The organism is Streptomyces sp. NPDC002779, assembly GCF_042888685.1.
In the GTDB taxonomy this organism is placed as follows: domain Bacteria; phylum Actinomycetota; class Actinomycetes; order Streptomycetales; family Streptomycetaceae; genus Streptomyces.
In genome coordinates, this window is the sequence record NZ_JBIAQC010000006.1 from 55,130 (window position 1) to 276,829 (window position 221,700).

Here is a 221,700-nt window from a genome sequence, read left to right on the forward strand (position 1 = left end):
TTATGAAGAGCCCTCTGCTGACCCTGCCCGGCGCCGTCCCCGCCGAGGGCGTGGACGAAGGTGTCGCCGCCCACTACGGCGATCTGTTCCGTGAGCAGCGCGCCCTCGCCGGCGGCGCCGGTTTCGTCGACCTCTCGCACCGCGGGGTGGTCGCCGTGACCGGGGCGGACCGGCTGAGCTGGCTGCATCTGCTGCTCACCCAGCACGTCAGCGAGCTGCCCCCGGGCGAGGCCACCGAGGCGCTGATCCTCTCCGCGCACGGCCACATCGAGCACGCGCTGTACCTGGTGGACGACGGCACCACGGTGTGGGCCCATGTGGAGCCCGGCACCCAGGAGGCGCTGATCGCGTACCTGGAGTCGATGAAGTTCTTCTACCAGGTCGAGGTCACCGACCGGACCGCCGACATCGCCGTGGTGCACCTGCCCGCCGGGTCCATCGCCGAGGTCCCGGACGGCGTCGTCGTCCGCGAGACGGCGTACGGCCGTGATCTCTTCCTGCCGCGTGCGGAACTGGAGACCTACGCCGAGAAGACCGGCCCCGCGGCCGGGCTGCTCGCCTACGAGGCCCTGCGCGTCGAGCACCACCGCCCGCGCCTCGGCTTCGAGACCGACCACCGCACGATCCCGCACGAGCTGGGCTGGATCGGCAGCGCGGTCCACCTCCAGAAGGGCTGCTACCGCGGCCAGGAGACGGTCGCCCGGGTCCACAACCTCGGCAAGCCGCCGCGCCGGCTGGTCTTCCTGCACCTCGACGGCAGCGACGTCCACCTGCCGCCCGCCGGGACGGAGCTCCGGCTCGCGGAGGAGGGACCCGACGGCCGCAAGATCGGCTTCATCACGACGCCGGTACGCCACCACGAGCTGGGCCCGGTCGCGCTGGCGCTGGTGAAGCGGAACGTGCCGACGGACGCGCCGCTGGTGGCGGGGGAGACGGCCGCGGCGCAGGAAGTCGTCGTAGAGCCGTAGCCCGGTCTTGCCGTAGCCCCGTCTTTCAGATCTCCAGCAGGACTAGATCTCCAGCAGCACGGTGAACGGGCCGTCGTTGGTGAGGGAGACGCGCATCTGCGCGCCGAAGCGGCCCGTCGCCACCGTCGCGCCGAGGGCGCGCAGCTGGGCGACGACCTCCTCGACCAGCGGCTCGGCCACCTCGCCGGGGGCGGCGGCGTTCCAGGTGGGACGGCGGCCCTTGCGGGCGTCGCCGTAGAGCGTGAACTGGCTGATGACCAGGAGCGGGGCGTCGATGTCACTGCACGACCTCTCGTCGTGCAGCATGCGGAGCGACCAGAGCTTGCGGGCCAGTTGGGCCGCCTTCTCCTTGGTGTCCTCGTGGGTGACTCCCACGAGGACGCACAGGCCCTCCCCGTCGATCTCCCCGACGGTCCGTCCCTCGACGACGACGCTCGCGCCGTCCACCCTCTGCACCACTGCACGCATGGGCCCCATCATGCCGTGCGGCCGGAAGCGGCCCGCGAAGAGATTCTTTTTTGCTCCTTAACCCCCCATCTGGGGCCGATCGGGGGCACTCGGTCACATAGCGGCCACTTGGGGTGGCACGATGCTCCCACACGCCGGTCGAGGGGACGGTAGAGGCACATGAGCACACCGAGTACGGGGCAGCCCCCTGGGGTTGTCTCCTTGACCCACGCGGGCGGCCGGAACCGGCTCCGCCCGCCCGCCCAGCGCTCCGCGGCGGAACAGCAGCCGCGGCCGGCCGCCGATCCGCCCGGGCGCGATCTGCTGCCGCTGCGCCTGCCCGAGCTGCGCACGCTGCGCCGGGCCGCCCAGCGCGACGAGGCGGACCTGAGCTATGTACGGCGGCTGCTCCAGGGGCGGATCGACATCCTGCGGGCGGAGCTGGCCCGGCGCTCGCCGCTGGGCGCCGCGTCCGTCGTGGAGCGGCTGCCGGAGATCCTCCGGGACGCCCCGGCCCGCCACCGCTCCTCGGCCCGCCACGTCACGCTGGGCACGCCGCACAGCGAGGAGTACCGGCGGCTGGCCGCGGAGATGCTGGCGGAGGTCGAACTGTCCGACCTCGGCGCCCGCACGGACCTGGAGCTGACCGAGGCGATGGCCCGGCTGGTCCGCTACGAACAGCAGGTCTCGCTGCGCCGCCACGTCCTGCAGCGCACGGCGGACGACTGCAGCGCGGAGATCGCCCGCCGGTACCGGGAGGGGGAGGCGCAGGTGGACGATCTGCTGCTGTGAGCCGTGCGCGGGGGGTGACGAGGGCCGGAGAAATCGCCGCGACACCCCCACCGGCCCGCGCCTAACGTGAGTCCATGACCCGCGCCGCTGACATCGACGTCCGACCGATCACCGAGGCCGAGTTCACCGACTGGACCCGGGCCGTGAACATCGGCTTTCTGCGCGAACCCACCCTCACCGAGGACCAACTCGCCGCCAGGAAGCCGTGGTTCGTCCCCGGCAGGCTCCTCGGCGCCTTCGACGGTGACCGCTGCGTCGCCACCTTCCGCTCCTTCGACCAGCAGCTCACCGCCGTCGGCGGCGCCGCCGTCCGGGCCGACGCCGTCACCAACGTCACCGTCTCCCCCACCCACCGCCGCCGAGGTCTCCTCGGCCGGATGATGGAGCGCGACCTGGCCGCCGCCCAGGAGCGCGGGGACGTCGTCGCCACCCTGATCGCCGCCGAGTACCCGATCTACGGCCGCTACGGCTTCGGCCCCGCCACCACCATGGCCGAGTGGACGATCGACGTGCCCCGCACCGGCCTCGACCCCCGCTGGTCAGGACCCGGGGACGGCGGCCGGATCGACCTCGTCGACGCCCCGGACGTCCGCAAGCTGGGCCCCGAGCTGCATGAGCGCCTGCGCCGCACCCAGCCCGGCGCCGTCAGCCGCGACGACCTGTGGTGGCAGATCACCACCGGCGCCGTCGAGTTCTTCCATCCCTTCGTCGAGCCGCACTACGCCGTCTACCGCTCACCTGCCGGTGAGGTGGAGGGCATGGTGGCGTACACCTCCGACGATCACTGGGGCGACGGCAAGCAGCCGCTGAACACCGCGAAGGTGAAGTGGCTGATGGCGGTCTCTCCGGCCGCCGAGCGGGCCCTGTGGCGGTATCTGTGCTCCATCGACTGGATCACCACCGTGAAGACCGGCTGGCGGGCCCCCGACGACCTGGTCCCGCACCTTTTCCCCGACCCGCGGGGCGCCCGCATCACCAGCCAGGCCGACTGGCTGTGGGTGCGGATCCTCGATGTCGTCCGGGCGATGGAGGCGCGGACGTACGCGGGGGCGGGGGCACTGGTGCTCGACGTCGTCGGCGGCGGCGGGCGGTACCGGGTGGAGGCGGACGCGAACGGCGCCGGGACCTGCGCGGCCACCACCGACAGCGCCGACCTCACGCTGACCCTCTCCGACCTCGCCACGCTCTGGCTCGGCGACGAGTCCACCGTACGGCTGGCCGCGCTCGGCCGGGCGGTGGAAGAACGAGCGGGCGCCGCCCGGCTGGCCGACGCCCTGCTGCGTACGTCCAGGCGGCCTTGGTGCCCGGACCTTTTCTGAGCTCCTCCCGCCGGTGACAGGCCTTGTCCTGCGTGCTCATCCGTAGCGTGCTGTTCAGTTGTGGTTGTCGCTCGGTGGTGCCGGCCGCCCGGGCTCCCGGCTCCCCTCCGGAAGGGAACCCGGTCGGCCGATGTGGATCCAGGATCGCCAACCCCGTGAACCTGTGACCAGGTTGCTCAAGTTGGCGACCAACTTCTCTGTACTTATCACCGCATGGAAGCGGCTCATAACCACCTTCCGCTGAACTGCCCAAAGATGGCGGGAAGTTGTACTGTTTGGCCGTGGACCCGAAACACGCCTCCGCCACTGGGCGGAAGAGGTCACCTCGGCCACAGACGTCACATCGTGAGGTGGCCGACGAGCTGCGCGCCCGGATCAGATCCGGCGCTCTGCGGCCCGGCCAGCGCATGCCCACCCAGGCCCAGCTGGCGCACGAGTTCGGTGTGGAGCGGGGAACCGTACGGCAGGCGCTGCGGATCCTGCAGTCGGAGCGGCTGCTCACCAATGTGTCCAAGGGCAGCCCGGCCATCGTCGCCCCCGACCTCGGCAGGGCGCTGACCGGCTCCGGAGCCCCGCCGCTGCCCACCACGGTGGCCCTCGCGCCCCGGATAGGGGCCGCCTTCGCCGCCCCGCACGTGGAGATCGACGCCCTGTGTCTGACCGCCATCTCCCTCACCCTCGCCATCGGTGAACCGCTGCGCCAGATCCACGCCGGGCGGCTGAAACCGGCCAAGGTCGACGTCCGTGTCCTGCTGCCGAGCCGCCATATCGCCCTCGCCTTCCCGGCCCCCGTGGACGCCTCGGCCGCGGGCCGGCTGCGCCGCCACTGGCTCGCCCAGCGCAACGCCCAGGGCCAGGTGCTCCGGCACAATCTGCTGGCGCTGCGGGCGACGCACGGCATCGACGTGCGGGTCACCTTCCGCGCGCTGCCCTTCACCCCGCCGGTGAAGCTGTACCTGCTCAACGGCGCGGAGGCGCTGTTCGCGTACTACACGGTGACGCGCCGCGAGGAGGAGGTCGACCACGAGTCCCTGGAGCTGTACGACGCCGAGGGCACCCGGTCCATGCTGTTCGCCTTCGAGCAGGGCACTGGGCTGCGCGACACCACGTTCGTGGAGCAGTCCAATCTGTGGTTCAACTCCCTGTGGGAGACGATCAGTTCGGAGCTGGATCTCACGAGCTGATCATCTTCCGAGCTCTGCTCAGGTCGTCCCCGTCCGGTCGTGACTCAGGAGAACGTGGCAGTGAACGGCAGCAGAAGGCTCTCGCCGCAGGAGATCGCCGACACCCTGCGGGAACGGATCCGTGCCGGAGACCTCAAGGCGGGGGACCGGCTGCCCACCCAGGCCGAACTCGCCGAGGAGTTCGGCGTGGAACGCGGCACGGTCCGCCAGGCCCTGCGCGCGCTCCAGGAGGACGGCCTGCTCAGCAACGTCAGCAAGGGCAGCCCCCCGCGGATCGCCGTGCCGGCCCCCGCCCGCGGCGAGCCCCAGCCGACCATGGTCGGACTCGCCCCGCGCCTGGTGGAGGCGTTCGCCGCCCGGCACGTGCGCGTGGACGTGCTCTGCCACTCCGCCGAGACTCTGATGCTGGCCCTCGGCGACCCGCTGCGCCGGATCCACGAGGGCACCCTGCGCCCGGAGTCGATCGACGTGCGCATCCTGCTGCCGTCCCGGGACATCACGCTCGCCTTCCCGGTCCTGATCGAGGGCGACGCCGACGACGACTCCCTGCACCGGCGCTGGCTGGGCATCCGCAACGCCCAGGCCCAGGTGCTCCGGCACAATCTCCTTGCCCTGCGAGGGATGCCGCACGGCATCGATGTGCGGGTCAGCTTCCGCGGGCTGCCCTTCACCCCGCCGGTGAAGCTGTACCTGCTCAACGGCGAGGAGGCGCTGCTCGGCTACTACGTCGTCACCGAGCGCGAGGAGGAGTACGAGAGCCGGACCCTGGAGATGTACGACGCGGTCGGTGCCCAGTCCCTGCTGTTCTCCTTCGCCCGGCGGGCCGCGGAGCGTGACCGGGCCTTCGTGGCGGAATCGCAGAAGTGGTTCGACGCCCTCTGGGAAACCATCACCAAGGACGTGACACTCTCCTAGTGACCTCTGAGGCGCAGACTGAAGCCGAGACCGACCGGACCGAGCACGCCCCCGCCGAACTGCACGACCTGGTCAGGAACGCCCGTGTGGTCCTCTGGGACTTCGACGGGCCGATCTGCCGTCTGTTCGCGAGACACACGGCGGAACGCGTGGCGACGGACCTGGTGGACTGGCTGGAGGGTCGTGGCCTGCACGATCTGCTGACGGCGGCCGAGCGGGACGCCCTCGACCCGCATGTCGTGCTGCGGGCAGTGGACCGACGGCACCCGGGCGGTGACCTGGTTGCCGAGCTGGAGGATCGTTTGACCACAGAGGAGCTGAAGGCCACCTCCTCCGCGATGCCGACGCCGTACGCCGATCCATTGATCCGTACCTTGACCGCGGTCGGCTCCCGGCTGGCCATCGCGACGAACAACTCCCCGCGGGTAGTGCGCGCCTACCTGGAGAGCCGCGATCTCACCGCGTGCTTCACCCCGCACATCTATGGCCGCACCCAGCGGCTCAACCACCTCAAGCCCGACCCGGACTGCCTCAACCGGGCCCTGAGGGCGATGGGTGTGGCCCCTGCTTCTGCGCTGATGATCGGCGATGCCCCCACGGACTATTTCGCCGCGCGGGCGGCCGGAGTCGCGTTCCTCGGCTACGCGCGTAACGACCGCAAGGCGAGGCTGCTGAACGAGGCCGGGGCGATGTCGGTCGTGAATTCGTTGCAGTCGGTGTTGAGAGCGGTTCAAGGACGAGACTGACGTTGGCTCCCGGCTTCCTGCCAGCCCGGAGCTCGGCGGCAGCTCGGGTCAGCGGGACCGACCTCCTGAGCGCGGTGCGTAGGCTCGGGCCATGAGCGAGAGCGGGCTGCGGGAGCGGAAGAAGCGGCGGATGTACGAAGCCGTGTCGGAGGTGGCGATCCGGCTGTTCCTGCAGAAGGGCTTCGACGCGGTGTCGGTCGCGGAGGTGGCCGCCGCGGCGGAGATCTCCAAGCCGACGCTCTTCCGGTACTTCCCGGCGAAGGAGGACCTCGTCCTGTACCGGATCTCCGATCACGAGGACGAGGCGGCACGGGTGGTCGCGGAGGCGACGGGGTCGCCCGTGGACGCGCTGCGGCGGCATTTCCTCGCCGGGCTCGAGCGGTGCGATCCGGTGACCGGGCTCAACGACCATCCGCAGGTGCTCGCCTTCCACTCGCTGCTGTACGGGACCCCCTCGCTGGTCGCCCGCGCGTACCTCCACCAGCAGCGGGCCGAGGCCGCGCTCGCCGAGGCGCTCGGCGGGGATCTGGACGCGCGGCTGGCGGCGGGGCAGATCATCGCCGTGCAGCGGATCCTCGCGCTGGAGAACTGGCGGCGGATCGCGGCGGGGGAACGGGTGGCGGACGTGCGGGGGGACGCGGTGGCGGCGGCCGAGCGGGCATTCGGGCTGCTGGCGGCGGCAGTACCGCCGTTGCGTGATCCTCGGTAATAAATTTAACTCGGTTACATTTTTGGCGTAGGCTCGGTGGAATGACGTCCGCCGAGCCCGCCCCCAATGACCTTCTCCGTAGCGAACGCGCCCACCACGACCGCTGCCGTGCCGCCCTCGACGCGATGGTCGCCGGGGCCGGTGAACAGGTCGTCGTGGGCGAGGACGTCTCCGCCTCCGGGGCCGATGCCGAAGTGCTCGGGTACCGGCTGCGCAGCCGGGCGAAGGAGATGCGGGAGCTGCCCGAAGGGCCCCTGTTCTTCGGGCGGCTGGACTTCGGCGACGGCGCGCACGCCGGGCAGGGCTATCACGTCGGCCGGGTGCGGATCACCGAGCATCCGGCCGCCCCGCCCCTCGTCGTCGACTGGCGCGCGCCCGTCTCCCGCGCCTTCTACCAGGCGAGCGCGCGTGACCCCCAGGGCGTCGCCGTACGGCGGCGGTTCGGATGGGCGCCGGGCAGCCGGGGCGACTCCGCCGACCTCACCGGACTGGAGGACGAACACCTCGGCCGGGGGGAGTCGCGGGTCAGCGAGATCGTCACGCGGGAGATCGAGCGGCCCCGGGTCGGGCCCATGCGGGACATCGCCGCGACCATCCAGCCCGAGCAGGACGACCTGGTCCGCGCCGAACTCGCCGTCTCGATCTGTGTGCAGGGCGCCCCCGGCACCGGGAAGACCGCGGTCGGCCTGCACCGGGCGGCCTACCTCCTCTACACCCACCCCCAGCGCATCCAGCGCTCCGGCCTGCTGATCCTCGGCCCCAACCGCACCTTCCTCGGCTATGTCTCCGAGGTGCTTCCCGCGCTCGGCGAGACGGGCGTACGGCAGTCGACGCTGCTGGAGGAGATCGCCCGGCAGCCGGTCACCGGCGCCGACGAGGAGCGGGCGGCGGTGCTCAAGCACGACGCGCGGATGGCGGAGGTGCTGCGCCGGGCGCTCTACGCGCGGGTGGCCGGGGAGGGTGCGGGTGCGGGTGCGCTGGTCGTGCCGGACGGCTCGTACCGCTGGCGGCTGGCGGAGGACGAACTCGCGCGGATCGTACGGGATGTGCGCGCCGACGACCTGCCGTACGACCGGGGGCGGGAGCGGGTGCGGACGCGGATCGTGGCGGCGCTGCGCCGGCAGGCCGAGCGGCGGGCGGGGCCGCGGCCGAACGCCTGGGTGCGCCGGATGTCGGGGGCGCGGGGCGCCGGGCCGTACGTCGACGCGGTGTGGCCCCGGGTACGGCCGGAGGAGGTGCTCGCCGAACTCCTCGCGGATCCGGCGGTGTTGGCGGCGGCGGGCGAGGGGCTGCTCGATGCCGAGGAGCAGAAGGCGCTGCTGTGGGCGAAGCCGCCGCGGTCGTACAGGTCGGCGCGCTGGTCCCCGGCGGACCTGGTCCTCCTCGACGAACTCGCCGGGCTCCTCGACCATCCGACGGGCTACGGCCATGTCGTCGTCGACGAGGCGCAGGACCTGTCCGCCATGGAGTGCCGGGCCATCGCGCGCCGGGTGCCCTTCGGCTCGCTGACGGTGCTGGGGGATCTGGCCCAGGGGACGACCCCCTGGGCGGCCCGCTCCTGGACCGCCCTGCTCGGGCACCTGGGCAAGCCGGACGCGGCCCTGGTGCCGCTGACCACGGGATTCCGGATGCCGGCGGCCGTCGCCGAACTGGCCAACCGGCTCCTGCCCCGCCTCGACGTGGACGTACCGGCGGCCCGCTCCCTGCGCACGGACGGCGAGCTGACCCTGCGCCGAACGCGCCCCGGGCACCTGCCCGAAACGGTCGTGACCGCGGTACGGGACGCCCACGCGCGGGAGGGCGCCATCGGTGTCATCGCCGCCGACGGTGACGTCACCTCCCTGCACGCGGCCCTCACCCGGGCCGGCGTCCTGACCCCGCGCGTGACGGTGATCGCGGCGAGCGCGGTCAAGGGCCTGGAGTACGACCACGTGGTCCTCGTGGAGCCGGCGACGATCGCGGAGTCAGAGCCCCGCGGCCTGCACCGGCTGTACGTGACGCTGACCCGCGCGGTGTCACGGCTGGAGGTCGTGCACGCGAGGGCACTGCCCTTCTGAGGCGTGCTGGTGGCGATGCCCCTCTTCCTCGGCACCGACGGCACGTTGCTCCCCTTCGGGGGTGCGGGAACCTGAAGAGCGCCAACGCCTGTCTCCCGCCCTGGCTCGGGCTGCCTGCGCGGGCGGGCGGCCCTTCGTCCGGGGCGACGACGAGATCGGAGAGCCCGACCGGGTGTGGGCCGCCGAGCACTGTTCCGCGCCCGCGCTGCTCCACCGCGTCGATCACCGCCCGGGCCTGACCAAGCGGACTTCGGCGTGCCGGCGCGGTGGGTCAGTGGGCGTGCCGGGTCAGCAGCTCGGTGACGCGGAGGTAGCCGTCGGCGCCGTGGCCCTCGGCGACGACCCGGCGGGCCTGGCCCTCGACGACGCGCATCAGGCTCGCGTCGATGCCGTGGGACTCGGCGGTGTGGACGATGTGGGCCATGGAGGAGACGGCCGAGGTGATGGGGTTGATCTCGCCCGAGTAGGTGCCGTCGTCGGTGTCCCCGGCGAACTCCGCGAACAGCGGCGGCAGGATCGCGCCGATGCCCTGTGCGAAGGGGGCCAGCTCCCGGGCGGTGACGCCCTCGGCGCGGGCCACCGCGAGGGCGTGCGCGTAACCGGCCATCGCCGTCCAGAAGAGGTCGAGCAGGGCGATGTCGTAGGCGGCGGCCCGGCCGATGTCCTCGCCGAGGTGGGTGTGGGCGCCGCCGAGGGTGGACAGGACCGGCTGGTGGCGCTCGTAGAGGTCCTTCGGGCCGCTGAGGATGAAGACCGCTTCCGGGGTCCCGATGCTCGGCGCCGGGGTCATGATCGCGCCGTCCAGGTAACGGATGCCGTGCGCGGCGGCCCAGCCGGCCGTGTCCCGGGCGCGGTCGGGGCTGTCGGCGGTGAGGTTGACGACCGTACGGGCCTTCAGGGCGTCGGTGACCTCGTCCTGCCGCAGGATCGCGTCGGAGGCGTCGTAGTTCACGACGCAGACGACGGTCAGGGGCGCGGCGGCGACCGCCTCGGCGGCGGTGGCGGTGGACCGGGCCCCGCGGGCGACCAGGTCCCGGTCCCGGCCCGGCGTGCGGTTCCAGACGGTGGTGGCCACCCCCGCGTCGAGGAAGGCGCCGGCCAGGGCGCGACCCATCGGACCCAGGCCGAGGACGGTGACGGCAGACTGGTCGTCGTACGTGGACATGCTTCTCCCATACGTGAACATGTGTGAATAAAAGGGGCGATGATGACGCGCAGCCGTGCTCAGGATCCGAACGTCTGCGGAGTGACCGCCGCCATCGCGGTGATCGACGGCAAGTGGAAGACGAGCCTGCTGTGGCTGCTGGAATCGGGCCCGCACCGGCCCGCTGAACTGCGGCGCCGGCTGCCCGGCCTCAGCGAGAAGGTGCTGACGCAGGCGTTGCGCGAGATGGAGGAGGACGGTCTGGTGCACCGGGAGGTGCACGACGTACTCCCGCTGAAGACGGTCTACTCCCTGACCGGCTCCGGCCGTGAACTCTCCGGACTCCTCGGCCCCCTCTCCGACTGGGGTCACCGCCGGCTGGAGCGGCTGGCGGCTTCCTGATCACCTGCGTTCAGCTTCGCGGGCGGGCGCGGTGATGCCAAGTACGCACAAAAAAGTGGGTAGGGCCGCCCCCGGTGTCACAGCCGGGTGGGGCTGTCTCGTCTCAAGGGTGAGCGGCGACCGGGCCGCTCGGGAAGGAGCCGCGTGACCCGCACGGAGGAGTTCGAGGAGCTGCGCACGCTGCTGTTCGCCATCGCCTACCGGATTCTCGGCAGCGTCGGCGAGGCGGAGGACGCGGTGCAGGAGACCTGGCTGCGCTGGGAGAGCGCCGAGACGCGCCCGGCGTCCACGAAGGCCTACCTGTCGACCGTGGTCACCCGGATCTCCATCGACGTCCTGCGCTCGGCACGGGTGCGCCGGGAGCAGTACGTCGGCCCCTGGTTCCCCGAGCCCCTGCTGAACGACCCCTACGAGGACCCGGAGCGGTCGGCGGAGCTGGCGGACTCCCTGTCGATGGCGGCGCTGGTCCTGCTGGAGCGGCTCACCCCGCTGGAGCGGGCGGTGTTCGTGCTGCGGGACGTGTTCGGGTTCGGCTTCCCGGAGATCGCCTCGGCGGTGGACCGCTCGGAGCCGGCGTGCCGTCAGCTGGCGGTACGGGCGCGGCGGCACATGGACGCCGGGCGGCCGAGGTTCGAGGCGGACCGCAAGGAGCGGGAGGCGCTGGCGGAACGGTTCTTCGACGCGTTCCGGGAGGGGGACGTGGACGGGCTGCGGGAGCTGCCGGCCGGCGATGTGCAGATGGTCGGCGACGGCGGAGGCAAGGCTCCGCAGTGGGCGCGGGCCATCGTGGGCGCGGAGAACGTGGCGCGGCTGCTGGTCGCGATGGCCCAGCCGTTCGAGCTGATCGGCGTCACGGCCGAGCCGCACGAGGTGAACGGGCAGCCCGGGGTGATCTTCCGGGACCGGGACGGCAAGGTCATCAACATCATGGCGATCGACATCGCCGACGGCCGCGTCCGGGCGATCCGCTCGGTGATCAACCCCGAGAAGCTGACCCACGTGGGCCCGGTGGCGGACGCGTGGGCGGTGATGCGGGAGGCGAACCGGGCCCGCCGGGCGGAGGCGTGATCTGGCTCACGTCCTGTCACAGCCGCCCCGGGCCCGGTGTCTGAAGGCCGGATCCCTGCAATCGGATCCTGCAATCGGATCCCTGCAATCGGAGGAGGCATCGTGACTTTCGTGGCCGAGAACGTCGAGGTCGTGGTCGTGGGAGGCGGGTACGCCGGGGTGATGGCGGCCAACCGGCTCACGCGGCACGGGAACGTGCAGGTGACGGTGGTCAACCCGCGGGCGGGCTTCGTCGAGCGGATCCGGCTGCACCAGCTGGTGGCCGGGACCGACGACGCCGTCGTCGAATACCGGGAGGTGCTGACCGAGGGGGTCCGGCTGGTCGTCGACTCCGTCGAGCGGATCGACGCGGCCGGGCGCCGGCTGGAGCTGGCGTCCGGGGGCAGCGTCTCCTACGACTACCTCGTGTACGCCGTCGGCAGCGGCAGCGCCGAGCCCGGGGTTCCCGGTGCCGATGAGTTCGCCCGTCCCGTCGCCACCCTGGAGGAGGCGGAGCGGCTGCGGAACGAGCTGCACGACACGCCCGTCTCCGCCCCGGTCACCGTCGTGGGCGCCGGGCCGCTCGGCATCGAGGTCGCCACCGAGCTGGCGGAGGAGGGGCGGGCCGTCACGCTGGTGTGCGGTGGGGCGCTCGGGCCGTATCTGCACGCGCGCGGGCGGCGTTCGGTGGCGAAGCGGATGGCGGCGCTCGGGGTGAGCGTCCTCGACGGGCCCGGCAGCACGGTGACGGCCGTGACGCGGGACGCCGTACGGCTGGAGGACGGCCGTGAGGTGCCGAGCGCGGTGACGGTGTGGGCCGCCGGGTTCGGCGTACCGGATCTCGCCGCGCGCAGCGGGCTGAGCACCGACGCGCTCGGCCGTCTGCTCACCGACGAGACGCTGACCTGTGTCGACGACGTACGGATCGTCGCGGCCGGCGACAGCGCCGCCCCGTCGGACCTGCCGCTGCGGATGAGCTGCCAGGCCGCGATACCGCTCGGCGCGCGGGCCGCGGACACCGTGCTCAGCCGGGTCGCGGGGGAGGAACCGGCGACCCTCAACCACGTCTTCGCCGGGCAGTGCGTCAGCCTCGGACGGAAGGCGGGCATCTTCCAGTTCGCCCGCCGGCACGACGTGGCGGTGTGGTTCCACATCGGCGGCCGGCTCGGCGCGCGGGTCAAGGAGTTCGTGTGCAAGGGCACCGTCGGGCACCTGGCCGGCGAGGCGGCCAAGCCGGGCTCGTACCGCCTGCACAACGTCTCGGGCGGCCCCCGGCGCGGCGAGCAGCTGGCGGCCCGGAGCACTGAGGCCACCGCCGGACACGTGGCCGCGGGCCCGTACAGGGGAGAGAACGATCATGAGTGAGCACGTCACCGACCCGGCGACCGAGATCTTCGTCGCCCACCGCAACCTCCTGTTCACCGTCGCCTACGAGATGCTCGGCTCGGCGGCCGACGCGGAGGACGTACTCCAGGAGACCTGGCTGCGGTGGGTCGAGCTCGACCTGGACCAGGTGCGTGACCCCCGCGCCTACCTGGTCCGGATGACCACCCGGCAGTCGCTCAACCGCCTGCGCACCCTGAAGCGCCGCAAGGAGTCCTACGTCGGCCCCTGGCTGCCCGAGCCGCTGCTCACCTCGCCGGACGTGGCCGAGGACGTCGAACTCGCCGAGAGTGTCTCGATGGCGCTCATGCTCGTCCTGGAGACACTCTCGCCGACGGAACGCGCCGTCTTCGTCCTGCGCGAGGTCTTCGACGTCGGCTACGACGAGATCGCCGAGGCCGTCGACAAGACCCCCGCGGCCGTACGCCAGATCGCCCACCGGGCCCGGCAGCACGTCGACGCCCGCCGCCCCCGCGAGGCGGTCTCCGCGAGCCGGACCCGGGCGGCGCTGGAGTCCTTCCGGCACACCATCGAGACCGGCGACCTCCAGGGCCTGCTCGACGTCCTCGCCCCCGACGTGGTCCTGATGGCGGACGGCGGCGGCGTCAAGCAGGGCGGCGCGGTACGCCCGATCGTCGGTGCCGACCGGGTGAGCCGCTACATCATCGGCGGCGCCGGAAAGGCCAAGTTCACCATCGGTTACGAGCCCTGCGTGGTGAACGGCCACCCGGCCCTCGCCCTCCTGGTGAACGGCGAGACCGACGGCATCATGGCGATCCGCCTGGACGACGACCGCATCACCGGCCTCTACTACGTCCGCAACCCGCAGAAGCTGACCCACATCGACACGGAGAACCGCCTCACGCTGCGCTGAAACTCCGCCGGGGCCGCCGTCGGCATGACATGGCGCACTATTGCAAGCAGGTGCTTGCAATAGTTAGCGAGGGTGGTGCAAGGTGGGGGCATGGCAACACTCAACGTCGGCAATCTCGGTGAGTACCTGCGCGAGCAGCGGCGCAACGCCCAGCTCTCGCTGCGGCAGCTCGCCGATGCCGCCGGGGTGTCCAATCCGTATCTGAGCCAGATCGAGCGCGGGCTGCGCAAGCCGAGCGCGGAGGTCCTCCAGCAGGTCGCCAAGGCGCTGCGGATCTCCGCCGAGACGCTGTACGTGCGGGCCGGAATCCTGGACGCCGAGCGGGACCGGGACGAGGTGGAGACGCGCGCCGTCATCCTCGCCGATCCCACGCTGACCGGGCAGCAGAAGCAGGTGCTGCTCCAGATCTACGAGTCCTTCCGCAAGGAGAACGGATTCGCGATAGCGGCGGACGACGACGCCATGACGGGCACCGGCGCCGACGCCGGGCCCGTCCGGCTCGACGACGGCCCCCGCACCCCAGCCGCCGGCAAGGACGCCGGCGCACCGGACACCGAAGACCCGCGGGAGCCGCGGCCGCCGGCCGGCTGAGCCGGGCGACCGGCCGCCGTCGCACGCGCCCCGCGGGACCGCCCCCACCCACCCTCATCTGCAGTAACCCCGGGAGGACCAGCAAAATGGCCATCACCGACGACCTCCGCAAGACCCTCAGCGACCCGACCCCGCTCTACTTCGCCGCCGGCACCGCCGACCTGGCCTTCCAGCAGGCCAAGAAGGTCCCCGGCCTGGTCGAGCAGCTGCGTGCCGAGGCCCCGTCCCGGATCGAGGCCGTGCGCAACACCGACCCGAAGGCCGTGCAGGAGAAGGCCGCCGCCCGCGCCAAGGAGGCGCAGGCCCGGGTCAAGGAGACGCAGGCCCGGGTCAAGGAGACGCAGGAGACCCTGCAGTCCAGGGTCAGCGAATTCATCAGCTCCCTCGACGGGGACCTGAAGAAGCTCAGCACCACCTTCGACGCCGACCTGAAGAAGTTCGGCGAGAACGCCCAGGACTTCGCGCTGCGCGGCGTCGGCGTGGCCGCCGAGTACGCCGTGAAGGCCCGGGAGACCTACGAGAAGGTCGCCGAGCACGGCGAGCAGGCCGTGCGGACCTGGCGCGGCGAGGCGGCCGAGGAGATCGAGGAGCTCGCCATCGTCGTGGAGCCGAACGCCAAGCCCGTCGAGGTCACGCAGGAGGACAAGCCGGCCGAGCCGAAGCCCGCCGCGTCGGCCGCGCCGAAGAAGTCCCCCACCCCCACCCCCACCCCCAAGAAGACGGCCCCGCGCAAGCCGGCCGCCAAGAAGACGACCCCGCCCGCGAAGTAACCGGGCCGGGCGATAACCGGACGGGCCGGGCACTTGGCGAGTGCTCGGCCCGTTGACCGGGTAGCGGGCCTGCGGTTGCGGGTACGGTGACCGCGTAGGGACGAGCCGAGTCGGGTGGTGGACGTTGTGCTGATGCAGGGCTTCGCAAACTTCATGTGGCTGCTGAGCATGGCCCTGATCCTTTTCAGCGGTTTCGCGCTGATCGACGCCGCCACGCGCCGCGAGGACGCCTACCGCGCGGCCGACAAGAAGACCAAGCCGTTCTGGCTGATCGTCCTCGGGCTCGCCTTCGTGGTGAACCTGATCTTCAACATCCTGTCGTTCCTGCCGATCATCGGCCTCATCGCCACGATCGTCTACATGGTGGACGTCCGCCCGGCGATCCGCTCCCTGCCCGGCGGCGGCCGCAACACCCGCAGGGGTTCGAGCAGCGACGGCCCCTACGGCCCGTGGAACGGCGGGCGCTGACCCCGCCCGCCCGGAGCGGGCCCCCGGCTCAGCGCTCCCGGTCCAGCAGCAGCACGGCCACGTCGTCCGTCAGCTCGCCGCCGTTGAGGTCCCGGACCTCGTTCACCGCCGCTCCCAGCAGCGCCTCTCCGCGCAGCCCTTCGGCCAGCTGCCGACGGACCATGGACACCATCCCGTCCTGGCCCAGCCGTTCCTTGCCCGCGCCGATCCGGCCCTCGATCAGCCCGTCGGTGTAGAGCATCAGGCTCCACTCGGCACCCAGCTCCACCTGCATCCGGGGCCAGCGGGCCCCGGGCAGCAGCCCGAGCGCCGGCCCGTTGTTGTCGTACGGCAGCAGCTGCGCCGCCCGCCCGGGGCGGGCCAGCAGCGGTGAGGGGTGCCCGGCCAGGCACAGCCCCGCCCGGCGGCCGTCCGGCGCTATGTCCACCGTGCACAGCGTCGCGAAGATCTCCTCGTCCGACCGCTCGTGCTCCAGCACCTGCTGCAGCGTGCCGAGCAGCTGGTCCCCGCAGAGCCCGGCCAGGGTCAGCGCCCGCCAGGCGATCCGCAGCTCGACACCGAGCGCGGCCTCGTCGGGACCGTGCCCGCAGACGTCGCCGATCATGGCGTGCACGGTGCCGTCGGAGGTGCGGACCACGTCGTAGAAGTCCCCGCCGAGCAGCGCCCGCGACCGGCCCGGCCGGTACCGCGCGGCGAACCGCAGGGGCGAGCCGTCCAGCAGCGGCGTGGGCAGCAGGCCCCGCTCCAGGCGCCGGTTCTCCTGCGCCCGCACCCGCCCCTCGGCGAGCCGGCGCTCCGCCGAGTCGGAGCGCTTGCGCTCCACCGCGTACCGGATCGCGCGGCTCAGCAGCCGGCCGTCCAGCTCGTCACGATGCAGATAGTCCTGGGCGCCCACCCGGACCGCCTGCGCGCCGCGCTCGGCGTCGCCGGAGGCGGTGAGGGCGAGGACGGCGTGCCGCGGCGCGAGCTCCAGCACCTGCTTGAGCACGGCGAGCTCGTCGCTGTCGTCGCCGCGGCCCGGCGCGGGCAGCGCCAGGTCCAGCAGGATGCAGTGGACGTCGTCGGTGAGCAGCCGCTCGGCCTCGGTGAGGTTGCGGGCGGAGCGCACCCGGATCGGCCTGCCGGCCCGGTCGTGCAGTTCGGGCAGCACCGTGGAGCCGCCCGGGTCGTCCTCGATGAGCAGCAGCGTCAGCTGGGTGTGGGCGGCGCCGGTGGCACCGGTGTGGGGCGTGTTCGTCTGCTCGGTGTGCTCGACCGTGGCGTCCTTGCGCGGGGCCTCTCCGGCCGAGGGGCCGCCGACCGTGGGTGCGGCTGCCTGCGCCTGACCACTCTCCACGGCCGGGATCGCTCTCTGCCGCGGTACGGGTACGGGCATCGTCTTGGGTTCCTTCCCTCCCCCCGAGGGCATGGCGGGGACGAGGGACCTCGACCCACCGACGGGGACCATAGCGGTAGTCGGCCCCGCAACGGAATGGTGCAGGCCACGCCGTTCAGCGGCTGGCCACTGTCATATGCCGCGTTCTGTACCGCAGTTGGGCAGGGCGGCGGCCCCCGGGGGATGACGAACGTCACGCCCGCCCCCGGTTTGCACGGCCGTTGGGGTGCGGTGCGTCACGTGGCCCCGGTCACCCCGGGGCCCCGGTATGCGTGACTCCGGTCTCATACGTCCGGTCGTACGACCGCCAGGATCGGCATGGAACCGGCCCCCGCGATGGTCACCGTCCGCCCGGGGCGCGGAGAGTGCACCATCGCGCCGTCGCCGACGTACATCCCGACATGACTGGCGTCGTCGTTGTAGATGATGAGGTCGCCGGGGCGCATCTGCGCGATGTCGATGCGCGGAAGCTGCTTCCACTGCTCCTGCGAGGTGCGCGGAATCGCCACTCCGGCCGCCGCCCAGGCCTGCGAGGTCAGCCCGGAGCAGTCGAAGGTGTCGGGCCCCTCGGCGCCCCACTCGTACGGCTTGCCGAGCTGGGCGGTGGCGTACGCCACGGCCTTCTTGCCCTGCGCGGACGCCTTGCCGTCGATCTCGTCGAGTATCCCGGAGTCCAGCCAGGCCGTCTGCGCCTGGTGGGCGGCCCGTCGCTCCAGCTCGGCGAGGCGCTCCTTCTCCTCCGCCTCCAGCTCCGACTCCAGCTTCTCGGCGGCCTTGATCTGCTTCTTGATCTCCGCCTTCGCCCTGGCCTTGGTCTTGCGGTTGGCTTCCAGCTTCTCCCACTGGGCCGAGGCGTCCTTCGCGTACTGCTCCAAGTCCTGCTGGGTGCGGGTCAGTTCGCGCAGGAGGCCCTTGGTGGCGCGCTCGCCCTGGATCACCCGGCCCGCGCCGTCGAGGAACTCCTGCGGGTCGTCGCTGAGCATCAGGTGGGCCTCGTCGGGCAGTCCGCCGCTGCGGTACTGCGCGGCGGCCGCGGCACCGGCCCGCTTCTTGAGTTCGTCGACCTTCTTCTGGCCCTTGACGATCTTCTTCGCCAGGGCCACGAGCTCGGCGGACTGCTGCTCGGCCTTCTCCTCGGCGGAGTTGTACGCGTCGGTGGCGACGGCGGCGTCGTGATAGAGCCGGTCCAGCTTCTTGCGTACGACCTCAAGGTCCTTGGTGGTGGCCGGAGTCGGGGTCACGCTCGGCACCGGTGCCGGGGTCGGACTCGCGAACGCGGTGCCCGGGGCCGCCAGCACGGTCACCGCGCAGACCACGGTGACGGCGGCGGTGATGAGGCTGCGCCTGCCCGTACCCATACCACTTCCCCCAACCTGATTAACCGTCAGTAACTTACGGATGCCTGGGGGATCGTGCCATGCCGCCGCGGAAAACGACAGAGGTCGCACACCCTGCTGCTTCCCCCCTCTCCCACCCCCGCACGACGATCTCCCCGCCTATGTGACGAACGACATACGGAGATCGTTCCCCGCAGGTCAGTGCGTTACGGCCGTGATCGCGCCGGCGCCAATGCCCCCCACGCCACCGTCACTTCGCCCTGCCGCCAGCGCGCCGGCCCGTCCAGCACCGGCCAGTCGGCCGTCAGCTCCCGCACCGCCCGGATCCAGCGCTGGCGGGCGCCGAAGGAGGCGTAGGGCGCGGCGGCGGCCCAGGCGCGGTCGAAGTCCCGCAGGAAGGCATGGACCGGCTCGCCGGGGACGTTGCGGTGGATGAGCGCCTTCGGCAGCCGCTCGGCGAGGTCCGAGGGCCGCTCCAGCGAGCCGAGCCGGGTCGCGAAGGTCACCGTCCGCGGCCCCTCGGGTCCGAGCGCGACCCACACGTGCCGCCGCCCGATCTCGTCGCAGGTCCCCTCGACCAGCAGCCCGCCCCGCGAGCCGGGGCCGGCCGGGGCCAGCCGCGCGCACAGCCGCTCCCACACGGCGGCGACCTCGGCCTCCTCGTACTGGCGCAGCACATTGGCGGCCCGGATCAGCAGCGGCCGCCCCGGGACCGGGATCTCGAACCCGCCGTGCCGGAAGACCAGCCCCTCGCGCTCGTAGGGCCGGGCGGCAGCGACCCGCGCCGGGTCGATCTCGACGCCGACCACGCGCGCGCGGGGCGCGACGGTACGCAGCCGCTCCAGCAGTTCCACGGCCGTCCAGGGCGCGGCGCCGTATCCGAGGTCGACCGTGACGGGGTCGGGGGCCCGCCGCAGCTCGGCGCCGTGCGTGGCCGCGATCCAGCGGTCCATGCGGCGCAGACGGTTGGGGTTGGTGGTCCCGCGCGTCACCGTTCCCACGGGGCCGGCGGGGGCGCGGGCTGTCATGTCTACGAGGGTATGCGGCTCACCGGGCGAGGTGGCGCCGCCAGTAGGTGGGCCGCCAGTAGTAGAGGACGGTCAGGTCGTCCGGCATCCGGCCGCCGGGCGCCTGCTCGAAGGGGTCCCGGGCGGGGTCGGCCGGGCGGAACCCCGGGTCCAGCGGCTCGTCGTCCTTCGGCGGGCGCGCCCGGCGCCGGACCTGCTCGGCCACCGCGCCGGTCCGCCGGTAGTTGGCCTGCGCCTCGATCAGGCTCAGCCCGTGGTTGGGGCCGAAGTCGATATGCGGGAAGCGCAGCTGGAAGGGGTCCTCCTCCCACCGGCAGACCTCGCAGATCTCGTAGGCCCACAGCTCCAGGAGCGTCAGATGGCCGCAGCAGGGACAGGGGAGCCGCTCTTCGGCGGGTAACTGGAGATCGTCCGGGTCCGGCATATGCCTGAGGGTAGGGCGGCGGCCTTGCGCCCGCGCCCTCTTTTCGGGGTTGCGCGGCCGCCCGTTCCCGGGCCACGCAGCCTGCCCTCGAACGGTTGAGCGACTGGCGGTAATGATTCGGCAAAGAACCCTCGGCCGGAAATGGAGCCGGACCTTCCGGTGTTCACCCCCGTGGAGGGCCCGCACGTCCTCCCTCAGGCATGCCCGCAGCGAGGAGGAACGCCCCGTGAGCCACTACGTCGGCAGGCTCGGGCGTCGCTCCGCGGTGACACCCCCGCGGTTGCGTCTGCACCGCCGGCCTCGCCGTATCGCGATGCTCTCCGTGCACACCTCACCGCTCCACCAGCCCGGCACCGGGGACGCCGGCGGCATGAACGTGTACATCGTGGAGCTCGCGCAGCGCCTCGCCGCGATCAACATCGAGGTCGAGATCTTCACCCGCGCCACCACCGCCGCCCTCCCGCCCACCGTGGAGATGGCCCCCGGCGTCCTGGTCCGGCACGTCGACGCGGGCCCCTACGAGGGCCTCGCCAAGGAAGAACTCCCTGCCCAGCTCTGCGCCTTCACCCACGGCGTGATGCAGGCCTGGGCCGGCCACCGCCCCGGCTACTACGACCTCGTGCACTCGCACTACTGGCTCTCCGGCCACGTCGGCTGGCTCGCCGCCCAGCGATGGGGCACCCCCCTGGTGCACGCCATGCACACCATGGCCAAGGTCAAGAACGCCAACCTCGCCGCGGGCGACACCCCCGAACCGGCCGCCCGGGTCATCGGCGAGACCCAGATCGTCGCCGCCGCCGACCGGCTCATCGCGAACACCGCGGAGGAGGCCGACGAACTCGTCCGCCACTACCACGCGGACCCCGGCAAGGTCGGCGTGGTCCACCCCGGCGTCAACCTCGACCGCTTCTCGCCGGCCGACGGCCGCGCCGCCGCCCGGGCCCGCCTCGGCCTGCCCCAGGACGCCCTGATCCCGCTCTTCGCGGGCCGCATCCAGCCCCTGAAGGCCCCGGACGTCCTGCTCCGCGCGGTCGCCGTGCTGCTCGACGAACGCCCCGAGCTGCGCTCGCGCATCCTCGTGCCCGTCGTCGGCGGCCCCAGCGGCAGCGGCCTCGCCAAACCCGAGGGCCTGCAGAAGCTGGCGGCCCGCCTCGGCATCGCCGATGTCGTACGGTTCCGCCCGCCCGTCGGCCAGGAACAGCTCGCGGACTGGTTCCGGGCCGCCTCGGTCCTCGTCATGCCCTCCTACAGCGAGTCCTTCGGCCTGGTCGCCATAGAGGCACAGGCGTCCGGTACGCCGGTGCTCGCGGCGTCGGTCGGCGGACTGCCGGTGGCCGTGCGCGACGGACGGACCGGCTTCCTCGTACAAGGCCATCAACCGGCCGCCTACGCGCGCGTGCTGCGCGAATTCGCCGACCAGCCGGAGCTGTCCGCCCGGATGGGCGCCGCCGCGGCCCGGCACGCCCAGTCCTTCGGCTGGGACACCGCGGCGGCCGCCACCGCGGACGTCTACACGGCGGCGGCCCAGGCCCACCGCCGTCGCGTACGCTCGCACCATGGGTGATGCGCAGCAGACCGTCGAGGACTTCCTCCAGGACGCGGAGCTGGAGTGGGAGAGCCCCGAGCCCGGCACCTACGTCGTGAAACTCCCCGGCACGCGCAAGCTGTCGACCACGCTCTCCCTGCGGCTCGGCCGCCACTCGCTGTCGCTGAACGCCTTCGTCATCCGCCACCCCGACGAGAACGAGCCCGGCGTCCACCGCTGGCTCCTGGAGCGCAACCTCAAGCTCTACGGCGTCAGTTACGCCGTCGACCAGCTCGGCGACGTCTACGTCACCGCCAAGCTGCCCCTCTCGTCCGTCACCCCCGACGAACTCGACCGCCTCCTCGGCCAGACCCTGGAAGCCGCCGACGGCGCCTTCAACACCCTGCTGGAACTGGGCTTCGCGAGCGCCATCCGCAAGGAGTACGAGTGGCGTGTCTCCCGAGGCGAGTCCACCCGCAACCTCGACGCCTTCACCCACCTGACCCAGCGTCCCACCGGGTCGTCCTAGGAGCGCTCCCCGTGCCGAGCCCCCGTCCCCGCGTATCTCCCCGGGGTCGTGCCCACCAGCTTGCGGAAGTGGCGGGTGAGGTGGGCCTGGTCGTAGAAGCCGGTCGCCGCCGCGACCTCGCCGAGCGGGCGGCCGTCCAGGAGGAGGCGGCGGGCGCGGTCCACGCGGCGGGAGTTCAGGTACTGGTGCGGGGCGATGCCGTAGGCGGTGCTGAACGCCCGTACCAGGTGGGCGGGATGGGCCTGGAGCAGTCCCGCCGCCTCCTGCAGTGAGAGCCCTTCGACGACCCGTTCGTCGAGGAGTTCGCGCAGGCTGCGGGCTAGGGCGGGACCGCTGCGGGCTCCGTCCGCCGGGCGCGCCCGCAGATGCGTGCGCAGCCGCTCCCCGACGAGCGTCAGCCGGCTCTCGGCCTCCAGCTCGTCGCCGGGGCGGGCCAGGGCGGTGTGCAGTTGGCCGACCCGGTGCCGCAGCAGCGGGTCGCGCAGGTCGGGAGTGTCCACGGCGGCCCCGATGAGGTCGGCGGCGAGCCGGGAGGTGTCGAGGTAGAGGACGCGCTTGCGGAAGCCGTGCGGGGTCGCCGGAGCGCCGTTGTGCGGGACGTGCGGCGGCAGCAGCGTCACCGTGCCGTGCGGGGTGCCGTGCTCGTGCCGGTCGAGGTCGTACCGTACGGCGCCGTCGTCGACGATGAGGAGCGTCCACGCCTCGTGGACGTGCATCGGATAGGCGTACTCGGTGAAGTGCGCGTGGAAGACCTCGACGACACCCGGAACCCGGGGACGCCAGGCGGTCACCTCGCGCTGAGCGGCCATGCAAAGAACGTACAAGACGCGGCTGTACGGCGGTCGGCAGTCTCGGTCCATGAACGCGACGAACCCGCTCACCGCCGAACCGATCCGCTTCGACACGAAGATCGCCGTGCTGCTGCGCGAGGACCTGGAGCCCTGGCAGCGGCTGAACGTGACCGCGTTCCTGGTCAGCGGCCTGGGCACCCAGGTCCCCGAGGTGATCGGGGAGCCGTACGAGGACGCCGACCAGGTGGCGTACCTGCCGATGTTCCGGCAGCCGGTGCTGGTCTTCCAGGGCTCCAAGGAGACGCTGACGGCGGCCCACGCGCGCGTGCTGTCGCGGGCGCTGCCGCGCGCCCTGTTCACGTCCGACCTGTTCGCCACCGGCAACGACCGGGACAACCGGGCCGCCGTTCGGGCCGTGCCGACGCGGGACCTGGACCTGGTGGGGCTGGCCGTGCACGGGCCGCGCAACGCGGTGGACAAGGTGCTGAAGGGAGCCCGGATGCACCCCTGAGGGGCACCCCCGGGCGTCAGGCGGCGGCGGTCTCGGGGCGGGCCGGGGCCGGCGCCGCGGCCGGGGTCTCCGGGGCCGGCAGGCGGCGCATGAGCACGCCGTACCCGATCCCCGCGACGGTCCCGATCACCGCGCACAGCCCCCACAGCCACTCCGCGCCGTACCGGTCGATGACGACCCCGGACATCAGCGGCGCGACCAGCGAGGCGACGGCCCAGGACATGGTGTACATGCCCTGGTAGCGGCCCCGGCCGTGGGTGGGGGAGAGCCGGACGACCAGGCTGGTCTGGGTCGGGGCGTTGACGATCTCCGCGAGGGTCCAGACGCAGACGGTGAGGGCGAACAGACCCACGGACCCGGCGAAGGCGGTCAGCCCGAAGCCGTACCCGGCGAGCACCGAGGAGATCACCAGCAGCCGCCGGGGATCGCGGTGCTCGATGAACCGGGTGACCGGGATCTGCAGGACGACGATCAGCACGCCGTTGACGGCGATGGCCATGCCGTAGTCGGCCGGGGTGAACCCGGCGTCGCCCATGGCGACGGGCAGGCCGATGTAGCCCTGCTGGAAGATGAGGGCGATCAGGAAGGACAGGCCCACGACTCCCATGAACCGCCCGTCCCGCAGCACGGTCCCGAGTCCTACGGCGGACTCCTCGGCCTTCACCGCCTCCGTGCGCTCGGGCCGGGACTCGGGCAGCTTCAGGAAGACGACGATCGCGCAGGCCAGGGTCATGACGCCCTCGGCGAGGAAGCCGACCCGGTAGCTGTACTCGGCGATGAACCCGGCGGCCATGGAGGAGACGGCGAAACCGAGGTTGATGGCCCAGTAGTTGAGCGAGAACGCGCGCACCCGGTCCTCGGGCCGGACGATGTCGGCCATCATCGCCTGCACGGCGGGCCGGGAGGCGTTGGAGGCCATCCCGACGAGGAAGGCGACGCCGGCGATGGCGGCGGGGTGCTGCACGAACCCCAGCGCGGCCACCGAGACGGCGGTGGCGCTCTGCGAGACCAGCAGCGTGGGCCGCCGCCCGAGCCGGTCGGTCATCACCCCGCCGCCGAGCGAGGAGACGACACCGCCGAGGCCGTGCAGGGCGACGACGAGACCGGCGTAGGAGGCGGAGTAGCCGCGGTCCAGGGTCAGGTACAGCGCCATGAAGGTGGCGACGAAGCCGCCGAGCCGGTTGACGAGGGTGCTGGTCCACAGCCACCAGAACTCCCGGGGCAGCCCCGAGACGGTCTCCCGGACGGCACGTCTCAGGGCGGCGACAGACATGAGAATCCCCCGGATGTGTAAGTGGCGCGAGCGGCAACCACAACTTACGAAGTGCCGTCGGCCGGGGGCCACTCAATTAACAGATCCCGTCAACCGTCCGCCTTCTGGTCGGGGGCGCAAGTGATCAGAAGGTTCGATTACGCTCCTTCTCATGGCCGACGCACCGTACAAGCTGATCCTCCTCCGCCACGGCGAGAGCGAGTGGAACGCGAAGAACCTGTTCACCGGCTGGGTGGACGTCAACCTCAACGAGAAGGGCGAGAAGGAGGCAGTCCGCGGTGGCGAACTCCTGAAGGACGCCGACCTCCTGCCCGACGTGGTCCACACGTCCCTCCAGAAGCGGGCGATCCGTACGGCGCAGCTGGCCCTCGAGGCCGCCGACCGCCACTGGATCCCGGTCCACCGCTCCTGGCGCCTGAACGAACGCCACTACGGCGCCCTCCAGGGCAAGGACAAGGCCCAGACGCTGGCCGAGTTCGGCGAGGAGCAGTTCATGCTCTGGCGCCGCTCCTACGACACCCCGCCGCCGCCGCTCGAGGACGGCGCGGAGTTCTCCCAGTCCGGCGACGCGCGCTACGCCACCATCCCCCCGGAGCTGCGCCCCCGCACGGAGTGCCTGAAGGACGTCGTCGTCCGCATGCTCCCCTACTGGTACGACGGCATCGTCCCCGACCTCCTGGCCGGCCGCACGGTCCTGGTGGCGGCCCACGGCAACAGCCTGCGCGCCCTGGTCAAGCACCTGGACGGCGTCTCGGACGCCGACATCGCGGGCCTGAACATCCCGACGGGCATCCCCCTGTCCTACAGCCTCGACGCCGACTTCAAGCCCCTGAACCCGGGCGGCACCTACCTCGACCCCGACGCGGCGGCCGCAGCGATCGAGGCCGTGAAGAACCAGGGCAAGAAGAAGTAGTCGCCCGCTCGGAGCAACTCGCTCCAATCTCTCGGAGCAAGCCTCCTACCAGCGGTTTCCACCCCTGGTAGGGGGCTTTTTCCCGCGCTAGACGGTCAGCGGCACGGCGTGGACCTCGTCCGCCTTGTGCCCCGCGCGTTCGTGGATGCGCTGCACCGCCTCCGCCGAGGGCGCCTCGGAGAGGCAGTAGACGGTGCCGGACTCCGGATCCGCCCAGGCCCGCTCGAAGTGGACCCCCTCGTCCTTCTCGATGGCGAGGTCCGCCTTGTGGGCCTCGTGCAGCTGATCCGACGTGATGCCCTGCATCCCGTGGTGTACGTCCATGAACCGGGCCATGGCACGCCTCCTTCCGGTCCTCCTTCCATGCTGCGCCTCCACCGGCCCGCGAGCACGACGAAGCCCGCGAGCACGACGAAGGGCCCCGGCAGCCGCGCCGGGGCCCCTCACCGTCGTACGCCCTTCACCGTCGTAAGAGCAGAAGCACTCAACCGCACTGGCACGGGTTGCCGGACTGGCAGCCGCACTGGCAGCCCGACCCGCAGCCGCACGCGCCGATCAGCATCAGGTTCTGGATCTCGGCGGGCTGCTCGGTCGGGCGTTCCTGCGTGGGGTCGGGTGTGGTGCCGGGCGTGCCGGGGGAGTCGGCCATGGTCCCTCCTCGTCGAGGCTGGTGCCTGTTCCCCATTGCATGCCCGCTCCACTGGGCGCATCAACGGCGCACGGGGGCTCTCACGCACGCCCCCGAGCGGTGTCAGGCCCCTTCCACGCCCTTCACGGCCGCGATGTCCTGCTGGAGATTGTCGGCGTGCTCGCCCGTCACCAGGAACACCACCCGCTTGGCGACCGCCACCGCGTGGTCGGCGAACCGCTCGTAGTAGCGGCCGAGCAGGGTGACGTCCACGGCGGTCTCGATGCCGTGCTTCCAGCGCTCGTCCATCAGGTGCTGGAAGAGCGTGCGGTGCAGCAGGTCCATCGCGTCGTCGTCGGTCTCCATCTGGAGCGCCAGGTCGACGTCCTTGGTCACGATGACCTCGGCGGCCTTCGCCATCAGCCGCTGCGCGAGCTGGCCCATCTCCAGGATCGTGGCGTGCAGATCGTGCGGAATGGCCCGCTCCGGGTAACGCAGCCGGGTGAGCTTGGCCACGTGCTGGGCCAGGTCGCCGGAGCGCTCCAGGTCGGCGGACATCCGCAGCGAGGTGACCACGATCCGCAGGTCGGTCGCCACCGGCTGCTGACGGGCGAGCAGGGCTATCGCCCGCGCCTCCAGGTCGTGCTGGAGGTCGTCGACCTTCTGGTCGGCCTCGATCACGCTCTCGGCCAGCTTCAGGTCGGAGTCGAGGATCGACGTCGTGGCGCGTCCGATCGCCGACCCGACCAGGCGGGCCATCTCCACCAGGCTGTCGCTGATCGAGTCAAGTTCCTCGTGGTACGCGTCCCGCATGAGGGTTCCCTCTCGTACGTGTTTCTTGGGGTTCCGGGGGCCGGGGCCAGTGTGCACGTCCTGCTGAACCGGCGCTATCGCACCCCACGCTCTCACCGTCCGACCCGCACGCGTCCGTTTCTGCCACCCCAAATGAACCATCGCTGGCACCAAGGTGAACTCTGGGCGACGAGTGTTCGAGCTCGCACTCGGATGGCTGTGGCCTGGACCGAACCCGTGCCTAACCTGGAAGCATGGACGTGAACGCGGCGGTCGCCGCAGCGGCAGCGATTGCCGGGGTACTCACCGGCGTGGTCGCCATGCTGGCGTTCCGCTGGAGCGAACGCGACCAGGCGCGACCCACCAGAACCTCCCTGCACACCGATCCGGTACTGCCCCCCGGCGTCGACACGGTCCTGTCCGTACTCCGCTCCTCCGCGGTCGTACTGGACGAGGCCGACGCCGTCGTCAAGGCCAGCTCCGCCGCGTACGCCCTCGGGCTGGTGCGCGGCGGACGGCTCTCCGTGGAACCGATGCTCCAGATGGCCCGGGACACCCGGCGCGACGGCGAGATACGCCAGGTCGAACTGGACCTGCCCCGGCGCGGCACCGGCCGCGGCGAGGCCCTCGCGGTCTCCGCCCGGGTGGCGCCGCTCGGCTCCCGCCTGGTGCTGCTGCTCGTCGAGGACCTCACCGAGGCCCGGCGGATAGAGGCGGTACGGCGCGACTTCGTCGCCAATGTCAGCCACGAGCTCAAGACCCCCGTGGGCGCTCTCTCCCTGCTGTCCGAGGCCGTCATGGACGCCTCCGACGACCCGGAGGCCGTGGAGCGCTTCGCGGGGCGCATGCAGATCGAGGCGACCCGGCTCACCAACCTCGTCCAGGAGCTGATCGACCTCTCCCGGGTGCAGAACGACGACCCGCTGGAGGACGCCGAGCCTGTGCGCGTGGACGAACTGGTGGCCGAGGCCGTCGACCGCTGCCGGCACGCCGCCGGCACCAAGCAGATCACCATGGCGGCCGGCGGCACCGCCGACCTGAGCATCTGGGGCCACCGCGGCCAGCTCGCCGCGGCCCTCGGCAACCTCGTCGAGAACGCCGTCAACTACTCGCCCGCCCGGACCCGGGTCGGTATCGCCGCCCGCCGGCTGACCGCACCGGGCGGCGACCATATCGAGATCGCCGTGACCGATCAGGGCATCGGCATCTCCGACAAGGACAAGGAGCGCATCTTCGAGCGCTTCTACCGCGTCGACCCGGCCCGTTCCCGTGCCACCGGTGGTACGGGGCTCGGGCTGGCGATCGTCAAGCACGTGGCCGCCTCGCACGGCGGGGAGGTCACGGTGTGGAGTTCCGAGGGACAGGGCTCCACGTTCACCCTGAGACTGCCGGAGGCGGGCGCGGCCCGCGACCGAGCTCAGCAGCATCCCGCCCTCGACGACGAGGCCGGGCGCCCCGCCGATCCGTCCCACGACACACCCCCCGAGTCAGCCGCGTACCAGACGCTTTCCGCCCCGGAGGTCCATCCGTGACCCGAGTGCTCGTCGTCGAGGACGAGGAATCCTTCTCAGACGCCCTGTCGTACATGCTCCGCAAGGAGGGCTTCGAGGTCGCCGTCGCGTCCACCGGGCCCGACGGTCTCGACGAGTTCGAGCGCAACGGCGCCGACCTCGTCCTGCTCGACCTGATGCTGCCCGGCCTGCCGGGCACCGAAGTCTGCCGCCAGCTGCGCGGCCGCTCCAATGTCCCCGTCATCATGGTGACCGCCAAGGACAGCGAGATCGACAAGGTCGTCGGCCTGGAGATAGGAGCCGACGACTATGTCACCAAGCCGTTCTCGTCCCGCGAGCTGGTCGCCCGGATCCGGGCCGTCCTGCGCCGCCGCGGCGAGCCCGAGGAGGTCACCCCGGCCGCCCTGGAGGCGGGTCCGGTCCGTATGGACGTCGACCGCCACGTGGTCACGGTCTCCGGCTCGAAGGTCGACCTCCCGCTCAAGGAGTTCGACCTCCTGGAGATGCTCCTGCGCAACGCGGGCCGCGTCCTGACCCGGATGCAGCTCATCGACCGGGTCTGGGGCGCCGACTACGTCGGCGACACCAAGACCCTCGACGTCCACGTCAAGCGCCTGCGCGCAAAGATCGAACCCGACCCGGGCGCACCGCGGTACCTGGTGACGGTGCGGGGGCTGGGCTACAAGTTCGAGCCGTAGGCCGTCTGACGGGCGGTACGACGAAGGGCGGGACCCTCAGGGGGTCCCGCCCTTCTCCGTCGTACGGTCGCTCAGTGGCCGGCCGCGGCGTGCGACTCCGTGGCCGAGGCCGAGGCGGCGTCGGTCGGGGTGCCGGTGGCGCCCTCGGCAGGCTCGCCCGTGGCCTCGCCGGTCGCCTCGCCCGTCGGCTCCGTCGTCGGGGACGCGGTGTCCTCGCCCGGCGCGGACGGGACCGCGGTCGGGCCCCAGCCGGTGAAGTAGCTCTCGGCCGGGACGACGAAGGCGCGCAGGGACACGTCGCCGGTCTCGCTGAAGGTGAAGGTCATCGGCTGGGCGTTGCCGTCCTTGACGTTCTCCGGCGTGCCGGAGAGCAGGGCGGAGGCGTTGCCCGAGCCACCGAGGGTGAGCGAGCCGCCGGCCGGGATGGACAGGCTCTTGCCCTTGGCGGGCTTGAGCTCCAGGGGCTCGTCCGCCCCCTCGATGGTGATCGACTCCAGGGTCTGGGCGCGGGTGCCCTCGTTGAAGAGGGTCGCGGCGACCACGGCCGGGTCGCTCGCCTCGGGGTCCGGCTGCGTGATGATCACGGCGTTCTGGACCTTGATGTCGCCGACCGTGGTGGCGGCGTTGTCCGGCTTGACTTCCAGGGTCTGTGCGTTGTTGCCGGCTCCGCACGCGGCGAGCGGAAGAATCGAGAACGTGATGGCGGCGGCGGCGATGACGCCGCGTCGAAGGCTGCTGCTCACGGCGGCGGCAACTCCTTGACTCGAACGGGGCGGGCGCATAAAGCCGCCCTAAGTGTCTGTCAGCGCGCTTAGGTTACCGAGCCGTTCCCGCCCCGCCGCACCCGACCCTCCCCTGGACCCCACAAGAGTCTTCGGCCGGCCCCGCGGAAGCGTCCCGCTTCACCGGTCCCGTCGCTCACAAGTGACCCACGAGTCACTTTGGCTCCGCAGCTGTCTGTCATTCACATAAGTCCCGTGGGCATACCCACGACACAGGCTCGCGAAATTTCCGTGAAGGAATGCGCGACCCTCCGGAAATTGATCACCGACCGTGCTCGCCGACCCCTCGTGATCAATTCCGGAATCGTCCGGTACCCGCCTCCGGCCCCCGAACGGAGTAGCGGAAGTCGCACACATGGAACCGGACATATCAGGATGTTCGGCCGCTTGACGGCGCCTCCTGATGTGTGTGACGGCCGCGTTTCACCTCGCCCGGAGAGCCGCTCCGACCTGCGAATTCCTTGTTCCGGTCAGCCCGCGCAGCACGTTCCTGTCGCTGTTGTCAAGCCCCGAGATATGCCCTGACCTGCGAAAACACCATTCAGAAGCTGCGGTTTCCGTGTTACTCTGGATAGCCACGGAAGGGGTACCTGTCACATGACGTTCAAGGTTGGCGACACCGTGGTCTATCCCCATCACGGGGCCGCGCTGATCGAGGCCATCGAAACTCGCCAGATCAAAGGCGTGGACAAGACCTACTTGGTGCTGAAGGTCGCCCAGGGTGACCTGACGGTACGTGTGCCAGCGGACAATGCGGAGTTCGTCGGCGTGCGTGATGTGGTCGGCCAGGACGGGCTGGACCGGGTCTTCGAGGTGCTGCGCGCGCCGTACGCCGAGGAGCCCACGAACTGGTCTCGTCGTTACAAGGCAAATCTGGAGAAGCTCGCCTCCGGCGATGTCATCAAGGTCGCGGAAGTCGTGCGTGACCTGTGGCGTCGTGAGCGTGAGCGCGGACTGTCCGCCGGTGAGAAGCGCATGCTCGCCAAGGCCCGCCAGATCCTGGTGAGCGAGCTCGCCCTCGCGGAGAACACCAACGAGGACAAGGCCGAGGCGCTCCTCGACGAGGTCCTCGCGTCCTGACGCCCGCAGCCAGCAGGCTCAGCCACTCAGCACATTGAAATGCCGCGGTGCCCGATGACATACCCACGTCGCCGGGCGCTGCGGCATGTTCGTTGGTGCGTGCCGTCTCACGCCGTGCATTCCTCGTGCACTCCTCGGGGGGAGCTTCCCCCGATACTTGGCGTGCCGGGCCCGGGCAGCTGGCTCGACCAGGGTCACGGAAGGGTCCGGTCAAGGCGTCGCGCCCGGCACTGCCCAGGCCATACCCACGCCAGGCCAGCACACAAACCTGACAGGAACCGATGTCTGACGAATCGCGCCCTTCGCCCGCGCAGGCCCGTGCGACCACCCCCACGGCTGCCGTGATCCCGGCCGCCGGCCGCGGGGTACGCCTCGGTCCCGGCGCCCCCAAGGCACTCCGCTCGCTGGGCGGCACCCCCATGCTGATCCACGCGGTGCGCGCCATGGCCGCCTCCCGAGCCGTCTCCCTGGTCGTCGTCGTGGCCCCGCCCGAGGGCGCCGCCGAGGTGAAGTCGCTGCTCGACGCACATGCCCTGCCGGAGCGCACCGACTTCCTGGTGGTCCCCGGCGGTGACTCCCGCCAGGAGTCGGTGAAGCGGGGCCTGGACGCGCTGCCGCCCGAGTACGGCATCGTCCTCGTGCACGACGCGGCCCGCCCGCTCGTCCCGGTGGACACCGTCGACGGCGTCATCGAGGCCGTACGGGACGGCGCCGGCGCGGTGGTCCCCGCGCTGCCGCTCGCGGACACCGTCAAGGCGGTCGAGCCGGCCGGCGAGGGCGAGCCCGAGCGGGTCGTCGCCACCCCGGACCGGGCCCGGCTGCGCGCGGTGCAGACCCCGCAGGGCTTCGACCGGACGACCCTGGTCCGCGCCCACGAGACGGTCACCGACCGCGTCACCGACGACGCCGGCATGGTCGAGCAGCTCGGCCTCCAGGTCGTGGTGGTCCCCGGCCACGAGGAGGCCTTCAAGGTCACCCGCCCGCTGGACCTGGTCCTCGCCGAGGCGGTCCTGGCGCGCCGGAGGCTCAACGATGGCTTCTGAGGCGCCCCTGCTGCCCCAGGTCGGCATCGGCACCGACATCCACGCCTTCGAGGAGGGCCGCGAGCTGTGGTGCGCGGGCCTGAAGTGGGAGGGCGAGGGGACCGGGCTCGCCGGTCACTCCGACGCGGACGTCGTCGCGCACGCCGCGTGCAACGCGCTCTTCTCCGCGGCGGGCCTCGGCGACCTGGGGCAGCACTTCGGCACGGGACGGCCCGAGTGGTCGGGCGCCTCCGGCGTCGTCCTGCTCACCGAGGCCGCGCGCATCGTCCGCGCGGCCGGCTTCACCATCGGCAACATCGCCGTCCAGGTCGTCGGGCCCCGCCCGAAGATCGGCAGGCGCCGCGACGAGGCCCAGAAGGTCCTCTCGGAGGCGGCGGGCGCGCCGGTCTCCGTCTCGGGGGCGACGACGGACGGACTGGGGTTCCCCGGTAGGGGTGAAGGTCTGATGGCGGTGGCGACGGCGCTGGTGGCCAGAACACCGGGCTGACAGTTGTCCACAACCGTCGGAGGCACCCGCCCGCGCCTACTACCCTGGACACGTGACTATTCGCCTGTACGACACCAGCGCCCGGCAGATCCGTGACTTCACCCCGCTCACGCCGGGTTGTGTCTCGATCTACCTGTGCGGTGCCACCGTGCAGGCGGCCCCGCACATCGGCCACATCCGGTCCGGGCTGAACTTCGACATCATGCGCCGCTGGTTCGAGTACCGCGGCTACGACGTCACGTTCATCCGCAACGTCACGGACATCGACGACAAGATCATCACCAAGTCGGCGGACCAGGGCCGCCCGTGGTGGTCCATCGGCTACGAGAACGAGCGCGCGTTCGACGACGGTTACACCGCGCTCGGCTGCCTCCCGCCGACGTACGAGCCGCGCGCCACCGGCCATGTCACCGAGATGGTCGAGATGATGCGCGGCCTGATCGAGCGCGGCCACGCCTACGAGGCCGACGGCAACGTCTACTTCGACGTGAAGTCCTTCCCCGAGTACCTGCGCCTGTCCAACCAGGAGCTGGACAACCTCCTCCAGCCCTCCGGCGAGGGCGAGACCGGCAAGCGGGACTCCCGGGACTTCGCGATGTGGAAGGCCGCCAAGCCGGGCGAGCCGAGCTGGGAGACGCCGTGGGGCCGCGGGCGCCCGGGCTGGCACCTGGAGTGCTCGGCGATGGCGCACAAGTACCTGGGCTCCGCCTTCGACATCCACGGCGGCGGCCTCGACCTGATCTTCCCGCACCATGAGAACGAGATCGCCCAGGCCAAGGCCTACGGCGACGAGTTCGCCCGGTACTGGGTGCACAACGCCTGGGTCACCATGAGCGGCGAGAAGATGTCCAAGTCGCTCGGCAACTCCGTCCTCGTCAGCGAGATGGTCAAGGCCTGGCGCCCCATCGTGCTGCGCTACTACCTCGGCACCCCGCACTACCGCTCGATGATCGAGTACAGCGAGGAGGCCCTGCGCGAGGCCGAGTCGGCGTTCACCCGCATCGAGGGCTTCGTGCAGCGCGTGGTGGAGCTGGCCGGACACGCCGTGGAACCGGCCGCCGAGGTGCCCACCGCCTTCGCCGAGGCGATGGACGACGACCTGGGCGTCCCGCAGGCGCTCGCCGTCGTGCACACCACCGTCCGGCAGGGCAACTCCGCCCTCGCCGCCGACGACAAGGAAGCCGCCGTGGCCCGCCTCGCCGAGGTGCGCGCCATGCTCGGCGTCCTGGGCCTGGACCCGCTGGACCCGCACTGGGCGGGCGACAGTGACCGCGGCGAGGACCTCAGCAGCGTGGTCGACAGCCTCGTACGCCTGGTCCTCGACCAGCGCGAGGCCGCCCGGGCCCGTAAGGACTGGGCCACCGCGGACGCCATCCGGGACCAGCTCAAGCAGTCGGGACTGGCCATCGAGGACGGTCCGCACGGGCCGCGCTGGAGCCTGACCGCGCGCTGAGCGCAGTGATCGATTGTGCCGCCCGGCCCTCCGGGCGGCACACTGCATAGACGTACGTACTTCACCGCCACACAGAGACAGGTAGGTCATGGCCGCGAACAACCGCCGCATGTCCGGCAAGAAGGGCGCGCAGGTCGGCAGTGGCGGCCAGCGACGCCGGGGCCTGGAAGGCAAGGGTCCGACGCCGCCCGCCGAGATGCGCAAGGGTCACAAGAAGAACCGCCTCGCCACCTCCAAGGCCAAGCAGACGGCACGCCGTCCCGCGCCGCGCGGCCGCGGCGGCAAGGGCACCTCCGAGATGGTCGTCGGGCGCAACCCCGTCGTCGAGGCGCTGCGCGAGGGCGTGCCCGCGGTGACGCTGTACGTCCAGCAGTTCATCGACAACGACGAGCGGGTCCGCGAGGCCCTCCAGCTCGTCGGCGAGCGCGGCGGCATCCACCTGATGGAGGCCCCCCGCCCCGAGCTGGACCGTATGACCAACGGCCTCAACCACCAGGGCCTGGTCCTCCAGGTCCCGCCGTACGAGTACGCCCACCCCGAGGACCTGGCCAGCGCCGCCTACGACGAGGGCGTGGACCCGCTCATCGTCGCCCTCGACGGGGTGACGGACCCGCGCAACCTGGGTGCCGTCGTCCGCTCGGTGTCCGCCTTCGGCGGTCACGGCGTCGTCGTGCCGGAGCGCCGCGCGGCGGGCATGACCGCCGGCGCCTGGAAGACGTCGGCCGGCACCGCGGCCCGCACCCCCGTCGCCCGCGCCACCAACCTCACCCGCGCCCTGGAGGCGTACAAGAAGGCGGGCATCGCCGTCGTCGGCCTCGCCGCCGACGGAGAGCACGAGGTCGGCGAGCTGGCGGCCCTGCACGGTCCCGTCGTCATCGTGGTCGGCAGCGAGGGCAAGGGCCTGTCCCGACTGGTCGGCGAGACGTGCGACTTCCGGGTGCGGATCCCGATGCCCGGCGGCGCCGAGTCGCTCAACGCCGGTGTGGCGGCGGGGATCGTGCTGTACGAGGCGGCGCGCCGGCGCGGCTGAACATCCGTCCGTACCGTCGCCCGTGCGGGGCGTTCCGGTCGTCCAGGCCCCGCTTGACGCGGTCCGGACAGATCCAGCAGGTCAAAGCAGTGTCCAAAACACACGTCACTCGGTTAGATGAGTGTGGACACCAGAACACCCCGCACACCCACGGGGGATCCCTCGTCGGGTTTCGACGACGCTCCCGCGCTGAGCATGGTGAAGGTGCCGAGCGATCCGGCGCAGATCATCGTCAATCATGCGAGTTTCCGCGTGCAGTTGGGCGCGTCGGCGAGGCGCAGCCAGTCGCCGCGGATCGCACGGCACTTGAGCGCCACCGAGGACACCGCCCGCGTCCCCGTGGTCGGCACCGGGACCCCCGCCCGTCGTCGGGCCGTCGTCTGGAGCGGCAAGTCGGCGCCCGACGACACCGGCGCCCACCGGCTCCTGCAGGCGGTGCGGGGCGCCGGCGTCGGCCACCCGGACGAATCGGCCGACGCGGGCGCCACCCAGGTCATCCCGCGCGTCGACGCCAACGACGGCTACCACGACGACGGTTACGATGATCTCGCGCAGACCGTCGAGACCCCCGTGGTCGGCGCCCAGCGCACCTCGCCCGACGGCGACAGCACCCGGCTGCTGCCCGACATGCGCCAGGTCGGCAGCGCGTACGACGAGGAACGCGCTTACGACGAGCAGGAGTTCGCGGAGCCGGAGGACGGCTCCCGGCCCCGGCGGTACGGCGACGACCCCGCGCGGCACGCCTACTACCCGGGCCGCCGCATGAACCTGGGCGTCGTCCTCCTCCCGCTGCGCATCTTCCTCGGCTTCATCTCCATCTACGCCGGCATGGGCAAGCTCTGCGACCCCGTCTACTTCGACGGCGGCAAGCGCGGCTCGATGGTGAAGTGGCTGAACACCCTGCACCCCTGGGACGTCGCCGAGCCGCTGCGCCAGTTCGCGCTCGAGCACCCCGTCGGCTCCGGCCTGGTGATCGCCTTCTTCCAGGTGATCGTGGGCGTCCTCACGGTGCTGGGCTGCTGGCAGCGGGTCGCCGCCGTGGTCGGCGCGCTGCTGTCGGCCGCGCTGCTGGTCACCGTCAGCTGGAAGAGCGTCCCCGCCTACGACGCCCCCGACATCATCTATCTGGCCGCCTGGTCGCCGCTGATCATCGCGGGCGCCCCCGTCTACTCCGTGGACGGCCGCCTCGCGGGCAGCGCCTGGCGCCGCCTCGGCCCCCGCGCCGACATCTGGGACCTGCGCGCCTACGTCCTGCGCCGCGGCGCCCTGGTCTCCGCCATCGTCATCGGCCTGACCCTGCTGATCGGCTCGCTGCTCGGCGGTGCCGTCCGCGACGCCGACCGCGTGGTCGTCCCCGGCCCCGGCGAGGCCCCGCGCAACGAACTCCCCGGCTCCCCGCTCCCCTCGGAGCCCGGCGAGCGCCGGCAGCGCACTCCGTCGGCCTCCACCGCCCCGAGCCAGGCTGCCACGTCGGCGCCCGCGACCGGGGCGGCCACCACCCCGGAGGCCACGCGGGAGACCAGCACGGCGGGCACGCCCAGCCAGACCCAGGGCACCGGCGGCGGCCAGGCGCCGCCCCAGCAGTCCTCCCCGGTGGACGAGGCCCCCAGCACCACCTCGGGTCCCACCTCGGGCGGCACCACCGGAGGCACCGGCACGCCGGGCGGCACGGGAGGCGGAGGCAACTCCGGTGAACCGGGTCTCGTAGGCGGCCTGTTGGGGTAGACGGGCCGGTGGGCGGGATCCTGGGTTAGCCCACCGGCAGCACATCAGAACCCACCGTTCCCCGCGCCCCTGAGGGGGCGCGGGGAACTGCGCGACCGGCCCTTCGCGGCCCGCGCTAGGAGCGGAGAGCCGACAGCTCCTTGGCGGCCTCGGTGAGATCCTTCGCCGTATCGATGGCTCGCCAGTACGCGCCCTGAGGCAGCGGGAAGCCCGCGAGCCTGAGCTCCCGGGCCAGGCGCGGGAACGTGGTCCGCTCGTGATCCCCCCGCTCCGGGAGCATCCCGGCGAACTCGGCGGAGAAGACGTACACCCCCGCATTGATCTCGTACGTCGTGGGCGGCGCCTCGATGAAGTCGGTGACGTGCCCGAAGCCGTCCGTCTGCACGGCGCCCCAGGGGATCCGGGGCCGGGCCAGCGCCAGGGTGGCGACGGCGTCGCGCTCGGCGTGGAAGTCGGCCATGTCCCGCAGCGAGAACCGGGTCCAGATGTCGCCGTTCGTGGCGTACCAGGGCCGGTCGGGGTGGGGCAGATGCGCGGCGGCGTACTTGAGGCCACCGCCGCGGCCGAGGGGCTCGGTCTCCACGACCGTGGTCACCGAGCAGGGCAGCTCGGCACCCGCCAGCCACTCCTTGAGGACGTCCGCGAGGTGGCCGCAGCTGACCACCACGTCGGTCACGCCCTCCTCCGCGAGCCAGGCGAGCTGATGGCCGATGATCGGCGTCCCCGTGCCGGGGATCTCGACCATCGGCTTGGGCCGGTCGTCGGTGTACGGACGCAGGCGGGAGCCCTGGCCTCCGGCGAGAATCACGGCTTGCGTGGGGCGGGTGGCGGCGTTCGGGTCGGTCATGTGCCGAACTGTATGTGGCCCTGTGGCCCACCGGGGTGGGGGGTGCGTGTTGTGCGCGGGTACGGCGCCGAGGGGGGCCGGGCCCGCGGCCCCGGCCCCCCTTTGCTCGTCAGCGGTGGGCCGCTGCCACGCCGGTGGCGAAGGCGGTGTCGCAGACCGGGCGGGCGTAGGACTGGGCGCGTACCGGGCCGTAGACGCGGACCGCGGCGCGGCCCAGGGCGCGGGCGATGGAGGCGCAGTGCTTGGCGAGCGCCGGGCGGCCGTCGACGGCCTGCTGGAGGTGGGTGAGCGCGACGCCCGGGTTCTCCCGGGTGAGCTCGGCGATGAGCTGGTCGCGCAGGACGTCCTGGGGGGTGCGGGAGCGGGAGCCGGGCTTGGCGTCCGACACCGACGCGTCCGACGCCGTGAGCACCGAGTTCGAGGGGGTCCCCGACCAGTTGACCCGGGTGACCGCGAGGGTCCCGGAGAGCACCAGGACGACGGGCAGGACGAGGGCGAGGGAGCGGCCGATCCGATGGGCGGGGCCCCGGCCGCGTCGCGTCTGTTGGTTAGTGGAGTGCTTCACGCGAGTGAGGGTAGCGCCCGGTAATGATTTGGCGACATTTAGTCACCGGTTCGGGGGATGAAGAGGTGCCTCTTTTTGGGTAAGGGGTTGACGCTCACTGCTCGAAACGGGCGGTATGCCGGGGTATTTGTCGACAACGAAAACGGGCCCCGCGGCGGTCCGCGGGGCCCTTCTCGTCAAACCTGGGCGAGTCAGTCGGAGAGACGCTCACCCGTGGAGGTCGAGAACACGTGGGTCTCGCCCGGCCGCGGCACGACGTGCAGCGTGGCGCCCTTCTCCGGAACCGCGCGGCCGCTGACGCGGACGACCAGGTCCTTGAGCTCGTCGCCGACCTTCGCGCTGCCGTAGACGTAACCGTCGGCGCCGAGCTCCTCGACGACGTTGACGGTGACCGCGAGACCGGCCGGCGCGTCCTCGGTGCTCTTGGCCAGGGCGGTGGCCGCGCCGCCACCCTGCTCGACGATGTCGAAGTGCTCGGGGCGCACGCCCACGGTGACCGTGCGGTCGCCCTTGTCGGCGGCGGCCTTGAGGGCCTCACGGTTGACCGGGACGACGCTGTTGCCGAACTTCACACCGCCGTCGGTGATCGGGACCTCGACCAGGTTCATGGCGGGGGAGCCGATGAAGCCGGCGACGAAGAGGTTGGCCGGACGGTCGTACATGTTGCGCGGGGAGTCGATCTGCTGGAGCAGACCGTCCTTGAGGACCGCCACGCGGTCGCCCATCGTCATGGCCTCGACCTGGTCGTGGGTGACGTAGACCGTGGTGATGCCGAGACGGCGCTGGAGCGAGGCGATCTGCGTACGGGTCGAGACACGGAGCTTGGCGTCGAGGTTCGACAGCGGCTCGTCCATGAGGAAGACCTGCGGCTCACGCACGATCGCGCGGCCCATCGCCACACGCTGGCGCTGACCGCCGGAGAGCGCCTTCGGCTTGCGGCCGAGGTACTCGGTGAGGTCGAGGATCTTCGCCGCGTCCTCGACCTTCTGGCGGATCTCCGCCTTGTTGACGCCCGCGATCTTGAGCGCGAAGCCCATGTTGTCGGCGACCGTCATGTGCGGGTAGAGCGCGTAGTTCTGGAACACCATGGCGATGTCCCGGTCCTTCGGCGGCAGGTGGGTGACGTCACGGTCGCCGATGCGGATCACGCCGGAGTTGACGTCCTCGAGCCCCGCCAGCATGCGGAGCGAGGTGGACTTGCCGCAGCCGGACGGGCCGACCAGGACGAGGAACTCCCCGTCCTCGATCTCGATCTCGAGCGCGTCTACGGCGGGCTTCTCGGAACCCGGGTAGATCCGGGTCGCCTTGTCGAACGAAACAGTGGCCATGGTGAAGGGCCCCCTTCTACCGGCAGGAACGTGCCGGACGATCCGTTGTAGGAAGGTGGTGGTGTAGTCCAGACGAGTGGACTGCCCTCGGACGGTACCTGCCGTTCACCTGGTCTGTCAGTACCCGGACCCCTGTGAACTTCGCGGAAATTTTCGACTGGGTCACTCCCGGTCCTGGGTACACTGCTCGGGCACGTACGTGCGCGCCTCCTTAGCTCAGCTGGTCAGAGCGCCGCTCTTGTAAAGCGAAGGTCGTCGGTTCGAATCCGACAGGGGGCTCTCCTTTCCCCTGCCGTGGCACCCTCCGCGGCCGTACCCTGGTCGGCACGACGGAACCGCGCCGGCTTGGGGAGGTCACGGGGTGAGAGGTCCGGAACGGGTCCGCAACGAGTTGGCAGTGGCCATCGTGGACACGCTTCAGGAGTCGGCGACGGTGAAGCAGGCCAGCAGCCGCGAGTTATGGCGGGAGATGCTCGCCGGCGAACTGGGCTCGCCGGTGGAGCCGTTCAGCGGTGACCGGCTGCGGCCCTGGCTCCTCCAGGTCGTCAAGGCGTGCATGACCGTCGTTGACGGTACGGCGTGTCTGGTGCGGTCGCTGGAGTACGTGGAACAGCAGTCGGCCTCGGTCGCCGCGTTATGGCCGCTCGTGGACGAGTGGGAGGCCGTCGACTTCTTCAACAGCGCCGACCTCGGCCATCTGCGGCCGGTCCTGGAGTCGGTGCGCTCCGCCGAGCTGGCCGCCATGGCCCGGCGCGCGAGCCGCTCCCGGGTGCAGGAGCTGCCGTCCTGGTGCCAGACGGGCTGGCAGGTCTTCCTCCGGCTGGCCGGTGAGAACTCCCCGCCCGGCGAGCTGCCGCCGAGCATGGCCTTCCTGGCGCTGTCCGCCGACCGGCTGATGGAGGAGGGCCGCGCGGAGGCCGCCGAGGAGCTGCGCCGGTTCAACCGCGGCCGGGCCCAGGAGCTGTGCGTGGAGGACCGGCTGGCGGAGTGGCAGCACTCGGAGTTCCCGCAGCCCCCGCCCTCGCTGGTGCCCGCCTATCTGATGATCCAGTTCGAGCCGGACCGGAACGAGGCCGACCGCTACTACCTCTCGCACTGGCGCCAGTCCGACTCCGAGGGCTGGCACCCGGTGCGCGGCGAGACGGTCCATCTGGGCCGCGCGGAGCTGCCGGGGGCGGTGGAGCTGCTGATCGAGGAGTCCGAGGAGCGCTGGGCGGACCTGCGTCAGCCGGTGATCCTGGAGTTCGTGCTCCCGTGGGAGCTGCTCAACGAGCCGGTGGAGTGGTGGGCGAAGGACTCCGGCCACCCCGAGCCGACACCGCTGGCCATGGACTACCCGGTGTTCGTGCGCTCGCTCGAAAGGCTGCAGCGCGCCGCCTGGCACCGCGCCTGGCACCACAAGTGGCGGCAGCTGAAGGAGCGCCCGGCGGACAGCCACCCGCACTGGGGCCGGCCGCCGCAGGACGGGGCGTACTTCTTCCATCTGGAGCGGGAGCTGAAGGAGGACCGGCAGGCGGTGTGCCTGGTGCTCAGCGAGCCGCCGGGCGACGACTCGGGCACCGGGCGCCGGGAGGTGCTCGCCGGGCTGCGGGCGGGGGTGCCCGCGATGATCTGGCACCGTACGGACTGCTCCGACGCCGGCTTCCAGGACGCGATCGGCGAGATCCTCCAGGACCGGGGGCTCGGCTCACTGGCGGAGAGCGTGTGCAAGTGGCGCAACGACGCGCTCGCTCTCGGGCCGGAGCGCTGGGACGGGCACGTGGGCCGGCATCTGGCCATCCTGCTGGACGATCCCGAGCGCAAGCCGGGTCCCACGGGGCCGGTGTAGCGGCGATGACGTCGCAGAGCGGGATCGGGCGTCTTCTGCCGCCCGGCGGCGGCCTGTTGCCGATCCGCGCAGCCAAGTGGCAGACGGCCTTGCACCCGACTGTGCGCGGTGCCACGCTGGACGCGAGAAAGACCGGCGAGCCAGACACCGCAGGGGGGCGCGTTTTATCCGCCGATTCATCCGCCGATCGACTGTCCCATTTGTGCTCCCTCCCCCTGTGGCCTGCCGTCTTGCACTGTATGCAGACCACTGCCAGGCTTGGCACGTGGATGTCACGCATGCCCGCGGAGTACGGGATTCCTCTTCGGTACCCCTTTCGTCCTCGGGCCTTACCGGACGCTCTGAGAGCGCTTATGCAGTGTGACGATGTCCCACGATCAGCGGCGGAAACGGCGTCTGACGAGGCGTCACTCGACGTCGTGCCGCACGTCCTGAGCGAACTGGCGCGCTCACTTCCCGCGCACCCTCCGTCCGTGCTGCTGGTCGTGGACGACCACGCGACCATGCGGGTGTGGCGGGAGACGGTCGAGAAGCTGGCCGGCGATCTCGCCCGCGAGGAGCGGCTGGGCGAGATCAGCACCGTACGACTGCTCAGTTCGGATGACACCGAGCCGGCTCGGATCCGGCTCGAACAGCTGCCGCCCGCTCCTTCCGAGCGCCGGGTGGTGCTGGTGCTGACCGACGGGCTCGCCGCGGGCTGGCGGTCGGACGCGGTGCTTCCGCTGCTGCGCGAGCTCGGGCGGGCCGAACCCCTCGCGGTGCTGCATCTGCTGCCCCAGAACCTGTGGTCGCGGGCCGGCCTCGATGTGAACCGGATGCGGTTCAGCAGCGCCCGCCCCTGGGCCGCGAACGACGCGCTGCGCTGGGAACTGCGTGCCTCCCCCCTCGAACCCGTCGACGACCCGGACGCCCGCTCCGGTGTGGTCCCGGTGCCCGTCCTGGAGCCGACCGAGCACTCCCTGTCCGGCTGGGTGGACCTGGTGACCAGGGGGACCGGCGACTGGGTGGAGATGTCCGGAGTCCGGGCCCGGGACTGGAAACGCCGGGCGGACGCGGCGCGGGCCGTGCCCTGGGTGGAGGACGTGCCCGACCCGGCGAGCGGCGTACCGCCCTGGGAACGGGTCTCGGACTTCCGGGCCGCCGCCTCCCCGAAAGCCTTCAGCCTCGCCACCCGGCTGGCGGCCGCGCCGCTGACGCTGCCGGTCATGAACGCGGTCACCGCCTCGGTGCCCGGCGCCGGACCCGCCCATCTGGCCGAGCTGCTGATGAGCGGTCTGGTACGGCCCGCCGGCGCGGACGCCGAGCGCGCGGCCGACGTGGCCTTCGTGTTCGGGCCCGACATCCGCCAGGAGTTATTGGCGCTGTCCCGGCGCAGGGACACCGCCCGGGTGCTGCACGACGTACGCGGACTGCTCGCCGCCGCGCCCCAGGACGCCGAACCCGTCCTGCCCGCCCCCGAGGAACTCCTCGAAACGGTCGACGTGCCCTCGGTCACCCGCCGCAATGTCGCCTTCCTGCGCGTCGAACTGGCCGCGCTGCGCGCCCTGTCCGGGCGGTTCCTGCCCCGAGCCGAACGCCTGGCCCGCGCCCTGCGCGAGTACGACCGGCAGAACTCCGTGAGCCTGCGCAAGGGCGTGGGCTCCCGCACCTCTCCGCAGAGCGGACGCCCCGCCGTCGAACAGGTCCCGACGGGGGCCGGGACAACTTCAGAAGGAGACACGGCCATGACCGCCACGCATACGCAGCCCGCGGTGGAGAGCGGGCGTTCGACGCCGCGCATCTGGGGCAACATCCCGCCGCGCAACCCGAACTTCACCGGCCGCGTGGACCTTCTGGAGCGACTGAGCGAGCGGCTGCGCGAGGGCACCACCACCGTGCTGCCCGAGGCGATCCACGGCATGGGCGGTGTCGGCAAGACCCAGCTGGCCATCGAGTACGCCTACCGCCACCAGTCGGAGTACGACGTAGTGTGGTGGATCCCCGCCGAGCGGCCCGGCCAGATCGGGCAGGCCCTGGTGGAGCTGGCCCAGCGGCTCGGTCTGGTCACCAGCGCCGAGGCCAATGTCGCCGGGCCCGCGGTACGGGAGGCGCTGCGCGAGGGACGGCCGTACTCCCGCTGGCTGCTGATCTTCGACAACGCCGACAGCCCGGACGTGGTCCGCGACTACTTCCCGACCGGGGGCAGCGGCACGATCCTCGTCACCTCCCGCAACCGCCGGTGGAGCGTGGTCGGACCCTCCCTGGAGGTCGATGTCTTCACCCGCGAGGAGAGCAAGGAGCTGCTGCGCCGCTCCGGGCCCGGCGACCTCGACGACGCCGAGGCGGACCGGCTCGCCGACGCCCTCGGGGACCTGCCGCTGGCGCTGGAGCAGGCCGCGGCCTGGCGGGCGGAGACCGGGATGCCCGCCTCGGAGTACCTGCGGCTGTTCGAGCACAAGCGTGCCGAACTGCTGGAGGTCTCCCCGCCGCCGGACTACCAGCTGCCGGTCGCCGCCGCCTGGAACGTCTCCCTGGACCACCTGGAGATCCGCAGCCTCACCGCGCTCCGGCTGCTCCAGCTGTGCTCGTACTTCGCGCCCGACCCCATCTCGCGCTCGATCTTCTCCGGCCTGGGCGGCTCCACCATCGACCCGGCGCTCGACCGGGCCCTGAACGACCCCATGCGGCTCGCCCGCGCCATCCGGGAGATCAACCGGTACTCCCTCGCCCGTATCGACCACCGCACCAACTCGATCGAGATGCACCGCCTGGTCCAGGCCGTGCTGATCCACCGTATGACTCCCGAGGAACAGAACCGCATGCGCAACGGCGCCCACACGCTCCTGGCCGCCGCCGACCCCAAGGGCCCCAACCAGGCCGCCAACTGGCCGCGTTACGCCGAGCTGTACGGCCATGTGATCGCCTCCGACGCGATCGAGTCCGACCAGCCGTGGGTCCGCGAACTCGTGATGAACGTCGCCCGGTACCTCTGGTACTGGGGCGACCACAAGGTGGCCCGGGAGTTCACCGAGCAGGCGTGGCAGACCTGGCAGGAGCTGTTCGGCGAGGAGGACCAGCAGACCCGGCTGATGGGCTGGTGGCTGTGCTTCCTGTACCTGAAGGTCGGACGGTACGACGACGCCTCCCAGCTGGTCGCGCAGTTGAAGGACATCTACGCCCGGACCGCGCCCGAGGAGCGGGAGGACACCCGCGAGGACGCGCTGGAGGCGATGATGCTGGAGGCGGCGGTACGCCGGGTCCAGGGGGACTTCGCCGCCGGTGCGGAACTGGACGAGATGGCCTACGACCGGGCCCGCCGCGCCTTCGGTGACGACGACCCGACGACGCTGGGCACCGCGCACAACCTCGGCGTGAGCCTGCGGCTGGTGGGGGAGTTCCAGCGGGCGCTGGAGCTGGACCAGCACACGCACGCGCTGAAGACCCGGCTGTACGGCCGGGATCACCACCAGTCGCTGATCACCGAGGGCAGTATCGCCATCGACGTCCGGGAGACCGGCGACTACGTCGGCGCGCGCTCCCTGCAGGAGGCGGTGGTGGACGGTTTCCGTCCCGTCTTCGGCGCCGGGAACCCCTCCACGCTGCAGACCCTGCGCCAGCTGGGCGAGGCCTGCCGCAAGGAGGGCGACCACGCGACGGCGCTGGACCTGGCCCGGGAGTCCTTCAACCAGTTCACCCGCCGCTACGGCGACACCCACCCCGAATCGCTGACGGCGGCGCTGGCGCTGTCCGTGGCCCTGCGGCACAACGGCGAGCTGGAGGCGGCCCGGGACCGGGGCACGAAGACGAGCGAGCGTTTCCGCCGCGTGTTCCGGGCCGATCACCCCCATGTGCTGGCCGCCGATGTGGACCTCGCGGTGACGCTGCGGCTGCTGGGCCGGGCCGAGGAGGCGCGGGTCCTGGACGAGGAGGCGCTGGCGTCGCTGACGGGCCGGCTGGGCGAGAGCCATCCGATCGCCCTGGCCTGTGCCATCAACCTGGCCAGCGATCTCAGCGCGCTGGGGCGGATCGCCGAGGCGCGCGAACTGGGCGAGCGCACCCTGGAATTGAGCCGCGGCCGGCTGGGCGACAACCACCCGACGGCGCTGGTGTGCGCGGCGAACCTCTCCCTGGACCTCGCGGCGCTGGGCCTGGAGGACGAGGCGGAGCTGCTGCGGGCGGACACGCTGGCCCGTATGGAACAGGTCCTGGACGCCCCCCGGCTGCGGGCGGCGGAGCCGGCACCGCACCCGGCGACGGTGCAGGCCCGGGCCCGGGAGCGGGCCAACTGCGACATCGACCCGATGCCGCTGTAACCGGCGCTACGACGCCAGCCAGGCCGCCAGGGCGACCGGGTCCGGCGGTGTTCCGGTGGCCGCGGTCACGGCCCGGTGCACCGCTCGGGCCCGTTCCGGGTGGTGGCGCAGGAAGTGGGCCGCCGTGGGCGCCGCCCCCATGAGGGTCAGCGCCTGGGACAGGCCCGACCAGGCCGTGGGATGGTCCGGGTCGGCCAGCAGGTGGGCCGTGTAGGCCTCCCGGGCCGCCGGTGCCTCCCCCGCGGCCAGCAGGGCGTCCGCCCGCAGCGCTCCGGTCACCGTGGCCGCCGCCTTCTCCGGGTCCTCTCCCGACAGCCGGTGGCGGGTCAGGACCGCCAGGGTGTCCAGCCAGCGGGCCGATGCGTCCGTCGCCACCTCGGGGGTGGCCGCCAGTGAGCGCGGCGGAGCCGGGGCGCCGGACAGCCACGCCCGGGTCGCCTCCTCCACCGCCCGCCGCGGTGGCCGCAGATGGTGGGCGCGCCAGCGGGTGGCGTGGTCGGCGGCGCAGACGCGGGCCAGGGCCAGGGGGGAGTCGGGGACCGGTTCGTCCAGCCAGCGGGTGCACAGGGCGTACAGGCGGTCCAGGAGCTGGGCGCCCAGGGGGGTGAGGCGGGGGTTGCGGTGGACCTGGCGCAGGGCCGTGGTGACATGCGCCCGCCACAGGGCGAACTCGAAGTGCGCCATGGGGGTCGCCGCGCCGGAGGCCAGGCGGTGGGTGCGCCAGAAGCGGGCGATGCCCACGAAGGCGTAGATGCCCTGCAACAGGCCGTCCAGGGGGCGGGGGTCGTCCCGCCAGGGGGCGTACCAGAGTTCGGGGGCCTCGGCGGTCTCCTCGGTCAGCAGCGGGGTCAGGTGCAGCAGGCCGCCGAGCTTCGTGTGCTGGAACTCGTGGATCAGGGTCACCGCCAGTTGCACCGCGTCATCCGGCTCCGAGGATTCGATGCCGCCGAAGGCATCCCCAGCCGTCACACTGCGTGGCCGAAACCTTTCCCTCGCGGGGCCCGGAGTCAGGGACAACAGCCCCCTCCGCATGGCCTCCGCGGCCCTCGGCTGTTCCTCCAGCAGAACCGCCCAGGCCCGCTCCAGTACCCGCCGCCACTGCTCCGCGGTCTCCTCGGGCAGCGGACGCGGCTCCGTCGGCCGGGGATAGGTGCGGTACGGGTCGATGTCGTCCAGCGCCAGGACCAGCCGGTGGTGGGCGGGGCCGACGGTCAGGCGCCGCAGCGGATGCCAGCCCGGCGCCGGAGTGTCCGGCGGCGCCGGTACGGCGACCTCGGCACCCGGTGCCGCGACGACCGCCCGGCCCGCCCGGGCCCGTACCGTCGCCGTCGTCCACGGCTCGGCCGCGGGCAGTTCCGCGCAGCCCAGGGTGGGCAGCGGGACCCGGCCGTGCCGCATCGGGACCTCGATCGAGAAGTCCAGCTCCGCGCGTAGCGCCGCCACTGCGGCCAGCGCCGCCGCATGACCCAGCACCACCCGCAGCGGGGGGCCGGCCTCGGGCGCGCTGCCGCGCAGCCGGCGCAGCGCGGTGGCCAGCCACATGCCGGTCTGCGGGTACATCAGCAGTTCGTCGACGACCTCCGGCGCCCGGCGCTGTGCCGCGCTGAGCAGTTCCCAGGCGGGGCCGATGCCGGTCGCGTCGTCGAGCATCCGTAACAGCAGCAGCCGGCGGCTGCGTTCGGCGGCGAGGAGCAGGCCGACCGTGGCCGGACCGCCCTCGCCGCAGCTCAGTTCGTCCAGGGCGGTCGACGGCAGACGGTGGTGGGGAAGCGTGGGATCAGCGCGCATCGGCGGCCCTGGGCTCAGTCGTACCGCTCCGCGCTGGGGTTGAAATCGCTGACGCTCGCCTGCGCGAGGTCGATGCGCTGCCGCAGCTCCTCCAGGGATCCGGCGAGAATCTGACAATCCATGGAGCGCAGCGTTTCAAGAGACACCCCCGCGAGATCGACTAGGTTGGACTCGACGGCGGCCACAGACGGCTCCATGACGGCCAAACCCCTTCCCCCCGGCTGCACTTGTGGTGCGGGCTTGCTCACATCCTCCTGATAATGGCCCGCCGTACAGGCGATGAAACACCGCGCCCGTGCGGCGCCGCGATATCAGGTCAGCGATGGCGCCGGGACAACTCCACCGCCTCCTGGTCCATTCGGGCCACCCCTACGGAATCGCCCTCCACCAACCGTATCGCTTCCAGGAGTTGGTCCAAGGTCCCGCGATAGCGAAGACAGGTGCGCAGGATCGCGAACACGTCCGGGCGCAGGGCGGGTGAGCGCGGGCTCATGGCCGAGATCACCGGGTCGATGCCGTCGAGGATCAGCGCGAGGCCGTTGCGGTCGCTCACCGAGGGCAGCGCGGTCAACGCCGTGACCAGGCCGTCGAGTTCGCGCAGGGGAAGATTCTCGGGCAGGTGCGCCAGGGTGACCGGGGCGGCGATGTGGCTCAGCTCGGCGGGGGTCGCGGGCAGTCCCGCGTGCTGGTGCAGCAGGGCCAGTTCGGCGCCGGTCAGCAGCTCGTACCAGTGGTCCACGCGGACAGCGGCAAGACGGCTCGGGTCGTCGCCCCGGAGGAGGGTGCTGACCAGGCCGATCAGGGTGCCGTCGTGCCACACCGCGGCGCCGGACATGCCCTCCCAGGGCGGACGACCGGAGCCGGGGTCCCCTCCCGGCCGTTCGACGGTGAGTTCGAGGACGCCTCTGTGGTGGTGGTGGGGGAGGGCCGAGATGGTTCCGCCCGTACGGCAGGCGCCGTGGGGACCGGCGTACCCGCTGGCGGTGAACGGCAGGGCGGTGGCCGTCTGCGGTACGGCGCCGTAGGGAGGCGGCTCGCAGTCCGCTACCCGGCGCGTCATCTCCAGCAGCGCCACGTCGGCCTTCTCGGAGGCGAGCGCCACGCGGGCCGGTGCGGCCTCCGTGCCGTTGAGCCGTACGGCCGTCTCCCGCGCGTCGCCGACGGCATGGGCGCAGGTGAGGACCCAGCGGTCGCCCACCAGGTACCCCGAACCGCGCCGGCGGCCGAGGCCGTCGCCGGTCCGCACCTCCGCCACCCGCTCCGGATCAGGCCCCACCCCTGCGTAACTCCTCGATCTGTCAGGCGACTTCCGTCCCGCCCCGTCCCTACCCCCATCACCGCCGCGTCACTCGATCCGGGTGGATTCGGCGGACGTGAACCCGGGCGGTGCGCGTGATGCACTAGGGTCGCGCTGGAAACCACGTAAAACACCTGAAACAGTGAAATGGACGGGGTCATGGACAAGTCCGGAGTCGAGTCCGAGCTGGTCGACCTGAGCGGTGTTCCGCTGGACGCCTGGCCCTCCCTGCCCCTTCTCCCGGCCGCCGACGGCTCCTTGCGGCGACTGCTCAGCCGTATCGACGACCCGGCCGGCAGCCTCGGCGGTTACAACCCGCAGCGCGACGAAGCGTGACCGCCCCGCACGTCCTCGCCGCCGACTCCTTCGACGAACTCCTCGGCGGCGGGGGCGGGCCCGCGACCGTGGCCGCGCTCCGGGCGAGCGAACGCAGCTGGCGGCTGCTGGTCGTACGCGCGCTGCTGGACGCCTCCGCCGCACAGCCGCCGACGGATGCCTGGCACCTGCTGATGCGGGCCCGGGCCGCGGACGAGACCGCCTTCGAGGAACTGCTCGCCTATCCGTCCGTCGGCGTGTGGGCGGCGCACACCCTGCGGCGGTTGCGCGGTACGGCGGCCGGGGACAGCCCCCCGGACACCGGTTATCTGCACGCCGTCGCGGCGAGCGCGGCGATCCGGGCCGGGCTGGACTTCCGTACCGTCATCCCCGTCCGGGACGGGTGGGCCGTACTGCCCGCCCTCGGAGCGCTGCGGGTGGCCGGTGCCGACGCGGTGGAAGTGACCGCCGCCGAGGGGCGCGTGCTCGTCGCCGGACGCCCGCTCGACGGGCCCGACTGGCACCGCCTGACCCGGCTGAGCGCCGACGGATGCGCGCTGCTCCTGGACGACGCCGACCCGTACCGCACCCTGCGCACCCCCGCCCCCACCGAGCCCGTCGCCGCCGAGGTGTGGCAGGAGCTGTTCACGGCGGCCTGGGAGATCCTGAACGCCCTGGACGCCGAGGAGGCCCGGGCGTTGGGGGACGGCCTGGTGACCCTCGTGCCCCGCCCCCGCGCCGAACGCTTCCGCCCGCACAGTGCCTCCTCCGGGGACGCCTTCGGCGCGGCCCTGGCCTCCGTCCCGGACGACGGCGAACAGCTCGCCTCGACGCTGGTGCACGAGTTCCAGCACAACAAACTCAGCGCCTTCATGCACCTGTTCACGCTCTACGACGACCAGGGCGGCGACCGGGGGCTGTACTACGCGCCGTGGCGGGACGATCCGCGGCCGCTCGGCGGGCTGCTGCAGGGGGTGTACGCCTTCTTCGGGGTCACCGGGTTCTGGCGGCGCCGCGAACACCCGCTCGGGTGCTTCGAGTTCGCCCTGTGGCGGGCCCAGACCGCGCACGCCCTGCGGGGGATCGCCGCGGCGGACGGGTTGACCGAGCTGGGACGGCGGCTGGTGGCCGAGCTGGCGGGGCGGCTCGCGCCCTGGCTGGCCGAGCCGGTGGAGACGCGGGCCCGGGTCGCCGCCGAGCTCGCGGCGGCCGATCACCGGGCCACCTGGCGTGCGTATCACCTGCGTCCCGACCCGCGGGTGGTACGCGCACACGCGGAGGGCCGCCCGCCGGTGGCGGGGGAACCGGAGCTGGTCCCCGGCGCTCCGGCGCGCGGGCTCGACACCCGCGCGGTGCTGCTGCGCTGGCTGCTGGCCGACCCGGACGGCTTCGAGGCCCTGCGCGAGGACCCCGGCGCCACCGTGGAGGGCGCCCGCCCCGAGGACGCCGCCCTGGTCACCGGGGACACGGCGGGCGCGCTGCGGGCCTGCCGGGAGCGCATCCTGCGCGGCCGGGGCGACCCCGAGACCTGGGTCGGACTCGGGCTCGCGGCCCGGGCGGCCGGGGACCCGGCGGGCGAGGCGCTGCTGGAGCGGCCCGAGCTGGTCATGGCGGTCCACGCCGAACTCGGCGGGGACCCGCTGGCGGTGGCCCGAGGCCTGCTCAGCCGCCCAGCGTGAGCAGCGCCTCGTCCGTCAGCCGGTACACCGTCCACTCGTCCTGCGGACGGGCGCCCAGGGACTCGTAGAAGGCGATGGACGGGGTGTTCCAGTCCAGGACGGCCCACTCCAGGCGCTGGTAGCCGCGCTCCACGCAGATCCGGGCCAGCTCGGTGAGCAGGGCCTTGCCGTGGCCCGCGCCGCGGGCGGTGGGGCGGACGTAGAGGTCCTCCAGGTAGATGCCGTGGACGCCGCGCCAGGTGGAGAAGTTCAGGAACCACAGGGCGAAGCCGACCGGTTCGCCGGTCGTGTCGTCGACGGCGATATGGGCGTAGGCGGCGGGGCGTTCGCCGAAGAGGGCTTCGTGGAGCTGCTCCTCGGTCGCGTTGGCCTCGTCCGGGGCCTTCTCGTACTCGGCCAGCTCGCGGACGAGGGCGTGGATGACGGGGACGTCGGCGGGGGTCGCGGTGCGGATCATGCCCGGAGGTTAACCGCTGAGGCCGCGCAGGCGTTCGGCAATTTCCAGCTGCTCGGGCAGCAGTGGCTCGCCCTCCTCGAGCTGCCACACCGCGTTCTGCAGCACCCGGCCCAGCGTCCAGGCGCGGGCCCGGCTGCGGTCCAGGCCCATGACGTCCGTCATCGCGTCGAAGCGCCAGCGGACTTCGCCGGCGTCGAATCGGTTCCACAGGGCGGGCAGGAGCTCGAAACCGGGGTCGCCCGCGAGGGGTTTGGGGTCGATGGCGAGCCAGGGGGCGCGCTCGGCGGCCAGGACGTTCTCGAAGTGCAGGTCCCAGTGCAGGAGCCGGTCGCCGGGTTCGTCCGCGACCTCCCGCACCGCGGCCGCGCAGTCCCTGAGCAGGGCCGGGTCCGGCAGCGAAGGGAGCAGGGCCGTCGCGCGGTCCAGCAGCCTCGGCGCGATGTCGGCGAGGCGGCGCAGTTCCGGCGGGGCGGGGGTGGCGGTCAGGTGGGCGAGCAGCCCGGCGACGACCAGGGTGGCCTCGCGGGTGTCGGGGAGGCCGTCCAGGTCCCGGCCCTCGTCGAGCCGTTCGATCAGGAGGGTGCCGTTGTCGGCGTTCAGGAGCCTGGCCGCGCCGTCGCCGTTCCAGGCCCGCAGCGCGACCGGCTCGCCCACGGTCTCGTCGTCGACGTCCTGGAGTTTGAGCACGGCGGGGGTGCCGTCCGCCTGCAGCACGGGGAGGACCAGGGCGCAACGGCCGCTCATCGGCGGGCCGTCGGGGCGCAGGTCCCACTGCTGGAGGAATCGTTCGGCGAGGTCGGCGAGGTCGGCGGTCACGGGGTGACGGTAGTGCCGTACCCGCGTCGCCCTCCAGGCGTTTTCGACGGAATCCGAAGGAGACAGTGGCCGTCGCCCCGGGTTAACGTCCAGGTCATGAGCAGCTCGGTCAGCGATGTCGTCAACGGCGGCATCTCCTTCTGGTACGCGGACGACGGCCTTCCTGCGGTGCGGGAGCCGCTGCCCGGGGACGCCTCGGCCGACGTGGTGATCGTCGGCGGCGGGTACACGGGACTGTGGACCGCGTACTACCTGAAGAAGGCGGCACCCTTCCTCCGGATCACCGTCCTGGAGCAGAAGTTCTGCGGCTACGGCGCCTCCGGGCGCAACGGCGGCTGGCTGTACAACGGCGTCGCGGGCCGCGACCGGTACGCCGCGCTGCACGGGCGGGACGCCGCCGTACGGCTGCAGCGGGCCATGAACGACACCGTCGACGAGGTCGTCGCCGTCGCCGCCGCGGAGGGCATCGACGCCGATGTGCACCAGGGCGGAGTGCTCGAAGTGGCGCGTACGCCCGCCCAGTTGGCGCGGCTGAAGGCCTTCCACGAGGCCGAGCTGGCGTTCGGGGAGAAGGACCGGCAGCTGTACGGCGCCCGGGAGAGCGCCGAGCGGATCCGGGTCGCGGACGCGGTGGGGGCGTCCTGGACCCCGCACGGCGCCCGGGTGCATCCGGTGAAGCTGGTGAAGGGGCTCGCGGCGGCCGTCGAGGCGCTCGGGGTGGTCATCCATGAGCAGACACCGGTGACGGAGATCCGCTCCAAGCACGCGGTGACGCCGTACGGCACCGTCCGCGCGCCCTACGTCCTGCGCTGCACCGAGGGTTTCACCGCCGCGCTCAAGGGTGAGCGGCGGACCTGGCTGCCGATGAACTCCTCGATGATCGCCACCGAGCCGCTGACCGACGGGCAGTGGGCGTCGGTGGGCTGGGAGGGGCGCGAGACGCTCGGTGACATGGCCCACGCCTACATGTACGCCCAGCGCACGGCCGACGGGCGGATCGCGCTCGGGGGGCGCGGAGTGCCGTACCGCTTCGGCTCGGCCACCGACAACGACGGGCGGACGCAGGGCGCGACGATCGAGGCGCTGCGGGAGATCCTGGTCGGTTTCTTCCCTTCGCTGGCCGGGGTGCGGGTGGAGCATGCCTGGTCGGGGGTGCTGGGGGTGCCCCGGGACTGGTGCGCCACGGTGACGCTGGACCGGTCCACGGGGCTGGGCTGGGCGGGCGGGTACGTCGGGTCGGGGGTGGCTACGGCGAATCTGGCGGCGCGGACCCTGCGGGATCTGGTGCAGCAGGACTCGGGGCAAGGGGGGCGTACCGAGCTGACGGATCTGCCGTGGGTGGGGCACAAGGTGCGCAAGTGGGAGCCGGAGCCGTTGCGGTGGCTCGGGGTTCAGGGCATGTACGCGGTGTACCGGGCGGCGGATCGGCGGGAGACGGTTACGCGTCGGGCGGAGTCGTCGAGGCTGGCGCGGGTTGCGGATCGGGTGGCGGGGCGCTGAGCGCTGAGCGCTTGGCTGGGGCGGGGGCGACTACGGGGGTGCCGCGGGGGGTTGGGTGTCGGGTGCGGGTGGGGGGTGGCTGGTCGCGCAGTTCCCCGCGCCCCTGGGGGGTTTGAGTTGGCCCGCGTTTTCTTCTATGGCTCCAGTACGACCTTTCCTGTCGTTGCCCTTGTTTCCAGGGCTCGGTGGGCGGTGGCTGCCTCGGGTAGGGGGAAGCGGTGGACTGCCGGGGTGAGGCGGCCCTCGGCTGCCTCGGTCAGGGCCCGTAGTTCCAGGGTGCGGACCGGGTTGGGGCCGCCCGCCCTGGCCAGCATCACCGGGCCCAGGACCTGTTCGGAGACGCCCTCGACGAGGTAGGGCTCGCCGCCCTGGATGCCCTCGCCGGACCAGCCGAAGACGATGTGCTTGCCGCCGGGTCCGAGCAGCGCCACCGCTTCCCGGGCCGCGTCGCCGCCCACCCCGTCGAAGACCACCGTGGCCGTGCGCCCGCCCAGCCAGGCGCGGACCTTCTGCGGCCAGTCGGGGTCCGTGTAGTCGACGGCGAGGTCGGCGCCGTTCGCCTGGACGCGGGCCACCTTCTCCGGGCCGCCGGCGAGGCCGACGACGGTGGCCCCGGCGTTCTTGGCGTACTGCACGAGCAGGGTGCCGATGCCGCCGGCCGCCGCCGGGACGACGGCCACGGAGTCCGGTCCCGGCTCGGCGAACTGGAGGATCCCCATCGCCGTACGCCCCGTGCCGATCATCGCGACCGCCTCCGCGAAGTCCAAGTTCTCCGGGATCTCGTGCAGCCGCTCGGCATCGGTGACGGCGAGTTCGGCGTACCCGCCGGGCGCGAAGCCGAGGTGGGCCACCACCCGCCTGCCGAGCCACGGTTCGGCCACGCCGTCCCCGAGGGACTCGACCACGCCCGCGACCTCCCGGCCCGGAATGGTGGGCAGCGGCGTCGGGGTGGGGGCCGGTCCCTGCGCACCCTCGCGCAGCGCGGTGTCCAGGAGGTGGACCCCGGCCGCGGCGACGGCGATACGGACCTGGCCGGGGCCCGGCCGGGGGTCCTCGACCTGCTCGTAGGTGAGGTTCTCGGCCGGGCCGAAGGCGTGCAGACGGATGGCGTGCATCAGGGGTTCCTCATCACTCGGTCACTCGGTGGCTCGTTCGAGTGACCACTCTTCAACCTCAAGCATGCTTGAGGTCAAGGGAGTTCTGTCCGAGGGCCAGCGACACCGCGGTGAGGGCGCTGGTGAAGGACACCTCGGAGAGCACCCCGGGCGCGGCGACCTGGTCGCCCGCGAGGTAGACGCCGTCGCCCCGGTCGATGGCGGGGCGGTCCCGCCAGCTGGTGCCGGGCAGGTCCACGGCTCCGGTACGGCCGTGCGCGAGCGCCTCCCGGCGCCAGGTGACCCGGTCCCGCCAGCCGTCGAAGGCGAGGTCCAGCAGGTGCTCGGCACGGGCGATCCCGGCGGCCTTCGACTCCTTCGGACCGAGCGGGATCTGCCCCTGGATCAGCTGCTCGCCGGCCGGGGCGAGGGTGCGGTCCTGCGCGGTGAACCGCTCGATCCACCCCGGGCGGTCCAGGTCGGACACGACGAAGGCGTCCCCACGGCGGGTGCGCAGCGCCAGGTCGATCAGTGCGGTCCGGCCGCTCGGCCAGGTCAGGCTGTCGTCCTTCAGCAGCCGCCGGGCGGAGTCCAGGGAGGTGGCGACGATGACCGGGGTGTCGGTCGGGAGGGCGTCGACGCGGGACAGGGTCTCGATCCGGACTCCGAGGTTCCAGGCGTGGTCGGTCATCCGCCCGACGACACTGCCCCAGCCGCCGCGCGGGTAGTGCGCCTCCGGGGGGAGCTTGGTGGCGCGGCGCAGCCGCTCCTGCACGAAGGCGGCGGACAGCGCGCCGGGATCGTGGTGGAAGAGGGCCACGGCCGAGTAGTGGGCGGCGGCGCGGGCGCCCTCCTCGCCGGCGATCTCGGTCGCCCAGGTCAGGAAGTCCACGTCGACGGGTGCCTGGGGCAGCCCGCGGCGCAGCAGCTTGAGCATGCCGAAGGGCGGGGTGCGGCGCAGCGCGCCCTTGTGGAGCAGCCGCAGCCGGGCGGCCTCCAGGGGCGGGATCGGGGCGAGCGCCCCGATCAGATCGCGCTGCTTGAGCCAGGCCCAGTGCGGGCCGCCGTTGTAGAGGGCGTGCGGTCCCTCGTTGGTCCGGTACGGGCCCTCGGCGGTCCGCGCCCGTCCGCCCAGCGTGTGGTGGGCCTCGTACACGGTGACCTGGGCGCCCGCTTCGGCGGCGGTGATGGCCGCGGCGAGTCCGGCGAAGCCGCCGCCGATGACGGTGATGCGGTGCATGGGGGTCTCCCTCTGCTCGGGTGGCCTGCTGCTTCGGGGCCTGGTGCTGGCCGGCCTTTCTGCCAGTACGACGCAGCGAGCGCCCCGAAGTGTGACATCGGCGGGGTTTGTGCAGGTCAGGGCCGTTGTCAGTGGTGGGGTGCAGGATGGGGCGCATGGCGACTACGGGTGGTGGCGGTACGAGGGTGAAGGCGGCCCGGCGCCCCGAGGTGCGGCTGCCGGCGCTGGAGCCGCATACCGGGGGCGGGCTGGAGCCGGACGGGGACTATGACGGGCTCGAGTTCCGGGAGGCGGATCTCGCGGGGCAGGACGGGGGCGGCGCCCGCTTCATGGACTGCGCGCTCGGGGCGTGCGTGCTGGACGGCACGAGACTGGTCCGGGCCCGCTTCCTGGACTCGGTGCTCACCGCTCCGCGCGGGGTCGGCACGGATCTCTCCGAGGCGACGTTGCGGGACGTGGAGGTGCACGATGCCCGCCTCGGCGGTGTCCAGTTGCACGGCGCGGTCCTGGAGCGCGTCGTGATCCGCGGGGGGAAGATCGACTATCTGAACCTGCGCGGGAGTCGCCTCAGAGACGTCGTCTTCGAGAACTGCGTCCTGGTGGAGCCGGACTTCGGCGGCGCCAGGCTGGAGCGGGTCGCGTTCCCCGGCTGCGTGCTGAAGGGCGCGGACCTCGCCGGGGCGACCCTGACGGACGTGGACCTCAGGGACGCGGCCGCGCTGGAGGTCGCGCGCGGGGTGGAGCGGCTGTCGGGGGCGGTGATCAGCACGGGGCAACTGCTGGACCTGGCGCCGGTGTTGGCGGGGGCACTGGGGATCCGGGTGGAGGACTGAGCGGGGGTGGGGGCTGGGCTCGCGGGGCGGGGGAGCGCCAGGGCTGAGGGGCGGGACATGTGGGGGAGGCGCTGGTGCTGGGCTGAGGGGCACGGTTTGCGGGGGGAGGCGCTGGGGCTGAGGGTCAGGGCAGGCCGCAGGCGGCGGGCGCGGGCGGCACACGGGTCAGGGCTGGGCGGGCGCGGGCGGGGCGAGAGCCAGGGCGCGTGGGGAGGCGCTGGGGCCGGGGGGCACGGCGTGCGGGGAAGCGCCGGGGTTGAGGGTCAGGGCAGGCCGCAGGCGGCGGGCGCGGGCTGCACATGGGTCCGGGCGGCACACGCGTCAGGGCTCGCGGGGGCGCTGGGGTTGAGGGGCACGGGTTGCGGGGGAAGCGCCGGGGTTGAGGGTCAGGGCAGGCGGCAGACCGCGGGCGCGGGCTGCGCATGGGTCCGGGCGGTGTGGGCGGATGCGGGCGGCACACGCGTCAGGGCTCGCGGGGGCGCTGGGGCTGAGGGGCACGGTTTGCGGGGCAAGTGCCGGGGCTGAGGGGCGGGGCAGGTGGCGGACGCGGGCGGTGCGAGAGCAGGGCTCGTGGGGACGCGCCGGGGCTGAGTGGCACCGCTTGCGGGGGGAGTGCCGGGGCTGAGGGTCAAGCCATGCGGGGGAAGCGGGCCTGGAGGGTCCAGATCGCCGGGTTCTCCGCCAGGTCCTCGTGCAGGTCGCACAGGTCGGCGATGAGGTCGTGCAGGAAGTCGCGGGCCTCACGGCGCAGCTCGCTGTGGGAGAAGGTCAGCGGGGCCTCCTCCGCCGGCATCCAGTCCGCCTCCACGTCCACCCAGCCGAAGCGGCGCTCGAAGAGCATCCGGTCGGTGGACTCGGTGAAGTCCAGCTCCGCCCGCTGCGGGCGGGAGGCCCGGGAGCCCGCCGGGTCCCGGTCGATCCGCTCCACGATGTCGCACAGCGCCCACGCGAAGTCCAGCACCGGCACCCATCCCCAGGCTGTGGACAACTCCCGGTCCGCCTTGGTGTCCGCGAGGTAGACGTCACCGCAGAACAGGTCGTGCCGCAGCGCGTGGACGTCCGCGCGGCGGTAGTCCGTCTGCGGGGGGTCCGGGAAGCGGTTGGAGAGGGCGTAGCCGATGTCGAGCACCAGGTGATGGTGTCATGGCCTCGTAGGATCGCGATCGTGTCCCGGTCCGTGCGCCTTGCCCCTGCCCTGGTCGTGCTGGCGCTGACAGCGTGCGGCGGCGGCCCTGGCACCTCCGGCGCCCCCGGTGTCGGCGACCCGTACTTCCCGAAGGCGGGCAACGGCGGCTACGACGTCGGCCACTACGCCCTCGATCTCGCCTACGACCCCGCCGCCCACCGGCTCACCGGCACGGCCACGATCACCGCCCGCGCCACCCAGGACCTCTCCGCCTTCGACCTGGACCTGCTGGGCCTGACGGTCGACGCCGTCACCGTCCAGGGCGAGACCACCCGCTGGAGCCGCGGCGGCCAGGAGCTCACCGTCCGCCCGCCCCGCGCCCTCGACGGGGGCGACACCTTCGAGGTGCGGGTCCGCTACTCCGGCACCCCCCGGACCATCACCGACCCGGACGGCTCCCAAGAGGGCTGGCTGCGCACCGACGACGGCGCCCTCGCGCTCGGTGAGCCGACGGGCTCCATGGCGTGGTTCCCCGGCAACCACCACCCCTCGGACAAGGCGACCTACACCATCGAGGTCACCGTGCCCCGGGGCCTGCGAGCCGTCTCCAACGGGGAGTTGACCGGCGAGCGGACCTCTCGGAGCGGTACGACCTTCAGCTGGCGCGTCACCGAGCCGATGGCCGGCTATGTCGCCACGGTCGCCATCGGCGGGTACGAGATCCGCCGGTCCACAGCCGGGGGTGTCCCCGTGTACACGGCCGTGCACCCGCGGGAGGAGAACGCCGACGAGCTTCCCGAGGTCATGGCGTGGGCACGGGACACCTTCGGGCCGTACCCCTTCTCCTCCACCGGCGTGATCATCGCCCGCGCCGGGGACTCCGAGTACGCCCTGGAGACCCAGAACCGGCCCGTCTTCCCCGGCACCCCCGACACCGGGCTGCTGGTTCATGAGATCGCCCACCAGTGGTTCGGCAATTCCGTCACGCCCGAGTCCTGGAAGGACATGTGGCTCAACGAGGGGTTCGCGACCTACGCCGAGTGGCTATGGCAGGAGGACCACGGCGGTGACAGCGCGCAGCGAACCTTCGAGGCGCTGTACGCCAGTGACGACACCGACCTCTGGGCCTTCCCGCCCGCCGAGCCGGCCGGCGCCGGGCACATCTCGGACCGGCCGGTCTACGACCGGGGCGCGATGGTCCTGCACAAGATCCGGCAGCGGGTGGGCGACGACGCCTTCCACGGTCTCGTCCGGGGGTGGGCGGCGGCCCGGCGCCACGGGAACGCGAGCACCGGTGATTTCACCCGGTACGTCGAACGGCGGGCGCCGGACGAGGACTTCAGCGGGATCTGGACGGACTGGCTGTACGGGGAGGGAAAACCGGACCGCCCCTGACGGCCTGAACTTCCCCTCGCCGCCCTGCCCGTCACACCGGCGTCTCCCACTCCGTCAGCAGCCGGGCCAGGTCGGGCGGCCAGAGGGGATCGGGTGCCGCGGCCAGTTCCGCGCGCGTCCACCAGCGCCAGGCGAGGATGCCGTCCTCGGCGTGCGCGGCGGCGAGATGGGGGCCGGAAGGTTCGCGGCGCGGGCCCCGGGTGACGTAGATGTGCTCGTGCTGGTGGACCGGGCCCACGGCGTGGGTGAAGTCGTGCTCCCAGGTGCACAGCAGCGGCCCCGGCTCCAGATCCGTCCAGCCCGTCTCCTCGCCCAGTTCCCGCAGGGCGCCCTCGCGCGGGCCCTCGCCGGGTTCCAGCCCGCCGCCGGGCAGCGCCCAGTGCACGCCGACCTCGATGTTGTCGTACCGGAAGAGGAACACCGCCCCCTCCGGGTCCAGCACGGCGACGCGGGCGGCGCGGCGGAGGGTGCGCAGCGGCTTGCGCAGGACCGCGCACGGGCGGCCCAGCCGGCGGTCCGCACGGTGGTCGACGGTCTCGTATCCGAGGGCGGTCCAGAAGGCCAGGGCCGCGGGGTTGCCGGCGAGGACGGCGAGGCGTACGGCGGTGCGGCCGGCCGTGCGGAAGCGGTCCTCGACGCTCTGCGCGATGCGCCGCCCGTGCCCTTGACCGTGCGCGCTCGCGTCCACCATCAGCAGACCGATCCAGGGGTCCGGGTCGGCCGGATCGGGATGCCGGGCCAGGGTGATCACGATTCCGACGAGCCGCCCCTCGCTGCGGGCGAGCAGCACCTCGGCACCGGGGTGCGCCAACTCCTCGGCCAGCGCCGCCGCCACCTGCTCGGGCCGGATGTCGTCCGGGCCCGGGAAGTCGCCGCTGAGGGCGTGGAAGTCGCGGTTGGAGGCGTAGAGCGCGGCGAGTTCGGTGAGCAGCGGGCCCGGGATGTCATGGCCGGGGGAGACGGGCAGGCGTTCGAGAAGCATGCCGAGGACGCTACTGCTTCACGACCGAACCCCCGGCCGGAGCCGGGGGTTCGGGTGCGTCGGTGCGAACGGTCAGACGCTGACGCCGAAGTCCTGGGCGATGCCGACCAGGCCCGAGGCGTAGCCCTGGCCGACCGCGCGGAACTTCCACTCCGCGCCGTTGCGGTACAGCTCGCCGAAGACCATGGCGGTCTCCGTCGCCGCGTCCTCGGACAGGTCGTAGCGCGCGATCTCGGCGCCGCCGGCCTGGTTGAGGATGCGGATGTAGGCGTTGCGGACCTGGCCGAAGTTCTGCGAGCGGTTCTCGGCGTCGTAGATCGAGACCGGGAAGACGATCTTTTCGACGTCGGCCGGGAGGCCCGCCAGGTTGACGTTGATCGCCTCGTCGTCGCCCTCGCCCTCACCCGTGCGGTTGTCGCCGGTGTGGACGATCGTCTGGTCCGGGGTCTGCTTGTTGTTGAAGAAGACGAAGTGGGCGTCGGAGTAGACCTTGCCCTGCGGGTTGACCGCGATCGCGGAGGCGTCGAGGTCGAAGTCCGTGCCGGTGGTGGTGCGGACGTCCCAGCCGAGGCCCACGGTGACGGCGGTCAGGCCCGGAGCCTCCTTGGTGAGCGAGACGTTGCCACCCTTGGACAGGCTTACAGCCATTGTTTGGGAGTCCCTTCCCTCGTTTTGCGTACGAGCACGAAGCTACAGCTACCTCTATGAACGTCGAGAGGGGTACGCGAGGTTCCCCCGTCGCTTTACTTTCTTTACTCGCCCTTTCGGAGGTCCCCGGGATATTCGCGTGACGTGGACCGGACAGACGCGCGACGATGGACGGCATGTCCGGTCCTTACGTCGTTCGCGGCTCCGTCTCGCTCCCCGAGGCCGAGCTCCTGTGGCGTTTCTCGCGCTCCTCGGGGCCCGGCGGACAGCACGTCAACACCAGCGACTCCCAGGTGGAGCTCCGCTTCGACATCGCGCGCACCGAGGCGCTGCCCGAGGTGTGGAAGCAGCGCGCGCTGGAGCGGCTGGCCGGGCGCCTGGTCGACGGCGTCGTCACGGTCCGCTCCTCCGAGCACCGCTCCCAGTGGCGCAACCGCGAGACCGCGGCGGTGCGCCTCGCGGCGCTGCTGGCGGAGGCCACGGCGCCGCCGCCGAAGCCGCGCCGGGCCACCCGCATCCCCCGGGGCATCAACGAACGGCGGCTGCGGGAGAAGAAGCAGCGCTCGGACACCAAGCGGGGCCGTTCGGGCCGTGACTGGGGATAGTGACCGGCGGCAACCGTCTGCCTCAGTACCCCGTCGCCCCACCCCGTCACATCGCCCTCGTCCCGTCCGTCATGTCAGTGACCGCACGGGCCACGACGAGAGGATGTGACGGACCGATGACCACCGACCACGACGTACTCGCCCAGCGCTTCGAGGCGCACCGAGGGCGTCTGCACGCTGTCGCCCATCGCGTGCTGGGCTCCGCCGCGGAGGCCGAGGACGCCGTGCAGGAGGCCTGGTTCCGGCTCAGCCGGTCCGAGGCCGCGCGGATCGACAACCTCGGCGGCTGGCTGACCACCGTCGTCGGCCGGGTCTGCCTCGACATGCTCCGCTCCCGCGGCTCCCGGGGCGAGCGGCCCCTGGACGCCGTAGGACCGCGGCCCGCGGCCGGGGCGGACCCGGAGCAGGACGTGCTGCTCGCCGACTCGGTCGGGGTCGCGCTGCTCGTCGTCCTGGACACCCTCACCCCCGCCGAACGGCTCGCGTTCGTGCTGCACGACCTGTTCGCGGTGCCCTTCGAGGAGATCGCGACCGTGCTCGGCCGTACGCCCGCATCCACCCGGCAGCTCGCGAGCCGGGCCCGGCGCCGGGTGCGGGGCGCGGAACCGGCGCCGGGGGATCCGGCCCGGCAGCGGGCGGTCGTCGACGCCTTCCTCGCCGCCGTCCGGGACGGGGACTTCGACGCACTGGTCGGGGTGCTCGACCCGGATGTGGTGGCGCGGAGCGAGGCAGGGGTGGCGACCGGTGCCCTCGCCGTGGCCAGGGGCGCCTCCGGCTACGCCGCCCTCGCCGGCCTGACCCGGCCCGCGCTGGTCGACGGCCGGGCGGGCCTCGCGGCGCTGGTCGACGGGCGCGTGGACCGGGTGCTGGCCTTCACGGTCGTACGGGACCGGATCGCCGCGATCGACATCGTCACGTCCCCGGAGCGCCTGGCGGAGCTGGAAGTGCGGCTCGCTTGACGGGCCAGGAAGGGCCGGTGGCTCGGTTGCCCGGTCAAGCGACCTACAGGACGCCTACCGTCTGGCTCCGCTGGTCACGCCGTTCGGTCGAAGCCGTGGTCGAGGCGGCTTGGGCGGGTTGGAGGTGCGGCTGAGTCAGGGGAGCTTCCGGCCCCTTCGCGTCTGGCCTCGCTCGTCACGCCGTTCGGTCGAAGCCGCGGTCGAGGCGGTTGGGAGGTGAGTGGCCGGCCGGGCTGTAGGCGTGGCTCGGTCAGGCGACCTTCAGGACGCCTACCGTCTGGCCTCCGCTCGTCTCCCCGTTCGGTGCGAAGCCGAGGCCGAGGTAGAAGTTCTCCGGGCCGGTCGGGCCGGGGTGCCAGGTGACGTACATTTCGGTGCCGCCCCGGCGGCGCAGTTCCGCCGCCACCGACTCGACCGCGAAGCGGCCGTAGCCCCGGCCCTGTTCCCGCGCCGCGATGTTCAGGCGCCACAGGCCGGAGCGGATGAGGGTGCCGTCGCCCTTCCAGTCGATGTCGAAGAACGCCATCAGGAAGCCCACCGCCCGGCCGTCGTCGACGATCAGGCGGGGCCACGCGACTTCGGGCCAGACATAGGCCTCGGCCAGCGAGTGCGCCACCGGCTCGACCGCGTCCTCCTGGTCCGGGCGGATCCGGATGGCGAGGGCGTCCTCGACATTCTTCGGCGTGAGGGTTTCCAGGCGGGGTCCGGTCGTCGTCATGCGCGCACACTAGGCAGGAAGTTCACGCCCCGTCACATGAATTCGAGCTCAGCCCAATTGGCGATAGCGACCGCGGAAATACGTCAGCGGCCCGCCCTCCGCGCTCGGCACGCCCGCCGTCAGGACCCGGCCGATCACCAGGGTGTGGTCGCCCGCCTCCACCCGCTGCTCGGTGCGGCACTCCAGGGTGGCCAGCGCGCCGCCCACCAGCGCGGCGCCGGTCGCCGCGCCGCGGACGTAGGGGATGTCCTCGAAGAGGAGACGGTCGCTGATGCGGCCCTTCATGGCGAACCGCCCGGCGATGTGCCGCTGGCTCTCGGACAGCACGGAGACCGCCCACAGGGGCTGCTCGTCGAGCAGGTCGTCCATCCGGCCGCCCGTGCGCAGGCTGACCAGGACCAACGGCGGGTCCAGCGAGACCGACATGAACGCCGTCGCCGTCATGCCCACGTCCTCCCCCTTCGGCCCGTCGGCGGCGAGCGGGGGTTCGAAGGCGGTCACCAGGACCACGCCGGCGGCCAGCCGGGACATGGCGGCGCGGAACTCGTCGTTGCTCACCCCCTCAGCATGCCCGGCGAGGGCGGGTGCGGTGATCGGGACCTGCGCGGCAGGGGGAGTGTTCGGCACGCCGGAAACGCTAGTCTCCGGGGCGAGGCCGCCGCATCGGGCCCGGGGCCGAGAACGGACCTAGGACCTCCGACCGACAGCACCCACAGTTTGCGGTCGGTAAACGCACCGGAAAAACGCAGAAACACTGCGCAATTGTTCATCTTTAGCTGTGACTTGAGTCACAAGGGCCGGTAATTGTTGACCCTGTGTACCGGGTGGGCAGCGCGCTGTGATTCAGTGGCGGGGGACCTTCATCAAGAACAGCAAGGGCACCGTACAGAAAACACGCCGAAGACAACCCTTGATTCGCTGCGAGGTCTCGGGGGGAGGGCGAGCATGGAGACCGAGTCGGAGCCGTACGTCCGTCTTGCGACCCTGCGACAACTGCACCAGGTCATGGCGGACATGAACACCGCGCGCAGCCTGGCGGACACGCTTCAGACCGTCGCCGACGGCGTCGTCACCGGACTCGGCTACGAGCTCGCGGCCGTCAATCTGGTCCGCCCCGACGGCGACCTCGTCGTCGCCGCCCTCGCCGGGAACCCCGCCGCCGATGCGCTGATCACCGGCAGGACCGGCTCCCGCGAGTCCTGGGAGCGCCGGCTGAGCATGGGCGAGCACTGGGGCGACCTGGTGTTCATACCGCACACCGAGGGCTGGGTCCTCGACGACGACGACGTCCCGCAGTGGTACACCGACGGGCCCGCGCCCCGCTTCGAGGACGAGTGGCATCCCTCGGACCGGCTCTTCGCCCCCATGCACACGCCCGGCGTGCACGGCAGCGGCAGCGGCGAGCTGATCGGCGTCCTGTCCGTGGACCGGCCGCGCAACGGCCGGCTGCCGGGCGCGTGGGGGCGCGAGGCGCTCCAGATGTACGCGTTCCAGGCCGCCATCGCGATCAGCAACGCCCGCCTGCGGGCGAACATGCAGCGCGCGCTGGTCAGGCTGGAGCGCGAGCAGCAGGCGCTGCGGGCCAGCGAGGAAAGCTTCAGGCAGGCCTTCGAGTACGCCCCCTCCGGCATGGCCATCGCCGAGATGGGCGGCGACCAGCACGGCCGGATCCTGCGCACCAACGACGCCCTGTGCCGGCTGCTCGGCCGCCCCGCCTCCGCGATGCGCCGCTACGCCTTCTCCGACCTCGTCCACCCCGAGGACATCGGCACCCTGCTCAGGACCTCCGCCGAGGGCGGTCGCGCCGAGCTCCGCCTCGGCCGCCGCGACGGCACCTACGTCTGGGTGTCCCTGCGTAACAGCGTGGTCGCCGACGCCGCCGACGGACCGCGCTTCCTGCTGACGCACGTCGAGGACATAGAGGAGCGCAAGCGGCGCGAGCTCCAGCTCGCCCACCGCGCCTCCCACGACTCCCTGACCGGGCTGCCGAACTCCGCCGAACTGCGCGCCCGGCTCTCCTCGCGGCTGTGCCAGCGCCCCGCCCACGCCGGTGCCCTGGAGTCCCTGGACGCGGCCTACGGTCACCCGGCCTACGACGTCAACGGCCACGGCTTCGACTTCCGCCCCGGCGCCGAGGCCTTCGACGGCTACGACCACCACGTCCACACCGTCGCCCCCGAGGGTGACAAGGACGACGGCACCAAGGGCCTCGCGGTGCTCTTCTGCGACCTCGACGGCTTCAAGTCGATCAACGACCGGTTCGGGCACAACGCGGGCGACGCCGTCCTCATCGAGGTCTCGCGCCGGCTCTCCGGGGCCGTCCGGGACGGCGACACCGTGGCCCGGCTCGGCGGCGACGAGTTCGTGGTGCTCGCCGACGGGCTCGGCCGGGCCGACGCCCAGGACCTGGCCGTACGGCTGCGCAACGAGATCATCCAGCCGATCCGGGTCGACGGCCGCGCCGTGCGGGTGGGCGCCAGCTTCGGCATCGGGTGGGCCCACTGCGGCATGACCGCCGACGAGGTGCTGAAGTCCGCGGACGAGCGGATGTACGTAGAGAAACGATCTCGTCCCAAACAGCACAGACGTGCGGGATGAAGCCCAGGTCAGCGAGCTGATGCGGTCCGAGTCACCCGTTCGGGTCAGCCAGAGCGGGTAGGCTCGCCCTTCGCTACACGTACCGCATCCGCCCCGCACCTGGTGAGGAGACCAAGGGATGACGTCCGGCAACAACGGCGCCACTACGCCCGAGGACGACGACCCGTTCGGCTACCTCTACGCCGACGGGCAGGCCAACGGCGCCCAGCCACCGTCCGGTGGCTACGGCTACCCGAACTCGGTGAACCGGGTGCGCTCGGTGGGCCAGCGGCAGTACGGCCAGCAGACGGCGGCACCCTACGCACACGTGCCGCAGCAGCAGGGCGGGTACGCCCAGCCGAACGCGCACTACTCGGCCCCCGAGACCTTCCCGGGCGGCGCCCCGACCACCCAGCAGCAGATGGCCTCCTACAGCGACGGCATCGGCGGCGGCCGCGGCCGGGGGCCGAACACCAGAGGGCTGCTGATCGGCGCGATCGCGGTGGTCGCCGCGGTCGTCATCGGTATCGCGGTGGCGATGGCGGGCGGCGAAGGCGACGACGACGGCGGCAACCAGGCCGACTCCACGCCGACCCAGTCCCAGAGCACGGACCCGAGCCCGTCGGCCAGCAGCAGCGCCGAGGAGAAGGAAGAGATCAAGCCGGTCGACGGCAAGTCGCTGCGCCTCGGCGGCACGGCCGCGATCGCCTCGGACGTCCAGGGCGCCCAGTCCTCCGGCGGCTTCTACGTCGGCAACCTCAACCAGGTCGGCAACTCGGTCACCTGGACCGTGGACGGCATCCCCGCGGACGGCGACTACACGCTGTTCGCGCGCTACAGCGCGGCCGGCGAGAACCAGTCGATGACGCTGACGGTCAACGGCAAGCCGTTCGGCTCCAAGCTGCGCATGGACAACTTCGCGAACGCCGCCGACGGCGACTTCGCCAAGGGCTGGACCACCACGTACGCCTACCCGACCCTCAACAAGGGCACCAACACCATCTCGGTGTCCTGCGCCGAGGGCGACAAGTGCAACGTCCTGCTGGACCAGCTGTGGCTGAAGTCCGGGCAGGTCAAGGGCTAGGCCTCACCCGTCACGGCCACCCGGCCCAGCAGTTCCTCGTAGGTCCGCCGGTCGAACTCCCCGGCCACCGGTGACAGCACGCTCGCCGCGGACAGGGCCGCCGCGCGGGCCAGCCGGTCCGGCCAGGGGACACCTTCGACCAGGCCCGACAGCAGGCCCGCGACCGCCGCGTCGCCCGCGCCGGTCGGGTTGCCGCGCAGCGGTGCGGGCGGGACGGCCCGCCAGCGGCCCCCCGGGGTGTGGGCGAGCAGACCGCCGGCGCCCAGCGAGGCGACCACCGTGCGGGCGCCGCGGCGGCGGGCGTCCCGCGTGGCGCGCAACGGCTCGTGGGAGCCGGTCAGCTCGGCCAGCTCGTCGGCGTTGGGCTTGATGACATCCGGGCGGGCGGCGACGGCCCGGCGCAGGGGTTCGCCGCTGGTGTCCAGCAGCACCGGGACGCCCGCGGCGCGTGCCGCGCGGACCAGGCTCGCGTAGGCGCCGACCGGGAGGCCCGGCGGGAGGCTGCCGCAGAGGGCCACCGCGTCCGCCGACGCGAGCAGAGTGTCGTAAAACTCCTGGAAGGCGGACCACTCGGCCGGGGTGACGACCGGGCCCGGCTCGTTGAGCTGGGTGGTGTCGCCGGTGCGGCCGTCGACGACCGCGATCGTGCGGCGGGTCGTACCGGCGAGCGGGACGAGGGCGTCGCGCACCCCGGTACCGTCGGTGAGCAGGTCGCGTACGACCCCGCCCGTCGCGCCGCCCGTGAAGCCGGTGGCGGTCACCTCGTGGCCGAGGGCCGCCAGCACCCGCGCCACGTTCAGGCCCTTGCCGCCGGGGCGTTCGAGGACCTCGGAGACGCGGTGGGAGGCGTGCGGGCGCAACGCCGCTACGCGGTACGTGATGTCGAGAGCGGTGTTCAGCGTGACCGTGAGGATCACCCGGGCCGACCTCCCCGGGTCAGTGGTGCCGTCTGTTCCGGTCCTGATCATGCCAAAGACAGAGCGGCCGTCCCAGCCCTCGGAACGGCCGCCGTCGCACAGGTGCCGGACGGATCAGCCCAGTTGGGGATCGATTACCCATGCGCCCCGGCGCAGCACGCCCTTCACCTCGTAGGCGTCGTCCAGAAGCACCAGGTCGGCGTACTTGCCCGGCTCCAGCGAGCCGATCGTGTCGGACATCCCCAGCAGCCGGGCCGGGTTGGTGGACAGGGCCTTCACCACGTCCTCCACGGGCAGCTTGTCGACCGTCACCGCGCGCTTGAAGGCACGGTCCAGGGTGAGGGTCGAGCCGGCGATCGAGCCGCCCTCCACCAGCCGGGCGACGCCGTCGGCGACCTCCACCTCCAGCGGGCCGAGCATGTACCGGCCGTCGCCGAAGCCGGCCGCGTCCATCGCGTCGGTGATGAACGCCACCCGGTCCGCGCCCGCGTGACGGAACGCCAGCTGCAGGGAGGCGGGGTGCAGATGCGTACCGTCGTTGATCAGCTCGACGGTGATCCGGTCGTCCTCCAGGAGGGCCGCGATCGGTCCCGGGGCGCGGTGGCCGAGGGCGGGCATCGCGTTGAAGAGGTGCGTCGCCACGGTGGCGCCCGCGTCGATCGCCTCGACCGTCTGCTCGTACGTCGCGTCCGTGTGGCCGATCGCCGCGATGACGCCGTGCTCGGCGAGCAGGCGTACGGAGTCGATGCCGCCGGGCAGTTCGGTGGCGAGGGTGACCATCCTGGCCTTGCCGCGCGCGGCGTCGATCAGCTTGCGCACCTCGGCCGGGTCCGGGTCGCGCAGCAGCTCCTCGGAGTGCGCGCCCTTGCGGCACGGGGAGATGAACGGGCCCTCGAAGTGGATCCCGGCGATGTCGCCCTGCTCGGCCAGCTCGGAGAGGAATCCCGCGCGCTGGGCGAGGAAGTCCATGTCACCGGTGACCGTGGAGGCGACGAGGGTGGTGGTGCCGTGGCGGCGGTGGGTGTCGATGCCGCGGAGGACTTCGTCGACGGTGCCCGAGGTGAAGGAGGCTCCGCCTCCGCCGTGGTTGTGGAGGTCTACGAAGCCGGGGACCAGGTAATGGCCGGTTACGTCGATGACCTGGGCGTTCTCTTGCGCGGTCGCGGCGATTCGGTCGCCCTCGATGATCACTTGGCCGTTGTCGATCACTCCTGTGGGGAGTGCTACGTGGGCTCCCTTGAGGACCATCTGCGGGCCGGTGGGGGCTGAGCGCGCCCCGCGGCGGAGCCGCAATTGAGCACTGTCCCGCGCCCCTGAGGGGGTTGCCATCAGGTGGGTTCCTCCTGGATCCGAGTTGTAGTAGTCAGCAGGTCCCAGGCCAGGAGGCCCGCGCCCAGACAGCCCGCCGTGTCCCCCAGAGCCGCCGGGACGATCTCCGGCACCTTCTGGAAGGTGACCCTGCGCCGGACGGCGTCCCGCAGGGGTGTGAACAAGGTTTCCCCCGCCTCGGCGAGGCCGCCACCGATGATCAGCGTGCGCGGGTCCAGCAGGGTGAGGGCGGTGACCAGGCCGTCGGCCAGGGCGTCCACGGCCTCCTGCCAGACACGCACGGCGTTCGGGTCACCGGACGCGACGGCCTTGGCGCAGTCGGCCGCGTCCGCGTCCGGGTTCCCGTCCGCCCTCGCCCAGGCCTCGCTCACCGCGGCCGCGGAGGCGAACCGTTCCAGGCAGCCGCGCTGTCCGCAGGGGCAGGGAGCGCCTCCGGGGCGTACGACGACATGGCCGATCTCGCCCGCGAACCCGTGCGCCCCGGCCTCCACCCGCCCGTCCACCCCGATCGCGCCCGCGATGCCGGTGCCGAGCGCCACGAACAGGAACCGGTCGGTGCCCCGGCCCGCGCCGACCCGGCCCTCGGCGAGGCCGCCGGTGCGTACGTCGTGACCGAGGGCGGCCGGGACGCCGAGCCGGGTGGTGATCAGCTCGCGCAGGGGTACGTCGCGCCAGCCGAGGTTGGCCGAGTAGGCGGCGATGCCGGCCGCCTCGTCGACGATGCCGGGGACGGCGACACCGGCCGCGGCGGCGGGCTCGCCGAATGTCTCGGCGCCGTGCGCGCGCAGCTCGGCGGCGAAGTCGAGGATGCCCGCCACGACCGAGTCGGGGCCGCGCTCGCGTCCGGTCGGCCGACGGGCCTGGTGCAGCAGAGCGCCGTCCGCCCCGACCAGGGCGGCCTTCATCCCGGTGCCGCCCACGTCGAGGGCGATGACATGTCTCACGGGGACAGTGTGGCCCGTCGACCCGGGAGAGGTCTAGTCCACTCACGTGGTGTAGACCTTATGGCGTCGGGTCGAAAGTTTTCGCAGGGTTGGGGCTGGAAGAGCAGTGCAGCGGCGTGGGGCAGGAATGATCGCGGTGGTGTCCGCACTGGGCATGACGGCGGTGCTGGGCGGCTGCGGCCTGACCGGAGGGTCGGACGAGGTCACGCTGCGGCTGGTCGCCGCCGACTACGGCGACAGCGCGGCGAACAGCTCCCGGAAGTACTGGGCCTCGCTGGTCGAGGAGTACGAGAAGACCCACCCGGACGTGAACATCGAGGTCAGCGTCTACTCCTGGACCGAGGTCGACCGCAAGGTCAGGGAGCTCGTGGACGCCGGGAAGGCACCTGACCTGGCGCAGATCGGGGCCTACGCGGACTACGCCAAGGCCGGAAAGCTGTACACCGCCAGCGAGCTGCTCTCCATCACCACCCAGGCCGACTTCCTCACGCAGCTGGCCGCCGCGGGCGCGGTCAACGGCACCCAGTACGGCATGCCGTTCGCCTCCTCCACGCGTCTGCTCTTCTACAACAAGTCCCTCTTCGAGCGGGCCGGCATCACTCCCCCCGAGACCTGGCAGGAGCTCGCCGCCGACGCCGAGGCGCTGAAGGCGGACGGGGTGAAGTACCCGTACGCCCTGCCGCTCGGACCCGAGGAGGCGCAGGCGGAGACCATGCAGTGGCTGCTCAGCGGGGGCGGCGGTTACACCGACACCGACGCCGGTACCTACGGCATCGACTCCGCGGAGAACATCCAGACCTTCGGCTGGCTGAAGGACGAACTGGTCGACAAGGAGCTGACGGGACCGGTCGCGCCCGCCTCGCTCAACCGCGCCGACGCCTTCGAGGCGTTCACGGACGGCGACGTCGGCATGCTCAACGGGCATCCCTCGCTGATGAAGGCGGCCGCCGCGAAGGGCGTGGAGTTCGGCATGGTGCCGATGCCCGGCGAGGACGGGCCGAGCAAGGTCTCCATGGGCGTGGCCGACTGGATGATGGCGTTCAAGCAGAACGGCCACGCCAAGGAGACCGGCGACTTCCTCGACTTCGTCTACGACGAGAAGAACGTGCTCGCCTTCTCCCGCGAGTACGACCTGCTGCCCGTGACCAACTCGGTCTGGGACACCATGAGCGCCGCGGAGCAGGACGCCGGTCTCCGGCCCTTCCTCAAGGCCCTGCCCACCTCCGAGCTCTACCCGGTGGGCCGTACCTCCTGGGCCGCGGTCAGCGCGGCGGTGAAGGAGAAGATCGGCACCGCGGTCGCCCCCGGCGGCAGCCCCGCCACGGTGCTGCGCCGGCTGCAGGTGACGGCGGTGGCGGAGGAGAGCGCGGAGTAGCCGGACTGTCGGTGGCGGGGGTTACGGTGCCAGGTATGGCACCGGACCCGCTGAACCCCAGGGAACAGTCCATCCTCGCCCTGGAACGCCGCGGCTTTTCCGGCCCGGGCGCCAAGGAGCGCGCGATACGCGAGGAACTGGGCCTGGCCCCCGTCCGCTACTACCAGCTCCTCAACGCCCTCCTGGACGACGAGCGGGCCCTCGCGCACGACCCGGTGACGGTGAACCGGCTGCGCAGGGTGCGCGAGTCACGGCGAGCGGAGCGGTGAGGCCCTGCTGACCGGCGAGGGCGGAGCTGGATAGGGTCGCCGTATGGGCAGCCACACCGAATCGACCTCCCTGCCGACCCCGGTCACCCCCGCCGGCCGGGCCGGCCTCGACGCGATCCTCGCCGAACCCGCGCGGGCGGTGATCGCCATCGACTTCGACGGGACCCTCGCGCCGATCGTGCCGGACCCCGAACAGGCACGGGCGCATCCGGACGCGGTGGGCGCGCTCGCCGCGCTCGCGCCGAAGGTGGCCGCCGTCGCCGTGGTCACCGGCCGGCCCGCCGGAGTCGCGGTCCGCCACGGCGGCTTCGCCGGGGTGCCGGGCCTGGAGCGTCTCGTCGTCCTCGGCCACTACGGCGCCGAGCGCTGGGACGCCGTCACCGGCACCGTCAACGCCCCCGCCCCCCACCCCGGGGTCGCCGCCGTCCGCGCGGAGCTGCCCGGATTCCTCGACGGGGTCGGCGCCTGGCGCGGCACCTGGATCGAGGAGAAGGGCAGCGCGGTCGCCGTGCACACCCGCCGGGCCGGTGATCCGCAGGCCGCCTTCGAGGCCCTGCGCGAGCCCCTCGCCGAGCTGGCCGCCCGGCACGGCCTGATCGTCGAACCGGGCCGGCTCGTCCTGGAACTGCGTCCGCCCGGCATGGACAAGGGCGTCGCCCTCCTCGGCTACGTCCGCGAGACCGACGCCACCTCGGTCCTCTTCGCCGGCGACGACCTGGGCGACCTGCCCGCCTACGCGGCCGTCGACAAACTCCGCGCCGACGGCACCCCCGGCCTGCTGGTGTGCAGCAGGGGCACCGAGCAGGTCCCGGAGCTCCAGGAGAAGGCCGACCTGGTGGTCCCGGGCCCCGCGGGAGTGGTGGCGCTACTGAGCGAGCTGGCGGCGCACCTGCGGTGAGCCGGCGGGATCAGCCGGTCAGCGCCCGCAGCTGGGACATGAACCACTGCGCGGGGGGCAGGGCCGTGGCCGCCGCGGCCAGCCGCTTGGAGCGGTCGGCCCGCTCGTGCGGCGGCATCGTCAGGGCCTCGTGCAGGGCGCGCGCGGTGTCCAGGACGTCGTACGGGTTCACCACGATCGCGTGCTCGCCGAGCTCCTCGTACGCACCCGCCTCCCGCGACAGCACCAGCGCGCATCCCTCGTCGGAGACGACCGGCACCTCCTTCGCGACCAGGTTCATGCCGTCCCGGATGGGGTTGACCAGGGCCACGTCGGCGAGCCGGTACGCGGCGAGGGAGCGCGCGAAGTCGTCCTTGACGTGCAGCACGACCGGAGTCCAGCCCGGGGTGCCGTACCGGGCGTTGATCTCGTCGGCGACCCGCTGCACCTCGGCCGTGTACTCCCGGTAGACGGCGAGGTCCTGCCGGGAGGGGTAGGCGAAGGCCACGTGCACGACCCGCTCGCGCCACTCGGGGTGGTCGTCGAGGAGCTGCCGGTAGGCCAGCAGCCCGCGCACGATGTTCTTCGACAGCTCGGTCCGGTCCACCCGGACGATCGTCCGGCGGCCCTCCCCGATCTCCGCGCGCAGCGCCGTCATCCGCTCCTCGACGTCCGCCTCGTGCGACCGGCGGCGCAGGAAGTCCGCGTCCGCCCCCAGCCCGTGCACCCCGACCTCGGTGTCCCCGAGCCCGCCCACCAGCTGCGTGCAGCACGCGGTGAACGCGTCCGCCCAGCGCTGGGTGAGGAAGCCGAGCCGGTCGGCGCCGAGCATGCCCTCCAGCACCTCGCGCGCCACCCGGTCGGGCAGCATGCGGAAGTAGTCCACCGGGGCCCACGGGGTGTGCGAGAAGTGGCTGATGCGCAGGTCGGGGCGGAGCTTGCGCAGCAGCCCCGGCACCAGCGTCAGGTGGTAGTCCTGCACCAGGACCGCCGCACCCTCGGCCGCCTCGTCGGCCAGCGCCTCGGCGAAGGCCCGGTTGAAGCGGACGTAGTTCTCCCACTGCCGCCAGAACGCGGAGTCGAAGGTGGGCTCCAGCGGGGTCTGGTAGAGCATGTGGTGGACGAACCAGAGCACGGAGTTGGCGACGCCGTTGTACGCGTCCGCGTGCACCTCGGCCGGTACGGCGAGCATCCGCACGCCGTCCTCGCCCACCCCGCGCCGCACCGCCTCGCGGTCGCCGTCGGACAGCGCGGAGCACACCCACAGGGCACCGGCGTCCGGGCCGATGGCCGAGAGGCCCGACACCAGTCCGCCGCCCCCGCGCTTGGTGCGCAACGAGCCGTCTTCCTGCACTTCATAGGAGACCGGGCCGCGGTTCGACGCGACCAGCACCTGAGCGGCGCCGTACATGGAAGCCATGTGCTCCAACCTAGCCCGTGCCGTAAACGCTCAAACGTGCGATGCGCCGCGTGCGGCGTGGGTTACGCCACCTTGCGGGACGCGTACTCCGCTATCTCCGCCATCGGCGGCCGCTCCTCGGTGTCCACCGAGTACGTCCGCGGCTCGAAACCGTCCTCGCCGCGCTCGAACTGGGTGAGCGCGGGGCGGATGAGGTGTCCGCGGGCCAGCCGGAGCTGGGCCGTGCGGTAGATCGCGGCGGACATCCGGCCGAGCGCCCGGCCGTCCTGGTGCCGGTGCTTGCGCACCCCGACGTCGACCTGGGCCAGCGCGTCGAGGCCGGCCAGGTGCAGCGCGTCGACCAGCATGCCGAGCTCCACGCCGTAGCCGACGGGGAAGGGGAGCTGTTCCAGCAGGGAGCGGCGGGCCGCGTACTCCCCGCCGAGCGGCTGCACGAAGCCGGCGAGCTGCGGCCAGTGCATGTTCAGCAGCGGGCGGGCCATCAGCTCGGTGACCCGGCCGCCCTGGCCCGCCGCCTGCCCGAGCGGGCGGTCGTACATCGCCTTGACGAGGTCCACCCCGGGGTCGGTGAGCAGCGGGCCGACGATGCCGGAGACGAAGTCCGAGGAGAACTCCTTCAGGTCCGCGTCGATGAAGCAGACGATGTCGCCGCGGGTGACCAGCAGCGAGCGCCAGAGCACCTCGCCCTTGCCGGGCACGGCGGGCAGCCGCGGCAGGATCGCGTCCCGGTGCACGACCGTCGCCCCGGCCGCCGCGGCGACCTCGGCGGTGCGGTCGGTGGACCCGGAGTCGACGACGACGATCTCGTCGACCAGCGGGACCTGGTGCATCAGGTCGTGCCGGATGACGGCGACGATGTCACCGACCGTCTCCTCCTCGTCGAGCGCGGGCAGCACGACGGAGACGGACTGGCCCGAGCTGCGCTTCGCGGCCATGATCTGGTGGAGCGGGCGATCGGTCACCGACCAGGAGCGGGTGCTCAGCCAGCGCTCGACTTCTTCCAGCACGTAGGCGGCTCCTTCGCTTGTGATCCGCTGTTTGTGATCCATCTCGCCGTTCGGACGACTATCTCAACTGTCCCGGTCGTCGGTTACAGTCTTGAACAACGCGGGTGACCATCGCATGTCCTGGCCGGCCCGGCGTTCACAACTTCATACCGCTCATCCAGAGGGGCAGAGGGATACGGCCCGATGAAGCCCCGGCAACCCTCCAGCCGGTCTCGTTCACGCGAGGCTCCCGGCTAGGGAAGGTGCCAAATCCGTCTCACGGCGAGATGCGTCGTGAGGAAGATGAGGAGAAAGGGCCTCGCCTCACATGGCTGTGCAGACTGTCGCAAGCACCGGGAACACCACTGTCGATCTCGGTCCCGCCGCCGCCCTGAGCTGCCGGGAGTGCGGACACCGCGTCCCGCTCGGCCCGGTCTTCGCGTGCGAGGAGTGTTTCGGCCCGCTGGAGATCGCCTACGACTTCTCGGCGTACGACACCGAGGAACTCCGCAAGCGCATCGAAGCGGGACCCGCGAACATCTGGCGTTACGCGCCCCTGCTGCCCGTCCCCTCGGACGTGGCCGGCAAGCCCAACCTCAACCCCGGCTGGACCGCGCTCGTCAAGGCCGACAACCTGGCCCGCGAGCTCGGCGTGACCGGCGGCCTGTATGTGAAGGACGACTCCGGCAACCCGACGCACTCCTTCAAGGACCGGGTCGTCGCCCAGGCCCTGGAGGCCGCCCGGGCCTTCGGCTTCACCACGCTCTCCTGCTCGTCGACGGGCAACCTGGCCGGTGCCGTCGGCGCCGCCGCGGCCCGCGCCGGCCTCCGTTCCTGCGTGTTCATCCCGCACGACCTGGAGCAGGGCAAGGTCGTGATGGCCGCGGTGTACGGCGGCGAGCTGGTCGGCATCGAGGGCAACTACGACGACGTGAACCGCTTCTGCTCCGAGCTGATCGGCGACCCGGCCGGCGAGGGCTGGGGCTTCGTCAACGTCAACCTGCGGCCGTACTACGCGGAGGGTTCCAAGACCCTGGCGTACGAGATCTGCGAGCAGCTCGGCTGGCGGCTCCCGGACCAGATCGTCGTGCCGATCGCGTCCGGCTCGCAGCTGACGAAGATCGACAAGGGGCTGCAGGAGCTGATCAAGCTCGGGCTCGTCGAGGACAGGCCGTACAAGATCTTCGGCGCGCAGGCCGAGGGGTGCTCGCCGGTGTCGGTGGCCTACAAGGCGGGCCACGACGTGGTCCGGCCGCAGAAGCCGAACACCATCGCCAAGTCGCTGGCCATCGGCAACCCGGCCGACGGGCCCTACGTCCTGGACATCGCCCGGCGCACCGGCGGCGCGGTGGAGGACGTGACGGACGAGCAGGTGGTCGACGCGATCAAGCTGCTGGCCCGGACCGAGGGGATCTTCGCGGAGACGGCGGGTGGCGTGACGGTGGGCGTGACGCGCAAGCTGATCGAGAACGGCCTGCTCGACCCCACCAAGACGACGGTCGTCCTCAACACCGGCGACGGCCTCAAGACCCTCGACGCGGTGGCCGGCACCGGCCTCACCGCGACGATCCGCCCGAACCTCGACTCCTTCCGAGAGGCTGGCCTCGACTCATGAGCGTCAAAGTCCGCATCCCCACCATCCTGCGCACCTACACCGGTGGTGCCGCCGAGGTGACGGCCGAGGGTGGCACCCTCGCCGAGGTCATCGCCGACCTGGAGAAGAACCACACCGGAATCGCCGCCCGGGTCCTGGACGACCAGGGCAAGCTGCGCCGGTTCGTGAATGTGTACGTCAATGACGACGACGTCCGCTTCGAGCAGGGCCTGCAGACGGCGATCCCCGACGGCGCCGGAGTTTCCATCATTCCGGCGGTGGCCGGCGGCTGATCGTTACCGTCGGTAAGGCGTATCACTCTGAGTTCATCGAATTGCCCTCTCCGTAAGACAAACGGAGGGGGCAATTCTGCTTGGTTGAGCGCGGTACAGTTGGGGAACCCGCCCCACTTCGCATGCCGGGCGCATATGAGTCCTGAAGCCCTATGCGACGAGAAGTAGCCAAAGTGTGCGCGCCTTTTGCGTCATCTGCTCCTTTTATGGGGCCCGACTTGCCCTGAGTTCGGGCGAATTCTCACTACATTCCGGACTGTGCGCGTCCAGAATTCTCGTCCGATTGACCTGTTGCAGACGGCAGTTGGACAGATACATTCAGCCGCGGTCGACGCGTTCCGGCGCACGCCCCCAAACCGTGGGGGGTGAGGTCTGACCCGGATCCGCGAAGTGCGGATCTGTGCAAGGGCCAGTAATAGGGGAGTTAGGCATGGCTCAGGGCACCGTCAAGTGGTTCAACGCGGAGAAGGGGTACGGCTTCATCGCGGTCGACGGTGGTGCGGATGTTTTCGTCCACTACAGCGCGATCCAGATGGACGGGTACCGCACCCTGGAAGAGGGCCAGCGGGTCGAGTTCGAGATCTCGCAGGGCCAGAAGGGCCCGCAGGCCGACATGGTTCGCGTATCTGCCTGAACGCGCGACCAACGAACCGCAAGCTACGTCTTCCGCTGAAGGGCTCGCACCAAGGGGACCAACCCCCCGGGTGCGAGCCCTTCCGTGTGCCCGGCGGACCGGACGGCAACCGCATGAGAACCGCACGCAGGGGCCCGAAACCCGAGAGCCGCTTGCACTCGCCTACCCCGAGTGCTAATCATTGGCGTTAGCACTCTGAAGGTGAGAGTGACAACGAAGGACCGGGTCGGTGAGGCCCGCAGGCCAGGTGGGGCAAGGAACCACAGGCCGGCGAGCCGTCCGTCGCGGGCGCGGGCGCGGTCCGAAGGAATCACCCCCAGTCCTGGAGGGACCACTTCACATGGCCAAGATCATCGCGTTCGACGAGGAGGCGCGGCGCGGCCTCGAGCGCGGCATGAACCAGCTCGCGGACGCCGTGAAGGTGACGCTCGGCCCCAAGGGCCGCAACGTCGTCCTCGAGAAGAAGTGGGGCGCCCCCACGATCACCAACGACGGTGTCTCCATCGCCAAGGAGATCGAGCTCGAGGACCCGTACGAGAAGATCGGCGCCGAGCTGGTCAAGGAAGTCGCCAAGAAGACGGACGACGTCGCCGGTGACGGTACGACCACGGCGACCGTTCTCGCCCAGGCGCTGGTCCGCGAGGGCCTGCGCAACGTCGCCGCCGGTGCCAACCCGATGGCCCTGAAGCGCGGTATCGAGAAGGCCGTCGAGGCCGTCTCCGCCGCCCTGCTGGAGCAGGCGAAGGACGTCGAGACCAAGGAGCAGATCGCCTCCACGGCCTCCATCTCCGCCGCCGACACCCAGATCGGCGAGCTCATCGCCGAGGCCATGGACAAGGTCGGCAAGGAAGGCGTCATCACCGTCGAGGAGTCCCAGACCTTCGGTCTGGAGCTGGAGCTCACCGAGGGTATGCGCTTCGACAAGGGCTACATCTCGGCGTACTTCGCCACCGACATGGAGCGTATGGAGGCCGTCCTCGACGACCCGTACATCCTGATCGCCAACTCCAAGATCTCCTCGGTCAAGGACCTGCTCCCGCTGCTGGAGAAGGTCATGCAGTCGGGCAAGCCGCTGCTGATCATCGCCGAGGACGTCGAGGGCGAGGCCCTGTCGACCCTGGTCGTCAACAAGATCCGCGGCACCTTCAAGTCCGTCGCCGTCAAGGCCCCGGGCTTCGGCGACCGCCGCAAGGCGATGCTGAACGACATCGCCATCCTCACCGGCGGCGAGGTCATCTCCGAGGAGGTCGGTCTCAAGCTCGAGAACACCTCCCTGGACCTCCTGGGCAAGGCCCGCAAGGTCGTCATCACCAAGGACGAGACCACGATCGTCGACGGTTCCGGCTCCTCGGAGCAGGTCCAGGGCCGGGTCAACCAGATCCGCGCCGAGATCGAGAACAGCGACTCGGACTACGACCGCGAGAAGCTGCAGGAGCGTCTGGCGAAGCTGGCCGGCGGCGTGGCCGTCATCAAGGCCGGTGCCGCCACCGAGGTGGAGCTCAAGGAGCGCAAGCACCGCATCGAGGACGCCGTGCGCAACGCCAAGGCGGCCGTCGAGGAGGGCATCGTCGCCGGTGGTGGCGTGGCCCTGCTGCAGGCCTCCTCGGTCTTCGAGAAGCTCGACCTCTCGGGCGACGAGGCGACCGGCGCCAACGCCGTGAAGCTCGCGCTGGAGGCCCCGCTCAAGCAGATCGCCGTCAACGGCGGTCTCGAGGGCGGCGTCATCGTCGAGAAGGTGCGCAACCTGCCCGTCGGCCACGGCCTGAACGCCGCGACCGGTGAGTACGTCGACATGATCGCCGAGGGCATCATCGACCCGGCGAAGGTGACGCGTTCCGCGCTGCAGAACGCCGCCTCCATCGCGGCGCTGTTCCTCACCACCGAGGCCGTCATCGCCGACAAGCCGGAGAAGGCCGCCGCGGCCGCTCCGGGCGGCATGCCGGGCGGTGACATGGACTTCTGATCGACTCCGGTCGGTCGTCGTTCTGCCGAGGGCGGCACTCCCTGTTCGTCAGGGGGTGCCGCCCTCGGGCGTGTTCGTGGGCTGGGTCATACGGTCGTTTCCCCAGCGGGGGAATGGGGGCGGGGGTCCCGGAGGTTGACGCCGAGGTGTGGTAAATGCACGCGCACATACCCGTCGGTACCCCCTCAAGGAGCCCCCACGTGACCGTCGCCCCCTCCGAGGCCGCCTCGCGCGCCGCCGAGATCCTCTCCCGCCCGACCTCGATCAACGGCCTGACCGTGCCCAACCGCATCGTCATGGCGCCGATGACCCGGATGTTCTCGCCGGGCGGTGTCCCGGGCGAGGACGTGGTGTCGTACTACGCCCGCCGGGCCGCCGCCGGTGTCGGTCTGATCGTCACCGAGGGGACGTACGTCGGCCATGACTCGGCCGGGCAGAGCGACCGGGTGCCGCGCTTCCACGGGGCCGAGCAGCTCGCGGGCTGGGCGAAGGTCGCCGACGCGGTGCACGCGGCGGGCGGCACGATCGTTCCGCAGCTGTGGCACATCGGCATGGTCCGCCGCCAGGGCGAGCCGCCGTTCGCGGACGCCCCCGCGGTCGGCCCCTCGGGTCTGCGCATCGGCGCCGACGAGGTCACCGGCAAGGCCATGACCCAGCAGGACCTCGACGACGTCATCGGCGCGTTCGCCGAGGCCGCCGCCGCGGCGGAGCGGATCGGCTTCGACGGCGTCGAGCTGCACGGCGCGCACGGCTATCTGATCGACCAGTTCCTGTGGGCGGGCACCAACCGCCGCACGGATGCCTACGGCGGTGACCCGGTGTCCCGGACCCGGTTCGCCGCGGAGATCGTGGCCGCCGTCCGCGCCGCCGTCTCGCCCGGCTTCCCCGTCATCTTCCGCTACTCGCAGTGGAAGCAGGACGCCTACGACGCCCGCCTCGCCGGGACCCCGGAGGAGCTGGAGGCCATCCTCGCCCCGCTCGCCGCGGCCGGTGTCGACGCCTTCCACGCCTCCACCCGCCGCTACTGGCTCCCCGAGTTCGAGGGATCGGACCTGAATCTGGCGGGCTGGACCAAGAAGCTGACCGGCAGGCCCGCCATCACCGTCGGCTCGGTCGGCCTGAACGGCGACTTCCTCAAGGCGTTCCAGGGCGAGGGGGCCGAGACGGGCTCCCTCGACAACCTCCTGGACCGCCTGGAGCGCGACGAGTTCGACCTGGTGGCCGTCGGCCGCGCCCTGCTCCAGGACCCGCACTGGGCGCGGAAGGTCCTGGCGGGCCGCGTGTCGGAACTGGCCGCGTACGACCCGGCCGCCCTGAAGTCCCTGAGCTGACGCTCACCCCGGGGGCCCGGGAGCTGCGGGAGCTGAAGTCGGATCTGCTGCTGGGCCAGCCACGGCCCGCAGACCGAAGGTGTACGTCGTCAGGAAGCCCACCGCATACCCCGTCAGCAGCCCGCCCGCGTAGATCGCGGCCGTCGGGGCCAGGCCCCTGTTGCCCGCCAGCAGCGGGAACAGCGCCCACCCCGACGGCCCGATCGCCGTCGCGCCCACCCGCTCGCCGAGCATCGCGAACAGCCCGACGAAGGCGCCCCCGGCGGCTCCGCCCACACAGGCGGTGAGGAAGGGGCGGCCGAGCGGCAGGGAGACTCCGTAGATCAGCGGCTCGCCCACGCCCAGCAGCCCGGCCGGGAGCGCCGACCTGATCGTCGTACGCATGGTCGTGTCGTGGCGCAGCCGGACGTACACCGCCGCCGCCGCGCCCACCTGGCCGGCGCCCGCCATGGCGAGCAGCGGGAGGAGGACGGTGTGGCCCTGCTGCTCGATGAGGGTGGCGTGGATCGGGATCAGGGCCTGGTGGAGGCCCAGCATGACCAGGGGGAGGAAGAGGCCGCCGAGGACCAGGCCCGCGAAGGCTCCCGTCGTCGTCAGCAGCCAGGTCGCCGCCGTGCCGATGGCGGTCGAGACCGCGCCGGCGGTGTACATGAGGCCGTAGAGCGTGGCCAGGCCCGCGACGAGGACCGTGAGGGTGGGGGTGAGCAGGACGTCCAGCGTGGGCGGGACCCAGCGGCGGCACCACTTCTCGACGTACACGCCCAGCAGGGCCGCCGCCAGCGCCCCGAGCACTCCGCCCTGCCCCGGTGCCAGGGTCACCCCGAACGCCGTCACCTTCGCCACCCCCGGGTAGACGACGATCGCCGCCACCGCGCCGCCGAGCACCGGGGTGCCGCCGAACTCCTTCGCCGTGTTGTGCCCGACGAAGACCGCGATCAGGGACATGAAGGCGGTGGCGATCACCGACAGGGCCGGGGTCACCCCGGGCAGCCAACGGAGGTTGAGCAGCAGGCCGTTGAGCCCGGCCAGCACCCCGCAGCCGATCAGCGCCGGGATCAGCGGCACGAAGATGTTCGCGACCCGGCGCAGGGCCAGCTTCACCGGGGTCGCGTTGCGCTGCTGCCGCGCCCGCTTCAGCACCAGCGCCTGGAACTCCGGCGTCACCCGCGCCACCACCCCCGGCCCGAGCACGATCTGGTAGGTGTCGTCGTCGACCACCCCGAGGACGCCGGGCACCGCCCGCAGCGCCTCCTCGTCCACCAGGGAGCGGTCGGCCAGGCCCAGCCGGAGCCGGGTCATGCAGTGGGCGACGGAGGTGACGTTCGCGGGGCCGCCGACCAGGGGGAGGATCGCGGCGGCGGTGTCGTACGAGGTGCTCACCCCCCGAGCCTGGGGTCAGCGGACCGCCGCCGCCAGCGCGGCACGCAGATGGCCGCCGGACTCCTCCAGAAGGCGGGCGGCCGTCGGGCCGTCGACCCCGGCGAGGATCGCCAGGACGGCGTTCTTCACCTCGCCGTCGGTGGCGGCGAGCGCCCGCTCGATCTCCTCGTCGCCCGCGCCGGTGGCCAGCGCGACGATCCGGCGGGAGCGGGCCCGCAGCTTGTCGTTGGAGGCGCGGACGTCGACCATCAGGTTCCCGTACGTCTTGCCCAGCCGGATCATCGTGATCGTCGAGATCATGTTGAGGACGAGCTTCTGCGCCGTGCCGGACTTCAGGCGGGTGGAGCCGGTGAGCAGCTCGGGGCCCACCACGATCTCGATGCCGTGTTCGGCGGCGGCCGCGAGCGCGCTGTGCGCGTTGCAGGCCAGGCCGATCGTCAGCGCGCCCAGGGCGCGGGCGTGTTCCACCGCGCCGATCGCGTACGGGGTACGGCCGGAGGCGGAGACGCCGACCACCGTGTCCAGGGGCGTCAGCGTGAGCGCGTCGAGGTCGGCGCGGGCCAGCTCCCCGGAGTCCTCGGCGCCCTCCACGGAGCTCACCATGGCCTCAGGCCCGCCCGCGATCAGGCCGACGACCTGGCCGGGGCCGGTGTTGAAGGTGGGCGGGCACTCGGAGGCGTCGAGCACGCCGAGCCGCCCGGCGGTGCCGGCGCCCGCGTAGACGAGCCGTCCGCCGCGCGCCATCCGCTCCGCCACGGCGTCGACGGCGGCGGCGATCTCGGGGAGCCGAGCGGCGACGGCGGCGGGTACGGAGGCGTCCTCGCCGTTCATCAGGCGGGCGATGTCGAGGGTGGGCAGCCGGTCGATGTCGGCGAGGTCGGGGCGGAACGCCTCGGTGGTGAGGGACTCCAACTCGGCGCGCAGCTCACGGGGGTTGGACGGTGAGGTCATGGGCTCTTTCCACGGACGGAACTGATGAGGGCTACCGCCGGTGCCGGTGGGCCAGCGCCTCGTAGGACGCCGACAGGGCGGGCGCGGCGGACTCGTACGTCCGCTGCGCGACTCCGACGAACAGGCAGTCCACGACCAGCAGTTGACCGGTCCTGGACGACATGGCGGCCGGGCGCAGCTCACTCTCGCGCGCGGTGGACGTGGTCAGGACGTGGTCGGCGTACTGGGCGACCGGCCCGTCCGGCCGTCCGGTGATCGCGACGGTCGTCGCCCCGTGCTCGAAGGCGACCCGCAAGGGCTCGATCACATCGCCGGTCGACCCGGAGTGCGTGATCGCGAGCGCCACGTCGCCGCCGCGCAGCTGCACCGCGTTCGTCACGGCGAGATGCGGATCGCTGTGCGCGTGGGCTATCAGCCCTATGCGCAGCAGCTTCTGCGTCAGGTCCTGCGCGACCAGCCCGGACGCCCCGACGCCGTACACGTCGATCCGGCGGGCGGCGGCCAGGGCGGTCACGGCCGCGCCGAGCTGGGCGGTGTCGAGTCCGGCGGCGGTGTCGGCGAGGGTCTGCTGCTCGTCGTAGGCGAGTTTGGCGACGACGTCGGCGATGGGGTCGTCCACCGCGATGTCGGTGGTGATGGCGGGGGCCCGCCCGGACTGCTGCTGGGCGGCGAGACCGGCGAGCGCGAGGCGCAGATCGCGGTAGCCGGGGTAACCGAGCAGGCGGGCGGTGCGGACGACGGTCGCCTCGCTGGTGCCGGTGAGCTCCGCGAGACCGGTGACGGTGAGCGCGGCGCAGCCGGCCGGATCGCCGGCGACGGCCTCGGCGACCCGCTGCATGGAGCGGGTCATGGACGGCGCGAGCGTGCGCACCTTGGCCGCGAGGGCGGCGGGAGCGGGCGGCGGGCCGCCGGACGGACCGGCCTGTCCCGGTCCGGCTCCGAAAGTTTCCTTCACCTGCTGGGTCACGAGTGAAAGATATTTTCGCTTCGGTGTTGTGGTCAAGAGTGCGCACAATGGGGGCATGGATCCCTCCGGCCACCCCGTAAGCCCCCTGGAGCAGGCGTTGCACGCGGCACGCGCCCTGGTGCTCGCCGATCTGGTCGCGGGCCAGGTCGCCGAGGCGGACGTCGTGTCGCTCGTCGAGGAGTCCGTCGCGCAGCGGCGCTGGTGGGTGGAGCAGTGGCCCGAGGGCGCGGAGTACATCGCCGGGCTGGTGGCGCAGGACGTCCAGGACGCCCTCCTCGACCGGCACGGCCGCTGGCCGCTCTGCCCGGTCTGCGGTCACGGCGACCCGCACGCGCTGGAGGTCGAGCCCGAACTGGGCCCCGATCCGCACTGGGTCTGCCACAAGGCGGGCGTGAAGGTGGCGTCGGTGGGCCTGCTGGGGACGGCGACGGGCGGGGCTGCCTCGTGAGGGGGGCGCCGTGACCGTCTACATAGACCCGCCGACCTGGCCGGGGCACGGCCGGATGTGGTCCCACCTGGTCAGCGACGTCTCCTTCGCCGAACTCCACGACTTCGCCGACCGCCTCGGCGTCCCGCGGCGGGCCTTCGAGCGCGACCACTACGACATCCCCTCGCACCGCTACGCCGACGCGGTCGCCGCGGGCGCGGTGGAGGTCAGCAGCCGGGACGTGGTGCGGCTGCTGAACGGAGCGGGACTGCGCCGGCCGAAGGGCCGCCAGCCCCGGTCCGAGCGAGAAACCGAGCGGTCCTAGGCGCTGCGGACGCTGCGGAGGTAGACGTGCAGGGGGCCGTCCGCCTCCCTGCTCTCGCCCATCGCCCGCTCCTCCTCGGGCGTGGCCCGGACGAAGCCCGACCGGGTGACCACGGCCTGGGACGGCAGGTTGGCGCGGTCTATGGTCGCCAGCAGGGTGTGTACGTCGTCCCTGGCCAGCGCCCACCGCGACAGCGCGCGCAGCGCCTCGGTCGCGTAGCCGTGGCCGCGGGCCGACTCCGCCAGGTCGTAGCCGATCTCCACGCGGCCCTCCTCGTCGGGCGCGCCGTGGAAGCCGAGGGCGCCCACGGCCCGGTCGTCCTCCGTGCGCACGAGGACGAAGACGCCGAACTCCGGCCGGTGCACGCCCGCTTCGTACGCTTTGAGCAGCATTCCGGAGGCCTCCCGGGTGCCGTCGTAGGGGCCGCCCTGCGCCCACGCGTAGCCGCCGTCGCCCCCGGCCGCGAGGTCGGCCGCGGCGGCGGGGGTCAGGCTCTCCAGGGTGAGCCGCTCGGCGGGCACGACCAGGGGGTTGATCCAGTGCCAGTCGGTGACGGGCGCACGGCCCGGAAGAGTGCCGCGGCCGGTGGCCCAGAGCAGGGTGGCCCAGGGGGTGGGGCCCGGCTGGACGTGCGGGAGGAGCCGGGTGAGGGCGAACTCGGCCAGCTCGGCGGGAGGTTCGTAGACCAGACCGAGCGCCGAGGCGATGTCGTACGTGTGCAGCAGCACCTCGCCGACGCCGAGGGCGGCGAAGCCCTCGGCGTTCGCGCTGAGGAAGGGGCAGGGGTGGTGTGCGCGGATGTGGCGCGGTGTGGTGCGCAGGGTGGCGGTGAACAGGGTGCCGGTGGTCTCGATGGCCTCCAGGAGCCCTTCGTTTCCGGCGGTGGCGTCGGGAGTGACCGTCAGGGGCACGTGAGCGGTGCGGCCCCGCGCCGCGAGCCGGCCGGCGTAGACGATGAGGTCGTGGGCGATGTGGACCGCCGCCTCCCGGCAACTCCACTCCGAACGCGCGGCCTTGACCGTGTCCCAGTCCTCCCCGGCCGCCGTCCGCAACAGGGCCACCGAGCCCGCCACGGCCTGCTGTACGCGTTCCCCGCCCATGTGTCGCATGCGGGCAGGCTATGCGGACGGGCCGGACGGGAGCGAGAGCATGTCGAGTTCCGCGGCGAGGTTGTACCGGGCGGTGGCCTCCCACTTCTCCTGCCCGTACGGCGTTCTGAACAGCCGCGGCAGGTCCAGCAGTTGGCGCAGCACCGCGGACCGGCCCGCCCGGAAGGCGTCGTTCGGCACGAAGTGGTACTCCTCGCGGACGGCGGCGGTGTAGGCGGCGTACGCGGAGGGCGGCGCGGCGAGGATCGCGAGGTCGGCGTCGCACAGGACCTGGCCGTCGCGGTCGTCGTCGGCGGGGTCGTGGGTCACGGTGAGCCGGACGAGCCGGGCGACCTCGGCGGTGCGCTCGGCGGACACTCCGGCCTCGGGCAGGGCGCGCTCGGCGAGCCGGGCGGACCGCTCCTCGTTCGTCGAGCGTTCCGGCAGGTAGACGGCGTCGTGGAACCACGCGGCCAGCCGTACGGCGGCCGGATCGGCGGCGTACTCCTCCAGTGTGTCGACGTGGTCGAGGACCGCCGCGAGGTGCTCCATGGTGTGATAGCGCCGCTGCGGCTCCGACCAGCGCTTCAATAGCGCGTCGCCGTACCGGGACGGGTCGGTGGCGCAGGAGTCGTCCTCCCGCGCCGCGAGCAGGGTGCTCAGCCAGCGGGAGCGGAGGTCGTCGAGATCTGCCATGGGCTCATTCTCCCCGGAACCGGGGTGTGGCGGGTCGGGCGGCGGGCGTAGTCTTGGAGCAGGATTGGACTAGACCTGTACACCTGGTGTCGACCCTTGGTCGCCGACGAATGGGGCCCCATGAGCAAGCGTGCACTCCTGGAGGTGATCGCCCTCGACGTCGAGGACGCGGTCGCCGCGCAGGCCGGAGGCGCGGACCGCCTCGAACTGGTCACCGACATCGCGGCCGACGGGCTGACCCCGCCGGCCGCGACCGTGACCGGGATCCGGGCCGCCGTGGACATTCCGGTGCGGGTGATGGTGCGGTTGGCGGACGGGTTCGCGGCGGGGGACACCCATCGACTGGTGGGGGCCGCCGAGGAGATGCGGGGGGCAGGGGCCGAGGAGTTCGTGCTCGGGTTCCTCGACTCCGGCGGGGCAGTCGACCTCGATGCGGTGGAGCGGGTCGTGGGGGCGCTCGACGGGTGCCGGTGGACGTTCCACCGGGCGATCGACCGGGCGGCGGACCGGGACGCGCTGCGCAAGGCGCTGGACGGGATGACGGGGCTGGACACCTATCTGACGGCGGGGGCCGCGGCGGGGGTCGACGAGGGGTTGCCCACGTTGCTGGCGGAGGCGGCGCGAAGCGGGGAGCCGGGGTACGAGCAGCGGGTGCTGGTGGGCGGGGGATTGCGGCTGGAACACGTGCCGTACCTGCTGTCCGCCGGGATCGACGCGTTCCACATCGGCGGGGCGGCCCGGCCCACCGGCTGGTCCGGGCCGGTGTCGGAGGCGGCGGTGGGGGAGTGGCGGCGAGTGCTGGACGGGGTGTGAGCGCGCCAGGCGTTCTTCGCCCCGGCCCCAGGGGGCTCCGCCCCCTGGACCCCCGCTCCTCAAACGCCGGAGGGGCTGTTCTCAGCCCGTCCGGCGCCTGAGATCAGGCCGTCAGTTCACGCGGCAGCGGTGCCGTATGGGTCACGATCAGGCCCGACACCGCTCGCGTCAGCGTGACGTACAGCCGCCGCAGCCCCGTCCGTTCGTCCGGCTCGCCGTCCACCACCGCCCGGGGTTCGTCCAGGACCACGTAGTCGTACTCCAGCCCCTTCGCCAGCGACGCCGGGACCAGCGTCAGCCGGGTCCGCGTCGTCGTCTCCTCACCCGGGGACAGATAACCGATCCCCGCCGCGTCCAGCGCCGCCGCCAGCTCCGGCACCCGCGCATCCGCCGCGATCAGACCCGTCGACCCCTCGTTGCGCAGCAACTCCTCGCAGGCGCCGACCACCTCCGCCGTCCCCCCTACCGCCCGCACCTCGAAGAAGCCCGGGTTCTCCCGGACCGACGCCACCGGCGCCAGCCCCGGCGCGATGTGCGGCAGCAGCCGGGAGGCGTACGTGATCACGTCCGTCGGCACCCGGAAGCCCGCCGTCAGCTCCTCCACCACGCCCTCCGGCTTGCCCAGGTGGGACAGCGCCTCCGCCCAGCTCTCCGTCGCCCACGGAGTCGTCCCCTGCGCCAGGTCCCCCAGCACCGTCGCCGAACCCGTCGAACAGCGCCGCCCCACCGCCCGGTACTGCATCGGGGACAGATCCTGCGCCTCGTCCAGCACCACATGCCCCAGCGAGTGCGTCCGCCGGATCAGATCCGTCGCCTCGTCGATCAGCACCGCGTCCGCCGCCGACCACTTCGCCGACTTCACCGACCGCACCGGCCGCTCCCACAGGATCAGCTTGCGCTCCTCCTCGCTCAGCACCCCCTCCGCGTGCTCCGCGAGGAACGCGGCGTCCGTCAGCAGCCGCAGCACCAGCTTCGCCGGCTCCACCACCGGCCAGATCGCCTTCACCGCCGCCTTCACCGCCGTATTGCGCGCCACCGCGTCCTGCACCCGGTCGTCCGGCGCCTCCCCCGAGCGCTCCATCTGCACCAGCACCGCATGCGCGATCCGCTGCGGCAGCGCCTCCCGGGCCGCGCCGTAACGGATCTCCCGGTCCAGCAACTCCCGCACGATGCCTTCGAGTTCGTACGGCGGCACCCGCCAGCGACGCGACCCGCGCACCACCACGACCGGCTCCGTCGGCATCGTCACATGCGAGTACAGCGCCCGCCGCAGCACCTCCGCCATCCGCGCGTCCCCCTTGACGACCGCCGCCGCCGCGTCGTCCGTGCCGCGCACCTCCACCTGCCCGACCAGGTCGTCCACGGTCGCCTGCCGGACCGTCAGCTCACCGAGAGCGGGGAGCACTTGCTCGATGTAGTGCAGGAAGGACCGGTTCGGTCCGATGACCAGCGTCCCCGTCCTGGCCAGCCGCTCGCGGTGCGCGTACAGCAGGTACGCCACCCGGTGCAGGCCCACCGCCGTCTTCCCGGTACCGGGGCCTCCCTGCACACACACCGTGCCGCCCAGACCGGACCGGACGATCTCGTCCTGCTCGGGCTGGATCGTGGCGACGATGTCCCGCATCGGGCCCACACGCGGGCGCTCGATCTCCTGCTGGAGCAGCTTGCTGGTCCGCGCCGCCTCGGCCGGGTCCGAGAGGTGCTCGTCCTCGTACGCGGTGAGGTCGCCGCCCGTGTAGCCGAACCGGCGGCGCAGCGCCACGTCCTGCGGGTCCTTCTTCGAGGCCCGGTAGAACGGCTGCGACACCGGCGCCCGCCAGTCGATCACCATCGGATCGCCGGCCGCGTCGTGCACATGCCGCCGCCCGATGTAGAACTGCTCCCCCTGCGCGCCCTCCGAGCGGTCCGCGCCGGGCGCGTGCAGATAGTCGAGGCGGCCGAAGAACAGCGGGGTGTCGCTCAGGTCGGCCAGCGCCTTGATCCGCTCGTCGATCTGGTGGGCGAGGACCGCGGCGTTGACCCAGTTCGCGGTCACGTCCGCGATGTCGAGCGCCTCGACGTCCTCGCGCATCGCACGCAGGGCGGCGCGGGAAGAGGCGAGATGGGAACGCTCACGGGCCAGGGGGTCGTCGGCTGGCGTGGACAAGGGAGTGCCTCCGGTGGGCCTACGGGATCGGGCGCTGCGAGAAGCCGTCCGGTTACCGGCCGGATGGCGGCACTCCGTGAAGGGAGGCGGGCAAGAGCGGAGATTCTAGGTGAGCGGGGGAGGAGGGGGCCAACGGTTTTCCCGCCCCCCGCCCCCCGCCCCCCGGCCCCCGGCGGGCGTCCGTCCCCTAGGGGACCGGGCCCTCCCCCCGAGGGGTACGGCTCGGTCCACAGGTGGACGAGGACCGCGCACCGATTCGGCCCCGAGACCGATGCCCTCCTTATGTCCCGGAATCCACCATGGAGACATGAGCGCAGCAACCATCACCCCAGCCCCCGGCCGCCACCCGGCCACCGGAGCCAGCCCCCTCCTCGGCAGCCACCGCCACCGCCTCGGCGACGCCCTGCGCGCCGTGAAGGTGTTCGCGGGCGCCGCCTTCGACGTCGTCATCCTCGGGGAGTACGGCGAGGAAGCGGGCGTCCGCCGCAGGTGACCCCCTAGGGTCACCCCGTGACCCGCAGCTCACCCTCCGTAACACCCCTTCTCCTCGCGGCACTTTCCGGCACCGCCTTCGCCGCCCTCTGCGTCCACCAGGGCCTCCCCATGGCCGACGCGCTGGTCTACCGGGCCGAGGGACAGGCGGTCCTGCACGGCACGGACCTGTACGGCTTCACCGTCACCGAGTGGCACCTCCCCGCCACCTATCCGCCCTTCGCGGCCCTGCTGTTCGTCCCGGCCGCGCTGGTCCCCGTCACCGCCCTGAAGGCGGCCTTCCTCGCGGGCAACGCGCTCCTGCTCGCCTGGCTCGTCCAGCTCTCCGCCCGGCTCGCGGGCCTGCCCGCCCTCCCGGTGGCCGTCCGGGCCGGCGTCGCGGCCCTCGCCCTCTGGCTCGAACCGGTCTTCCAGACCATGCTGTTCGGCCAGATCAACCTCGCGCTCGTCTGCCTGGTCCTGTGGGACCTCACCCGCCCGCCCGGCGCCCGCGCCCGGGGTGTGGCCGTGGGCATCGCGGCCGGCATCAAGCTGACCCCGGCCGTCTTCATCGCGTACCTGCTGCTGCGCGGGCACCGCCGGGATGCGCTCACCGCGACGGCCGCCTGCGCCGGGACCGTCCTGCTGGGGGCCCTGGCGCTGCCGGCCGCGACCCTCGACTACTTCACCCGCCACCTCCACGACACCGCCCGCGTCGGCAAGGCATGGATCGTCGACAACCAGTCCCTCCAGGGCCTGGTCGCCCGCGCCCTCGGCGACCCGGCGCCGGGTCCCGCCTGGCTGCTGGTGGCGCTGCCCGTCGCGGCGGCGGGCCTCCTGCTGGTACGCACCGCCGCCGCGGACCACCACGCCGTCCTGCTGACCGCCGGTACCGCCCTGCTCGTCTCCCCGATCAGCTGGACCCACCACTGGGTGTGGTGCGTCCCGCTGCTCGCCGTACTCCTCGCGGACCGCGGCCCGTGGCTCGCGGCACCGGTGGCGGCCGTCTTCACCGCCCGCACGATGTGGCTGCTGCCCCACGAGGGCGACCTGGACCTGCGGCTGCCCGGCTGGCAGCAGCCGCTGGCCTCGCCGTACGCCCTGCTGGCCGTGGCTCTCGCCGTCGCCCTGCCGGCGGCTCAGCTCTCCCCGAGGAGCTCGTCCGCGTCGACGATCCGGTAGGCGTACCCCTGCTCCGCCAGGAACCGCTGCCGGTGCGCGGCGAAGTCCTGGTCGAGGGTGTCGCGGGCGACCACGGAGTAGAAGTGCGCCTGGTGGCCGTCGGCCTTCGGACGCAGCACCCGGCCCAGGCGCTGGGCCTCCTCCTGGCGGGAGCCGAAGGTGCCCGAGACCTGGATGGCGACCGTGGCCTCCGGCAGGTCGATGGAGAAGTTCGCGACCTTCGAGACCACCAGCACGCTGATCTCGCCCTGCCGGAAGGCCTCGAAGAGCTTCTCGCGCTGGGCGTTGGAGGTCTCGCCCTTGATGACGGGGGCGTTCAGATGCTCGCCCAGTTCGTCGAGCTGGTCGATGTACTGCCCGATGACGAGGATCTGCTGCCCGGCGAACCGCCGTACCAGCGCCTCCGTGACCTTGCGCTTGGTCGCGGTCGTGGCGCAGAAGCGGTACTTCTCCTCCTGCTCGGCGGTGGCGTAGGCGAGCCGCTCGGAGTCGGTGAGGTTCACCCGCACCTCGACACAGTCGGCGGGCGCGATGTAGCCCTGCGCCTCGATCTCCTTCCACGGAGCGTCGAACCGCTTGGGGCCGATGAGCGAGAAGACGTCCGACTCGCGCCCGTCCTCGCGGACGAGGGTCGCGGTCAGCCCGAGCCGCCGCCGCGCCTGGAGGTCGGCGGTGAACTTGAAGACCGGCGCGGGCAGCAGGTGCACCTCGTCGTAGACGATCAGCCCCCAATCCCGGGAGTCGAACAGCTCCAGATGCGGATAGACACCCTTCCGCCGCGTCGTCAGCACCTGGTAGGTGGCGATGGTGACGGGCCGGATCTCCTTGCGCGTCCCGCTGTACTCGCCGATCTCGTCCTCGGTGAGCGAGGTCCGCTTCACCAGCTCGTGCTTCCACTGCCGGGCGGAGACGGTGTTGGTGACCAGGATGAGGGTGGTCGACTTGGCCTGCGCCATCGACCCGGCGCCGACCAGCGTCTTGCCGGCACCGCAGGGCAGCACGACGACCCCGCTCCCGCCGTGCCAGAAGTTCTCCACAGCCTGCTTCTGGTACGGCCGCAGCGCCCAGCCGTCCTCGGCCAGCTCGATCGGATGCGCCTCGCCGTCGACGTACCCGGCGAGGTCCTCGGCCGGCCAGCCCAGCTTCAGCAGCGTCTGCTTGATCTGGCCGCGCTCGGAGGGGTGCACGGCCACGGTGTCCGGGTCGATCCGCGCCCCGACCAGCGGAATGATCCGCTTGGACCGCAGGATCTCCTCCAGCACCGGACGGTCGGTGGTGGTCAGGACGAGACCGTGCGTGGGGTGCTTGCTGAGCGTCAGCCTGCCGTACCGGTCCATGGTCTCGGCGATGTCGACGAGCAGCGCGTGCGGCACCGGGTACCGGCTGTACTGCACGAGCGCGTCCACGACCTGCTCGGCGTCGTGCCCGGCGGCCCGCGCGTTCCACAGCCCGAGCGGGGTCACCCGGTAGGTGTGGATGTGCTCCGGCGCCCGCTCCAGCTCCGCGAAGGGCGCGATGGCCCGACGGCACTCATCGGCCTGCTCGTGGTCGACTTCCAGGAGCAGGGTTTTGTCGGACTGGACGATCAGCGGTCCGTTCACGTACGCATCCCTCCGGACTGGTCCAAACCTCCAGTGTGCCGCACCCGCCGACGATCACGCTCAGTCGTCCGCGAGCTCGGCCACCCCGGTGATCCGGTGCAGCGGATAGGTCCGGACCTCGTCCGCGGTGTGGTCGTACGCGGTGACGAAGCCGCCCTCGACGCGGACGGGGGCGATGACGCGCTGGCTGGCGGCGCCCTCGGCGTTGACGTAGCCGATCCACAGGGCGTCGCCGGTGAGGACGGCCGCCTGCATGGTGGCGAGGGTCTCGGCGGAGCTGGTGCGGGGGAGTTCGCCGCCGGCCGGCGGGGGCTGCCGGTGGGGGGTGGTGGCGGCCATGTCGCCCGCTCTGATGGCGCGGATCGCCGCCGAGAGGAGGGTCGGGTCGGGGACCGGGGGGCCGTCCGGGACCGGTTCGGGTGCGGTGCGCGGCGGGGTGCGGTGGGCGAGGGCGCGGGTGATCAGGACGTCGCCCTCGGCGGACTCGGCGGCCGGGGCGAAGCCCATCGCGCGCAGTCCGTCCAGCAGGGCGGCCGGGTCGGCCTGGGCGGCCAGGACGGTCGGGGCGAGGCAGCGCAGGCGCAGGCCCGCGGCGCGCTTGTCGGCGAGGATCTCGTTGAGCATGGCGTCGTCGTCGCAGCGGACGTAGGCGGAGGCCGCGCCGACCCGGAGATGGCCGTGCCGGCGGGCCACGTCGTCGATCAGGTACGTCAGTGGCTGCGGCACCGGCGTGCGGGAGTGGGCGCTGAGGAAGGCGTGCAGGTCGGAGGCGGACTGCCCGGCGTCCAGGGCCCGGCGTACCGAGCCGGGGGTGAAGCGGTACACCGTCGCGCCGCCCTTGGACTCCACGTCCGCCAGCACCCCGAGCATGTCCGCGAGCGGGCGCTCCAGCGGGCCGGGGGCCACCGCGGTCAGGTCCGCCTGGAGCAGCACGTGGTCCAGGGGCGCGGGCAGCAGCGGGGCCAGGAGGCGGGCGGCGGTCGCGGCGGCCGCCGCTTGCTCCGGTGGGGAGAGGGGGGCGGGGGCGGGGGTGGGGCGGTGGTGGACGGGGAGTTTGTCGCCGGGCCCCTCGGGGTGCTCCTCGGGCCGGTGCGGCCTCGCCTCCGGTGCGCCCAGCAGGGCGCGGCCGTGTGCGGACAGGGCGCCCCGGCCGGTCACGCCCAGCATCTCGGCCTCCGCCAGCGTCCACCGGGCCAGCTGTCCGCGCAGGTCGTCGTCCTTCTGGGGGCCGCGCAGCGGGCGTTCCCAGCGCAGCCGGGCGAGCACCGACTCGGCGCTCGGGGCGGCGCCCTCGGGGAGGGCGGCGAGCAGGGTGAGGACCCGGTGCCGTACCTCGGGGGCGGCCGAGCGGTCGAGGCCGGGGCCGAGGGCGGAGAGTGTCCGGTCCTTGGCGTCGCGCCCGCCGATCAGCCCCGAGGTGCGGGTGGCCGCCAGCCAGGCCGCCGCGAGCCGGGCCCAGCGCAGGTCGGGGGAGTGCTCCAGCCACTCGTCGTAGGCCGGGGTCGCCGCGTACCGCTCGTCGGCCTCGCCGTCGGCGGCGATGAGGCCCGCCGCGTAGGCGAGCTCGACCCAGAACGCGGCGACCGGTTCGGCGACGTCCAGTGCCACGGCCGTGCGCTTGAGGTCGCGGACGCTGAGGCCGCCGGCCCGCAGGACCGCCGGGCCGCCCTCGTGCCAGTCCTTCAGCAGCTCCTCGATGGTGGCCAGGGCGGTGTACGCCTGCCCGGCCGCCGTGGCGTCCACCACCTGTGGACGGTGCGTGGCGGCGGCCTCCACGGCGGGCGGCAGCGGTTCGGTGGCGCGGTGCGCGTGGCCGCCGCGCAGGTGCAGGGCCACTTCGCGGGGGAGGACGACCGTGCCCGGCGCCGTGGGCAGCAGCAGACCGCGGTCCAGGAGCCAGCGCAGGCGGGGCGCGGGGTCGGCGGTGACCTGGCCGTACGGCGGGCCCCACACCAGCCGGGTCAGCACGTCGAGGGAGTCGGCGGGGGCGCCGGCGAGCAGGGCGGCCATCCGGCGCCGGTCGGTGAACAGGTCGGTGAGCGAGGTCACGGCGGAGACGGCGTCGTGGGTGGAGGGCAGTCCGGCGGCGGTGACGATCTCCTGGATACGGCCCGGGGACATGCCCGCGGTGGCCTCCCGCACGGTCGGGCCGAGGCCGGTCGGGGAGGGGTGCTGCGGGCTGGGCGTGAGCAGCTCGCGGGCCGTGCGCACGAGCCGGAGGCGGTCGTCGTCGCCCCAGACCAGGGCCTGCTCGCGCAGCAGGGCGACGGCGCGCGGGAGGGCGCCCTCGACGGCCGGGTCGCCCTCGTCGCCCGCCATCAGGGCGAGGAGTTCGGCGTAGGGGGCCGGGTCGGCGGCCACGGCCAGGGCTTCCGCGGTCTGGAGGGCGAAGCGGTCCAGGCGCTCCAGGGCGCGGACCACCGAGGCGCGGGTGCCGGCCCGGGTCGCGAGCTGGGTGAGGTCCGTCGGGACGGGGGTGATGAGGTCGGGGCGGGCGCGCAGGAGTACGGCCAGGGAGGCGTCGTCCCGCGCGCGGAGCGCTTCCGCGAGGGAACGGGGCGAGGATGCCGGGTCGCTCATCCGACCCACGTTAGCGGGTGGGTACGACGAGGGGTCCCGCCCGCGTCCCGCGGGAGCTGTGGCGGGACGCGGGCGGGCGGGTCCAAGATGTCTGCTTCGGCGCGGTACCGTCGTGCGACGGGGTTTCAACGTGCCGACCCCCGGAGGGACTTCGGTGGGGATTGAGAGCGACCAGGTCGTCTACGAGTATCTGAGCCGCGTCGGGGACGTGGCCCAGCAGCGGCAGTTGCCGTCGGGTACCCGGATGCGGCTCGTCTCGGAGCTGCGCAACGAGATCGACCGGCGCCGGGCCCGCGTTCCCGTCGACAGTCCCGCCGCCGTCCGCCGGATCATCGCCCGGCTCGGCACCCCCGACGAGGTGGTCACCGCGGCCGGTGGCGCCGGGGCGCCCCAGGCGCCGCCCGCCGCCGTGCCCGTGCAGCCGGACCGGGCGGAGAAGCGGCCGCGGCGGTTCGTGCCGCGGCCCCGGCCCGCCGAAGCCGAAGCCGACGACGCGGTCCTGGACGTCCCTTCCTCGCCCCATCTCGCCAGTACGCACGAGCTGGGGGACAGTGCCGCCCAGCCCGACTGGTGGCGGGTGGACTCCAGCCCCTTCGGGGTCGGGGACGAGGTCCCCGGGTTCGTCGGCGGCGTGGAGATTCCCGAACTGCTCAGGCCGCCGCCGCCGAGGGAGGAGAAACGGCCGGCGGAGGCTCCGGCCGTCGTCGGGAAGGGCCTGGTCGAGGACGACCTGGTCGAGGAGGAGGCCGCCCCGCGCAGGCGCCGGTTCGGTGTCCCCCTGCCCGCCGCTGCCGCCTGGAAGACCTGGCACAACCCCCTCCTGCTGTTCGCCGCCGCCCTCCTGCTCACCGGCGCCGTCATCGGCAACCTGGTCGTCCTGATCCTCGGCTGGCTCCTCGCCTACGGTTCCCGCCGGCTGACCGATGCCGAGAAGAAGGGCGCCGTCGTCGTGCTCCCCGCTCTCGCGGTCACCGCGGGCGTGGTGTGGCTGTGGGGGCGTACCGAGGGCCGCTGGGGCGATCCGATCGCCGAGGGGCACATGAACGACGCCGTGGCCGAGACCTGGCCGTGGGTCGTGCGGGGCGCCGCGGTCGCGTCGGCGCTGTACCTGATGTGGCGGTCGCAACGGCGGCGGTAGGTCCGCCGGAGGCGATGGGCACAATGGCCCCCATGGCCTCCACCGCGCACCCCGCACCCGCCCTCACCGTCGGCTTCGACCTCGACATGACCCTCATCGACTCACGCCCCGGCATCCACGCCTGCTACACCGCGCTCGCCGAGCGCACCGGGACCTTCGTCGACGCCGACCTCGCGGTCACCCGGCTCGGGCCGCCGCTGGAGGAGGAGCTGGCCCACTGGTTCCCGGCGCGGCGGGTGCGGGAGATCGCCGACCTGTACCGGTCGATGTACCCGGAGTACGCCATCACCGCCACGCCCGCGCTGCCCGGCGCGGCCGAGGCGATCGCCGCCGTGCGTGCCGCGGGTGGCCGCGCGATCGTGGTCACGGCCAAGTACGAGCCCAACGCCAAGCTGCACCTCGCCCACCTCGGCATCGAGGCCGACGCGGTGATCGGTGACCTGTGGGCCGAGCGGAAGGGTGAGGCGCTGCGCGAGTACGCCGCGGGCGTCTATGTCGGCGACCACCTGGGCGACATCCGCGGTGCCCGGATCGCCGAGGCGCTCTCGGTCGCCGTCGCGACCGGTCCCTACGGCGCCGACGCCCTGCGCGCGGCCGGTGCCGACGTCGTCCTCGCCGACCTCACGCACTTCCCGGGCTGGCTGGCGGACTACCGGCCCGCCCGCGCCTGACGGCGCCCCGCGGCGATCGACTGGAACACCCCCGCGCCCGCGATCAGGAAACCGACGCCCATGAGCATGCTCAGTCCGAACATGTACGTCGGGAAAGGCGTCGTGCCGAGCAGCAGCGGGGCCACTGTGACCACAGTGGCCAGGGCGCCGAGGAAGAACACGACCGCTCCGACTCGGATCAGTCGGTCACCGGGCGCGGCGGAATTCGTTTGGGTTTTGTCACGCACCGGACCAGGGTAGTTCCCTGCCCGAAGGAACAACCGGGGGACGTCTTGTCACCCGCCCGAAGACCATTAGCCTTGGTACCGGCGGGTCATGGTCGACCCGCCCGAGTGCTATCAAGAGCCGTTTTCCCATGCAGTTTTCCGACGAGTACGAGGACGAGGACAGACGTGCCTACCGGCAAGGTCAAGTGGTTCAACAGCGAGAAGGGCTTCGGCTTTCTCTCCCGCGACGACGGCGGTGACGTCTTCGTCCATTCCTCGGTCCTCCCCGCCGGAGTCGAGACGCTCAAGCCGGGCCAGCGAGTGGAGTTCGGGGTCGTCGCCGGACAGCGCGGTGACCAGGCCCTGTCCGTCACCGTTCTCGACCCGACCCCTTCGGTCGCGGCGGCCACCCGAAAGAAGCCGGACGAGCTGGCCTCCATCGTCCAGGATTTGACGACCCTGCTCGAGAACATCACGCCGATGCTGGAGCGGGGCCGCTATCCCGACAAGGCCGCCGGCGGGAAGATCGCCGGTCTGCTGCGGGCGGTCGCCGACCAGCTCGACGTATAGCCGCCGCTTTTACGGGAATTCCAGCGTGTCCGGGCCGAGGGGCGGCAACAGCCCCTCAGCCGCGGCGCGGGTCAGCAGGCCGCGCACGGCCGCGTAGCCGTCCTCGCCGAGGCCCGCGGTGAACTCGTTGACGTACAGCCCGATGTGCTGGTCGGCGACGGCCGGGTCCATCTCCTGGGCGTGCTCCATCACATAGGGGCGGGAGACCTCGGGGTCGTCCCAGGCGGCCTGCACCGAGGCGCGGATCGATGCGGCGAGGCGGGTCAGGGTTTCCGCGCCCAGCGCCCGCTTGGCGATGATCGCGCCGAGCGGGATGGGCAGACCGGTGGTGTGCTCCCAGTGCTCGCCCATGTCCGCGACCTTGTGCAGCCCGTAGGTGCGGTAGGTGAAGCGCGCCTCGTGGATGACGAGTCCGGCGTCGACCTTCCCGTCCCGCACGGCCGGCATGATCTCGTGGAACGGCATCACCACGATCTCGCCGACCCCGCCCGGCAGGGTGTCCGCCGCCCAGAGCCGGAACAGCAGATACGCCGTCGACCGCTCGCTCGGCACCGCGACGGTACGGCCGGTGAGATCCGCCCCGGCCTCCCGGGTCAGCACCAGCGGCCCGCAGCCCCGGCCCAGCGCGCCCCCGCAGGGCAGCAGCGCGTACTCGTCGAGGACGTACGGCAGCACCGCGTACGACACCTTCAGCACGTCGAACTCACCGCGCTCGGCCATGCCGTTGGTGCGGTCGATGTCCGCGAACGTCACGTCGAGCCCGGGCGCGCCGGGGATTCGGCCGTGCGCGAGCGCGTCGAAGACGAAGGTGTCGTTCGGACAGGGGGAGTACGCGATCCGGAGCCTCATACCGACTTCCAACTCTCCAGTACGGGTGTGAGCTTCCCGAAGCCCTCGGTCAGCGCGGCCAGCGCCGCCCCGATGCGCCAGGCGGCGCGGTCGCGGGGGCCGACGGGGTTGGAGACGGCGCGGATCTCCAGCACGGGAACGCCGTGCAGGGCGGCCGCCTCGGCGACGCCGAAGCCCTCCATGGCCTCGGCGAGGGCGGTGGGGTGGCGGGCGCGCAGCGCGGCGGCGCGGGCGGCGGTGCCGGTGACGGTGGAGACGGTGAGCACGGCACCGGTCAGGGCGCCGGTCGCGGCCGCGGTCTCCCGTACGAGTGCTTCGGGCGGACGGTGGGTGACGGTGCCGAAGCCGAGTTCGGTGACCGGCAGGAACCCGTCGGGTGTCTCGGCGCCCAGGTCGGCGGCGGTGATCTCGTCGGCGACGACGAGGGAGCCGAGGGGGGCGTGGGGCGCGAAGCCGCCGCCGATCCCGGCCGAGACGACCAGGTCGTACGGGGCCCGTGCGAGGGCCGTGGCGGTGCCGGCGGCGGCGCGGGCCGGGCCCACTCCGACGGCGAGGACCTCGCCCGGGAACGCCTGTGCCACCGCGTCCCGTTCGGCGGGGACCGCGGTGGCCACGAGGACGCGCAGGGCGGACGTGGTCAGTCGTCCTTCTTCAGCTTGAAGGACCACAGACCGGTGGCCGTCTGGCTCTGCTTCTTGCCGTCGCCCGCCTTGATGGAGACGAGCGTGGAGTCGCCCTGCGCGCCGTACTGGGCGTTGAAGAACACGCTGCCCGGGATCGTGCGGTACGTCTTGTCGGTGTCGTCGGTGAGCGGCTGACCGTTCATCAGGATCGTCCAGCGCCTGTCGGCGATGTCGGGGTCGACACCGAAGCGGACGGTCTCGTCCGGGTCCACGGTGATCGACTTGGTGTCGGTGTCCTTGAGGCACTTCGTCAGGTCCGCGGACTTCAGCGCGTCACCCTCGCCACCGCAGGTGGCCTCCTCGCTCACCGAGGACGAACCGACGGTGATCGTGGCCATCGGCGTGGGCTTCTCACAGGCCGACAGGACGAGCAGTCCGGCGGATACGGCGCCGGCGGCGGCGACGGCGCGGCGGCGTCGCACAGCGGATTGCATGGTCATGGGGCGAAGGCTATCGGGAGCGCCCTACCGGTTCCTTACCTGGGGTGCGGCGTGCCGGTTGCGGTTAGGCAACCCGCGTGCGCGGGGGGCCGCTGTGGCGGGACGAGATGATCAGGCCGCGGACCGTGGTCAGCCAGCCCGTGGCGACGATCACCGCGCCCACCGTCATGCCCAGGCTGCCGCTCAGCGGCAGCACGATGCCGATGGCGCCGCCCAGCACCCAGGACATCTGCAGCAGCGTCTCGGAGCGGGCGAAGGCGGAGGTGCGCACCAGCTCCGGCACGTCCCGCTGGATCAGCGCGTCCAGGGACAGCTTGGCCAGCGCCTGCGAGAACCCGGCGACCGCCGCGAGGCAGGCCACCAGGGCGGCGCTGAAGAAGGCCGCCGCGATGATCGCCGCGGTCATCACACAGGCCACCACGGTCACGATGATGATCTCCGGGGCGCGTGATCTCAGCCACGCCCCGACCGCCGTGCCGCAGGCGTTGCCCACCCCGGCCGAGACGGCCACTATCCCCAGCGACACCGCGGCGCTCTGCCCGGCCAGCGGATGCTCGCGCAGCAGGAACGCGAGGTAGAAGATCAGGAAGCCGGACAGACAGCGCAGGGCGGCGTTGGCGCCGAGGGCGTGGGTGACGGCGATGCCGACCGTGCGCAGCCCGGGGCGCTTGACCGGCTTCAGGTGCGGTCCGTGCAGATGCTCCTCGTCCGCCGCCAGCAGCGCGGTGTCCTCGCCCTTGGCCGAGTCGACCTTCGGCGGCAGCGTGAACGACAAAAACGCCCCCACCATGAACAGCACGAAGGCGCCGTACAGCGGCCAGCGGGGGCCGATCGCCTGGAGCCCGGCGCCGACCGGTGCCGCCACCCCGGTGGCCAGCAGCCCGCCGAGCGTGACCCGTGAGTTCGCCTTGACCAGGGAGAAGCCCGGTGGCAGCAGCCGGGGCACGACCGCGCTTCTGACCACGCCGTACGCCTTCGACGACACCAGTACGCCGAGTGCCGCCGGGTACAGCTCGATGCCGCCGGTGATCACCGCGGCGGACAGGACCAGCGCGAGCAGGGCCCGGGCGAGCATCGCGCCGGCCATCGCGGCCCGGCGGCCGTGCGGGACGCGGTCCAGGAGGGGGCCGATCACGGGCGCGAGGAGCGTGAACGGCGCCATGGTGATGCCGAGGTAGAGCGCGACCCGGCCGCGGGCCTCGTCGGTGGGGACGGAGAAGAAGACGGTGGAGGCGAGGGCGACCGTGATCATCATGTCGCCGGCGCCGTTCACCCCGTGCAGTTCGATCAGCTTGCCCAGCCCGGACTCGCCCGCCCCCTGTGCGTGGGTCGCCTTGCGGATGCCGCGGGCGGTGCCGGTGACCGGAAAGTGCAGGGCACGCCCGACGCGGCGGACGGCGCCGCGAAGTCGGCCCGAACCGCCGCTTCGTGTGCGGCCCCGGTCCCCACCGACTCCGGTGGCTCCCTGAGGCGTCCGCGCGGCTGCCACGACGTCATAGTGCCCCGAGATGGTCGAACGTAGTGCGGTTACCGCGCGTATGGGCGCGGCTTTGTCAGTGGTTTGCGACCGTCGGTGTAGGCCGAGCGCCGGTGAACAGGTAGCGTGCGTATCTCGGCCATCCCGCAGAATGGATGGTGACAGGTGCGCCCGAGTGCGAGGGGGCGCGGACGTCGACGCGGTCCCCCGGTCCGCTCCGTCCGCCCGTCCCGCCGCCTTCAGGCAGCCGCACCCGAGAGACGGCGTAGGAGAGAAGCGATACCTGTGAGCGCAGCGACCACGCGAAGCCGCACCCCCGACCGCCTGTGCGCCGAGGCGACCGACCTCGCCCGCACCGCCGCCGAGGAGGCAGCCGCGCCCGGCGTCGTCGGGGAGCACGTGGGTCTGGTCTCCGAGGGCGACCGCGTCGTGACGCACTTCTTCGAGTGCAAGGAGCTCGGCTACCGCGGCTGGCGCTGGGCCGTGACGGTGGCCCGGGCCTCCCGCGCGAAGCTCGTCACGCTCGACGAGGTGGTCCTCCTGCCCGGCCCGGACGCCCTCCTCGCCCCCGAGTGGGTGCCGTGGAGCGAGCGGCTGCGCCCCGGCGACATGGGCCCCGGCGATCTGCTCCCCACCGACGCCGAGGACCTGCGTCTGGAGCCCGGCTACACCGGCGAGGACGAGCCGGTGCCGAGCTCCGCCGTCTCGCACGAGATGGCCGAGCTGGTCGAGGCCGAGGACGCCGAGGTCACCGGCGGCACCCCCGCCCACCTGCCGGTCGTCCCGGCCCGTGGCTCGATCGCCGCCGTCGCCGAGGAACTGGGCATGCGCCGGGCCCGGGTCCTGTCGCGCTACGGCCTGCATGTCGCCGCCGACCGGTGGGAGGAGGCGTTCGGCGCGAAGACCCCGATGGCGCAGGCCGCCCCCGCCTCCTGCGTCAGCTGCGGCTTCCTGATGCGCCTGGGCGGCTCCCTGGGGCAGGCCTTCGGGGTCTGCGCCAACGAGTTCTCCCCGGCCGACGGCCGGGTCGTCTCCCTGACCTACGGCTGCGGCGGCCACTCCGAGGCGGCCGTCATGCCCAAGCCCCCGCAGCCGGCCCCGCCGGTGATCGACGAGACGACGGTGGATCCCTTCCCGCTGCGCCCGTCCTCGGACTCGGGGTCGGTGCCGGCGGTGTCGGACGAGGACGCGGCGGACTTGGGGCACTCGTAACCATGACGCACCCCCCGGGCCCCTCGGCCCGGGGTTAGCGGCGCCCCACCTCGCGGTACCTTCATCGTCACGCCGATGAGTGGAGTGAACGTGAGCAAGTTCGTGCGGCCGGCCGTCGAGGGAGCGGATCCGTTCGGGACCGCCCGGCTGCGACGCGGTGTACTGGACGCCTGGGCCACCAGCCCGGCCCGGTTCCGGGAGGACGCCAACGCCGAGGAGGACCTCGTCCTCGGCGGATACCGGGACCGCCTCGTCGTCGAGCTCGCTCAGAACGCCGCCGACGCCGCCGCCCGCGCGGGCGTGCCCGGACGGCTCCGGCTCACCCTGCGCGAGGGTGTCCTCGTCGCCGCCAACACCGGCGCGCCGCTGGACGCGGCCGGCGTCGAGTCGCTCGCCACGCTCCGCGCGTCCGCCAAGCGGGACACGCCCTCCATCGGCCGCTTCGGCGTCGGTTTCGCCGCCGTCCTGTCCGTCACCGACGAGCCCGCCGTGGTCGGCCGGCACGGCGGGGTGCGCTGGTCGCTCGCCGAGGCCCGGGAACTCGCCGCCGACACCGCCCGGCACAGCCCCGGCCTCGGGGACGAGATCCGGCGCCGCGACGGGCACGTGCCCCTGCTGCGGCTCCCGTTCGCCGCCGAGGGCACCGCCCCCGGCCCCTACGACACGGCCGTCATCCTGCCGCTGCGCGACGCGGCCGCCGCCGACCTCGCCGAGCGGCTCCTGGACGCCGTCGACGACGCCCTGCTGCTCGCCCTGCCGGGGCTCACCGAGGTCGTCGTCGAGACGGACACCGTGCGCACGATCAGCCGCCGCACGGACGGCGACTTCACCGTCGTGGAGGACTCCCGGGACGGCACCACCCGCTGGCGGACCATGACGGCGAGCGGGCCGGCCGCGGCCGAGCTGCTGGCCGACCGGCCCGTCGAGGAGCGGCTGCGGCCGCACTGGTCGGTCACCTGGGCCGTGCCCGCCGACGAGGACGGCGCCCCCGCCCGGCCGCGGACCAGCCCCGTCGTGCACGCGCCGACGCCGAGCGACGAGGCCCTCGGGGTGCCCGCGCTGCTCATCGCCTCCTTCCCGCTGGACACCACCCGGCGGCACGCGGCCCCCGGCCCGCTGACCGACTTCCTGGTGCAGCGCGCGGCCGACGCCTACGCCGAGCTGCTCGCCGGCTGGCGGCCGGTGACCGCGGGGATCATCGACCTGGTGCCCGGCCCGCTGGGCAAGGGCGAGCTGGACGGGGCGCTGCGCGCGGCGATCCTGGAGCGGCTGCCGCGCACGGCGTTTCTCCCGCCCGCCCTCCCGGCGTTCCTCCCGCCCGCCCCACCGGCCGTCCCGCCGCCGGCCTCCGAGACCATCGACGCTCTCCCCGAGGCCCTGCGGCCCCGGGACGCGGAGGTCGTGGAGGGCGCGGGCGCCGACACCGTGCGGGTCCTCGCCGAGGTGCTGCCCACCCTGCTGCCCGCCGGGCTCGAACGGCGGGTGGAGCTGCGGACGTTGGGTGTCGGACGGGTGCCGCTGACCGACGCCGTCGACCGGCTGGCCGGCCTGGAGAAGGAACCCGACTGGTGGCGGCGGCTCTACGACAGCCTCGCCGGGGTGGACCCCGACCGGCTCTCCGGACTGCCGGTGCCGCTGGCCGACGGGCGGACCACCATCGGCCCGCGTCAGGTGCTGCTGCCCACCGCGGACGCCGGGATCGACCCGGAACTGCTCGCCCGGCTCGGCCTGAAGGTCGCCCACCCGGACGCCGTCCACCCGCTGCTGGAGAAGCTCGGCGCGCTGGCCGCCACCCCGCGGGCCGTGCTCACCACCCCGCAGGTGCGGGCCGCGGTGGCCGCCTCCCTGGACGACGAGGGCGGTCTCGACTGGGAGCGCGACACGCTCGACGCGGAGGAACTGGCCGACACCGTGCTGGCCCTGGTGCGCGACGCCGACCTCGAACCGGGTGACGAGCCCTGGCTCGGCGCCCTCGCGCTGCCCGACGAGGAGGGCGAACTGGCGCCCGCGGGCGAGCTGGTGCTGCCCGGCAGCCCCTTCCACCAGGTCATGCGCGAGGGCGAACTCGCCGCCGTGGACGCCGAGCTGGCCGAGCGGTGGGGCGAACAGCCGCTCGCGGCCTGCGGAGTGCTCGCGGCCTTCGCGCTGGTCCGCGCCAGTGACGTGGTCCTCGACCCGGACGAACTGGAGCCCCGCGAGGGCGACTTCGCCCAGCCCGACGACGCCGGACTGCTGGACGCCGTGGACGTGTGGAGCGAGGACATCCTCGACCGCTTCCCGGACACACCGGTGCCGCCCGTCGCCACGGAACTGGTCGCCGTGCGCGACCTGGACCTCGTCGACGACGACAAGTGGCCGCAGGCGCTGGCCCTGCTGGCCCGGCCGCCGCTCAGGGACGCCCTCACCCAGCAGGTGCGGATCCTGCTGCCCGACGGCACCCATGAGGTCGTACGGCCCTACACCGCCTGGTGGTTGCGCGGGCACCCGGTGCTCGACGGCCGCCGCCCGGCCGGACTGCTCGCCTCCGGCGGCGACCCGCTGCTGCGCGGCCTGTACGACGAGGCCGACGCGACCGGGTTCGACGACGAGCAGGTGCTGCGCGCCCTGGGAGTGCGGACCTCCGTGGCCGCGCTGCTCGACGAGCCCGGCGGCGCCGCCGAGCTGCTGGACCGGCTCGCCGATCCCGCGCGGACGGTGACCGGGTCCCAACTGCACGCCCTGTACGGCGCGCTGGCCGACCTCGACCCCGAGCGGGTGACCCTGCCGGACGAGCTGCGGGCCGTGGTCGACGGCCGCATGAAGGTGGTGGACGCGGCCGACGCCGTGGTCGTCGACTCCCCCGACCTGCTCCCCTTCACCGGGGGCGTCCCGCTGCTGCCGGTACGGCCGTCGCGCGCCGCCGAACTGGCCGAGCTGTTCCAGGTGCGGCGGCTGAGCGAGTCCGTCACCGGGTCCGTCGACTCCGAGGGCACCGAGCACGACGTACCGGAGCCGGTGCGGGTGCTGCTGGGGGCGCGGACGCCGGTCTCCTACGTCGAGCACGAGGAACTCGTCGTGGACGGGGTGGAGATCGACTGGCGGCTCACCGACGACGGCGTGCTGCACGCGGCCACCCTGGAGGGGGTCGCGGCGGGGCTGGCCTGGGCGGCCCGGCAGTGGCCGCGGCGGTTCGAGGTGGCGGCGCTGCTGGAGGATCCGTCGCGGACGCAGGAGCTGGCGCGGGACCGCTGGTTCGACTGAGGTCTTCACGCGGTCCGGGAAATTTCCGCACACAATTTTCGTACGCCGTACAACCATTCACCCGCGTCATGGATCTGATCATGCGAGCCAACAGGCTCCACAGATCACTTTGGGCCCCGGCCGACGACGAGCCGTAGGGAACGACCACCGTCGGGGCCCCTCCAACGTGGGGAACACATGCGCATACGTGCCACCGTGGCCGCCGTCACCGGCGCCCTGGCCCTGTCCGCCCTTGCTGTGCCGTTCGCGCAGGCCGACTCGCGGGATGCCGCGAGCCTGGACCGGCCGAGCGTCGCCGAGCGATTCGGCGCCTCTTCCGCCAAGTCGGCGTTCAGCACGGCCGCCGCCGTTCCGACCGTCTCCAACGTGACGGTGAACGCGGGCAAGAACCTCGTCTTCGGCACCACCACGGTCAAGACCTTCGACGTGTCGCTCACCGCCACCCACGAGAGCGGCATCGCGGACGCCTACATCGACCTGTGGCACGGCACCGACGTCGAGACCGACGTCGACGGCTACCTCGCCCCCAACGAGGAGGCCGCCACCTGCACCGCGGTCAGCGACACCACGTCGACCTGCAAGCTCACCATCACCGGTGACACCTATGACGACCTGTACGCCAACACGCTGGCCGGCAACTGGCACGTCACCGCGGGTGTCCTCGCCAACGACGGCGAGATCTACTGGAACGACTACTACAAGACCCACAAGGTCCAGCGCGCGTCGAAGCTGACGGTCAACGCCTCGCCGGAGCCGGTGGCGAAGGGCAAGACCATCACGGTCAGCGGCAAGCTGACCCGCGCCAACTGGGAGACGCTCTCCTACTCGGGCATCCCCAGCGGCCAGAGCGTCGTGCTCCAGTTCCGCAAGAAGGACGCCACGACGTACTCCAACGTCAAGGGCATCAAGACCACCACCGGCGGTGCGCTGAAGACCACGGTCACGGCGTCCACCGACGGTTACTACCGTTACGTGTACAAGGGCATCACCAGCACCGCTCCGGCCACGGCCACGGGCGACTTCGTCGACGTGCAGTAAGCACCCCTCACCTCCGCCGACGCCCGGCCCCCGGAAGCCATCCGGGGCCGGGTGTCGGTGTTTTGGGGGCCGTCGGGCAACCGAACGGCACGCTTGCCCCTCTGATCATGCGGAGCATCCAGGCTCTCTTCACGACCATTTGGGGAACGCATGCGTATTCGCGCCACCGTGGCCGCCGTCTCCGGCGCCCTGGCCCTGTCCGCCTTCGCCGCGCCGGCCGCGCAGGCCGACGACTCCGCCTCCGCCCACCGCGCCGACCTCGCGAAGATCCGCGCCCAGTTCGGCAAGGACGCACGCGCGGACGCCCCGTACGACATGGACGTCACCTTCTCCGACTTCAAGATCGCCAAGACGGTCAAGGTCGGGACGACCGCCCCCGTCTCGACGACGGTCACCTACACGATGACCCACGCCGCCGACATCGACATCGAGGCGGAGGATTTCCAGACCGGCCCGTACCTCTACAAGGGCGCCTACACCACCCCGGACACCATGCTGTTCGGCACCAAGCCGGCCACCTGCGCCTCGACCTCGACCACCACCGCCTCCTGCACCGGCAAGATCGACATCCTCCCGGCCGAGGGCGAGCTGGTGAACTCCGACGCGGGCAGCTGGAAGGGCGCGGCCCTCGCGCTCGCCCAGAACGGCCAGGACCCGCTCGGCGAGAACTACGACATCACCAAGGTCGGGTACGCCGATCAGGGCGACCTCGGCGGCACGCTGGTGCAGCGGGCGTCGAAGCTGACGGTCAACGCCTCCCCGGAGCCGGTGCAGAAGGGCAAGACCCTCACGGTCACCGGCAAGCTGACCCGCGCCGACTGGCAGACCGAGAAGTACGTGGGCCTCCCGGCCGGCCAGAAGGTGGTGCTCCAGTTCCGCAAGGCGGGCACCTCGGCGTACACCAACGTCAAGGGCATCCAGACCACCACGGGCGGCGCCCTGAAGACGACGGTCACGGCGTCCGAGGACGGCTACTACCGCTTCACCTACGCGGGCATCACGAGCACCGCCCCGGTGAGCGCCAAGGGCGACGCCATCGACGTGCAGTAGGACTGCCTACGCCGGGAACCGGCGGTCGACCCACTTCCAGGTCACTTCCAGGGCGGCCGCCGCTCCCACCGAGATGCCCACCGCGATCCACGGCATGGTCTGCCCGACCAGCTTCAGCGCGAAGAACTCCTGCAGCCAGGGCACGGCCAGGACCAGGACGAAGCCGAGCCCCATGGACGCGACCAGGGCGATCCGCCACCAGGTGTACGGCCGGGCGATGATGGCCAGCACCCACATCGAGATCAGGAACAGGGTGAGCGTCGCCGCACTGGTCTCCGCGTCCAGCGCGCCCTCGCCCGTGTAGTGGTGACGGGCGATCAGATACGTCAGGAAGGTCGCGGCCGCGGCCACCACCCCGCCCGGGATCGAGTACCGCATCACCCGCCGCACGAACTGGGGCCTGGCCCGCTCCTTGTTGGGCGCGAGGGCGAGGAAGAAGGCGGGGACGCCGATGGTGAGGGTGGACAGCAGCGTCAAGTGCCGCGGCAGGAACGGGTACTCCACCTGCCAGCACACCACCAGCACCGCCAGCAGCACCGAGTACACCGTCTTCACCAGGAACAGCGTGGCGACCCGGGTGATGTTCCCGATGACCCGCCGCCCCTCGGCGACCACCGAGGGAAGCGTCGCGAAGCTGTTGTTCAGCAGCACGATCTGGGCGACCGCCCGGGTCGCCTCGGACCCGGAGCCCATGGAGACGCCGATGTCGGCGTCCTTCAGCGCGAGGACGTCGTTCACGCCGTCCCCGGTCATCGCGACGGTGTGCCCGTGCGACTGGAGCGCGCCCACCATGTCCCGCTTTTGCTGCGGGGTGACCCGTCCGAACACCGTGCCCGCGTCGAGCGCGTCCGCCATGCCGTCCTGGTCGTGGGGCAGCTGCCGGGCGTCGACGGTGCTGCCCGCCAGGCCGAGCTTCGCCGCGACCGCGCCCACCGAGACCGCGTTGTCGCCGGAGATGACCTTGGCGCTGACGTTCTGCTCGGCGAAGTAGCGCAGGGTGTCGGCGGCGTCGGGCCGCAGCCGCTGCTCCAGCACCACCAGCGCGGTCGGCCGGGCGCCCGCGGCCACGTCGGGGGCGTCCAGCTCGTGCGCGGCGCGGGCGAGCAGGAGGACGCGCAGGCCCTGTTCGTTGAGCCGCTCGGTCTCGGCGAGGGCGGGGTCGTCCGGGGCGAGCAGGACGTCGGGCGCCCCCAGCAGCCACGTACCGGACTCGCCGTCGCTCTCGCTGAGGGTGGCGCCGCTGTACTTGCGGGCGGAGGAGAAGGGCAGGGACTCGGTGCAGCGCCAGCCCTCGGCCTCGGGGCAGGCGTCGATGATGGCCTGGAGGGAGGCGTTGGGGCGGGGGTCGGACTCGCCGAGGGCGCCGAGGACCGTGCGGACGTAGGCCTCGTCGCTGCCGTTGAGGGGTCTGAGCTCGGTGACGTCCATGCCGCCCTCGGTGAGGGTGCCGGTCTTGTCGAGGCAGACGGTGTCGACGCGGGCGAGGCCCTCGATGGCCGGAAGTTCCTGGACGAGGCACTGTTTTCGGCCAAGTCGGATGACGCCGATGGCGAAGGCCACGGAGGTGAGCAGGACCAGGCCCTCGGGGACCATGGGGACGATGCCGCCGACGGTCCGGGCGATCGAGTCGTCGAGGTCCGTGTTCTTCACGAAGAGCTGGGTGGCGACCAGGCCGAGCGCGGCCGGGATCATCATCCACGTCACGTACTTGAGGATGGTGGAGATGCCGGAGCGCAGCTCGGAGTGGACCAGCGTGAAGCGGGAGGCCTCCTCGGCGAGCTGGGCGGCGTAGGCCTCGCGGCCCACCTTGGTGGCCTGGAAGGCGCCGCCGCCCGCGACCACGAAGCTGCCGGACAGGATCTGGTCCCCGGGCCGCTTGACGACCGGGTCGGCCTCGCCGGTGAGCAGGGACTCGTCGATCTCCAGGCCGTCGGCCTCCACGCAGACGCCGTCGACGACGGCCTTGTCGCCGGGGCCGATCTCCATCAGGTCGTCGAGCACGATCTCCGAGGTGCTGACCTCGGCCGGGGCCCCGTCGCGCCGGACGGTGGGCCGGGCCTCCCCGATGACGGCGAGCGAGTCCAGGGTCTTCTTCGCCCGCCACTCCTGGACGATGCCGATGCCGGTGTTGGCGAGGATGACGAAGCCGAACAGGCTGTCCTGGATCGGCGCGACGACCAGCATGATCAGCCAGAGCACGCCGATGATCGCGTTGAACCGGGTGAAGACGTTGGCGCGGACGATCTCGACGGTGGACCGGCTGCTGCGCACCGGGATGTCGTTGACCTGCCCCCGCGCGACCCGCTCGGCCACCTCGGCGGCGGTCAGCCCGCCCTTGCCCACCGGGGCGGGCAGGGGGTGGCCGGGATCGACTTCGGTGCCCGCGTCGATGTGCGTCATGCATTCGACGGTACGTGCGGATTTACGGCTTCACCCGCCGAGTGCGCGGAAGATCCGACCTGGGGAGGACGGACAACGGGGCGAAGTGGTGCCGTGGTTGTACACCGGGCGGTTACTCGGCGGCGGCCTCGCGCTTGAGCGCCGCGTCCCGCTTGCGGACGTACCAGACGCCGATCAGGCCGAGTCCGGCGCCGGCCAGGCAGGTCCACAGCCACCACAGGTGCCCGTGGTCGTCGAGCCAGCCGTAGAAGGGGAGCTGGACCAGGAAGAGGACGAACCACAGGATCGTGCCGCCCGTGATGGTGGCGACGACGGGGCCCTCCAGGGGCTCCGGCGCCTCGTGCTGGGGTGTCCACTTCGCCATGCGCACAGCTTACGGGCCACGCCGGTCTACGCGCGGAGATAGCGCTCCCACCCTCATATGTTCATACTGAAACCGTTTGTCTTTGACCACTTCTGTTCGTAGGAAACGCCAATGACCACCTCGGCCTCCGCCAAGGTCCCCGCCCCCGAGCAGCCGGGCGGCGCGCCCGCCCATGGTGCGCTCGACCGCTACTTCAAGATCTCGGAGCGGGGCAGCACGCTCGCGCGTGAGGTCCGCGGTGGCTTCGCCACCTTCTTCGCGATGGCCTACATCATCGTGCTGAACCCGATCATCCTGGGCAGCGCGAAGGACATGTACGGCAACCAGCTCGACAACGGCCAGCTGGTCACCGCCACCGCCCTGACCGCCGCCTTCACCACCCTTCTGATGGGCGTCATCGGCAATGTGCCGATCGCGCTGGCCGCGGGGCTCGGGGTGAACTCGGTCGTCGCGCTCCAGCTCGCGCCCCGGATGTCCTGGCCGGACGCCATGGGCATGGTCGTCCTCGCCGGTTTCGTGGTGATGCTGCTGGTCGCCACCGGCCTGCGCGAGCGCGTGATGAACGCGGTGCCGTTCGGGCTGCGCAAGGCGATCTCGATCGGTATCGGCCTGTTCATCATGCTGATCGGGCTCGTCGACGCCGGGTTCGTCTCCCGCATCCCGGACGCCGCCCAGACCACCGTCCCGCTCCAGCTCGGCGGCGACGGTCACCTCAACGGCTGGCCGGTGCTCGTCTTCATCCTGGGCGCGCTGCTGACGCTGGCCCTGATCGTGCGCAAGGTCTCCGGCGCCATCCTGATCTCGATCGTCGCGATGACGGTCCTCGCGGTGATCATCGAGGCGATCGCGGACATCCCCTCCTGGGGCCTGACCACCCCGAAGTGGCCCGGCAACCCGGTCGCCTCCCCGGACTTCGGCCTGATCGGTGAGTTCAGCCTCTTCGGCGGGTTCGAGAAGGTCGGTGTGCTGACCGGCGTGCTGTTCGTCTTCACGGTCCTGCTGTCGTGCTTCTTCGACGCGATGGGCACGATCATGGGCGTCTCCGACGAGGCCAAGCTGACCGACGCCCAGGGCCAGATGCCCGGCATCAACAAGGTCCTGTTCGTGGACGGCGTCGCGGTCGCCGCGGGCGGTGCCAGCTCCTCCTCGGCCACCACGGCCTTCGTGGAGTCCACGGCCGGCGTCGGCGAGGGCGCCCGCACCGGCTTCGCGAACGTCGTCACCGGCGGCCTGTTCACCGTCGCGCTCTTCCTGACGCCCATCGCCACCATGGTCCCCTCCCAGGCGGCCACCCCGGCGCTGCTCGCGGTCGGCTTCCTGATCCTCGCGAACTCCGTCAAGGAGATCGACTGGGCCGACTACACGATCGCGATCCCGGCGTTCGTGACGATGCTGATGATGCCGTTCACCTACTCCATCACCAACGGCATCGGCATGGGCTTCATCACCTTCGTGGTGCTGCGGCTCGCGGCCGGGCGGGGCAAGGAGGTCCCCGCGGCGATGTATGTCGTGGCGGCGGTCTTCGGCTTCTACTACCTGATGCCGGCGCTGGGCCTCACGTAAGGCCGTAGAACTTCTCTGTCTCTTCCACAGCGGTCTGGAACCGCTCGTCGAAGTCGTCGCGAATGAGCGTCCGGACCACGTAGTCCTGGACGCTCATTCCTCTTTTCGCCGCATGGCGCCGGAGCCGTTCGAGCAGCTCCCCGTCCATCCGCAGGCTGAGCACGCTGGTCCCCATGGCACGAGGGTCACCTCAGGCGCCCGGACCGTGGGTCGCTTTCCGGATTCGGCTCACTCGTACGAGTGACGGCGGGGTTCAGTGGCCAGGGTCACGGGCACGTATGCGTGTCAGGGTGTTCCTTAGTCAGGGTAATGAGTTAACCTAAAGAACATGTCGGACCTTACCCATGGCGACGACGCTGCCGCCGTGAACTCCCTGCGCTCCGCGGTCATGCGGCTGTCCCGCCGGCTCAAGCACCAGCGGGTCGACGAGTCGCTGAGCCCCACCGAGATGTCGGTGCTCGGCACCCTCTCCACCTGCGGCCGGGCCACCCCGGGCGAACTCGCCCGCAAGGAGCATGTCCAGCCGCCGTCGATGACCCGCATCGTCGCGCTGCTGGAGGCCAAGGGGCTGGTCCGGCTGGAGCCGCACCCCGACGACCGGCGCCAGAAGGTCGTCACGAAGACCGAGCAGGCCGAGGCGATGCTCGCCGAGAGCCGCGCCAAGCGCAACGCCTTCCTGGCCACCCTGGTCGACGCTCTCGACGAGGACGAGTGGGCGAAACTCCGCGCCGCCGCCCCCGTACTGGAGAAGCTCGCACATCTGTAAGCAGCAGGCAGAAGGAGGCGAACCCTGTTGAGTACGGGATCCGGAGCACCCTCCGCCCCCGCACCGGCCACCCCTACCACCCCCCGCAAGTCCTCGATGTTCGGTTCGCTGCGCATCCGCAACTACCGCCTGTTCTTCATCGGGCAGGTCGTCTCCAACACCGGCACCTGGATGCAGCGCATCGCCCAGGACTGGCTGGTCCTCAGCCTCACCGGCTCCGCGACCGCCGTCGGCATCACGACGGCTCTGCAGTTCCTGCCGATGCTGCTCCTCGGCCTCTACGGCGGTGTCCTGGTCGACCGGCTGCCCAAGCGGCCCACGCTGCTGGTCACCCAGGCGTCCATGGCCCTGACCGGCCTCGCGCTCGCCTTCCTCACCCTGAACGGACACGTCGAGGTCTGGCACGTCTACCTCGCCGCCCTCGCCGTGGGCCTCGCGACCGTCGTCGACAACCCGGCCCGGCAGACCTTCGTCACCGAGATGGTCGGCCCCGACCAGCTCCAGAACGCGGTCAGCCTGAACTCCGCGAACTTCCAGTCCGCGCGGCTCGTCGGCCCGGCGGTGGCCGGCCTGATGATCACCGGCGTGGGCACGGGCTGGGCCTTCCTCGTCAACGGCCTGTCCTTCGTCGCGCCCATCGCCGGGCTGCTGCTGATGCGCACCCGGGACCTGCACGCCGTCGAGCGCGCCCCGCGCGGCAAGGGCCAGATGAGAGAGGGCCTGCGGTACGTCGCCGGACGCCCGGAGCTGATCTGGACGATCGTCCTGGTCGGGTTCGTCAGCACCTTCGGCTTCAACTTCCCCGTCTACCTCTCCGCCTTCGCCGACGACGTCTTCCACGCGGGCGCCGGCTCCTACAGCCTGTTCAACACCCTGATGGCGGTCGGCTCCCTGGCGGGCGCCCTGCTCGCCGCCCGTCGCGGCACCGCCCGGCTGAGGGTGCTGGTCGCGGGCGCGGTGGCCTTCGGCGCGCTGGAGATCGTGGCCGCCCTCGCCCCCTCGCTGTGGACGTTCGCCCTGCTCATGATCCCGATCGGGATGTTCGGCATGACGGTCAACGTCACCGCCAACAGCAGCGTCCAGCTCAGCACCGACCCGGCCATGCGCGGCCGGGTGATGGCCCTGTACATGATGGTGTTCATGGGCGGCGCTCCACTGGGCGCGCCGATCGCCGGCTGGATCACCGACGCGTACGGCGTCCGGGCGGGCCTGGCCGCCGGCGGGGTGATCGCGGCGGCCGCGGCGGTCGTGATCGGGCTGGTCCTGGCCCGCGTCGGCAACCTCCGGCTGGCGCTGAGCTGGCGCCACGGCCACCCGGTGGTCCGGTTCGTACCGAGGGAGCGGGAGCAGCCGGTACCGGTGGCCTGAGTGGCAGGGTGGGCCCATGAGACTCTTCGCCGCGCTGCTCCCGCCGGACGACGTTTCCCGTGAACTGGCCGCCGAGGTCGCCCGGTTGCGGCGGCTGCCCGGCTCGGACGCCCTGCGCTGGACCGGCCGCCCGGGGTGGCACTTCACCCTCGCCTTCTACGGCGAGGTGGACGACGACGTCGTACCGGAGCTGTCGGAGCGGCTCACGCGGGTGGCGCACCGGACGCGGCCCTTCCCGCTGGCCCTGCGCGGGGGCGGGCAGTTCGGGCACGGGCGGGTGCTGTGGGTGGGCGCGGACGGGGATCTGCCGACTCTGCGCCTGCTCGCCGACCGGGCGGAGGCGGCGGGGCGGAAGGCGGGCGTGGCGATGGGGGAGCACCGGCGGTACACGGCACATCTGACCGTGGCCCGCAGCCGGGCGGCCGTGGACACCCGCCCCTGCCTCACGGCGCTGGACGCCTTCACGAGCCGCCCCTGGACGGTGGGGGAGCTGGTGCTCATGCGCAGCGAGCTGCCGGTGTCCGGGATGCCGGGTGAGCAGCCCCGGTACGAGGCGGTCGCCCGCCGGCCGCTCGGCGGGGCCGGTTAGGCTCGATGCCGTGGACCCGAAAACCCGGAACCGGATCATGGCCGGTGCGCTTGTGCTGATGTTCGTCGTGGTGGCCCTGGCCGCCGCCGTCGGCAGGTGAGGGGAGCGCCCCGGCACCCGGCCGGACGCGCTCCCCTCCCCGTGCCGCCGGCTCCCGCGCTACCAGGCGAACGCCTCCGGAGAGGGCCCCGGACCGGGGAAGATCTCCTCCAGCCCGGTCAGCAGCTCCTCGCTCAGCTCCAGCTCGGCCGCCTTCACCGCGGAGTCGAGCTGCTGAGCCGTGCGCGGACCGACGATCGGGCCGGTCACGCCGGGACGGGTGAGGAGCCACGCCAGGGCCGCCTCACCGGGCTCCAAGCCGTGCTTGTCCAGCAGGTCCTCGTAGGACTGCAGCCGGGCGCGGGCGGCCGGGTCGGCGAGGGTGTCGGCCGCGCGCCCGGAAGCGCGTCGCCCGCCCTCCGTCTCCTTCTTGATCACGCCGCCGAGCAGACCGCCGTGCAGCGGTGACCAGGGGATGACGCCGAGCCCGTAGTCCTGCGCGGCCGGAATGACCTCCATCTCGGCGCGCCGCTCGTAGAGGTTGTACAGGCACTGCTCGCTGACCAGGCCGTACGAGCCGCGGCGGGCGGCGGTCTCGTTGGCCTGGGCGATCTTGTAGCCGGGGAAGTTGCTGGACCCGGCGTAGAGGATCTTGCCCTGCTGGACGAGGACGTCGATGGCCTGCCAGATCTCCTCGAACGGGGTGTCCCGGTCGATGTGGTGGAACTGGTAGAGGTCGATGTAGTCGGTGCCGAGCCGCTTCAGCGAGGCGTCGACGGCCCGGCGGATGTTGAGCGCCGAGAGTTTGTCGTGGTTCGGCCAGGCCGGGCCGTCGGCGCCCATGTTGCCGTACACCTTGGTGGCGAGGACGACCTTGTCGCGGCGGCCGCCGCCCTGGCCGAACCAGCTGCCGATGATCGACTCGGTGCGGCCCTTGTCCTCGCCCCAGCCGTACACATTGGCGGTGTCGAAGAAGTTGATGCCCGCGTCCAGCGCCGCGTCCATGATCGCGTGGCTGTCGGTTTCGTCGGTCTGCGGTCCGAAGTTCATGGTGCCGAGGACGAGTCGGCTGACCTTGAGACCCGTGCGTCCGAGCTGCGTGTACTTCATGACGGTCCAGCCAACGCCGTAGAGCGGACTCGAAGCAAGCGTCGCTTACCGCAGTTCGGCGAACAGGCCCCGTACGCGGCTGCCGTCCTGGGCCGTCCAGGGCCCGGCGACATGGCCGACGGCGCCCGGGGGAGGGGCGTCGGGCAGGCCGAGGCGCCGGTGGAGGCGGAGGGTGGTGCCGTCCTCGGCGGGCAGCTCGGTGCCGGACTCGTCGTCCACGGCGGGGCCGTGCGCCCTCAGGCCGCCGGTGCCGGTGAAGGAGCGGGCGATGTCAGGGTCCGGGGTGTTGTCGACGCTCTGCATCTGCGCCTGGGCGCTCCCCTCGACCAGGGCGAACAACTCGGCGACCAGCACCGGGTCCTGGCAGCCGTCGTAGGCCCAGCGCTTGCCCAGCACCCCGTGCTCCATGGTCCCGACGAGGGCGTGCTCGGCGCCGTCCAGCGGGGCGCCGCGGTAGGTGAGGGGGACGAGGTAGGCGGTCCCGTCGGCATCGGCCGCCACCATGAACTCGATCCCGACCTCGCCCGCCGGATCGTCCAGCCGGAAGCCACCGGCCTTGGTCAGCTCCGGGGTGCCGGTGCCTGCGTACCAGGGGCGGGTGGGCAGCCAGGTGGTGAGCAGGTCGAGCTTGGTGGGCTGCAGGGTGGTGTGATGAATGATCGCCATGTCGGCCGATTGTGTCAGTCGCGGGGGAACTCGTCGGTCCTGAGGGTGAGATCGACGACGGTGCCGGTGAGGTCCACCTCGTCCCCGAAGGGGACCTTGGTCTCGGTGGCGTAGTCGTCGCCCTTGGGGTTCGTGTAGAGGTGACACCGGCCCTGGTAGGGGTCGACGACCAGGTAGAGGGGGACGTCGGCGACGGCGTAGGCGGACTTCTTGGGGCCGTAGTCGTTGGCGGCGGTTCCCTTGGAGATCACCTCGGCGACGAAAACGACGTCCTCGCAACGCCAGCGGCCCTCTTCCGTCTTCTCGGCTCCCTCGGCCAGCAGTGTCACGTCGGTCGCGAAGCCGTTGAGGTGGCCTGGGTAGTCGATGCGGACGTCGGATTTGATGCGCTTGCGCGGGTACTTGGTGCGAAGCTGCTCGACGATGTCCAGGATGATGTCCCAGTGATGGTCCCGCTGCGGCGACATGAAGATGTGCCCCCCGACGATCTCGGTCTTGTATCCCTCGGGGACGGGCATCTTCTCAAGCCACTCGAACATGAGGTCCAGAGTGAGCTCGTCGTTGGCTTCGGCCATCTCGATCCTGTCGTCAAGGACGGTCATCGTGGCGCTCCTCCCCGGCTGCCGCTCGAACACGGTCAGCCGCGCAGTACAACGATACGAGCGGTCACGAGGTCACGAACCGCACTCAGGGACGTATTCCCCGCCGATCCCCCACCCCTGCCACATCGCGGTCGCGAACGCCTGCGCGATCTTGTGCTCGCCGCTCGCGTTCGGATGGGTGCCGTCGTAGGTGTCGAGGGTGATGTCGTACGACGGCGGGGGCGAGGTCAGCAGCAGCGGTGAGCGGGGTTCGTCCAGGTCGGCGACGGTCTTCGCCAGGAGTTCGTTGAAGCGGGTGACCTGGGCGCCGAAATCCGGCTCGGACTCGGCCCGGATGTTGGGGACGACCGGCAGGATCGCCATCCGCACCGTCGGCCGGGCCGCCCGCGCCTCGGCCACGAAGACGCGCACGTTCTCCGCCGTCTGCTCCGGGTTCGTGTAGAAGCCCAGGTCGATCAGGCCCAGGGAGACCAGGAGCACGTCCGCCCGGTGGGTGCGCACCGCCTCGCCGATCAGCGGGGCCATGTGCAGCCAGCCCTCGCCCCAGCCGGCGAGGTGGGCCCGGGGGAAGTCGGGGTCGGCGTACGCGTACGACGTGGGCGCGTCCGTCGCCTTGTCGTACAGCGTCTCGCGCGGGCCGACGAGGGTGAAGGGGCTGCCGCAGGTGTCGCGCAGGTGCCGCCACAGCCGGTGGCGCCAGGTGTGTTCGCCCGCGCTTCCGATCGTCTGGGAGTCACCGACGGGCATGAACCTGAGCATCCGCTCATGATGGACGATCCGCGCGGCGGGTGGGGTGTGAGGCCGGACACGCCCGCCCGCCCGAACGGCGGGGCGGGATGGCAGGCTTGACGGCATGCGCCGACCCTTCGCCGTCCTCGCCGCCGCCCTCCTCGCGGGCGCGTTCGCCGTGCCCGCCGCCGCAGCCGACGGCGACGACGGCTTCACCATCAAGGACCCGCGCATCACCGAGTCCAGCGGTCTCGCCGCCTCGCGGCAGCACCCGGGCATCTACTGGACCCACAACGACAGCGACGACGGCGCCCACCTCTACGCCGTGGACAGCGCCACCGGCGACACTGTCGCCACGATCACCATGACCGGCGTCGGCACCCCCCGTGACGTCGAGGCGATCTCCGTCGGCCCCGGCAACCAGCTCTGGGTCGGGGACATCGGCGACAACCTCGGCGGTACCTGGCCGCACGTGTGGATCTACCGGCTGCCCGAGCCCGAGGAGCTGCGGGACCTGACGGTCAGGGCCACGCAGTACGTCGTGAAGTACCAGGACGGGGCGCGGGACGCCGAGTCGCTCGTCGTGCACCCGAAGACGGGGCGCGTCTACATCGTGGACAAGCAGGACGGGGACAGCCGCCTCTACGAGGGCCCGGCCGAGCTCTCCGCCTCCGGCACCAACGTCTTCAAGCCCGGCGCCACCGTCGAGAACCTCCAGGCCACCGACGCCACCCTCGCGCCCGACGGCAGCACGCTCGTCGTCCGCAGCTACTTCGGCGCCGCCGCCTACGACTGGAACGGCGGCGACCTGAAGAAGACCGGCCGGCTGAGCGTGCCGTTCCTCGGGCAGGGCGAGTCGGTCACCTACACCGCCGACGGCTCGACGCTCATGTACGGCGCCGAGGGTGCCGAGAGTTCCGTGGAGCCGGAGGACGCCCCGCGGGACGCGGAGGGCGCCGACAAGTCGCCTTCGGGGGAGGGGAGTTCGGCGACCGGCGAGGGCGGCGGGGACTACAAGGTCGGCGCCCTGGCCGTGGCCGCCGTCCTCGCCGTCGCGCTCGGCTTCCGGCGGCTGCGGCGGCGCTGACCCCCGCTGTCACTCCTCCCGGCGCCGGGCCACGAAGACTTCGAGACCGTCCAGGATCCGCTGGAGTCCGAACTCGAAGTGGTCGAAGTCGGAGCCCCAGGTGTCCTCGGCCAGCGAGGAGAGCAGCGGGTAACGGCCGGACGTCAGGACCTTCTCCAGCATCGGCGTCTGCGCCTGCCAGAACTCCGCGTCGGTCAGGCCGGTCCGCCGCTCCGCCTCCTGCTGGTACAGCTGGGTACGCGCGGCGCCCACCACATACCCGTCGACCATGATGATCGCCGAGACCGTCTCGGGGTCGCTCAGGCCCATCGGCTTGAGCCGGGCGAGGATCTTCTCCATGCCGTCCAGGGCGCTCGGGCCGAGGAGTGGACGGGACTGGTTGACCTGGAGCAGCCACGGGTGGCGGCGGTAGAGGTCGAGCGTGGCGCGGCCCAGCGCCTCCAGCGCCGAGCGCCAGCTGCCGTCGCCCAGGTCGGCGGGGTTCTCGGAGGGGCGCTGGACGCGGTCCAGCATCAGGTCGAGCAGCTCGCCCTTGCCGGGGACGTACCGGTACAGCGACATGGTGCCGGTGCCGAGTTCGGCGGCGACCCGGCGCATGGAGACCGCCTCCAGGCCCTCGGCGTCCGCCACCCGGACGGCGGATTCCACGATCTGGTCGAGGGTGAGGGCCGGTTTGGGGCCGCGGCTGGGGCGCCTGCCGGTGTCCCAGAGCAGCTCCATGGTGCGGGCGATGTCACCGCTGCCACTGGTCTCCGTACCGCCCTTGCCGCTGGTCATGCCCTTCAGCTTAAGTCCTCCGAAAAAAACTGGGTACGGCGTACGCGCAATCGGGTACGGTGTACTCAGTTACGGAGAAGGGGACCCCATGAGCGACGGATACGCCGTACGGGCCGAGGCGCTGGAGAAGCGCTACGGCGACAAGCGCGCCCTCGACGGCTTCGACCTGGCCGTCCGTGAGGGCACCGTGCACGGACTGCTCGGCCCGAACGGCGCGGGCAAGACCACGGCCGTGCGCATCCTGTCCACGCTGTTGAAGCTGGACGGCGGCCGGGCGACGGTGGCCGGCCTGGACGTCGTCCGTCAGTCGCGCCAGGTGCGCGCCAGGATCGGGCTCACCGGGCAGTACGCCGCCGTGGACGAGGTGCTCACCGGGCGGCAGAACCTGGAGATGTTCGGCCGCCTGTTCCACCTCGGCGGCAAGCGGGCCAAGGCGCGCGCCACCGAGCTGCTGGAGCAGTTCGACCTGACCGACGCCGCCGAGAAGGGCGTCGCCAAGTACAGCGGCGGCATGCGGCGCCGCCTCGACCTCGCCGCCTCGATGATCCTCGCCCCCGCGGTGCTGTTCCTGGACGAGCCGACGACCGGGCTCGACCCCCGCAGCCGGGGCGAAGTCTGGGAGTCGGTGCGGGCGTTGGTGGCGAGTGGCACGACCGTGCTGCTGACCACGCAGTATCTGGAGGAGGCCGACAAGCTGGCCTCCCGGATCACCGTCATCGACCAGGGGCGGGCCATCGCCGACGACACCCCCGACGGACTGAAGAACCTCGTCGGCGGGGACCGGGTCGAGGTCGTGGTCGCCGAGCGGTCGGATATCCCGCGGGTGGTGAAGGTCGTCTCCCGGGTCTCCGACGGTGAACCCGAGGCGGACGAGGCCGAGTTGCGGGTCCATGCCCCGGTGACCGACCGGGTGAGCGCGCTCACCGAGGTCGCCCGCACCCTCCAGGACGAGGGCGTGCGGGTCGAGGACATCGGGCTGCGCAGGCCGAGCCTCGACGATGTGTTCCTGCGCCTGACCGGACACCGCACCGAGAAGGAGGCGGCGGCATGAACGCCGTGGACCTGAACACGCAGGCCCCGGGCGGCCGTACGTACTGGCTGCTCTCCGACGTCTGGAACATCGTCCGCCGCGGGCTGACCCACTATCAGCGCCAGCCGGTCAACATCGCCTGGCAGCTGGGCTTCCCGATCCTCTCCGTCCTGCTCTACGGCTATGTCTTCGGCAGCGCCATGCAGGTGCCCGGCGGCGGGGACTACAAAGACTTCCTGATGCCCGGCATGTTCGTGATGACCATGGCCTTCGGCTTCATCAACACCGCGACCGTGGTGGTCTACGACTCCACCAAGGGCGTCCTCGACCGGTTCCGCTCGATGCCCATGGCCTCCTCGGCGGTGGTCGCCGGACGCGGGGTCACCGATCTGCTGGGCGCCTGCGCCGAGTTGGCGATCATGATGCTGACCGCGGTCGCGATGGGCTGGCGGCCGGACGGCGGGCTCAACTTCCTGGCCGCGTTCGGGCTGCTGCTGTGGCTGCGGTTCTCGTTGATCTGGGTCGGGGTATGGCTCGGTCTGCTCGTCCCCAACCCGGAGGCGGCGGGCGGGCTGTTCGCGGTCGCCTTCCCGCTGACGATGATCTCCAGCATCTTCGTCGCGCCGCAGCTGATGCCGGACTGGCTGGGCTGGGTCGCGGCCTGGAACCCGATCTCCTCCACGGCCGCGGCCACCCGCGACCTCTTCGGGACCCCGGTCGGCGGCGGCGACTCCTGGATCGAGCAGCACGCCCTGCTGATGGCGGGCGTCTGGCCCCTCGTCCTGACGGCGGTCTTCCTGCCGCTGGCGGTGCGGCGGTTCCAGAAGCTCGGCCGCTGAAGGATCTTCCAGAGGCTCCGGCGGTGAAAAGCAAGGGCGCCCGGCGGTGTTCGCCGGGCGCCCTGCACTGCCGTACGGAAACTGCTTACAGCTTCTCGATCACGTAGTCGACGCACTTCGTCAGCGCCTCGACGTCCGCCGGGTCGATCGCCGGGAACATGGCGATGCGGAGCTGGTTGCGGCCGAGCTTGCGGTAGGGCTCGGTGTCCACGATGCCGTTGGCGCGCAGCACCTTGGCGACGGCGGCGGCGTCGATCTCGTCGGAGAAGTCGATCGTGCCGATGACCTGCGAGCGCTTGGCCGGGTCCGTGACGAACGGGGTCGCGTGCTTGCTCTCCTCCGCCCAGCCGTACAGCCGGGTCGAGGAGTCCTTCGTACGCGCCGTGGACCAGGCGAGACCACCCTGGCCGTTGATCCACTCCAGCTGCTGGTTCAGCAGGAAGAGGGTGGCGAGGGCCGGGGTGTTGTACGTCTGGTTCTTGCGGGAGTTGTCGATCGCCGTCGGCAGGCTGAAGAACTCCGGGACGTGCCGGCCGGACGCGTGGACGCGCTCGGCGCGCTCGATCGCGGCCGGGGAGAAGACGCCGATCCACAGGCCGCCGTCGGAGGCGAAGGACTTCTGCGGGGCGAAGTAGTAGACGTCCGTCTCGGCGATGTCGACGGGCAGACCGCCGGCGCCCGAGGTGGCGTCGACCAGGACGAGCGCGCCCTCGTCGGCACCGGCCACCCGCTTGATGGGGGCGGCGACACCGGTGGAGGTCTCGTTGTGGGTGTACGCGTAGACGTCGACGCCCGCCTCGGCCCGCGGCTCCGGGTGCGTGCCGGGGTCGCTCGCGATGACGGTCGGCTCGGCCAGCCAGGGGGCGAGCTTCGCGGCCTTGGCGAACTTCGAGCTGAACTCACCGAAGGTGAGGTGCTGCGACTTGTTCTCGATCAGGCCGTGGGTGGCGATGTCCCAGAACGCGGTCGAGCCGCCGTTGCCGAGGACGACCTCGTAGCCGTCCGGGAGCTGGAACAGCTCGCCGATGCCCGCACGGACCTGGCCGACCAGGTTCTTGACCGGGGCCTGGCGGTGAGAGGTGCCCAGCAGGGAGGTGCCGGTCGCGGCGAGGGCGTCCAGCGCCTCCGTCCGCACCTTGGAGGGGCCCGCGCCGAAACGTCCGTCCGCGGGCTTGATGTCAGAGGGAATCTGGATCTCAGCCACGGGGTGAGGTTAGCGGCTGGGGGAAACCGGGGCGAAATGCAGTCCGTCGGCTGAGACGTTTCGCTGGTTGAGTGGACGCATGACGGATCTAGAGGCCGAACTGCGCAAGGTCGTCCGGGGTGACGTCGGTTTCGGCGCCACCGCTCGCGCGCTCGTCACCATGGACGCGTCCAACTACCGGCGCGTCCCGCTCGGCGTGGTCGCACCCCGCGACGCCGACGACGTGGCCGCCGTGCTGGAGGTCTGCCGCGCCCACGCCGTCCCCGTCGTCCCCCGCGGCGGCGGCACCTCCATCGCCGGACAGGCCACCGGGACCGGTGTCGTGCTGGACTTCACGCGGCACCTGAACCGTCTGGTCTCCCTCGACCCCGAGAGCCGTACTGCCGTCGTCCAGCCGGGTCTTGTCCTCGACCGGCTCCAGGAGGCCGCCGCGCCGCACGGCCTGCGCTTCGGCCCCGACCCCTCCACCCACAGCCGCTGCACGCTCGGCGGCATGATCGGGAACAACTCCTGCGGCGCGCACTCGGTGGCCTGGGGGACGACCGCGGACAGCGTGCGCGAGCTGGACGTCGTCACCGCGCGCGGGCGGCGGCTGCGGCTCGGCCGGGACTGGTCCGGGGCGCCGGACGGGCTGCGCGGCCTGGTGGACGGTGAACTCGCCCTGCTGCGCACCGGGTTCCCGGAGCTGCCCCGCCGCATCTCCGGCTACGCCCTGGACGCGCTGCTGCCGGAGAACGGCGCCGACGTGGCCCGTTCCTTCTGCGGCTCCGAGGGCACGCTCGGGGTGCTGACCGAGGCGGTCGTGGACCTCGTGGCGGCGCCACCCGCGCGTGCCCTCGCGGTCCTGGGATACGCGCACGAGACGGCGGCGGCCGAGGCGGCGGCGGGGCTGCTGCCGTACGGCCCGCTGACGGTGGAGGGCATGGCCGCGGACCTGGTGCCCTCGGCGGTCACGCTGCCCCGGGGCGGCGCCTGGCTGTTCGTGGAGACGGGCGGGGAGTCGCCCGAGGAGGCACGCGCGCGTGCGGAGAGAATCGTGCGCGCCGCCGACGCCGTGGACGGCGTGGTCGTCACGGACCCGGCCGGGCAGCGGGCCCTGTGGCGCATCCGCGAGGACGCGAGCGGTACGGCGACCCGGATGCCCGACGGCAGCGAGGCATGGCCCGGCTGGGAGGACTGCGCGGTGCCACCGGCGCGACTGGGACCGTATCTGCGCGACTTCCGCGCCCTGCTGACCGAGCACGGACTGCGCGGCACGCCGTACGGCCACTTCGGGGACGGCTGCATCCACGTCCGGATCGACTTCGACCTGCTCACCGAGGCGGGCATCGGGCGCTTCCGGCGCTTCTCGGAGGAGCTTGCCGACCTGGTGGTGGCGCATGGCGGTTCACTGTCCGGGGAGCACGGGGACGGACAGGCGCGGGCGGAGCTGCTGCCGCGGATGTACGGCGAGCGGATGGTCGGCCTGTTCGAGCGCGCGAAGGAGGTGTGGGACCCGGACGGGCTGCTGAACCCCGGCATGCTGGTCCGCCCGGCCCCCCTGGACTCGGGCCTGCGCTTCTCCGTGCTGCCCCGCGAACCCGTCGACGTGGCCTTCGGCTACCCCGCGGACGCAGGTGACTTCGCCGCCGCCGTACGCCGCTGCGTCGGCGTCGCCAAATGCCGTACGGCCGCGGCGACCGGCCCCGCCGTCATGTGCCCCTCCTTCCGCGCGACGGGCGAGGAGGAGCACTCCACGCGCGGGCGGGCCCGGCTGCTGCACGAGATGCTCGCGGGCGAGGTCGTCACCGACGGCTGGCGCTCGACGGAGGTCCGCGACGCGCTCGATCTGTGCCTGTCCTGCAAGGGCTGCCGCTCCGACTGCCCGGTCGGGGTGGACATGGCCACGTACAAGGCGGAGTTCCTGCACCACCACTACGCCGGGCGGCGGCGCCCGATGGCCCACTACACGATGGGCCGGCTGCCGGTGTGGCTGCGCTGGGTGGCGCGGCTGCGGGCGGCGCGGGTGGTCAACGCGCTGGCGGGCGTGGGGGTGTTGGCGTCGGTGGGCAAGCGGCTCGGCGGGGTGGCGGCGGAGCGGGAGATCCCCCGGGTCGCCCCGCAGACGCTCAGCGCGTGGTGGCGGCGCAGACCGTCCGCGGGTGCTGACAGGCCGCTGGTGGTCCTGTGGCCGGACACCTTCACCGAGCATCTCTCGCCTGCCGTCGGACGGGCGGCGGTGAGGGTGCTGGAGGCGGCGGGGCTGCGGGTGGCGCTGCCGCCGACCCTGCGGATGCGAGGGCGGCCGGTGGGGGACGGCCGTACGCGGTGGGCGGTGCCGCTGCTCGGCGCGGGGCGCCGGGGGAGGGTGTGCTGCGGGCTGACATACCTCTCCACGGGCCAGCTGGACCGCGCCCGTACGGTGCTGCGCACCACGCTGGACCTGCTGGAACCGGTACTCGCGGCCGGGGTCCCGCTGGTGGTCCTGGAGCCGAGCTGCGCGGCGGCCCTGCGCGCGGATCTGCCGGAGCTGCTGCACGACGACCCACGGGCGGCCGCTCTGGCGGGCCAGGTCCTGACCTTCGCGGAGGCGCTGGAAGGCCTGGCCCCGGACTGGACCCCGCCGCGGCTGGACCGCCCGGTCACCGGCCAGACCCACTGCCACCAGCACGCGGTCCTCGGGGACGCGGCCGACCGCCGCCTGCGGGAAGCCGCGCTGCTCTCCGGCGAACTGAGCGGCGGCTGCTGCGGCCTCGCGGGCAACTTCGGCTTCGAGAAGGGCCACGCCGAGGTGTCGGCGGCCTGCGCGGAGGACCAGCTGCTGCCGGCCGTGCGGCAGGCCCCGGAGGGGGCGGTGGTCCTGGCGGACGGGTTCTCCTGCCGGACCCAGCTGGAACAGCTGGCGGGGGTGCGGGGCCGGCATCTGGCGGAGGTGCTGGCGGAAGGGCTGGACCAGGGGTCAGTATCTAATTAGCTTCACACACCTGACATGGTCCACTACCCTGGACTCAGCAGTACAGCACGATGAACGATACCCGAGCCTCCAGGACTGCCCGTGACCTCGCCAGCGCCGACCACCGCCGCCTCTGCCGCCCCCGCCCCGGCCGGTGCGCCGCGCCGCGGGGGTTCCCTCGGTCCGGTCGGGCTGGTCTTCGCCGGGGGGATCTCGGTCCAGTTCGGCGGCGCCCTCGCGGTGACCCTGATGCCGAGGGCGGGCGCGCTGGGCGTGGTGACGCTGCGGCTGGCGGTGGCGGCGGTGGTCCTGCTGCTGATCTGCCGCCCGCGCGTGCGCGGCCACTCCCGCACCGACTGGGGGACGGTCGTCGTCTTCGGCATCACCATGGCCGCGATGAACGGCCTCTTCTACCAGGCGGTGGCCCGGATCCCGTTGGGCCCCGCGGTGACGCTGGAGGTGCTGGGCCCGCTGGCGCTGTCGGTGCTGGCCTCCCGCCGGGCGGTGAACCTCATCTGGGCCGGTCTGGCGCTCGCGGGCGTCTTCCTTCTCGGCGGGGGAGGCTTCAGCAGCCTGGACCCCGTGGGCGTCGCCTACGCCCTGGGCGCCGGGGCCATGTGGGCGGCGTACATCGTCTTCAGCGCCCGTACGGGCCGACGGTTCCCGCAGGCGGATGGACTCGCGCTGGCGATGGTGGTGGCGGCGGTGCTGTTCCTGCCGCTGGGAGTGGTGGAGTCGGGCGGGAAGCTCCTGGAGCCGATGACGATCGCACTGGGAGCGGCGGTGGCGATCCTGTCCTCGGTGCTCCCCTACACCCTCGAACTCCTGGCGCTACGACGCCTTCCCGCCTCCACCTTCGCCATCCTGATGAGCCTGGAACCGGCCATCGCGGCGACGGCCGGCTTCTTCATCCTCGACCAGGCCCTCGCCACGACGGAGGCGATCGCCATCGCCCTGGTCATCGCGGCAAGCATGGGCGCGGTACGGACGCAGGTGGGGCGGGGGAGGGCGAAGACGCCAGCGGTGGCGCCCGAGGCCTGAACCCGTTCGGATCAGCCGAAGGCGCCGTCGGCGGTTGCCGTCACGAAGGTGGTGAAGGTCTTCGGGGTGACGGTGAGAGTTCCGTGGGCGGGGTTCTTGGAGTCGCGGATCGCTATGTGGGGGACGAGGTCGGCGACTTCGAGGCAATCGCCTCCGGTGCTGCCGCTGTACGACGACTTGCGCCAGGTGGCGGTGCCGAGGGGGGCGCACTCGATGCACTGGCCCCCTGTATCCCCGCTGTAAGAAGACTTACGCCAGGTCGCGCCCGTCAGGTTCAGGTTCAGTTCCATACCGTTCCTCCATCACGCGGGCGATCAGGGCCGCCGAGTCGTCCACGGAGAGGGCGGCCGCCTGCAGATGATCGTAACGGACCGAACCCTCCTTGAGGGCTTCAGGATTGGCCGTCATGTGCCCCTGGACGAAGTCCTCGGTGTAGACGATGTCGGGGTCCTTGTCGAAGCGAAGAAGGTTGAACGAACCCATCAGCCCCGTGTGTGCCCCGGCTTCGAACGGCAGCACCTGGATCTCCAGCCATCGGCGCTTCTGCATGGCCAGCAGGTGCGCCAGTTGCTCGCGCATGACTTCCCGGCTGCCGATCTCCTGGTGCAGTACCGCCTCGCTCAACACGACCCACAGCACGGGCGGATGCTCCCGCTCCAGGACCCGTTGCCGGTCCAGTCGGGCTGCCACCTTGCCGTCGAGATCGCCCTCGTCCCGCGCACCCAGCACTGCGCGGGCGTACGCCTTCGTTTGAAGAAGGCCGTCCACCAACTGTGCCTGGAACGAAGAGATGAAGGTCGCCTTCGCCTCCATCTCCGCATACGGCTGAAACCAACTAGGCAACTGGCTCCGCAGAACCAACCCCACGAGCCGCGAAAACGTCCCGCCCGTCCCCAGCGCCGCATCCACCCGCTCGGAGAACTCCCGCTGCGGAACCTTAAGTGCCGTCTCGATCTGCCCGATCAACGACCCCGTACAGAACACGATCGACCCCAGCTGCGCCAGCGTCAGCCCCGCCGCCTCCCGTGACCGCCGCAGCTCGTAGCCGTAGTAGTCCAGGGGCGACGCGCTCGGATCAAGTTGCCGGATGTTGGACACAGCGACCACCTCCAATCACTGAGAGTAGCCACAAGGGTGCGCACAGGTACGGGACTTGCGGGAAAAGAAATCATGCAAGCACGCTTGATTGATTCCGGGCCCGCTGCCATGCTCAGCCCCATGGCCGACCCGACCCCCGTGTTCGACGACCTGCGTGCAGAGACCGATGAACTCGACCGGCTGGTAGCCGAGTTGAGCCCGGACCAGTGGTCCCTCGCCACGCCCGCCCCGCGTTGGACCGTCGCCCACCAGATCGCTCACCTCGCCTGGACCGATCACGCCGCCCTGCTCGCCGTCACCGACGCCGACGCCTTCGCCAAGGAGGTCGAGAAGGCGCTCGCCGCGCCCGAGACCTTCGTCGACGAGGGCGCCGAGGAGGGGGCGAAGAAGCCGCCCGCCGAGATTCTCGCCGCGTGGCGCACCGGACGTAAGGCCCTGGACGACGCCCTGCGCGCCGCCCCCGCCGGTGCCCGCTTCCCCTGGTACGGCCCGCCCATGGCCGCCGCCTCCATGGCGAGCGCCCGTCTGATGGAGACCTGGGCCCACGGCCAGGACGTGGCGGACGCGTTGGGTGTGGTGCGCACACCCACCGACCGCCTCCGGCATGTGGCCCGCATCGGTGTGCGCGCCCGCGACTACGCCTTCGCGATCCGCGGACTCACCCCGCCGGTCGAAGAATTCCGCGTCGAACTCGCCGCGCCGAGCGGTGAGGTGTGGGGTTACGGCCCCGAAGGCGCCCCCCAGCGTGTCACCGGCCCCGCCCACGACTTCTGCCTGCTGGTCACCCGGCGTGCCCACCGGGCCGACCTGGCGGTGCGGGCCGAGGGGGAGGACGCCGAGCGGTGGCTGGACATCGCCCAGGCCTTCGCCGGGCCGCCCGGTGTCGATCGGGAGCCCGGGGGAGACGCCGCGTGACCCTCCGTATCGGCAACGCCTCCGGGTTCTACGGCGACCGTTTCGACGCCATGCGCGAGATGCTCACCGGCGGTGAACTCGACGTCCTCACCGGCGACTACCTCGCCGAGCTGACCATGCTCATCCTGGGACGCGACCGGCTCAAGGACCCCGGCGCCGGATACGCGCGCACCTTCCTGCGGCAGCTGGAGGAGTGCCTCGGGCTCGCCCACGAGCGGGGCGTGCGGATCGTCACCAACGCCGGTGGGCTCAACCCCGCCGGACTCGCCGCCGCCGTACGGGAACTGGCCGACCGGCTCGGCATCCCCGTGCGGGTCGCCCACGTCGAGGGCGACGACCTCACCGCCGCCCACCCCGGCAGCCTCGCCGCGCACGCCTACCTCGGCGGCTTCGGCATCGCCGCCTGCCTCCGGGAGGGCGCCGACATCGTGGTCACCGGCCGGGTCACCGACGCGGCCCTGGTCACCGGGCCCGCCGCCGCCCACTTCGGCTGGACCCCCACGGACCACGACCGGCTCGCGGGCGCCGTCGTCGCCGGACACGTGCTGGAGTGCGGGGCGCAGGCCACCGGCGGGAACTACGCCTTCTTCCAGGGCCGGGACCTCCGCCGGCCCGGCTTCCCGCTCGCCGAGATCCACGCGGACGGCACCGCCGTCATCACCAAGCACCCGGGCACGGGCGGCTTCGTCGACATCGGCACCGTCACCGCCCAGCTCCTCTACGAGACCTCCGGTGCCCGGTACGCCGGGCCCGACGTCACCGCCCGGCTGGACACCGTCCGGCTCGCCCAGGACGGCCCCGACCGCGTCCGCATCGGCCCGGTGCGCGGCGAGGCCCCGCCGCCCACCCTCAAGGTCGGCGTCAACCGGCTCGGCGGGTTCCGCAACGAGGTCGTCTTCGTGCTCACCGGCCTCGACATCGAGGCCAAGGCCGAGCTGGTGCGGGCGCAGCTGACCGACGCGCTCGCCAAGTCGCCGCCCGCCGAGACCCGGTGGGAACTCGTCCGTACCGATCGGGCCGACGCCCCGACCGAGGAGACGGCCAGCGCCCTGCTCCGGCTCGTCGTCCGGGACCCGGACCAGGCGGCCGTCGGGCGGGCGCTCAGCGGGGCCGCCATCGAACTCGCCCTCGCCAGCTACCCCGGGTTCCATGTGCTCGCACCACCCGGAAAGGGCGCTCCCTATGGGGTCTTCGAGGATGCGTACGTCCCCCATGGCGCCGCCGCACATGTGGCCGTCCTCCATGACGGCCGGCGGATTCCTGTGGCGCCGCCCCAGGACACCCGCGTACTCGACGACCTGCCGGAGCCCGCGCTTCCCGAACCGCCGGCGCCCGGCCCCCGTACCCGCGCCCCGTTCGGCCTCGTCGCCGGGGCCCGCAGCGGCGACAAGGGCGGCAACGCCAACGTGGGCGTGTGGGTCCGCACCGACGAGGCCTGGCGCTGGCTCGCGCACGAGCTGACCGTCGACCGGTTCCGGGACCTGCTCCCCGAGTGCGCGGAGCTGCCCGTCCGCCGCCACCCGCTCCCCGCACTGCGCGCCCTGAACTTCGTCGTCGAGGGCATCCTCGGCGCCGGAGTCGCCGCCCAGCACCGTTTCGACCCGCAGGCCAAGGCGCTCGGCGAGTGGCTGCGCTCCCGCCACGTGGACATACCGGAGGCCTTTCTGTGACGGTTCTCAGCACAGCCCTCGATCCCCGGGGCGGCGACTACCGGGCCCACCGCGAGGCCATGCTCGCCAAGCTCGCCGACCTCGACGCCGAGCACGCCAAGGCCCTCGCGGGCGGCGGCGAGAAGTACGTCGAACGGCACCGCAAGCGCGGCAAGCTCCTCGCGCGGGAGCGCATCGAGCTGCTGCTCGATCCCGACACGCCCTTCCTGGAGCTGTCCCCGCTGGCCGCCTGGGGGAGCGACTACGCCGTCGGCGCCTCCCTCGTCACCGGCATCGGGGTCGTCGAGGGCGTGGAGTGCCTGATCACCGCCAACGATCCGACCGTGCGCGGGGGTGCCAGCAACCCCTGGTCGCTGAAGAAGGCCCTGCGCGCCAACGACATCGCGCTCGCCAACCGGCTGCCCTGCATCAGCCTGGTGGAGTCCGGCGGGGCCGATCTCCCGTCCCAGAAGGAGATCTTCATCCCCGGCGGGGCCATCTTCCGGGACCTGACCCGGCTGTCCGCCGCCGGGATCCCCACCGTCGCCGTCGTCTTCGGCAACTCCACCGCGGGCGGCGCCTACGTCCCCGGCATGTCCGACCACGTGATCATGGTCAAGGAGCGCGCCAAGGTGTTCCTCGGCGGGCCCCCGCTGGTCAAGATGGCCACCGGTGAGGAGAGCGACGACGAGTCGCTGGGCGGCGCCGAGATGCACGCGCGCGTGTCGGGGCTCGCCGACTACTTCGCCGTGGACGAGCGGGACGCGCTGCGGCAGGCGCGCCGGGTCGTCGCCCGGCTCAACCACCGCAAGGAGTACCCGGATCCGGGGCCGGCCGAGCCGCCCAAGTACGACGCCGAGGAACTGCTCGGCATCGTCCCGGGCGACCTGCGCACGCCCTTCGACCCGCGCGAGGTCATCGCCCGGATCGTCGACGGCTCCGACTTCGACGAGTTCAAGCCGCTGTACGGGACGAGCCTGGCCACCGGGTGGGCGCGGCTGCACGGTTACCCGGTCGGCATCCTCGCCAACGCCCAGGGCGTGCTGTTCAGCGCGGAGTCGCAGAAGGCCGCCCAGTTCATCCAGCTGGCGAACCAGCGGGACATCCCGCTCCTCTTCCTGCACAACACCACCGGCTACATGGTCGGCAAGGAGTACGAGCAGGGCGGGATCATCAAGCACGGCGCGATGATGATCAACGCGGTGTCCAACTCCCGCGTCCCGCACCTGTCCGTGCTCATGGGGGCCTCCTACGGCGCCGGGCACTACGGCATGTGCGGGCGGGCCTACGATCCGCGCTTCCTGTTCGCCTGGCCCAGCGCCAAGTCGGCCGTCATGGGGCCCCAGCAGCTCGCCGGCGTCCTGTCGATCGTCGCCCGCCAGTCGGCGGCCGCCAAAGGGCTGCCGTACGACGACGAGGGGGACGCGGCCCTGCGGGCCATGGTGGAGCAGCAGATCGAATCCGAGTCGCTGCCCATGTTCCTGTCCGGGCGGCTCTACGACGACGGCGTCATCGACCCGCGCGACACCCGCACCGTGCTCGGCCTGTGCCTGTCCGCCGTCCACACGGCGCCCTACGAGGGCGCCCGCGGTGGCTTCGGCGTCTTCCGGATGTGAGGGATCAGCAGTGATCACTTCTGTACTCGTCGCCAACCGGGGCGAGATCGCCTGCCGGGTCTTCCGCACCTGCCACGAGATGGGGATCCGGACCGTCGCCGTGCACTCGGGCGCCGACGACAACGCCCTGCACACGCGCGTGGCCGACACCGCGGTACGGCTGCCGGGGGCGACGCCCGCCGAGACGTATCTGCGCGGCGATCTGATCGTGAAGGCCGCCGTCGCGGCCGGCGCGGACGCCGTGCACCCCGGCTACGGCTTCCTCTCCGAGAACGCCGGCTTCGCGCGTGCCGTGCTGGACGCGGGCCTGATCTGGATCGGGCCGCCGCCGGAGGCCATCGAGGCGATGGCCTCCAAGACCCGCGCGAAGGAGCTGATGGGCCTCGCGCCGCTGGGCGAGGTCACGTCGGGCGACCTGCCGGTCCTCGTGAAGGCCGCCGCGGGCGGCGGGGGACGCGGGATGCGCATCGTGCGCCGCCTCGACGAACTCGACGCCGCCCTGGAGGCCGCCCGCGCGGAGGCCACCAGCGCCTTCGGCGACGGCGAGGTCTTCGTCGAGCCCTATGTGGAGCACGGCCGGCACGTCGAGGTGCAGGTGCTCGCGGACACGCACGGCACGGTGTGGGCGCTGGGCACCCGCGACTGCTCCCTCCAGCGCCGCCACCAAAAGGTCGTCGAGGAGGCACCGGCACCCGGCCTCCCGGACCGGCTCGAAGAAGAGCTGCGCGCGCTGGCCGTACGCGCCGCGCGTGCCGTCCGCTACGTCGGCGCGGGCACCGTCGAGTTCCTCGTCGCCGACGACACCGCGCACTTCCTGGAGATGAACACCCGCCTCCAGGTCGAACACCCCGTGACGGAAGCCGTGTTCGGCGTCGACCTGGTCGCCCTGCAACTGAGCGTCGCCGAGGGGCAGCGCCTCGACAGCGAGCCCCCACGCGCGCGTGGCCACGCGATCGAGGCCCGCCTCTACGCCGAGGACCCGGCCCGCGACTGGGCCCCGCAGACCGGCACCCTGCACCGGCTCGCCGTCCCCGACGGCGTGCGCCTGGACAGCGGCTACGGCGACGGCGACGAGATCGGCGTCCACTACGACCCGATGCTCGCCAAGCTGATCGCCCACGCCCCCACCCGCGCGGGCGCGTTGCGCAAGCTCGCGGGCGCCCTGGAGAGGGCCACGATCCACGGCCCGGTCACCAACCGCGACCTCCTCGTCCGCTCCCTGCGCCACGAGGAGTTCACCACGGCCCGGATGAACACCGGCTTCTACGACCGCCACCTCCCCGCCCTCACCGACCCCGCCCCCGACCCGCACGCCCCCCTGGCCGCGGCCCTGGCCGACGCCCACCGCACGGGCTCCCGCTTCGGCGGCTGGCGCAACGTGCCCTCCCAGCCGCAGATCAAGCGCTACGCCATGGCGGGCGAGGAGCACGAGGTCCGCTACCGCCACACCAGGGCGGGCCTGGAGGCGGACGGCGTACGCGTCGTACAGGCGAGCGCGGGCCTGGTCGTACTCGAAGCGGACGGCGTGCAGCGCAGGTTCGAGGTGGCGCGCTACGGCGACGCCCTGTACGTCAACAACACGGCCCTGAAACCCCTGCCCCGCTTCCCCGATCCCACGGCCCAGCTCGCCCCGGGCTCCCTCCTCGCCCCCATGCCGGGCACGGTCGTCCGCGTCGCGGAGGGACTGGCCGTAGGAGCGGCCGTACAGGCCGGAGAGCCCCTGTTGTGGCTGGAGGCGATGAAGATGGAACACAAGATCACAGCACCGGTCACAGGAACGCTGACGGCCTTGCAGGCAGTGCGCGGCCAACAGGTGACGGTGGGCGCTCTGCTGGCGGTCGTGGATCCGACCTGAGGGGCGCGGGGAACTGCGCGAGCAACCACACAAGACCCGCACCCGGGAAGGAGCCCCATGCACCCCACTCTCGAATCCGAAGAACACAAGGCCCTCCGATCAGCCGTAGCCTCCCTCGGCAAACGCCACGGCCGCAATTTCGACCGGGAAGCTCTCTGGAAAGAGGCAGCCAAACTCGGCTATCTCGGCGTCAACCTGCCGGAGGCATACGGCGGTGGCGGCGGCGGAATCGCCGAACTCTCCATAGTCCTCGAAGAACTCGGCGCAGCAGGCTGCCCTCTCCTCATGATGGTCGTCTCCCCCGCCATCTGCGGCACAGTGATCGCCCGTTTCGGAACAGACGCCCAAAAACAGGAGTGGCTCCCCGCCCTCGCCGACGGCACCCGCACCATGGCCTTCGGCATCACCGAACCCGACGCCGGTTCCAACAGCCACCGCATCACCACCACCGCCCGCCGGGACGGCACCGACTGGCTGCTCACCGGCCGCAAGGTCTTCATCTCCGGCGTCGACATCGCGGACGCGACCCTCATCGTCGGCCGCACCGAGGACGCCCGCACCGGCCATCTCAAGCCCTGCCTGTTCATCGTCCCGCGCGACGCCGAAGGCTTCCAGCGGCGGCAGATCGACATGGAACTCAACGCCGCCGAGAAGCAGTTCGAGCTGACCCTGGACGACGTACGGCTGCCCGCCGACGCGCTCGTCGGCGACGAGGACGCGGGACTCCTCCAGCTGTTCGCCGGTCTCAACCCCGAGCGCGTCATGACCGCCGCGTTCGCGATCGGCATGGGCCGCTACGCCCTCGCGCAAGCGATTGCGTACGCCCGCGACCGCACCGTATGGAAGGCCCCGATCGGCTCCCACCAGGCCATCGCGCACCCCCTCGCGCAGGCGCACATCGAGCTGGAACTGGCCCGCCTGATGATGCAGAAGGCGGCCCATCTGTACGACGCCGGCGACGACATGGGAGCCGGGGAGGCCGCCAACATGGCCAAGTACGCGGCCGGGGAAGCCTGTGTGAAGGCGGTCGACCAGGCCGTGCACACGCTCGGCGGGAACGGCCTCACGCGCGAGTTCGGACTCGCGTCCCTGATCACCGCCGCGCGCGTGGCCCGTATCGCCCCGGTGAGCCGGGAGATGATCCTCAACTACGTCTCCCACCAGACCCTGGGCCTGCCCAAGTCGTACTAGGCCGTCTTGGAGGAACGATGTTCCGCAGCGAGTACGCAGACGTCCCGCCCGTCGAACTCCCCATCCACGACGCCGTCCTCGGCAGGGCCGCCGAGTTCGGCGACACACCCGCGCTGATCGACGGCACGAACGGCATGACCCTCACCTACGCGCAGGTGGACCACTTCCACCGGCGCATCGCCGCCGCGCTGGCCGAGGCGGGGGTCCGCAAGGGTGACGTCCTCGCCCTGCACAGCCCGAACACGGTGGCCTTCCCGACCGCCTTCTACGCCGCCACGCGCGCGGGTGCCTCCGTCACCACCGTGCACCCGCTCGCCACGCCCGAGGAGTTCGCCAAGCAGCTGAAGGACGCGGAGGCCCGCTGGATCGTCACCGTCTCCCCGCTGCTGGAGGTCGCCCGGCGGGCCGCCGGACTCGCGGGCGGCATCGAGGAGATCTTCGTCTGCGACAGCGCCCCCGGCCACCGCTCGCTGATCGACATGCTCTCCTCCACCGCCCCCGAACCGCAGGTCGACATCGACCCCGCCGAGGACGTCGCCGTGCTGCCGTACTCCTCCGGCACGACCGGCGTGCCCAAAGGCGTGATGCTCACCCACCGGCAGATCGCCACCAACCTCGCCCAGCTCGAACCGTCGGTACCGGCGAAACCCGGCGACCGCATCCTCGCCGTCCTGCCCTTCTTCCACGTCTACGGCCTCACCGCCCTCATGAACGCCCCCCTCAGAAAAGGCGCCACGGTCGTCGTCCTGCCCCGCTTCGAGCTGGAGACCTTCCTCGCGGCCATCCAGGACCACCGCATCACCGACCTGTTCGTGGCCCCGCCGATCGTCCTCGCCCTCGCCAAGCACCCCCTGGTCGCCCAGTACGACCTGTCGTCCCTGAGGCACATCGTCAGCGCCGCCGCCCCCCTGGACGCCCAGCTCGCCGCGGCCTGCTCGCAGCGCCTGGACCTGCCCCCGATCGGACAGGCGTACGGCATGACCGAACTGTCCCCCGGCACCCATGTCGTGCCCCTGGAGAGCATGCGCGAGGCGCCCCCCGGCACCGTCGGCAAGCTCATCGCCGGCACCGAGATGCGGATCGTCTCCCTCGACGACCCCGGCAAGGACCTGGACGTCGGCGAGGCCGGCGAGATCCTGATCCGCGGCCCGCAGGTGATGAAGGGCTATCTCAAGCGCCCCGAGGACACCGCCGCGATGATCGACGAGGAGGGCTGGCTGCACACCGGCGACGTCGGCCGGGTCGACGCCGAGGGCTGGCTGTTCGTCGTCGACCGGGTCAAGGAGCTCATCAAGTACAAGGGCTTCCAGGTGGCCCCCGCCGAACTGGAGGCACTGCTGCTCACCCACCCCGGCATCGCCGACGCCGCCGTCATCGGCGTCCCCGACGACAACGGCAACGAGGTCCCCCGCGCGTACGTGGTCCGCCAGCCGTCGGCCGCGGACCTCTCCGAGGGGGAGGTCATGATGCACGTCGCCGAACGTGTCGCCCCCTACAAGCGGATCCGCCAGGTCTCCTTCATCGACGGCGTGCCCCGGGCCGCCTCCGGGAAGATCCTGCGGCGCGAACTCAGGGAGCGCGCGTGACACTGATCGGCCGCGCACGCGCGCGGGACGTCGAGACGCTCACCCTCGACTCGCCGGACAACCGCAACGCCCTGTCGGCCGAGCTGGTCGGCGAACTCACCGACGCCCTCACCGACTGCGCCGAGGACCCGGGCGTCCGCGCGGTCCTCCTCACCCACACCGGCAACACCTTCAGCGCGGGCGCCGACCTGCGCGACCCGCCCCACCCGGACGCGCTGGTCGGCCTGCTGCGGCGGATCGTCGAACTGCCCCGGCCCGTCGTCGCCCGCGTCACCGGCCACGTACGCGCGGGCGGCCTGGGCCTGATGGCCGCGTGCGACATCGCGGTCGCCGCGCACTCGGCGACCTTCGCGTTCACGGAAGTACGGATCGGGGTGGCCCCCGCGGTCATCTCGCTCCCGCTGCTGCCACGCACCGACCCCCGCGCCCTCGCCCGCTACTACCTCACCGGCGAGCGCTTCGACGCCCCCGAGGCGGCCCGGATCGGCCTGCTGACGGCCGCCGGGGACGACGTGGACGCCGTACTGGAGCCCGTCCTCGACGGCCTGCGGCGCTCCGCCCCCGAGGCCCTGGCCGAGACCAAGCGGCTGCTCACGGCTAGGGTGCTGGAGTCATTCGACCGGGACGCGGCCGACCTCACCGCGCTCTCGGCCCGGCTGTTCTCCGCCCCGCAGGCCCGCGAGGGGATGACGGCCTTCCTGGAGCGACGGGATCCCTCATGGGTGGTGTGAGTACGGCCGAACGCGACCGCGTTCCCAAGCAGGACCGCAGCCGGGCGACCAGGCAGCGCCTCCTGGAGGCCGCCGTGGCCTGTCTCGCCGAACACGGCTGGGCGGGCTCCACGGTGTCCGTCGTCGCCGAGCGCGCCGGGGTCTCCCGGGGCGCCGCCCAACACCACTTCCCGACCCGCGAGGACCTGTTCACGGCCGCCGTCGAGTACGTCGCCGAGGAACGCTCCACGGCCCTGCGGGCACTGTTCCCGACAGGCGCGGCGGAGGACCGGCGGGCGGTGGTGTCGGCGCTGGTCGACCTGTACACCGGGCCCCTGTTCCGCGCCGCCCTGCATCTGTGGGTCGCGGCGTCGAACGAGGAGCAGCTGCGCCCGCGCGTCACCGAGCTGGAGGCCCGGGTCGGCCGGGAGACGCACCGTATCGCCGTGGAGCTGCTCGGGGCGGACGAGTCCGCGCCGGGGGTGCGGGAGACCGTGCAGGGGCTGCTCGACATGGCCCGGGGGCTGGGGCTCGCGAACCTGCTGACGGACGACCAGGGGCGGCGCGAGCGGGTCGTGGCACAGTGGGCCGCCCTGCTGGACGGGACACTGGGCGGGACCCTCAGGGACTGAGCCGCTCCACCCGCCAGCCCCCGTCCGGCCGGATCACGTACCGCAGCCGGTCGTGCAGCCGGTTCTCGCGGCCCTGCCAGAACTCCACCGACTGCGGGGCCACCCGGAAACCGCCCCAGTTCGGCGGCACGGGCACCTGCTCGCCCTCCGGATAGCGGGCGGCCAGCTCCGCGTACGAGGCGTCCAGATCGGCCCGCGTGGTGATGACCGTGGACTGCTCGCTGGCCCAGGCACCGAGCTGGGAGCCGTGCGGGCGGGTACGGAAGTACGCGGCCGTCTCGTCCCGCCCGGTGCGCCGCGCGATGCCCTGGACGATGACCTGACGAGCCATCGGGTGCCAGGGGAACAGCAGCGAGACGTACGGGTTCTCCGCCAGGTCACGGGCCTTGCGGGAGTCGTAGTTGGTGTAGAAGACGAAGCCCTGCTCGTCGAACTGCTTCAGCAGCACCGTGCGGGAGCTGGGCCGGCCCTCGGCGTCCGCGGTGGAGACGACCATGGCGTTCGGCTCGAACAGATGAGCCTCGCTCGCGGCCTGCTTGAACCACCGCGCGAACTGTTCCACCGGCGTGGCGGCCAGCTCGTGCTCGGCGAGGCCCGCGGCCCGGTACTGCTGGCGCATCACGGCGGGGTCCGGCGGTACGGCGTCTCGGTCGGTCACGCGGTCATCTTGCCGTATACGCGCGGCCCGTTCGGCACGGTGTCCTTCATCACTGCGTGGCACTCAGTGCCGCAAGCCCTCCCCAAAGGTGGCACTCGGGGATATCGTTCTGATGCCGTTCGGTTGGGTGACCGCCAGTCGCACGGGGCATCACTGGGGTACCGCCCAGGACCGCGAGTCCTTCGAGCCACGACCGCGGATCCACCGGGCGCGCAGCCGTCCCTGCCGCACCAGAACTCGGTCCGCACCATCACCCCCACAACACCATCTGTCCCACACCTCACGAGGGAGCCGCCTGATGTCCGACTTCGTACCCGGACTCGAAGGAGTCGTCGCGTTCGAGACGGAGATCGCCGAACCCGACAAGGAGGGCGGCGCACTCAGGTACCGGGGCGTCGACATCGAGGACCTCGTCGGCCAGGTCTCGTTCGGCAACGTCTGGGGCCTGCTCGTCGACGGGGCCTTCAACCCCGGCCTGCCGCCCGCCGAGCCGTTCCCGATCCCGGTGCACTCCGGCGACATCCGCGTCGACGTCCAGTCCGCGCTCGCCATGCTGGCGCCCGTGTGGGGCCTGAAGCCGCTGCTCGACATCGATGCCGACCAGGCCCGTGAGGACCTCGCCAGGGCCGCCGTCATGGCCCTGTCCTACGTCGCCCAGTCCGCGCGCGGGCAGGGCCTGCCGATGGTGCCGCAGCGGGAGATCGACAAGGCGCAGTCCGTCGTCGAGCGGTTCATGATCCGCTGGCGGGGCGAGCCGGACCCCAAGCACGTCGCCGCCGTCGACGCGTACTGGACCTCCGCCGCCGAGCACGGCATGAACGCTTCCACCTTCACCGCCCGCGTGATCGCCTCCACCGGCGCGGATGTCGCCGCCGCGCTCTCCGGCGCCGTAGGGGCGATGTCCGGGCCGCTGCACGGCGGTGCGCCCTCGCGCGTGCTGTACATGATCGAGGAGATCGAGCGGACCGGGGATGCCGAGGCGTACGTGAAGCAGGCGCTCGACCGGGGCGAGCGGCTCATGGGCTTCGGGCACCGGGTGTACCGCGCCGAGGACCCCCGCGCGCGCGTGCTGCGGCGTACGGCGCGGGAGCTGGGCGCGCCGCGCTTCGAGGTGGCCGAGGCGCTGGAGAAGGCGGCGCTGGCCGAGCTGCACGCCCGGCGTCCCGACCGGGTGCTGGCCACCAACGTGGAGTTCTGGGCGGCGATCGTCCTCGACTTCGCCGAGGTGCCGGCCCACATGTTCACGTCGATGTTCACCTGCGCGCGCACCGCCGGATGGTCGGCGCACATCCTGGAGCAGAAGCACACCGGCCGCCTGGTCCGGCCGTCCGCACGGTACGTCGGCCCCGGCTCGCGGGACCCCCGACAGGTCGAGGGCTACGCCGACATCACCCCCTGAGTCCGGGCGGCAACGCAGACGACCCGCGAGCTCGGTTCCTCCGCCGTGAGGCGGAGAAGCCGGCCGGACGCACCGGCGAGCTCGCGGGTCGGGTGACTGCGTTGGATTGGCCGGCTGCGGGTGTCTCGCCCCCGCTGGTCCGGCGCCGAACTGAGTACGACGGCGGACTACTAGCCCGCAGTCACCTCGCGCGCCCGGGATTCATACATGTACCGGATCACCTCCTTTCAGCGATGGACCTCACCCTAGGAAGCGGCCGGGGAGCGTTCAACCGATTTTTCGGGAAGGTGACCGGGCTGCTTCAAGGCGGACGCTGTAGCCGTATCCGTCGCCCCGCTGAAGGAGCCGCAGATTGCGGTGAATCTTCCGGGCAGCGAGATTGAGGGGCGTGTGGTGCGGGGAGACGGTTCGTGTGAATGATCTTCATGTCGTACCGTCGGCGCGGATTCGGCATGACGCTGTACGAGCACTGTCTTGCGCGCGCGGGCTGGGTGCCCGGGGCATCGAGACCGTCGTCCTCGCCGCCAACACCGACGGGCTGCGGTTCGCCGAGGCGCGGGGGTTCGTCGAGGTGAGCGGTATGTGGCGCCCGAGGACGAGACCGAGGTGTGGCTCACGCTGCGGCTCGAGGGGTGAGTGGTACGACGTTTCCGGCGTACAACGATTCTCTCAATCTTGTGGGAACCCGGTGTGTGCTGCGTCACGTTCGAGTTGAATGATTGTTAGTGGGCGAACCGCCGCACCGTACGCGTGCGGACGCGGCTTGGCAGGGGGTCCAGGTGAGTGCTTCCCGGCGTAGTGGGACCACCGACGAGCTGGGGCCGGACGAACCCGAGGGGACCGGTCCCGAGGGCTCCGGCGGCTCCGATCTGCTCGCCGCGCTGCTGGACGGGATGGACGCGGCGCTGTGCGCCTTCGACGCCGACGGTGTCGTCACGCACTGGAACCGTGAGGCCGAGCGGATCCTCGGCTGGACCGCCGCCGAGGCGGTCGGGCGGCAGGGCTTCGCCGGCTGGGCCGTGCGCAGCGCGGACGCCGAGGAGGTCGAGGGGCGGCTGATGTCCGCCATGGACGCCCCCGGACGGCAGGTGAACGAGTTCGCGCTGCTCACCAAGGACGGCGGCCGGGTCCTCGTACGCACCCAGTCCGCGGCCGTCCGCGGCCCCGACGGCAAGCCCGCGGGCGTCTACTGCGCCTTCAGCGAGGTGCACGCGCAGATCGACCTGGAGCGGTCCATCGCGCTCAGCGAGGCCCTGTTCGAGGACGCGAGCTGGGGCGTCGTCCTCGTCGACGCCGACCTGCGCCCCGCCGTCGTCAACGCGCACGCCGCCCGCGCGCTGGGCATCGGGCGTACGTCCGTCCTGGGCCGCCCGCTCGGCGAGCTGCTCGCCCGGGGCGTCGAGGAACTGGAGAGCGCCCTCACCCACGTCCTCGCGGAAGGCGCGCCTCCGGCCCCGGCGGAGATCTGGGTGAGCGTGCGCACCCCCGACGGCGAGCAGCGGCGCTGCTGGCGCTGCGGCTTCGTACGGCTGGCCTCACCGCTGGCCGAGGAGCCGGTGCCGCTCGGTGTGGGCTGGCTCTTCCAGGACGTCACCGAGGCCAAGCAGGGCGAGCAGGAGGCGGCGCTGCTGCGGTTCCGCTCCAACCAGATGCACCGGGCCGCGCGGGCCGCGGCGGAGTGCGAGGACCCCGCGGAGGCGGCCACCGTCCATCTCGACTTCGCGCTGGCCGGGTTCGCCGACCACGCCCTGGTCGACCGGATCGCGGGCGGCACCCTGAGCGACGCCGACTCGGCCGGTCCGGTCCGCCTGGTCAGATCCGCGGCCACGCCCTCCGGCGCTCCGGGCCCGAGCCTGCCCACCGGCGCCGCCGGTCTGCCCGTGCGCTACACGGAGGGCCACCCGGCGCTGCAGTGCGTGGCGCGCGCCGGATCGGTCCGGGCCAGCGTCGGCACCGTACCGCCGGAACAGGCCCGCGCCTGGGCGGAGGCCCGCCAGTGGCCGCCGGACGCGGTGCACGCCCTGTGCGCGGTCCTGCGCAGCCGGGGCCGCACGCTGGGCGTGGTGACGTTCCTGCGGGGCGGCGGCCGGACCCCCTTCGAGCGCTCCGACGCGGCCTACGCGGAGGACGTGGCGGCCCGCATCGCGACGGCCCTGGACCTGGCGAACGCCCTCTGAGGGCTCATCGCCGGTAGCAGAGCTCAGCGCCGGTAGAAGATCCGGTCGCCGTACTCCGCGAACACCCGTCCGTTCCACTCGTGCCCGCCGTCCACGTTGCCCGAGCGCAGCAGCGGCGGCTCGATGCCCCGCTCGGCCAGGACGCCGGCCGCGGTGGCCATGACGGCCTGGAGCAGGGCCGTGGTGACGACCGTGGACGCGGGCGCGAACGGCGCCGGCACGGTGTCCAGGGTCAGCTCGGCGTCCCCCACGGCGATCTTGGAGTCGAGGACGAGATCGCAGTGGTCCTTCAGATACGTCCCGGACACGTGCCGTGACGTGGTCTCGGAGGCGTACGCCACGGACGTCACGCCGATGACCTTCACGCCCAGCGCGCGGGCGTTCATGGCCATCTCCACCGGCAGCGCGTTGCGCCCGGACAGCGAGACGATCACCAGGGCGTCCCCCGCGCGCAGCGGTGAGGTGTCCAGCACGGCGGCGGCCAGCCCGTCGACCCGCTCCAGCGCGGACCCCAGCGTGGCGGGCATCACGTCGACGCCCACCACCCCCGGCACGGCCAGCAGGTTCATCAGGGCGAGCCCGCCCGCGCGGTAGACGACGTCCTGCGCGGCGAGCGAGGAGTGTCCGGCGCCGAACGCGAACAGCCGCCCGCCGTCGGCGACCGTGTCAGCGAGCAGCGTGCCGGCCGCCTCGATGGTGCCGGCCTCCTCGTCGCGGACCCGCTGGAGCAGCCCGATCGCGGCGTCGAAAAACTGGCCGGCCAGCTTGCGGTCGCTCATGCGCGGGGCCCCTTTGCCTGCGAAGTGCGGTGGTGGTGATCTGTGTCGCGGATCACCGTGCGGTCTGGACCACTGCGGTGTCAATACGGCGGTACGGCGGTCCCAGGCCCCCGGTGGGCGTGGCCCCGCGCCCCCGGCCGGGAGCGCGAAACCCCCTGGTTTCAACGGCGCGGCACGGTTGTCAGCGCTATGCGTCAGAATTGAGGCCAGGGCCAGCGCACGCGCCGCGAAGCTGTCGCGCTTCCGGCAGATCTCATCAAGGGGCACGTATGTCCGGACTGATCGACACCACGGAGATGTATCTCCGCACCATCCTCGAGCTGGAAGAGGAAGGTGTGGTCCCCATGCGTGCCCGGATCGCCGAGCGGCTCGACCAGAGCGGGCCGACCGTCAGCCAGACGGTGGCGCGGATGGAGCGGGACGGACTGGTGTCCGTCGCCTCCGACCGCCACCTGGAGCTGACGGACGAGGGGCGCCGGCTCGCCACCCGCGTGATGCGCAAGCACCGCCTCGCCGAGTGTCTGCTCGTCGACGTGATCGGCCTGGAGTGGGAGCAGGTGCACGCCGAGGCCTGCCGCTGGGAGCACGTGATGAGCGAGGCCGTGGAGCGCCGCGTGCTGGAGCTGCTCCGGCACCCCACCGAGTCGCCCTACGGCAACCCGATCCCCGGTCTGGAGGAGCTCGGCGAGAAGGACGGCGCCGACCCCTTCCTTGACGAGGGCATGGTCTCGCTGGCCGAGCTGGACCCGGGCCTGGAGGGCAAGACCGTCGTGGTGCGCCGGATCGGCGAGCCGATCCAGACGGACGCGCAGCTGATGTACACGCTGCGCCGGGCGGGCGTGCAGCCCGGCTCGGTGGTGAGCGTGACCGAGTCCCCGGGTGGTGTGCTGGTGGGCAGCGGCGGCGAGGCGGCCGAGCTGGCGGCGGACGTCGCCTCGCATGTGTTCGTCGCCAAGCGCTGACCGTAACTGCCGGGACCACGGGGGAAGTTGAGGCGAACGACGCGATCTCGTCGTTTACGAGATCCAGTCCGCCGAATCGCAGCGCTCCGGCGCTTCGCGTGCAAGGCTGTCGCGAGGGGCATATGACCTGAGGGGGCGGAGAATGCGCCGCAGACGTGTGGAGGGCCCCGGCGCCTTGCGGCGCCGGGGCCTGTCCTCCCCTGTGTCGACCCGGAGCCCCGAGCTCCCAGGGTCGTTCCCCTCGGACCGATTTCCCCGAGCGGTCCGCCTCCCGTTGAAGATCTCCCCTCGGCTGCGGCGGTCAATCCTTGAGGGAGGTCACTCGAACGAGGGGTGTTGTCCGCCCAGACAGCATTTTCGAATAGAGGTTCGATAATCTCCGGGTGACACCGACGCATTGGCACGGCAGGCGGAGCTAGGGGGGTGCCAGACCTATGGCGCGGCGTATCGACGTGACCGGGACGGACGGGGTACGCCTCGCGGCCTGGGAGTTCGCCGACCCACCCAAGCACGACCGGCCGGCGTCCGCGGAGGGCGAGCCGGGGCACGGCGTGCTGTTACTGCACGGGCTGATGGGCCGGGCCTCGCACTGGGCGGCCACGGCCCGTTGGCTCTCCGAGCGGCATCGCGCGATCGCCCTGGACCAGCGGGGGCACGGCCGCAGCGACAAGCCGGCGCAGGCCGCGTTCACCCGTGAGGCATACGTGGAGGACGCCGAGGCCGCCCTTGAGCAGCTGGGCCTTGCGTCGGCCGTCCTGATCGGGCACGCGATGGGGGCGCTGACGGCCTGGCAGCTCGCCGCGAAGCGGCCCGACCTGGTGTCGGGCGTGATCATCTGCGATATGCGGGCCTCCGCGCTGGGCGCGGCCTCGCAGCGGGAGTGGGCCGACTGGTTCAGGTCATGGCCGCTGCCCTTCGCGACGCTGGCCGACGTACGCAAGTGGTTCGGCGAGGACGATCCCTGGGTGGAGCGGCCCAATCCCGCGCGCGGGGAGTTCTACGCCGAGGTCATGCAGGAGGGCGAGGACGGCTGGCGGCCGGTGTTCGAGCCCGAGCAGATGCTGAAGTCCCGGGAGACGTGGGTGTACGACGCGCACTGGGAGGAACTGGCGCAGGTCCAGTGCCCGACGCTGGTCGTGCGCGGGCTGGACGGGGAGCTGGGGCGGGCGGAGGCGCAGGAGATGGTGCGGGTCCTTCCCAGGGGGGAGTACGCGGAGGTGGCTGACGCCGGTCATCTTGTCCACTATGACCAGCCGGAGGCTTGGCGGGGGGCGATCGAGCCGTTCCTTGACGCGGTGCGGGCGGTTTGAGGGGCGCGCTCGGAGGGGTGGGGTCCCGGATCGTCTCGCGGTTGCGGGTGGGTGGGGGCTTGTCGCGCAGTTCCCCGCGCCCCTTAGGGAGTTGTTCTCCCCTCAGCCTTTGCTTACCGCCGTCAGGATTTCCGGGAGTCTTGCCGCTGTCTGCGGGGCCGCCAGGCGTAGGCCCAGGAGCGTGATGCCCGCTCCGTACGCCGCCCCGACCGGCAGGAGCAGCCAGGTCCAGTGCTCGCCGTTCTCCGACACGTTCAGCCAGATCGTGAGGGCGATGAAGGGCGCGCAGAGCAGCGCCGCCGCGACCATGCCGCCGAAGATCGAGATCCAGGCCAGCCCCACCTGCCCCGGGGCCACGTTCTTGTAGCCCTCCTGCGGAATGGAGTACGGGAAGCGGGCCGAGGTCCAGGCGCCGGTCGCCAGCATCGCGCCGAGCAGGGCGAAGGACAGGCCCAGCGCCTCGGGCAGCCGGGACCAGTCGCCCAGCAGGGCGGCCGTCAGGACGGTCACCAGCGTGGCGTACGGCAGGGTGATCAGCAGCAGCGCGTACGCACGCGCGCGGAGTTCGACGTAGGCGTCCCGCGGCGACGAGATCGTCAACGCGACCATCCAGAACGCCGAGGTGTCCTGGCCGAACTGGTTGTACATCAGGATCCCGAGCATCCCGGCCGCGAAGCAGGCGAAGTAGATCGAACCGGTGCCCTGCACGGCGTTGAACACCGGCACGATCAGGCCGATGGCCAGCGAGGTCACCCAGGCCGCCTTGGTCTTCGGATCCCGCCACATGTACCGCAGGCCGCGCCCCATGACCGTGCCGGTGCGCCCGGCGGGCAGCAGCCGGGCCAGGCCCGTGGACTGCCGTACGGCCGTCTCGGTGGCCGCTTGCAGGGTCGAGCCGTCCGGTTCGGTCATGAGACGGGTCAGATGCCGGGACCATACGGCGATCAGGGCTGCCAGCGCCCCGGCCGCCAGGCCCAGTTGCAGCAGCGCGACACCCCAGGCGCCCTCGCTCGCTGCGTCCACCGCGCCGATCGCCGACGCCGGCGGGAGCCAGCGCACCACGTCGGCCGCCGGGTCCAGCTCCCCGAGACCCGAGGAACCGAGCCGCTGCGCGCCGAAGTTGACGACCTGGGCGCCGACCGCGATGACCAGACCGCTCAGGACCGCCAGATCCCGGCCCTTGCGGCTGGTCAGCAGGCGGATGTTGGCGGCGGCCACGGCCCGCGCGAGGGCCACGCACACCAGCAGCGCCAGGACGACTCCGACGACGCCCACCCCGTACGCCAGGGGGCCGCGCGCGACCGCGATCACCGAGCCGGTCAGCAGGCAGAGGGTGAACAGCGGGCCGATGCCGACCAGAGAGGCCGCGAGGAGGGCGCGCACCAGGGCGCGGGGGCGCAGGGGGAGCATGACCAGGCGGGTCGGATCGAGGGTCTCGTCGCCGCCGGGGAAGAACAGCGGCATCACCGCCCAGCCGAGCGCGAGCACCGCCACCAGCAGGACGGCCAGGGACGCGGCGTGCGCGTGGCCGCGCAGCGCGATCAGGCCGATCAGCTGCAACGCGGCGAACAGCAGCGTGACGACGACCGAGGCGACGTAGGCGGCGCGCCGGCCGCTGGACTGGCGCAGCCCGTTGCGCAGCAGCGACAGCTTCAGCCGCACGAAGACGGAGGTGACGGAGGTGACCGGAGCGGTCGGGGCGGCCGGCGCGGTCGTGGGCGCGCTCATCGGGCCCCGCCGCCCAGCCAGTCGAGGTCGGACCCGGCATCGCGGCCCTGGGCGCCGACCAGCTCCAGGAACGCCCGCTGGAGGGAGGGCGCGTCCCCGCGGACCTCGGCGAGGGTGCCGTGCGCCCGGATGCGGCCGGCCGCCATGACGGCCACCCAGTCGCACAGCGACTCGACGAGCTCCATGACGTGGGAGGAGAAGACGACGGTGGCGCCGGAAGCGGTGTACCGCTCCAGGACGCCCCGGATGGTCTGCGCGGAGACCGGGTCGACGCCCTCGAACGGCTCGTCCAGGAAGAGCACTTCGGGGTTGTGGAGGAGAGCGGCGGCGAGCCCGATCTTCTTGCGCATGCCGGTCGAGTAGTCGACGACGAGTTTGTGCTGGGCGCCGGCCAGGTCCAGCACGTCGAGGAGTTGCGTGGCCCGCTTGTCGACCTCGGCGCCGGGCAGACCGCGCAACCGGCCGGTGTAGGCGAGCAGTTCGCGCCCCGACAGCCGTTCGAACAGCCGCAGCCCCTCCGGCAGTACCCCGATCCGTGCCTTCACCTGGACCGGGTCCCGCCACACGTCGTGCCCGACGACCTCGACGGACCCCTGATCGGGCCGCAGCAGGCCGGTGACCATGGAGAGCGTGGTGGTCTTACCGGCCCCATTGGGCCCGACCAGGCCGATGAACTTCCCGGCGGGCAGCTCCAGATCGATCCCCGCGACGGCGACTTGCTGCCCGAACCGCTTCCAGAGCCCCCGCACCACCACAGCTGACGTCATGCCCAAACCCTACGGGCCGGGGCTAGCGGTCCCGTCCGCACGCGTAGGCGAGGGGGGAGATCAACTCCTCGGCGTCCGGCAGCCAGCGGTTGGCGGGGGTGGGGCGGCAGGCCCACTGGACGGCGCCGCGGGAACCGAACCGGGTCGGCGGAGCGGCCACCCAGCTGCCCTCGCCGAGCGCGAGGAGATCGAGCGAGGAGGGTGACCAGCCGAGCTTGCGCACCAGGTCGGGGACCTTCGCCCCGGCCCCCGGCAGCACGAAGAAGTGCATCCGGCGGTCCGGCGTCAGCGTCACGGGGCCGAGCGTGAGCTCCATGCGCTCCATGCGGGCCAGCGCGAGGAACCCGGCCGTCTCCGGCACCGAGATCGCGTCGAAGGTGCGCCCGGTGGGCAGCAGGATCGACGCCAGCGGCTGCTTGGACCACATCCGGCGGGCGACCGTCGCGCTGCCCGTGGCCTGCGTCCCCCAGTCCGCGCGCGCGGGATGCGCCCCCGGCGCATCGCACGAGGCGTCGCCGCACGAGCAGTGCTGCATCCCGTCGACGGCTTCCAGCCAGGTGCCGGGAAACACGTCCCAGTGGCGCTCCTCGGTGTAGCGAACGGCGGTCTCCAGCAGCGATTCCCCGCGCTGCTTCGGAATCTGAGCGGCTTCAGTGCCCGCGATCGTCTCTTCCACGCACATCACAACTCCCGCACCCACCTCGGGTTACGGGCGTAGCGCGCGCGGGGGAGGAGCATCGATTCGGCATCTGGGGCGCATGGATGCATGTGTGGGGGCGCGCAGGAGGATCCGTGGCGGGAGGTGGGTAGCCACGAGTGGGGTCGGACACAGGTCTTACCCCGGCAATCCTCGCATGTCTCGCATTTTCGGTATGTCCGCGGGGCATTGATCTTCCCGGCCGGATCTTTTCGGTGCGAAGACACGTCAACTCGGTGCTGTGGCAGGCACCGCAGCCACAGGGGGTACGCCATGGCCGCAAGGCCGCTCGTCGCGCGGCAGCCGAACGAAAGGTTGCAGGCGCTCATCCAGGAAGCGGGCTGCTCGAACGCCGGGCTGGCCCGCCGGGTCAACATGTGCGGCGCCGAGCACGGCCTCGACCTGCGCTACGACAAGACGTCCGTGGCCCGCTGGCTGCGCGGCCAGCAGCCGCGCGGACGTGCCCCGGCGATCATCGCGGAGGCCCTCGGCCGCAAGCTCGGCCGTACGGTCACGATCGACGAGATCGGCATGGCCAACGGCAAGAACCTCGCCTCCGGGGTCGGGCTGCAGTTCTCGCCGACCGTCCTGGGCGCCATCGAGCAGGTGTGTGAGCTGTGGCGCAGTGACGTGGGACGCCGGGACTTCCTGTCCGGCTCGTCCGTCGCCGCCTCCGCGCTCGTCGAACCCAGCCGGGACTGGCTGATCTCGGCGCCCGACTCCCAGGTGGCGCGCGCGGCGGGCCCGCGCGTGGGGCAGTCCGACGTCGCCGCCGTGAAGGCGATGACCCAGGCCCTGGTCGACCTGGACCACCAGTACGGCAGCGGGCATGTGCGCCCGGTCGTCGTGCACTACCTCAACAGCGTCGTCTCGGGGCTGCTCGCCGGGTCGTACCGGGAGGCCGTGGGGCGTGAACTGTTCGCCGCGGTCGCCCGGTTGACCGAGCTGGCCGGCTACATGGCGATCGACACCGGCCAGCCGGGCCTGGCGCAGCGGTATTACATCCAGGCCCTGCGGCTCGCCCAGGCGGCCGGGGACCGCGGCTACGGCGGTTACGTCCTCGCCGCCTCCATGAGCCATCTCGCCGCGCAGCTCGGGAACCCGCGCGAGATCGCGCAGTTGGCGCGGGCGGCGCAGGAGGGGGCACGCGGTCGCGTCACCCCGCGCGCGGAGTCCATGTTCTACGCGGCCGAGGCCCGGGGCCACGCGCTGCTGGGTGACGTACGGGCGGCGCAGACGGCGTCCGGGCGGGCGGTGAGCGCGCTGGAGGCGGCGGATCCGGCCGCCGGGGACGACCCCGTGTGGATCGCCCACTTCGACGAGGCCTATCTGGCCGACGAGTTGGCGCACTGCCACCGCGACCTCGGGCAGGCCGAGGCGGCGGCGCGGCGGGCGCAGGAGTCGCTGGCCGGGCTGCCGGAGAGCAAGGCGCGGCGGCGCGCGATCGGCTATGTGCTGCTCGCCACGGCGCAGGTCCAGCAGCGCGAGGTCGAACAGGCCTGCCACACCGGCCTGAAGGCCGTGGAGCTGCTGGAGACCCTGCGGTCCAACCGGGGCGCCGACTATCTGGAGGACTTCCAGCAGCGGCTGGAGCCGTACCGGGAGGAACCCGTGGTAAGGGAGTTCGGCGCCCGGCTGGAGCTTCAGGCGGCTGCGTGAACGGCCCGGACACCCGGCAGTGAACACCGGGGAAACGGCGGCGGGAAAAGGGAGAGGAGGAGGGGCACAGGGAAGGGGGGGACCGCTCTGTAACGGCGGTCACAGGGACGGGCGTCACGGTCTGCGCTGCGTGGCACGCGGCTCTCGGGACCCGGTAGCGTGAGCCGACGATCCCGAAGGTCCCCCATTAGTAGGAGTCCCGGTGACGCAGAGTGGACAGGGCGAGGAGCCCTCGGCGCGACCCGCGCGCGAAGGCATCGTGCTGCCCTCCGACGGAGGCGAGCCGTTGCTCCCGGGCATGACGGGCGGCCCCGGCGGCCCCCGGCAGTACGCCCAGCCGGCCCCGCCGCCCGCCCCGGCGGCCCCGCCCGGCGGCCAGGCCTGGAACGGCGCCTGGGGCCCCGAGCAGCACCAGCCCCCGGCGGCCCCGCCCCCGGGCCAGGGCTGGACGCCCGAGCCCGCCCAGCCGTGGGCCGGACCGGAGCAGCCCGCGGCGGCCTGGGGCACCCCGGACCGGCCGCCGGCCGCCTCCCAGCCGCTCCCGCCGGAGAACGCCCCGGCACCGGCGTACGGCACACAGGACCACGGCACACAGGACTACGACCCGCGGGGCTACGGCACCCAGGACTACCGCGCGCAGGACTACGGCACTCCCTCCCCGGGCTACGACCCCCAGGGCGCCGGAGCGCTGCCGCCGGCCGCGCCCGCGCCCTACGGTGACGACGGAGCCACCCAGTACCTCCCGCCCGTCGCGGACGGCGCCACGCAGTACATACCGCCGGTCGCCGGAGACGCGGCCACCCAGTACATTCCGCCGGTCGGCGGCGGCGCCCTGCCGCCCGAGGTCACCCCCGAGGCCCCCGCCGAGAGCACCCAGGTGCTCGGCCGGGTCCGGCGGAACGCGGGCCCGGTGCCGAACCCGGACGCCGAGGCCACGCAGTACATCGCGCCCGTGCCCGCGGGCGAGGGCGGCGAGCGGCAGCCGCCCGCCGAGTTCGACAGCCTCTTCCGCAGCGAGCCGGGCGGCGAGCCCCCGGCCGCCGCCACCCAGCAGATGCCGCGGTTCCAGCAGCCCCAGCCGGGGCCGCACGGCGGCCCGCCGCCGACGTTCATCCCGCGGCGTGCGACCCACGACGACGAGGACCGCCGCCAGGGCGGCCGCACCGGCTCGCGGGTGACGCTCTTCGCCGCCGTCGGCGTCGCCCTCGCGGTCGTCGGCGTCGGCGCGGGCGCGCTGCTGGCCAGTGGCGGCGGGGAGGACACCGGCGACGACAAGCCCGTCGTCGCCGCCGCGGCGACGGCGAGCGAGTCCGCCGCCTCGCCCTCCCCGTCCGTCGACCCCGTCCGCCAGCAGGCCGTGGAGCTGGACAAGCTACTGGCCGACAGCGGCAACAGCCGGACCATGGTCATCAACGCGGTGGCCGACGTGAAGGCCTGCACCAACCTCGCCCAGGCGGCCAAGGACCTCCGGGACGCGGCCAAGCAGCGCACGGACCTGGTGACCAAGCTGTCCACGCTGGCCGTGGACAAGCTGCCGCAGCACACCGAGCTGACCGCCGCACTCAACAAGGCCTGGCAGGCGTCCGCGTCGGCCGACAACCACTACGCGGCCTGGGCCGACCAGGTCGCGCAGCGCAAGGGCAACCTCTGCAAGAAGGGGCAGGCCCGGTCCACCCCGCAGACCCAGGCCGGCAACACGGCCAGCGGCACGGCCAGCGCCGAGAAGACCAAGGCCGCGGGCCTGTGGAACTCGATCGCCAAGTCGTACGGCCTGACCGAGCGCCAGCCGACCCAGCTCTGAGCGTTCAGCCGAGGTCGGCCTGCTGGAGGGTCTTCGTCACATCGACGAAGCCCTTCCGGGCCGACACCAGCCGGCCGTCCCGTACGACCTGAAGGGTCACGTCGGCGTTGACCAGCTGCGGGAAGCCCACCGAGGCGAGGCTCTCGGTGTACTCCCAGTTCAGCGGCGGGGTGAGACCGCCGGTGCTGATCTCCAGACCGTTGTCCAGGGCCCGGCGGACCGAGCGGGCGGTCACCTCGCCGCCGCCGAGGGAGTCGATGACGGACCTGAACACGGTGTAGGCGATCCAGGTGGTCTGCACTCCGGCGTCCGCGGGGTCGATGCGGTTGTCGCCGAAGGCGTGCGCGCTGATCACCTTCTTCATCTCGTCCCAGCGCTGGTCGCTGGCGACGGGATACCAGCCGGTGATGTACGCGCCCTCGTAGGGCCCGGACTTGCCGCCGGAGGCGTCGATCACGGTCTGGTCGACGCTGCCCAGCACGGTCGCCGTGCGCACGCCGGGGTACTCCTCGCGGTCGCGCCGGAAGGAGTCCATGAAGGTGCTGGTGCGGTCCCCGAGGGCGGGCACCACACAGCCGGGCCGCGCCGGGTCGGTGCCGGTGTACTCCAGCGCCCTCGTCGAGTGCTCCGAGTACTCGGTGGCGTCCTCCGCCGCCAGCTGGTCGCCCGCGTCCGCGTGGCCGCCCGCGGAGAGGCCCGAGTTCAGCAGGGCGGGCAGCTCGTCGCCCGCGATGCTGTCCGGCCGTACGAGCGCGACGGGACCGCAGTCCTTGGCGAGCTCCCGGCCGAGACCGGCCAGCAGGCTGGGCTGGCCGCCGTTGACGGGGTAGGACAGCGGGCTGGTGAACTCGGCGCCGGTGACGCCGTAGCCGCCGATGTACGGGATTCCCGCGCTCTCCAGCGTGGGGAAGAAGGAGTCGCCGTGCTGGCTGTAGGAGCCGACGACGGCGACCACCTTCTCGTCGACGGCGCGCTCGGCGCACTTCGCCGCCGAGACGCTGTCGTTGTGGTCGTTGCAGTTCAGCACGCGCAGCTTGCGGCCGTTGATGCCGCCCTGGGAGTTGATCCAGCGCGCGTACGCCAGCGCCAGCGCGGGCATGCCGGGCTTGTTGGTGGCGGTGGTGTCCTGCGGTGCCCAGGTCATGACGGTGATGGGGTCGTCCCCGGCGCCCCCCGAGACACCGGGGATGACCCCGCAACCGACGGCGAGGGACGCGCACACGGCCAGGGCCGCCGCTCTGCCGGCGGTGGCTCTGACGGGTCGGGTGAGCGCGGGGAGGTGCGTATTGCGGAAACGACGCCTGCCGGTCATGGACACGCACGATTCCGTCACACAGCTAACCCGGAAGTGATCCACGGTCAACGGAAGGTGACGTCGCGGTGAATTACGGGGGGCCGTGACCAGCGGCCGGGCGGGAACGTACGATCGATGACCGTGCAAGGTTCGGAGAACTCTTCCCGTCGCGGCCGTCGCTCCTCCACCATGGGCGGCATGCCACTGAACGACATGCCGTGGTGGCGCTGGCGCAGCAATGTGCGCTCCGCGCTGCACATGCTCTCCGACCCGGTGTTCCAGCGCGACGCCTGGCTGGCCGGCGTCGACGGTTACGGAGACGTCACCGACGCCGTGTACCGCCTGGTCGAGGACACCTGGCTGGACAACTGGTCCGCCGAGAAGTACGTCGGCACGATCTTCCGGGACTCCCAGGAGGCGGCGCTCGTCGACACCGCCGTGCTGCGGGTGCTGCGGATCATGCACCAGGTCGGACCCGACGCGCCGGTCGCCGCGTACCTGGAGCACCAGGGGTGGCCGGACGCGGTGCGCGCCGCGCGGGACGCGCACGTACGGATGGCGGCGAGCGACGGCGACGACCCGGACGCGCCCCCGCGCACCCTCGAAGTCCTGCGGATCATGACCAGGTCCGCCTAGCGGGACGACCGTGATCGGCGGGCTCGGGGTGTGGGACCCTGTGGTGCATGAACGAGCAGTCCGGCCGAGCCGCGGTCCCCACCGACCAGTACGTCCTGTCCCTGTCCTGCCCCGACAAGCAGGGCATCGTGCACGCCGTGTCCAGCTACCTCTTCATGACCGGCTGCAACATCGAGGACAGTCAGCAGTTCGGCGACCACGACACGGGTCTGTTCTTCCTGCGCGTCCACTTCTCGGCGGACCCGCCGGTGACCGTGGACAAGCTCCGGGCGAGCTTCGCGGCGATCGGTGACTCCTTCCAGATGGACTGGCAGATCAACCGGGCCGACGAGAAGATGCGCATCGTCCTGATGGTCTCCAAGTTCGGGCACTGCCTGAACGACCTGCTCTTCCGCGCGCGGATCGGGGCGCTGCCGGTGGAGATCGCCGCGGTGGTCTCCAACCACACGGACTTCGCCGAGCTGGTGGGCTCGTACGCCATTCCTTTCCACCACATTCCGGTGACGAAGGACACGAAGTCGCAGGCCGAGGCGCGGCTGCTGGAGATCGTGCGCGAGGAGAACGTCGAGCTGGTGGTGCTCGCCCGCTACATGCAGGTTCTCTCGGACGACCTGTGCAAGCAGCTGAGCGGGCGGATCATCAACATCCACCACTCCTTCCTGCCGAGCTTCAAGGGTGCGAAGCCGTATCACCAGGCTCATGCGCGGGGTGTGAAGCTGATCGGGGCGACGGCGCACTATGTGACGGCCGACCTCGACGAGGGGCCGATCATCGAGCAGGAGGTCGAGCGGGTCGGGCACGGTGTCACGCCGGATCAGCTGGTGGCGGTGGGGCGTGATGTGGAGTGCCAGGCGCTGGCGCGGGCCGTGAAGTGGCATGCGGAGCGGCGGATTCTTCTGAACGGGCGTAGGACGGTCGTTTTCGCCTGAGGGGCGGGGGCGGCTGCGTCGTCGGCGGCTGCGGGCTCGTCGTGGCTGGTCGCGCAGTTCCCCGCGCCCCTGAAGGCGGGTCCACTGGTCCGACTCAAGGGGCGCGGGGAACTGCGCGAACGGCCCCCAGCCACCCCCTACATCCGGCTCAACGCCGCCACCGAGAACAGCACATCCCTGATGGCCTCGCGGTCGCCCACCTGCCCCGCCGCTGCCTCCGCCGGAGACACGTGGCCGGCGGCCAGGTGGCAGAACTCCACCCCGTCCAGCGCCACATGGGCCACCTCCCACTCCCTGGAGCCCACGGCCGCCGGGGAGTCCAGGGGGATCAGCCACTCGCCGCCCCCCGAGCCCTCGATCTCCAGCCGGAGGCTCCGGCCGGGACCGCCGGCCACGCCCAGGTGGCGGCCGTGCGACGGGGCCGCCAGCCCATCGCGTCGGCGTTCGGCCAGCACGGCGGGCAGCATGCGGGCGGCGAGGTCGATCATGTCGTGCAGATGGCGTGCCGAGGGCGCCGCGTACGGGTAGTCCACCGCCTCCGCGATGTCCTCCGCGTGCACCCAGCACTCGAAGGCCCGGTCCAGCATCGCGTCGTGCAGGGTCAGCTCGAAGTCGCCGTAGGAGACCGGCATTCCGCCCGCCTGGCCGCCGGTGAAGGAGACCGTGCGGACCAGGTCGTGGCTCTGCTCCCGCCACGGCGCCCGCACCGAGCGGGTGGGCGGGAAGTGGGAGGCGCGCCAGTACGCCTCGGTGCGGGAGGACGGGGTGGGGCGGTCGGCCGGGATGCCGCCCAGGGGGTCGTCGAGGCCGAGGGCGACGGCGACCAGGCCGTCGACGGTCAGCAGATGGGCGATCACCCCGGCCACCGTCGTACGGCGGGTCGTCGCCTCGTCGGACCGGAACCACCGCAGCCGCACGGGCGCGTGCCACTCCGCGTCGCCGAAGTCCTGCAGCAGCGCGTCCAGACGCGCGGTCTCCGCGTCGTACGCCGCCGCCCAGCCCGGCACCGGGATGCGCGGCGGGCGGCGCTCCAGGCAGGTCGACAGGACGCGGGTGCGCAGGGCGGGGTCCAGGTCGAGGCTCTCGGAGGGGTGCAGCAGGCCCACGGCCTCGCGCAGCCGCAGCGCCTCGTCGGCGCAGGAGCCGCAGTCACCGAGGTGCGCCTCGACGGCGGTCGTCTCCTCCGCCGAGCACGCGGCCAGCGCCCACGCGCCGAGCAGCGACTTCAGCACCCGGTGCTCCAGGACGAGCGGCACCGGGTGCACGGCGAGGTCGGGCAGGGGCCGGCCGGTGTCCTCGACGGAGGCGCGCGGCAACGGTATGCGGGGCGGCTGCTCAGGGCCGTTGCCGTTGCCGCTGTCATCCGCCTCCGGCTCGTCCTTGGGCTCGCCCTCGTCGAACGGCTCGAACCGGTCCGGGTCGTTCATACCGAGCCCCCGTATCCCGGCGGGGCGCCGGCGTCGTGGGCGGTGGAGAGCAGTTGCAGTCCCAGGCGGAGCCGGCGGCGGGCCTCGTCCTCGGTGACGCCGAGGTCGGCGGCGGTCTGGCGGTAGTCGCGGCGCTGGAAGTAGGCCAGCTCCAGGGCGGCGCGCAGCGGCACCGGCATGGCCTGGACGATGTAGTCGGCGCGGGCGGCCACGGAGGCGTGCCGCACCTTGCGCTCCAGCTCATCGGTGGTGCCGTGGCCGCCCTGGGCCAGCGCCGCGGTCTCGGTGGCGCGCAGGCGCTGCACGGCGAGACGGTGGGTGAGGGTGGCGACCCAGGAGCGCAACGGGCCCTGCCTGGGGTCGTAGGCGTCGGGGTGCTCCCAGAGGTGGGTGAAGACCTCGCGGGTGACGGCGTCGGCGCCGCGCTCGTCGGCGAGGACGGTGTGGGCCAGGCCGTGCACCAGGGAGGCGAAACGGTCGTAGAGCTCGCCGAGGGCGGCCGCCTCACCGCGTGCGAGCCGCTGCTGCATCTTGCGGTCCCAGCGGGGCGGTGCGTCCTTCTTCGCCATGCGGCCCCCTCACCGTGCCTGTGCCCTGGTCAAGCCTGCTCCCACTGTCTCCTCGAATGTAGTCGGCACCTCTGACAGCGCACGCCCCTTTGTCGCAATGTGCGCCCCCGACGGGCCCCGGGTGATAGTGAACCGTCGCCTACCCGGTCCCCTGCTGATCGAACAAGACCGCGGATGGTGGAAACAAGCCTTTTCCGCTCTCTTTCTGTTTCTGGCCCGGTGTTTCAGGGCACAGCCGCTGGGCAGCCGCGCTGCATGGAAGCGTAGGGACGACTTCCGTTTGCGGGGGATCCGGCGAGCGAAGGGCATGGCGGTGGCGTTCAAGGTGACCTGCGGAGAGCAGGACGGCTGGGCTGTCCTGCGGGTGTCCGGCGAACTGGATCTGGTGACGTCGCCCGCGCTGCGCCAACGCGTGCACGACGAAGTGGCCGAGGGCCGGCACAGCCTGGTGCTCGACCTGTCCGAGGTCTTCTTCTGCGACTCCAGCGGTGTCGGCGTGCTCATCGCCTCCCGTCGGCTCGTCCGCTCCTGCCGGGGCCGGCTGCGCCTGATACTGCCCGCGCACGGCGCCGTCGAGGGCTCCCACGTCAACCGCGTCCTCGGCGCCCTCGGCGTCCGCCGCCTCTTCGAGGTCCATCCCGACGTGGACTCGGCCACCGCCGACGAGTCGGGGCCCCTGTCGGCGTAGTTCCCCCCGCTCAGCCACACCGTTGTCCCGAAATTCCCCCGGTCTTGGCACAACCGTAGTTTTCCGCTCCCGGACGGCCCCTGACGTCGTACGCTCCCTGGGAAGGCCGGGGCCCCACGCCCCCCGTGACGTAAAGGCGGCACGAAAAGACATGGTCAGCAGCGAGTACGAGGGCAAGATCGCCGCCCGCTTCGCCACCTTCGACCAGGACGGCAACGGCTACATCGACCGTGCGGACTTCATGGGGGCGGCCAAGGCGCTGCTCGCCGAGTTCGGTACGGCGGCCCGGTCCGACAAGGGCCAGGCGCTGTACAGCGGCGCCGAGGCGTTCTGGCAGGGCATGGCCGGAATGGCGGACCGGGACGGCGACCAGCGCATCACACGGGGCGAGTTCGTGGACGGCGCGGTCAAGCGGCTGCGCGACAACCCCGACGGATTCGCCGAGATCGCCCGCCCCTTCCTGCACGCGGCGCTCGCCGTGGCCGACGCGGACGGCGACGGAGCGGCCACCGTCGCGGACACCGCGCGCGTGCTGACCGCCCTCGGCGCGGACGCGGACACCGCGAAGGCCGCGGCGGCCACCCTCGACGCGGACAGCGACGGCCGGGTGGAGGAGTCCGAGATCCTGACCGCCTTCGCCCGCTACTTCACCGTCCCCGAGTAGCGCTCCCTGAGCTTGTACTTGAGCACCTTGCGCAGGGTGTCGTTGCGCGGAAGGGCGTCCACCACCTCCAGCTGCTCCGGCAGCTTGTGCACGGCCAGCCCTTCCGCGCGCAGATACGCCTTCACCTGCGCGAGGCTCAACTCCCCGGCCCCCTCCGGCTGTTCCACCACGGCACACACGCGTTCCCCGCGCTCGGGATCCGGCAGTCCGATGACGGCCGCGTCCGCGACCGCCGGATGCCGGTGCAGCAGCTCCTCGATCTCCCGCGCGGAGATGTTCTCGCCCTTGCGGATGATCACGTCCTTCAGCCGCCCGGTGAGCACCAGATGCCCGGTGGCGGTGAGCCGCCCCAGGTCGCCGGTGCGCAGGAAGCCGTCCGCGTCGAAGGCGCGCGCGGTCTGGTCCGGGTCGAGATAGCCCCGGCACACCGCCTCCCCGCGCAGCCGTACCTCCCCGTCCACGATCCGGATCTCCATCCCCTCGGGCGGCCGCCCCTCCGTGCCGGCGAGCAGTTCCGGATCGTCGTCCGGGTCACCCATCGTGATCATCGGCACCTCGGTCATGCCGTACCCGTGGGTCAGCTGCACGCCCATCTCCCGGACCACGGCGTGATACAGCTCCGGCGGCTTCGGCGCCCCGCCGCCCGCCAGCAGCCGGAGCGTCGGAACCACCTTGGCGCCGGGCCGTTTGCGCTGCTCGGTCAGGAACATCGAGTAGAACGCCGTCGACCCGCCCGCCATCGTCACCCCGTGCCGGCGGTACTCCGCCAGCGCGTCCGGCAGCGCGAACTGCTCGAACAGCACCGCCGGAAAGCCGTACAGCAGCAGCATCACCAGGTAGTCCGGGCCGCCTATATGGGCGTAAGGGAAGGCGATCGAGCCGACGTCGGTGCCGCTCGGGCGCAGGGCGTGGGCGAGGCAGGAGCCGCCGGCGATCAGCGAACGGTCGGTGTGCAGCACGCCCTTGGGGTCGGAGGTGGTGCCGGAGGTCCAGTAGATCCAGCGCACGGAGGTGCCCTCGGCGGGCGGGGCGGGCAGTACCCGGGGATCGCCGTCCGGGAGCCGGTCGTACGCCTCGAAGACGCCCTTCGCGCCGAGCCGCCGCACCATCGCCGTGTGGTCGAAGCCGCGCCAGGTGCCCGGTACGGCGACGTACTCGGCCCTGGACTCGCGCAGGGCGAAGCCGACCTCGCGGTCCCGGTAGAAGGGGATGACCGGAGACTGCACGGCGCCTAGGCGGGCCAGGGCGAGGGAGAGCAGGACCGTCTCGATCCGGGTGGGCAGTTGCCAGGCGACGACCGTGCCGGGGCGCACGCCCAGGTCGTGCAGGCCCGCCGCCACCCGCTCGGCCCGCGCGCGCAGCTCGCCGAAGCTCACGGAGCGGTCCTCCTGGAGGAGGACGGGCCGGTCGGGGGTGCGGGCGGCGCGGCGGGCGAGCAGGTCCCACAGGGTCCGGGCGGAACTCAGGCCGGGTGCGGTGTCGGTCACGGTGACGACCCCCTTGGCTGACGGTGCGTCAGATAGTGGACAGAGCGTAGGGCGGCCCGCCTTGTCGGTCCAGGGGGGCGGGGCTAGCCTGAACTGACGGATCGTCAGACGGGGGCTCGCCGGTATGGATCTCACGTACACGCCCGAGGAGGAGGAGTTCCGGGCGCGCCTGAGGCAGTGGCTCGGCGAGGTGCTGCCGAAGCTGCCCCCCGCGCCCGCCCCCTCCGACTGGCCCGGACGGCGCGCCTACGACCTCGGCTGGCAGCGCATGCTCCACGACGCCGGGTACGCCGACGTCCACTGGGGCGCCTCCCCGACCACCCGGCTCATCTACCTGGAGGAGACCGAGCGCGCGGGCGCCCCCTATGTCGGCGCCAACTTCGTCGGGCTGCTCCACGCGGGCCCCACCATCGCCGCCGAGGGCACCCCCGGGCAGCGGGCGCGCTGGCTGCCGCCGATCCTGCGCGGGGAGGAGGTCTGGTGCCAGGGCTTCAGCGAACCCGGCGCCGGATCCGACCTCGCGGCGCTGCGCACGCGCGCGTGCCGCGACGGCGACGCCTATGTGGTCACCGGGTCCAAGATCTGGACCTCGCACGCCGAAGTCGCCGACTGGTGCGAGCTGTTGGTGCGGACCGACCCGAAGGCGCCCAAGCACCGGGGCATCACCTGGCTCGCCCTGCGGATGGACACGCCCGGCGTGACCGTACGGCCGCTGCGGACCCTCGCCGGGTCCACCGAGTTCGCCGAGGTCTTCCTCGACGAGGTGCGGGTGCCGGTCGCGCACCGGGTCGGCGCGGAGAACGACGGCTGGCGCGTCACGATGGTCACCCTGTCCTTCGAGCGCGGCACGGCCTTCGTGGGCGAGGTGGTGGCCTGCCGCCGCGTCCTGCGCGACCTGGCCGCCCGGGCCCGCGGGAACGGCCGCTGGGACGACCCGGTGCTGCGGCGCAGACTCGGCCGCCTGAACGCCGAGTTCCGCGCGCTGTGGCGGCTGACGCAGTGGAACGTGAGCGAGGCGTCGGCGAGCGGGGTCCCGGGGGTCGGGGGTTCGGTTTTCAAACTGAGGTACTCGCACGCCCGCCAGGAGCTCTACGACGCCGCCGCCGACGTCCTCGGTCCCGACGCCCTCGACCTCGACCGGCCCTGGGTCCTCGACCGGCTCTCGTCGCTGTCGTACACCATCGCGGCCGGTACCTCGCAGATCCAGCGGAACATCGTGGCCGAGCGGATCCTGGGGCTGCCGAAGGGGCGGTGAGCATGCGCTTCCAACTGACCGAGGACCAGCGGGCGTTGCGGGCGGCGGTACGGGAGCTGCTGGACCGGCGGTTCGGTGCCGGCGCGCTGCGGGCGGCGGTGGCCGAGCCTGTACTGGACCGGGCGCTGTGGCGGGAGCTGGGGGAGGCGGGGTTCTTCGCGCTACGGGTGCCGGAGGCGGACGGCGGGGTCGGACTCGGGCTGCCGGAGGCGGTGTTGGCGTTCGAACAGGCGGGGCGGGCGCTGCTGCCGGGGCCGTTGATCGCCACGCATCTCGCGGCGGGCTCGGTGCCGGGGGCGGCCGGCGGGGAAACGGTCGTGACGGCCGTGGACGGCGGAACCGTGGAGTGGCTGACGCAGGCGGACGTGGTCCTCGGCGACGCGGCAAAGGCCGTACCGCTGCGCTCGGTGGACCCGCTGACGCCGCTCCACCGGGTGCCCGGCCCGCGGGGGGCGGATCCCCTCGCCGTCCTCCTCACGGCCGCCGAGCAACTGGGCACCGCCACGCGCGCGTGCGAGCTCGCCGCGCAACACGCCCGGACCCGGGAACAGTTCGGACGGCCGGTCGGCGCCTTCCAGGCGGTGCAGCATCTGTGCGCCGACATGCTGGTGCGGGCGGAGACGGCCCGTGCCGCCGTCTACGCGGCCGCCGTGACCGAGGACCCCGCCGACATCGCCGCGGCCCGGCTGCTGGCCGACGAGGCCGCCGTACGCGGCGCCCGCGACTGCCTCCAGGTGCACGGCGGTATGGGCTTCACCTGGGAGTGCGAGGTGCATCTGCATCTCAAGCGGGCGTGGGTGCGGGCCCAGCGTGCCGGTGGCGGCACGGAGAGTGAGGAACTGCTCGCCGTCGATCTGCTCGCATGAAAAGCGAAGAGGGCGCCCGCCTGCGGAACCGTTGACGGGGGCGGCCGGAGGTGTCGCGGATCGTGGCGTACCGGAACTACGGAGCGTTGAGATCGGGTTGTGTCCTAGGTGTGACTCGTCACGGCCCGGAGTCGGCGCCGTGCTCCGGTACCTTGTGTGAGATGCGAGTGGTTCCGAGCACGAGCCATGCCGGAGTTGCCCTTGAGGCGGCTCCGGATCCGGCGGTGCGCGCCGGTTCTCGCAGGGCGGGAGCGGTTTCTGCCCCCACCTGTTCGACTCCCCGTCAAGAGCGTCGCACAGTATCCCGCACGGGTACTCCTTCGCGCTGGAATATGCCCGAAGCGCTTGTTGGGGTGACTGTACGTCAACCATGCTTTCCCGTAAGGGATTCACGTTCCGTGACCCTGGCTCCGGCCATTGTTCTGGTCATGCAAAAAATGGCTACGATCGTGGCCCTCGTGAAGCGCGGGGCTATGTGTCCGCCGGTTCGGATGGTGTGAGCGGTGCAGGTGCTTCAAGTGCAGCTGGAGATCCGACCCGACCCCGCTGAAGTGGGGCGAGCCCGGAGGTGGGCCCGCTCGCGGCTCGCCGGATCCGGGATAGGGGTCGACGAGACGCTGTCGGAGACCCTGATCCTGCTCGTGTCCGAGCTGGTCACCAACGCCGTGGTGCACACCGGCTGTCCGGCCGTGCTGCGGCTGTTCCTGCCGGGGATGGCGGCCGGCGCCGAGCCGGTCACCGTACGGCTGGAAGTGGTGGACGCCAGCGGCCGGGCCCCGGTGCCGCGTTGTGCGGGCGGCGGCGAGACGGGCGGGCGTGGACTCGCCCTGGTCGACGGTCTCGCGGACCGCTGGGGCTGGATGCCCGAGGGGCCCGGCAAGCGGATCTGGTGCGAGCTGGACCAGTGCGCCCAGGGGCGCGAGCCCGTGGTGGCGTACGGCGGCGGAGCGTTTGAAGGGCTGGCTTTCGAGGCGGTGTGAGGCGCGCCCGCGGTCGGTGTGAGGGTGTTCGCGGAGTGCGGGCACTGGTCATGCGGGCCGGGTCGGCCCCCCTTGCGCCGGACGCGGTGCGGTGCGCCGGGACATGCTTCCACGTGCGCCCGTGGCATATAGGGCGTACGCCATAAATCCCCGAGCAGGTGTTGACGAGGCGTGTCCGTTTGATCACGCTTGTGGTCAGCGATTCGCCGCGAGGGGACGACGAGGGTTCCGGTGACGGGAGCCCTCGACGAGTGTGGGTCGTGATTCGGCGTCGGCTCCCTCAGGGCCCGAGGGACAGCCGGGGCGGGAGCGCCGGAGTCGGATGGCGGTGCGCGCTGCCGTGCTCGGGGCGGGCAGGTCGCGCGCCGCCAGCCGCACTTCAGGCTCAGAGGACGGCGACCGGTGCCACCGGGGCCCCCGTCGCGCCGACGAACGGCTCGGGCGTCGCCGACAACAGGAAGGCGTACCGCTCTTCTTGTCCACAGGCTGTGGACAACTCTTCGAGATTCCAGTTCTGTCCCTGCGGCATCCCCATCTCCACCAGGTCGAGCGCGTGTACGGGCAGCCACAGGTCCTCGATCTCCGGCGGGAAGATCTCGAACGTGAGGGTGTCGTTGGCTACGGCGGCCACATCGCGCACGTGGAACCACTCCGGAGTGCGGATCGAGAGCCCCGGCGACGGATGCCCGTAACCCTGCCTGTCCCCGGCGAGGCACAGCCGCATCTGGCCCGTGCGGACGAGCACGATGTCCCCCGCCCGTACGCGCGTGCCCGCGAGTTCCTCGGCCGCCTCCAGGTCCTCGGGTGTCACGGCGTGCGCGCCGTCCAGCCGTTGCACACCACGCGCGCGTGCCACGTCGAGCAGCACCCCGCGCGAGACGAGGTGCCGCGCGGTGGCCATCCCCGCGAAGGCGGCGCCGCCGTGCGCGGTGACCGTGCCCGCCGGACGGCCGTTGTAGAGCCGCCCCGTGTGCGAGACATGCGACAGCGCGTCCCAGTGGGTGCCCGCCTGGAGGCCCATGGTCACCGCGTCGTCGCTGCACGCGACCGTGCCCGGACCGAAGATCTCCTGGTTGATCTGCACCATGACGTGCAGCGGATTCACCCGGCCGGGGATCATCCCGGTCTGCACGCCGTCCTGGCGCAAGGGCAGCGCGAGCGGGATCCGCCGGCCGCTGCGGACGCAGGCGGCGGCCTCGCGCACCACCTCGTCGGTGATCAGGTTCAGGGTGCCGATCTCGTCGTCGGCTCCCCAACGGCCCCAGTTGTTCACACGCTTGGCGATCTCGTGGAACGCGTCCGGCAGTGACATCGGTCCCTCCCCGGGGCTTGTCTCCGGCTGTCCGGCGGGTCATAAAATCTAACGGGCCGTCAGAAACCGCGGGAAGGGGCCGGGCATGGGGAACTTCTTGGCAGGCAAGGTCGTCGCCGTGACCGGCGCGGGGCGGGGGATCGGGCGGGCGGTGGCGCTGGCGGCGGCGGCCGAAGGGGCGCGGGTCGTCGTCAACGACTACGGGGTGGCGGTGGACGGCGCCTCGCCGGCGAGCGAGGTCGCCGAGGGTGTCGTCAAGGAGATCGAGGCCGCCGGGGGCGAGGCGGTCGCGGTGGCCGACGACATCTCCACCATGGCGGGCGGGCAGCGGGTCGTGGACGTGGCCGTGTCGTCGTACGGGCGGATCGACGGGGTGGTGTGCGGCGCCGGGATCCTACGGGAGCGGATGCTGTTCAACATGACCGAGGAGGAGTGGGATCCGGTGATCGCCACTCATCTCAAGGGGACGTTCACGGTGTTCCGCGCGGCCTGCGCGGTGATGCGCGGACAGCGCTCCGGGACCCTGATCGGATTCACCAGCGGAAACCATCAGGGGTCCTTCTCGCAGGCCAACTACAGCGCGGCCAAGGGCGGGATCATCTCGCTGGTGCGGAGCGCCGCGCTGGGGCTGAACAAGTACGGCGTGACCGCCAACGCGGTGGCCCCCGTCGCCCGTACGCGGATGTCGGCGAAGGTGCCCACGGAGCTGACGGAGATCGGGGAGCCGGAGGACGTGGCGGCCCTCGTGGTCTATCTGCTGTCGGACCGCGCCAAGGAGCAGGCCATCACCGGGCAGGTGTACACGATCGCCGGGCCCAAGGTGGCGGTGTGGGCGCAGCCCAGGGAACTGCGGGCCGCGTACGCCGAGGGCCCGTGGACGCCGGAACGGCTCGCGGACTTCCTGCCCGGGACGGTGGGAGTGGACCCGATGCCGCTGCTCCGGCCGCCGAACACCCCGTAGCTGCCCGGCATCAGGAGGCGACCTGTGGATTTTGGATTCAGTGCCGAGGACGAGGCGTTCCGTGCGGAAGCCAAGGTCTGGCTCCGCGCCCATGCCGACCCCGCCGTGGACCGCCGTACCTGGGAACGCACCCTCGGGGCGGCCGGCTGGATCGGCCTGTCCTGGCCCGCGACGGGGTACGGCAACCGGTCCGCCACGCTCACCCAGCAGGTCGCCTGGGCCGAGGAGTACGCCCGCTGCGGGGCGCCCGCGCGGTCGGGGCACATCGGGGAGAACCTGCTGGCGCCCACCCTGCTCGCGTGGGGCACCGAGGAGCAGAAGGACCGCTTCCTGCCGCCCATAGCCGCCGGTGCCGAACTGTGGTGCCAGGGGTACAGCGAGCCCGGCGCCGGATCGGACCTGGCCGCCGTGCGGACCTCGGCCGTGCGGGACGTGCGCGGCGGGTACCGCGTCACCGGCCAGAAGATCTGGACGTCACTCGCGCACGAGGCGGACTGGTGCTTCGTGCTGGCCCGCACCGAGCCCGGCTCCCGGCGCCACCAGGGGCTGAGCTTCCTGCTCGTGCCGATGGACCAGCCCGGCCGCGTCGACGTCCGGCCCATCCGTCAGCTGACCGGCACCAGCGACTTCAACGAGGTCTTCTTCGACGGCGCCCACGCGCGCGTGGAGCACGTCGTCGGCGGCGAGGGCCAGGGCTGGCGGGTGGCGATGAGCCTGCTCGGGTTCGAGCGCGGGGTGTCCACGCTGGCCCAGCAGATCGGCTTCGCACGGGAGCTGGAGCGGGTCGTCGGGGTCGCGGTGGAGACGGGCGCGGCGGCGGACCCGGTGCTGCGGGACCGGCTGGTCCGGCTGTGGGCCGAGCTGCGCACGATGCGCTGGAACGCCCTGCGCACCCTGGGCGGCTCCGGGGACGCGGGCGCCTCCAGCGTGGCCAAGCTGTTGTGGGCCGGGTGGCACCAGCGGCTCGGGGAACTGGCCGTGGCGGTGCGGGGGGCGGGGGCCGCGGCCGGGCCCGCCGACTGGACGCCTGCCGCGCCGTACACCCTCGACGCGTTGCAGCAGCTGTTCCTCTTCTCCCGGGCCGACACCATCTACGGCGGCTCGGACCAGGTGCAGCGCACGATCATCGCCGAGCGGGTGCTCGGTCTGCCCAGGGAGCCCAAGGGGGGCGTCTGATGCGCGCAGTGGTGTTCGACGGGACGCGGACCGAGGTCGTGGACGACCTGGAGGTGCGGGAGCCGGGGCCGGGCGAGGTGCTGGTCGCCGTCGCGGCGGCGGGGCTGTGTCACAGCGATCTGTCCGTGGTGGACGGGACCATTCCGTTCCCCGTTCCCGTGGTGCTCGGCCATGAGGGCGCGGGGGTGGTCGAGGCCGTCGGGGCGGGGGTCTCGCATGTCGCGCCCGGGGATCACGTGGCGCTGTCCACCCTCGCCAACTGCGGTGCCTGCGCGGAGTGCGACCGGGGGCGGCCGACCATGTGCCGGCAGGCCATCGGGCGGCCCGGGCAGCCCTTCCTGCGGGACGGGCGCCCGATGTACCAGTTCGCGTCCAACTCCGCCTTCGCCGAGCGGACGGTGGTGAAGGCCGTGCAGGCGGTACGGATCCCGCGGGAACTCCCGCTGGTGTCGGCAGCGTTGATCGGGTGCGGGGTGCTGACGGGGGTCGGGGCCGTGCTCAACCGGGCGCGGGTGGACCGCGGTGACAGGGTGGTGGTGATCGGCACAGGGGGAATCGGGCTCAATGTCATCCAGGGCGCGCGGATCGCGGGTGCCCTGCGGATCGTCGCCGTCGACTCCAATCCGGCCAAGGAGGAGATGGCCCGCCGGTTCGGTGCGACGGACTTCCTGACGTCCGTCGAGGGGGTGCCGGACCTCCTGCCCACCGGGGCCGACCACGCCTTCGAGTGCGTCGGACGCGTCGAGCTGATCCGCGCGGCCGTCGATCTGCTCGACCGGCACGGCCAGGCCGTCCTCCTCGGCGTGCCCCCGGCCACCGCCGAGGCGTCCTTCCGCGTCTCCACCCTCTACCTGGACAAGTCGATCCTGGGATGCCGCTACGGCTCCGCACGCCCGCAGCGCGACATCGCGCTCTACGCCGAGCTGTACCGGGCGGGCCGGCTGCTCCTCGACGAACTGGTGACGCGGACCTACCCGGTCGAGGACTTCGAGAAGGCGGCGGCCGACGCGGAGGCGGGGCGGGTGGCCCGGGCGGTGCTGACGTTCTCGGCCTGACGGAACGTCCGCCGGTACGCCGTCGGGGTCACACCGAGCGCCGCCTGCACATGCTGCCGCATCGACTGCGCCGTACCGAAACCCGCGTCCCGGGCCACCTGGTCCATGGACAGACCGGTGGACTCCAGCAGCTGCCGGGCCCGCTCCACGCGCTGCTGGGTGAGCCACTGGCCGGGGCTGACCCCGACCTCCTCGCGGAAGCGGCGGGTGAAGGTCCGCACCGACATGGCCTCCTGCGCCGCCATGTCCCGCAGCTGGATCGGCTCGTGCAGCCGGCCCAGGGCCCAGGCGCGGGCCCCGGTCGTCGTCGCCTGCTGGGGGTCGGGGACCGGGCGGTGGATGTACTGTGCCTGGCCGCCGTCGCGGTGCGGGGGGACGACCGTACGGCGGGCGATGTCGTTGGCGACGGCCGTGCCGTGGTCGCGGCGGACCATGTGCAGGCACAGGTCGATCCCGGCGGCGACGCCCGCCGAGGTCAGGACGTCGCCGTCGTCGATGAAGAGGACGTCCGGGTCGACGTCGACGGCCGGGAAGAGGCGCTGCAGCTGGTCGGTCTCCGCCCAGTGCGTGGTCGCGCGGCGCCCGTCGAGGTACCCGGCGGCGGCGAGGACGAAGACGCCGGTGCAGATCGAGGCGAGCCGGGTGCCGGGGCGGATGTGGGCGAGCGCCGCGGCCAGCTCCTCGGTGAGCACGCCCTGTTCGAAGACCGGGCCCAGCTCGTAGGAGGCCGGGACGATCACCGTGTCGGCGGTGGCCAGCAGCTCGGGGCCGTGCTCGACCATGACGGCGAAGTCGGCATCGGTGACGACCGGGCCGGGTGGCCGGATCGAGCAGGTCAGGACCTCGTACAGATGCCGTCCCCGGGCGTCCTTGGGGCGGCCGAAGATGCGGTGCGGGATGCCCAGCTCGAAGGGGAGCAGACCGTCGAGGGCGAGCACCACGACACGGTAGGGCCGGAACTCGGGTGCCTGCGGACCGCTGCTCATGGCCCGATCCTAACGAACGCTGGCCTTCGGGCCACTCGATGGGGCGGATCCCGGCCGCGATCATCGAGGGCGTGAACCGGACAACCGAGGCCGCGACCACCGCAGAGGACAGGCCCACCCGCCGCAGGGGCCGTATCCACCGCGCCTGGTTCGTCGTCGCCGTCACCTTCGTGACGATCATCGGCGCCGCCGCCTTCCGCTCCCTGCCCGGGCTGCTCATCGACCCGCTGCACGAGGAGTTCGGCTGGTCACGCGGCACGATCAGTGCGGCGGTCTCCGTCAACCTCGCGCTCTACGGGCTGACCGCGCCCTTCGCGGCGGCGCTGATGGACCGCTTCGGCATACGCAAGGTCGTGGCGGTCGCGCTGACCGTGATCGCCCTCGGCTCCGGGCTGACGTACTGGATGACGGCGGCCTGGCAGCTCCTGCTGTGCTGGGGCCTGCTGGTGGGCCTCGGCAGCGGTTCCATGGCGCTGGCGTTCGCGGCGACCGTCACCAACCGCTGGTTCACCGAGCGGCGCGGGCTGGTCACCGGCATCCTCACCGCCGCCTCGGCCTCCGGCCAGCTGATCTTCCTGCCGGTGCTGGCCTGGATGGTCGACGAACACGACTGGCGCCCGGCGGCCGTGACGGTGGCGCTGGCGGCCCTCGCCGTCGTCCCCTTCGTCTGGCTGCTGCTGCGCGACCACCCCGCGGACGTCGGCCTGAAGCCGTACGGCGCGAAGGAGTTCGTGCCGAAGCCGCCGCCCGCCACGGGTGCCGCCCGCCGTGCCGTGCGGGTCCTCCTCGACGCGGCCCGCACCGGCCCCTTCTGGCTGCTCGCCGGTACCTTCGCGATCTGCGGCGCCTCCACCAACGGTCTGATCCAGACCCACTTCGTGCCCGCCGCCCACGACCACCACATGCCGGTGCAGGCCGCGGCCTCGTTGCTCGCGGTGATCGGGGTGTTCGACGTCATCGGCACGATCGCCTCCGGCTGGTTCACCGATCGGTACGAGGCGCGGCGGCTGCTGGCCGTGTACTACGCGCTGCGGGGCATCTCGCTGCTGTTCCTGCCGATGCTGCTGGCGCCGAGCGTGCGGCCGCCGATGGTCTTCTTCATCGTGTTCTACGGGCTCGACTGGGTGGCCACGGTGCCGCCGACCGTGGCGCTGTGCCGGGAGCACTACGGGGAGGACAGCGCGATCGTCTTCGGGTGGGTGCTCGCTTCCCACCAGGTGGGGGCGGCGCTGGTGGCCTTCCTCGGCGGGGTCGCGCGGGACGTCTTCGGGTCGTACGACGTGGTCTGGTACGCGTCCGGGGCGCTGTGCGCGGCGGCCGCGCTGATGGCGTTGGTGATCCGGCGTCGGCCGGGGGGAGGGGTGGCGGCGGTCGCGTGATGGTTTGCGGCCCGGAGCCGCATACCGGGCCCCTGGTCAGAGGAAGCGGCCCCGGTGGAACAGCAGTGGCGCCACCTCGTCCTCGGTCGCCCCCAGCGCGTCCACCCTGCCCACCACGATGAGGTGGTCGCCGCCCGGGTGGACGGCGTGGATCGTGCAGTCGATCCAGGCGAGCGCTCCCGCCAGGCGCGGTGAGCCGGACACCGGCGCCGCGTCGTGGGCGACCCCGGCGAACTTGTCACCGCCGCTGACCGCGAAGCCACGGCACAGCTCGCCCTGGTGCGCGCCCAGGACGTTGACGCAGAAGACGCCGGCGCGGGCGATGCGCGGCCAGCTCGTCGACGTACGGCCGACCATGAAGGCGACCAGGGGCGGGTCGAGGGAGAGGGCGCAGAAGGACTGGCAGGCGAAACCGGCGGGGGAGGCTTCGACGTCGGCGGCTGGTGAGGTGACAACGGTCACCCCGGTCGCGAAGTTCCCGAGCACCCGCCGGAACTCGGCCTGCCCGACCGGCGCCCGCTCGTCCTCGCCGACACACCGCAACTCCGGCCGCGGCAGCGGCTCCACGCGCGGGGCGTCGGCCGACCTGAGGTAACGGACGGCGGCTGCGGCCATCCCTGCATGTCCCATCACACCGGCCATTGAACCTGACGGTGCGTCAGATTGGAAGGTGTGGGGGATCTGTGGATCCGCCTCCGGTGCACGGGGTTAGCGGCCCCGGAACACTGGGCTTCTCCGCTCGGCGAAGCTTGTCACTCCCTCTTGGGCGTCCTGGGTCGTCATGTTGATCTCTTGCGCTGCCGCCTCCGCCGCGAACGCGGCTGCGCGGTCGGTGTCGAGGGAGGCGTTGACGAGTTGTTTCGTCAGGGCCAGGGTGCGGGTGGGGCCGGTCGCGAGGCGTTCCGCCCAGGTGTGGGCCGTGTTCTCCAATTCCGCGTCCGGGACGACCCGGTTGACCAGCCCGAGCCGTTCCGCGTCCGCCGCGGTCAGCGCGTCGCCGAAGAACATCAGCTCCTTCGCCCGCTGGGGTCCGACCAGCCGGGGCAGGAGATAGGCGCCGCCGCCGTCGGGGACGAGGCCCCGGCGGACGAACACCTCGATGAATCGGGCCGATTCCGCGGCGAGCACGAGGTCGCAGGCGAACGCCAGATGCGCGCCGAGCCCCGCCGCCGTGCCGTTCACCGCCGCGATGACCGGCTTCTCGCAGTCCAGGACGGCGGTGGTGAGGCGCTGGGCGCCGAGGCGGAGCATGCGGGCCACGTCACCGGGGATCCGGTCGCCGGTCGCGGTCGCGGTCGCGGTCGCGGTCGCGCCGCGCAGGTCCGCGCCCGCGCAGAATCCGCGGCCGGTTCCGGTGAGCACGACAGCTCCGACCGCAGCGTCCGCCGACGCCTCGGCGAGCAGTTCGATGAGGCGTTCTCGCTGGTCAGGGGTAAGGGCGTTGAGGGCCTCGGGGCGGTTGAGGGTGATGCGGCAGACGCCGTTGTCAGTGGCGTGAGGTACCAATGACTCAACGGCATTTCCGGGCACACAGGGGGAATCAGACATGTTCGCGACACACCGCCAGCGCGTCCAGCGCCACCGCGCCCTGCCCCCGCTCCAGCACCATCAGCGGGTTGATGTCCAGCTCCGCCAGCTCGTCCCCCAGCTCCAGCGCCATGCGCTGCACCCGCAGGACGACTTCGACGAGCCCGTCCGTGTCCGCGGGGGGCCGCCCCCGGACCCCGTCGAGCAGGGCCCGCCCGCGCAGTTCATGGAGCATGTCCCGCGCCTGCTCCTCCCCGAAGGGCGGCACGCGTACGGCGGTGTCGCGCAGCACCTCGACCAGCACCCCGCCGAGCCCGACGGTCACGGTGGGCCCGAAGAGCTCGTCATGCGTCAGACCGACGACCATCTCGACGCCCCGCTCGACCATCTGGCAGACCAGGATGCCGTCCAGGGAGACGTCCTCGTAGCGGGCGATGTCCGTCAACTCCCGGTAGGCGTCACGGACTTGACTGGCCGAGGTAAGGCCGACCTTGACCAGGCCGAGCTCGGTCTTGTGGGCGATTCGTGCGCCGGACGCCTTCATCACCACCGGGTAGCCGACGAGGCCGGCCGCCCGTACGGCCGCCGCCGCGCTGGTCACCAGCTGCTCGCGCGGCACGCGAATGCCGTACGCCCGCAGCAGCTGCTTCGCCGCGTGCTCGCTCAGCTGCTGTCCTGGGCGCATCAGCGCCTGGGCCTTGCGGAAGGAGGGGGAGGGGGTGCGCGGGGCGCGGTCGAAGGGGGAGCGGTAGGCCGCGGTGAAGCGGTGGTGGTCGAGGTAGGCGCGGACGGCCGTGATGCAGTTGGCGACCGTGCGGAAGGTGGCCACCCGGGAGGAGCCGAGCAGGACCTCGCGGTAGGCCGGCTCGGTACCGACGGGCGATCCCCACACCACGCACACGAGCTTGTCGGTGTGCTCGGCCGCGTCGACCAGGTCCTTCACCAGCCGGTCGCTCAGCGGCGGGAAGGGCCCGGTGACCGGGCAGATCAGGACCCCCACCTCCGGGTCGTCGAGCAGGGCGTCGATGATCTTCCGGCCGCGCTGGTCGCCGACCGGATGCCCGCCGTTGTCGACGGGGTTGGCCACGCTCAGGTACTCGGGTATCCACTGGTGCAGCTCGGCCTGCTTGGCCTCGGACAGCACCGGCAGCCGCAGCCCGGCCTCGGTCGCCAGGTCCGCGAAGTGCGCGCCCGTGCCGCCCGAGATCGAATAGACGACGACGCCGTCGGCGCGCGGAGGCCGCGCCCGGGCCAGCAGGGTGGCGGTGTCCTGGAGCTCGTCCAGACCGTCGACGCGGATCACCCCGTACTGCCGCATCGCCGCGTCCACCACCCCGTCCGCGCCGGTCAGCTTGCCGGTGTGCGAGGCGGCCGTGCGGGCGCCGGTCTCGGTGCGGCCCACCTTGACCGCGACCACCGGCACCCCCCGCCGGGCCGCCCGGTCGGCGGCCAGGAGGAAGGAGCGGCCGTCCTTCAGGCCCTCCACATAGCAGGCGATGGCTCCCACCTCGGGGCGCTCGGCGAAGTAGGAGAGGAAGTCGGAGGTCTCCAGGTCGGCCTCGTTGCCGGTGGGCGCCCAGTGGGAGAGGCGCACGCCGAGCTGCTGCAGGGCGAAGACGGGCCGCCCCTGGTGCCCGGACTGGGTGATCAGGGCGATGGCGGGACCTTCGAGGTCGGTGCGGAACTCCTCGAAGGCGTTGAGGTTGGTGTTGGGGCCGAGCAGCCGCATTCCGGACCGCGCGACGGCGGCGGCGAGCCGGGCCTGCGCGGCGGCGCCCTCCGCACCGGTCTCGGCGAACCCGGAGGCGAAGACGACCGCGAACTTCACCTTGGCCTCGGCCAGTTCCTCGATCACCGGAAGGGGGTCGGCGACCAGCAGTACGGCGAGATCGACCTGCTCGGGCAGGTCGGCGACGGAAGGAGAGCAGGGGATGCCGAAGACGGAGGGGCGGTTCGGGTGCACCGGGTGGAGCCGGGCGCCGACCCGCTGGGACCAGGCGAGCAGTTGCCGGGTGACACCGGTGTGGGGCCGGCCCTCGGCGTCCGAGGCGCCGATCACGGCGACCGACTCGGGGTGGAAGAAGCGGTCCAGATCGGGGACGTCCGCGTACAGGGGACGGCCGCTGACGTCGAGATCGTCGACCTCGGCCGGCCGGCCATGGACGGCGGGCCCGGGCTGCTCGCCGCAGGCGATGACCCGGGTCCGTCGGGAGTCGGTGGTGAGGCTGCCGTGGGTTGATCCAAGCATCGGTCCGCCCGCTCCTGTGTGACAGCGATTAACTGACGCAGTGTCAGATTACTGAACTGACACTCCGTCAGGAATGGCTGTGCAGGCAAAGTTGAGCGGAGAAGCTACCTGCGGAACGAGCCTCTCAGGTGACGGGCAGCCGGGACAGGCGGTCTCCGGCCCTCTTCGCCACGGCCTTCGCGATCTTCTCGGCGTCCATGGCCAGTTCCCGCAGCATCCCGCTGATGGGGTTGGTGAAGCCGGTGAAGTACAGGCCGGGGGCGTGGGACGGGGTGCGGGCGCCGTGGACGAGCGGTCTGCCGCGGTCGTCGAGGACGTCGAGATGGCCGACCAGACCCTCCAGGGCGCGGACGTAGCCGGTCGCGGCGATGACGGCGTCCGGTACGAGGAGGGTGCCGTCGGCGAGGGTCACCTTGCCGTCGTCGAAGTGGTCGACGGCGGCCACCACCTCCACCCGGCCCTTGCGGACGGCGTCGATGAGGCCCACGTCCTGCACCGGGACGGCCCCTTCGAGCACCCGGCTGTACAGGCCGGTGTCCGGGCGGGGCAGCCCCTGCGCCGACAGGTCCGGCACGCTCAGCTTCGCCAGCGGGCGGGAGAGCCGGTCCACCAGGCCGACCGGCAGGCGCCGGCACAGGACGCCGGAGTACTGGGCGGCCCAGCCGGCCATGGAGCGGCGCACGATGTGCGGGGCGGTGCGCACCGACAGCCGTACCCGGGAGGCGCCGCCCTCGACCAGGTCGACGGCGATCTCGGCGCCGGTGTTGCCGACCCCGACGACGAGGACGTCACGGCCGGCGTAGGGCCGGGGGTTGCGGTAGGCGGAGGCGTGCAGGATCTCGCCGGTCCAGGTGTCGCGGCCGGGCCAGTCGGGGAGCCGCGGGGTGTGGTTGTAGCCGGTGGCGACGACCACCGCGGCGCCGGTCAGCTCGCGGCCGCCGGTGGCGTGCAGGAGCCAGCCGTCGCCGTCGGGCGCGCGGTCGACGCGGGAGACCTCGACGCCGGTGACGATCTCCAGCTCGTGGTGCTCGGCGTACTTCTCCAGGTACCGCACCACGTCGTCCCGGGAGACCCAGCGCCCGAACCGCCGGGGTATCGGCAGTCCGGGCAGGCCGGAGAGGCGGCGGGTGGTGTGCAGGCGCAGCCGGTCGTAGTGGCCGCGCCAGGAGGCGCCGACGCGGTCGGACTTCTCCAGGACGACGGCGCGGATGCCCCGGGCGCGCAGGGAGTACGCGACGGCGAGCCCGCCGGGACCGCCGCCGATGACGTACACCGGGCGGTCCGCGTCGGTTGGTGAATGCGCTGTGGAGTCGGCCATGAGCGCGAGCGTAATCACGCACCCCGTTGATGGGTCTCGGTCAAGACCGGAATTGGTTGCGGATTGATCACGCCTGTGGGAGAAGTGGGCGGGACCGGTGACGTACGGCGGCCGGCTACGTGCTCTTGTGGCCCGTCACCTTGGCGATCCAGGTGATGAAGTCGCCGGCGTCGGTGTTGGCGCCGTGGCCCTCGTCCCAGTAGTAGAAGTGGTTCACCTCGTCGCCGAGGGCGTTCGCGGCGGCGGCCAGGTTCGCGGAGACCGTCAGGGAGGTGTCCGAGTCCTTGGTGCCGAGCCGTATCCACCAGTGCTTGGAGCGCCGGGAGTTGGCCTTCTCCACCAGGTGGTACATCGGGTTCATCAGGTCCAGCTTGGCGGGGATGTCGCTCGCGACCCGCCGGGAGTCCAGGCCCGTGGAGTCGTTCTTCGCGCCGTACGCCGTGAAGTGACGGGCCTGGGTGGTGCCCGCGCCGAACAGGTTGTTCTCGCCCGTGGACAGGTCGAAGCCGTCGAAGGCCGGCACGGTCTTCTTGCGGGCGCCGACATGCGTCAGGAAGTCCGCCCAGGTGAAGGACGCCTTGCCGTTCTTCCAGGTGATGAAGGTGTGCGCGGCGAGGTAGGTCTCGCGCGCGGAGTCGGACAGGGCGGCGAGGTACTTCGTGGCCGACGGCTCCAGGTACTGCTTGACCAGGTACTCGTCGTAGTTGCGGGCGTTCAGGGTGCCGAAGCGGTTCAGCCCACGCAGCTTCAGGCCCGCCTGGTACTCGGCGAACTGTGCCCGGAGTGCCTTGGACACCGTCTGGTCGACCTGCTTGCCGGTACTGAGGGTGTTGCCGCCCCAGTTCCACTCGTAGGCGCCGTCGGCGTGCTCCAGGTCGGTGATCGGGCACCAGGCGCCGACCGCGAAGACGGCGTCGGAGGCGTCGGCGGCGCCGATCTCCTCGAGGTACTTCGCGTAGAGCGGGCTGTCGCCGGAGGCGCCGAGCAGCGAGGACAGCGCGCCGCCCGCGCTGGTGCCGGCCGAGACGATCCGGTCGACATCGCCCGGTACGCGGCCCTTGTTGGCCTTCAGGTAGCGGACCGCCGCCTTGAGGTCGACGATCGCGGCGGGGGCGGTGCCGTAGTACTCGCCCGCGGAGTTCTTCAGGGTGCGGCCCCGGGCGCCGGGCTCGACGACGACGTAACCGGCGGCGAGGGCGAGCAGCTGGTTGGAGGCGAGGGCGCCGCCGTTGGCGTTGGTGTTCCCGCTGGCGTTGGGCAGGGCGCTGCCGGCCGCCGAGGGGGTGCCGCTGGGCGTGCCTCCGCCGCCACCGCCACCGGGCATCCCTCCGCCGCCGATACCGGTCGCGTTCGCGACGGAGGACGGCATGTATCCGCCGATCGAGTTCGCGAGCAGGATGGGGGCGCCGGAGGCGTCGACCGCCTTGCCGTCGATCTTGACGGGGACGCTGACGTTCAGCGACTGGTACGTCTCGTCCACCGGCTTGGCGACATAGGTGATCGCCTTCCAGAAGCGGTACGTCACCTCGTGCTCGGTGCCCTCGGCGTCCGTGACCGTGGTGGTCAGCGTGGTGTAGGCGGCCGGGTCGAAGGCGAGCGCGCCGGAGGAGGACGAGGAGCCGGAGCCCGAGTCCGAGTCCGAGTCCGAGTCCGAGTCCGAGTCCGAGTCCGACGAGGCTTGTGCGCTCAAGGTGATTCCGCCCGCTGCCGCCGCCCCGGCTGCCGCGCCTATGCCCAACACGACGGTCCTGCGCTTGACTGCCCTGTGCTTCACGTTCGGCTCCCTCGGGTCATTGGGCTTGCGTATGCGAAGGTAGCCATAGTGGCGACAAAATTGCCAACAATTCAGCGCTACTCATAGGAGACCCACAGGGGGTCTCCCGTCCAAGAGCTATCTGACGTACCGTCAGATCCATGGACACGATCTGGCTCAGCGGCGCGGAATGGCTGGCCGTGCTCCGCATAGGCCTCGGCCTGTGGTGGCTGGAGAGCTGGCGGCACAAGGACAAGAAGACCTGGTTCGAGGGCGGCGGTATCGCCTGGGCGGCGGACGTGGCCGCCAAGCACCGCTGGAACGCCGTACGTTCCGGCTTCGACGTGGTCGTGGCGCCCCGGCCGCGGACGATGGCGTACGTCGTCGCCTACGCCGAACTGGCTCTCGGCCTCGGCCTGATCGTGGGCTTCCTGACCCCCGTCGCCCTGGTTGCGGGGCTGCTGCTGAACGTCGTCTACTTCGCGCTGATGATCCACGACTGGGCCGAGCAGGGCCAGAACTCGATGATGGCGTTGATCTCCCTGGTGGCCCTGTTCGGCATGTCCTGGCAGACCTGGTCCCTGGACAGCGCGCTGGGGCTCTTCTGATGGCGGCCCGGGTGCGCCACGACCTCCCCGAACCCGACGCCTTCACCCGCCCCTACTGGGACGCGGCGGCGCGGGGACACCTGCTCCTGCGCCGCTGCCGGGCCTGCCGGAGGGCCCACCACTACCCGCGCGAGTTCTGCCCGTACTGCTGGAGCGAGGACGTGGTCTGGGAGACCGCGAGCGGCCGGGCCGCGCTCTACACCTGGTCGGTCGTCCACCGCAACGACCTCCCGCCCTTCGGGGAGCGCACCCCCTACGTCGCCGCCGTCGTCGACCTGGCCGAGGGTCCCCGGATGATGACGGAGATCGTGGAGTGGACGGGGGCGGCGGGGCAGGCGCCGCTGCGGGCCGGGATGGAGCTGGAGGCGGGATTCCGGGACGGGATGCCGGTGTTCCGCCCATGCCCGCCGGCACCGTCCTGACCCGTGTGTCGCCCGCGCTCACCGGCACCGCCCGACTCGTGTCCCGCGCGCTCGCCCGCACCGCCCGATCCGTGTCCCGCGCTCACCGGCACCGCCCTGGCCCGTGTGTTGCCAGCGCTCGCCCGCGCCGCCCGATCCGTGTCCCGCGCTCACCGGCACCGCCCTGGCCCGTGTGTCGCCCGCGCTCGCCCGCACCGCCCGATCCGTGTCCCACCCGCGCCCGCCCGCCCGCCCCGTCCGGACCCGTGTTCCGCCCCGCGCCCGCCCACCCGCACAGCCCGACCCGTGTCCCGCCCACACCCACCCGCACCGCCCACCTATCCCGTCCACGCCCACACACAACCCCCCCCACCCGCACCACCCGCCCCCCCACCCCATGCGCGCGAATGAGCAACCCGTTTCAATGGCCTCATGGCCCTCGACGAGCAGCGCTACAAGGGACCGCGTCTCCCCGATCTGCGCACCCCGGACCTGTGGCTGCGTCCCTGGAACCCGGCGTCGCGGGCCGATGTCGAGGCGTGGCTGCGGGGCCGTACCGACCCCGAGTTCCGGCGCTGGAACACCCCCCTGCGGTTCACCACGGACGTGGACACCGCGCGCGAGCAGCTCCGGGCGTCGGCGCGGACCGCGGCGGAGGGCGGGGCGGCGCCGTACTGCATCGCCGACCCGGTGACCGGACGGCCGCTCGGGCACATCGGCGTCAACGTCATCAACCGCGTGATGAACACGGCGCGCGTCGGCTACTGGGTCCTGCCCGAGGAGCGCGGCCGGGGAATCGCGACCCGCGCCCTCGCCCTGGCGGCCCGCTGGGCGCTCACCGATCTGGGCCTGCACCGGATCGAACTCGATCACGCGGTGGGCCACGATTCCTCCTGCCACATCGCCGAGCGCTGCGGGTTCCGGTACGAGGGAACCCTGCGCGGCGCCATGTGGGAGGCGGGACGGCACGACGCCTACCGGGACTCGCACCTGCACGCGCGGCTCGCGGAGGATCCGGAGCCGGACGCGTCATGAAGACGCGTCATGAAGACGGGACGCTAGCGTCGATGTGACGGCCGTGTGTTCACCCTGACAAAGCATGGCCAAGTCCCGGACAGAGGCGGGATCATGAGACATGCGCTCGGACGACTGGTACGTCACCGAAGACCTCGACCGCTTTCTGGGCCACGCGGGTGGCTTCCTGCGGTCGCGCCCCGATCTGCACACCGTCGCCCTGACGGTGACGGAGTCACTGCGCACGCGCGGCCTGCGCGCGTACGGCGGTGACGAGCCGCCCGTGTTCGGGGTGATGGAACGGGACGGTCAGGTGCGCGGAGCCTACTTCCGCACCCCGCCCTACCGGCTCAACGTCACCCCGCTCACCGCCGACGAGACCGACGCCCTCGCCGCCCATCTGGTCGCCGTCGGCCACTCGGTGCCGGGCATCATCGGCACCCGCGAGACGGCCGCCGGTTTCATCCGCTCCTGGCAGCGGCACACCGGCGCGACCTCGGCCCTGCGCCAGCGCCAGCGGCTGTACCGGCTGGGCATGCTGATGATGCCGCAGCCGGTCCCGCCGGGCGCGGCGCGGGTGGCGGGCGAGAAGGACCGGGACCTGCTCATCCGCTGGTACGGCGAGTTCACCGAGAGCGTCGGTGAGCACGCGGCCGGGGAGGTCGAGGCGTGGGCCGACCACCGCATCGCCTACGGCGGCGTCACCCTCTGGGAGGACGCCGACGGCACCCCCGTCTCCATGTGCGGGGTGACCCCGATGGTCGCGGGCCAGGTCCGGATCGCTCCCGTCTACACCCCGCCCCACCTGCGCGGACGCGGATACGCCGGTGCGGTGACGGTCGAGGTCAGCCGCGCCGCCGTGCGCGCCGGAGCGGAAGAGGTCCTCCTGTTCACCGACCTCACCAACACCACCACCAACGTCCTCTACCAGCGGCTCGGCTACCGCGCGGTGGCCGACTTCGAGGTGCACGACTTCTCGGGCGGCGCGGGCACCCAGGCCCCCCCGGCCTAGCCCCCTCGGTCTAGGGCCAGAGCAGTTCGCGGGCCCAACCGGATTCCGTACGGCGGTAGTTCAGCCGTACGTGCCGGCGTTGCCGCTCGCCCTGGAAGAACTCCACTTCCTCCGGGTGCAGGCGGTAGAGGGTCCAGGTGGGGACGGGGGCGTCCGGTTCCTGCTGGGCCCGCGCCCAGGACTCGGCCGAGACGCGCGCCAACTCGTCCAGCGAGCCCAGCACTTCGCTCTGCCGACCGGTGAGGGCCGCCGCCAGCGCCCCCGTCGACCGGGCGTGCAGATCGGCCTGGCTGTCGGACGAGGCGGCCGCCGTCACCGGCCCCCGTACGCGCACCTGCCGCCCCAGCACCGGCCAGTAGAAGCCCAGCGCGGCGAAGGGCCGTGCCGCGAGCTGCCGTCCCTTCCGGCTGCCGGCGTGCGTCGCGAAGGACCAGCCGTCCGCGTCCGCCCCGTGCAGCATCACGGTCCGTACGTCCGGCCTGCCCTCCTCGTCCGACGTCGCCAGCGACATGGTGTGCGGCTCGGTCTGCCCCGCCGCCACCGCGTCCGCGAACCAGCTCGCGAACAGCGGCAGCGGCCCGTCCGGCGCCGACTCCGGGTCGAAGGGCGGCAACTCGGTCACCTCCGGGTCCCACACCCGCAGTGACCTCAGCAGCTCATGAAGATCCATGCACCGATTGTCAGATGTTTCCCAGGTCCGAGGAGACCCAACGCTCGGGCCGCATCCGGACGATCACCTGCTCGCCGTGGTTCTTCCAGGCGAAGTCGACATACCCGTCGACCTTGTCCGGCGGCAGATACCGCGCCGAGATCTCGCGCAGGTCGTCGATCGTCGCGGGCACCGTCTCCACGACCGGGCCCTCCACCGACACGTACCGGATCGTCGGCTCCAGCCGGTCCACCATCAGCGAGTACCGGCCCGCCGCGCTGATCAGCTGGTTCTTCCGCGAGTCCAGCCCGGTCATGATCCAGACGTGCCCGTCGTCCTCGACCTGGTACCAGATCGGCACGGTCAGCGGGCCGCGCCCCTCTCCCGCGTGCACCGCGAGGGCGGCGACATGGGGCTCGGCGAGGAATTGCTCGCGCTCTTCGCGGGTCAGGGCCATCTTCGGTCTCCTCCTGCGCATCGACGAGTCGTCCTGTGCTGTGGTGCACAACGCTGTGGTGCACAACGAAGCCCGGCGGGTACCTGTTCCCCACCGGCCGGCGTCGCCTGCCGTTGACCCGTACGTCACCGAGCGTCCCTACCGTGCCCGCCATGAGAAGAACCACGACCCGTTCCAGACGATCGAGGACGTCGTCCTGCTCGACGACCGCACCCTCGCCGTCCTGAACGACAACAACTTCCCCTTCTCCTCCGGCCGTACGGCCGGCCAGGCGGACGACAACGAGTTCATCACCGTCCGCCTGGCCGAGCGCCTGCACGCCGACCCGCGCGCCCTGTTCTAGTCCCGCCCCAGCACCACCGTCCCCGACGAGCAGAACCACCCGCCCGTCCCGGACGCCACAGCGAGGCGCGGCAACCCCCCGTCGGCGGCGTGCACTTGCCGTGCCTCGCACTCCCCGCGGAGTTGCCGCACCGCCTCCACCAGCAGGAACAGCCCTCGCATCCCGGGATGCTGGGCGGACAGCCCGCCCCCGTCCGTGTTCACCGGCAGCTCCCGCGCCTGCACGAACGCTCCGCCCTCCCCCTTCGCGCAGAACCCCAGATCCTCCAGCGTCACCAGCGTCATGTAGGTGAACGCGTCGTAGATCTGCGCCACATCGATCTCGGCGGGCCGCACCCCCGCCCGCCGGAACGCCAGCCGCCCGCTCACCGCCGCCGGTGACACCGTGAAGTCCTCCCACTCGGACATCGCCGCGTGCGAGACGCATTCGCCGCTCCCCAGCACCCACACCGGCGCCGTGCGGCAGTCCCGTACGTACTCCTCGGCCGCCAGCAGCACCGCCGCCCCGCCGTCGGACCGCAGGCAGCAGTGCAGCTTGGTGAAGGGGTCCGCGATCATCGGTCCCGACAGGACGTCGTCGACCGTGATCGGGTCCCGGAACATCGCCTGCGGATTCAGCGCCGCGTGCTGCCGGGCCTGCACCGCCACCTCGGCCAACTGCTCGATCGTCGTACCGAATTCGATCATGTGGCGGCGTGCGGCCATCGCGTACTTGGCGACGAGGGTGTGGCCGTACGGCGCCTCGAACTGGAGCGGGCCCCGGGCGCCGAAGGACAGGTCGCCGGTCCTGCGGCCCGCCCGGATGTCCGCGCGGGCGGTGGAGCCGTAGACCAGCAGGGCCGCGTTCGCGTGCCCCGCGGCTATCGCGTCCGCCGCGTGCGCCGCCATGACCTCCCAGGTCGAGCCGCCCACCGAGGTGGAGTCGACCCAGGTGGGGCGCAGGCCCAGGTACTCGGCCACCTCGACCGGCGCGAGGACGCCGGTTCCGGCGGACGCGAGGCCGTCGACCAGGGCGCGGTCGAGGCCGGCGTCCGCGAGCGCCCGGCGGGCCGCCTGGGCGTGCAGGGTGTAGGGCGTCGCGTCGTCCAGCCGGCCGCAGTCGGAGAGGGCGACCCCGACCACGGCGACTTTCCGCTTCCCGGCAGTCATGACAGGGCTCTCCCTCTGGGCATCTCGATCCGGCCCTCCTAATATGACGGACCGTCAGATCTGGAGGGAAGGGGCAGCGATGGACGCCGGTTTCACCGCCGAACAGGACGAGATCCGCCGCACGCTCCGCGAGTTGCTCCGCAAGCGGTGCGGTCGGGAGGAAGCGCGGGCCGCCGTCGACACCCCGGCGGGCCACGACCCCGCCCTGTGGACCGCCCTCGCCGGCCGGCTCGGCCTGCCGGGACTCGCCCTCCCCGAGCGCTACGGCGGAGTCGGCTGCACGCCGGCCGAGCTGGCCCTGGCCATGGAGGAGACGGGCCGCCTGCTCGCCCCCTCGCCCCTGCTCGCCACCGCGGTGCTCGCCGCCCCGCTGATCCTCGCCCTCGGCACCGACGACCAGCGCGCCGACCTGCTGCCCCGGATCGCCGCCGGATCCCTCACCGCCGCCCTGGCGGCCCCCGTCGCCGGACTCGCGCTCACCTGCGACAACGACGGCGACTGGGCCGGAGGCGGGCGAGCGGGGGGTGTACAGGCCCGGCCTGCACCCGCCGCCCTGGCCGCCCCGGGCGCCGCCTTCGCGCGCGACGGTGACGACAGCGGGGACTCGGTCGGCGGCGGGCAGGCCTGCGGTGTGCGGGCCCGAGCGACGGCCGGTGACGGCTGGCGACTGTACGGGGAGATCTCACACGTCCTCGACGGCCACAGCGCCGGGCTCCTCGTCGTCGCCGCCCGCACCGGCGGCTTCGCCCGCTCCCGCACCGACCTCTTCCTGGTCCGCGGGGACGCCGACGGGCTCGTCCGGACCCGGCAGACCGCCTTGGACGCCACCCGGCCGCTCGCCCGGCTCCAACTCCGGGACGTGGAGGCGCGGTTGCTGGGCGAGGGGGGCGCCGACACGCTCGCCGCCCTGGCCCGCCTCGGCGACACCGCCGCCGCCGCTCTCGCCTGCGAGGCGGTCGGTGCCGCGGACCGGGTCCTGGAACTGACCGTCGAGCATGTGAAGCACCGGGAGCAGTTCGGCCGCCCGATCGGCTCCTTCCAGGCCGTCAAACACCGCCTGGCCGACGTGTACGTCCAGGTCCAGGCGGCCAGATCAGCTGCCTACTACGCCGCCTGGACCTCCGGCCTCGGAACACCTCCCGGAGCCCTGACCGCCGACCGGGGTGCCTCTGGCGGGCCCGCGACCGCCGACCGGGGGGCCGTAGGCGCGCTCGCCCTGGCCCAGGCGCTGGAGGCGTTGCGGGGTGCCGCGGGGGAGGCTGTCCAGTTGCACGGAGGCGTTGGTTTCACCTGGGAGCATGACGTTCACCTGTACTTCAAGCGCGCCGCGGGCGACGAGCTGCTGTTCGGGCCGGTGCACCGGCTGCGGGCGCACGCGGCCCGGGCGGCGCGGCTCTTCGGGAAGCGGGAGGTGCGGGTGTGATCGGCGTCCGGTTGGTGCAGAAGGTGTCCTCCACGCGCGGCTTCGCCCGGGTCGCCCCGCATGTGGTCCCGGCGCTGGACCGTGCCGTGCACCGGCTCACCCGGGGCCGGGTGCTGCTCAGCGCCCGGCTGCTGCCCGGGGTGATCCTGACCTCCACCGGCGCCCGCAGCGGACTGCCCCGCCGGACCCCGCTCGCCTGCATGCCGGAGCCGGAGAAGGGGACCTGGATCATCGTCGGCTCCAACTTCGGCCGGACCGGCCATCCCGCCTGGACCGCCAACCTGCTCGCCCGTCCCGACGCCGAGATCAACTGGAAGGGCGCCGACATCCCCGTGACCGCGCGGCTGCTCCAGGGCGAGGAGCGGGCGGCCGCCTGGCAGGCGGTGCTGGCCTTCTGGCCGCCCTACGCCACGTATCAGGCACGGGTGGAGCGGGAGATCCGGCTCTTCAGACTCGTACCGAAAGACTCATAGCCCCAGGGAGACTCATAGCCCCAGGGAGACTCATAGCTCCAGGGACTCACAGGGTGTGCTGGACCAGCAGGAACGCGCCGATCCCCAGCATCGCCGCCCCGGAGGTCCGCGTGACCGCCCGCGCCGCCGCCGGGCGGGCGCCGAGCAGCGCGCGGGCGCCTAGGCCGACCGTGAGGTAGACGGCGGCGCAGCACACCATGTGGAGCAGCCCGAGCGCGGCGGTCTGCGCGGGCACCGGCACCCGGCTGCCGTCCGTGACGAGGAACTGCGGCAGCACCGACAGGTACAGCAGCAGCCCCTTCGGGTTCAGCCCGCTGATCATCGCCCCGCGCAGGAACACCCGGTCCCCGGTCCCGGCCGCCGCCCCGGGCACCCCCGGCCGGCGCAACACGCTCCACCCCAGCCACACCAGATACGCCGACCCGGCCACCGTCAGCCCGGTCAGCAGCGCGGGCGAACCCGCGACCAGGACGGCGAGCCCGGCGGCCGCCAGCACGGTGTGCAGGGCGTACCCGCTCACCAGACCTCCCACGGCCCGCGTCACCGAGCCGCCGCGCAGCCCCGCCGAGATCGCGTACGCCCAGTCGGCGCCCGGCACACAGACCAGCAGCAGGTCGAGCGCGAGGAAGGAGAGGAGGGTTCCGGAGTCCATGCTGGGGAGATTAGGCGGGAATGGCCCGAAAGTGTTGTCGAAGTTTGCTCGATACCCCGGGGTATGAGGGAAGATTTGCCCCATGGACGACGTGGACCGGAAAATTCTTGCCGAGCTTCAGCAGGACGGACGGCTGACCGTGACCGAGCTGGCCGGGCGGGTGCGGCTGAGCGTCTCGCCCTGCCACCGGCGGCTGCGCGAGCTGGAGCGGTCGGGGGCGATCAGCGGCTACCGGGCCGTCGTGGAGCCGACGGCCGTGGGGCTGACCTTCGAGGCGCTGGTCTTCGTCTCGATGCGGCAGGAGGACCGGGACACCGTCGCCGGGTTCGAGCGGGCCATCGGGGAGATCGAGCACGTCCTGGACGCCCAGCGGCTGTTCGGGGAGCCGGACTACCTGCTCCGGGTGGCCACCGCCGACCTCGCCGCCTTCCAGCGGCTGTACGACGAGCGCCTCGCCACCCTGCCCGGGGTGCAGCGGCTGACCTCGACGCTGGTGATGAAGCACGTCGTCCGCGACCGGCCGCTGCCCGCATAGCACGGCAGGCGGCGGTTCACCCGGTGCCCACCGGGATGAACTGCCGCCTGCCAGACAGGACGTGGGGCCTACAGAGACCTGAAAGGGTTCCGGGGCCGCTACTTGGACGGCTTCTTGCCGGTCACGCCCAGGTGCACCAACAGGGCCAGATTGGGCTTGAGTTCGGCCTGCTTGACGCCCCAGGTCTGGAAGCCCTTCTGGTGCGAGGCCACCGCCGCGAGCATCGCGACGAGCGAACCCGCCACCGCGGCCGGGTTGACGTCCTTGTCGACCTTGCCCTTGGCCTGCAGCTCCGCGACCGCGTCCGCGAGGGAGTTGTTCACCGAGTTGAGGATCTTCATCCGGATCTTGTAGAAGCGCTTGTCTCCCTCGGCGGCGCCGAGGTCCACCACGCGCAGGATCGCGTCGTTCTTCCGCCAGAACTCCAGGAATCCGTCGACGAGTTCCTGCGCGGTCTGCCAGCCGGACTTGCCGACCCACGACCGCCCCGCGAGCAGCTCGGTCAACCCGGCGCCCTCCGCGGCCATTTGCTCGGCGACCTCCAGGACGGCGCCCTCGACGTCCGGGAAGTACTGGTAGAAGGTGGCGGGCGAAGTGCCCGCCTTCCGGGCGACATCGATGACTTTGACGTCCCGGTAGGGAGAGGAGCTGAGCATCTCGCTGAGGCAGTCGAGCAGCTTCTGCCGGGTCGCCTGCCCACGCCGGCCGGCCACGCGGCCGTCGACGGTACGCACTTGTCCTGTCATGTCGTCAGCTTACCGAGGGGTGATCGGAGCGCGATTCGGCCGACTGCAAATGGGGTGCCCGGCTGCGGGGAGGCTGGTGTGCCTGGTCTGCGGCGTGCACAAGGGGCCGTTACTTTGGCGGCATGGCCGAAAACAGGGCATCCGGGTATGTCGAGGGCGTCCCCTGCTGGGTGGACGCCCAGCTCCCCGACGTCGAGGCGGGCAAGCGGTTCTACGGTGAGCTCTTCGGATGGAGCTTCGACGAGCGGGGATACGCGCTCAAGGACGGGGAGCCGGTCGCGGCCCTCGTCCCCAAGACGGACGGACGGATGCCGACCGTCTGGACGGTCCACTTCGCCACCCCCGACGCCCGGGCGCTGGTCCGGCGGATCCGGGAGGCGGGCGGCCAGATCGTCACCGCGCCCGTCGAGGCCGGTGCCGGGGACGGGGTGACCGCCCTGGTCACCGACCCGGAGGGCGCCGTCTTCGGCCTCTGGCAGGCGGGCAGCCACCCCGGCTTCGGGCGCCGCCGTGAACCCGGCACTTTCGCCTGGGCCGAGCTGTACGCCCGGGACACCGAGGCCGCCAACGACTTCTACGGCGACCTCTTCCACGAGGCACTGTTCGGCCCCGGTGCCGAGCCGGACTTCGGCCGCGCCCCGGTCTCCGACGTCTTCCCCGCCGAGATGCCGCCCCACTTCCTCGTCCACTTCGCCGTACGGGACTGCGCGGAGGCCGTGGAAGCCGTGCGGCGACTGGGCGGACGGGTCCAGGCTCCACCCTTTGAGACGTCGTACGGCACGGTGGCCGTCGTCACCGACAATCAGGGGGCGTCGTTCGCGCTGCTCGAGCGCTCGAACTGAGGTTTTTGTCCGAAGACACCCCGATCTGCCCCCGGGTTCGCAACCGTGCCCGCGTACAGGAAGAATCGGGGTGCGTGCCGCCATGGCGGTGCGGTGGTGAGACGCTGCACGGGGCCGCGTACATACGTGGGTGACGCGGCCCGTACGGGGAGGTGGCAGGCAAGTGGTGGATCAGCTGACACAGCACGATCCGCGGCGTATCGGGCCGTTCGAGGTGCTGGGACGGCTGGGGGCCGGCGGCATGGGGCTGGTCTATCTCGCGCGCTCGGCGTCCGGTCGGCGGGTGGCGATCAAGACGGTCCGCACGGAGCTCGCCGAGGACCAGCTCTTCCGCGTCCGCTTCACGCGCGAGGTCGAGGCGGCCCGGGCCGTCTCCGGCTTCTACACCGCGGCCGTGGTCGACGCCGACCCGCGCGCCGCCGTGCCGTGGCTGGCCACCGCGTACGTCCCCGCGCCCTCCCTCGAGGAGATAGTGAACGAGTGCGGGCCCCTGCCGGCCCAGGCGGTGCGCTGGCTGGCGGCGGGCGTGGCGGAGGCGCTGCAGTCGATCCACGGCGCCGGCCTGGTCCACCGCGACCTCAAGCCCTCCAACGTCCTCGTCGTCGAGGACGGCCCCCGGGTGATCGACTTCGGGATCGCCTCCGGTGTCTCGAACACCCGTTTGACGATGACGAACGTCGCCGTGGGCACCCCCGCCTACATGTCCCCCGAGCAGGCGAAGGACTCCCGCAGCGTCACGGGCGCGAGCGATGTCTTCTCGCTGGGCTCGATGCTGGTCTTCGCGGCCACGGGCCATCCGCCCTTCCACGGCGCCAACCCGGTGGAGACGGTCTTCATGCTGCTCCGGGAGGGCCCGGACCTCGAAGGCCTCCCGGACGAACTGCGCCCGCTCATCGAGTCCTGCATGCAGATGGAGGCGACCGCCCGCCCCAACCCGGCCGACCTCCAGGCCCAGCTCGCACCCCACCTCTTCGGCTCCGGCTCGGACGACAGCGGTACGGCGTCGGCGTGGCTGCCCGAGCGGGCGGTGAGCCTGATCGAGGCCCGCCGCAACGGCCGCCCGCCGGCCAAGCCCGGCCCCGCCGCCTCGGGCCGCAGCGCCGGCCGCGCGGTGCCGCCCCCGCCCCCGCACGCGCCCCCCGTCCCGGCCGGTGCCCCCGACACCGGCCCGGTGCGCCTGGCGGGCGCCCAGGTCCCGATCGGACCGGGACCGCGCGTCGCCGACGCCCGCGCCGCCGCCGTGAAGGCACCGCCGCCGGAGGCCGGCCTGGTCGCCTCCTGGTCCAAGCCGCGCCCCGGGGTCAACGGCACCGACGCGGCCGTGGGCCCGGCCGTGCCTCCCGCGCCGGCCGCGCCCCCGGAGACGGCGAGCGGCTGGCGCCCCTGGCGGTTCCGCATGTCCAACGACGTGTGGGGCACGCCCGCGGTCTCCGGCGACCTGGTCTACGTCACCTCCTTCGAGGTGCACGCGCTGGACGTCGGCACCGGCCGCCGCCGCTTCAAGACGAGGGACGTCGCCTGGTCGATGGCGGTCGCGGACGGCCGTATCCACGCCTCCGACGGGCCCACCCTCTTCGCCCTGGACTGCCGGGAGGGCGGTGACCTGTGGCGGCTGCCGACGGACGCCTGGGTCTACTCCCTGAAGGCCGAACGCGGCACCGTCGTCACCGGCACCCGCGGAGGCGGGGTGCAGGGCTGGGAGGCGTCCACCGGACAGAAGCTGTGGGAGCTGACCGGCGCCCAGACCGACTTCGAGTCCCCCGAGGCGGGCCCCGCCCTGCACGAGGGCACGGTCTACGTCTGGCAGGACGCCCGGCTGCGCGCCCTGGACGCCCGTACGGGTGACGAGCGCTGGTCGTACCCCATCGGCGACGCGGCGTCCTGCGGCGGTGTCCCGGTCCGGGTCTCGCAGGCGGTGGACGGCTATGTCTACGTCTCCGCGGGCACCCGGGTCCTGGCGCTCGACGTCACCTCGGGGCAGGTCCGCTGGCACTTCGAGGCACCGGCGGTCTTCCTCTGCCCGCCGGCCTTCGTGCCCGGCCCGGCGGTGACCGGCGGCGGCGTGTACCTCGCCGACTACCTCGGCACGGTGTACGCCCTGGACGCGACCGACGGCCGCGACCGCTGGCGGATCGCGACCGAGTCCAGATCCTCCATCGAGCCGGTGCTGGTGGCCGCGGGCCATGTGCACGTGGGCAGCGGCAAGGGGCTGTACACGCTGGACGCGGTCACCGGAACGCCGAAGTGGCGCTTCCAGGCGGGCGGGGAGATCGTGGGGGCGCCGTCGGTGGCCGAGGGCCGTATCCACTTCGGCTCCACCGACCATCTGCTCTACACCCTCAAGGCCGACGACGGCCGGCTGCGCTGGAAGCTGGCGACCGGTGGCGAGATCACCGGCTCGCCCCTGGTGCGGGACGGGGTGGTGTACGCGTGCAGCAAGGACCGGTGCGTGTACGCGCTGGACGCGGAGAAGGGCACGGGCACCGCACGTACGGCGTGAGGCGGGGGACGGCCGTCGTACCGGCGCACGGAAGGGAGTCCGGACGGCGGCCGCCGCTGCCGGGAGCGGCCGGGACGCCGCCCTCCACCCCGACGCTACGCCGGGGACGACCTGGTCGCCACGCGGTGACATGGTCGTGACAGGCGGTCAGTAGGGTCGCCGTATGGATCTTCGGGGGCGCAGGCTCAAGTACGCAGCGGTGACGGCGATGGTGGTTCTGGCGCTGACGGGTTTCTCGTCGGGCCGGGGCACCGGCGGCAGCGGCGGGGACGGTGACTCGGGCGGCGGGTGCAGCAGCTCCGGCCAGGACCACGACAGTTCGTCCTCGCGTCAGGACGACGACTACGACGACTACGACGGCTCCGGCTCGGGTGGCTCCGGTTCCGCCGAGGCGGCGCAGGACACCACGGTGGAGCTGGTGAGCTGCGCGACCGAGGCCGACCCGTACGCGGTCGTCGAGGTCACCAACCCGGGCGGGGTCAGCGACCAGGTCACCGTCGTCGTCCACTTCCTGGACGCCCAGGCCGCCGTGGTGGATCTGGCCACCGTGGACGAGGTCGTCCCGGCGAACGAGACGGTGACCGTCCAGGTCGGCCTTCCCGACGCGGCCGTGGCGGCCCGGATCGACCACTGCGAGGCCGAGCTGATGCCCGGCACGACCGGCTGACGGCCCTCACCTCACCCGGGGGCTCCCGGTCCGCCGCCCCGCGAACAGCTCCGCCTGCCGCTCGGCGGGCGCGTTGCCGAGCGCGATGAGGTGCGGGGCCTGGGCGAAGGCCGGGGCGCGGGCCGCCTCCTGGGCCGCCCACAGGGCACGGACGGTGCCCTGGACGGCCTCGGCGGGGTAACCGGCGATCACGCGGGCGCACTCCAGTGCGGCTGGCAAGTGGCCGCCGTCCTCCGTGAGTTCGGAGACCAGACCCACCTCGTGGGCCCGCCGGGCGGAGATCCGCTCGGCGGTGCCCATGAGCATCATCCGCGCCACCTCGCCCGCGGGCATCCGCTGCGCCATCAGCGCCGACTCGTAGGCGCTGACCATGCCGTAGGTGGTGTGCGGATCGAAGAAGGCGGCCGTGGGGTCGGCGATCACGAAGTCGCACTCGCCCAGCAGATAGAAGGCCCCGCCGCAGGCCATCCCCCGCACCGCCGCGACGACCGGCTTCCACAGGTCGTTGGACTTGGGCCCGATCCTCAGCAGCGGATCGTCCTGCATGTACGGCGAGTTCGGCTGCTCCACCACGGCATCCCGGTCGATCCCGGTGCAGAAGGCCCGCTCCCCGGCGCCGGTGAGGACGAGCGCGCGCACCGAGTCGTCGAAGCGGAACGCCCGCCAGGTGTCGGCGAGTTCCCGTGCCGTGGCGAGGTCGATGGCGTTGAGCCGGTCGGGCCGGTTCAGGGTGACGACCGCGACGCCGGTGTCCCGGTCGGCGGAGACGCGCAGGTTCACGGCCGCTCCGGAACCCACTGCGGCAGCCCGCCGGGAGCGAAGACGGCCTGCACCCGGGCCCCGATGCGCACCCGGTCCGGCGGCAGGGAGCCGAGCGGCTCACCGGCCCGGCCGACGAGGTTGCCGACCAGGCGGATCCGGGGCGCGTCGACGAGCTCGACGAGCACCACGTTGTACGGGGCCAGCGCCGCGTACTCGGGCAGCAGGGGCGGGTGCGGGACGACGTAGGACCAGATGCGGCCGTGTCCCTTCACGGGCCGCCACCGGCTCGCGAAGGACTGGCAGTGCGGGCAGCACGGCCGGGGCGGGAAGCGGGGCTCGGCGCAGTCGGCGCAGGTCTGGACGCGGAGTTCGCCCCGGGCGGCGTATCGCCAGAAGGGGGCGCCGTCGGCGTCGGTGACGGGGGTGAGCATCCTGGATCAACTCCTCAGGAGCAGCGCGGAGGTGGGCACGCCCTCACCGGCGGTGACCAGGCAGGTGGCGGCGCCGGGGACCTGGGCGGTGCTGGTGCCGCGGAGCTGCTTGACGCCTTCGGTGATGAGGTTGAAGCCGTGGACGTACGCCTCGGAGAGGCCGCCGCCCCCGGTGTTGAGGGGCAGCCGTCCGCCGATCTCCAGGGCGCCGCCCTCGGTGTACGCCCCGCCCTCCCCGCGTGCGCAGAAGCCGTAGCCCTCCAGGGAGAGCGGGACGAGCGGGGTGAAGGCGTCGTAGATCTGGGCGACGTCGATGTCCTGCGGGGTGAGGTCGGCGTGCTTCCACAGGTGCCGGGCGGCGGTCCAGGCGGGGCCGGTAAGGGGGTCGTCGTTCCAGTAGTTGACCATGCCGTGGTGCTGGGCGGGCAGGCCCTGGGCGGCGGAGTGGACGTAGACGGGCTTGCGGGCGCAGTCTCGGGCCCGTTCCCCGGTGGTGACGACACAGGCCAGCGCGCCGTCCGTCTCCAGGCAGTTGTCGTACAGGCAGAGCGGTTCGCTGATCCAGCGGGAGGTCATGTACATCTCGCGGGTGAGCGGGCGGTCGTACATGATCGCGGCGGGGTTCTGGTTGGCGCGGTTGCGGCAGGCGAGGGCGACGTTGAAGAGGTGGTCGCGGGTGGTGCCGTACTCGTGCATGTGGCGGCGCGCCAGCATGGCTATCTCGTCGACCGGGCGCAGCAGCCCGAAGGGTCGCGTCCACTGTGCGGGCGTGGGGAGTTGGACGTCGGTGTTGGTCCAGGGTCTGGGTCCGCTGCCGCGTTTGCGGGAGCGCCAGGCGACGCCGACCGTGGCCTGGCCGGCCGCGATGGCGGCGGCGAGGTGGGCGACGGTGGCGCACGAACCGCCGCCGCCGTAGCCGACTTTGCTGAAGAAGGTGAGGTCACCGAGGCCGACCGCCTTGGCCAGCTCCACCTCGTCCGTCTCCTCCATGGTGTAGGAGGCGAGCGCGTCCACCTCGCCCGGTGCGATCCCGGCGTCGTCGAGCGCGGCGAGGACGGCCCGGCAGGCGAGGGTGCGCTCGTCCTCGGGGAGTTGCCTGGCGAAGGCGGTCTGCCCGATGCCCACGATGGCGGTGGCGTCCTTGATCCCGGCCATGCTGCCCCTCCCGTTCGGCGCCCCTGACAGGTCGTCAGGTTATAGCTAATCTGACGGGTAGTCAGCTAGTGGCGGGGAGGCTGTAGTGCGCGGTGACGTGGAGTGGGGCAGCATCGCTGGGCTCGTCCGGTATGCGGCCGAGCGGTACGCGGGCGCCGAGGCGGTGGTGGAGGGCCGTACCCGGATCTCCTACGCCGAACTGGGCGAGCGGGTCTCGCGGTCGACGGCGGCGTGCCTCGCGCACGGGGTCCGGCCGGGCGACCGGGTGGCGATCTGGGCGCCGAACTCCTTGGACTGGATCGTGGCGGCGCTGGGCGCGGTGTCGGCGGGAGCGGTGCTGGTGCCGCTGAACACCCGGTTCAAGGGGGCGGAGGCGGCGGACGTGCTGCGGCGCAGCGGGGCGCGGCTGCTGTTCGTGACGGGGACCTTCCTGGGGACGTCGTACGTGGCCTCGCTGCGGCGGGCGGGCCTGGCGTCGCTGCCCGCGCTGGAGCGGGTGGTGGTGTTGGCGGACGACGCGCCGGAGTCCTTCCTGACCTGGAAGGACTTCCTGGCCGGCGGGGAAGGGCGGGCGGGTGACCCGGTGGGCCTGGGCCCGTCGTCGCCGTCGGACATCGTCTACACCTCCGGTACGACGGGCCGCCCGAAGGGGGCGGTGATCACGCATGGCCAGACCCTGCGGGCGTACGAGGTCTGGAGCGACCTGGCGGGCCTTCGGCCGGGCGACCGCTATCTGATCGTGAACCCCTTCTTCCACACCTTCGGCTGGAAGGCCGGGGTCATCGCCTGTCTGATGCGCGGGGCGACGATGATCCCGCAGCCGGTGTTCGACGTGGACACCGTGCTGGCGAACGTGGCGGCGGAGGGAGTCTCGGTGCTGCCGGGCCCGCCCACGCTGCTGCAGTCCCTGCTGGACCACCCCGCCCGTGGGGCCTTCGACCTCTCGGCGCTGCGGCTGGTGGTGACGGGGGCGGCGGTGGTCCCGCTGCGGCTGGTGGAACGGCTCCGCTCGGAGCTGGGCGTGGCCACCGTGCTGACCGCCTACGGCCTGTCGGAGGCGAGCGGGATCGTGACGATGTGCCGCCGGGGGGACGACCCGGCGGTGATCGCCTCGACGTCGGGCCGGGCGATCCCGGGCACCGAGGTGCGGGTGGCGGCGCCGTTCGGGGAGCCGGGGGAGATCCTGGTCCGCGGGTTCAACGTGATGCGCGGGTACTGGCAGGACGCGGCGGCCACGGCGCAGGCGCTGACGCCGGACGGCTGGCTGCGGACGGGGGACGTGGGCGTCCTGGACGCGGCGGGCAACCTCCGGGTGACCGACCGCATCAAGGACATGTACATCGTCGGCGGCTTCAACGCGTATCCGGCGGAGATCGAGCAACTCCTGGGCCTGCACCCGGATGTGGCGGACGTGGCGGTGGTCGGGGTGCCCGACGCGCGGCTGGGCGAGGTGGGGCGGGCGTACGTGGTCCGGCGGGCCGGTTCCGTCCTGACGGCGGACGACCTGATGGCCTGGGCGCGCCGGGAGATGGCGAACTACAAGGTGCCGCGGTCGGTGGAGTTCGTGGCGCGGCTGCCGCGGAACGCGAGCGGGAAGGTCCTCAAGAGAGCGCTGCGGGGGACGCCGGAGACGTGATCCGGCGTCCCTGGTGCGTGCGTGCGGGCGGGCCGGGCTCAGCCGAAGGCGCGGACCGCCTGGTAGTAGGTCCAGGCGGTGCTGTTGCAGGCGGTCTTGGTGGCGCCGCCGTAGTTGTTGCAGACGCGCTTGAGGTCCTCGTAGAAGGCGCTGTCCAGGCGGGACTTGTTGGCGCTGAAGGTGCCGGCGGCCTTGTAGTTGCGGTAGCCGAAGTCGTGGCGGGCGCAGGACATCTGGAACGGGAAGCCGAAGGGGTTGTCCGGCGAGGTGGAGCAGTAGTCGGTGGACCAGTCGAAGCCGTAGGCCGACCAGGCGCCCTGGTTGGCCCGGGCGGAGGCCCACGCGTTGTAGCTGCTCGCGCTGGTCTGCGTCCAACTGGACAGGACCTGCGGCTTGTCGGCGGGAGCGGCGTCGGCCGCGGTCGCGGTGGCGACGGCGGTGACGAACGCGAGGGACGAGGTTGCCAGTGCGGTACCGAGTCTGCGGTGCATCCCACACCTCCATGAGGCTGCCGCCCGACTGTCGGGAGGCAGGTTCATGTCATGAGGATGCTCACGTTCTATGCGCGTTCACACCGGGCGGGACCAAATAGCTTGCGAACGCGGAGAGGTGAAGGGTGATCAGGTGGTGAACGGAAGGACCGAGTGCGCGGGAACAAAGGTCCGCCGTCCGTCGTTTGACCCGAGCCGACCTGATCCTTCCGACTCGAGGAGTACCTTGCCCTCTTCCACCGACAGCTCTGTGGTCCTGCCGGGGCTCGTGACGCAGGCGGAGCGTCTGATCGAACTCGGCGTGCACGCGTCCGCGGGGATCACCGCGGACGAGATGCGGGCCTTCGCCAAGAAGGCCGAGGGCGCCGAGAGCGCCCTGCTGGCCGTCCACCCCGACCGCGCCCCCGCCTCGGTCCTCGCCCCGCTCCTGGTCCGCGACGGCAAGCCCGGGTTCGTCGTCACCGACATGCCGGACGTCGACGAGTTCACCCCGTGCGCCGTCGAACTGCCGGATGCCCCGCTCTATCTGGTCCACGGCGTGAACCGCGGCGACGACATGGCGAACTGGAGCCCGGAGGAGGCGCTTCCCGCGCTCATCGGGCGGGGCCGCAGTCCGCTGGTGCTCACCGAGGGCATCCACTGGATCCTCCAGCAGCCGGCCGTCCTGGAGCGCAACCACTGCTTCATGACCATCGGCTCCCGCCTGCGCAAGCCCAACGGCACGCTGGACGCCCGTACCCCGGCGATCTGGATCAGCAACGGCACGGGCCGGGACGGCAAGGAGCGCCGCAACGCCCCCAAGGTCGGCTGGTGCTGGTGGGGCAACCGCCACACCTGGCTGGGCTTCGGCTCGGCCGCCACCCGTACGTCCTAGCCCCGCACGCACCTCGGCCGCGACGGCTCCCCCTCCGCGCCGCCGCGGCCGATCCCCCTGCGGGAAACGTGCTGTGGTTCGGCCGTCAGGCCGGGTTGTCCGTGGCGTGGACGTTCTCCGTGGACGCGTCGCCCGTGGCCTCGGCCTTGAGCTTGAGCGGCTCGCTGGTGGCGTGCACGTTCTTGGTGGTGATCGGCTCGCCGGTGGCGTGGACGTTGTCCGTCGTGGCGTCGCCGGTCGGCTCGCCGGTGGCGTGGACGTTCTCGGTGCTCGTCTCTTCGGTCATTCGCTTGCTCCCCTGCAAGAAAGAACGTGGTCCGGAAGTACAAGATCCGCCCGGCAGCTCCCCCGTGGACTGCCGGGCGGATCTTGCAGGGCCGGTTCACCCTAAGGGTCTCGGCCCCGGCCGTTCCGTCTGCCCCCCGACGCGACGGCCCGACATCACTGAGACTGCCGGGCGGCGATAAACGAACGATGAACGTCCCTTCCCGGGCCTGCAACAGGGCTCAGGAACCCGCACCCAGCCTCAGGGACCCGCACCCGGGCGGCAGACCACCGCCGGCGGAGTCAGCAGAGCCCGGACCCCGTCCGCCTCCGGGGCGCCCAGCGCCTCGAAGATGTCCAGGGCCTCGCGCCAGCACACCCGGGCCCGGTCGAGCTGGCCGATGCCGTTCAGGGCGCGTCCGAGCACGGTGAGCACGTTCCCCCGCCGCCACTCCCCGCCGATGCCGCGCAGCACGGTCAGCGCGATCTCGGCGTTGGCGGCACCCTGAGCGGGCCGCCGGGCGGCGATGTCCACTTCGGCGAGACGGAACAGGGTCATGCCCTCCCACAGCCGCTGCCGGCTGTCCCGGAACACCTGAAGGGCCTGGTGCAGGCAGCCCGCCGCGTCGTTCAGCTGCCCGCTCTGGGTCAGCGCCAGACCGAGCGCGTACCGGCCGTTGGCGCCCTTCAGCGCGTGCCCCATGCTGTCGTACATGGCCGCGCCCTGCCGGGCCAGCGCCACCGCGCTCGCCGTGCGGCCGGTGGCCAGGTGGATCCGCGACAGGTTGCACAGCGCGCTCGCCTCGCCGGGCCGGTCGCCCAGAGCCCGGAAGTCGTCGATGGCGCGGGTGAAGTACGCCTCGCCCTCCTCGTGCCGGTTCTGGTACAGCGCGACCACCCCGCTGATGTTGGCGGCCCAGCAGCCGGTGAGCGGATCACCGGCGGCGGCGGCCAACTGGACCGCCTCCTGCGCCTCCTGGAGAGCCACGTCGAACCGGCTGCCGGAGATGTGGTGCACGAAGGCCAGCTCGGTCAGGGCGCGCCCCTCCGCGTGCGGATCCCCGGCTTCCCGTGCCGCGTTCCGCAGCAGCGCGGCGACCGCCTCGTACTCCTTGGAGTTGGCCCCCGACTCCGCCAGGTCCACCGCGGCCCAGAGCACGTCGACGGCGCGACGCAGCGCCCCCGTCCGCGCGGCCTGACGGACACAGGCCAGCAGGCACACGGCCTCCGAGTACAACCAGTCCTGCGCGGCCCGCCGCGTCTCGAACGTCAGCCCCGGGTACCGGCTCTGCTCCAGGTGGTCCACCAGCCGGTCCCCGGGCCGCTCGATCAGGTACACCTCGCCGACCGTCGCCAGATAGAAGTCCAGCAGCCGCGACAGCGCCGCGCCCCCCTCGCTCGGTGGCTGTTCGTCCCGTTCCGCGCAGGCACGCGCGTAGAGGCGGACCAGGTCGTGGTAGCGGTAGCGGCCCGGGGCCGCCGATTCCAGGAGGGACGTGTCGACCAGGGACTCCAGCAGGTCCTCCGTCTTCTCCACCGGAAGGTCCAGCACCGCCGCGGCCGCCGCCAGCGAGATGTCCGGGCCGTCCGCCAGGCCCAGCAGCCGGAAGGCGCGGGCCTGGGCCGGTTCGAGCTGGCCGTAGCCCAGCTCGAAGGTCGCCTTCACCGCCAGGTCGCCCGCCTGGAGCTCGTCCAGCCGGCGCCGCTCGTCCGCCAGCTTCGCCGCCAGCACCGACACCGTCCAGGTGCGCCGGGCCGCCAGCCGGGAGGCCGCGATACGGATCGCCAGCGGCAGGAAGCCGCACGCCGCCACCACGTCCAGCGCCGCCTCGCGCTCCGACGCCACCCGCTCCTCGCCCACGATCCGCGTGAACAGCGACAGCGCCTCGTCGGGGGACATCACGTCCAGGTCGATCAGGTGCGCGCCGGCCAGGTCCACCATCCGGGCCCGGGACGTCACCAGCGCCGCGCACCCCGAGGTGCCGGGCAGCAGCGGCCGCACCTGCGCCGCGTCCCGCGCGTTGTCCAGCAGCACCAGCACCCGCCGGCCGTCCAGGACCGAGCGGTACAGGGCCGCCCGCTCCTCCAGGGAGTCCGGGATCGCCGAGTCCGCCGTGCCCAGGGCCCGCAGGAACGACCCCAGGACCGTCTCCGGGTCCGCCGCCCGCGCCCCCGCCCCCTGGAGGTCCACGTACAGCTGACCGTCCGGGAACGCGCCCTTCGCCTGATGGGCCACGTGCACCGCCAGCGTCGTCTTGCCCACCCCGCCGATCCCGGCCAGCGCCGACACCGCCATCACCCGGCCCTCCGCCGACGCCAGCACCGCGCTCAGCTCGGACACGAAGGCCGAGCGGCCGGTGAAGTCGGGGACGGTGGCCGGGAGCTGGGCCGGGCGGACCGGGACCACGGACGGTTCCGCGAGCGGCGCGGAGGGTTCCGCGAGGCCCGGGTCCGCCTGGAGGATGCGCTGCTGGAGCTCCCGCAGCCCCGGCCTCGGGTCCACGCCCAGCTCGTCGGCCAGCAGACGCCGGGTGTCCGCGTACACCGCCAGCGCCTCCGCCTGGCGCCCGGAGCGGTACAGCGCCAGCATCAGCAGCTCGCGCAGGCGCTCGCGCAGCGGGTGGGCGGCGGTGAGCGCCGTCAGCTCCGAGACCGCCTCCGCGTGGCAGCCCTGTTCCAGGTCCATGTCCAGGCGGGACTCCAGCAGTTGGAGCCGCCATTCCTCCAGGCGGACGCGCTGCGCCTCGGCGTAGGGCCCGGGGACGCCCGCCAGCGGTTCGCCGTCCCACAGCGCCAGCACCCGGTTCAGCACGTCACGGGCGTGGCACAGGTCCCCGGCCCCGCGCGCCTTCTCCGCCTCCGTCGCCCACTCCTGGGCCAGCGACAGGTCGAGCGCGCCGTCCCCGAGGCCCCGGACCGCGTAGCCGCCGGACTCGCTGGCCAGCACGCCGGGGTCCAGCACCTTGCGCAGCCTGGAGGCATACGTCCGCAGCGCCGCCAGTGCCTGGGACGGCGGTTCCTCGCCCCACAGGGCGTCGATCAGCTCCGCCGCCGTGGCCGTGCGGCCCTCCCGCAGCAGCAGGGCCGCGAGCAGGGCGCGTTGCTGGGGGGAGCCGGTGTTCAGCAGCTCCTCCCCGCGCCAGGCGCGCACCGGTCCGAGCACGCCGAACCGCAGCGCCACCGGCCCCTGCGAGCCGCCACGCCGCTGCTCCGGCACCCGCGGTACACCGTCCATCGCCGTCCCCCCGGAGAACGTCCTGACAACGCAGGCCAGTTTGCCTTGTTCATGGCGGATGCGTCAGCCGTGCGAGACGCCACTCACAACCAGACGTGCGGTACACCACAAGGCCCTCACAACCTCGTCGCACAGTTCCGCTCGGCGCCGGCCCCCCGCACGAGAGCTGACGAACCGTCAGATCGGCGCTACCGTGAGGCCCATGGAGACCAAACCGACCCTTCCCCGGATCATCTCCGTCGACGACCACACGGTGGAGCCCCCGCAGGTGTGGCAGGACCGGCTCCCGAAGAAGTACCTGGACATCGGGCCCCGTGTCGTCCGTGCCCCGCTGAAGGAGATGACCTTCCTCGGGGGCCGCTTCAAGCCCGTCATGGGCGAGCCGGGCGACGACGGCCCGATCGGCGACTGGTGGGTCTACGAGGACCTGCGGCGGCCCCTCACCCGGCTCGACACCGCCGTGGGCTACGACCGCGACGAGATCAAGCTGGAGATCATCACCTACGAGCAGATGCGGCCGGGGTCGTACGACGTGCCCGCCCGCCTCGCCGACATGGACGTCAACCACGTCCAGTCGGCCCTCTGCTTCCCCACCTTCCCGCGCTTCTGCGGCCAGACCTTCACGGAGGCGGACGATCACGAGCTGGGGCTGCTGTGCGTGCGGGCGTACAACGACTGGATGGTGGAGGAGTGGTGCGGCCCCCAGGCGGAGGGGCGGCTCGTGCCGCTCACCCTCATCCCGCTGTGGGACGCCGAGCTGGCGGCGGCGGAGGTACGGCGCAACGCCGCCCGCGGGGTACGGGCCGTGGCCTTCTCCGAGATACCCCCGCACCTCGGACTCCCCTCCGTCCACACCGACGACTGGGACCCCTTCCTCGCCGCCTGCGACGAGACCGGCACGGTCGTCGCCATGCACATCGGCTCCAGCAGCCGGATGCCCTCCACCTCCGCGGACGCCCCGCCCGCGGTCGGCTCCACCATCACCTTCGCCAACTGCTGCTTCTCCATGGTCGACTGGCTGATGAGCGGCAAGTTCGAGCGCTTCCCGAACCTCAAGGTGATGTACGCCGAGGGGCAGATCGGGTGGATCCCCTACATCCTGGAACGCGCGGACGTGGTGTGGGAGGAGAACCGGGGCTGGGGCGGGGTCGCCGACAAGGTGCACCGGCCGCCGTCCGAGCTGTTCGCCGGCCATGTCTACGGCTGCTTCTTCGACGACGCCTTCGGGCTGCGCAACCTCGACTCCATCGGCGTCGGCAACGTGCTCTACGAGACCGACTACCCGCACTCCGACTCCACCTGGCCCAAGTCCCGTGAGGTCGGCGAGGCGCAGATGGGGCACCTGGACGCGGACGTCGTCGAGCGGATCGTACGGCGCAACGCGATCGAGCTGCTCCAGCTCACCCCGGACGGGCTCTGGTCGCCGTGAGGTACGGAATCCAGCTCCCGGTCCAGTCCCAGAGCACCCTGTACGCCGAGCCCTGGGAAGCCGGTGCCGGGCCCGCGGACCTGCTCGCCGTCGCCCGCGCGGCGGAGTGCGCCGGCTTCGGCTACCTCGCCTGCTGCGACCACGTCGCCGTCCCGCGCCGCCTCGCGCCCGCGATGAGCACGGTCTGGTACGACCCCGTCGCCACCCTCGCCCATCTCGCCGCCGTCACCGAGCGGGTACGGCTGCTCAGCCACGTCGCTGTGGTCGGCCTGCGCCACCCCCTGCTCACCGCCAAGCAGTACGCCACCCTCGACCACCTCTCCGGCGGACGCCTGCTCCTCGGGGTCGGCGCCGGACACGTGGAGGAGGAGTTCACCGCGCTGGGGGTGGACTTCCGCCGCCGGGGTGCCGTGCTCGACGAGACCATCGACGCGCTGCGGGCCGCGCTCGGCCCGGAGGAGTTCCCCGAGCACCACGGCAAGCTGTACGACTTCGAAGGACTCGGCCAGCTCCCCAGGCCCGCCCAGGAGCGCGTCCCGCTCTGGGTCGGCGGCTCCTCGCCCCCCGCCGTGCGCCGGGCCGCGCTCAAGGGGGACGGCTGGCTGCCCCAGGGGGACCCCCGGGACCGGCTGCCCCAGCAGATCGCCCGGATCCGGCAGCTGCGCGAACAGGCCGGGATCGAGGCCCCCTTCACCGTCGGCGCCATCGCCGAACCCCTCTACGTCGGCACCCCCGACTGGCACGTCGGCCGCCGCACGCTCACCGGCGGCCCGGACGAGCTGGCCGAGTCCCTGAGGGCGTACCGGGCGATGGGCGTGGACCAGATACAGGTGCGGTTCCGCAGCCGGAGCCGCAGCGAACTCATCGACCAGATCGCGGCGTTCGGCGCCGGCGTAGGACCCCACCTGTGAGGAGTCGGCACATGGGCAAACTGGACGGACGGGTCGTCATCGTCACCGGCGCGGCGCGCGGCCAGGGGGAGCAGGAGGCGCGGCTGTTCCGGCAGGAGGGGGCCTCCGTCGTCGTGGCGGACGTGCTCGACGATCAGGGGGAGGCCCTCGCCAAGGAGATCGGGGCGCTGTACGTCCGGCTCGACGTGGGCGAGGAGGAGCAGTGGCGGGCGGCCGTGCGGCGGACCAAGGAGGCGTACGGGCGGATCGACGGGCTCGTCGCCAACGCGGGCATCCTGCGCTTCAACTCCCTGGTGGACACCCCCCTCGACGAGTTCATGCGGGTCGTCCGGGTCAACCAGGTCGGCTGCTTCCTCGGCATCAGGACGGTCGCGCCCGAGATGGCGGACGGCGGCACCATCGTCACCACCGCCTCCTGCACCGGGCTGACGGGGATGGCGGCCGTCGGGGCGTACGCGGCCACCAAGCACGCCGTCCTAGGGCTCACCCGGGTCGCCGCGCTGGAACTGGCCGCCCGGGGCATTCGCGTCAACGCCATCTGCCCCGGCGCGATCGACACCGCGATGTCCCACCCGGCCCAGCTTGACCCGGCGGCGGACGCGCAGGAGACGGCGCGGGCCCTGGACGGGCTGTACCGCAAGCTCGTACCGCTCGGCCGGATCGGGCGGCCCGAGGAGGTGGCCCGGCTCGCCCTCTTCCTGACCTCGGAGGACTCCTCGTACATCACCGGGCAGCCGTTCGTGATCGACGGCGGATGGCTGGCCGGGGTGTCGGTGGGCTGACGGGCCGTCAGCTATTGACGCCTCATGCGTACGGTGCCACAGTCAGCGATCTGACGATCCGTCAGAAAGTCATCGGAAGATCAGGGACTCCAGACCGGGGACGGTGAACCGCCGTGGAATTCGGGCTCTTTGTACAGGGATACGTCGGCAGGCGCGCGGAGACCGATCCGCTCGCCGAGCACAAGGCGCTGATGGAGGAGACCGAGTACGTGATCGCGGCGGACCGGGCGGGCTTCAAGTACGCCTGGGCGTCCGAACACCACTTCCTGGAGGAGTACTCGCATCTGTCGGCGAACGACGTGTTCCTCGGCTACCTGGCCCACGCCACCGAGCGGATCCATCTCGGCTCCGGGATCTTCAACCCGCTCGCCCAGGTCAACCACCCGGTCAAGGTCGCCGAGAAGGTGGCCATGCTCGACCATCTCTCCGGCAACCGCTTCGAGTTCGGCAGCGGCCGGGGTGCCGGGTCGCACGAGATCCTCGGGTTCCTGCCCGGCATCACGGACATGAACCACACCAAGGAGATCTGGGAAGAGACCATCGCCGAGTTCCCCAAGATGTGGCTCCAGGACGAGTACGCCGGGTTCCAGGGCAAGCACTGGTCGCTGCCGCCGCGGAAGATCCTGCCGAAGCCGTACGGGAAGTCCCACCCCGCGATGTGGTACGCCGCCGGGTCGCCTCCGTCGTACTCCATGGCCGCGCGGAAGGGGCTCGGGGTGCTGGGGTTCAGCGTGCAGAAGGTCTCCGACATGGAGTGGGTGCTGGAGCAGTACAAGACGGCGATCGTGGACGCGGAACCGATCGGGGACTTCGTCAACGACAACGTGATGGTGACGACCACGGCGATCTGTGCGCCTACGCATGAGGAGGCGGTGCGGGTGGCTGTGAGCGGGGGGTTGCACTATCTGCCGTCGCTCGTCTTCCGGTACCACGACACGTTTCCCCGGCCCGAGGGGTTTCCGGTGTGGCCGGAGACGTTGCCGGAGTACACCGAGGAGTTCATCGAGGTGCTCATCGAGGAGGAGCTGCTGATCTGCGGGGATCCCGATGAGGTGCTGCGGCAGTGCAAGCGGTGGGAGCAGGCGGGGGCGGATCAGTTGAGCTTCGGGCTGCCGGTGGGGGTGCCGAAGGAGGAGACGCTGCGGACGATTCGGCTGATCGGGGAGCACGTGATCCCGAAGATCGATACGGATCCTGTTCATCGGACGACGCGGTTTCGGAGGGGTGTCTGATCGCCGTCGGCGGGTGCGGGTTCGTTGTGGCTGGTCGCGCAGTTCCCCGCGCCCCTGAGCGAGTCAACTCCCCGTAGGTCTGGAGGTGAACCCCCCATGCTCGACCACGTCATTCACGGGGCGTCCGTCGTCGACGGCACCGGCGCCCCCGCCTACACCGCCGACGTCGGCATTCGGGACGGCCGTATCGCCGTCATCGCGCCCCGCGTCACCGAACCGTCCCGCACCGCCGAGGACGCCGCCGGGCTCGTGCTCGCTCCCGGGTTCGTCGATCCCCATACCCACTACGACGCCCAGCTCTTCTGGGATCCGTACGCCACGCCCTCCCTCAATCACGGCGTGACCACCGTCGTCGGCGGGAACTGCGGGTTCACGCTCGCGCCGCTCCATCCCGGGCGGCCCGCCGACGCCGACTACACGCGGCGCATGATGTCCAAGGTCGAGGGGATGTCGCTGGTCGCGCTGGAGGAGGGGGCGCCCTGGAGCTGGCACGGATTCGGGGAGTATCTCGATGCCCTGGAGGGGCGGATCGCCGTGAACGCCGGGTTCATGGTGGGGCATTGCGCGCTGCGGCGGTACGTCATGGGGGAGGCGGCCGTCGGGGGGCAGCCGAGCCGGGAGCAGCTCGACGCCATGCTGGGGCTGCTGCACGACGCCATGGACGCCGGGGCCTGGGGGTTCTCCACCACCCAGTCGTCCACGCACTCCGACGGGGACGGGCAGCCGGTCGCCTCCCGGCACGCGCGGCCCGCGGAACTGCTCGCCCTGTCCAGGGCCGTGGGGGAGCACGAGGGGACGCAGATCGAGGCGATCGTCGCCGGGTGCCTCGACCGGTTCAGCGACGCCGAGATCGAGCTGTTCGCGGAGATGAGCGCGGCGGCCGGGCGGCCCCTGAACTGGAACGTGCTGACCATCGACGCCGCCGTGCCCGAGCGGGTGCCCCGGCAGCTCCTCGCGAGCGAGCGGGCCCGGAAGGCCGGCGGCCGGGTCGTCGCGCTGACCATGCCGATCCTGACCCCCATGAACATGTCCCTGGGCACCTTCTGCGCGCTGAACCTGATCCCCGGGTGGGGGCCGGTCCTGGGGCTGCCCGTGCCGGAGCGGATCGCCCAGCTGCGGGACCCTGCCGTCCGCGCCGGGATGCTGGAGCGCGCCGCGTCCAAGGAGGCCGGCGTCTTCCGGCGGCTCGCGGACTTCGGGCGGTACGTCATCGGCGACACCTACAGCGAGGCGAACCGCGGGCTCACGGGCCGGGTGGTGCGGGACATCGCGGCCGAGCGGGGGCAGGACCCGTTCGCCTGCCTGGTCGAGATCTGCGCCAACGACGAGCTGCGGACCGTGCTGTGGCCCATGCCGCCCGACAACGACCCCGAATCCTGGGCGCTGCGGGCCCGGACCTGGCAGCACGAGGACGTCCTGCTCGGCGGCTCGGACGCGGGGGCGCACCTGGACCGGATGTGCGGGGCGCCGTACACGACGCGCTTCCTCGGTGACTGTCTGCGCGGACGGAAGCTGGTCGGTCTGGAGCAGGCCGTGCGGATGCTGACCGACGACCCGGCCCGGCTCTTCGGGCTGCGCGAGCGGGGGCGGGTGCGGGAGGGATTCCATGCGGACCTGGTGCTCTTCGACCCGGAACGGATCGGCGCCGGTACGGCCACCCTGGTGCACGACCTGCCGGGTGACAGCCCGCGCCTCGACTCCAAGGCCCTCGGGGTGCACGCCGTGTGGGTCAACGGGGTCGCGGCGATCCGGGACGACGTGGTGACCGGCGCGGTGCCGGGGAAGGTGCTGCGGTCCGGGCGGGACACCCGGACGGTGAGCACCCGGTGACGCAGCGGCTGTTCCTCGGCGGGTCGTGGGCGGAACCCGAGGGCGGTTTCTACGACGTCCTCGACCCGGCGACCGAGGGGACCGTCGGTCCGGCTCCCGAGGCATCCCCGGAGCAGGCGCGCGCGGCCTGTGCCGTGGCCCGCGAGGCGTTCGGGTCCTGGTCGCGGACGGCGCCCGAGGAGCGGGCCGCGATCCTCGGCCGGGCCGCGCGGCTGATCCGGGACCGGCTGGCGCCGTACGCCGAACTGGCGCAGGCCGAGACCGGCGCCACGACCGGCACCGCACGCGGGATGCAGGTCGGGGTGGCCGCCGCCCGCTTCCAGCGGTACGCGCGCGTGGAGCCCGCCGAGTGGGCCGTCCCGCCGCAGATCAACGAGGCCGGGCCGATGGGGCGGGCCGGGGTGATGGGCGCGCTGGCCGTACGGCAGCCCGTCGGGGTCGTCGCCTGCGTGTCCTCGTACAACAACCCGTGGGCCAACGCGGCGGGCAAGATCGCTCCCGCGCTGGCGATGGGCAACACCGTGGTGGTGAAGCCCGCCCCGCAGGACCCCCTGTCCGTGTACCGGATGGCGGAGGTGCTGGAGGCGGCCGGGGTGCCGCCGGGGGTGGTCAACGTGGTCTCCGGGGCCTCGGTGGCGGTGGGGGAGGCGGTGGTCACCTCCGCGGACGTCGACATGGTGAGCTTCACCGGCTCCACGGCCGTCGGCCGCCGGATCGCCGAGGTGTGCGGACGGGGCATGAAGCGCCAGCTGATGGAGCTCGGCGGAAAGGGCGCGGCGCTCGTCTTCGACGACGCGGACCTCGGCTCGGCGGTGGCCGGGATCGGGACGACGTTCTCCTTCTACAGCGGGCAGATCTGCACGGCGCCGACCCGGGTGCTGGCGCAGCGGGGGGTGTACGACCGGCTGGTCGTGCAACTGGCTTTCTATGCGCGGCGGTTGAAGGTGGGTAATCCCAGGGAGCCGGACACCGTGGTCGGGCCGGTGATCTCGGCGGCGCACCGGGAGCGGGTGGAGTCCTACGTGGAGACCGGGCGCAAGGAGGGCGCGGTCGTGGTGACCGGTGGCGAACGGCCGCCGCTGGAGCGGGGGTTCTATGTCAGCCCGGCCCTTCTCGCGGACTGCTCCAACGACATGACCGTCGCCCGCGAGGAGATCTTCGGTCCGGTCGTCGCGGTGATCCCCTTCGACGAGGAGGACGAGGGGGTCGCCCTCGCCAACGACTCCGACTACGGGCTGATCGACTACGTCTGGTCGGGCGACGTGGCGAGGGCCTTCCGGGTCGCCCGGCGGCTCAGGGCCGGAGGCGTGGGCGTCAACACGGTCGGCCGGAACATGGAGGCACCGTTCGGCGGCTTCAAGAAGAGCGGCGTCGGCCGCGACATCGGCTCCTACGCCCTGCACGCCTACAGCGAGGTGCAGTCGATCGTCTGGCCCGGGTAGCTCAGACCACCAGGTCCACCCGCACGGTCAGCAGCTGCGCGCCGATCAAACGGACCGCGGCGCTGTTGAGGCGGGGCAGGGTCCGCAGCCGCGCCACCGGGTCGTCCTCCGGCATCAGGTGGGCCGTGCCCTCGTGCCAGCGGCCGTGGATGCGGACCCGTACCTTCGGGTCGGCCAGGATGTTGCGCACGTATTGCGACCGCTCGCCGAACTCCGAGACCAGCCAGAAGGAGTCACCGATCCGGCGTCCGCCGACCGGAGTGCGGCGGGGCAGGCCCGACGTGCGGCCCGTGGTCTCCAGCAGGGTGTGCTGCGGCAGACGGCGCATGACGGCGTTGAGCCGGCGCTGAAAGGCCCTGGCGGTCCGGTACTTGCGCTCGATGCTGCGGGACATGGTCGGCAGGACTCCTGTCATCGGCGGTACGGCGGTGTGCGGGGCGCGTTCACCTGTGTTTCGCGAGTCCGTCGACTCACGGTTCAACAGCGCCCCCTTTAATGGTGCCCTTGACGGTGCCATGACCGAGGGGTGGGTGGCCGTGCGCGTGGTGACCTGGAACCTGTGGTGGCGGTTCGGGCCGTGGCGTGAACGGCAGAAGGCGATCCGCTCCGTGCTGCGCGACCTGCGGCCCGACCTCGTGGGCCTGCAGGAGGTGTGGGCCGCCGACGGGGAGAACCTCGCGGAGTGGCTGGCGGACGAGCTGGGCCTGCACTGGACCTGGGCGGCCTCCCCGGCCCCGGAGCGCTGGCGGCGGCGGATCGGCGACCCGTCGGTGGACATCGGCACCGCCGTGCTGAGCCGGTGGCCGGCGGAGGAGACGGAGGTCCTGCGGCTGCCCGTGCCACCCGAGCTCGACGACGGGCGGCTCGCCCTGTACGCGCGCACGGGCCCGGTGTCCTTCGTCACCGCACACCTGACGTCCGTACCGACCGCCGGAGCCGTACGCAGCCAACAGGCCGCCGCGCTGGCCGAGTTCGCCCGCCGCGACGGCCCCGTGATCGTCACCGGCGACTTCAACGCCGAGCCCAACGCCCCCGAACTGCGCCTCCTGCGCCGCGACTTCCGCGACGCCTGGACGCGGGCCGACCCCACCGCCCCGGCCGCGACCTGGGCCTGGGACCCGGAGCTGCCGTACAACCCGGGCGGGCCCCGGCAGGGGGCGCGGATCGACCACGTCCTGCTGGGCGGGCCGGGTTCCGTACGGCAGGTGCACCGGGCCGGCGACCACCCGGTGGACGGGGTCTGGCCGTCGGATCACGCGGCCGTCGTGGCGGACCTCGATCTCCAGGCGCCCTGGGCGGCTTCCCCCCGGCCGTGAACACGCATCGACTTCTCGCGGCACCCCCGGTACAGATGGGACATGCGCCTCTCCGTCACGATCTTCCTCACCGACGAGACGATCGCCCCGACCCGGCTCGCCCGCGAGCTGGAGCAGCGTGGCTTCGCCGGGCTGTACCTGCCCGAGCACACCCACATCCCCGTCGAGCGGACCACCCCGTACCCGGCCGGCGGCGAGCTGCCGCGCGAGTACGGCCGTACCCTCGACCCCTTCGTCGCGCTCGGCCAGGCCGCCGCGGTGACCGAGCGGCTCGGCCTGGGGACCGGCATCACGCTGGTCGCCCAGCACGACCCGGTCGCCCTCGCCAAACAGATCGCCACCGTCGACCATCTCAGCGCGGGACGTCTCACCCTCGGCGTCGGCTTCGGCTGGAACGTGGAGGAGGCCGCCGACCACGGCGTCCAGTGGCGCACCCGGCGCGAACTCGTCCGGGACCGGATGGCGTTGATGCGCGCCCTGTGGGCGGAGGAACCCACCGCATACGAGGGTGAGTTCGGGAGCGTCCGGGCCTCCTTCGCCCACCCCAAGCCGGTGCACAAGCCGCGCGGCCCGGTCGTCGGCCCGCGCACGCTCGTCGGCGGCGCCGCCGGACCCAAGCTCTTCGCGCACATCTGCGAGTACGCCGACGGCTGGATGCCCATCGGCGGCCGGGGACTGTCCCAGTCGCTGCCGGAGCTGCGCGGCGCGTGGGCCGACGCGGGCCGCGACCCCGCCGCCCTCCAGATCGTGCCCTACGCCGTCCACCCCGCCCCCGGGAAGCTCGCGCACTTCGCGGACCTCGGCATCGAGGAGGTCGTCGCGCAGTTGCCGCCCGCGGGGGAGGCGGAGGTGCTGCGGGCCCTGGACGGTCTCGCCGCCTGTCTCGGCTGACCTGATCACCTCGACCGTATGCTCGAAGGATGACGACTGCGGTGACCTCCGGAACCGGCCCGACCGAGAACTCCCTGCGTCGCGCCCTGAAACGGGCCCGGGACGGCGTCGCCCTCGACGTCAGTGAGGCGGCCGTCCTCCTCCAGGCCCGCGGCGAGGCCCTCGACGACCTCACCGCGTCCGCCGCCCGGGTCCGGGACGCGGGCCTGGCGGCGGCGGGCCGCCCCGGGGTGATCACGTACTCGAAGAGCGTCTTCATCCCGCTCACCCGGCTGTGCCGGGACAAGTGCCACTACTGCACCTTCGTCACCGTGCCCGGCAAGCTGCGCCGGTCCGGGCACGGGATGTTCATGTCCCCGGACGAGGTCCTCGACATAGCCCGCAAGGGCGCCGCACTCGGCTGCAAGGAAGCCCTCATCACCCTCGGCGACAAGCCCGAGGACCGCTGGCCCGAGGCCCGGGAGTGGCTGGACGCCCACGGCTACGACGACACCATCGCCTACGTGCGTGCCGTCTCCGTCCGCATCCTGGAGGAGACGGGCCTGCTGCCCCACCTCAACCCGGGCGTCATGAGCTGGACCGACTTCCAGCGCCTGAAGCCCGTCGCCCCCTCCATGGGCATGATGCTGGAGACCACCGCGACCCGGCTCTGGTCCGAGCCCGGCGGCCCGCACCACGGCTCCCCGGACAAGGAACCGGCCGTCCGGCTGCGGGTGCTGGAGGACGCGGGCCGCTCGTCCGTTCCGTTCACCTCCGGCATCCTGATCGGGATCGGCGAGACGTATGAGGAACGCGCCGAGTCCCTCTTCGCGCTGAGGAAGATCGCCCGCGCCTACCACGGCATCCAGGAACTGATCATCCAGAACTTCCGTGCCAAGCCGGACACGGCGATGCGGGGCATGCCGGACGCCGAACTCGACGAGCTGGTCGCGACGGTGGCCGTCGCCCGGCACCTCATGGGCCCCAGCGCCTGCCTCCAGGCCCCGCCCAACCTGGTCGACTCCGAGTACGAGCGGCTCATCGGCGCCGGGATCGACGACTGGGGCGGCGTCTCCCCGCTGACCATCGACCATGTGAACCCCGAGCGGCCCTGGCCGCAGATCGAGGAGCTGGCCGAGCGGTCCCGCACGGCAGGTTTCGAGCTGCGTGAACGCCTGTGCGTGTACCCCGAGTTCGTGCGGCGTGGCGAGCCCTGGCTGGACCCGCGGCTGCGCCCGCACGTGGCGGCGCTGGCGGACCCGCTGACCGGACTCGCGCGCCCGGACGCCGTCGTCGAGGGGCACCCCTGGCAGGAGCCGGAGGAGGTCTTCGAGGCGTCGGGCCGTACGGATCTGCACGCCACGATCGACACCGAGGGCCGCACCGCCGACCGCCGCGACGACTTCGACGAGGTGTACGGCGACTGGGGCGCCCTGCGCGAGGCCGCCGCCCCCGGGATGGTGCCGCAGCGCATCGACACCGACGTCCGGGCCGCCCTGGCGACGGCGGCGGACGACCCGACGAGGCTGACCGACGAGGAGGCGCTGGCGCTGCTGCACGCGGACGGCCCGGCGCTGGACGCGCTGTGCCGGATCGCCGACGACGTCCGCAAGGCGGCCGTCGGCGACGACGTGACGTACATCGTCACGCGGAACATCAATTTCACCAACGTCTGCTACACCGGCTGCCGGTTCTGCGCGTTCGCGCAGCGCAGGACGGACGCCGACGCCTACACGCTCTCCCTGGACCAGGTCGCCGACCGCGCCCAACAGGCCTGGGAGGTGGGCGCGGTGGAGGTCTGCATGCAGGGCGGCATCCACCCGGACCTGCCGGGGACGGCGTACTTCGACATCGCGCGGGCGGTGAAGTCCCGCGTCCCCGGCATGCATGTGCACGCCTTCTCCCCGATGGAGGTGGTGAACGGCGCGACCCGCACCGGCCTGTCGATCCGCGAATGGCTGACCGCGGCGAAGGAGGCGGGCCTGGACTCGATCCCCGGCACGGCCGCCGAGATCCTCGACGACGAGGTCCGCTGGATCCTGACCAAGGGCAAGCTGCCCACGGCGACCTGGATCGAGGTGATCACGACGGCGCACGAGCTGGGCATCAGGTCCTCGTCGACGATGATGTACGGCCACGTCGACCAGCCGCGCCACTGGCTGGGGCACCTCAGGACGCTGGCCGGCATCCAGCGGCAAACCGGCGGCTTCACCGAGTTCGTGACGCTGCCGTTCATCCACACCAACGCGCCCGTCTACCTGGCCGGTATCGCCCGGCCCGGACCGACCGTGCGGGACAACCGGGCGGTCACGGCGATGGCCCGGCTCCTGCTGCACCCCTGGATCCCCAACATCCAGACGAGCTGGGTGAAGCTCGGCGCGGAGGGCGCGGCGCAGATGCTCCGCTCGGGCGCCAACGACCTGGGCGGCACGCTGATGGAGGAGACGATCTCCCGGATGGCGGGCTCCTCCTACGGCTCCTACAAGTCGGTCAAGGACCTGATCGCGGTGGCGGAGGCGGCGGGACGCCCGGCCCGCCCCCGCACCACCCTCTACGGCGAGGTCCCGGAGGAACGGCAGCGGGCGGCAGCCGCCTCGGACGGGCATCTGCCCGAGCTGCTGCCGGTACTGGAGTAACCCGTGGGGTGCGTCGCAGTACGATGATCCGAACCTGTCGGTGAGCTGAGGAGATCCGTGCCGTGCCTGCCCCGAAGGTCTGGGTGACCGGTCTGACGGTCGGGGCGACAGCCGTGGTCGTCGCCCTCGCCGTACAGGCGGACCAGGGCGCGAAGCCCACGGCCGGCCCGCCGAGCGCCTCCGCCCCGGCCACCCCCACGCCGAAGGCGACCGAGTCCGCGCAGCCGGTCCGGGTGCCGGACGGTTCGGGGACGGGCCGCCGGATCGTGTACTCGCTCGGCCAGAAGCGGGTGTGGCTGGTCGACGCGAGCGAGGCCACCCGCCGCACCTTCACGGTGTGGCCCGGCTCGGTCGACCCCGACCCGGGCAGCTACCAGGTCGGCACCCGCACCGAGGCGACGACGGGCTCGGACGGCGTGGAGATCGAACACGTGGTGTACTTCGCTACGAAGTCCGGCGTGAACGTCGCCTTCTCCAACGCCGTGGACGGCTCCTCACCGCCCCCGCCCGAGGCCGGCGCCCGGACGGGCGGTGTCCGGATGAAGGCGGGGGACGGCTCGGCGCTGTGGGCGTTCGGGACGGCGGGCACGACCGTGACGGTCGTCGAGTAGAAAACCGGGGGAAACGACCGTGGCTGTACTGATCCTGTCCGTGCTGCTGGCGCTGGTCATCGGCGGCTGTGTCTGTGTGGTGTGGGCGGCCCGGGGCACCGCTCCGCGCTGGGCCCGGGTGGCGGCCGCCGCGACCCGGGGCGCGGGCGAGCTGCTGTCGGTCCTGATGAAGTCCGGCAAGGGCTCCCGGAGCAGCAGCAGCTCGGCCGACTCCGACTAGGCCCTCTCGGGCTCGGTGGATCCGGGCAGCTGGTTGACGAGCAGGACGATGCCGCTGAACACGAAGACCCGCGTCGCCGCGTCGAGGCCGTTCCAGTCACCGGACTGCCACATCGCGAACCACTCGCCGCCGATCGCGATGAACCCGGCGCCGAACAGCAGCATGACCATGAGCAGGCCGTACGTCGACCAGCGCCGGGCCTCGCGGTCACCGCGGCGGAACCAGAGCCAGGTGCCGTATATGAGGACGAGCGCGGCCAGGGTCTCCCAGACGATGATCGCGACGTACGCGATGTCCTGAAGTCCCTTGCTGGTGATGGCCCTCCACATCAGGTCGTCGTCCTTGAACGTGGTGTCCATCGCGAGGACATGCCGGACGAACTGCTGATTCGTCCCGAAGTCCGTGATGTTCCCGAAGGCGACCAGCGCCATGTAGAGCGCGACGCTCGCGGTGAGCAGGGTGGCGGTGAGGCGGAGAGCGCCGCGTGGGGATGTCGATGCCATGACCGCAATCTTCCCCTCTGCGGCCGGTGTGATCCAGATCCATTGAGCCAGAATGGGAGACGGCAATCCCGTCCATGGCAGGGGAGTTGGACCGGTGATGAGACCGACGCGGCCGTCGATGCAGGAGCTGATCGGGCGGCGCAGGCGGGCCGGGTTCGTGGGCCGCAGTGATGAACGGGCCGCGTTCCGGGAGAACCTGGACCTGCCCGCCGAGGACGAACGGCACCGGTTCCTGTTCCATGTGCACGGCAACGCCGGAGTCGGAAAGACTTTCCTGGTCCGGGAGTTGGAGCAGCTCGCGCGGGACCGCGGGGCGCTGACCGCCTATGTGGACGAGGGCTGCGGCAGCGTGCCGGAGGCCATGTCGGCGATCTGCCAGCAACTCGCCGCCCAGGGCCACCGGTTGAAGAAACTGGAGGAAGCGCTCACCGCGCACCGCGAACGGCGCCATGAGGCGGAGGCCGAGGTCGCCGCCCTGGAACCGGCGCCGGAGGGCCCGTCCCCGGTGGCCGCGACGGCGGTCCGGCTCGGTCTGGCGGGGCTCGGTATGGCGGTCCCGGTGGCCGGACCCTTCATGGGCGCCGTGGACTCCGACCGCCTGGCGGAAGGCGCGGCCCGCCTGAAGGCCCGCCTGAGCGCACGCTTCCGCAACCAGGAGGACCTGCAACTGGTGCTCGCCCCGGAGCGGGTCCTTACCCCCAAGTTCCTGGACGAACTGGCGGACGTCACCTCCGCGGCACCCTGGCTGGTCCTCTTCTTCGACACCTACGAGCGCACCGGGGCCTTCCTCGACGGCTGGCTGCACGACCTGATGACCACCGACCGGTACGGCGAACTCCCCGCCGAGGTCGTCGTGGTGACCTCCGGGCAGCGCCCCTTCGACACCGGCCGCTGGGGCGGCTTCGCGGACTTCATGACCGACCTGCCGCTCGGCCCCTTCACGGAGGCGGAGGCGCGCGGCCTGCTCGCCGACCGGGGCGTCCGGGCCGAGCCGGTGGTCGCCGAGGTGCTGCGGCTCTCCGGCGGTCTGCCGGTGCTGGTGTCCACCCTCGCCGAGTCCCGCCCGGCCGACCCGGACGACGTGGGAGACCTCAGCGCGACCGCCGTCGAGCGCTTCCTGCGGTGGGAGCCGGACCCCGCACGCCGCCGGGTGGCGGTGGAGTGCGCGCTGCCCCGGTTCCTGGACGCCGACGTGTTCCGTGCGGCCGTGGACTGCGCCGACGAGGAGGCCCTCGCGCTGTACGACTGGCTGCGCGGGATGCCGTTCGTCAGCGAGCGGGGCGACCGGGCGCAGTACCACGACGTCGTACGGGCGCCGATGCTCCGCCTGGAACGCCGCCGGTCGCCCCGGGGCTGGGCGGAACGGCACGAGCGGCTCGCGCGGACCTTCGCCGGCTGGCGGGAGGAGAGAGAGGGCGAGCTGCGCGATGCGTGGGACGACAGGAGGTGGCGGGAACTGCGGCTGGCGGAGGCGTACCACCGGCTGTGCGCGCGGGAGCAGGTGGCGTTGCCGGGTGTGCTGCGGGACGTGGTGCTCGCCTGTGCGCGGGGTCCTGAGGAAGCGCGGCGGTGGGGCCGGATGCTGGCCGAGGCGGGGGAGGACACCCAGGCCACGGCGGTGGCCCGCTGGGGCCGGGACCTGCTGGACGCCCTGGAGGACGCGAACACCGAGGCCGCGCTGGGCCTGCTCATCGACCGGGCGGACCTCGATGCCGGTCTCCGGGCGGTCGCGCACGCGACGCGCGGCAGGATCCTCCGGACGGACGGCCGGTACGAGCGGGCGATGCTGGAGTACGACCGCGCGATCGCCCTGGACGGTGAGCTGGCCTCCGCCTATTTCGGCCGGGGGAGCGTCCGCGCTCACCTCGGCGACTACGCGGCGGCCGTCGAGGACCTGGACCGGGCACACGCACTGGACCCCGAAGGCGCCGAGATCCTCGCCGTACGCGGCGACTACCACCGCATCCTCGGTGACCACGAGGCCGCCCTGCGAGACCTGGACCGGGCCGTCGAGCTGGACCGGACGAGGCCCACCGCCTGGGCGGCAAGGGGTGTCGTCCAGCACGCCCTGGGGCAGACCGATCTCGCCCTCGCGGACCTGGAGCAGGCCCTCGTCCTCGCCCCGGACTTCGTCTGGGCCCTGGTGCGCAGGGCCCGGGTACGACGCTCCCGCGGCGAACGCGAGCCCCAACTGGCCGACCTCGACCGCGCCGTGGCCCTCGCTCCCGACACGGCCTGGATCCTGTGCGAGCGCGGCGACGCGCTGAGCGCGGCGGGCCGGGAGGAGGAGGCGCTAGCCGATTACCAGCGCGCCATCGACCTGGACGACACCTACGCCTCCGTGTACGCCAGCCGAGGTGCCCTGCACGCCCAGCACGAGCGCTACGAGGACGCCGTGGCCGACCTGGACAGAGCGCTCGAACTCTTCCCGGAGTACCTCTGGGCGCTGGTGCACCGCTCCAGGGCACTGTGCCGCCTGGGCAGGTTCGAGGCAGCGCTCGCCGACGCGCACCGTGCGGTGGAACTGGACCCGGCTGACGGGTGGGCCCTCGCCAACAGGATCACGATGAGCCTCGCCGTCGGCCGGCTGGAACGGGCGCGCTCGGATCTCGATCGCTACCGGACGATCGGCTCCGACCTCGCGTGGGCCTGTCGGAAAATGGCCCAACTGCACGTCTGGGGCGGCCGGTTCGAGGAGGCGCTGGCGGAGCTGGACGACGACGACACCCGCTGCGAAGTGCACCTGCGGACGGGGGACTGGGGGCTCGCCCGGCAGGAAGCCGAACGGCTCTGCCTGCTCGACGAGTTCGACGGCGCGCTGAACCTGGCCCTGGCCGCGAGCGGAGAGACGGGAGTGACGGCCGCCCGGCCACTGTGGAGGCGCTACGCCCGCTCGGCCCGCGGCTCCGCCGCCTACCGCAGGGTGAGCGACATCGTCGAGGCGGTCATCTGCGCCGGACTCCAGGACTGGGTCGAGCTGGACGCCCGGCTGGAGCGGGTGCTCGCCACGCGGCACGAGTGGACCGACCTCGCCGGTCTCTCCGACTGCCTGGACATCCTGCTGCAGAGCGACGGCATCGACCGGTCCAGGCTCGCGCCCAGGCGGGACACGGTGGTCGCGGCGCGGGACGCGATGCGGGCGCGTTACGCGGAGTAGGCGTCGAGGAAGGCGGACCAGGCGTGGCCGGTGAAGGCGAGGCGGGTGCCGTCGGGGTCCTTGGAGTCACGGACGTGGACGGCGGGGGTGACGGGGGTGGTGGGGGATATGGCTACCTCGACGCAGTCGGGGCCGTCGGCGCTGCTGTAGCTGCTCTTGAACCAGACAAGGGCCGTCATGTCTCTCCCAGAACGTTTTCGATGAAGGCCAGTGACTCGCGGGGCGAGAGAGCCTGCGCCCGGATCATTCCATAGCGCGATTCCAGGATCCGGACCTCCCGGGGATCACTCATCAGGCGGCTGTGCAACTGAACCTCCAAGTGTCCCAGGGTCTTGCCGTCCTGGAGCTTCAGCAGCCGGAACGGCCCGCTCAATCCCGCGTGATCCTCCCGATCCGTAGGCATGACCTGGATCGAGACATGGCTCAACCGACTGATCTCCAGCAGGTGTTCGAGCTGCCGCCGCAGCACCGCTCTGCCCCCGACCGGCCGCCGCAGCGTCACCTCTTCCTGGACAAAGGTGATCTCTGGGCGAGGTGTGCGGTCGAAGACCGACTTCCGTGCCATGCGTGCGGCGACATGACGTTCGATCTCGTCCTCGGTGTACGCGGGGCGGCGCAGCGCGTACACCGCCTGTGCGTACTCCGCAGTCTGGAGCAGACCGTGGATGTGGAGGGCGGTATAGGCGCCCATCTCGACGGCGTCATCCTCCAGCTTCGCCAAGTCCCGCACGTTCTTCGGGTACCGGGCCTCCTCCACGTCCTTCTTCATCGCGGAGACCTTGCCGCGCGCCCCGGTCACCTCATCCGTCTTGTCCAGGAAATCGGGCTTCGGGATCCGCTTCCCCCGCTCCACGGCCGAGACCATGTCCCCGCCGTACCCGATCGCGTCCCCGAGTTCCGTCTGCTTCAGCCCGGCGGCCTCGCGCCACAGCTTGATCTGCCGACCGACCGTCTTGAGTACGGCCTCGGCCTCCTCATCCTCCATGCCGCTCAGCGTAGACAGCGTGACCACGCTGAGTGACGGGAACGAGGAAAACCGGATCACTCCGGTTCACTTGGTGCACACCCCGCATACCATTCCGCCCCCTGAACCGACCGTTCCTGGTCGATTACAGTGCTGAACGTGGGTGCGACAACGGGCGCCGTCTGGGGCCGCTCCGAGCAGCAGGACTTCCGTAGCCGCGTGCGCGGCACGATGCTCGGTGCTGCCGTCGGCGATGCGCTGGGCGCGCCCGTGGACGGGCTGAGCCTGGACGCGATCAGGGAGGCGTACGGCGCCGAGGGCCTGGTCGATCTGGGGCTCGGGTACGGCCGCCGCGGCGCCGTGACGCATCTGACCCAGCTCGCCCTCTTCTCCGTCGACGGGCTGATACGGGCCCAGGTCCGCCGGGACACGGGCGCCTGGCATCCGCCGACGGATCTGCACCGGGCGTACCTGCGGTGGGCGGCCACCCAGCGGGACTGGGGTCCGGACGAGCGGCGCAAGGAGAACGGCTGGCTGGCCCTGGAGGAGTGGCTGTACGCCCGCCGCGACCCGTCCCGGTCGCTGCTGATCGGCCTCGGCGACGAGATCATGGGCACACTGGACGCGCCGAAGAACCTGGGTGAGGCGGGGCCGGAGGCGGCGGCGCGGTCGGCGCCCTTCGGGCTCCTGGTCGGCTGGGAGCCCCAACTGGTGGCCCAGCTGGCGATCGAGTGCGCGGCGCAGACGCACGGCCACCCGGTGGGGTACCTCTCGGCGGGCGCGTACGCCGTCATCGTGCACGCCTTGGCATGCGGGGAGAGCCTCGACGGGGCCGTGCAGCGGGCGCTGGCGCTGCTGGCCGCCCGCCCCGGCCATCACCCCGTCTCGGACGCGCTCCAGCACGCACTGGGGGCGGTACGGCAGGGGATACCGACCCCGGCCCGGGTCGAGGAACTGCTGGGGGAGGGCACGGCGGAGGGCGTACTGGCGGTGGCCGTGTACTGCGCTCTGGTGGGCGAGGACGTCCGCCATGGCCTGTGCCTGGCCGTCAACCACGACGGCCCCTCGGGCGCGACGGGCGCTCTGACCGGCGGCCTGCTGGGCGCGCTGCACGGCGAAACGGCCCTCCCCCCGGCCTGGCTGGCCGAGCTGGAGGGCCGCTCCACGATCCTGGAACTGGCCGACGACTTCGCGATGGAGATGACCCAGGGCCCGGCGCTGCACGGTCCGGCGGGTTCCTCCCCGGGCTGGCTCACCCGTTATCCGCGCGGCTGAGCCACCTCGTCGCGGGGGCCGGCCGGAGCCGGGACCGCCGCGGCGGCCGACCCGTCGTCGTCCGAGTTCACCTTGTCGATGATCGCCATCCGCTCCGGGGTGTCCTCCGGCTTGATGAAGCCGATCAGGATGTACAGCACCAGGGACACGGCCAGCGGAATGGACACCTGGTACTGCAACGGCACGCCACCGTCGACGTTCCAGTTGATCGGGTAGTTCACCAGCCAGAACGCCAGCAGACCCATCGACCAGCTGGTCAGCGCCGCCGTCGGCCCGGAGCGGCGGAACGGCCGCAGCAGACCGAGCATCATCGGGATCGCCATCGGGCCCATCAGACCGGCCACCCACTTGATGACCACCGTGATGATGTCCCCGAACGTCGGCGAGTTGACCTGTGTCGCCGCCGCCATGGACAGGCCGAGGAAGGTCACGGTCGCGATGCGGGCCACCCGCAGCCCCTGCCCCTCGCTCCAGCTGCGCGCCCGGCGCCAGATCACCGGCGCGCAGTCCCGGGTGAACACCGCGGCGATGGCGTTGGCGTCGGAGGAGCACATCGCCATGGTGTGCGAGAAGAAGCCGACGATGACCAGACCCAGCAGGCCGTGCGGCAGGAGCTGTTCGGTCATCAGGCCGTAGGAGTCCGAGCCGTCCGGCTTCTGCGACTCCACCAGCAGCGGTGACATCCACATCGGGAAGAACAGCACCAGCGGCCAGACCAGCCACAGGATCGCCGACAGCCGCGCCGACCGCTCCGCCTCCCGCGCGTTCTTCGTCGCCATGTACCGCTGCGCCTGGTTGAGCATGCCGCCGTTGTACTCGAACAGCTTGATGAAGAGGAAGGCCAGCAGGAAGACGGTCCCGTACGGCCCCACCAGCGGCTCACCGTGGCCCTGGAGCTCCGGCTCGTCCCAGGCGCCGAAGAACCCGATGCCCTTGTCGTTCAGTTCCATGACCACGGCCACGAACATCGCGACACCGGCGAGGAGTTGGATGACGAACTGGCCCAGCTCGGTCAGCGCGTCCGCCCACAGCCCGCCGATGGTGCAGTACACGGCCGTGATGGAACCCGTGATCAGGATTCCCTGGTTCAGCGAGATCCCGGTGAACACCGACAGCAGGGTGGCGATCGCCGCCCACTTCGCGCCCACGTCCACGATCTTCAGCAGCATCCCGGACCACGCCAGGGCCTGCTGGGTCTTCAGGTCGTACCGGTTCTTCAGATACTCCAGCGGGGAGGCCACGTGGAGCCGCGAGCGGAGCCGGTTGATGCGCGGCGCGAACAGCTTCGACCCGATGGCGATGCCCAGGGCGATGGGGAAGGACCAGGTCACGAAGGACGTGACGCCGTAGGTGTAGGCGATGCCCGCGTAGCCGGTGAACATCACCGCGCTGTAGCCCGACATATGGTGCGAGATGCCGGAGAGCCACCACGGCATCTTCCCGCCGGCGGTGAAGAAGTCGCTCACGTTGTCGACGCGCTTGTGCGACCAGATGCCGATCGCCACCATCACGCCGAAGTAGCCGATGAGCACGGCCCAGTCGAGACCGTTCATGTGCGCCCTCCCAGGGTTCAGCCCGGCGCTCATCGTGGGCGCTGGCGCGTGAACACGACAAGCAGGCGGAAGGTCAAAGGGAGGTAAAATCATTCGGCATGATGGTTCTGGTTCAGATATCTGAACTCATCGCATCAGCTCCCCGGCGTTGACCAGCAGCGACTGTCCGGTGATCGCGCGGGCGCGGTCCGACACCAGGAACGCCACCGCGTCCGCCACATCCCCGTCCGTGGCCAGCTCCGGCAGCGCCATCCGCTCCGTCAGCCGCTGGAGCACGGCATCCTCCGCCAGCCCTCCGGACCGCGCCGCGAACCGGACGTACGCCTGCACCGGCGGCCCCCACATCCACCCCGGCAGCACCGTGTTGACCCGGATCCGGTGCGGCCCCAGCTCCCGGGCCAGCGAGTACATCGCGCTGGTCAGCGCCCCCTTGGAGGCGGCATACGCGGCCTGCCGCACCTGCGAGGGGGCGGCCACCGCCGACTGGGTCCCGATGAACACCACCGACCCGCCGTCCGCCTTGAGCGCGGGCAGGCAGGCGCGGGTCATCCGCAAAGTGCCCAGCAGATTCACGTCGAGCACCGACTGCCAGGTGGCGAAGTCCGCGTCCTCCAGGCCCCCGAAGCAGCTGTCCCAGGCGGCCACATGGACGACCGCGTCGATCCGCCCGAACCGCTCCCGCCCCAGCCCGGCGAGCTCCCGGCACTGCTGCTCGTCGGTGATGTCCGTCCGCCGGTACGCCGTGTGCGCCCCGCCCGGGTCGACCCCGGCCGCGCTCCTGGCGAGGTTGGCCTCGGTCCGCGCCCCCAGCACGGCATTCCCCCCGTCCCGTACGACCGTTGCCGCGACCTGATGGCCGAGTCCGGGCCCGACCCCCGAGACGACCACCGTCTTGCCGTGGAGCAGGGACATCGCCGCTTCCCCTCTCTGGTCAATTATCTGACGGAGCGTCAGAGTATGAGCGACGCGAGGAAAGGGGAACGCCATGGACACCCACAGCGACGGCTACGCCGAACTGGCCGCCGTCGGCCCGTACGGCGTCCGCCCGGGCCATGCCCTGATCACCCTGGTCGAACCGCACCCGGGCCACGAGTACGCCTACAACCGCTGGTACGAGGACGACCACTACTACGCCGGCGCCATGGCCATGCCCTGGATGTACGCGGGCCGCCGCTGGGTCGCCACCCGGGACCTGCAACTCCTGCGCGTGCCCGAGAAGTCGGCCGTCGCCCGGCCCGTCACCACCGGCTGCTACCTCTCCACGTACTGGATCACGGCAGGCCGCTACGACGACCACATGAAGTGGACCGTCGCCATCAACAAGCGCCTGAACCGCGACGCCCGCGTCTACCAGGACCGCACCCACGTCTTCACCGCCTTCCACGACCATGAGGCGACCGTGTACCGGGACGGGGCCGCGGGACCCCGCGACGTCCACGCGCTGGACCACCCCTACGCGGGCCTGGTGCTGGAGGTGATCGACGCCGAGTCGGCCGAGCGGCGCGGGGAACTGCTGGAGTGGCTGCGCTCCCGCCACCTGCCCCGGCGCCTCGCGGGCTCCCCGGCGGCCATGGTGACCGTCTTCCGGCCCACCCCCCTGCCCGGCGACCGGATGAGCTACGTCAAGCAGGTCGAGGGCGTGGACACCCGGCTGACGCTGCTGTGGTTCCTGGAGGCGGACCCCCGGGAGTGCTGGGAGCCGTGGTTCACGGGCATCGACACCCAGGTCGCCGAGTCGGGCCTGGGCACGCTGGAACTGCTCGCGCCGTTCGTGCCGACGGTGCCGGGCACCGACCGGTACGTGGACCGGCTGCGCTGACGGGGCCGCTGACGGGGCCGGGCTACTTCAGCTCGTCGGGACACGGAGTGCCCCGCGGCACGTCGTAGGGCGCCGCCAGCCGGTACGTCCCCGCCTTCGGGGCCACCAGCATCGTCCACTTGTCCCCGAGCGCGTCCTCCTCGGTCTCCATCAGGCAGCCGTTGACGTTG

At 72.3% G+C, this 221,700-nt stretch carries 209 protein-coding genes, 1 tRNA gene and 1 riboswitch (1 of these 211 running past the window's edge); of the genes, 120 read left to right on the plus strand and 90 right to left on the minus strand.

Annotated features, from left to right (window positions below):
- The first annotated feature begins 2 nt into the window (after positions 1-2).
- Positions 3-968: a YgfZ/GcvT domain-containing protein gene (locus tag ACFYW5_RS18315; RefSeq protein ID WP_389418039.1), complete on the plus strand. Its 966-nt coding sequence runs from the start codon at positions 3-5 to the stop codon at positions 966-968.
- A 42-nt stretch (positions 969-1,010) separates the two neighbouring features.
- Here the strand turns inward: ACFYW5_RS18315 and dtd are convergent, their stop codons facing one another.
- Positions 1,011-1,436, minus strand: a complete 426-nt coding sequence (gene dtd, locus ACFYW5_RS18320) for a D-aminoacyl-tRNA deacylase (protein ID WP_389418040.1) — start codon at positions 1,434-1,436, stop codon at positions 1,011-1,013.
- Between the two features lie 159 nt (positions 1,437-1,595).
- On the opposite strand from dtd, the gene ACFYW5_RS18325 reads away from it, so the two are divergent.
- From ACFYW5_RS18325 to ACFYW5_RS18355, 7 genes are all read left to right on the plus strand, one after another.
- Positions 1,596-2,207 (plus strand): aerial mycelium formation protein, encoded by a 612-nt coding sequence (locus tag ACFYW5_RS18325; protein WP_389418041.1) that lies wholly within the window; start codon positions 1,596-1,598, stop codon positions 2,205-2,207.
- A 74-nt stretch (positions 2,208-2,281) separates the two neighbouring features.
- Positions 2,282-3,526 (plus strand): GNAT family N-acetyltransferase, encoded by a 1,245-nt coding sequence (locus ACFYW5_RS18330; protein ID WP_389418042.1) that lies wholly within the window; start codon positions 2,282-2,284, stop codon positions 3,524-3,526.
- Positions 3,527-3,801: 275 nt separating this feature from the next.
- Positions 3,802-4,710, plus strand: coding sequence for a GntR family transcriptional regulator (locus ACFYW5_RS18335; protein WP_389418043.1), 909 nt, complete (start codon positions 3,802-3,804; stop codon positions 4,708-4,710).
- 60 nt (positions 4,711-4,770) lie between these two features.
- On the plus strand, positions 4,771-5,625 hold the full coding sequence (locus ACFYW5_RS18340; RefSeq protein WP_389418044.1) for a GntR family transcriptional regulator: 855 nt from the start codon (positions 4,771-4,773) through the stop codon (positions 5,623-5,625).
- The gene (locus ACFYW5_RS18345) at positions 5,625-6,371 is read left to right on the plus strand and encodes an HAD family hydrolase (RefSeq protein ID WP_389418045.1); all 747 of its coding nucleotides are present in this window, start codon (positions 5,625-5,627) and stop codon (positions 6,369-6,371) included. Before ACFYW5_RS18340 ends, ACFYW5_RS18345 begins: the two co-directional genes overlap by 1 nt.
- A gap of 91 nt (positions 6,372-6,462) precedes the next feature.
- Complete coding sequence (locus tag ACFYW5_RS18350) at positions 6,463-7,080, plus strand: TetR family transcriptional regulator (protein WP_389418046.1); 618 nt, start codon at positions 6,463-6,465, stop codon at positions 7,078-7,080.
- Positions 7,081-7,121: 41 nt separating this feature from the next.
- Positions 7,122-9,137: a HelD family protein gene (locus ACFYW5_RS18355; protein ID WP_389418047.1), complete on the plus strand. Its 2,016-nt coding sequence runs from the start codon at positions 7,122-7,124 to the stop codon at positions 9,135-9,137.
- A 271-nt stretch (positions 9,138-9,408) separates the two neighbouring features.
- Here the strand turns inward: ACFYW5_RS18355 and ACFYW5_RS18360 are convergent, their stop codons facing one another.
- On the minus strand, positions 9,409-10,302 hold the full coding sequence (locus tag ACFYW5_RS18360) for an NAD(P)-dependent oxidoreductase (protein WP_389418048.1): 894 nt from the start codon (positions 10,300-10,302) through the stop codon (positions 9,409-9,411).
- A 42-nt stretch (positions 10,303-10,344) separates the two neighbouring features.
- Between ACFYW5_RS18360 and ACFYW5_RS18365 the strand changes: the two genes are divergently transcribed.
- The 7 genes from ACFYW5_RS18365 (at position 10,345) to ACFYW5_RS18395 (ending at position 15,816) form a co-directional block, all read left to right on the plus strand.
- Positions 10,345-10,683 (plus strand): winged helix-turn-helix transcriptional regulator, encoded by a 339-nt coding sequence (locus ACFYW5_RS18365; protein WP_389418424.1) that lies wholly within the window; start codon positions 10,345-10,347, stop codon positions 10,681-10,683.
- Positions 10,684-10,827: 144 nt separating this feature from the next.
- Positions 10,828-11,751 carry an RNA polymerase sigma-70 factor gene (locus ACFYW5_RS18370; protein ID WP_389418049.1) on the plus strand — a complete coding sequence of 308 codons (924 nt, stop codon included), beginning with the start codon at positions 10,828-10,830 and terminating at the stop codon, positions 11,749-11,751.
- A 111-nt stretch (positions 11,752-11,862) separates the two neighbouring features.
- Entirely contained in the window at positions 11,863-13,095 is a 1,233-nt protein-coding gene (locus ACFYW5_RS18375; protein ID WP_389418425.1) for an NAD(P)/FAD-dependent oxidoreductase, read from the plus strand.
- A complete protein-coding gene (locus ACFYW5_RS18380) occupies positions 13,088-13,987 on the plus strand; it encodes an RNA polymerase sigma-70 factor (RefSeq protein ID WP_389418050.1) in 900 nt (299 codons plus the stop codon). Before ACFYW5_RS18375 ends, ACFYW5_RS18380 begins: the two co-directional genes overlap by 8 nt.
- A 90-nt stretch (positions 13,988-14,077) precedes the next feature.
- The gene (locus ACFYW5_RS18385) at positions 14,078-14,578 is read left to right on the plus strand and encodes a helix-turn-helix domain-containing protein (RefSeq protein WP_389418051.1); all 501 of its coding nucleotides are present in this window, start codon (positions 14,078-14,080) and stop codon (positions 14,576-14,578) included.
- Between the two features lie 86 nt (positions 14,579-14,664).
- Positions 14,665-15,348: a hypothetical protein gene (locus ACFYW5_RS18390; protein WP_389418052.1), complete on the plus strand. Its 684-nt coding sequence runs from the start codon at positions 14,665-14,667 to the stop codon at positions 15,346-15,348.
- A gap of 132 nt (positions 15,349-15,480) precedes the next feature.
- On the plus strand, positions 15,481-15,816 hold the full coding sequence (locus ACFYW5_RS18395) for a DUF2516 family protein (RefSeq protein ID WP_389418053.1): 336 nt from the start codon (positions 15,481-15,483) through the stop codon (positions 15,814-15,816).
- A 28-nt stretch (positions 15,817-15,844) separates the two neighbouring features.
- Here ACFYW5_RS18395 and ACFYW5_RS18400 read toward each other — a convergent pair whose 3' ends face one another.
- From ACFYW5_RS18400 to ACFYW5_RS18415, 4 genes are all read right to left on the minus strand, one after another.
- Positions 15,845-17,191, minus strand: coding sequence for a PP2C family protein-serine/threonine phosphatase (locus ACFYW5_RS18400; protein ID WP_389418054.1), 1,347 nt, complete (start codon positions 17,189-17,191; stop codon positions 15,845-15,847).
- A gap of 284 nt (positions 17,192-17,475) precedes the next feature.
- Positions 17,476-18,549: an NlpC/P60 family protein gene (locus tag ACFYW5_RS18405; RefSeq protein ID WP_389418055.1), complete on the minus strand. Its 1,074-nt coding sequence runs from the start codon at positions 18,547-18,549 to the stop codon at positions 17,476-17,478.
- Positions 18,550-18,734: 185 nt separating this feature from the next.
- Entirely contained in the window at positions 18,735-19,556 is an 822-nt protein-coding gene (locus ACFYW5_RS18410; RefSeq protein ID WP_389418056.1) for a class I SAM-dependent methyltransferase, read from the minus strand.
- A gap of 19 nt (positions 19,557-19,575) precedes the next feature.
- Positions 19,576-19,980, minus strand: a complete 405-nt coding sequence (locus ACFYW5_RS18415) for a CPCC family cysteine-rich protein (RefSeq protein ID WP_389418057.1) — start codon at positions 19,978-19,980, stop codon at positions 19,576-19,578.
- Between the two features lie 226 nt (positions 19,981-20,206).
- On the opposite strand from ACFYW5_RS18415, the gene mshA reads away from it, so the two are divergent.
- The gene (gene mshA, locus ACFYW5_RS18420) at positions 20,207-21,544 is read left to right on the plus strand and encodes a D-inositol-3-phosphate glycosyltransferase (RefSeq protein WP_389418058.1); all 1,338 of its coding nucleotides are present in this window, start codon (positions 20,207-20,209) and stop codon (positions 21,542-21,544) included.
- Positions 21,537-22,034: a YbjN domain-containing protein gene (locus ACFYW5_RS18425; protein ID WP_389418059.1), complete on the plus strand. Its 498-nt coding sequence runs from the start codon at positions 21,537-21,539 to the stop codon at positions 22,032-22,034. The genes mshA and ACFYW5_RS18425 overlap by 8 nt, the downstream gene beginning before the upstream one ends.
- Here ACFYW5_RS18425 and ACFYW5_RS18430 read toward each other — a convergent pair.
- Positions 22,031-22,843, minus strand: a complete 813-nt coding sequence (locus ACFYW5_RS18430; protein WP_389418060.1) for an AraC family transcriptional regulator — start codon at positions 22,841-22,843, stop codon at positions 22,031-22,033. The two genes, ACFYW5_RS18425 and ACFYW5_RS18430, sit on opposite strands and share 4 nt — an antisense overlap.
- Positions 22,844-22,892: 49 nt before the next feature.
- Here ACFYW5_RS18430 and ACFYW5_RS18435 point away from each other — a divergent pair, with 49 nt between their 5' ends.
- On the plus strand, positions 22,893-23,336 hold the full coding sequence (locus ACFYW5_RS18435) for a DUF2000 family protein (RefSeq protein ID WP_389418061.1): 444 nt from the start codon (positions 22,893-22,895) through the stop codon (positions 23,334-23,336).
- A 16-nt stretch (positions 23,337-23,352) separates the two neighbouring features.
- Here ACFYW5_RS18435 and ACFYW5_RS18440 read toward each other — a convergent pair whose 3' ends face one another.
- On the minus strand, positions 23,353-24,609 hold the full coding sequence (locus ACFYW5_RS18440; RefSeq protein ID WP_389418062.1) for an MDR family MFS transporter: 1,257 nt from the start codon (positions 24,607-24,609) through the stop codon (positions 23,353-23,355).
- A 151-nt stretch (positions 24,610-24,760) separates the two neighbouring features.
- Here ACFYW5_RS18440 and ACFYW5_RS18445 point away from each other — a divergent pair, with 151 nt between their 5' ends.
- Positions 24,761-25,522 carry a phosphoglyceromutase gene (locus ACFYW5_RS18445; protein WP_389418063.1) on the plus strand — a complete coding sequence of 254 codons (762 nt, stop codon included), beginning with the start codon at positions 24,761-24,763 and terminating at the stop codon, positions 25,520-25,522.
- Positions 25,523-25,609: 87 nt separating this feature from the next.
- On the opposite strand, the gene ACFYW5_RS18450 is transcribed toward ACFYW5_RS18445, so the two are convergent.
- The 3 genes from ACFYW5_RS18450 to phoU form a co-directional block, all read right to left on the minus strand.
- Positions 25,610-25,858: an SCO4226 family nickel-binding protein gene (locus tag ACFYW5_RS18450; RefSeq protein WP_389418064.1), complete on the minus strand. Its 249-nt coding sequence runs from the start codon at positions 25,856-25,858 to the stop codon at positions 25,610-25,612.
- 148 nt (positions 25,859-26,006) lie between these two features.
- Positions 26,007-26,171, minus strand: coding sequence for a hypothetical protein (locus ACFYW5_RS18455; protein ID WP_389418065.1), 165 nt, complete (start codon positions 26,169-26,171; stop codon positions 26,007-26,009).
- Positions 26,172-26,273: 102 nt separating this feature from the next.
- Positions 26,274-26,963 carry a phosphate signaling complex protein PhoU gene (gene phoU / locus ACFYW5_RS18460; RefSeq protein WP_351982500.1) on the minus strand — a complete coding sequence of 230 codons (690 nt, stop codon included), beginning with the start codon at positions 26,961-26,963 and terminating at the stop codon, positions 26,274-26,276.
- Between the two features lie 233 nt (positions 26,964-27,196).
- Here phoU and ACFYW5_RS18465 point away from each other — a divergent pair, with 233 nt between their 5' ends.
- Together ACFYW5_RS18465 and ACFYW5_RS18470 are read left to right on the plus strand one after the other, a co-directional pair.
- Positions 27,197-28,474, plus strand: coding sequence for a sensor histidine kinase (locus ACFYW5_RS18465; protein WP_389418066.1), 1,278 nt, complete (start codon positions 27,197-27,199; stop codon positions 28,472-28,474).
- Positions 28,471-29,151, plus strand: coding sequence for a response regulator transcription factor (locus ACFYW5_RS18470; RefSeq protein WP_127179272.1), 681 nt, complete (start codon positions 28,471-28,473; stop codon positions 29,149-29,151). The genes ACFYW5_RS18465 and ACFYW5_RS18470 overlap by 4 nt, the downstream gene beginning before the upstream one ends.
- A 71-nt stretch (positions 29,152-29,222) precedes the next feature.
- Here the strand turns inward: ACFYW5_RS18470 and ACFYW5_RS18475 are convergent, their stop codons facing one another.
- Positions 29,223-29,894 (minus strand): DUF461 domain-containing protein, encoded by a 672-nt coding sequence (locus tag ACFYW5_RS18475; RefSeq protein ID WP_389418067.1) that lies wholly within the window; start codon positions 29,892-29,894, stop codon positions 29,223-29,225.
- A gap of 636 nt (positions 29,895-30,530) precedes the next feature.
- Here ACFYW5_RS18475 and ACFYW5_RS18480 point away from each other — a divergent pair.
- The 6 genes from ACFYW5_RS18480 (at position 30,531) to ACFYW5_RS18505 (ending at position 36,751) form a co-directional block, all read left to right on the plus strand.
- A complete protein-coding gene (locus tag ACFYW5_RS18480; RefSeq protein ID WP_003953493.1) occupies positions 30,531-31,013 on the plus strand; it encodes a CarD family transcriptional regulator in 483 nt (160 codons plus the stop codon).
- Between the two features lie 281 nt (positions 31,014-31,294).
- A complete protein-coding gene (gene ispD, locus ACFYW5_RS18485) occupies positions 31,295-32,056 on the plus strand; it encodes a 2-C-methyl-D-erythritol 4-phosphate cytidylyltransferase (RefSeq protein WP_389418068.1) in 762 nt (253 codons plus the stop codon).
- The gene (gene ispF, locus ACFYW5_RS18490) at positions 32,046-32,543 is read left to right on the plus strand and encodes a 2-C-methyl-D-erythritol 2,4-cyclodiphosphate synthase (protein ID WP_389418069.1); all 498 of its coding nucleotides are present in this window, start codon (positions 32,046-32,048) and stop codon (positions 32,541-32,543) included. The genes ispD and ispF overlap by 11 nt, the downstream gene beginning before the upstream one ends.
- A gap of 52 nt (positions 32,544-32,595) precedes the next feature.
- Complete coding sequence (gene cysS, locus ACFYW5_RS18495) at positions 32,596-33,996, plus strand: cysteine--tRNA ligase (RefSeq protein WP_389418070.1); 1,401 nt, start codon at positions 32,596-32,598, stop codon at positions 33,994-33,996.
- A gap of 88 nt (positions 33,997-34,084) precedes the next feature.
- Entirely contained in the window at positions 34,085-35,026 is a 942-nt protein-coding gene (rlmB, locus tag ACFYW5_RS18500) for a 23S rRNA (guanosine(2251)-2'-O)-methyltransferase RlmB (RefSeq protein ID WP_389418071.1), read from the plus strand.
- Between the two features lie 117 nt (positions 35,027-35,143).
- Positions 35,144-36,751: a DoxX family membrane protein gene (locus ACFYW5_RS18505; protein ID WP_389418072.1), complete on the plus strand. Its 1,608-nt coding sequence runs from the start codon at positions 35,144-35,146 to the stop codon at positions 36,749-36,751.
- 115 nt (positions 36,752-36,866) lie between these two features.
- On the opposite strand, the gene ACFYW5_RS18510 is transcribed toward ACFYW5_RS18505, so the two are convergent.
- The 3 genes from ACFYW5_RS18510 to ACFYW5_RS18520 form a co-directional block, all read right to left on the minus strand.
- Positions 36,867-37,598, minus strand: coding sequence for an NDP-sugar synthase (locus ACFYW5_RS18510; protein WP_389418073.1), 732 nt, complete (start codon positions 37,596-37,598; stop codon positions 36,867-36,869).
- A 109-nt stretch (positions 37,599-37,707) separates the two neighbouring features.
- Positions 37,708-38,163, minus strand: coding sequence for a hypothetical protein (locus ACFYW5_RS18515; RefSeq protein ID WP_389418074.1), 456 nt, complete (start codon positions 38,161-38,163; stop codon positions 37,708-37,710).
- A 191-nt stretch (positions 38,164-38,354) separates the two neighbouring features.
- Positions 38,355-39,491: an ABC transporter ATP-binding protein gene (locus ACFYW5_RS18520; protein ID WP_389418075.1), complete on the minus strand. Its 1,137-nt coding sequence runs from the start codon at positions 39,489-39,491 to the stop codon at positions 38,355-38,357.
- Positions 39,492-39,696: 205 nt separating this feature from the next.
- Here ACFYW5_RS18520 and ACFYW5_RS18525 point away from each other — a divergent pair.
- The 3 genes from ACFYW5_RS18525 to fxsT all read left to right on the plus strand — a co-directional run bounded on the left by ACFYW5_RS18525 (position 39,697) and on the right by fxsT (position 45,611).
- Positions 39,697-39,770 (plus strand) — tRNA-Thr (locus ACFYW5_RS18525).
- Positions 39,771-39,852: 82 nt separating this feature from the next.
- Complete coding sequence (locus ACFYW5_RS18530; RefSeq protein ID WP_389418076.1) at positions 39,853-41,319, plus strand: hypothetical protein; 1,467 nt, start codon at positions 39,853-39,855, stop codon at positions 41,317-41,319.
- Between the two features lie 353 nt (positions 41,320-41,672).
- Positions 41,673-45,611 (plus strand): FxSxx-COOH system tetratricopeptide repeat protein, encoded by a 3,939-nt coding sequence (gene fxsT / locus ACFYW5_RS18535; protein ID WP_389418077.1) that lies wholly within the window; start codon positions 41,673-41,675, stop codon positions 45,609-45,611.
- A 6-nt stretch (positions 45,612-45,617) separates the two neighbouring features.
- Here fxsT and ACFYW5_RS18540 read toward each other — a convergent pair whose 3' ends face one another.
- The 3 genes from ACFYW5_RS18540 to ACFYW5_RS18550 form a co-directional block, all read right to left on the minus strand.
- Positions 45,618-47,399: an HEXXH motif domain-containing protein gene (locus ACFYW5_RS18540; RefSeq protein WP_389418078.1), complete on the minus strand. Its 1,782-nt coding sequence runs from the start codon at positions 47,397-47,399 to the stop codon at positions 45,618-45,620.
- Between the two features lie 14 nt (positions 47,400-47,413).
- Positions 47,414-47,584 carry a hypothetical protein gene (locus tag ACFYW5_RS18545; protein WP_351982511.1) on the minus strand — a complete coding sequence of 57 codons (171 nt, stop codon included), beginning with the start codon at positions 47,582-47,584 and terminating at the stop codon, positions 47,414-47,416.
- Between the two features lie 131 nt (positions 47,585-47,715).
- Entirely contained in the window at positions 47,716-48,675 is a 960-nt protein-coding gene (locus ACFYW5_RS18550) for a trypsin-like peptidase domain-containing protein (protein ID WP_389418079.1), read from the minus strand.
- Positions 48,676-48,855: 180 nt separating this feature from the next.
- Between ACFYW5_RS18550 and ACFYW5_RS18555 the strand changes: the two genes are divergently transcribed.
- Positions 48,856-49,032, plus strand: coding sequence for a hypothetical protein (locus ACFYW5_RS18555; RefSeq protein ID WP_250071863.1), 177 nt, complete (start codon positions 48,856-48,858; stop codon positions 49,030-49,032).
- Positions 49,029-50,690 (plus strand): HEXXH motif domain-containing protein, encoded by a 1,662-nt coding sequence (locus ACFYW5_RS18560; RefSeq protein WP_389418080.1) that lies wholly within the window; start codon positions 49,029-49,031, stop codon positions 50,688-50,690. The genes ACFYW5_RS18555 and ACFYW5_RS18560 overlap by 4 nt, the downstream gene beginning before the upstream one ends.
- Here the strand turns inward: ACFYW5_RS18560 and ACFYW5_RS18565 are convergent.
- Both ACFYW5_RS18565 and ACFYW5_RS18570 read right to left on the minus strand, forming a co-directional pair.
- Positions 50,674-51,147 carry a GNAT family N-acetyltransferase gene (locus ACFYW5_RS18565; protein ID WP_389418081.1) on the minus strand — a complete coding sequence of 158 codons (474 nt, stop codon included), beginning with the start codon at positions 51,145-51,147 and terminating at the stop codon, positions 50,674-50,676. The two genes, ACFYW5_RS18560 and ACFYW5_RS18565, sit on opposite strands and share 17 nt — an antisense overlap.
- Before the next feature lie 9 nt (positions 51,148-51,156).
- Positions 51,157-51,963, minus strand: a complete 807-nt coding sequence (locus ACFYW5_RS18570) for an aminoglycoside phosphotransferase family protein (protein ID WP_389418082.1) — start codon at positions 51,961-51,963, stop codon at positions 51,157-51,159.
- Positions 51,964-52,059: 96 nt separating this feature from the next.
- Between ACFYW5_RS18570 and ACFYW5_RS18575 the strand changes: the two genes are divergently transcribed.
- Positions 52,060-53,463 (plus strand): NAD(P)/FAD-dependent oxidoreductase, encoded by a 1,404-nt coding sequence (locus ACFYW5_RS18575; protein ID WP_389418083.1) that lies wholly within the window; start codon positions 52,060-52,062, stop codon positions 53,461-53,463.
- 134 nt (positions 53,464-53,597) lie between these two features.
- Here ACFYW5_RS18575 and ACFYW5_RS18580 read toward each other — a convergent pair whose 3' ends face one another.
- On the minus strand, positions 53,598-54,578 hold the full coding sequence (locus ACFYW5_RS18580) for a zinc-binding dehydrogenase (RefSeq protein WP_389418084.1): 981 nt from the start codon (positions 54,576-54,578) through the stop codon (positions 53,598-53,600).
- 58 nt (positions 54,579-54,636) lie between these two features.
- Positions 54,637-55,797, minus strand: coding sequence for an NAD(P)-binding protein (locus ACFYW5_RS18585; protein ID WP_389418085.1), 1,161 nt, complete (start codon positions 55,795-55,797; stop codon positions 54,637-54,639).
- Positions 55,798-55,943: 146 nt separating this feature from the next.
- Between ACFYW5_RS18585 and ACFYW5_RS18590 the strand changes: the two genes are divergently transcribed.
- On the plus strand, positions 55,944-56,630 hold the full coding sequence (locus ACFYW5_RS18590) for a pentapeptide repeat-containing protein (RefSeq protein ID WP_389418086.1): 687 nt from the start codon (positions 55,944-55,946) through the stop codon (positions 56,628-56,630).
- Positions 56,631-57,258: 628 nt separating this feature from the next.
- Here ACFYW5_RS18590 and ACFYW5_RS18595 read toward each other — a convergent pair.
- Positions 57,259-57,759 carry a hypothetical protein gene (locus ACFYW5_RS18595; RefSeq protein ID WP_389418087.1) on the minus strand — a complete coding sequence of 167 codons (501 nt, stop codon included), beginning with the start codon at positions 57,757-57,759 and terminating at the stop codon, positions 57,259-57,261.
- A 6-nt stretch (positions 57,760-57,765) separates the two neighbouring features.
- Between ACFYW5_RS18595 and ACFYW5_RS18600 the strand changes: the two genes are divergently transcribed.
- Positions 57,766-59,151: a M1 family metallopeptidase gene (locus ACFYW5_RS18600; RefSeq protein ID WP_389418088.1), complete on the plus strand. Its 1,386-nt coding sequence runs from the start codon at positions 57,766-57,768 to the stop codon at positions 59,149-59,151.
- Between the two features lie 31 nt (positions 59,152-59,182).
- Here the strand turns inward: ACFYW5_RS18600 and ACFYW5_RS18605 are convergent, their stop codons facing one another.
- Positions 59,183-60,133, minus strand: a complete 951-nt coding sequence (locus tag ACFYW5_RS18605) for a GNAT family N-acetyltransferase (protein ID WP_389418089.1) — start codon at positions 60,131-60,133, stop codon at positions 59,183-59,185.
- A gap of 72 nt (positions 60,134-60,205) precedes the next feature.
- Positions 60,206-60,781 (minus strand): TerD family protein, encoded by a 576-nt coding sequence (locus tag ACFYW5_RS18610; RefSeq protein ID WP_389418090.1) that lies wholly within the window; start codon positions 60,779-60,781, stop codon positions 60,206-60,208.
- A 167-nt stretch (positions 60,782-60,948) separates the two neighbouring features.
- Here ACFYW5_RS18610 and arfB point away from each other — a divergent pair, with 167 nt between their 5' ends.
- Both arfB and ACFYW5_RS18620 read left to right on the plus strand, forming a co-directional pair.
- A complete protein-coding gene (arfB, locus tag ACFYW5_RS18615; RefSeq protein ID WP_389418091.1) occupies positions 60,949-61,386 on the plus strand; it encodes an alternative ribosome rescue aminoacyl-tRNA hydrolase ArfB in 438 nt (145 codons plus the stop codon).
- Between the two features lie 116 nt (positions 61,387-61,502).
- Positions 61,503-62,345, plus strand: a complete 843-nt coding sequence (locus tag ACFYW5_RS18620; RefSeq protein WP_389418092.1) for a sigma-70 family RNA polymerase sigma factor — start codon at positions 61,503-61,505, stop codon at positions 62,343-62,345.
- A gap of 250 nt (positions 62,346-62,595) precedes the next feature.
- On the opposite strand, the gene ACFYW5_RS18625 is transcribed toward ACFYW5_RS18620, so the two are convergent.
- Both ACFYW5_RS18625 and ACFYW5_RS18630 read right to left on the minus strand, forming a co-directional pair.
- Entirely contained in the window at positions 62,596-63,063 is a 468-nt protein-coding gene (locus tag ACFYW5_RS18625; protein ID WP_389418093.1) for a GNAT family N-acetyltransferase, read from the minus strand.
- 48 nt (positions 63,064-63,111) lie between these two features.
- Positions 63,112-63,690 (minus strand): flavin reductase family protein, encoded by a 579-nt coding sequence (locus ACFYW5_RS18630; protein WP_389418094.1) that lies wholly within the window; start codon positions 63,688-63,690, stop codon positions 63,112-63,114.
- 318 nt (positions 63,691-64,008) lie between these two features.
- Here ACFYW5_RS18630 and cdgB point away from each other — a divergent pair, with 318 nt between their 5' ends.
- Positions 64,009-65,661, plus strand: coding sequence for a diguanylate cyclase CdgB (gene cdgB / locus ACFYW5_RS18635; RefSeq protein WP_389418095.1), 1,653 nt, complete (start codon positions 64,009-64,011; stop codon positions 65,659-65,661).
- A 118-nt stretch (positions 65,662-65,779) separates the two neighbouring features.
- Positions 65,780-66,724, plus strand: coding sequence for a carbohydrate-binding protein (locus tag ACFYW5_RS18640; protein WP_389418096.1), 945 nt, complete (start codon positions 65,780-65,782; stop codon positions 66,722-66,724).
- Here ACFYW5_RS18640 and ACFYW5_RS18645 read toward each other — a convergent pair.
- The 3 genes from ACFYW5_RS18645 to ACFYW5_RS18655 form a co-directional block, all read right to left on the minus strand.
- Positions 66,721-67,641, minus strand: a complete 921-nt coding sequence (locus ACFYW5_RS18645) for a 1-phosphofructokinase family hexose kinase (protein WP_389418097.1) — start codon at positions 67,639-67,641, stop codon at positions 66,721-66,723. The genes ACFYW5_RS18640 and ACFYW5_RS18645 overlap by 4 nt on opposite strands.
- Positions 67,642-67,755: 114 nt before the next feature.
- Positions 67,756-68,889 (minus strand): N-acetylglucosamine-6-phosphate deacetylase, encoded by a 1,134-nt coding sequence (nagA, locus tag ACFYW5_RS18650; RefSeq protein ID WP_389418426.1) that lies wholly within the window; start codon positions 68,887-68,889, stop codon positions 67,756-67,758.
- A gap of 80 nt (positions 68,890-68,969) precedes the next feature.
- On the minus strand, positions 68,970-69,914 hold the full coding sequence (locus ACFYW5_RS18655; protein WP_389418098.1) for an ROK family protein: 945 nt from the start codon (positions 69,912-69,914) through the stop codon (positions 68,970-68,972).
- A gap of 127 nt (positions 69,915-70,041) precedes the next feature.
- Between ACFYW5_RS18655 and ACFYW5_RS18660 the strand changes: the two genes are divergently transcribed.
- From ACFYW5_RS18660 to otsB, 3 genes are read left to right on the plus strand one after another with little or no spacing between them, the layout of a single operon-like run.
- Complete coding sequence (locus tag ACFYW5_RS18660) at positions 70,042-71,289, plus strand: ABC transporter substrate-binding protein (RefSeq protein WP_389418099.1); 1,248 nt, start codon at positions 70,042-70,044, stop codon at positions 71,287-71,289.
- Positions 71,290-71,324: 35 nt separating this feature from the next.
- Positions 71,325-71,558, plus strand: a complete 234-nt coding sequence (locus ACFYW5_RS18665; protein WP_389418100.1) for a DUF3263 domain-containing protein — start codon at positions 71,325-71,327, stop codon at positions 71,556-71,558.
- 43 nt (positions 71,559-71,601) lie between these two features.
- Positions 71,602-72,456 carry a trehalose-phosphatase gene (gene otsB, locus ACFYW5_RS18670; RefSeq protein WP_389418101.1) on the plus strand — a complete coding sequence of 285 codons (855 nt, stop codon included), beginning with the start codon at positions 71,602-71,604 and terminating at the stop codon, positions 72,454-72,456.
- Between the two features lie 10 nt (positions 72,457-72,466).
- Here the strand turns inward: otsB and ACFYW5_RS18675 are convergent, their stop codons facing one another.
- Positions 72,467-73,855, minus strand: a complete 1,389-nt coding sequence (locus ACFYW5_RS18675) for a trehalose-6-phosphate synthase (protein WP_389418102.1) — start codon at positions 73,853-73,855, stop codon at positions 72,467-72,469.
- Between the two features lie 62 nt (positions 73,856-73,917).
- The gene (locus tag ACFYW5_RS18680; RefSeq protein ID WP_389418103.1) at positions 73,918-74,862 is read right to left on the minus strand and encodes a glucosyl-3-phosphoglycerate synthase; all 945 of its coding nucleotides are present in this window, start codon (positions 74,860-74,862) and stop codon (positions 73,918-73,920) included.
- 150 nt (positions 74,863-75,012) lie between these two features.
- Positions 75,013-75,151, plus strand: a riboswitch (SAM riboswitch).
- Between the two features lie 18 nt (positions 75,152-75,169).
- Between ACFYW5_RS18680 and thrC the strand changes: the two genes are divergently transcribed.
- The 5 genes from thrC to ACFYW5_RS18705 all read left to right on the plus strand — a co-directional run bounded on the left by thrC (position 75,170) and on the right by ACFYW5_RS18705 (position 80,656).
- Positions 75,170-76,456, plus strand: a complete 1,287-nt coding sequence (thrC, locus tag ACFYW5_RS18685; protein WP_389418104.1) for a threonine synthase — start codon at positions 75,170-75,172, stop codon at positions 76,454-76,456.
- Complete coding sequence (locus ACFYW5_RS18690) at positions 76,453-76,728, plus strand: MoaD/ThiS family protein (protein ID WP_389418106.1); 276 nt, start codon at positions 76,453-76,455, stop codon at positions 76,726-76,728. The genes thrC and ACFYW5_RS18690 overlap by 4 nt, the downstream gene beginning before the upstream one ends.
- A 430-nt stretch (positions 76,729-77,158) precedes the next feature.
- Entirely contained in the window at positions 77,159-77,362 is a 204-nt protein-coding gene (locus ACFYW5_RS18695) for a cold-shock protein (RefSeq protein ID WP_010035953.1), read from the plus strand.
- 340 nt (positions 77,363-77,702) lie between these two features.
- Positions 77,703-79,325 (plus strand): chaperonin GroEL, encoded by a 1,623-nt coding sequence (groL, locus tag ACFYW5_RS18700; RefSeq protein WP_250071891.1) that lies wholly within the window; start codon positions 77,703-77,705, stop codon positions 79,323-79,325.
- A 200-nt stretch (positions 79,326-79,525) separates the two neighbouring features.
- On the plus strand, positions 79,526-80,656 hold the full coding sequence (locus ACFYW5_RS18705; RefSeq protein ID WP_389418107.1) for an NADH:flavin oxidoreductase: 1,131 nt from the start codon (positions 79,526-79,528) through the stop codon (positions 80,654-80,656).
- A gap of 3 nt (positions 80,657-80,659) precedes the next feature.
- Here ACFYW5_RS18705 and ACFYW5_RS18710 read toward each other — a convergent pair whose 3' ends face one another.
- From ACFYW5_RS18710 to ACFYW5_RS18720, 3 genes are read right to left on the minus strand one after another with little or no spacing between them, the layout of a single operon-like run.
- Complete coding sequence (locus tag ACFYW5_RS18710; protein ID WP_389418108.1) at positions 80,660-82,036, minus strand: PTS transporter subunit EIIC; 1,377 nt, start codon at positions 82,034-82,036, stop codon at positions 80,660-80,662.
- A gap of 15 nt (positions 82,037-82,051) precedes the next feature.
- On the minus strand, positions 82,052-82,987 hold the full coding sequence (gene murQ, locus ACFYW5_RS18715; protein WP_389418109.1) for an N-acetylmuramic acid 6-phosphate etherase: 936 nt from the start codon (positions 82,985-82,987) through the stop codon (positions 82,052-82,054).
- A gap of 31 nt (positions 82,988-83,018) precedes the next feature.
- Positions 83,019-83,954, minus strand: coding sequence for a MurR/RpiR family transcriptional regulator (locus ACFYW5_RS18720; RefSeq protein ID WP_389418110.1), 936 nt, complete (start codon positions 83,952-83,954; stop codon positions 83,019-83,021).
- Between the two features lie 55 nt (positions 83,955-84,009).
- Between ACFYW5_RS18720 and ACFYW5_RS18725 the strand changes: the two genes are divergently transcribed.
- Both ACFYW5_RS18725 and ACFYW5_RS18730 read left to right on the plus strand, forming a co-directional pair.
- Positions 84,010-84,402 (plus strand): hypothetical protein, encoded by a 393-nt coding sequence (locus ACFYW5_RS18725; RefSeq protein WP_389418111.1) that lies wholly within the window; start codon positions 84,010-84,012, stop codon positions 84,400-84,402.
- A 10-nt stretch (positions 84,403-84,412) separates the two neighbouring features.
- A complete protein-coding gene (locus ACFYW5_RS18730; protein ID WP_389418112.1) occupies positions 84,413-84,706 on the plus strand; it encodes a DUF4031 domain-containing protein in 294 nt (97 codons plus the stop codon).
- Here ACFYW5_RS18730 and ACFYW5_RS18735 read toward each other — a convergent pair.
- Both ACFYW5_RS18735 and ACFYW5_RS18740 read right to left on the minus strand, forming a co-directional pair.
- Positions 84,703-85,815: a GNAT family N-acetyltransferase gene (locus tag ACFYW5_RS18735; protein ID WP_389418113.1), complete on the minus strand. Its 1,113-nt coding sequence runs from the start codon at positions 85,813-85,815 to the stop codon at positions 84,703-84,705. The genes ACFYW5_RS18730 and ACFYW5_RS18735 overlap by 4 nt on opposite strands.
- A gap of 9 nt (positions 85,816-85,824) precedes the next feature.
- Positions 85,825-86,490: a hypothetical protein gene (locus ACFYW5_RS18740; protein ID WP_389418114.1), complete on the minus strand. Its 666-nt coding sequence runs from the start codon at positions 86,488-86,490 to the stop codon at positions 85,825-85,827.
- 120 nt (positions 86,491-86,610) lie between these two features.
- Between ACFYW5_RS18740 and ACFYW5_RS18745 the strand changes: the two genes are divergently transcribed.
- On the plus strand, positions 86,611-87,303 hold the full coding sequence (locus ACFYW5_RS18745; protein ID WP_389418115.1) for a copper homeostasis protein CutC: 693 nt from the start codon (positions 86,611-86,613) through the stop codon (positions 87,301-87,303).
- A gap of 103 nt (positions 87,304-87,406) precedes the next feature.
- On the opposite strand, the gene ACFYW5_RS18750 is transcribed toward ACFYW5_RS18745, so the two are convergent.
- Complete coding sequence (locus ACFYW5_RS18750; protein WP_389418116.1) at positions 87,407-89,449, minus strand: HelD family protein; 2,043 nt, start codon at positions 89,447-89,449, stop codon at positions 87,407-87,409.
- Between the two features lie 307 nt (positions 89,450-89,756).
- Here ACFYW5_RS18750 and ACFYW5_RS18755 point away from each other — a divergent pair, with 307 nt between their 5' ends.
- The gene (locus ACFYW5_RS18755) at positions 89,757-89,942 is read left to right on the plus strand and encodes a hypothetical protein (RefSeq protein ID WP_389418117.1); all 186 of its coding nucleotides are present in this window, start codon (positions 89,757-89,759) and stop codon (positions 89,940-89,942) included.
- Positions 89,943-89,959: 17 nt separating this feature from the next.
- A complete protein-coding gene (locus ACFYW5_RS18760; RefSeq protein ID WP_389418118.1) occupies positions 89,960-91,102 on the plus strand; it encodes a glycosyltransferase 87 family protein in 1,143 nt (380 codons plus the stop codon).
- On the opposite strand, the gene ACFYW5_RS18765 is transcribed toward ACFYW5_RS18760, so the two are convergent.
- Positions 91,060-92,703, minus strand: coding sequence for a DNA repair helicase XPB (locus ACFYW5_RS18765; RefSeq protein ID WP_389418119.1), 1,644 nt, complete (start codon positions 92,701-92,703; stop codon positions 91,060-91,062). The two genes, ACFYW5_RS18760 and ACFYW5_RS18765, sit on opposite strands and share 43 nt — an antisense overlap.
- 60 nt (positions 92,704-92,763) lie before the next feature.
- The gene (locus ACFYW5_RS18770; RefSeq protein ID WP_389418120.1) at positions 92,764-95,283 is read right to left on the minus strand and encodes a helicase-associated domain-containing protein; all 2,520 of its coding nucleotides are present in this window, start codon (positions 95,281-95,283) and stop codon (positions 92,764-92,766) included.
- A 154-nt stretch (positions 95,284-95,437) separates the two neighbouring features.
- Between ACFYW5_RS18770 and ACFYW5_RS18775 the strand changes: the two genes are divergently transcribed.
- Entirely contained in the window at positions 95,438-96,421 is a 984-nt protein-coding gene (locus ACFYW5_RS18775) for a hypothetical protein (RefSeq protein ID WP_389418121.1), read from the plus strand.
- A 32-nt stretch (positions 96,422-96,453) separates the two neighbouring features.
- Positions 96,454-97,092, plus strand: coding sequence for an HAD family hydrolase (locus ACFYW5_RS18780; protein ID WP_389418122.1), 639 nt, complete (start codon positions 96,454-96,456; stop codon positions 97,090-97,092).
- On the opposite strand, the gene ACFYW5_RS18785 is transcribed toward ACFYW5_RS18780, so the two are convergent.
- Positions 97,071-97,319: a hypothetical protein gene (locus tag ACFYW5_RS18785; RefSeq protein ID WP_389418123.1), complete on the minus strand. Its 249-nt coding sequence runs from the start codon at positions 97,317-97,319 to the stop codon at positions 97,071-97,073. The two genes, ACFYW5_RS18780 and ACFYW5_RS18785, sit on opposite strands and share 22 nt — an antisense overlap.
- A 165-nt stretch (positions 97,320-97,484) precedes the next feature.
- On the opposite strand from ACFYW5_RS18785, the gene ACFYW5_RS18790 reads away from it, so the two are divergent.
- Positions 97,485-97,868, plus strand: coding sequence for a cold-shock protein (locus ACFYW5_RS18790; RefSeq protein WP_308293238.1), 384 nt, complete (start codon positions 97,485-97,487; stop codon positions 97,866-97,868).
- A 9-nt stretch (positions 97,869-97,877) separates the two neighbouring features.
- Here the strand turns inward: ACFYW5_RS18790 and ACFYW5_RS18795 are convergent, their stop codons facing one another.
- From ACFYW5_RS18795 to ACFYW5_RS18810, 4 genes are all read right to left on the minus strand, one after another.
- Complete coding sequence (locus ACFYW5_RS18795) at positions 97,878-98,717, minus strand: 1,4-dihydroxy-6-naphthoate synthase (protein ID WP_389418124.1); 840 nt, start codon at positions 98,715-98,717, stop codon at positions 97,878-97,880.
- A complete protein-coding gene (locus ACFYW5_RS18800; RefSeq protein WP_389418125.1) occupies positions 98,714-99,331 on the minus strand; it encodes a futalosine hydrolase in 618 nt (205 codons plus the stop codon). The genes ACFYW5_RS18795 and ACFYW5_RS18800 overlap by 4 nt, the downstream gene beginning before the upstream one ends.
- Positions 99,332-99,354: 23 nt before the next feature.
- The gene (locus tag ACFYW5_RS18805; RefSeq protein WP_389418427.1) at positions 99,355-99,834 is read right to left on the minus strand and encodes a DUF2771 domain-containing protein; all 480 of its coding nucleotides are present in this window, start codon (positions 99,832-99,834) and stop codon (positions 99,355-99,357) included.
- 70 nt (positions 99,835-99,904) lie between these two features.
- Complete coding sequence (locus tag ACFYW5_RS18810; protein ID WP_389418126.1) at positions 99,905-101,329, minus strand: MFS transporter; 1,425 nt, start codon at positions 101,327-101,329, stop codon at positions 99,905-99,907.
- 273 nt (positions 101,330-101,602) lie between these two features.
- Here ACFYW5_RS18810 and ACFYW5_RS18815 point away from each other — a divergent pair, with 273 nt between their 5' ends.
- The 4 genes from ACFYW5_RS18815 (at position 101,603) to ACFYW5_RS18830 (ending at position 107,857) form a co-directional block, all read left to right on the plus strand.
- Positions 101,603-102,529 carry a DUF3027 domain-containing protein gene (locus ACFYW5_RS18815; protein WP_389418127.1) on the plus strand — a complete coding sequence of 309 codons (927 nt, stop codon included), beginning with the start codon at positions 101,603-101,605 and terminating at the stop codon, positions 102,527-102,529.
- Positions 102,530-102,619: 90 nt separating this feature from the next.
- Complete coding sequence (locus ACFYW5_RS18820) at positions 102,620-105,769, plus strand: sacsin N-terminal ATP-binding-like domain-containing protein (RefSeq protein WP_389418128.1); 3,150 nt, start codon at positions 102,620-102,622, stop codon at positions 105,767-105,769.
- A gap of 177 nt (positions 105,770-105,946) precedes the next feature.
- Positions 105,947-106,807: a DUF5707 domain-containing protein gene (locus ACFYW5_RS18825; protein ID WP_389418129.1), complete on the plus strand. Its 861-nt coding sequence runs from the start codon at positions 105,947-105,949 to the stop codon at positions 106,805-106,807.
- Positions 106,808-106,957: 150 nt separating this feature from the next.
- Positions 106,958-107,857, plus strand: a complete 900-nt coding sequence (locus ACFYW5_RS18830; protein WP_389418130.1) for a hypothetical protein — start codon at positions 106,958-106,960, stop codon at positions 107,855-107,857.
- Positions 107,858-107,863: 6 nt separating this feature from the next.
- Here the strand turns inward: ACFYW5_RS18830 and ACFYW5_RS18835 are convergent, their stop codons facing one another.
- The gene (locus ACFYW5_RS18835; RefSeq protein WP_389418131.1) at positions 107,864-110,257 is read right to left on the minus strand and encodes a cation-translocating P-type ATPase; all 2,394 of its coding nucleotides are present in this window, start codon (positions 110,255-110,257) and stop codon (positions 107,864-107,866) included.
- 112 nt (positions 110,258-110,369) lie between these two features.
- A complete protein-coding gene (locus tag ACFYW5_RS18840) occupies positions 110,370-110,621 on the minus strand; it encodes a DUF2530 domain-containing protein (RefSeq protein ID WP_389418132.1) in 252 nt (83 codons plus the stop codon).
- A 111-nt stretch (positions 110,622-110,732) separates the two neighbouring features.
- On the opposite strand from ACFYW5_RS18840, the gene ACFYW5_RS18845 reads away from it, so the two are divergent.
- Positions 110,733-112,184: an NCS2 family permease gene (locus ACFYW5_RS18845; RefSeq protein ID WP_389418133.1), complete on the plus strand. Its 1,452-nt coding sequence runs from the start codon at positions 110,733-110,735 to the stop codon at positions 112,182-112,184.
- Here the strand turns inward: ACFYW5_RS18845 and ACFYW5_RS18850 are convergent.
- Entirely contained in the window at positions 112,177-112,359 is a 183-nt protein-coding gene (locus tag ACFYW5_RS18850) for a ribbon-helix-helix protein, CopG family (RefSeq protein ID WP_389418134.1), read from the minus strand. The two genes, ACFYW5_RS18845 and ACFYW5_RS18850, sit on opposite strands and share 8 nt — an antisense overlap.
- Positions 112,360-112,512: 153 nt before the next feature.
- On the opposite strand from ACFYW5_RS18850, the gene ACFYW5_RS18855 reads away from it, so the two are divergent.
- Genes ACFYW5_RS18855 through thpR form a run of 3 tightly spaced genes read left to right on the plus strand, consistent with a single transcriptional unit; the run spans position 112,513 to position 114,907 of the window.
- Positions 112,513-112,950, plus strand: a complete 438-nt coding sequence (locus ACFYW5_RS18855; RefSeq protein WP_389418135.1) for a MarR family winged helix-turn-helix transcriptional regulator — start codon at positions 112,513-112,515, stop codon at positions 112,948-112,950.
- A gap of 27 nt (positions 112,951-112,977) precedes the next feature.
- Positions 112,978-114,318: an MFS transporter gene (locus tag ACFYW5_RS18860; RefSeq protein WP_389418136.1), complete on the plus strand. Its 1,341-nt coding sequence runs from the start codon at positions 112,978-112,980 to the stop codon at positions 114,316-114,318.
- Between the two features lie 16 nt (positions 114,319-114,334).
- Positions 114,335-114,907, plus strand: coding sequence for an RNA 2',3'-cyclic phosphodiesterase (gene thpR, locus ACFYW5_RS18865; protein WP_389418137.1), 573 nt, complete (start codon positions 114,335-114,337; stop codon positions 114,905-114,907).
- A gap of 159 nt (positions 114,908-115,066) precedes the next feature.
- Here thpR and ACFYW5_RS18870 read toward each other — a convergent pair whose 3' ends face one another.
- The 4 genes from ACFYW5_RS18870 to ACFYW5_RS18885 form a co-directional block, all read right to left on the minus strand.
- Positions 115,067-116,056: an aldo/keto reductase gene (locus tag ACFYW5_RS18870; RefSeq protein WP_389418138.1), complete on the minus strand. Its 990-nt coding sequence runs from the start codon at positions 116,054-116,056 to the stop codon at positions 115,067-115,069.
- 45 nt (positions 116,057-116,101) lie between these two features.
- Entirely contained in the window at positions 116,102-116,722 is a 621-nt protein-coding gene (locus ACFYW5_RS18875; RefSeq protein ID WP_389418139.1) for a 1,4-alpha-glucan branching protein, read from the minus strand.
- 14 nt (positions 116,723-116,736) lie between these two features.
- Positions 116,737-117,324, minus strand: a complete 588-nt coding sequence (locus tag ACFYW5_RS18880; protein ID WP_389418140.1) for a Uma2 family endonuclease — start codon at positions 117,322-117,324, stop codon at positions 116,737-116,739.
- Positions 117,325-117,396: 72 nt separating this feature from the next.
- A complete protein-coding gene (locus ACFYW5_RS18885; RefSeq protein ID WP_389418141.1) occupies positions 117,397-118,083 on the minus strand; it encodes an SGNH/GDSL hydrolase family protein in 687 nt (228 codons plus the stop codon).
- Between the two features lie 94 nt (positions 118,084-118,177).
- Between ACFYW5_RS18885 and ACFYW5_RS18890 the strand changes: the two genes are divergently transcribed.
- Positions 118,178-119,140: a WD40 repeat domain-containing protein gene (locus ACFYW5_RS18890; protein WP_389418142.1), complete on the plus strand. Its 963-nt coding sequence runs from the start codon at positions 118,178-118,180 to the stop codon at positions 119,138-119,140.
- A 9-nt stretch (positions 119,141-119,149) separates the two neighbouring features.
- On the opposite strand, the gene ACFYW5_RS18895 is transcribed toward ACFYW5_RS18890, so the two are convergent.
- Complete coding sequence (locus tag ACFYW5_RS18895; protein WP_389418143.1) at positions 119,150-119,917, minus strand: TetR/AcrR family transcriptional regulator; 768 nt, start codon at positions 119,915-119,917, stop codon at positions 119,150-119,152.
- Positions 119,918-120,005: 88 nt separating this feature from the next.
- Between ACFYW5_RS18895 and ACFYW5_RS18900 the strand changes: the two genes are divergently transcribed.
- Together ACFYW5_RS18900 and ACFYW5_RS18905 are read left to right on the plus strand one after the other, a co-directional pair.
- Entirely contained in the window at positions 120,006-120,968 is a 963-nt protein-coding gene (locus ACFYW5_RS18900; protein ID WP_389418144.1) for an ATP-binding cassette domain-containing protein, read from the plus strand.
- Positions 120,965-121,786, plus strand: coding sequence for an ABC transporter permease (locus ACFYW5_RS18905; protein ID WP_389418145.1), 822 nt, complete (start codon positions 120,965-120,967; stop codon positions 121,784-121,786). The genes ACFYW5_RS18900 and ACFYW5_RS18905 overlap by 4 nt, the downstream gene beginning before the upstream one ends.
- A gap of 85 nt (positions 121,787-121,871) precedes the next feature.
- Here the strand turns inward: ACFYW5_RS18905 and serC are convergent, their stop codons facing one another.
- Complete coding sequence (gene serC / locus ACFYW5_RS18910; protein ID WP_389418146.1) at positions 121,872-122,990, minus strand: phosphoserine transaminase; 1,119 nt, start codon at positions 122,988-122,990, stop codon at positions 121,872-121,874.
- A gap of 79 nt (positions 122,991-123,069) precedes the next feature.
- Between serC and ACFYW5_RS18915 the strand changes: the two genes are divergently transcribed.
- Positions 123,070-125,943 carry an FAD-binding and (Fe-S)-binding domain-containing protein gene (locus ACFYW5_RS18915; protein ID WP_389418147.1) on the plus strand — a complete coding sequence of 958 codons (2,874 nt, stop codon included), beginning with the start codon at positions 123,070-123,072 and terminating at the stop codon, positions 125,941-125,943.
- Positions 125,944-126,024: 81 nt separating this feature from the next.
- Complete coding sequence (locus tag ACFYW5_RS18920) at positions 126,025-126,963, plus strand: DMT family transporter (protein ID WP_389418148.1); 939 nt, start codon at positions 126,025-126,027, stop codon at positions 126,961-126,963.
- Between the two features lie 11 nt (positions 126,964-126,974).
- Here the strand turns inward: ACFYW5_RS18920 and ACFYW5_RS18925 are convergent, their stop codons facing one another.
- Positions 126,975-127,253, minus strand: coding sequence for a DUF397 domain-containing protein (locus ACFYW5_RS18925; RefSeq protein WP_389418149.1), 279 nt, complete (start codon positions 127,251-127,253; stop codon positions 126,975-126,977).
- Positions 127,213-128,061 carry a helix-turn-helix domain-containing protein gene (locus ACFYW5_RS18930; protein ID WP_389418150.1) on the minus strand — a complete coding sequence of 283 codons (849 nt, stop codon included), beginning with the start codon at positions 128,059-128,061 and terminating at the stop codon, positions 127,213-127,215. Before ACFYW5_RS18930 ends, ACFYW5_RS18925 begins: the two co-directional genes overlap by 41 nt.
- Positions 128,062-128,181: 120 nt before the next feature.
- On the opposite strand from ACFYW5_RS18930, the gene ACFYW5_RS18935 reads away from it, so the two are divergent.
- From ACFYW5_RS18935 to ACFYW5_RS18970, 8 genes are read left to right on the plus strand one after another with little or no spacing between them, the layout of a single operon-like run.
- Positions 128,182-128,976, plus strand: coding sequence for a TIGR03084 family metal-binding protein (locus ACFYW5_RS18935; protein WP_389418151.1), 795 nt, complete (start codon positions 128,182-128,184; stop codon positions 128,974-128,976).
- A complete protein-coding gene (locus ACFYW5_RS18940) occupies positions 128,973-130,646 on the plus strand; it encodes an acyclic terpene utilization AtuA family protein (RefSeq protein ID WP_389418152.1) in 1,674 nt (557 codons plus the stop codon). The genes ACFYW5_RS18935 and ACFYW5_RS18940 overlap by 4 nt, the downstream gene beginning before the upstream one ends.
- A complete protein-coding gene (locus ACFYW5_RS18945; protein WP_389418153.1) occupies positions 130,643-132,241 on the plus strand; it encodes an acyl-CoA carboxylase subunit beta in 1,599 nt (532 codons plus the stop codon). Before ACFYW5_RS18940 ends, ACFYW5_RS18945 begins: the two co-directional genes overlap by 4 nt.
- Before the next feature lie 10 nt (positions 132,242-132,251).
- A complete protein-coding gene (locus ACFYW5_RS18950; RefSeq protein ID WP_389418154.1) occupies positions 132,252-134,096 on the plus strand; it encodes a biotin carboxylase N-terminal domain-containing protein in 1,845 nt (614 codons plus the stop codon).
- A 57-nt stretch (positions 134,097-134,153) separates the two neighbouring features.
- On the plus strand, positions 134,154-135,287 hold the full coding sequence (locus ACFYW5_RS18955; RefSeq protein ID WP_389418155.1) for an acyl-CoA dehydrogenase family protein: 1,134 nt from the start codon (positions 134,154-134,156) through the stop codon (positions 135,285-135,287).
- A 17-nt stretch (positions 135,288-135,304) separates the two neighbouring features.
- Positions 135,305-136,873: a 4-coumarate--CoA ligase family protein gene (locus tag ACFYW5_RS18960; RefSeq protein ID WP_389418156.1), complete on the plus strand. Its 1,569-nt coding sequence runs from the start codon at positions 135,305-135,307 to the stop codon at positions 136,871-136,873.
- The gene (locus ACFYW5_RS18965; protein WP_389418157.1) at positions 136,870-137,604 is read left to right on the plus strand and encodes an enoyl-CoA hydratase family protein; all 735 of its coding nucleotides are present in this window, start codon (positions 136,870-136,872) and stop codon (positions 137,602-137,604) included. Before ACFYW5_RS18960 ends, ACFYW5_RS18965 begins: the two co-directional genes overlap by 4 nt.
- Positions 137,592-138,215 carry a TetR/AcrR family transcriptional regulator gene (locus tag ACFYW5_RS18970; protein ID WP_389418158.1) on the plus strand — a complete coding sequence of 208 codons (624 nt, stop codon included), beginning with the start codon at positions 137,592-137,594 and terminating at the stop codon, positions 138,213-138,215. Before ACFYW5_RS18965 ends, ACFYW5_RS18970 begins: the two co-directional genes overlap by 13 nt.
- Here ACFYW5_RS18970 and pdxH read toward each other — a convergent pair.
- On the minus strand, positions 138,205-138,873 hold the full coding sequence (gene pdxH, locus ACFYW5_RS18975) for a pyridoxamine 5'-phosphate oxidase (RefSeq protein ID WP_389418159.1): 669 nt from the start codon (positions 138,871-138,873) through the stop codon (positions 138,205-138,207). The genes ACFYW5_RS18970 and pdxH overlap by 11 nt on opposite strands.
- A 298-nt stretch (positions 138,874-139,171) precedes the next feature.
- On the opposite strand from pdxH, the gene ACFYW5_RS18980 reads away from it, so the two are divergent.
- Together ACFYW5_RS18980 and ACFYW5_RS18985 are read left to right on the plus strand one after the other, a co-directional pair.
- Positions 139,172-140,272: a citrate synthase 2 gene (locus ACFYW5_RS18980; RefSeq protein ID WP_389418160.1), complete on the plus strand. Its 1,101-nt coding sequence runs from the start codon at positions 139,172-139,174 to the stop codon at positions 140,270-140,272.
- A 779-nt stretch (positions 140,273-141,051) separates the two neighbouring features.
- Entirely contained in the window at positions 141,052-142,449 is a 1,398-nt protein-coding gene (locus tag ACFYW5_RS18985) for a PAS domain-containing protein (protein ID WP_389418161.1), read from the plus strand.
- Positions 142,450-142,472: 23 nt separating this feature from the next.
- Here the strand turns inward: ACFYW5_RS18985 and ACFYW5_RS18990 are convergent, their stop codons facing one another.
- On the minus strand, positions 142,473-143,228 hold the full coding sequence (locus tag ACFYW5_RS18990; protein ID WP_389418162.1) for an SIS domain-containing protein: 756 nt from the start codon (positions 143,226-143,228) through the stop codon (positions 142,473-142,475).
- Positions 143,229-143,497: 269 nt separating this feature from the next.
- On the opposite strand from ACFYW5_RS18990, the gene ACFYW5_RS18995 reads away from it, so the two are divergent.
- Together ACFYW5_RS18995 and ACFYW5_RS19000 are read left to right on the plus strand one after the other, a co-directional pair.
- Entirely contained in the window at positions 143,498-144,190 is a 693-nt protein-coding gene (locus tag ACFYW5_RS18995) for a metal-dependent transcriptional regulator (RefSeq protein ID WP_389418163.1), read from the plus strand.
- A 434-nt stretch (positions 144,191-144,624) separates the two neighbouring features.
- Positions 144,625-145,500, plus strand: coding sequence for an alpha/beta fold hydrolase (locus ACFYW5_RS19000; RefSeq protein ID WP_389418164.1), 876 nt, complete (start codon positions 144,625-144,627; stop codon positions 145,498-145,500).
- Positions 145,501-145,602: 102 nt separating this feature from the next.
- On the opposite strand, the gene ACFYW5_RS19005 is transcribed toward ACFYW5_RS19000, so the two are convergent.
- The 3 genes from ACFYW5_RS19005 to ACFYW5_RS19015 are packed head-to-tail and all read right to left on the minus strand — an operon-like array spanning position 145,603 to position 148,677.
- On the minus strand, positions 145,603-147,228 hold the full coding sequence (locus tag ACFYW5_RS19005) for a transporter (protein WP_389418165.1): 1,626 nt from the start codon (positions 147,226-147,228) through the stop codon (positions 145,603-145,605).
- Positions 147,225-147,995, minus strand: a complete 771-nt coding sequence (locus tag ACFYW5_RS19010) for an ABC transporter ATP-binding protein (RefSeq protein WP_389418166.1) — start codon at positions 147,993-147,995, stop codon at positions 147,225-147,227. Before ACFYW5_RS19010 ends, ACFYW5_RS19005 begins: the two co-directional genes overlap by 4 nt.
- Positions 147,996-148,017: 22 nt before the next feature.
- Complete coding sequence (locus tag ACFYW5_RS19015; protein ID WP_389418167.1) at positions 148,018-148,677, minus strand: bifunctional DNA primase/polymerase; 660 nt, start codon at positions 148,675-148,677, stop codon at positions 148,018-148,020.
- 288 nt (positions 148,678-148,965) lie between these two features.
- Here ACFYW5_RS19015 and ACFYW5_RS19020 point away from each other — a divergent pair, with 288 nt between their 5' ends.
- Positions 148,966-150,351 carry a transcriptional regulator gene (locus ACFYW5_RS19020; RefSeq protein WP_389418168.1) on the plus strand — a complete coding sequence of 462 codons (1,386 nt, stop codon included), beginning with the start codon at positions 148,966-148,968 and terminating at the stop codon, positions 150,349-150,351.
- A 202-nt stretch (positions 150,352-150,553) separates the two neighbouring features.
- Positions 150,554-152,152, plus strand: a complete 1,599-nt coding sequence (locus tag ACFYW5_RS19025; protein WP_389418169.1) for a hypothetical protein — start codon at positions 150,554-150,556, stop codon at positions 152,150-152,152.
- A gap of 4 nt (positions 152,153-152,156) precedes the next feature.
- On the opposite strand, the gene ACFYW5_RS19030 is transcribed toward ACFYW5_RS19025, so the two are convergent.
- Positions 152,157-153,464: an ABC transporter substrate-binding protein gene (locus ACFYW5_RS19030; protein WP_389418170.1), complete on the minus strand. Its 1,308-nt coding sequence runs from the start codon at positions 153,462-153,464 to the stop codon at positions 152,157-152,159.
- A 117-nt stretch (positions 153,465-153,581) separates the two neighbouring features.
- Here ACFYW5_RS19030 and ACFYW5_RS19035 point away from each other — a divergent pair, with 117 nt between their 5' ends.
- On the plus strand, positions 153,582-154,082 hold the full coding sequence (locus ACFYW5_RS19035) for a hypothetical protein (protein ID WP_186284491.1): 501 nt from the start codon (positions 153,582-153,584) through the stop codon (positions 154,080-154,082).
- 47 nt (positions 154,083-154,129) lie between these two features.
- On the plus strand, positions 154,130-155,011 hold the full coding sequence (gene purU / locus ACFYW5_RS19040) for a formyltetrahydrofolate deformylase (protein WP_389418171.1): 882 nt from the start codon (positions 154,130-154,132) through the stop codon (positions 155,009-155,011).
- A 137-nt stretch (positions 155,012-155,148) separates the two neighbouring features.
- Here purU and ACFYW5_RS19045 read toward each other — a convergent pair whose 3' ends face one another.
- Together ACFYW5_RS19045 and ACFYW5_RS19050 are read right to left on the minus strand one after the other, a co-directional pair.
- A complete protein-coding gene (locus tag ACFYW5_RS19045; protein ID WP_389418172.1) occupies positions 155,149-156,438 on the minus strand; it encodes a zf-HC2 domain-containing protein in 1,290 nt (429 codons plus the stop codon).
- Positions 156,435-157,007, minus strand: coding sequence for a sigma-70 family RNA polymerase sigma factor (locus tag ACFYW5_RS19050; protein ID WP_389418173.1), 573 nt, complete (start codon positions 157,005-157,007; stop codon positions 156,435-156,437). The genes ACFYW5_RS19045 and ACFYW5_RS19050 overlap by 4 nt, the downstream gene beginning before the upstream one ends.
- A 307-nt stretch (positions 157,008-157,314) precedes the next feature.
- Here ACFYW5_RS19050 and ACFYW5_RS19055 point away from each other — a divergent pair, with 307 nt between their 5' ends.
- On the plus strand, positions 157,315-157,695 hold the full coding sequence (locus tag ACFYW5_RS19055; protein ID WP_351982600.1) for an STAS domain-containing protein: 381 nt from the start codon (positions 157,315-157,317) through the stop codon (positions 157,693-157,695).
- Positions 157,696-157,846: 151 nt separating this feature from the next.
- Positions 157,847-158,359 (plus strand): EF-hand domain-containing protein, encoded by a 513-nt coding sequence (locus ACFYW5_RS19060; protein WP_389418174.1) that lies wholly within the window; start codon positions 157,847-157,849, stop codon positions 158,357-158,359.
- Here the strand turns inward: ACFYW5_RS19060 and ACFYW5_RS19065 are convergent.
- Positions 158,338-159,846, minus strand: coding sequence for a class I adenylate-forming enzyme family protein (locus tag ACFYW5_RS19065; RefSeq protein ID WP_389418175.1), 1,509 nt, complete (start codon positions 159,844-159,846; stop codon positions 158,338-158,340). The genes ACFYW5_RS19060 and ACFYW5_RS19065 overlap by 22 nt on opposite strands.
- Before the next feature lie 124 nt (positions 159,847-159,970).
- On the opposite strand from ACFYW5_RS19065, the gene ACFYW5_RS19070 reads away from it, so the two are divergent.
- The 3 genes from ACFYW5_RS19070 (at position 159,971) to ACFYW5_RS19080 (ending at position 162,947) form a co-directional block, all read left to right on the plus strand.
- Positions 159,971-161,101: an acyl-CoA dehydrogenase family protein gene (locus ACFYW5_RS19070; protein ID WP_389418176.1), complete on the plus strand. Its 1,131-nt coding sequence runs from the start codon at positions 159,971-159,973 to the stop codon at positions 161,099-161,101.
- A gap of 2 nt (positions 161,102-161,103) precedes the next feature.
- Positions 161,104-161,967, plus strand: a complete 864-nt coding sequence (locus ACFYW5_RS19075; protein WP_389418177.1) for an acyl-CoA dehydrogenase family protein — start codon at positions 161,104-161,106, stop codon at positions 161,965-161,967.
- A 503-nt stretch (positions 161,968-162,470) separates the two neighbouring features.
- Positions 162,471-162,947: an ATP-binding protein gene (locus tag ACFYW5_RS19080; RefSeq protein WP_389418178.1), complete on the plus strand. Its 477-nt coding sequence runs from the start codon at positions 162,471-162,473 to the stop codon at positions 162,945-162,947.
- A 385-nt stretch (positions 162,948-163,332) separates the two neighbouring features.
- Here ACFYW5_RS19080 and ACFYW5_RS19085 read toward each other — a convergent pair whose 3' ends face one another.
- Entirely contained in the window at positions 163,333-164,259 is a 927-nt protein-coding gene (locus tag ACFYW5_RS19085) for a cyclase family protein (RefSeq protein WP_389418179.1), read from the minus strand.
- 85 nt (positions 164,260-164,344) lie between these two features.
- Here ACFYW5_RS19085 and ACFYW5_RS19090 point away from each other — a divergent pair, with 85 nt between their 5' ends.
- Genes ACFYW5_RS19090 through ACFYW5_RS19100 form a run of 3 tightly spaced genes read left to right on the plus strand, consistent with a single transcriptional unit; the run spans position 164,345 to position 167,451 of the window.
- Positions 164,345-165,220 carry an SDR family NAD(P)-dependent oxidoreductase gene (locus ACFYW5_RS19090; RefSeq protein WP_389418180.1) on the plus strand — a complete coding sequence of 292 codons (876 nt, stop codon included), beginning with the start codon at positions 164,345-164,347 and terminating at the stop codon, positions 165,218-165,220.
- A 24-nt stretch (positions 165,221-165,244) separates the two neighbouring features.
- Complete coding sequence (locus tag ACFYW5_RS19095; protein ID WP_389418181.1) at positions 165,245-166,396, plus strand: acyl-CoA dehydrogenase family protein; 1,152 nt, start codon at positions 165,245-165,247, stop codon at positions 166,394-166,396.
- Positions 166,396-167,451, plus strand: coding sequence for a Zn-dependent alcohol dehydrogenase (locus ACFYW5_RS19100; protein WP_389418182.1), 1,056 nt, complete (start codon positions 166,396-166,398; stop codon positions 167,449-167,451). Before ACFYW5_RS19095 ends, ACFYW5_RS19100 begins: the two co-directional genes overlap by 1 nt.
- On the opposite strand, the gene ACFYW5_RS19105 is transcribed toward ACFYW5_RS19100, so the two are convergent.
- Positions 167,367-168,437, minus strand: coding sequence for a GlxA family transcriptional regulator (locus ACFYW5_RS19105; protein WP_389418183.1), 1,071 nt, complete (start codon positions 168,435-168,437; stop codon positions 167,367-167,369). The two genes, ACFYW5_RS19100 and ACFYW5_RS19105, sit on opposite strands and share 85 nt — an antisense overlap.
- 71 nt (positions 168,438-168,508) lie before the next feature.
- Here ACFYW5_RS19105 and ACFYW5_RS19110 point away from each other — a divergent pair, with 71 nt between their 5' ends.
- Positions 168,509-169,816 (plus strand): MFS transporter, encoded by a 1,308-nt coding sequence (locus ACFYW5_RS19110; RefSeq protein ID WP_389418184.1) that lies wholly within the window; start codon positions 168,509-168,511, stop codon positions 169,814-169,816.
- A gap of 36 nt (positions 169,817-169,852) precedes the next feature.
- Here the strand turns inward: ACFYW5_RS19110 and ACFYW5_RS19115 are convergent, their stop codons facing one another.
- The 5 genes from ACFYW5_RS19115 to ACFYW5_RS19135 all read right to left on the minus strand — a co-directional run bounded on the left by ACFYW5_RS19115 (position 169,853) and on the right by ACFYW5_RS19135 (position 176,683).
- Positions 169,853-170,431 (minus strand): flavin reductase family protein, encoded by a 579-nt coding sequence (locus tag ACFYW5_RS19115; protein WP_389418185.1) that lies wholly within the window; start codon positions 170,429-170,431, stop codon positions 169,853-169,855.
- Between the two features lie 93 nt (positions 170,432-170,524).
- Entirely contained in the window at positions 170,525-171,364 is an 840-nt protein-coding gene (locus ACFYW5_RS19120) for an enoyl-CoA hydratase/isomerase family protein (RefSeq protein ID WP_389418186.1), read from the minus strand.
- The gene (locus ACFYW5_RS19125) at positions 171,357-173,591 is read right to left on the minus strand and encodes an acetate--CoA ligase family protein (RefSeq protein ID WP_389418187.1); all 2,235 of its coding nucleotides are present in this window, start codon (positions 173,589-173,591) and stop codon (positions 171,357-171,359) included. The genes ACFYW5_RS19120 and ACFYW5_RS19125 overlap by 8 nt, the downstream gene beginning before the upstream one ends.
- Positions 173,592-173,715: 124 nt before the next feature.
- A complete protein-coding gene (locus ACFYW5_RS19130) occupies positions 173,716-174,909 on the minus strand; it encodes a flavin-containing monooxygenase (RefSeq protein ID WP_389418188.1) in 1,194 nt (397 codons plus the stop codon).
- 115 nt (positions 174,910-175,024) lie between these two features.
- Entirely contained in the window at positions 175,025-176,683 is a 1,659-nt protein-coding gene (locus ACFYW5_RS19135) for a subtype B tannase (protein WP_389418189.1), read from the minus strand.
- A gap of 140 nt (positions 176,684-176,823) precedes the next feature.
- On the opposite strand from ACFYW5_RS19135, the gene ACFYW5_RS19140 reads away from it, so the two are divergent.
- The 4 genes from ACFYW5_RS19140 to ACFYW5_RS19155 all read left to right on the plus strand — a co-directional run bounded on the left by ACFYW5_RS19140 (position 176,824) and on the right by ACFYW5_RS19155 (position 179,697).
- On the plus strand, positions 176,824-177,270 hold the full coding sequence (locus ACFYW5_RS19140; RefSeq protein ID WP_389418190.1) for a DoxX family membrane protein: 447 nt from the start codon (positions 176,824-176,826) through the stop codon (positions 177,268-177,270).
- Positions 177,270-177,692, plus strand: a complete 423-nt coding sequence (locus ACFYW5_RS19145) for a Zn-ribbon domain-containing OB-fold protein (RefSeq protein WP_389418191.1) — start codon at positions 177,270-177,272, stop codon at positions 177,690-177,692. The genes ACFYW5_RS19140 and ACFYW5_RS19145 overlap by 1 nt, the downstream gene beginning before the upstream one ends.
- Positions 177,693-178,103: 411 nt before the next feature.
- Positions 178,104-178,706, plus strand: coding sequence for a GNAT family N-acetyltransferase (locus tag ACFYW5_RS19150; RefSeq protein ID WP_389418192.1), 603 nt, complete (start codon positions 178,104-178,106; stop codon positions 178,704-178,706).
- Between the two features lie 100 nt (positions 178,707-178,806).
- The gene (locus ACFYW5_RS19155) at positions 178,807-179,697 is read left to right on the plus strand and encodes a GNAT family N-acetyltransferase (protein ID WP_389418193.1); all 891 of its coding nucleotides are present in this window, start codon (positions 178,807-178,809) and stop codon (positions 179,695-179,697) included.
- A 10-nt stretch (positions 179,698-179,707) separates the two neighbouring features.
- Here the strand turns inward: ACFYW5_RS19155 and ACFYW5_RS19160 are convergent, their stop codons facing one another.
- Both ACFYW5_RS19160 and ACFYW5_RS19165 read right to left on the minus strand, forming a co-directional pair.
- Entirely contained in the window at positions 179,708-180,367 is a 660-nt protein-coding gene (locus ACFYW5_RS19160) for a pyridoxal 5'-phosphate synthase (RefSeq protein ID WP_389418194.1), read from the minus strand.
- Positions 180,368-180,377: 10 nt separating this feature from the next.
- On the minus strand, positions 180,378-180,803 hold the full coding sequence (locus tag ACFYW5_RS19165; RefSeq protein WP_389418195.1) for a pyridoxamine 5'-phosphate oxidase family protein: 426 nt from the start codon (positions 180,801-180,803) through the stop codon (positions 180,378-180,380).
- 55 nt (positions 180,804-180,858) lie between these two features.
- Here ACFYW5_RS19165 and ACFYW5_RS19170 point away from each other — a divergent pair, with 55 nt between their 5' ends.
- Positions 180,859-181,146: a hypothetical protein gene (locus ACFYW5_RS19170; RefSeq protein WP_389418196.1), complete on the plus strand. Its 288-nt coding sequence runs from the start codon at positions 180,859-180,861 to the stop codon at positions 181,144-181,146.
- Here the strand turns inward: ACFYW5_RS19170 and ACFYW5_RS19175 are convergent.
- A complete protein-coding gene (locus ACFYW5_RS19175) occupies positions 181,143-182,294 on the minus strand; it encodes an acetyl-CoA acetyltransferase (RefSeq protein WP_389418197.1) in 1,152 nt (383 codons plus the stop codon). The two genes, ACFYW5_RS19170 and ACFYW5_RS19175, sit on opposite strands and share 4 nt — an antisense overlap.
- A gap of 79 nt (positions 182,295-182,373) precedes the next feature.
- Between ACFYW5_RS19175 and ACFYW5_RS19180 the strand changes: the two genes are divergently transcribed.
- Together ACFYW5_RS19180 and ACFYW5_RS19185 are read left to right on the plus strand one after the other, a co-directional pair.
- Positions 182,374-183,717, plus strand: a complete 1,344-nt coding sequence (locus ACFYW5_RS19180; protein ID WP_389418198.1) for an acyl-CoA dehydrogenase family protein — start codon at positions 182,374-182,376, stop codon at positions 183,715-183,717.
- Positions 183,714-184,190: a nitroreductase family deazaflavin-dependent oxidoreductase gene (locus ACFYW5_RS19185; protein WP_389418199.1), complete on the plus strand. Its 477-nt coding sequence runs from the start codon at positions 183,714-183,716 to the stop codon at positions 184,188-184,190. Before ACFYW5_RS19180 ends, ACFYW5_RS19185 begins: the two co-directional genes overlap by 4 nt.
- 46 nt (positions 184,191-184,236) lie before the next feature.
- Here ACFYW5_RS19185 and ACFYW5_RS19190 read toward each other — a convergent pair whose 3' ends face one another.
- Complete coding sequence (locus ACFYW5_RS19190) at positions 184,237-184,842, minus strand: LysE family translocator (protein WP_389418200.1); 606 nt, start codon at positions 184,840-184,842, stop codon at positions 184,237-184,239.
- Between the two features lie 82 nt (positions 184,843-184,924).
- Between ACFYW5_RS19190 and ACFYW5_RS19195 the strand changes: the two genes are divergently transcribed.
- On the plus strand, positions 184,925-185,377 hold the full coding sequence (locus ACFYW5_RS19195; protein ID WP_250071985.1) for an Lrp/AsnC family transcriptional regulator: 453 nt from the start codon (positions 184,925-184,927) through the stop codon (positions 185,375-185,377).
- 98 nt (positions 185,378-185,475) lie between these two features.
- Here ACFYW5_RS19195 and ACFYW5_RS19200 read toward each other — a convergent pair whose 3' ends face one another.
- The gene (locus ACFYW5_RS19200; RefSeq protein WP_389418428.1) at positions 185,476-186,111 is read right to left on the minus strand and encodes a TetR family transcriptional regulator; all 636 of its coding nucleotides are present in this window, start codon (positions 186,109-186,111) and stop codon (positions 185,476-185,478) included.
- A gap of 134 nt (positions 186,112-186,245) precedes the next feature.
- Between ACFYW5_RS19200 and ACFYW5_RS19205 the strand changes: the two genes are divergently transcribed.
- From ACFYW5_RS19205 to ACFYW5_RS19215, 3 genes are all read left to right on the plus strand, one after another.
- Positions 186,246-186,965 carry a VOC family protein gene (locus ACFYW5_RS19205; RefSeq protein ID WP_389418201.1) on the plus strand — a complete coding sequence of 240 codons (720 nt, stop codon included), beginning with the start codon at positions 186,246-186,248 and terminating at the stop codon, positions 186,963-186,965.
- A 163-nt stretch (positions 186,966-187,128) separates the two neighbouring features.
- Entirely contained in the window at positions 187,129-189,465 is a 2,337-nt protein-coding gene (locus ACFYW5_RS19210) for a PQQ-binding-like beta-propeller repeat protein (RefSeq protein WP_389418202.1), read from the plus strand.
- Positions 189,466-189,628: 163 nt separating this feature from the next.
- Positions 189,629-190,132: a hypothetical protein gene (locus ACFYW5_RS19215; protein ID WP_389418203.1), complete on the plus strand. Its 504-nt coding sequence runs from the start codon at positions 189,629-189,631 to the stop codon at positions 190,130-190,132.
- A 6-nt stretch (positions 190,133-190,138) separates the two neighbouring features.
- Here ACFYW5_RS19215 and ACFYW5_RS19220 read toward each other — a convergent pair whose 3' ends face one another.
- The 3 genes from ACFYW5_RS19220 to ACFYW5_RS19230 are packed head-to-tail and all read right to left on the minus strand — an operon-like array spanning position 190,139 to position 192,480.
- The gene (locus ACFYW5_RS19220) at positions 190,139-190,912 is read right to left on the minus strand and encodes an enoyl-CoA hydratase/isomerase family protein (RefSeq protein ID WP_389418204.1); all 774 of its coding nucleotides are present in this window, start codon (positions 190,910-190,912) and stop codon (positions 190,139-190,141) included.
- Positions 190,909-191,325, minus strand: coding sequence for a Zn-ribbon domain-containing OB-fold protein (locus tag ACFYW5_RS19225; RefSeq protein WP_389418205.1), 417 nt, complete (start codon positions 191,323-191,325; stop codon positions 190,909-190,911). Before ACFYW5_RS19225 ends, ACFYW5_RS19220 begins: the two co-directional genes overlap by 4 nt.
- Positions 191,326-191,331: 6 nt before the next feature.
- On the minus strand, positions 191,332-192,480 hold the full coding sequence (locus ACFYW5_RS19230) for a lipid-transfer protein (protein WP_389418206.1): 1,149 nt from the start codon (positions 192,478-192,480) through the stop codon (positions 191,332-191,334).
- A gap of 85 nt (positions 192,481-192,565) precedes the next feature.
- Between ACFYW5_RS19230 and ACFYW5_RS19235 the strand changes: the two genes are divergently transcribed.
- The gene (locus tag ACFYW5_RS19235; RefSeq protein WP_389418207.1) at positions 192,566-194,116 is read left to right on the plus strand and encodes a FadD3 family acyl-CoA ligase; all 1,551 of its coding nucleotides are present in this window, start codon (positions 192,566-192,568) and stop codon (positions 194,114-194,116) included.
- Positions 194,117-194,154: 38 nt separating this feature from the next.
- Here ACFYW5_RS19235 and ACFYW5_RS19240 read toward each other — a convergent pair whose 3' ends face one another.
- Positions 194,155-194,607 carry a phospholipase gene (locus ACFYW5_RS19240; RefSeq protein ID WP_389418208.1) on the minus strand — a complete coding sequence of 151 codons (453 nt, stop codon included), beginning with the start codon at positions 194,605-194,607 and terminating at the stop codon, positions 194,155-194,157.
- Between the two features lie 226 nt (positions 194,608-194,833).
- On the opposite strand from ACFYW5_RS19240, the gene ACFYW5_RS19245 reads away from it, so the two are divergent.
- The gene (locus ACFYW5_RS19245; protein WP_389418209.1) at positions 194,834-195,481 is read left to right on the plus strand and encodes a DUF5701 family protein; all 648 of its coding nucleotides are present in this window, start codon (positions 194,834-194,836) and stop codon (positions 195,479-195,481) included.
- A gap of 85 nt (positions 195,482-195,566) precedes the next feature.
- Here ACFYW5_RS19245 and ACFYW5_RS19250 read toward each other — a convergent pair whose 3' ends face one another.
- Both ACFYW5_RS19250 and ACFYW5_RS19255 read right to left on the minus strand, forming a co-directional pair.
- A complete protein-coding gene (locus tag ACFYW5_RS19250) occupies positions 195,567-195,767 on the minus strand; it encodes a hypothetical protein (protein WP_389418210.1) in 201 nt (66 codons plus the stop codon).
- Positions 195,768-196,007: 240 nt separating this feature from the next.
- The gene (locus ACFYW5_RS19255; protein ID WP_389418211.1) at positions 196,008-198,980 is read right to left on the minus strand and encodes a BTAD domain-containing putative transcriptional regulator; all 2,973 of its coding nucleotides are present in this window, start codon (positions 198,978-198,980) and stop codon (positions 196,008-196,010) included.
- A 202-nt stretch (positions 198,981-199,182) separates the two neighbouring features.
- On the opposite strand from ACFYW5_RS19255, the gene ACFYW5_RS19260 reads away from it, so the two are divergent.
- The 6 genes from ACFYW5_RS19260 (at position 199,183) to ACFYW5_RS19285 (ending at position 206,606) form a co-directional block, all read left to right on the plus strand.
- Positions 199,183-200,409 carry an amidohydrolase family protein gene (locus ACFYW5_RS19260; RefSeq protein WP_389418212.1) on the plus strand — a complete coding sequence of 409 codons (1,227 nt, stop codon included), beginning with the start codon at positions 199,183-199,185 and terminating at the stop codon, positions 200,407-200,409.
- Positions 200,406-201,320, plus strand: a complete 915-nt coding sequence (locus ACFYW5_RS19265; RefSeq protein WP_389418213.1) for an LLM class F420-dependent oxidoreductase — start codon at positions 200,406-200,408, stop codon at positions 201,318-201,320. The genes ACFYW5_RS19260 and ACFYW5_RS19265 overlap by 4 nt, the downstream gene beginning before the upstream one ends.
- Before the next feature lie 11 nt (positions 201,321-201,331).
- Positions 201,332-202,102 carry an SDR family NAD(P)-dependent oxidoreductase gene (locus ACFYW5_RS19270; RefSeq protein ID WP_389418214.1) on the plus strand — a complete coding sequence of 257 codons (771 nt, stop codon included), beginning with the start codon at positions 201,332-201,334 and terminating at the stop codon, positions 202,100-202,102.
- Positions 202,103-202,215: 113 nt separating this feature from the next.
- Positions 202,216-203,334 (plus strand): LLM class flavin-dependent oxidoreductase, encoded by a 1,119-nt coding sequence (locus ACFYW5_RS19275; RefSeq protein ID WP_389418215.1) that lies wholly within the window; start codon positions 202,216-202,218, stop codon positions 203,332-203,334.
- Positions 203,335-203,430: 96 nt separating this feature from the next.
- On the plus strand, positions 203,431-205,164 hold the full coding sequence (locus ACFYW5_RS19280) for an amidohydrolase family protein (protein ID WP_389418216.1): 1,734 nt from the start codon (positions 203,431-203,433) through the stop codon (positions 205,162-205,164).
- Entirely contained in the window at positions 205,161-206,606 is a 1,446-nt protein-coding gene (locus ACFYW5_RS19285) for an aldehyde dehydrogenase family protein (protein WP_389418217.1), read from the plus strand. The genes ACFYW5_RS19280 and ACFYW5_RS19285 overlap by 4 nt, the downstream gene beginning before the upstream one ends.
- Position 206,607: 1 nt before the next feature.
- Here the strand turns inward: ACFYW5_RS19285 and ACFYW5_RS19290 are convergent, their stop codons facing one another.
- The gene (locus ACFYW5_RS19290) at positions 206,608-207,000 is read right to left on the minus strand and encodes a nitroreductase/quinone reductase family protein (protein ID WP_389418218.1); all 393 of its coding nucleotides are present in this window, start codon (positions 206,998-207,000) and stop codon (positions 206,608-206,610) included.
- A gap of 121 nt (positions 207,001-207,121) precedes the next feature.
- Here ACFYW5_RS19290 and ACFYW5_RS19295 point away from each other — a divergent pair, with 121 nt between their 5' ends.
- From ACFYW5_RS19295 to ACFYW5_RS19315, 5 genes are read left to right on the plus strand one after another with little or no spacing between them, the layout of a single operon-like run.
- Entirely contained in the window at positions 207,122-207,922 is an 801-nt protein-coding gene (locus ACFYW5_RS19295) for an endonuclease/exonuclease/phosphatase family protein (protein ID WP_389418219.1), read from the plus strand.
- A gap of 42 nt (positions 207,923-207,964) precedes the next feature.
- Positions 207,965-208,813: an LLM class F420-dependent oxidoreductase gene (locus ACFYW5_RS19300; protein WP_389418220.1), complete on the plus strand. Its 849-nt coding sequence runs from the start codon at positions 207,965-207,967 to the stop codon at positions 208,811-208,813.
- Between the two features lie 29 nt (positions 208,814-208,842).
- Complete coding sequence (locus ACFYW5_RS19305; protein WP_389418221.1) at positions 208,843-211,428, plus strand: bifunctional FO biosynthesis protein CofGH; 2,586 nt, start codon at positions 208,843-208,845, stop codon at positions 211,426-211,428.
- 53 nt (positions 211,429-211,481) lie between these two features.
- Entirely contained in the window at positions 211,482-212,039 is a 558-nt protein-coding gene (locus ACFYW5_RS19310; protein ID WP_389418429.1) for a hypothetical protein, read from the plus strand.
- A gap of 19 nt (positions 212,040-212,058) precedes the next feature.
- On the plus strand, positions 212,059-212,259 hold the full coding sequence (locus ACFYW5_RS19315; RefSeq protein WP_389418222.1) for a hypothetical protein: 201 nt from the start codon (positions 212,059-212,061) through the stop codon (positions 212,257-212,259).
- Here the strand turns inward: ACFYW5_RS19315 and ACFYW5_RS19320 are convergent.
- Entirely contained in the window at positions 212,256-212,762 is a 507-nt protein-coding gene (locus ACFYW5_RS19320; protein ID WP_389418223.1) for a DUF2165 domain-containing protein, read from the minus strand. The genes ACFYW5_RS19315 and ACFYW5_RS19320 overlap by 4 nt on opposite strands.
- 97 nt (positions 212,763-212,859) lie before the next feature.
- On the opposite strand from ACFYW5_RS19320, the gene ACFYW5_RS19325 reads away from it, so the two are divergent.
- Positions 212,860-215,919: a tetratricopeptide repeat protein gene (locus ACFYW5_RS19325; RefSeq protein WP_389418224.1), complete on the plus strand. Its 3,060-nt coding sequence runs from the start codon at positions 212,860-212,862 to the stop codon at positions 215,917-215,919.
- Here the strand turns inward: ACFYW5_RS19325 and ACFYW5_RS19330 are convergent.
- Both ACFYW5_RS19330 and ACFYW5_RS19335 read right to left on the minus strand, forming a co-directional pair.
- A complete protein-coding gene (locus tag ACFYW5_RS19330) occupies positions 215,907-216,098 on the minus strand; it encodes a DUF397 domain-containing protein (protein WP_389418225.1) in 192 nt (63 codons plus the stop codon). The two genes, ACFYW5_RS19325 and ACFYW5_RS19330, sit on opposite strands and share 13 nt — an antisense overlap.
- On the minus strand, positions 216,095-216,904 hold the full coding sequence (locus ACFYW5_RS19335; protein ID WP_389418226.1) for a helix-turn-helix domain-containing protein: 810 nt from the start codon (positions 216,902-216,904) through the stop codon (positions 216,095-216,097). The genes ACFYW5_RS19330 and ACFYW5_RS19335 overlap by 4 nt, the downstream gene beginning before the upstream one ends.
- Positions 216,905-217,042: 138 nt before the next feature.
- Between ACFYW5_RS19335 and ACFYW5_RS19340 the strand changes: the two genes are divergently transcribed.
- Positions 217,043-218,158: an ADP-ribosylglycohydrolase family protein gene (locus ACFYW5_RS19340; RefSeq protein WP_389418227.1), complete on the plus strand. Its 1,116-nt coding sequence runs from the start codon at positions 217,043-217,045 to the stop codon at positions 218,156-218,158.
- Here ACFYW5_RS19340 and ACFYW5_RS19345 read toward each other — a convergent pair.
- Both ACFYW5_RS19345 and ACFYW5_RS19350 read right to left on the minus strand, forming a co-directional pair.
- Positions 218,143-219,711: a sodium:solute symporter family protein gene (locus ACFYW5_RS19345; RefSeq protein WP_389418228.1), complete on the minus strand. Its 1,569-nt coding sequence runs from the start codon at positions 219,709-219,711 to the stop codon at positions 218,143-218,145. The genes ACFYW5_RS19340 and ACFYW5_RS19345 overlap by 16 nt on opposite strands.
- A 126-nt stretch (positions 219,712-219,837) precedes the next feature.
- Positions 219,838-220,623 carry an SDR family oxidoreductase gene (locus ACFYW5_RS19350; RefSeq protein WP_389418229.1) on the minus strand — a complete coding sequence of 262 codons (786 nt, stop codon included), beginning with the start codon at positions 220,621-220,623 and terminating at the stop codon, positions 219,838-219,840.
- A gap of 73 nt (positions 220,624-220,696) precedes the next feature.
- Between ACFYW5_RS19350 and ACFYW5_RS19355 the strand changes: the two genes are divergently transcribed.
- Entirely contained in the window at positions 220,697-221,530 is an 834-nt protein-coding gene (locus ACFYW5_RS19355; protein ID WP_389418230.1) for a hypothetical protein, read from the plus strand.
- A gap of 22 nt (positions 221,531-221,552) precedes the next feature.
- Here ACFYW5_RS19355 and ACFYW5_RS19360 read toward each other — a convergent pair whose 3' ends face one another.
- On the minus strand, positions 221,553-221,700 hold the 3' end of the coding sequence (locus tag ACFYW5_RS19360; RefSeq protein WP_389418430.1) for an MFS transporter. It continues 1,721 nt past the right edge of the window; 148 of the gene's 1,869 nt are visible here — the last part of the coding sequence; its start codon lies off the right edge, out of view; it ends in the stop codon at positions 221,553-221,555.

Excerpts from the sequence above, each read along its gene's own strand:
- ACFYW5_RS18880 (WP_389418140.1), bottom strand. The coding sequence starts at position 117,324 with ATGACCGTCCTTGACGACAGGATCGAGATGGCCGAAGCCAACGACGAG.
- ACFYW5_RS18395 (WP_389418053.1), top strand. The coding sequence starts at position 15,481 with ATGCAGGGCTTCGCAAACTTCATGTGGCTGCTGAGCATGGCCCTGATC.
- ACFYW5_RS18410 (WP_389418056.1), bottom strand. The coding sequence starts at position 19,556 with ATGACAGCCCGCGCCCCCGCCGGCCCCGTGGGAACGGTGACGCGCGGG.
- ACFYW5_RS18925 (WP_389418149.1), bottom strand. The coding sequence starts at position 127,253 with ATGGAACTGAACCTGAACCTGACGGGCGCGACCTGGCGTAAGTCTTCT.
- ACFYW5_RS18350 (WP_389418046.1), top strand. The coding sequence starts at position 6,463 with ATGAGCGAGAGCGGGCTGCGGGAGCGGAAGAAGCGGCGGATGTACGAA.
- ACFYW5_RS19010 (WP_389418166.1), bottom strand. The coding sequence starts at position 147,995 with ATGACGTCAGCTGTGGTGGTGCGGGGGCTCTGGAAGCGGTTCGGGCAG.
- rlmB (WP_389418071.1), top strand. The coding sequence starts at position 34,085 with ATGGCCGCGAACAACCGCCGCATGTCCGGCAAGAAGGGCGCGCAGGTC.
- ACFYW5_RS18895 (WP_389418143.1), bottom strand. The coding sequence starts at position 119,917 with ATGACCAGCGGCAAGGGCGGTACGGAGACCAGTGGCAGCGGTGACATC.
- ACFYW5_RS18465 (WP_389418066.1), top strand. The coding sequence starts at position 27,197 with ATGGACGTGAACGCGGCGGTCGCCGCAGCGGCAGCGATTGCCGGGGTA.
- ACFYW5_RS18690 (WP_389418106.1), top strand. The coding sequence starts at position 76,453 with ATGAGCGTCAAAGTCCGCATCCCCACCATCCTGCGCACCTACACCGGT.
- ACFYW5_RS18835 (WP_389418131.1), bottom strand. The coding sequence starts at position 110,257 with ATGACGCACATCGACGCGGGCACCGAAGTCGATCCCGGCCACCCCCTG.
- ACFYW5_RS19175 (WP_389418197.1), bottom strand. The coding sequence starts at position 182,294 with ATGACTGCCGGGAAGCGGAAAGTCGCCGTGGTCGGGGTCGCCCTCTCC.
- ACFYW5_RS18675 (WP_389418102.1), bottom strand. The coding sequence starts at position 73,855 with ATGGCTTCCATGTACGGCGCCGCTCAGGTGCTGGTCGCGTCGAACCGC.
- ACFYW5_RS18805 (WP_389418427.1), bottom strand. The coding sequence starts at position 99,834 with ATGCAATCCGCTGTGCGACGCCGCCGCGCCGTCGCCGCCGCCGGCGCC.
- ACFYW5_RS19205 (WP_389418201.1), top strand. The coding sequence starts at position 186,246 with ATGGCCGAAAACAGGGCATCCGGGTATGTCGAGGGCGTCCCCTGCTGG.
- ACFYW5_RS19300 (WP_389418220.1), top strand. The coding sequence starts at position 207,965 with ATGCGCCTCTCCGTCACGATCTTCCTCACCGACGAGACGATCGCCCCG.
- ACFYW5_RS19195 (WP_250071985.1), top strand. The coding sequence starts at position 184,925 with ATGGACGACGTGGACCGGAAAATTCTTGCCGAGCTTCAGCAGGACGGA.
- ACFYW5_RS18870 (WP_389418138.1), bottom strand. The coding sequence starts at position 116,056 with ATGAAGTACACGCAGCTCGGACGCACGGGTCTCAAGGTCAGCCGACTC.
- ACFYW5_RS18740 (WP_389418114.1), bottom strand. The coding sequence starts at position 86,490 with ATGGCAGATCTCGACGACCTCCGCTCCCGCTGGCTGAGCACCCTGCTC.
- ACFYW5_RS19100 (WP_389418182.1), top strand. The coding sequence starts at position 166,396 with ATGCGCGCAGTGGTGTTCGACGGGACGCGGACCGAGGTCGTGGACGAC.
- ACFYW5_RS19280 (WP_389418216.1), top strand. The coding sequence starts at position 203,431 with ATGCTCGACCACGTCATTCACGGGGCGTCCGTCGTCGACGGCACCGGC.
- ACFYW5_RS19290 (WP_389418218.1), bottom strand. The coding sequence starts at position 207,000 with ATGTCCCGCAGCATCGAGCGCAAGTACCGGACCGCCAGGGCCTTTCAG.
- ACFYW5_RS19190 (WP_389418200.1), bottom strand. The coding sequence starts at position 184,842 with ATGGACTCCGGAACCCTCCTCTCCTTCCTCGCGCTCGACCTGCTGCTG.
- ACFYW5_RS19035 (WP_186284491.1), top strand. The coding sequence starts at position 153,582 with ATGACCGTGCAAGGTTCGGAGAACTCTTCCCGTCGCGGCCGTCGCTCC.
- ACFYW5_RS18585 (WP_389418085.1), bottom strand. The coding sequence starts at position 55,797 with ATGCACCGCATCACCGTCATCGGCGGCGGCTTCGCCGGACTCGCCGCG.
- ACFYW5_RS19125 (WP_389418187.1), bottom strand. The coding sequence starts at position 173,591 with ATGCTTGGATCAACCCACGGCAGCCTCACCACCGACTCCCGACGGACC.
- purU (WP_389418171.1), top strand. The coding sequence starts at position 154,130 with ATGAACGAGCAGTCCGGCCGAGCCGCGGTCCCCACCGACCAGTACGTC.
- nagA (WP_389418426.1), bottom strand. The coding sequence starts at position 68,889 with ATGGTCCTCAAGGGAGCCCACGTAGCACTCCCCACAGGAGTGATCGAC.
- ACFYW5_RS18555 (WP_250071863.1), top strand. The coding sequence starts at position 48,856 with ATGGACAAGTCCGGAGTCGAGTCCGAGCTGGTCGACCTGAGCGGTGTT.
- ACFYW5_RS19165 (WP_389418195.1), bottom strand. The coding sequence starts at position 180,803 with ATGGCCCTGACCCGCGAAGAGCGCGAGCAATTCCTCGCCGAGCCCCAT.
- ACFYW5_RS18935 (WP_389418151.1), top strand. The coding sequence starts at position 128,182 with ATGGCCGACCCGACCCCCGTGTTCGACGACCTGCGTGCAGAGACCGAT.
- ACFYW5_RS19140 (WP_389418190.1), top strand. The coding sequence starts at position 176,824 with ATGGACACGATCTGGCTCAGCGGCGCGGAATGGCTGGCCGTGCTCCGC.
- ACFYW5_RS19330 (WP_389418225.1), bottom strand. The coding sequence starts at position 216,098 with ATGACGGCCCTTGTCTGGTTCAAGAGCAGCTACAGCAGCGCCGACGGC.
- thpR (WP_389418137.1), top strand. The coding sequence starts at position 114,335 with ATGAGACTCTTCGCCGCGCTGCTCCCGCCGGACGACGTTTCCCGTGAA.
- ACFYW5_RS19325 (WP_389418224.1), top strand. The coding sequence starts at position 212,860 with ATGAGACCGACGCGGCCGTCGATGCAGGAGCTGATCGGGCGGCGCAGG.
- ACFYW5_RS18415 (WP_389418057.1), bottom strand. The coding sequence starts at position 19,980 with ATGCCGGACCCGGACGATCTCCAGTTACCCGCCGAAGAGCGGCTCCCC.
- ACFYW5_RS18735 (WP_389418113.1), bottom strand. The coding sequence starts at position 85,815 with ATGCGACACATGGGCGGGGAACGCGTACAGCAGGCCGTGGCGGGCTCG.
- ACFYW5_RS18830 (WP_389418130.1), top strand. The coding sequence starts at position 106,958 with ATGCGTATTCGCGCCACCGTGGCCGCCGTCTCCGGCGCCCTGGCCCTG.
- dtd (WP_389418040.1), bottom strand. The coding sequence starts at position 1,436 with ATGCGTGCAGTGGTGCAGAGGGTGGACGGCGCGAGCGTCGTCGTCGAG.
- ACFYW5_RS18510 (WP_389418073.1), bottom strand. The coding sequence starts at position 37,598 with ATGACCGACCCGAACGCCGCCACCCGCCCCACGCAAGCCGTGATTCTC.
- ACFYW5_RS19115 (WP_389418185.1), bottom strand. The coding sequence starts at position 170,431 with ATGGCCGCAGCCGCCGTCCGTTACCTCAGGTCGGCCGACGCCCCGCGC.
- ACFYW5_RS18845 (WP_389418133.1), top strand. The coding sequence starts at position 110,733 with ATGACCACCTCGGCCTCCGCCAAGGTCCCCGCCCCCGAGCAGCCGGGC.
- ACFYW5_RS19345 (WP_389418228.1), bottom strand. The coding sequence starts at position 219,711 with ATGAACGGTCTCGACTGGGCCGTGCTCATCGGCTACTTCGGCGTGATG.
- ACFYW5_RS19050 (WP_389418173.1), bottom strand. The coding sequence starts at position 157,007 with ATGGCGAAGAAGGACGCACCGCCCCGCTGGGACCGCAAGATGCAGCAG.
- groL (WP_250071891.1), top strand. The coding sequence starts at position 77,703 with ATGGCCAAGATCATCGCGTTCGACGAGGAGGCGCGGCGCGGCCTCGAG.
- cdgB (WP_389418095.1), top strand. The coding sequence starts at position 64,009 with ATGGAGACCGAGTCGGAGCCGTACGTCCGTCTTGCGACCCTGCGACAA.
- ACFYW5_RS19000 (WP_389418164.1), top strand. The coding sequence starts at position 144,625 with ATGGCGCGGCGTATCGACGTGACCGGGACGGACGGGGTACGCCTCGCG.
- ACFYW5_RS18450 (WP_389418064.1), bottom strand. The coding sequence starts at position 25,858 with ATGGCCCGGTTCATGGACGTACACCACGGGATGCAGGGCATCACGTCG.
- ACFYW5_RS18955 (WP_389418155.1), top strand. The coding sequence starts at position 134,154 with ATGCACCCCACTCTCGAATCCGAAGAACACAAGGCCCTCCGATCAGCC.
- ACFYW5_RS19225 (WP_389418205.1), bottom strand. The coding sequence starts at position 191,325 with ATGCTCACCCCCGTCACCGACGCCGACGGCGCCCCCTTCTGGCGATAC.
- ACFYW5_RS18695 (WP_010035953.1), top strand. The coding sequence starts at position 77,159 with ATGGCTCAGGGCACCGTCAAGTGGTTCAACGCGGAGAAGGGGTACGGC.
- ACFYW5_RS19105 (WP_389418183.1), bottom strand. The coding sequence starts at position 168,437 with ATGAGCAGCGGTCCGCAGGCACCCGAGTTCCGGCCCTACCGTGTCGTG.
- ACFYW5_RS18995 (WP_389418163.1), top strand. The coding sequence starts at position 143,498 with ATGTCCGGACTGATCGACACCACGGAGATGTATCTCCGCACCATCCTC.
- ACFYW5_RS19355 (WP_389418230.1), top strand. The coding sequence starts at position 220,697 with ATGGACACCCACAGCGACGGCTACGCCGAACTGGCCGCCGTCGGCCCG.
- ACFYW5_RS19305 (WP_389418221.1), top strand. The coding sequence starts at position 208,843 with ATGACGACTGCGGTGACCTCCGGAACCGGCCCGACCGAGAACTCCCTG.
- ACFYW5_RS18890 (WP_389418142.1), top strand. The coding sequence starts at position 118,178 with ATGCGCCGACCCTTCGCCGTCCTCGCCGCCGCCCTCCTCGCGGGCGCG.
- ACFYW5_RS19320 (WP_389418223.1), bottom strand. The coding sequence starts at position 212,762 with ATGGCATCGACATCCCCACGCGGCGCTCTCCGCCTCACCGCCACCCTG.
- ACFYW5_RS19255 (WP_389418211.1), bottom strand. The coding sequence starts at position 198,980 with ATGGACGGTGTACCGCGGGTGCCGGAGCAGCGGCGTGGCGGCTCGCAG.
- ACFYW5_RS18665 (WP_389418100.1), top strand. The coding sequence starts at position 71,325 with ATGGCACCGGACCCGCTGAACCCCAGGGAACAGTCCATCCTCGCCCTG.
- ACFYW5_RS19335 (WP_389418226.1), bottom strand. The coding sequence starts at position 216,904 with ATGGAGGATGAGGAGGCCGAGGCCGTACTCAAGACGGTCGGTCGGCAG.
- ACFYW5_RS18960 (WP_389418156.1), top strand. The coding sequence starts at position 135,305 with ATGTTCCGCAGCGAGTACGCAGACGTCCCGCCCGTCGAACTCCCCATC.
- ACFYW5_RS18505 (WP_389418072.1), top strand. The coding sequence starts at position 35,144 with ATGAGTGTGGACACCAGAACACCCCGCACACCCACGGGGGATCCCTCG.
- ACFYW5_RS18620 (WP_389418092.1), top strand. The coding sequence starts at position 61,503 with ATGACCACCGACCACGACGTACTCGCCCAGCGCTTCGAGGCGCACCGA.
- ACFYW5_RS18915 (WP_389418147.1), top strand. The coding sequence starts at position 123,070 with ATGACGGATCTAGAGGCCGAACTGCGCAAGGTCGTCCGGGGTGACGTC.
- ACFYW5_RS19180 (WP_389418198.1), top strand. The coding sequence starts at position 182,374 with ATGGACGCCGGTTTCACCGCCGAACAGGACGAGATCCGCCGCACGCTC.
- ACFYW5_RS18355 (WP_389418047.1), top strand. The coding sequence starts at position 7,122 with ATGACGTCCGCCGAGCCCGCCCCCAATGACCTTCTCCGTAGCGAACGC.
- ACFYW5_RS18480 (WP_003953493.1), top strand. The coding sequence starts at position 30,531 with ATGACGTTCAAGGTTGGCGACACCGTGGTCTATCCCCATCACGGGGCC.
- ACFYW5_RS18565 (WP_389418081.1), bottom strand. The coding sequence starts at position 51,147 with ATGATCCGCACCGCGACCCCCGCCGACGTCCCCGTCATCCACGCCCTC.
- ACFYW5_RS18365 (WP_389418424.1), top strand. The coding sequence starts at position 10,345 with ATGACGCGCAGCCGTGCTCAGGATCCGAACGTCTGCGGAGTGACCGCC.
- ACFYW5_RS18330 (WP_389418042.1), top strand. The coding sequence starts at position 2,282 with ATGACCCGCGCCGCTGACATCGACGTCCGACCGATCACCGAGGCCGAG.
- thrC (WP_389418104.1), top strand. The coding sequence starts at position 75,170 with ATGGCTGTGCAGACTGTCGCAAGCACCGGGAACACCACTGTCGATCTC.
- ACFYW5_RS19270 (WP_389418214.1), top strand. The coding sequence starts at position 201,332 with ATGGGCAAACTGGACGGACGGGTCGTCATCGTCACCGGCGCGGCGCGC.
- ACFYW5_RS18825 (WP_389418129.1), top strand. The coding sequence starts at position 105,947 with ATGCGCATACGTGCCACCGTGGCCGCCGTCACCGGCGCCCTGGCCCTG.
- ACFYW5_RS18540 (WP_389418078.1), bottom strand. The coding sequence starts at position 47,399 with ATGCGCGCTGATCCCACGCTTCCCCACCACCGTCTGCCGTCGACCGCC.
- ACFYW5_RS19160 (WP_389418194.1), bottom strand. The coding sequence starts at position 180,367 with ATGGATCTTCATGAGCTGCTGAGGTCACTGCGGGTGTGGGACCCGGAG.
- ACFYW5_RS19075 (WP_389418177.1), top strand. The coding sequence starts at position 161,104 with ATGCGCTTCCAACTGACCGAGGACCAGCGGGCGTTGCGGGCGGCGGTA.
- ACFYW5_RS18780 (WP_389418122.1), top strand. The coding sequence starts at position 96,454 with ATGGCCTCCACCGCGCACCCCGCACCCGCCCTCACCGTCGGCTTCGAC.
- ACFYW5_RS18405 (WP_389418055.1), bottom strand. The coding sequence starts at position 18,549 with ATGGGTACGGGCAGGCGCAGCCTCATCACCGCCGCCGTCACCGTGGTC.
- ACFYW5_RS19260 (WP_389418212.1), top strand. The coding sequence starts at position 199,183 with ATGGAGACCAAACCGACCCTTCCCCGGATCATCTCCGTCGACGACCAC.
- otsB (WP_389418101.1), top strand. The coding sequence starts at position 71,602 with ATGGGCAGCCACACCGAATCGACCTCCCTGCCGACCCCGGTCACCCCC.
- ACFYW5_RS18400 (WP_389418054.1), bottom strand. The coding sequence starts at position 17,191 with ATGCCCGTACCCGTACCGCGGCAGAGAGCGATCCCGGCCGTGGAGAGT.
- ACFYW5_RS18390 (WP_389418052.1), top strand. The coding sequence starts at position 14,665 with ATGGCCATCACCGACGACCTCCGCAAGACCCTCAGCGACCCGACCCCG.
- ACFYW5_RS18905 (WP_389418145.1), top strand. The coding sequence starts at position 120,965 with ATGAACGCCGTGGACCTGAACACGCAGGCCCCGGGCGGCCGTACGTAC.
- ACFYW5_RS18580 (WP_389418084.1), bottom strand. The coding sequence starts at position 54,578 with ATGCACGCCATCCGTCTGCACGCCTTCGGCCCGGCCGAGAACCTCACC.
- ACFYW5_RS19240 (WP_389418208.1), bottom strand. The coding sequence starts at position 194,607 with ATGCACCGCAGACTCGGTACCGCACTGGCAACCTCGTCCCTCGCGTTC.
- ACFYW5_RS18755 (WP_389418117.1), top strand. The coding sequence starts at position 89,757 with ATGAGCGCAGCAACCATCACCCCAGCCCCCGGCCGCCACCCGGCCACC.
- ACFYW5_RS18425 (WP_389418059.1), top strand. The coding sequence starts at position 21,537 with ATGGGTGATGCGCAGCAGACCGTCGAGGACTTCCTCCAGGACGCGGAG.
- ACFYW5_RS18855 (WP_389418135.1), top strand. The coding sequence starts at position 112,513 with ATGTCGGACCTTACCCATGGCGACGACGCTGCCGCCGTGAACTCCCTG.
- ACFYW5_RS18435 (WP_389418061.1), top strand. The coding sequence starts at position 22,893 with ATGAACGCGACGAACCCGCTCACCGCCGAACCGATCCGCTTCGACACG.
- ACFYW5_RS19060 (WP_389418174.1), top strand. The coding sequence starts at position 157,847 with ATGGTCAGCAGCGAGTACGAGGGCAAGATCGCCGCCCGCTTCGCCACC.
- ispD (WP_389418068.1), top strand. The coding sequence starts at position 31,295 with ATGTCTGACGAATCGCGCCCTTCGCCCGCGCAGGCCCGTGCGACCACC.
- ACFYW5_RS19145 (WP_389418191.1), top strand. The coding sequence starts at position 177,270 with ATGGCGGCCCGGGTGCGCCACGACCTCCCCGAACCCGACGCCTTCACC.
- ACFYW5_RS18360 (WP_389418048.1), bottom strand. The coding sequence starts at position 10,302 with ATGTCCACGTACGACGACCAGTCTGCCGTCACCGTCCTCGGCCTGGGT.
- ACFYW5_RS18440 (WP_389418062.1), bottom strand. The coding sequence starts at position 24,609 with ATGTCTGTCGCCGCCCTGAGACGTGCCGTCCGGGAGACCGTCTCGGGG.
- ACFYW5_RS19155 (WP_389418193.1), top strand. The coding sequence starts at position 178,807 with ATGCGCTCGGACGACTGGTACGTCACCGAAGACCTCGACCGCTTTCTG.
- ACFYW5_RS18445 (WP_389418063.1), top strand. The coding sequence starts at position 24,761 with ATGGCCGACGCACCGTACAAGCTGATCCTCCTCCGCCACGGCGAGAGC.
- ACFYW5_RS18990 (WP_389418162.1), bottom strand. The coding sequence starts at position 143,228 with ATGAGCGACCGCAAGCTGGCCGGCCAGTTTTTCGACGCCGCGATCGGG.
- fxsT (WP_389418077.1), top strand. The coding sequence starts at position 41,673 with ATGCAGTGTGACGATGTCCCACGATCAGCGGCGGAAACGGCGTCTGAC.
- ACFYW5_RS18770 (WP_389418120.1), bottom strand. The coding sequence starts at position 95,283 with ATGAGCGACCCGGCATCCTCGCCCCGTTCCCTCGCGGAAGCGCTCCGC.
- ACFYW5_RS19120 (WP_389418186.1), bottom strand. The coding sequence starts at position 171,364 with ATGTCTGATTCCCCCTGTGTGCCCGGAAATGCCGTTGAGTCATTGGTA.
- ispF (WP_389418069.1), top strand. The coding sequence starts at position 32,046 with ATGGCTTCTGAGGCGCCCCTGCTGCCCCAGGTCGGCATCGGCACCGAC.
- ACFYW5_RS18325 (WP_389418041.1), top strand. The coding sequence starts at position 1,596 with ATGAGCACACCGAGTACGGGGCAGCCCCCTGGGGTTGTCTCCTTGACC.
- ACFYW5_RS19090 (WP_389418180.1), top strand. The coding sequence starts at position 164,345 with ATGGGGAACTTCTTGGCAGGCAAGGTCGTCGCCGTGACCGGCGCGGGG.
- ACFYW5_RS19250 (WP_389418210.1), bottom strand. The coding sequence starts at position 195,767 with ATGACCGAAGAGACGAGCACCGAGAACGTCCACGCCACCGGCGAGCCG.
- ACFYW5_RS18900 (WP_389418144.1), top strand. The coding sequence starts at position 120,006 with ATGAGCGACGGATACGCCGTACGGGCCGAGGCGCTGGAGAAGCGCTAC.
- ACFYW5_RS19055 (WP_351982600.1), top strand. The coding sequence starts at position 157,315 with ATGGCGGTGGCGTTCAAGGTGACCTGCGGAGAGCAGGACGGCTGGGCT.
- ACFYW5_RS18430 (WP_389418060.1), bottom strand. The coding sequence starts at position 22,843 with ATGGCCGCTCAGCGCGAGGTGACCGCCTGGCGTCCCCGGGTTCCGGGT.
- ACFYW5_RS19215 (WP_389418203.1), top strand. The coding sequence starts at position 189,629 with ATGGATCTTCGGGGGCGCAGGCTCAAGTACGCAGCGGTGACGGCGATG.
- ACFYW5_RS19350 (WP_389418229.1), bottom strand. The coding sequence starts at position 220,623 with ATGTCCCTGCTCCACGGCAAGACGGTGGTCGTCTCGGGGGTCGGGCCC.
- ACFYW5_RS18455 (WP_389418065.1), bottom strand. The coding sequence starts at position 26,171 with ATGGCCGACTCCCCCGGCACGCCCGGCACCACACCCGACCCCACGCAG.
- ACFYW5_RS19130 (WP_389418188.1), bottom strand. The coding sequence starts at position 174,909 with ATGGCCGACTCCACAGCGCATTCACCAACCGACGCGGACCGCCCGGTG.
- ACFYW5_RS19150 (WP_389418192.1), top strand. The coding sequence starts at position 178,104 with ATGGCCCTCGACGAGCAGCGCTACAAGGGACCGCGTCTCCCCGATCTG.
- ACFYW5_RS18840 (WP_389418132.1), bottom strand. The coding sequence starts at position 110,621 with ATGGCGAAGTGGACACCCCAGCACGAGGCGCCGGAGCCCCTGGAGGGC.
- ACFYW5_RS18590 (WP_389418086.1), top strand. The coding sequence starts at position 55,944 with ATGGGGCGCATGGCGACTACGGGTGGTGGCGGTACGAGGGTGAAGGCG.
- ACFYW5_RS19045 (WP_389418172.1), bottom strand. The coding sequence starts at position 156,438 with ATGAACGACCCGGACCGGTTCGAGCCGTTCGACGAGGGCGAGCCCAAG.
- ACFYW5_RS18600 (WP_389418088.1), top strand. The coding sequence starts at position 57,766 with ATGGTGTCATGGCCTCGTAGGATCGCGATCGTGTCCCGGTCCGTGCGC.
- ACFYW5_RS18885 (WP_389418141.1), bottom strand. The coding sequence starts at position 118,083 with ATGCTCAGGTTCATGCCCGTCGGTGACTCCCAGACGATCGGAAGCGCG.
- ACFYW5_RS19020 (WP_389418168.1), top strand. The coding sequence starts at position 148,966 with ATGGCCGCAAGGCCGCTCGTCGCGCGGCAGCCGAACGAAAGGTTGCAG.
- ACFYW5_RS18850 (WP_389418134.1), bottom strand. The coding sequence starts at position 112,359 with ATGGGGACCAGCGTGCTCAGCCTGCGGATGGACGGGGAGCTGCTCGAA.
- ACFYW5_RS18605 (WP_389418089.1), bottom strand. The coding sequence starts at position 60,133 with ATGCTTCTCGAACGCCTGCCCGTCTCCCCCGGCCATGACATCCCGGGC.
- ACFYW5_RS18640 (WP_389418096.1), top strand. The coding sequence starts at position 65,780 with ATGACGTCCGGCAACAACGGCGCCACTACGCCCGAGGACGACGACCCG.
- ACFYW5_RS18660 (WP_389418099.1), top strand. The coding sequence starts at position 70,042 with ATGATCGCGGTGGTGTCCGCACTGGGCATGACGGCGGTGCTGGGCGGC.
- ACFYW5_RS18380 (WP_389418050.1), top strand. The coding sequence starts at position 13,088 with ATGAGTGAGCACGTCACCGACCCGGCGACCGAGATCTTCGTCGCCCAC.
- ACFYW5_RS18520 (WP_389418075.1), bottom strand. The coding sequence starts at position 39,491 with ATGGCCACTGTTTCGTTCGACAAGGCGACCCGGATCTACCCGGGTTCC.
- ACFYW5_RS19230 (WP_389418206.1), bottom strand. The coding sequence starts at position 192,480 with ATGGCCGGGATCAAGGACGCCACCGCCATCGTGGGCATCGGGCAGACC.
- ACFYW5_RS18745 (WP_389418115.1), top strand. The coding sequence starts at position 86,611 with ATGAGCAAGCGTGCACTCCTGGAGGTGATCGCCCTCGACGTCGAGGAC.
- ACFYW5_RS18575 (WP_389418083.1), top strand. The coding sequence starts at position 52,060 with ATGAGCAGCTCGGTCAGCGATGTCGTCAACGGCGGCATCTCCTTCTGG.
- ACFYW5_RS19030 (WP_389418170.1), bottom strand. The coding sequence starts at position 153,464 with ATGACCGGCAGGCGTCGTTTCCGCAATACGCACCTCCCCGCGCTCACC.
- ACFYW5_RS19070 (WP_389418176.1), top strand. The coding sequence starts at position 159,971 with ATGGATCTCACGTACACGCCCGAGGAGGAGGAGTTCCGGGCGCGCCTG.
- ACFYW5_RS18610 (WP_389418090.1), bottom strand. The coding sequence starts at position 60,781 with ATGGCTGTAAGCCTGTCCAAGGGTGGCAACGTCTCGCTCACCAAGGAG.
- ACFYW5_RS18315 (WP_389418039.1), top strand. The coding sequence starts at position 3 with ATGAAGAGCCCTCTGCTGACCCTGCCCGGCGCCGTCCCCGCCGAGGGC.
- ACFYW5_RS18875 (WP_389418139.1), bottom strand. The coding sequence starts at position 116,722 with ATGGCGATCATTCATCACACCACCCTGCAGCCCACCAAGCTCGACCTG.
- ACFYW5_RS19005 (WP_389418165.1), bottom strand. The coding sequence starts at position 147,228 with ATGAGCGCGCCCACGACCGCGCCGGCCGCCCCGACCGCTCCGGTCACC.
- ACFYW5_RS18970 (WP_389418158.1), top strand. The coding sequence starts at position 137,592 with ATGGGTGGTGTGAGTACGGCCGAACGCGACCGCGTTCCCAAGCAGGAC.
- ACFYW5_RS19015 (WP_389418167.1), bottom strand. The coding sequence starts at position 148,677 with ATGTGCGTGGAAGAGACGATCGCGGGCACTGAAGCCGCTCAGATTCCG.
- murQ (WP_389418109.1), bottom strand. The coding sequence starts at position 82,987 with ATGACCTCACCGTCCAACCCCCGTGAGCTGCGCGCCGAGTTGGAGTCC.
- ACFYW5_RS19295 (WP_389418219.1), top strand. The coding sequence starts at position 207,122 with ATGACCGAGGGGTGGGTGGCCGTGCGCGTGGTGACCTGGAACCTGTGG.
- ACFYW5_RS18385 (WP_389418051.1), top strand. The coding sequence starts at position 14,078 with ATGGCAACACTCAACGTCGGCAATCTCGGTGAGTACCTGCGCGAGCAG.
- ACFYW5_RS18795 (WP_389418124.1), bottom strand. The coding sequence starts at position 98,717 with ATGAGGCTCCGGATCGCGTACTCCCCCTGTCCGAACGACACCTTCGTC.
- arfB (WP_389418091.1), top strand. The coding sequence starts at position 60,949 with ATGGACGGCATGTCCGGTCCTTACGTCGTTCGCGGCTCCGTCTCGCTC.
- phoU (WP_351982500.1), bottom strand. The coding sequence starts at position 26,963 with ATGCGGGACGCGTACCACGAGGAACTTGACTCGATCAGCGACAGCCTG.
- ACFYW5_RS19085 (WP_389418179.1), bottom strand. The coding sequence starts at position 164,259 with ATGTCACTGCCGGACGCGTTCCACGAGATCGCCAAGCGTGTGAACAAC.
- ACFYW5_RS18725 (WP_389418111.1), top strand. The coding sequence starts at position 84,010 with ATGGATCCCTCCGGCCACCCCGTAAGCCCCCTGGAGCAGGCGTTGCAC.
- ACFYW5_RS18625 (WP_389418093.1), bottom strand. The coding sequence starts at position 63,063 with ATGACGACGACCGGACCCCGCCTGGAAACCCTCACGCCGAAGAATGTC.
- ACFYW5_RS18980 (WP_389418160.1), top strand. The coding sequence starts at position 139,172 with ATGTCCGACTTCGTACCCGGACTCGAAGGAGTCGTCGCGTTCGAGACG.